Source organism: Pseudomonas sp. 2725, from assembly GCF_050434585.1.
GTDB classification, from domain to species: Bacteria; Pseudomonadota; Gammaproteobacteria; order Pseudomonadales; family Pseudomonadaceae; genus Aquipseudomonas; species Aquipseudomonas jessenii.
In genome coordinates this window covers 55,049-283,564 of record NZ_JBNDIV010000006.1, presented here as the reverse complement: position 1 = coordinate 283,564, position 228,516 = coordinate 55,049, and the positions used below count along the sequence as shown (strand labels likewise).

Genomic DNA, 228,516 nt, shown 5'->3' with positions numbered 1-228,516 from the left:
AAGTCATCCCGCAAAGCTACCGCCAATTGCTCGGTGACAATGCCATCAGCCAGACCGTGCTCGACTACGTCAATGTCGCCGTGCGTCGCGATGTCGGCGCTCAGAGCGGTTTCGACCTGTATGACGCGCCGATCAGCTTCGACCTGCAAAAGCTCCATGCCGCGTTTCTCAACGACCAGATCAACATCACCAAGATCCTTGGTGCGCTGTGTGAAGTGGTCGCGCATTACCCCTGTGATGTCTTGCTGCTGACCGGCCGCCCTTCGCGCCTGCCCGGCATCCAGGCGTTCATTCGCAAGCTGTTGCCGCTGCCACCGGGGCGTATTCTGGCGCTGCAAAACTACCGCACCGGCGGCTGGTATCCGTTTCACAAGAACGGCCGGATCGACGACCCGAAAAGCACCGCCTCGGTCGGCGCCATGCTCTGCCTGTTGTGCGCCAACCACAGCGTGCCGAACTTCTACTTCCGGGCATCGGCGCTCAAGCCGTATTCAACGGTCAAGCACATCGGCGTCATCGATCTGAACAACGTGATCAAGGATGCCGACGTGCTGTACCGCGACATCCAGTCCGAAGACTACAAAATCAAGCTACCGGAAATTGGCGTTGGCGACGCCGCCGACACACCGCAGCTGGAAATGCGCGGCGACCTGCGCCTCGGTTTTCGCCAGTTGGCCGCTGACCGCTGGGCCGCTTCGCCGTTGTATACCTTGCGGTTCACCAAGGCGGGTCGGGAGAAGTTTTCCCGGGCAACCGGTGAAAACGGCAGCGCCCCGCTGCTCAAGGTGCGGTTCGAGGTCAAACCGGCGGACAAATACACGCGCAAGCAGGATCTGGTCAGCGACCGCCTCTCGGTTCGCGACATCGAATCCAACAGTAACAACGTCAACTTCAACCCGCGCAGCGACCTCGAGCTGGAACTCAACACCATGCTCGACGCCGGCCTGAGCGAGACCAAGTACTGGCTCGACAGTGGAAGTGTGAAACGCAAATGAAAGACCTGACCCCCGATCAAACTCAGCTCTCTGCCAGTTGGGCCGCTGTTTATGAAGGCGCCGGTCAGGCGCTGGACTGGATTGACCAGACGCGCGGCAATGCGCCGCGCCTGGACAGCGAAGCCGACAACCTGAACATCCGCCTGCACCGCGCCCGCAACCTGGCTCAAAGCCTCGGTCGCGTGGCCTGCACGCCGATGACCATTGGCTTTTTCGGCTTGTCCCAGGCCGGCAAGTCCTACCTGATTTCGGCACTCGCCGCCGGTCAGAACGGTAAGCTGGAAACCGAGTTCGGCGATCATCGCCTGGACTTCATCAAGCACATCAACCCGGTGGGTGGTGGCAAGGAAGCCACCGGCCTGGTAACGCGCTTCAGCCGTCGGGCGACGGAAAGTCAGGACAAGGACTTCCCGGTAGAACTTACGTTGTTCAAGGAAATCGAGCTGGCGAAGATTCTCGCCAACGCCTGGTTCAAGGATTTCGACCTTGAGCGGATTTCCTACGAGATCGACGAGGAGCGCATCCAGCGCGTGCTCAAACCGTTCGAAGGTCGCGAAACCGGGCCGCTGCAAACGGGCGTCAACGCCGACGATCTAGTGTCGCTGTGGGATTACCTGCGCGACAATTTTCGCAACTCGGTGAAGAAGCTTGAGCACCTGTTCTGGCCCAAAGCGTTGCAGCTGGCGCCACGCCTGAATTTCCAGGAACGGGCCGAGCTGTTTTCGATCCTCTGGGGTGAGCAAAGCGAGTTGACACGCGTGTACCAGAAACTGGCCGGCGCGCTGCACAAGCTGGGGCTGCCCGAGACCGTGTTCGCACCGTTGAAGGCCTTGGTGAGTTTCGACAACGACACCTACAGCCAGCGCGACAGCATCATGAACGTCGACATCCTCGAACGCTTCGGCAGCCCGCTGGACTTACCGATCGATGTTCGACCGCTGGTTGGCGATCGCCTGCAAAACAGTCAGGCGATTGCGGTCGCGCAACTGGCGGCACTGACCGCCGAAATGACCTTCCGCCTGATCGAAGCGCCGGTGGATGACATCGTCAATCAGGTCGACCTGCTGGATTTCCCCGGTTATCGCGGGCGCCAGAAACTGCACGAGATCGCCGATTCCAACGACCCGCAATCCAGTACCAAGGACAACTCCGTTTCCCAGCTGATCCTGCGCGGCAAGGTCGCCTACCTGTTCGAACGCTACACCGACAACCAGGAAATGAACGCACTGGTGGTCTGCACCAGTTCGACCAAGCAGAGCGACGTCAACGACGTGGGTCCGGTGCTGACCCGCTGGATCGAAAAAACCCAGGGCGCCGACTCGGCTGCTCGCAGCAAGCGCGATACCGGCCTGATCTGGGCGCTGACCATGCTCGACCTGCGCATTACCAACTCCCTGAGTCTGACACCCGATCAGTACGACGAGAGCTGGAACGGCATGGTCAAGCTGACCATGCTGGAGCGTTTCGGTAGCCTGAGCTGGATGAACGACTGGGCCGGTACACCGTTCCAGAACACCTACCTGGTGCGCAAGCCGCGTATGGATGCGGCGTTCATCGGGCAAGACGCAACCGGTGCGGAAACCGGCCTCAATGCCATTTATCAGGAACGTGTCAGCGCGCTGGGCACCAGCTTCGCCAGCAACGCTCTGGTGTGCAAACACATCAAGAATCCGGTCAACGCCTGGACAGAAATGCTGCGCAACGATGACGGTGGCATCAGCCACTTCAGCGGCAGTTTCAAAGGCGTGGCCAATATCGAATTTAAATTGCAGCGTATCCGCGAGCAATTGAGCGAATGCCTCGAAGGCCTGACCACTCACGGTCTGAGCACCTGGTACCACGCTGACGACGACGGCGCCGCAGCCGCCAAGAAAGCCAAAGCGCAAATGATTCTGACGAGCTTGGGCCGTCGCCCGGCGGTACTTGGCGAATTGATCGATCAACTCGACATACCGAGCGAAGAGGTGCGCGACCTGTACCTCAGCGGCGTGTACGAAACCGATGACGAGCCGGCCGTGAACGACGAGCCGGTCACCCCGACACCGAGCCAGAGCCTCTACGGCAATGACACCGGTTTCAATTTCGATTTCAGTGACGACCCGGGCCACGACGCGCCAGTCAGCAGCAAAACCGGCACCCCGGCGCCCGAACCGCAAAGCAACGAGCACCGTTTCGCCAAAGCAGCGTTCAAGGCCTGGATCGCACACTTGCGTGAACTGACCACCCGGCAAAGCCTGCTCAACCTGCTGGGGCTGGAAAAGGCCTTGCTGGAAGCGGTGGTCGATGAACTGATCACCGCCGGCTATCGCCAGGATTTGCCGGGGCAACTGAGCCGCGCCGTTCTCAAGCGCGCACAAAGTGGCGCGCGGCGCGATCAACTGGTTGAGCGCCAGGTGCTGGAAGTGCAGCGCGTGCTGCGCGATTTCGTGTCCTGGTTCGGCTACCTCCAGAAACCGGTGAGCGAGCGTCCGAACAGCCGCGCCGGTGCCAAGGAGCCCTTGTTTTCGTTCTACACCGACATTGGCCCTGGACAAGTGCCTGTACTGCCGGCGCAACCGGCGAATCAGGCGCAACGGTATCTAGGCGACTGGCTTTCGGGCCTGGCCTACATCACGCAGGACAATGCTGGCCATGGTGCTGGACGTGAAATCACCCCTGAACAGAACGAACGGCTGGGCCAAGTGCTCACAGCCTTCGCAGCGAGATAAGCAATGCCAATTCGTGTCGACCTGCTCGCGTTAGAGCCCAATGTGCCTGGCCAGGCTCGCCTCACTGTGAAGAAATGGCAGGGTGACGAGGAACAGTTGGAGTTTTCCATTCAGCGCAACCAGGACGGTTTTTACCTTCAGGACCACAAGGCCTGGAGCAACAATCCATTCTGGTTCAAGGTCTCGCGTTTCAACCTCGCGGCCAACGGCGAAGCTTTGGAAACCCAGGTCGGACCGGACGTGGTTGACCCACTGCTGGAAGGCGGCGCCAACTCGCAATTCCAGATCGAACTGCGTGAACAGAGCCAAGGCCACGCCGACAAAGGCGTGGTTCGGCCAGGCGTCGGCTTGCTGCCGTCCACGGCCGGCGGCCAGACACGCTCGACTTACGGCGGTGCCGAACTGACGGCGCCGAGCGCACCGGCACCGGAGATCCCGGAGATCCCGGATTTGCCTGAACTGACCCTGTCCACCGCCGAGCCAGAAGTGGAGTTGGAATCGGTACTCACCGAGCGCGCCTATACGCCGCCTCCCGCACCGGTGAAGAAAAGCAACAAAGGTCTGATCGGCCTGTTGATTGTGGTGTTGTTGCTGGCGGCGGGCGCCGGATTCTGGTTCTACAAACGCACCCCAGCGCCTGCGGTTGCAGCCACTGCCAGCGCACCTGCCGGCGCCAATGCTCAAGCCTGCACCCTCGACAGTATGAACAGCCTGCCCGAGTTGACCTTCGTCCAGACCTGCATCAAGGCGGCACCCGACAGTGCCAGGTTGTTGGAGATCATCGACCAGGCCAAGGCCAGTAAACACTGCGGCGTCGCCCAGCGCCTGTACGCCAACCGTGCCCAGGCTGGTGACGTGCTGATCGCCAACGCCTATGCCCGTGAATACGACCCTAAATACCTGAAGGCCAGCGAGTGCTTCCCGGCTGCGGACAACGCCACCGCCGCCTACTGGTATGAAACCATCCTCACCCAGGACCCGAACAATGCCGAAGCCAAGCAGCGTTTCGAGGAGTTGCAGAAGTGATGCGTTCACCCATGAGTCGATTCCTGCTGAGCGGTGCCGCCTTGCTCGCGCTGTGCATCAGCCCACTGTCCCAGGCCGATGACAAACCGCTGATCCAGGCCGGTAAAAAGACCCTGTTCCAACGCGTGCTGACCACACCGGGCTGCAAAATCAGCTCGACGGCGGGCGGTGCCGAAGGTGAAGCACAACCGGTCTTCAGCCGCTTCTATGTGTACGAACGTGCGCAAGCGAACAATGCCGAATGGCTGAAAGTCGGTCCCGACAGTTATGGCAAAACCATTGGCTGGCTGCCTGCCAGCTGCACCACCGACTGGAAGATGCAGCTGACGCTGGCCTTCACTAACCCGGCCAACCGCGACCGGCTGCTGTTCTTCAAGGACCGCGCCACCGTCGAAGGCATCCTCGATGCACCGGACCCGGTCAGCAAAGTCGCGCCGCTGCGGGCCACGCTGAAAAAGGGCCTGCAAGCACCGGGCGTACTGGCTGAAGAACCTGAATACTTCGTCGACCTGCAAAAGCAGTTCTACCTGCTGCCAGTGCTCAGTGGCGAAGAAGTCATGACCGAAAGCGGTTTCCGCACGCGCCTGCTCAATGTGGCCTCCGTCAGCAAGCCGGATGACAAGAACGCCAAGGGCGGGGCTGTAAACAGCCCTGCCGGCAGCAAGGAAGCCGAAGAGAAAAAGGCCAACCAGCTGAAGGAATTCAGCGCGGCCGTGGTATTTGTCATCGACTCGACGATCTCGATGGACCCCTATATCGACCGCACCCGCGAGGCGATCCGCAAGGTTTACCAGAAGATCGAAGCGCAGAACCTCGGCAAGCAGGTCAAGTTCGGCCTGGTGGCTTTCCGCTCCAACACCCAGGCAGTACCGGGGCTGGAATACACCACCAAGATGTACGCCGACCCTACCAAGGTGAAAGACAGCGCCGACTTTTTCGCCAGGATCAAAGACCTCAAACAGGCTAACGTGTCGAGCAGCAGCTTCGATGAAGACTCGTTTGCCGGGGTCATAGAGAGCATCGACAAGGTCGACTGGAGCCAGTTCGGCGCACGCTACGTGGTGCTGATCACCGATGCGGGCGCCATCGAAGGCGACGACAAGCTGTCGAAGACCGGCTTGAGCGCTGCACAGGTACGTATCGAAGCCGCCAACCCGGGTGTGGCGATTTACACGCTGCACCTGAAAACCCCGGCCGGTGCCAAGGACCATGCCAAGGCCGAGGCGCAATACCGGAATCTGTCGACCTACCCGGGTACCAACACTTCGCTGTACTACCCGGTAAACGCAGGCGATGTGCAAGAATTCGGGCGCAAGGTCGACACACTGGCCGCAGCGATCACTACACAAGTCAAAGCCGCCTATATGGGCGAAGACGCCATCGGCAGCGCGGCGAACGCCAAGCAGGACCCGGCCGAGAAAAAAATGCTCGAAGACGCGGCGCTGATCGGCCACGCCATGCAACTCGCCTATCTCGGCGAGAGGACCAACAGCAAGGCCCCGCCAGTGTTCAAGGCATGGATCACCGACCGCGACCTGATCAAGCAGAACATTCCGACCACCGACGTGCGGGTGCTGCTGACCAAGTCACAGCTCAGCGACTTGAGCGACGTGATGAAGCAGATTCTCGATGCCGCCAACGAGGGCCTGATTTCGCCAACGGACATGTTCAATCGCCTGCGCTCGGTGGCGGCGACCATGGGCGCCGATCCCAATCAGCTCAAACAGAACAGCAACGCCAAACTGGCGGACATGGGCGTGCTCGGTGAATACCTTGAAGACCTGCCTTATCAGAGTGAAGTGCTGAACCTGGATGAAGAGACCTGGAAGAGCTGGGATGGTCTGGCACAAGAAAAATTCATCCGCACGCTGAACACCAAACTGCGGCATTACCAGCGTTACAACGCCGATGTCGACCGTTGGGTAGCCTTAGCCAAAGACAGCGATGCGCGGGACAACGTCTACCCCGTCCCGCTGGAAATGATGCCCTGACGAGACGCCGATGCTCGAAATCAAGAACATGCTGGTGCGCCGTGGAGAAGGCGCACAGGCTCATCACGTGCGACTGCCGCACCTGCGGATCGGCGCCGGAGAAATCCTCGCCGTCACGGGTGAGAGCGGCAGCGGCAAAAGCACGTTGCTCGAAGCCATCGGTCTGTTGCTCGCACCGGTAGAACTCGAGCGCTTCCGGCTGGGCCCGACGCACGCTCAGGATATCGCCCAACTGCTGGCCACTGACGATCAGCCTGCGCTTGCAGCGGTGCGTTCACGGCACTTGGGATTCATTTTGCAGAGCGGCGGCTTGCTGCCGTTCCTGAGCGTGAGAGACAACATCAGCCTGCCGCGCCGTTTGCTCGGGATGCAGGCGAAGAGCGATCACATCGACCACGCCGTTGACGTATTGCGCCTGCAAGGCTTGTTGGACAAACAACCCCAGGCCTTGTCGATTGGCGAGCGCCAGCGCGTCGCCTGCGTTCGGGCAATTGCCCATGAACCGCTGCTGCTGTTGGCCGACGAGCCGACCGCCGCGCTCGACCCTCATAGTGCCCGGCGTTTGTTCGAGTTGCTCCTGAGCCTGGTGTCGAGCATGGGCCTGAGTGCGCTCGTTGTATCCCATGACTGGGCCCTGCTGAAGGATTTCGGGTTGCCGCGACTCGGTGCTATCAACCATCTGGGAGAGACTCTGTTTGAACCGATGGACTGATCGCTTGCGCCTGCTGGGCTCACTGGCACTGCAAGACCTCTGGCACGACCGCAAGGTCTCGCTGTGTATCGCCGCTTCCCTGGTGGCGGTGATCGCGCCGTTGTTGTTGCTGTTCGGGCTCAAACACGGGGTGGTCAGCCAGCTGCAGGACGAACTGCTGCGCGACCCGCGCAACCTTGAAGTGAAGATGCTCAGCAACGGTAACTACGACGCAGCCTGGATCGAGCGTTTGCGCCTGCGCCCCGAGACCGGCTTTGCCCTCGGCCAGACCCGCTCGCTCAATACCCAGGCGGACCTGCTGATCGGCATGCAACGCTTTGTCGAAGGCGCGGAAATCATCGCCACCGAGCCCGGCGACCCACAGCTGAATCTGGCGTCCCTCAACCCCGTCGGCAATCAGGTGATCCTCAGCGCCAGCGCAGCGCAACGCTTGCAGGCCAAGGCCGGCGACAGCGTGCAGCTACGGGCCTTGCGCCGCCTGGAAGGTGTCAATGAACGCGGCGAGATGACGCTGACGGTACTGGCCGTGCTCGACGGTGCCCGCTTCGGTCGCGCTGCCGGGTTTGTCGCCCCGCCGCTGCTGCTGGATCTGGAGCGCTTTCGCGACGGTTATCAGGTCAGTGAGTTCGGCGTTACCACCGGCAAGCCTCAGGGGAATCTACAACCGCTGTATGCCCGCGCCCGCGTGTATGCGCGCGACATCGACCAGGTCGCGCCGCTGGAACACTGGCTCAACGAACAACACATCGAAACGTCGAGCCGACTGGCCGACATCGACAACGTCAAAGCCATCAACCATGTGCTGGGGTTGATCTTCGGTGTGATCGCCATGGCGGCACTGATCGGCTGCGTGGCGTCCATGGTTGGCGCGTTCCTGGCCAACATCGATCGTAAACGCAAAAGCCTGGCGGTCCTGCGTCTGCTGGGCTTCAAGCGCAGGTCCGTCGGCGGTTTCGTGGTCCTGCAAGCGCTGGTGCTGAGTTTGGCCGGCTACGTGGGCGGGCTGGGGTTTTATACCGTGGGCAGTCATTTGTTCGACTCCCTGCTCGGCAGCAGCCAGGCCACCGGTACCTTCGTTTGCCACATCACGGTCTGGCACGGCGTTGCCGCACTGCTCCTGACCTTTCTGGTCGCTGCCCTGGTGGCCATGATCGGCGCGCTGAGAGCCATCAACATCCAACCTGCGGAGAGTCTGCGTGAGCTATAAACGTTTTGGCTTGCTGTTACCCCTGAGTCTCGGCTACTTGCTCGACGCCTCGGCGGCGGGCTGGGAAGAGAAGTATTACAACCCGATGCCCGTGGCTGGCGACGTCGTGCTGCCGATGCCCTGCGAAGGTTCGATGGTGTTTCGCAAAGTGTTCATTCCGGTCGCAGGTCCCTTGGATGACTACCCGATCAACATCGGTCAGGACGGCGCGGAATACGGCTATGTCGAGCAGACCCGCCCGACCTTTATCGCCGGCAGTTTTACCGGGGCCAGGAACGACAAGTCCCGCTACTACCTGATGGCCAAGTACGAGATGAGTCAGTTGCAATACGCCGCGCTGACCGAAGCGACCTGCCCCACCGCTGCCACCAAAATGCGCTTGCCGCAAACGGCGGTGAGCTGGGTGCAAGCCATCGACGCCGCCGACAAGTACAACCTGTGGCTGCGCAAAAACGCCGCCGGCAAGCTGCCCAAGGAAGACGGTGCCCAGGGTTTCCTGCGCCTGCCGACCGAGGTCGAGTGGGAGTTCGCCGCGCGCGGCGGGCTGGAAGTCGGTGCCGCTGAATTCCGCGACACGCACTACCCGATGCCAGAAGGCATCAACGCCTACGAGTGGTTCGCCGGGGCGCAATCGTCCAACGGCAAAGTGCAATTGACCGGTCTGCAAAAGCCCAACCCGCTGGGCCTGCATGACATGCTCGGTAACGTCGACGAAATGATGTTCGAGCCGTTTCGCCTGAACAAACTCGACCGCCAGCACGGTCAGGCCGGCGGCTATGTCGTCCGTGGCGGCAACTACCTGACCGCCCAGGCCGACCTGCGTACGGCATTGCGTAAGGAAGAGCCGTATTACAACGCCGAAGGCCAGGTGAAAAACAAGACCTCCGGCCTGCGACTGGTGCTGGTCTCCCCGACCCTAACCTCTCGCGAACGGGTCGCCAGCATCGAAAGCAGCTGGAAGAAACTCGGCACCCGCAGCAAGGAAACCGAATCCGCCGACAAAGGCACCGTACAATCGCTGAACAGCCTCGCCTCGGGTGTCGAAGACAAAGCGCTCAAGGAAAAGCTCCAGGCCCTGGAGAACCAGTTGCGCGCCAGCAACCAGCAGCAGGAAGAAACCCGCGACCAGGCGATCCGCGCCAGCCTCAACCTGGGTGCGTTCCTGTGCACCAAGATGCTCGACGACGGCCAGTACGTCGACTTCCTGCAAAAGAACTACAAGCTCAACTGCGAAAGCGCAGACAAAGATGCCAGTTGCGACATGCGTAAAGGCAAGCTCAACGAGCAAAAGGATCGCCTGCACAAACTCAGCCGCTACTACGCCAGCAGCCTGGTGGAATCGGCTACCTTGTACGGCCAGCCACTGCTTGAATCGCAAGTCCCGGTGATGGAAGAAATCATCACCCGCAACAAACAGCTGCAAGACCTCAAACCTTACTTGCGCACCCACTGGGCCAATCAGAAGGCGTTCCTGCAAAAGCAGAAAATCGACACTGAAGCCTGGCTGACCAGCTGCAAAACCGTCACTCAATAACAACGCGTCAACACCGTTACGTAGGAGTTTCACCATGTCGCGCAGCCTTTGGACTCGCTTCAAGCTACAGATCGCTTTCGTAGTCGCCGGCAGCCTGCTAATGAGCGGTTGCGCCAACACCGGCAGCTCCATGTTGGGCGAAGGCGAAGGCGACGGTGCCGACCCGCGCCTGACCCAGGGCAATGACGCAGAGTTCTTCAGCAAGTCCGGTTACCAGGCCTGCGCCGTCGGCGCCGGTGTCGGCATCCTCGCTTGCGCGCTGTCCAACAGCAGCAATAAAACCGTGTGCGTCATCGCCGCCGGTATTACCGCGTGTGGCGTGGCCATGGGCGCGAACTATTACCTGGATCAACGTCGCGCCCAATACGCCGACACCACCACCCGCTTGGCGAAGATGAACAGCGACGTCGAACAAGACACACAGAACGTGATCGCCCGGACTGCGACCGCTCAGCAAGTGATCAATGATGACAATGCGCAAATTGCCCAGATCAAAAAGGACATCGCCAACAAGAAAGTCGACAAGAGCAGGGCTCAGGCGCAAATCGCCGGGATCGACTCGGACATCGCACGCCTGCGCAAAGACCTTGCCAACATGCGTACCAAGGTCACCGAGTACAGAAAAGTGGCAGACGCCGAGCGTTCGCAAGGCACCAGCGCCGAGATCCGACAGGTGGACATGAACATTCAGAGAATGAACCAGAAAGTCGTCAGCCTGCAGAAGGAAGTCGACGCTCTGTACAGCCAACGCTCCGCAATCACCCTGGGTTAAGCACATGACGCTACGACAACTAATGGTCATCACTGCCGTCCTGGCCCTGAGCGGTTGCGCGACCCCGCCCGGCGAATGCGATGCAACCAATCGCGACAGCAGCCTGCTAACCAAGATGAACTGTGACTACTCCGGTGGTTACAGCGATCAGGTCAAGCAGAAGGAACTGGCCCTGAGCGAGTCCCGACAGCAAAACGCAATGTTCCGTCAGGTGTACGAGAACATTCAGGCCCAGCAGCTCAGCACCAAGACCGATCTGGCCAGCCAGCAGAAATCCCAGGCGGCGCTGAATCAGTCGCTGGCACAACTGCTGACCTCGCTCAAGGCTCGGCGTGGCAATGAGGCCCAGGTGCAGAAGCAGATTGCCGACCTCGAGAAGCAGCTCAAGGCTTCGCAATCGGCGCCAACGGCCAAATCAACACCCGCAACACTCGCGGCCAAGCAGCAAGAGCTGAAAACGTTGCAGAAGAAGGTCAATCAGCTGCAATTCAGCCTCGGCTACGAAGAGTAACTTTTCACCCCGCAAGCGTCCCGATGGATGCCTGCACTTTTTCAGGAATCGTCGTCATGCAGCGGGTCATCAGGGATGCGCAAGCCACATCGGAGGGGATGAGTGCGCTGCAAGCCAAAGTCGCCCTCATCCAGAAACACTTTCCGCCGACCGTCGCCAGTCTGTTTGCTATCCCGCGGATGGGCAGCGGCGACGTGCTGGAATGGTGGACCGAACTGGGTGGCCAACCCACGCCTTATGCCGATCTCAACGAGGACGCGCAACGACGTTTGCTGGAAACCTATGAAGTGCGTCAGACGTCCCTCGGACAGCTGGCGGATGAACTGCAAAAACGCGGTCAAACGACGGAAGCGAATGACCTGCGCAGCCTGCTCGGTACGCCTGAGCTGGACAAACTCTACAGCCTCAACGGTGAGCCTTTGGTGGTGCGGTGGAACCAGCGTCCGCCCAAACCGATCGTGCCGCCAGTGGTGCCCGTCCTACCGCCGTCGCGTCGTGGCTGGTGGATCGCGGCAGCCTTGCTCGCGCTGCTGTTGCTGCTTCTGGCGCTCTGGCTCTGGTGGTTCCTGCACCGTGAGCCGGTTGTTGCAGTTCCGCCTGTAGCGCCGGTGGCACCAGTAGTGACGCCTGTTGAGAAACCGGTTGAACCTGTCCCCGAACCTGTCGTGGAACCGGAACCGAAACCTGTTCCGGCACCAGAACCCACGCCAGAGCCGGTAGCGGAACCCAAGCCGGTCCCGCCACCAAAGCCGGCACCGGCACCGGAACCCAAGCCGACCCCGCCACCCAAACCGGTTCCACCACCAAAACCGGTAGTGGCTGCCCCGCCACCCGCCCCGACGCTGGACAACTTCGCATGCCGCAAAACAGCGCCGAAGTCAGAGGTCCCGCAGTTCGTGGTGGTGCTCGACACCTCGGGTTCGATGGATTTGAACATCAAGTCAGTGAAATCCGACGAGGACTGGTTCTTCGGTCCTGACATCAACAAGCTCCTGGACCCGAACCGCACCATGCGGCTTACCGCCAAACCCAGCCGCATGGACGTCGCCAAGGACTCGCTGGCCGGCATGATCAACGGGCTGGACCCGAAGATCGACACACGCCTGATCACCTTCGCCGGCTGCGAAAGAACACCGGACCAGGGTTTGTTCAAGTTCGGCGACCGCCCGCGGCTGATCAACGGGATTCGAGGCCTGGTTCCCGACGACGGCACACCGCTGGCCGACAGCCTGGCCCACGCGGCGAGTACCGTCGACGGGCGCAATAACGATGCGGTGATCGTGATGTTCGTCGACGGTGAAGACGGTTGCGGGCAGGACGTTTGCGCGGTATCCCGTCGAATCGCCAGGGAACAACCGCGCCTGCGGGTCAACGTGGTGAAAATCGGTGCTGGCGGCCCGTCACGCTGTATCGCTGAAAACACCGGAGGTCGGGTTTACAACAGCACCAATGCGGCTGAGTTGGGTAACCTGTTGAAACAGGCGAGCAAGGAAGTATCCAGCAATGCCAAGTGCGATTAGCTTGGGGACTGATCCGACTTGCCTGCGATGATTCAACTCAGGTGCTTGACCGCCGGTAACTCCATGGCCCGAACCTCACCCAAAAGAAAATCGCTGAGGCGGCGCAAACGCTCGCCTCCGGGGCGGGTTTTCGGCCAGACCAGGAAATAATTCTCACCGCTGGCGACGGCTGTCGGCCACGGCAAACTCAGACGTCCCTGCGCGACATCCTCCGCGACCATCAGCAAATCGCCCATGGACACGCCGTAGCCACGGGCGGCTGCAATCATGCCCAGTTCCAGCGTGTCGAACACCTGACCGCCCTTGAGCGAAACCTGATCGGTCAGGCCCATGCGCTCCAGCCAGTTGCGCCAGTCACGGCGGTCCGGTGTCGGGTGCAGCAGCTCGGTACTGGCCAGGCGCGCGACGTCCCATGGTTGATCCTTCAGAAGATTCGGCGCGCCCACCGGAATCAGCTCTTCGGGGAACAGGAGAGTCGCCTCCCAGTCCGGTGGAAAATGCCCATTGCTGAGGATGACGGCACAGTCGAACGGTTCGTCATTGAAATCCACTGAGTCAACGTCCATCCAGGCACTGGTCAATTGCACTTCGTTGCCCGGCTGCAGATGACGGAAGCGGCTGAGGCGCGCCAGCAACCAACGCATGGTCAGGGTCGACGGAGCTTTCATGCGCAGGATGTCGTCTTCGGCGCGCAAGGTATTGCAGGCCCGCTCCAGGGCGGTGAAGCCTTCGCGAATGCCCGGCAACAGCAAACGGGCCGACTCGGTCAGTTGCAGGTTGCGCCCACTGCGATGAAACAAGCGGCAGGCAAAATGCTCTTCGAGCGTACGAATATGCCGGCTGACCGCACTTTGGGTAATCGACAGCTCTTCGGCCGCGCGGGTAAACGAACTGTGCCGCGCCGCCGCTTCGAATGCGCGCAGGGCATACAAGGGAGGAAGACGACGGGACATTGGGAAAGCTCCTACTGCGGGGTTCGCCTACCCTAGCAGAAACTCTCCAGCATGAGTTTGAATCATGCTATCCATCCTTTTTATCCCTTTGTGAAAACCGTGCAGAGCGCCGAGAATCGGTGCTTTCCTGTTCCCTTTGATAATCGAGCGTGATGACCATGCAGCATCCAGCACGTACTGAACTCTGGGCCATCCTGCGGCTGGCGGGGCCGTTGATTGCCTCGCAGTTGGCGCACATGCTGATGGTCCTCACCGACACCCTGATGATGGCGCGCCTGAGTCCCGAGGCCCTGGCCGGTGGCGGGCTCGGTGCGGCGACCTATTCGTTCGTGTCGATTTTCTGCATCGGCGTGATTGCGGCGGTCGGCACCCTGGTGGCGATCCGTCAGGGTGCCGGCGATATTGTCGGGGCCACTCGACTGACCCAGGCCGGGTTGTGGCTGGCGTGGCTGATGGCGCTGGTCGCCGGTTTGCTGTTGTGGAACCTCAAACCGGTGCTGCTGCTGTTCGGCCAGACTGAAAGCAACGTCAACGCAGCCGGGCAGTTTTTGATCTTCCTGCCGTTCGCCCTGCCCGGCTACCTGAGCTTCATGGCCCTGCGCGGGTTCACCAGCGCCATTGGCCGTGCAACGCCAGTGATGGTCATCAGTGTTGGCGGTACGGTCGCCAACTTCCTGCTCAACTATGCGCTGATTACCGGCATGTTCGGCCTGCCGAAACTGGGGCTGACGGGCATCGGGCTGGTCACGGCGATTGTCGCCAACCTGATGGCACTTGCGCTGGCGTGGCACATTCGTCGGCATCCGGCTTATGAGGCCTATCCGCTGCGCCAGGGCCTGTCGCGGCTGAACCGCCAGTACCTGAAGGAGCTGTGGCGTCTGGGCCTGCCGATTGGCGGCACCTACGCGGTGGAAGTCGGGCTGTTTGCCTTCGCCGCGCTGTGCATGGGCACCATGGGCAGCACACAGCTGGGGGCTCATCAGATTGCCCTGCAAATCGTTTCGGTGGCGTTCATGGTCCCGGCGGGGATTTCTTATGCGATCACCATGCGCATCGGCCAGCATTACGGCGCCGGGCAATTGCTGGATGCGCGGCTGGCCGGGCGGGTCGGCATTGCCTTCGGGGCGGCGGCGATGCTGTGTTTCGCCATGGTCTTCTGGCTATTGCCAAACCAGTTGGTCGGCCTGTTCCTCGACCACAACGACCCGGCGTTTCGCGATGTCATCAACCTTGCCGTGAGCCTGTTGGCGGTGGCGGCATGGTTCGAACTGTTCGACGGCACGCAAACCATTGCCATGGGCTGTATCCGCGGACTCAAGGATGCCAAGACCACTTTCCTGGTCGGCCTGGGTTGCTATTGGCTGATTGGCGCACCGGCGGCGTGGTGGATGGCGTTCCACCTGGACTGGGGGCCAACGGGCGTCTGGTGGGGCCTGGCGCTGGGGCTGGCGTGTGCGGCGGTGAGCCTGACGCTGGGATTTGAGTGGAAGATGAAGCGGATGATCAAGCGCGACACGACGTCAGTGCAGCGTTTCGAGGTTGCTCAGCCTGACTGAGCCCCCTGTAGGAGCGAGCTCGCTCGCGATGGTCGTCAACGATAACGCTGGTTGGCAGGTGCCCCGCGGCGTTCTCAGGTTTATCGCGAGCAAGCTCGCTCCTACAGGGCTCTGTGGCAACCTCAGCCCACGATTTCCAGCATCGGCTGCTGATTGCTGCCAAACGTCAGATACTCCACCAGTTCGGCCAGCGGCAAAGGCCTGCTGATCAAATACCCCTGCACCTGATCGCATTCAAACCCACGCAGCAGATCCAGTTGCTCCGGCGTTTCCACGCCTTCTGCGACCACCTCGAGGTTGAGGTTGTGCGCCAGGTTGATCATCGCGTGGACCAGTTTGCGGTTTTCCTCACGCTGCTCCATGCCGCCGACAAAGCTCTTGTCGATCTTCAGCAAGGTGATCGGCAGGCTGTTGAGGTGCACGAACGACGAGAACCCGGTGCCGAAGTCGTCGAGGGAGAAGCGCACACCGAGGCGCCCGAGGGCGTCCATGGTCTGCTTGACCAGATCACTGCGACGCATCACGGCGGTTTCGGTCAGTTCGAACTCCAGCCACTGCGCCTCGACACCGCGCTCGGCAATCAGGCGACTGAGGGTCGAAAGCAACTGGCTGTCCTGGAACTGCCGGAATGACAGGTTGATCGCCATGTGCAACGGTGGCAATCCCAGCTCGAGCAGCGCCTGCATGTCGCGCAAGGCCCGGGAAATTACCCAGTAGCCCAGCGGCACGATCAGACCACTTTGCTCGGCCAGCGGCACGAATTCACTCGGTGGAAGCAAGCCGCGCTCGGCATGCCGCCAGCGCACCAAAGCTTCGAGGCCGACGATCTGCCCGTCTTCGAGGTTCAGCCGTGGCTGGTAATGCAGCTCCAGCTCATCGCGGCGCAGTGCCCGACGCAGCTCGGTTTCGAGGTCGGCGATGCTGCGGGCATTGCGATTGATGCGCTCGTTGAAAATGTGAAAGGTGCAGCCCTGGGTGCTTTTGGCCTGCTGCATGGCGATGTGCGCATGCCACATCAGCGGATCCGCACCGGCCTGGGCCCGGGCGTAGGCAATGCCCAGGCTGGAACCGATCAACAGGCTTTCGCCATCGACCCAATAAGGCTCGGCCAGTACTTCGCTGATGCGCTCGGCCATCCACTCGGCACGCTGGGGAGCACGACGGGTGTCGATCAGCAGAGCGAATTCATCACTGCCCAGGCGCGCCAGTTGATCGCCGGCCTCAAGCTGACTCTTGAGCCGCGCCACCACTTGCAGGATCAGGCGATCACCGGCCTGATGGCCGAGGGCGTCGTTGGCATAACGAAAGTTGTCGAGGTCGAGATGACCGAGGGCCAGGCCGCGACCGTCGTTTTCCGCCAGGCGCGCCGTCAGCAGAGTCTGGAAGCCCTGGCGGTTAGCGATGCCGGTCAGCGGATCTTGCTCGGCCAGACGTTGAAGGGTGTTTTCCAGAACGCCACGTTCGCGCACATGGCGTAGGCAACGGCGCAACATGCCGGGATCGAGATGATCGCGCACCAACCAGTCACTCACACCGTCGGGCGGGATCAGCGGCTCATGGTCGAGCAACAACACCGTCGGCAGGCTGCAACGGCCCGGCGCCGGCTGAAGTTGCGGGATGGTCAATAACACCGCGCTGCGGTTGTCATCGAACAGGCTGCTGACCGACTCCCAACTCGGCGCGCTGATGAGCACGACCGAGCTCCCCATAGGAGCCAGACACTCGCGCAACAACGCTGCCCACGCTGGCTCTTCGGCCAGTAGCAGCAAACGCAAGGGTTCGACAGGCGTAGACAAGCTAGCTCCCTAGACTCTGCAAAGATGTAGGCGACGGGCATTATGCCGTTCCGATGACCAATGACAATGACATCGGTGAGCAAAACGAGACCTTTGTATCCGGAATTACGAACATTAGCCGCAAATTCGTTGCGCATCCTGCGTGAAAGTAACAAAACCGGCAATTACAGATAGCGTGGTACGTCACAAGTCGGACAGAGCAGCACAATTCGCTGAGCCTGTTAAAATGCCGGCCCATTTCGTGACTGACTCCTGAATTTACCTATGTCCCGACTCAATCCCCGGCAGCAAGAAGCCGTGAGCTACGTCGGCGGCCCTCTTTTGGTGCTCGCCGGTGCTGGCTCCGGCAAGACCAGCGTGATCACGCGCAAAATCGCGCACCTGATCCAGAACTGCGGCATCCGCGCCCAGTACATCGTCGCCATGACCTTTACCAACAAGGCCGCCCGCGAGATGAAGGAACGGGTCGGCACCCTGCTGCGCGCCGGCGAAGGTCGTGGCCTGACGGTCTGCACCTTCCACAACCTGGGCCTGAACATCATCCGCAAGGAACACGTGCGGCTGGGCTACAAACCGGGCTTCTCGATCTTCGACGAGACCGACGTCAAGGCCCTGATGACCGACATCATGCAGAAGGAATACTCGGGCGACGACGGCGTCGACGAGATCAAGAACATGATCGGCGCCTGGAAAAACGACCTGATCCTGCCGGCCCAGGCCCTGGAAAACGCGCGCAACCCCAAGGAGCAGACCGCTGCCATCGTCTACACCCACTACCAGCGCACGCTCAAGGCGTTCAACGCGGTGGATTTCGACGACCTGATCCTGCTCCCGGTGAAGCTGTTCGAAGAACATGCCGACATCCTGGAAAAGTGGCAGAACAAGGTGCGCTACCTGCTGGTGGACGAATACCAGGACACCAACGCCAGCCAATATTTGCTGGTGAAAATGCTCATCGGCAAACGCAACCAGTTCACCGTGGTGGGCGACGACGACCAGTCGATCTACGCCTGGCGCGGCGCACGTCCGGAAAACCTGATGCTGCTCAAGGACGACTACCCGTCCTTGAAAGTGGTGATGCTGGAGCAGAACTATCGCTCCACCAGCCGCATCCTGCGCTGCGCCAACGTACTGATCTCGAACAACCCCCACGAATTCGAAAAACAGTTGTGGAGTGAAATGGGCCACGGCGACGAGATCCGCGTGATCCGGTGCCGCAACGAGGACGCCGAAGCCGAGCGCGTGGCCATGGAAATCCTCAGCCTGCACTTGCGCACCGACCGCCCGTACAGCGATTTCGCGATCCTGTATCGCGGCAACTACCAGGCCAAGCTGATCGAGCTGAAGTTGCAGCACCACCAGGTGCCGTATCGCCTGTCCGGCGGCAACAGCTTTTTCGGACGTCAGGAAGTGAAAGACCTGATGGCCTACTTCCGCCTGATCGTGAACCCGGACGACGACAACGCCTTCCTGCGGGTGATCAACGTGCCGCGCCGCGAGATCGGCTCGACCACGCTGGAGAAGCTGGGCAACTACGCCACCGAACGCAAGATCTCGATGTACGCCGCCACCGACGAAATCGGCCTGGGCGAGCATCTCGACAGCCGCTTCACCGATCGCCTGTCGCGCTTCAAGCGCTTCATGGACAGGGTGCGCGAGCAGTGCGCCGGCGAAGACCCGATCTCGGCCCTGCGCAGCATGGTCATGGACATCGACTACGAGAACTGGCTGCGCACCAACAGCTCCAGCGACAAGGCCGCCGATTACCGCATGGGTAACGTCTGGTTCCTGATCGAGGCGCTGAAGAACACCCTGGAAAAAGACGAAGAAGGCGAGATGACCGTCGAGGACGCCATCGGCAAACTCGTCCTGCGCGACATGCTCGAGCGCCAGCAGGAAGAGGAAGACGGCGCCGAAGGCGTGCAGATGATGACTTTGCATGCGTCCAAGGGCCTGGAATTCCCCTACGTGTTCATCATGGGCATGGAGGAGGAAATCCTCCCGCACCGCTCAAGCATCGAAGCCGACACCATCGAAGAAGAACGTCGCCTGGCCTACGTGGGCATTACCCGTGCGCGCCAGACCCTGGCCTTCACCTTCGCCGCCAAGCGCAAGCAGTACGGCGAGATCATCGATTGCGCGCCGAGCCGCTTCCTCGATGAGTTGCCGCCGGACGACCTGGCCTGGGAAGGCAACGACGACACACCGACCGAAGTCAAAGCCGTGCGAGGCAACAACGCATTGGCGGATATACGCGCGATGTTAAAGCGCTAGAATTGACCACTTTTTTAAAACCTTAGGGCGCACAAGGCGCCAACAGAGGACAGCTTCATGGAAGCCCTGCACAAGAAAATTCGCGAAGAAGGCATCGTGCTTTCCGACCAGGTCCTGAAAGTCGACGCCTTTCTGAACCACCAGATCGACCCGGCCCTGATGAAGCTGATCGGCGACGAATTCGCCACGCTGTTCAAGGATTCGGGCATCACCAAGATCGTCACCATCGAAGCCTCGGGCATCGCTCCGGCGATCATGACCGGTCTGAACCTGGGCGTGCCGGTGATCTTCGCCCGCAAACACCAGTCCCTGACCCTGACCGAAAACCTGCTGTCGGCGACCGTGTACTCGTTCACCAAGCAGACCGAAAGCACCGTGGCCATCTCTCCGCGCCACCTGACCAGCAGCGACCGCGTGCTGATCATCGATGACTTCCTGGCCAACGGTAAGGCGTCCCAGGCACTGATTTCGATCATCAAGCAGGCCGGCGCCACCGTGGCAGGCCTGGGTATCGTGATCGAGAAATCGTTCCAGGGTGGCCGTGCAGAGCTGGATTCGCAGGGTTATCGCGTAGAGTCCCTGGCGCGTGTGAAGTCGCTGGCCGGTGGCGTCGTAACCTTCATCGAATAAAGGCCACACTGCACATCCCCCTGTGGGAGCGAGCTTGCTCGCGATTGCATAGTGTCAGTCGACATCTTCGTTGACTGATACACCGCTATCGCGAGCAAGCTCGCTCCCACAGTTGTTTTTGGGGGGGGGGGCAGTTACTGCGCAGTCGCCTTGAGGCCAGTGAGCAGCAAGCGCTGATACAAGTCTTCCTTCAGCCCTTCCGGACTGGCCAACTGCATGCGCTCCAGATGTTCTGGAAACAACGCAGGCTCCGGCGCATCCAATGCTGCCTTGCCCAACTCCAGCACCTCGCTCAGCTTGAATTTGCTCTTGAGCCAGTTCAGCGCCCGCAACACATCCCGCTCGACCTCGGTGAAATCACAACCCAGCGGATACTCTGGAAACAACTGCGGATGCCGCGCCTGAATCTCCTGCAAACGCTGCGGGCTGTTATCGGTAAAGCGCGGATCGAGACGGAAGTCCTTGGGCAGTTTGCCGACTTTCTGTGCCTGCGCGATCAGCCCCGACTGGAAACGTGAGTCGCTGATATTTAACAGTGCTTCAATCACCGCCGCATCGGTCTTGCCCCGCAGGTCGGCGATGCCGTACTCGGTGACCACGATGTCCCGCAGATGCCGCGGAATCGTGCAGTGACCATACTCCCAGACGATGTTCGAGCTGACGTCACCTCCAGACTCACGCCAGCTGCGCAGCAGCAACACCGAACGCGCGCCTTGCAACGCATGCCCCTGCACCACGAAGTTGTATTGCCCGCCTACGCCGCTGAGCACACGTCCGTCTTCGAGCTGATCCGCTACCGCGGCACCGAGCAAGGTCACGGTGAACGCGGTGTTGATGAACCTCGCATCCAGGCGCTGCAAGCGCTTGAGTTCTTCCTGGCCGTAGAGCTCGTTGATGTAGCTGATGCGGGTCATGTTGAATTCAAGCCGCTTGCTCTGCGGCAACTCACGCAAGCGTTCATAGAAGCTGCGCGGCCCGAGGAAGAATCCGCCGTGCACCGAGATGCCATCGGTTTGCGCAGTTTCGTCGAGGGTGCCGGCATTCGCCTGCTGTTGGGTCGCCGCGTCCGGATAAACCTTACGCCGCACGATCCCGGCATCGGCCAGCACCAACAAGCCGTTGACGAACATTTCACTGCAGCCATACAGGCCTTTGGCGAAGGGCTCGATGCCGCCTTCGCGCTCAATCAGTTGCGCCCAGTGGCTGAGGTTTACGTCTGCCAGCAAAGCCCTGTATCCGTCGTTGTCGGCTTGCCGCGCCAGCAGCGCCGCCGTCAGCGCATCACCCATGGAACCGATGCCGATCTGCAAGGTGCCGCCGTCACGCACCAGAGTGCTGGCGTGCAGGCCGATGAAATGGTCCTGAAAGCCCACCGGCATGTTTGGCGTGGAAAACAGCGTGGTGTTGTCCTTCTCATCGATCAGCAGGTCAAAGGTGTCGATGCCCAGTTCCGCATCGCCGGGCATGTAAGGCAGATCGTTGTGTACTTGGCCGACCATCAGGATGGTTTCTCCGGCGGCGCGGCGCTTGGCGATCATCGGCAATAGGTCGAGGGTGATGTCCGGGTTGCAGCTCAGACTCAAGCGGTCGGGATGCTCGGCATGGCTGGCCACCAGTTGCGCCACCAGATTCAACCCGGCGGTGTTGATGTCCCGGGCCGCATGGCTGTAGTTGCTGCTGACGTAATCCTGTTGCGCCGTAGCACTGTTGAGCAGGCTGCCAGGCTGCATGAAGAACTGCTGGATGTGGATGTTGCCCGGTAAACCGTCGCGACGCAGGTCGGCGAGAAATTCCAGCTCCGGATAATCGCCGAACACCCGTTCGACAAAGGGTTCGAGAAATCGCTTTTGCAAACCATCGCCCAAGGGTGGGCGCCCCAGACACAACGCGGTGTAGATCGTCAGTCGTCGCTCGGGCGACTGTGCGATTCGTCGATACAGCGCGTTGACGAAGTGATTGGGTTTGCCCAACCCCAGAGGCAGGCCCATGTGGATATGCGTCGGCAACCGTGCCAAGACGTCATCGACCGCTTGCTCGATTGAACACAGCTGCACCATCAGGTCCTCCCTTACATTCCATGACGTGGGGTTAGACCGAGCTTGCCGGGGATTCGCTGCAATGAACAGCCCGTTAATGCCAATCGGCTGCCACAAAAACCTTGTAGGAGCGAGCTCGCTCGCGAAGAACCTGAGAGCACCGCGGGGTGCCAGGTTTCCAGCGTTATCGTTGACGACCATCGCGAGCGAGCTCGCGCCTACAAGGGTCAGCGCGGAATTGCAGGCACAAAAAAACCGTCCTGGGACGGTTTTTTGCAAACGATGCGGCGCCTTATTTCAGGCCGGACATCTTCTGGATAGCGCTTTTGAGCTCGGCGTCTGCACAATCGGCGCAGGTGCCTTTTGGCGGCATCGCGTTGATGCCGGAGATCGCCTTGGCGAGCAAGCCGTCAACACCACCTTCTTTCTTGGCACGCTCGCCCCAAGCAGCGGCATCACCGATTTTCGGCGCGCCCAACAGGCCTGAACCGTGGCAAGCGTTGCAATGTTTTGCAATCACTTCATCCGGGGTTTTCGCACCACCACCGCCGCCAGCGGAAGCGGCCACTTCCATGCCCTTGCACTCTTTACCCTGAACACAAACCTGGCCGACTGGCTCAAGGCGTTTGGCAATATCGTCGTTGGTCGCAGCCTGAGCGCTGACACTGACAGCCCATAGGGCCAATACGGTTGCTGGTGCAGCCAGCATTTTCATAATTAGGTTCACGCGTTCACCCTCAATGGTGGCTAGTCACGCCTACGGCCACGGTTCGCAGGCGGGCGCAAGTATAGCGGTAAGCCCGCCGCACTGAAACAACCCCAAAGTCGGAGGGGTCTTAGGCCGCGACGGAAAAACAGCCCGGGCACCTCTGCGATGCTGGCAGGACGCCTCTTTTCTTAGAAATTCGCTGGTGTGGCTGCGCTGATTAGTCGCGCTGGCACATCGAACGGATTACGGAAACGGTGTGGCTTGGTACTTTCAAAGTAGTAGCTATCGCCGGCTTCGAGGACAAAAGTTTCGAGACCGACCACCAGTTCCAGTTTTCCTTCGACCAGGATGCCGGTTTCCTCGCCCTCATGGGTGAGCATCTCGTCACCGGTATCGGCGCCTGGCGGATAGATTTCATTGAGGAATGCGATGGCCCGGCTCGGGTGCGCCCGACCGACCAGCTTCATGGTCACGGCACCATCGGAAATATCGATCAGCTCGTTGGCCTTGTAGACGATCTGGGTCGGTTTTTCCTGCAGGATTTCTTCGGAAAAGAACTCGACCATGGACATGGGAATCCCGCCCAACACCTTGCGCAGCGAACTGATCGAAGGGCTCACGCTGTTCTTCTCGATCATCGAAATCGTGCTGTTGGTGACCCCCGCCCGTTTGGCGAGCTCACGCTGGGAAAGGCCTTTGAGCCTACGGATGGATTGCAGTCGTTCACCGACGTCCAAAGCTTGCGCCTCCAGGATTCAGATTGTTGGAATATTGAGCGTTATCATGGCGACAGCGTTCAGTATTTACAACACCTTGACCTGAATCCTGCTCAGCGAGGCGACTTCCGGTCTGGAGCCCTGCTCACTAAGCCCCGGAATAGAGCAGTGGCACTCGGCGCAGGTTGCAGAAGATCTGGTAAGGAATCGTGCCGGCAGCCATGGCCACATCACTGGCGAGGATGTTTTTGCCCCACAACTCGACGGTCGAACCGAGACCGGCCTGCGGCACATCGGTCAGGTCGATACAGAGCATGTCCATCGATACCCGGCCGATCAACTGGCTGCGCTGCCCGGCAACCAGCACTGGCGTGCCGGTCGGTGCCAGACGTGGGTAGCCGTCGGCGTAACCCATGGCCACCACGCCAATGCGCATCGGTTTGGGGGTGATGAATTTGGCGCCGTAACCGACGGGCTCGCCAGCCGGCAACTCGCGCACACTGATCACCTTCGATTCCAGGGTCATGACCGGTTGCAGCCGCGATGCCACTTCGTTGGCTTCTTCGAAGGGCGTGGCGCCATAGAGCATGATGCCTGGGCGCACCCAGTCACTCGGTATCTGCGGCCAACCGAGCACCGCCGGCGAGTTGCGCAGGCTGACCTCGGCGGACAAGCCCTTGCGTGCCGCTTCAAATACCGCCACCTGCTCCGCGCTGGCCTGTTCGTGCAGTTCATCGGCACGCGCAAAGTGGCTCATCAGCACCACTTTCGCGACCTTGCCGCTGGCCAGCAGCCGTCGATAGGCCGCTTGATAATCCGTCGGGTGCAGCCCCACGCGATGCATGCCCGAATCGAGCTTCAGCCACACGGTGATCGGCTTGCTCAACGCGGCTTTTTCGATGGCTTCGAGCTGCCACAGCGAATGCACCACGCACCAGAAATCATACTCGACGATCAGCGCCAGCTCGTCGGCTTCGAAAAAGCCTTCCAACAGCAGGACCGGCGCACGAATGCCCGCCGCCCGCAGCTCCAACGCCTCTTCGATGCAGGCCACGGCAAACCCGTCCGCCTCGGCTTCCAGCGCCTGGGCGCAACGCACCGCGCCATGGCCATAGGCATCGGCCTTGATCACCGCGAGGGCACGAGCCCCCGTGAGTTCACGGGCGATCCGGTAGTTGTGACGCAGGGCTTGAAGGTCGATCAGGGCACGGGCAGGACGCATGGCGGCAGACTTCTGGTCGGGTTATCGGGAAGAAAAACCGGTGCCGGCTGACAGCGTTAACCACCAACAGCACCGGGAGAGGGATCTTTTCTGACAGGCTTATGGCAGAGCGGCGACAACCGACAACTCGACCAGGATTTCCGGTTCGCACAATTTCGCTTCAACGGTGGCTCGGGCGGGAGCGACGCCTTTTGGCAGCCACTTGTCCCACACCGCGTTCATGCCTTCGAAATGCGCGTCGATGTCCTTCAGGTAAATCGTCACCGACAGCAGATTGTGCTTGTCGGTGCCGGCCAGATCGAGCAACCGCTCGATGTTGGCGAGAGTTTCACGGGTCTGCTGTTCAATCCCGGCGTTCATGTCGTCGCCCACCTGTCCGGCCAGGTAAACCGTGCCGTTATGGGTGACGATCTGACTCATGCGCTCATTGGTGAGCTGGCGCTGGACTGACATGCTTTGCAGACTCCTGGGTTTTGTTGCCGTAACGGGAAATATCGAGGCCTTCGGCGCTGATCTGCGGCTTTCTCTTGGCCATCAGGTCAGCCAGCAAGCGACCGGAGCCACAGGCCATGGTCCAGCCCAGCGTGCCGTGACCGGTGTTCAGGAATAGGTTCTTGAACGGTGTGGCGCCTACGATTGGCGTGCCATCTGGAGTGGTCGGGCGCAGGCCGGTCCAAAAGCTCGCTTCGGCCAGATTGCCGCCCTGAGGATAAAGGTCGTTGACGATCATCTCCAGGGTTTCGCGCCGGCGCGGATTCAGCGACAGGTCAAAACCGGCGATCTCCGCCATGCCGCCAACGCGGATGCGGTTGTCGAAACGGGTGATCGCGACCTTGTAGGTCTCGTCGAGAATGGTCGAAGTCGGGGCCATTGCCGGGTTGGTGATCGGCACGGTCAGGGAGTAGCCCTTGAGCGGGTACACCGGCGCCTTGATCCCCAGTGGTTTGAGCAGTTGCGGCGAGTAGCTGCCAAGCGCCAGGACGTAGCGGTCGGCGGTTTCCAGCTTGCCGTCGATCCATACGCCGTTGATGCGGTCACCGGCGAAGTCGAGGCGTTGAATGTCCTGGCCGAAACGGAATTGCACACCGAGGTTCGCGGCCATCTCGGCGAGCTTGGTGGTGAACATCTGGCAGTCGCCGGTTTGGTCGTTCGGCAGGCGCAGGGCACCGGCGAGGATATCGGTGACGCTGGCCAAGGCCGGCTCAACGCGGGCAATGCCTTCGCGGTCGAGCAACTCGAACGGCACGCCGGACTCTTTCAGCACGGCGATGTCTTTCGCGGCGCCGTCCAGTTGAGCCTGGGTGCGGAACAGTTGGGTCGTACCAAGGCTACGGCCTTCGTAGGCAATGCCGGTTTCGGCACGCAGTTCATCGAGGCAGTCACGGCTGTACTCGGACAGACGGACCATACGCTCCTTGTTCACCGCGTAACGGCTGGCGGTGCAGTTGCGCAGCATCTGTGCCATCCACAGGTACTGGTCGATGTCGGCCGTGGCCTTGATCGCCAGTGGCGCGTGGCGCTGCAACAGCCACTTGATGGCCTTGAGCGGCACGCCCGGCGCGGCCCACGGCGAGGCATAACCCGGCGAGACCTGCCCGGCATTGGCGAAACTGGTCTCCATGGCAGCGGCCGGCTGCCGGTCCACAACCACCACTTCAAACCCGGCACGAGCCAGATAATAAGCACTGGTGGTACCGATGACGCCGCTACCCAAGACCATGACGCGCATTTTCATATCCCTCATCGCGGCTAACCGCTGACGTTTGTTATTCAGAGCTTCAGATGTGCGCAGTGTAAAAAAGATTTGCCAGTGCATTTCACTATATAAGCGCCTATATTTGGCGACAATTCTCGGCAAAAACCCTTTTCGCGGAGGCGCATCCCCTATGCGTACCAACACTCAGACCAAACGTGAGCTGGACAAGATCGACCGCAACATCCTGCGGATCCTGCAAGCGGACGGGCGGATTTCCTTTACCGAGCTTGGAGAAAAGGTCGGGCTCTCGACCACGCCCTGTACCGAGCGGGTCCGGCGTCTGGAGCGCGAAGGGATCATCATGGGCTACAACGCCAGGCTCAATCCGCAGCACCTGAAGGGTAGTCTGTTGGTGTTCGTCGAGATCAGCCTGGATTACAAATCCGGCGATACTTTCGAAGAGTTCCGGCGTGCGGTGCTGAAATTGCCCCATGTGCTGGAGTGTCACCTGGTGTCAGGGGATTTCGACTACCTGGTGAAGGCGCGGATTTCCGAGATGGCCTCGTACCGCAAATTGCTGGGCGACATCCTGCTCAAGCTGCCCCACGTGCGCGAGTCCAAGAGTTACATCGTGATGGAAGAGGTGAAAGAGAGTCTGACTCTGCCGATTCCGGATTGAAGATTTTCCGGTGTATGTTCCGACCCCATCGCGAGCAAGCTCGCTCCCACAATGAACCGGTTTTGAACACAAAATTCAGGCAGACTCAAATACCTGTGGGAGCGAGCTTGCTCGCGATTGAGGCAACTCGGTCCACCTGAAGACCCGCTGTTTTAAACCAACACCTGCCGGGTACTGGCCATGTACTCGAACACCTGCTTCTCCACCCGCGGATGAATCAACTCCACTGGCCCCCGCCCATTGGGGCACGGCAGGGTCTTGGTGGTGCCGAACAACCGGCAGATCAGCGGCCGTTCGTCATACACCGTGCAACCATTGGGCCCCAGGTGCACACAGTTGAGTTCTTCCATGGCGGCATCCTGCTCGGCGCGGGTCTTGCGCGGCAGGCGTGACATTTCTTCCGGCGAGGTGGTCACCGGGCCGCAGCAGTCATGGCAGCCGGGAACGCACTCGAACGAGGGAATCTGCTGTCGCAATGTGCGGATTGTCTGACTGTTGCAGCTCATTGAAGCGGTGACCAATAGCGGAATAGAGCGCGATTCTGACGCAAAAGCCCCGATCCAGACAGCACCAGCCGACCAATGTTGCCCGGCCGGGAAGGTCCGGCTTATGCTCCGTCAAGTTTTCTAAACGCAAGCATCAGGAACACGCACATGAATGCCCGTGCTCAACAGCCTGCAATGAACCACACCGCGTCCTACTACGCCGCCAGCAGCCTGCCGCAGCCCGAACTTCCGGCGCTCAAAGGCGAAGTGCTGGCCGATGTCTGTGTGGTGGGCGGTGGGTTTTCGGGGTTGAACACGGCGCTTGAGCTGGCCGAACGCGGCCTCAGTGTAGTGTTGCTTGAAGCCCATCGAATCGGCTGGGGCGCCAGCGGTCGAAATGGCGGGCAACTGATCCGCGGCGTCGGCCACGGCCTCGATCAGTTCACCAACGTCATCGGTGTCGAAGGTGTTCGGCAAATGAAACTCATGGGCCTGGAAGCCGTGGAAATCGTCCGGCAACGGGTCGAGCACTTCCAGATCCCCTGCGACCTGACCTGGGGATATTGCGACCTCGCCAACAAGCCCCGTGACCTTGAAGGTTTCGCCGAGGATGCCGAAGAGCTGCGCAGCCTCGGTTATCGCTACGAGACCCGTTTGCTGCAAGCCAACGAGATGCACACCGTGGTCGGCTCCACGCGTTACGTCGGCGGCCTGATCGACATGGGCTCGGGGCACCTGCATCCACTGAACCTGGCCTTGGGCGAAGCATCCGCGGCACAACGATTGGGGGTCCAGTTGTTCGAGCACTCGGCCGTGACCCGCATCGACTATGGCCCAGAGGTCAAGGTCCATGCCGCCGAGGGCTCGGTGCGCGCCAAGACCCTGGTACTGGGTTGCAATGCCTACCTCAATGACCTCAACCCGGAACTCAGCGGCAAAGTCCTGCCTGCCGGCAGCTACATCATCGCCACCGAACCATTGAGCGAAGAACGGGCCCACGCCCTTCTGCCGCAGAACATGGCGGTCTGTGACCAGCGCGTGGCGCTGGACTACTACCGACTCTCGGCGGACCGGCGCCTGCTGTTTGGTGGTGCCTGCCATTACTCCGGCCGCGACCCCAAAGACATCGCTGCGTACATGCGTCCGAAAATGCTGGAGGTCTTCCCGCAACTGAGTGCGGTGAAGATCGATTACCAATGGGGCGGCATGATCGGTATCGGCGCCAACCGCCTGCCGCAGATCGGGCGACTCAAGGACCAGCCGAATGTGTATTACGCCCAGGCCTATTCCGGTCATGGCGTGAACGCCACGCACCTGGCCGGCAAGCTGTTGGCCGAAGCCATCAGCGGCCAGCACAGCGGCGGCTTCGATCTGTTTGCCAAGGTGCCGCACATCACATTCCCGGGTGGCAAGCATTTGCGTTCGCCGTTGCTGGCATTGGGAATGTTGTGGCATCGGTTTAAAGAGTTGGTCTGAAGGTTTAGCTGGGCCTGTACCGACGCCATCGCGCGTAAGCTCGCTCCCACAGTGTTTGGCGGTGTTCACAAAATTTGTGTTCACCACCGTTCCTTGTGGGAGCGAGCTTGCTCGCGATGAGGCCCTGAAGAACACCGCAAAACTCAGATCCGCCAGAAAGGCTTCAGCCCCTCCTCCCGCGCCTGCTCCCGCGTCAGCCCGATGTCCTTGAGCTGGTCAGCCGTCAGGGCCAGCAACGCCTTGCGCGTGTGCAGGCGACGCCAGAACCGGTCCCAGCGATTCAGGCCGGACGACGCATTGCCCATGCCCCCCTCCCGCGTGCCGTTGTTCTGCCCGGTCGCCAGCTCCTGACTGTGTAACGTCAGCCGCACATCGCTCAAACCGTTCATCTTGGATGCTCCTGTTTACTTGGGTAGCCAGAGGTTCCATGATGCGTGGGCGCGCAAGAGCATTACAGATTCAAAACAACTGTATTAACTCCATACAGTTTTGCCGATTCCGCCACTGAATCCCGATTTTTCGCCCGATCTGTACTGGTTAACCGAATCACCCTTATCGAGGCTGCACCATGACCCTTTACGTCAACCTCGCCGAATTGCTCGGCACACGTATCGAACAGGGCTTCTATCGCCCCGGTGACCGGCTGCCTTCGGTTCGGGCGCTGAGCGTCGAGCACGGCGTCAGCCTGAGCACAGTGCAGCAGGCCTATCGGGTGCTGGAGGACAGCGGGCTGGCCATGCCTCGGCCCAAGTCGGGGTACTTCGTCCCGGCCAGCCGCGAACTGCCGGATTTGCCGGCAGTCGGCCGCCCGGCCCAACGGCCGGTGGACATTTCCCAATGGGATCAAGTGCTGGAGTTGATTCGCGCCGTTCCGCGCAAAGACGTGGTGCAACTGGGTCGCGGCATGCCGGACATCACCAGTGCGACCATGAAACCGCTGCTGCGTGACCTGGCGCGAATCAGCCGTCGGCAGGACATGCCCGGCCTGTATTACGACAACATCCACGGCAACCTTGAACTGCGCGAACAGATCGCTCGCCTGATGCTCGATTCCGGCTGCCAGTTGAGTGCCAGCGAACTGGTGGTGACCACTGGATGCCATGAAGCGCTGTCCACCAGTATTCGCGCGATCTGCGAGCCCGGCGACATTGTCGCGGTGGACTCGCCGAGCTTTCACGGCGCGATGCAGACCCTCAAGGGCCTGGGCATGAAGGCCCTGGAAATCCCCACCGATCCACTGACCGGCATCAGCCTCGAAGCGCTGGAACTGGCCCTGGAACAGTGGCCGATCAAGGTCATACAGTTGACCCCCAACTGCAACAACCCGTTGGGCTACATCATGCCGGAGTCGCGCAAACGCGCGTTGTTGACGCTTGCGCAGCGCTATGACGTGGCGATCATCGAGGACGATGTGTATGGCGAACTGGCCTACACCTATCCGCGTCCGCGCACGATCAAATCCTTCGACGAGGACGGTCGTGTCCTGTTGTGCAGTTCGTTTTCCAAGACCCTGGCACCCGGCCTGCGCATCGGCTGGGTCGCGCCCGGCCGCTATCTGGAACGGGTACTGCACATGAAATACATCAGCACCGGATCCACCGCGCCACAACCGCAGATCGCCATCGCCGAATTCCTTAAAGGTGGCCACTTCGAACCGCATTTGCGGCGGATGCGTACGCAATACCAGCGCAATCGCGACATGATGATTGATTGGGTGACCCGCTACTTCCCGGCCGGCACCCGCGCCAGTCGCCCACAGGGCAGCTTCATGCTGTGGGTCGAACTACCGGAAGGTTTCGACACCCTGAAACTGAATCGCGCATTGCACGACCAGGGCGTACAGATTGCCGTGGGCAGTATTTTTTCCGCCTCGGGCAAGTACCGCAATTGCCTGCGCATGAACTACGCTGCCAAGCCAACACCGCAGATCGAAGACGCAGTACGCAAGGTCGGTACGACAGCGATCAGACTGCTGGCGGAAAACGATCAGCTCAGCGACTGACCTTTCTTCGGGAATCAGCGTCCATATGCCTATCTGCGCCGCCAAACGGAGTTGGCGGCGGCGTTTCAATGCCTGGCTGAGCAATTCGGTTGGCTGAGGAAGATGTTGTAAGACTCGACCGCCACAGTTCTGCGATGCTCATCAGGCTGGCTGAGCGGCGCCAAACGCCCCTTGCCGCGACACCACAATCAGCACGCCCAAGGCCCCCACTGCCATCAGCAACGGCAACGCATGGCCGTTGATCCACTGGCTGCCGGCACCCGCCAGCAGCGGCCCGACCAAGCAACCAATCCCCCACAGCTGTGCAATATGCGCGTTGGCCCGCACCAGTGCATCGTCGCGATAACGCTCGCCGATCAGGATCAGTGACAAGGTGAACAAGCCACCGGCACTGGCGCCAAACAAGACCCACAGCGGCCAGATCAGCAGCGTGTCGATCAGCATCGGAATCGCCAGGCTCGACACCAGCAAGACGACTGCGCAGCCGGTAAACAACGCCCGGCGCGACAAACGATCGGCCAACGCACCAATCGGCAATTGCAGCACCGCATCGCCGACGACCACCGTACTGACCATCGCCAGAGCGATCTCCGTGGTGAAGCCCTGGCGCAGGCAGTAGACCGGCAACAGCGTCAAAATCATCGCCTCGAACGCGGCGAACAGCGACACCGCCCAGGCAATCGCCGGCAGGCCACGACAAAACTCAAGCAAATCACGCAGGGTCACGCTGCTGGCTTCACTGCTCGGCGCGCCACCGCGGCCCAGCAACAGGAACGGAGCCCCCATCAGCAAACCGACGCCCACCCAAAAGCCATAGTCATGCTCGGTACCGAGGAAGCCCAACAACACCGGCCCCGCCAGCTGACTCAATGCGTAGCTGCTGCCATACAGCGCCACCAGCCGCCCGCGCCATTGCTCGACCACCAGTTGATTGATCCAGCTTTCACCGATGATGAATACAAGGGTCAGGATCACCCCGATCATTAGCCGCAGCACCAACCAGATCGGATAGCTCGGCAACAGCGCCAGCAAACCGATCGAAATCGCCCCGGCCCACAGGCACAGGCGCATCAGATTGGCCGTGCCGAATCGCGCCGCCAGATGGCTGGAGATTTTCGCCCCCAGCAGGACGCCGATGGCTGGCATCGCGGCCATCACGCCAATGGCAAACGAGCCGTAGCCCCAGCTTTCCAGACGAAACGACACCAGCGGCATGCTGACACCCAAGGCCAGGCCGACACTCAGGACAGATGCCAAAACGGCGAAATAAGTCGCCCAACGCATGTTCCACGCTCCTGTGGATATTTTTATGTACAACACAAAACATTGTGGGAGCGAGCTTGCTCGCGATGACGGAGCAACATTCAACATTGAAGTCGACTGTTACACCACTATCGCGAGCAAGCTCGCTCCCACAAGGGATCTGTGTCGTTCGGGAGGCCTGCTCTACAACAGACCTCCCTTAACGGCTTACAACTTGATCCAGGTCGCCTTCAGCTCGGTGTATTTGTCGAACGCGTGCAGGGATTTGTCGCGACCGTTGCCGGACTGCTTGAAGCCACCGAACGGAGCGGTCATGTCGCCGCCATCGTACTGGTTGACCCACACGCTACCGGCACGCAGTGCGCGGGCGGTGAGGTGGGCCTTGGAAATGTCGGCCGTCCAGACCGCAGCGGCCAGGCCGTACGGTGTGTCGTTGGCAATCGCGATGGCTTCTTCGGCGCTGTCGAATGCGATGACCGACAGTACCGGCCCGAAGATTTCTTCCTGGGCGATTTTCATCGCGTTGCTTACGCCATCGAAAATCGTCGGCTCAACGTAAGTGCCGCCAGTTTCCTGGAGCGTACGCTTGCCACCGGCCACCAGCTTGGCGCCGTCGGCATGACCGGACTCGATGTAGGACAGTACGGTGTTCATCTGCTGGGTATCGACCAGCGCGCCAACATTGGTCGCCGGATCCAGCGGATTGCCCGGCTTCCAGGCCTTCAGCGCCTCGATCACCAGCGGCAGGAATTTGTCCTTGATCGAACGCTCCACCAGCAGGCGCGAACCGGCGGTGCAGACTTCGCCCTGGTTGAAGGCGATGGCGCCAGCAGCGGCTTCGGCAGCATCCTGCAGATTCGGCGCATCGGCGAACACGATATTCGGGCTCTTGCCGCCGGCTTCGAGCCAGACGCGCTTCATGTTCGACTCGCCGGAGTAGATCAGCAATTGCTTGGCGATTTTGGTCGAGCCGGTGAATACCAGGGTGTCGACGTCGTTGTGCAGGGCCAAGGCCTTGCCGACGGTGTGACCGTAACCCGGCAGCACGTTCAGCACGCCTTTCGGGATGCCGGCTTCGACAGCCAGTTCAGCGATGCGAATGGCGGTCAGCGGGGATTTTTCGGACGGCTTGAGGATCACCGAGTTGCCGGTGGACAGCGCAGGACCGAGTTTCCAGCACGCCATCATCAGCGGGAAGTTCCACGGCACGATGGCGCCCACAACACCCACCGGCTCACGGGTCACAAGACCCAACTGATCGTGCGGAGTGGCTGCCACTTCGTCGTAGATCTTGTCGATGGCTTCGCCGCTCCAGCTCAAGGCTTGTGCCGCGCCGGGAACGTCGATGTACAGGGAATCGCTGATCGGCTTGCCCATGTCCAGGGTTTCAAGCAGGGCCAGCTCTTCGGCGTGCTGTTTGAGCAGGCCGGCAAAACGGATCATGGTGGACTTGCGTTTGGTCGGCGCCAGACGCGACCAGACACCGGAATTGAACGTGGCGCGAGCGTTTTCCACGGCGCGCTGGGCATCGGCGGCGTCACAACTGGCAATCTTGCCGAGCAGACGGCCATCGACCGGGCTGATGCACTCGAATGTCTCGCCGGAAACGGCGTCGGTGTATTCGCCATTGATATAGGCGCGGCCTTCGATTTTCAGGTCGCGGGCACGTTGTTCCCAGTCGGCACGGGTCAGGGTGGTCATGCGAGTGTCCTCCTCTTATTGATACGACACCCGCGTTCTTCGCGGGCGCTGTCAGGAATTCTGCCCGGCCAGCCTGCTTTTCGGCCCAAGGCATCCACCACCCTAAACCAGCGGCAGGTGAAGTTTCAATATATTTGACATAACACCGGCAAACGGCCTTGCGATGTTCATTTTAATAAACATAGACTTTGGCGATACCCGTGTCCGGTCTGACCGGACACCCACCACTCGCACCGCAATGACGGGGGAATACAACAATGAGCATCCAGAATATCGTCGACTTCAGCCAGGCCACCACCGCCGCCGAACGCTATCGCCCGGATCCGACCAAAGTACTGAAGGGTGATCCCGAGCAAGCGGTGTACAACCACTACAACAGCCCTTGCGGTCAATTGAACGCCGGCGTGTGGGAAGGGGCTGTCGGCCAGTGGACGGTGAACTTCACCGAACACGAATACTGCGAAATCGTGCAGGGGGTTTCCGTGATACGTGACCTCGACGGCAACGCCAAGACGCTGCGTGTGGGTGATCGCTTCGTGATCCCGGCAGGCTTTCGCGGCACCTGGGAAGTGCTGGAGCCATGCCGCAAGATCTATGTGGCGTTTGAACAGAAGGCTTGAAGCAAGATCATCGAAATACCCCAAAGCCCGTCCCCGGTGACGGGCTTTTTCACGGGCGGACCCCGGCAAACATCGCGACACAGTACAACAGGTGATAAATGACCGGAGCTGCTCCAGTATTTCTTCACGGCATCCAAGACGGATGACGGGAGCAATTTCGCTCACTCACCAATTGCAAGGAAGCGGTAAATGACCATTGATTTGAAACAACACCTGGATACAGCCATTCAGTACATCGGCCGACAATACTCCGAAGAGCTGCGTGGAGAGCTCGCCAACAAGACCGGGCTGGCGGTACGTCCGAGGGGCATCGGGTTCATCATGACCAAAGACTACAATCCCGCACGGATCAATCTGCTGGTTGAAAACGAAATCATCACCCATGTCACCATGGGCAATTGATTTGCGCCAAACCATGCATCGCTCTACTCAGCACTGAAGCGCAATGACTTGATCAGGCTGAAAAGCTGTCCGTTTTTTCAAGCACAACAAAAAAGGCCCGTATCTCGCGATACGGGCCTTTTTCGTAAGAGGGAAAAATCAATTACTTGATTTTGCCTTCTTTGTAGATCACGTGCTTGCGAACAACCGGATCATATTTCTTGATCTCGATTTTGTCCGGAGTAGTACGCTTGTTCTTGTCGGTAGTGTAAAAGTGACCAGTACCGGCGCTCGAAATCAAACGAATCAATTCACGCATGATTAGCTCCCTTAAACCTTGCCATCGCGGCGAAGTTCGGCCAGCACGACAGTGATGCCACGCTTGTCGATGATACGCATGCCTTTGGCAGATACGCGCAGACGCACAAAACGTTTCTCTTCTTCAACCCAGAAGCGGTGATGCTGCAGGTTCGGCAGGAAACGACGACGGGTTTTGTTGTTTGCGTGGGAAATGTTATTCCCAGTCACCGGACCCTTACCGGTAACTTGACAGACTCTAGACATGCCTCAGCCCTCTAAAACCACATGCCCAACCCGGCATGGGTTGGCCGCTTAATCTCTCAGTCATTTGGCGCCAGGCGCCGCGTTTCTTTAGAGGTCTTACCGGCTACACCTACAGTGAAGGAACCGGGCCCCTAGAAAAGAGCGCTGCTTTATACCAGAAAGACTAGAGAGCAACAACATTCAGTGTGCGTTGAATTCACAAAAACCCCGTTTTTCTGGCTCCGAGCGCCTTGGACAAAGGCTATCGTCGATGGCGACCGCTCGTCGCAGAAAATCGTTCAGCGAGCCATCCAGGGGGTTTGCTCAACCGCTGCACAGCAAAATCAGTCGCCTATAGTCCCCTTAAAATGAAAAAGGGGATAGTCATTTGCAAAAGAGCCCACTAGGGTAAGCCTTTTCCAGACTGCACTTGCAGATGGGCCTTCGACCTGTATAGGAAGCCGACCATGCGCCTTGCTGCCCTACCGCTGTTGCTCGCCCCGCTTCTGCTGAGCCCACAGGCATTTGCCGCCGCCCTGAGCGTCTGCACCGAGGCCAGCCCTGAAGGGTTCGACGTGGTGCAGTACAACTCGCTGACCACCACCAATGCCTCGGCCGATGTGTTGATGAATCGCCTGGTGGACTTTGACACGGCCAGTGGCAAAGTGGTCGCCAGCCTCGCCGACAGCTGGGAAGTCAGCCCCGATGGCCTGATCTACGTGTTCAAGTTGCACCCGCAGGTGAAATTCCATCGCACCGAGTACTTCACTCCAACGCGCGACTTGAACGCCGAAGACGTGATTTTCAGCTTCGACCGTATGCTCGACCCGGCCAATGCGTGGCACAAAGTCGCCCAGAGCGGCTTCCCGCATGCGCAATCGATGCAGTTGCCTGCATTGATCAAGAAAATCGACGCCCTCGATCCGCAGACCGTGCGCTTCACCCTCGACCACCCGGATTCGACCTTCCTGGCGACCCTGAGTATGGGTTTCGCCTCGATCTATTCGGCCGAATACGCCGACAAACTGATGAAGGCCGGCACACCCGAGAAGCTCAACAGCCAGCCGATCGGCACAGGGCCGTTCGTTTTCACTCGCTTCCAGAAGGACGCCTCGGTTCGCTACAAAGCCAACCCCGACTACTTCGGCGGCAAACCCTCTGTAGATCCGCTGATCTTTGCCATCACCCCGGACGCCAACGTGCGCCTGCAGAAATTGCGCCGCAACGAATGCCAGATCGCCCTGTCGCCCAAGCCTCTGGACGTACAGGAAGCGCTGAAAGAGCCGACGCTGAAAGTCGAAAAGACTGACGCGTTCATGACCGCATTCGTCGGCATCAACAGTCAGCATCCGCCACTGGACAAGCCTGAAGTCCGCCAGGCCATCAACCTTGCCTTCGACAAGGCCAACTATGTCAAAGCCGTGTTCGAAGACACTGCCGAGGCGGCCAACGGTCCGTATCCGCCCAACACCTGGAGCTACGCCAAAGGCCTGCCGGGTTACCCTCACGACATCGCCAAGGCCAAGGCCTTGATGGCCAAGGCCGGACTCAAGGACGGCTTCCAGACCACCATCTGGACCCGCCCTTCCGGCAGCCTGCTTAACCCCAATCCAAGCCTTGGTGCCCAACTGCTGCAGTCTGACCTCGCGGAAATCGGCATTCAGGCCGAAATCCGCGTGATCGAATGGGGCGAACTGATCCGCCGCGCCAAGGCCGGTGAGCACGACTTGCTGTTCATGGGCTGGGCCGGTGACAACGGTGACCCGGACAACTTCCTCACGCCGCAGTTTTCCTGCGCGGGGGTCAAGTCTGGCACCAACTTCGCCCGCTACTGCAATCAGGACCTGGACAAGCTGATCAGCGCCGGCAAGACCACCGGCGAGCAAGGTGTGCGTAGCAAACTCTACGAACAGGCCCAGGCACAGATCCAGCAGCAGGCGCTGTGGCTACCACTGGCTCACCCGACGGCCTTCGCGCTGACGCGCAAGGATGTCGAGGGGTATTCGGTCAGCCCGTTCGGCCGGCAGGATTACTCCAAGGTCAACCTCAAATAATCTGACACAACACAAAACCTGTGGGAGCGAGCTTGCTCGCGATAGCGGACTTTCAGGCAACATCAATGCTGAATGTGCCGACGCCATCGCGAGCAAGCTCGCTCCCACATGGAAAGCCTGCTTCTCACATCCTGCCTACATCCAGCCATACTCCGCCATCGACAACGGGTCGCCATCGCCGATGATGAAATGGTCGAGCACCCGCACGTCAATCAACTCCAGCGCCTTTTGCAGGCGCTTGGTCAGCACCCGGTCGGACTGACTTGGGTCGGTGTTGCCCGAGGGATGGTTGTGACAGAGGATCAATGCCGCTGCGTTGTTGGCCAGGGCGCGCTTGACCACCTCTCGCGGATGAACGCTGGTGTTGTCGATGGAGCCGCGGAACAGCGTCTCGAACGCCAGTACCTGATGCCTGGAATCGAGAAACAGGCAACCAAACACCTCGTGTGGCTCGTGGCGCAGCATCGATTTCAGATACTCGCGAACCGCGTGCGGACTCTCCAGTGCCGACTTATGGCGCGCACGCTCGGCCAGATGACGCCTGCTCATTTCTTGCGCAGCCTGCAACTGCGCAAATTTCGCCGGCCCAAGTCCCAACTGCTTGCTGAACGCTTCCTGATCGGCTTCAAGCAACAAACGCAGGCTGCCAAACTGATTCAACAGGTGTCGCGCCAGATCTACTGCACTTTTACCCACCACGCCGGTGCGTAAAAAGATCGCCAGCAATTCGGCATCCGAAAGGCTTCCCGCACCCCGCTCAAGCAACCTCTCCCGCGGCCGTTCCGCCGCCGGCCAATCGCGAATACTCATAGCACCTCCCTGTCTGTGGGCACCGCTGTTCCGTAGCGGTCGCTGTGATATCGTAGCCCATCTTTTTTGCGGGCGAATTCACCCTGGGGAGGGGGGTTCGCCACGTATGTCACCAACGAATTGAAAGGCAGGCCTATGCAGCGGCTGTATCGGAAACGCATTGTTCTGGGCGTCGGCGGCGGTATCGCTGCCTACAAGAGCGCCGACCTGGTTCGCCGCCTGATCGATCAGGGCGCCGAAGTGCGCGTGGTCATGACCCGTGGCGGCGCAGAGTTCATCACCCCGTTGACCATGCAGGCCCTGTCCGGGCACCCGGTCCACCTGGACCTGCTGGACCCGGCGGCCGAGGCGGCCATGGGCCACATCGAACTGGCCAAATGGGCCGATCTGGTGCTGATCGCCCCCGCCACGGCGGACCTGATCGCCCGCCTGGCCCAAGGCATCGCCGATGATCTGCTGACCACGCTAGTGCTGGCCACCGACGCAGTGGTCGCCGTCGCGCCGGCAATGAACCAGGCGATGTGGCGCGATCCGGCGACCCAAGCCAACCTGCAAACCCTCGAAAGCCGCGACATCAAGGCTTTCGGCCCGGCCTCCGGCAGCCAGGCCTGCGGCGACGTCGGCCTGGGACGCATGCTCGAAGCCCTTGAACTGGCCCAGTGCGCCGCCGACTGCTTCCAGCGTCAGGCACTGACCGGCAAACACGTGCTGATTACGGCCGGCCCGACCCAGGAAAACATCGACCCGGTGCGCTACATCACCAACCACAGCTCCGGAAAAATGGGCTTTGCCCTGGCCGAAGCCGCTGTGGAGGCCGGTGCCCGCGTGACCCTGATCACCGGCCCCGTGCACCTGCCGACTCCAGATCGCGTCAACCGCATCGACGTGGTCAGCGCCCGCGACATGCTGGCTGCCTGCGAAGCGGCGATCCCTTGCGACCTGTTCATCGCCTCGGCAGCGGTCGCGGATTACCGTCCGGAAGTCGTCGCCCCGCAGAAACTCAAGAAAGATCCTACGAACGGCGACGGCTTGTTGCTACAGATGGTGCGTAACCCGGACATCCTGGCCACCATCGCCACCCGCCCCGACCGCCCGTTCAGTGTCGGTTTTGCCGCCGAGACCGAACACCTGCTCGATTACGCTGCACGCAAGTTGAAAGACAAGAACCTCGATCTGATCGTCGCCAACGACGTCGCCAACCCGAGCATTGGCTTCAACAGCGAAGAAAACGCCTGCAGCGTCATCGACCGTGAGCTTCACGCCACACTTTTCGCCCAGACCAGCAAGAGCAAGATTGCTCGCCAGCTGATCACTTTTATCGCCGAACGTCTGAACCAGGTTTAATTTACATGCACGCTTTGCAAGCCAAGATTCTCGACCCCCGCATCGGTACCGAATTCCCGCTGCCACAATACGCCACACCGGGCTCCGCCGGCCTCGACCTGCGCGCCATGCTGGAACAGGACACCGTGATCAAGCCGGGTGAAACCGTGCTGATCCCCACCGGCCTTTCGGTCTATATCGGCGACCCGAACCTGGCGGCGCTGATTCTGCCGCGCTCGGGGATGGGCCATAAGCACGGCATCGTGCTGGGCAACCTGGTGGGGCTGATCGACTCCGACTACCAAGGCCCATTGATGGTTTCCTGCTGGAACCGTGGTCAGACCGAGTTCACCATGCCGGTTGGCGAGCGCCTGGCGCAGCTGGTGCTGGTACCAGTAGTGCAGGCTCACTTCGAGATGGTTGAAGAGTTTGTTGAAACCGAGCGCGGCACCGGCGGCTTCGGCCATACCGGCACCCGCTGATCCGATCTTGCTCTTCTTGTTGCGGGGGATCTGACTCCCTCGCCACAAAATTCAAATTGTCATCTGCAAGGTTTAGCTCCGAAAATCAAGGCATTGCCCGGTCAAACCCTTGTCGTCAGGGGCGTCATGGCCCTTTCACACCACGAACTCTCTGTGGAAAACGCCGTCATACCCTTCAGTTTGAACCTGCCACCGAATGAATCGGCGGCCTGTCCAGCCACTTTCGAGATGGAGCATTTCCACAGATGAACACCCCGGCCAAAATCGCACCCAAGTTCCCTGACAGCATCTTCCGCGCCTACGACATCCGCGGCACCGTCCCGGAATTCCTGAACGCCGAAACCGCTTACTGGATCGGCCGCGCCGTCGGCTCCCAAAGCCTGGCCCAGGGCGAGCCAAACGTTTCCGTCGGTCGCGATGGCCGTCTGTCCGGCCCGGAGCTGGTCGCGCAACTGATCAAAGGCATCGCCGACAGCGGCTGCCACGTCAGTGATGTCGGCCTGGTCCCGACTCCGGCGCTTTACTACGCCGCCAACGTACTGGCCGGCAAATCCGGCGTGATGCTCACCGGCAGCCACAACCCGTCGAACTACAACGGTTTCAAGATCGTCATCGCCGGTGACACCCTGGCCAACGAACAGATCCAGGCCCTGCACGACCGCCTCAAGACCAACAACCTGAGCAGCGGCCAGGGCAGCATCACCCAGGTCGAGATCCTCGACCGCTACACCACCGAAATCGTCCAAGACATCAAGCTGGCCCGTCGCCTGAAAGTGGTCGTCGATTGCGGTAACGGCGCGGCCGGTGTGATCGCTCCGCAACTGATCGAAGCGCTGAACTGCGAAGTCATCCCGCTGTTCTGCGAAGTGGACGGCAACTTCCCGAACCACCACCCGGACCCGGGCAAGCCTGAAAACCTCGTGGACCTGATCGCCAAGGTCAAGGAAACCAACGCTGACATCGGCCTGGCCTTCGACGGCGATGGCGACCGCGTCGGCGTGGTGACCAACACCGGCAGCATCGTCTACCCAGACCGGTTGCTGATGCTGTTCGCCCGCGACGTTGTGGCGCGCAACCCGGGCGCCGAAATCATCTTCGACGTCAAATGCACCCGCCGCCTGATTCCGCTGATCAAGGAATACGGTGGCCGGTCGTTAATGTGGAAGACCGGTCACTCGTTGATCAAAAAGAAAATGAAACAATCCGGCGCCCTGCTGGCTGGCGAAATGAGCGGGCACATCTTCTTCAAGGAGCGCTGGTTCGGTTTCGACGACGGCATTTACAGCGCCGCGCGGTTGCTGGAGATCCTCAGCAAGGAAAAATCCTCGGCCGAAGAGTTGTTCGCGACCTTCCCGAACGATATTTCTACGCCGGAAATCAATATCCATGTGACCGAAGAGAGCAAATTCAGCATCATTGATGCATTGCACGATGCGCAGTGGGGCGAAGGCGCCGACCTGACCACCATTGACGGCGTGCGAGTCGACTATGCCAAAGGCTGGGGCCTGGTACGCGCATCCAACACCACACCGGTGCTGGTGCTGCGTTTCGAGGCCGATGACGAGGCTGAATTGCAGCGCATCAAGGACGTTTTCCACGCCCAGTTGAAGCGTGTTGCACCTGATCTCCAACTACCGTTCTGATTCACCCGGAGCCCTGAATGACCCTCGAACGCGAAGCCGCCGCCAACACCGCCAAGGTCCTGTCCGAAGCGCTGCCTTACATCCGCCGTTATGTCGGCAAGACACTGGTGATCAAATACGGCGGCAACGCGATGGAAAGCGAGGAGCTGAAAACCGGCTTCGCCCGCGACATCGTGCTGATGAAGGCCGTGGGCATCAACCCGGTGGTGGTTCACGGTGGCGGCCCGCAAATCGGTGACCTGCTCAAGCGCCTGTCGATCGAGAGCCATTTCGTCGACGGCATGCGCGTCACCGACGCCGCGACCATGGACGTGGTTGAAATGGTCCTCGGCGGCCAGGTCAACAAGGACATCGTCAACCTGATCAACCGTCATGGCGGCAGCGCCATCGGCCTGACCGGTAAAGACGCCGAGCTGATTCGCGCGAAGAAGCTCACCGTTACCCGTCAGACGCCGGAAATGACCACCCCGGAAATCATCGACATCGGCCACGTGGGCGAAGTAGTCGGCATCAATACCGACCTGCTGAACCTGTTGGTCAAGGGCGATTTCATCCCGGTGATCGCGCCCATCGGCGTCGGCGCCAACGGCGAGTCGTACAACATCAACGCTGACCTGGTGGCCGGTAAAGTCGCCGAGGCATTGAAAGCCGAGAAGTTGATGCTGCTGACCAACATCGCCGGCCTGATGGACAAGTCGGGCACGGTCCTGACCGGCCTGACAACCCAGCAAGTCGACGACCTGATCGCCGACGGCACCATCTATGGCGGCATGCTGCCGAAGATCCGTTGCGCACTGGAAGCGGTCCAGGGCGGCGTGGGCAGCTCGCTGATCATCGACGGTCGCGTGCCGAACGCGATCCTGCTGGAAATTTTCACCGATACCGGCGTGGGCACCCTGATCAGCAATCGCAAGCGTCACTGATTCAAGAACGTCATAAAGATCGCAACCTTCAGCGGCACCTACGGAAGTATGAATTTTCCGTAGGTGCTGACGAAGTCTGCGATCTTTTTTATGCGTGCAGGAAATGCCTCACTTCAGATAACGAAACGTCCGACATCATTAAGGAATCAATCTGCATAGGATCTTCCCTGCATCCACAGGAGATCTACCCATGCAAAAAGACCATGTTCCATACGGCAGTGACATTTCAGCAGGCACCTACGCCTGCGTAGACTGCGGATTTGAGTATTCAGGCCCGTCGCAAACATCAATGCCACCCTGCCCTGATTTCAAAAAGACCCCTCACACGCGCAAAGCCTGGAAAGTATTGACCGGCCAGGGCGACGCCCCGAATGACCCGTATCCGGAAAAAACCGACAAATCCGTCGAGAACAAAAAGGCCGAGACAACCAGCCCTGCGAGCAAAAAATAGCCACGGAGGCACTGAGCCATGCAGATCTCGTTCACGATCGACGCCCAGGTTTTCGAGCAGGAGCAGAAGGAACCGGTCAAGAAAACCCTGAAGATTTCCGACACGGAAATTGCTCATGCCTTACAGCGTATAGCCAAGGCGAGCCTGACTGAATACTTGAAAATGCTGGTTGAGGGCGGCATGCCGAGCCGGGCCGATGAAGCAAAACAGGACCGTTTGCTGTATCTGATTCAAAGCTACTTCGGGCAGACCCTGCCAACCGAATCGCAGATATCGACGATTTTCCAGCTGACTCAGAGCCAAAGCAAAACCTTGCTGAAAAACACGGTTTCACGCTTCCGCAATCAATTGGACGAGATCCTGCAGCACAGCATGCGAGCCGTGATCGAGTCTGCGGAGCACGCGCAGACCGTGTATCTGGTGGTGATCAGCTCGGACGTCATCCGCGATGAACTGAACATGCTGATCACCCAGAACGAGCCGACTTTCAAACCCATCATCAAACGCAAAGGCAGTGCCGGGCAGTTCGAAATCAGCGAGGATTCCCACGCGCTGCTGTGCCGGACACTGGGCCTGAATGCCGTTCAGTGACATCGTCGCGGTCAGTGGTTTGCTGCTGACCCTGACCACCTTCATGTTCAACCTGGCATGGCCAAAATTGCATGAAGCGTTGGAACTGGATGAAAAACAACCAGGCCCACTGGCCAGAAAACGCAGCCGAGAGAAGGTTTCAGGCGTTCTGCTCGGTTGCGCCCTGCCCCTGACCTGCGCCTTCACAGCACTTTTTTACGTCAACCTGCCGGCCGCCGCTCGAATCATGCGTGGCAGCAGACTGGATCTGTGGGATTTCGATGTGGACCGCACGCTTTACGTTCTAGTCGTCGTGGCACTGCTGGTGTTCGCGCTATTCAATCTGGGATTGGCACTAAAACTGATAGGAAAATGGCGAAGACTGCACTGACAGCACAAACAAAAAGCCCCTTGTAGGAGCAGCCGGTCGACGCTCGATTGCTCGCGATGGGCGCCAGAGCAACGCGGGCTGCCAGGCACTCCGCATTATCGTTGACGTTTTTCGCGAGCAAGCTCGCTCCTACAGGGTCGGTGTGTCAGACGCCGAACTGGGCGCGGTAGGCTTCCACAGCTGGCAGATGCTGCTTGAGCTGCGGATCGTCCGCCAGGAATTCCAGCACCTGGTTCAGCGAAACGATGCTGATCACCGGGATGCCGAAGTCACGCTCGACTTCCTGGATCGCCGACAACTCGCCGTTGCCGCGTTCCTGACGGTTCAGAGCGATCAGCACGCCTGCCGCCTTGGCGCCGTCCTGGGAGGCGATGATCTGCATCACTTCTCGGATCGCGGTGCCAGCGGTGATCACGTCGTCGATGATCAGAACGTCGCCGGTCAGCGGTGCGCCAACCAGGCTGCCGCCTTCGCCGTGGGCCTTGGCTTCCTTGCGGTTGAAGCACCATGGCAGGTCACGGTTGTGATGCTCTGCCAGGGCCACGGCGGTGGTCGCCGCCAAAGGGATGCCCTTGTAGGCCGGACCAAACAGCACGTCGAACGAAATGCCGCTCTCGGCAATGGCGGCGGCGTAGAAACGACCCAGCTGCGCCAGGGCCGAACCCGAGTTGAACAGGCCGGCATTGAAGAAGTAAGGACTGGTGCGCCCGGACTTCAGGGTGAACTCACCGAAGCGCAAAACGCCGCGATCGATGGCAAAACGGATGAAATCGCGCTGATACGCTTGCATGAAAAAACCCCAAATACCACGGATTTAGCTAATTAGCTTGACGCCGTGTATCATACACGCACGCGATTTTTGGGGCCATTTATGCGGATCATCAGTGTGAACGTCAATGGTATTCAGGCTGCAGTCGAGCGTGGTTTGCTCAGTTGGCTGCAAGCACAGAATGCCGACGTCATCTGCCTGCAGGACACCCGTGCCTCCGCCTTTGAACTGGATGACCCAGCCTTCCAACTGGATGGCTACTTCCTTTATGCCTGCGATGCTGAAGTCCCTGCCCAAGGCGGCGTGGCTTTGTATTCGCGGCTGCAACCGAAGGCTGTCATCAGCGGTCTCGGTTTCGAGACGGCCGACCGCTACGGGCGCTACCTGCAAGCAGATTTCGACAAAGTCAGTATTGCCACCTTGCTGCTTCCTTCGGGGATGAACGGCGATGAGGACTTGAACCAGAAGTTCAAGCTCATGGACGACTTCGGCAAGTACCTGGACAAGCAGCGGCGCAAACGCCGCGAGTACATTTATTGTGGCTCGCTGTACGTGGCGCAGCAGAAGCTCGACATCAAGAACTGGCGCGACAGCCAGCAATCTCCGGGCTTCCTGGCACCTGAACGTGCCTGGATGGACGAGATTGTCGGCAACATGGGTTATGTCGACGCCCTGCGGGAAGTCAGCCGGGAAGGTGACCAGTACAGCTGGTGGCCGGACAACGAACAGGCGGAGATGCTCAACCTCGGTTGGCGCTTCGACTATCAGTTGCTGACCCCTGGCCTGCGCCGCTTCGTACGCAGCGCACGCCTGCCACGCCAGCCGCGGTTCTCGCAACACGCGCCGCTGATCGTGGACTACGACTGGACGCTGACGATCTAAGTGATTTTTCACTGAGCAGTATGACGGATGGTCGAAAAAATGCCCGTATCGCAAGATACGGGCATTTTTTTATGCACTCTATCCAGAGGTTCCCATCGACCAGAACTTCAAGCCGCGGCGAAAAACGGCAGAGCGAGATACAACTTGATCACAATGACATTAATGATGTCGATGAAGAAAGCGCCCACCATGGGCACCACCAGGAACGCTATCTGCGAAGGCCCGTAGCGCTGCGTCACCGCTTGCATGTTAGCGATGGCAGTTGGCGTGGCCCCCAGTCCAAAACCGCAGTGTCCTGCCGCCAGTACAGCCGCATCGTAGTTACTACCCATGACCCTGAACGTCACGAAAATCGCAAACAGCGCCATGACCAGCGTTTGCGCCGCCAGGATGATGAAGATCGGCAAAGCCAATGCGGCCAGATCCCAGAGCTTGAGTGACATGAGAGCAATTGCCAGAAACAGCGACAAGCTGACATTCCCAAGCACGGAGACTTCACGCTCAAACACTTGATACAAGCCAAGCGCTGAAAGCCCGTTTCGCAAAAGTACACCCACGAACAAGACACAAACGAACGTCGGCAACTCGAATGCGCTTCCGTGGAGCATCTCGCTCAGAAGAGTACCTGCCAGCAGGCTGACGGCGATCAGCGCGAGCGTCTCGATAAACGAAAAGGGTGTGATCGAGCGCTCTTTGTTTGGCTGTTCAAAGCCTTTTGGCACCCGTGGTTTTTCTTGATCAACGCAGCCGGGTACTTGTACGCGCTTGATGAGGTGGCGAGCAACTGGCCCACCGATCAATCCGCCCAGCACCAATCCAAACGTCGCAGAAGCCATCGCAAGCTCGGAGGCAGATGCCAGACCGTACTTCTCACTGAACGTAGCCCCCCATGCAGCACCCGTACCGTGACCGCCGGCCAACGTAACCGAGCCTGTCAGCAGGCCCATCAAGGGATCGAGCCCCAAGAGACTCGCAAGACCGATACCCATGGCATTCTGGACCAGTAAAAGCCCGGTGACCGCCAGTATGAAAACACCCACCACCCGCCCGCCCTTCTTCAGGCTGGCGAAATCTGCACTCAAGCCAATGGTGGCGAAAAACGCCAACATCAAGGGTGTCTGCAATGAAGTGTCGAACCGGACCTCAACATCAAAGCCGCGCAAAGCCAGGAGAACCAAGGCAACCACCAGGCCACCCGCTACAGGTTCGGGGATATTGTAGGCGCGTAAAAAACCGACACGCGTGACAAGTCCGCGCCCCAGCAAAAGTACTAAAGAGGCTGCTACTAATGTTCCATAAAAATCGAGCTGAAGCATTCTGGATATTCTTGCTTATATATTCAGGGGCGAACTTTTTACCTGGACACGCCTCTTGAACAGGTTGATGGATCTCAACACTGATTGGTATTAGATTCAGGAGCCGTCAATGGTCTGAATATATCGAAATATTTCTTGATAAATATTACTCGGGGCAACCTTATCAACCGCCAAGTCCAATTGCCAAGCATACAAGCGGCACTGAGCTTTGCAGTTTGTGTCTAAACGTGTAAAAAATATTATGCGCACGAATTAACTTAGTTTGAATAGCGAGCGACCAAGCACGCAATAATAGAGATTAATCTGATTGCAAAAAAACAAATGCCCCGACATGTCGGGGCATTTGTTTTGAATTACGCTGAAGTGTGCGTCAAACAACAGCAGTGTCTTGGCTTACTTGATCAACCGCCATGTGAACGGATACCGATAAGGCTGCCCTTCATTGGCCTTCACCCCGGCAATGATCGTTAGCACCAGCGCACCGATCGCGATCAGGCCAAACAGGAAGAACCCGATAATCACCAGCATCAGCAAGAAGCAGATAGCCGAAGCGATCGCCACGGTTATCTGAAAGTTCAGCGCTTCCTTGCCCTGGGCATCGATGAACGGGTCCATCTCGCGCTTGATCTGCCAGAGAATCAGCGGGCCGATGATCGTACCGAACGGAATCCAGATCCCCAGCAAGGCGGACAAGTGGCAAAACATGGCCCACTGACGCGCCTCTTGGCTCGGCGTGGGCAGCGGCAGTTGCTCGTCACTCATGGTGTCCTCCTTGTCTGGAGCAGCCCGGTCAGTCGGCCAGGGCGGCCTTTTGCAGTTCGAAGATCTCGTTCATGCCTTTCTTGGCCAGCTCGAGCATGGCGTTCAGCTCTTCAGGCTGGAACGGCGCGCCTTCGGCAGTGCCCTGGACTTCGATGAAGCCGCCAGCGCTGGTCATTACCACGTTCAGGTCAGTCTCGGCGGCCGAGTCTTCCAGGTAATCGAGGTCGAGCACCGGCTCCCCCTTGTACATGCCCACGGAAACCGCAGCGATCATCTGCTTGACCGGGTCGCCGCCTTTCAGGCCGCCACGCTTCTTGATCACTTTCAAGGCATCGATCAGCGCAACCATAGAACCGGTAATCGAAGCCGTGCGGGTGCCGCCATCGGCCTGAATCACATCGCAGTCGACGTACAGGGTGACGTCACCCAGCTTGGACATGTCCAGCGCAGCGCGCAGGGAGCGACCGATCAGACGCTGGATTTCCAGGGTGCGGCCGCCTTGCTTGCCACGGCTGGCTTCACGCTGGTTACGCTCGCCGGTAGCACGCGGCAGCATGCCGTACTCGGCAGTCAACCAACCCTGGCCCTGGCCTTTCAGGAAACGCGGTACGCCCGGTTCAACGCTGACGGTGCAGATGACCTTGGTATCACCGAACTCGACCAGCACAGAACCCTCGGCGTGCTTGGTGTAGTTGCGGGTGATGCGGATCGAGCGGAGCTGATCGGCAGCGCGACCACTTGGACGTATCATAGGGAGTACCTGTACTGGGGACGGAAAACTGCGAAGCATTATAGAGCCGACGGCCGCCACTGGGCACTTCTAAAAAATCCGCCGACGACCGAGGGCTCTGTACCGCGCGTCGGTGCAGGCCTGCCGCTCTTTGTCACACTGTGTGTTTGGGCGCATCCGCGCCACTGCGCTACAATCCTGCGCCTTTGCTGCCAGTCGGCTTTAATTCATTGATATCGGATTCCCGGAACCTCGGTTCTGTGCCGATCTGCCTTGCGAGGTACCTCCATGGTGCACAGCATGACCGCCTTCGCCCGCGTCGAGAAAGCCGGCGTCCAGGGCACCCTGAGCTGGGAACTGCGCTCGGTCAACAGCCGCTACCTGGAACCCCACCTGCGTCTGCCGGAGTCCTTTCGCGACCTCGAGGGCGCTGTTCGTGAAGCCCTGCGCCAGGGTGTATCGCGGGGCAAGCTTGAATGCACCCTGCGCTTCACCGAAGAAAACACCGGCAAAGCGCTGCAAATCGATCAGGAGCGCGCCGCGCAACTGGTCGCCGCCGCAGAGACCATCGCCAGCCTGATCAAGAACCCGGCAGCGCTGAACCCGCTGGAAGTCCTTGCCTGGCCCGGCGTACTGGTAGGCGACGCCACCGACCCGCAAGCCTTGAACGCCGAAGCGCTGGCACTGTTCAATCAGGGCCTCAAGGAACTGAAGGCCGGCCGCGAGCGCGAAGGCGCGGAGCTGGCGCGGCTGATCAGCGAGCGCCTGAGCGCCATCGAAGAAGACGTGGTGACCTTGCGCGAACTGGTCCCGCAAATGCTCGCCACCCAGCGCCAGAAAGTCCTCGACCGTTTCGCCGACATGAAGGCCGAGATGGATCCGCAGCGCCTGGAGCAGGAAATGGTCATGCTCGCGCAAAAAAGTGACGTCGCCGAAGAACTGGATCGCCTGAGCACTCACATCATCGAAGTTCGCCGGGTGCTCAAATCCGGCGGCGCCGCCGGTCGGCGCCTGGACTTCCTGATGCAGGAACTCAACCGCGAAGCCAATACACTGGGCTCCAAAGCCTTCGACCCGCGCAGCACCCAGGCTGCGGTCAACCTCAAGGTGTTGATCGAGCAGATGCGCGAACAAGTGCAGAATATTGAGTAAGGCTACCCCGACATGACACACAGCACCGGCACCCTGTACATCATTTCCGCTCCTTCGGGCGCGGGCAAGAGCAGTCTGGTCAAGGCTCTGACCGACGCAAATCCGGAGATCCGCGTCTCGGTCTCCCACACCACCCGCGCCATGCGCCCCGGTGAAGTGAATGGCGTGAACTATCACTTCGTCGACCGCAGCGAGTTCGTGAAGATGATCGAGCACGGGGACTTCCTCGAGCGCGCCGAAGTGTTCGGCAACCTCTACGGCACCTCGCAAAGCCACCTGCAGCAAACCCTGGACGAAGGCCACGACCTGATTCTGGAAATCGACTGGCAAGGTGCCGAGCAAGTGCGCAAGCTGATGCCTCAGGCCCGCTCGATCTTCATTCTGCCGCCGTCATTGCAGGCCCTGCACCAGCGCCTGACCAATCGCGGCCAGGACAGTGACGAAGTCATCGACGGCCGGATGCGTGAAGCCGTCAGCGAAATGAGCCACTACGTCGACTACGACTACCTGATCATCAACGACGATTTCGCCCACGCGCTGCACGACCTGAAGGCGATTTTCCGCGCCAATCAGCTGATTCAAAAGCGTCAGCAACAGCGTCACGGCAAATTGCTGGCTGAATTGCTCGGTTAATCAGCTCTTCCCAAAACCGCTGCAAGGGCTTTACATTGGTACTTGCAGCGCGTTGAAGGGCTTGGTCAAAAAATCAGCGCTTCCCTAAACGCTGGTGATTTTTTAAACTGTCGAGTCCGCTCGCCCATCCGGGCAGCGCGCATATTGCATTTGCTACGAGGAAGACCATGGCCCGCGTAACCGTTGAAGACTGCCTAGAACACGTGGATAACCGCTTTGAGCTGGTCATGCTCTCTACCAAGCGTGCCCGTCAACTGGCCACCGGCGGCAAAGAGCCGAAAGTAGCATGGGAAAACGACAAGCCTACCGTCGTTGCCCTGCGCGAAATCGCTGAAGGCCTGATCGACTACGCAGCTATCGCCGAAGCCGAAATCGTTGAAGATGAACCGCTTTTTGCTGCATTCGAGGACGAGTCCAACGAGGCCGTCTAAGCCTATGCCTGGTCGACGTAGCACGGCGCGGGATAAAAGCTTACGGCAGGAGACATCATGCCGAGCATAGACGCCCTCGCCGATCGCTTATCGACCTACCTCGGCAAGGACCAGGTCAACCTGGTCCGCCGGGCGTATTTCTACGCCGAACAAGCCCACGACGGCCAACGCCGCCGTAGCGGCGAGGCGTACGTCACGCACCCACTCGCGGTTGCGAATATTCTTGCCGACATGCACATGGACCATCAGAGCCTGATGGCCGCGATGCTGCATGACGTGATCGAAGACACCGGTATTGCCAAGGAAGCGCTGCAAGCGCAGTTCGGCGAAACCGTGGCCGAACTCGTCGACGGGGTCAGCAAACTGACCCAGATGAATTTCGAGACCAAGGCCGAGGCCCAAGCCGAAAACTTCCAGAAAATGGCCATGGCCATGGCCCGCGACATTCGCGTGATCCTGGTCAAGCTGGCCGACCGCCTGCACAACATGCGCACGCTGGAAGTGCTGTCCGGCGAAAAACGCCGGCGCATCGCCAAGGAAACCCTGGAAATCTATGCGCCCATCGCCAACCGGCTGGGCATGCACGCCATCCGCATAGAGTTCGAAGACCTCGGTTTCAAGGCCATGCACCCGATGCGTTCCGCGCGGATCTACCAGGCCGTCAAACGCGCCCGGGGCAACCGCAAGGAAATCGTCAACAAGATCGAAGAATCCTTAAGCCACTGCCTGGCCATCGATGGCATCCAGGGCGAGGTCAGCGGTCGCCAGAAACACCTCTACGGCATCTACAAGAAAATGCGCGGCAAGCGTCGGGCCTTCAACGAGATCATGGACGTCTACGCGTTCCGGATCATCGTCGACAAGGTCGATACCTGCTACCGCGTGCTGGGTGCTGTACATAACTTGTATAAACCGCTGCCGGGGCGCTTCAAGGATTACATCGCGATCCCCAAGGCCAACGGCTATCAGTCACTGCACACCACGCTGTTCGGCATGCACGGTGTTCCGATCGAGATCCAGATCCGAACCCGTGAAATGGAAGAGATGGCCAACAACGGCATCGCCGCCCATTGGCTGTACAAATCCAGCGGCGACGAGCAGCCAAAAGGCACCCATGCCCGCGCCCGCCAGTGGGTCAAGGGCGTGCTGGAAATGCAGCAACGCGCCGGCAACTCGCTGGAATTCATCGAAAGCGTGAAGATCGACCTGTTCCCGGACGAGGTCTACGTGTTCACGCCCAAAGGCCGGATCATGGAGCTGCCCAAGGGCTCCACGGCGGTCGACTTCGCTTATGCGGTGCACACCGACGTCGGCAACAGCTGCATCGCCTGCCGGATCAACCGTCGACTCGCGCCGCTGTCCGAACCGCTGCAAAGCGGCTCCACGGTCGAGATCGTCAGCGCTCCCGGCGCACGGCCGAACCCGGCCTGGCTCAACTTCGTGGTCACCGGCAAGGCGCGCACGCACATACGCCACGCACTGAAGCTGCAACGCCGCTCCGAATCCATCAGCCTCGGCGAGCGCCTGCTGAACAAGGTCCTCAACGGCTTCGACAGCTCGCTGGAGAAAATCCCGGCCGAGCGCGTCAAGGCCATGCTGGTCGAGTACCGCCTGGAACTGATCGAAGACCTGCTGGAAGATATCGGCCTGGGCAATCGCATGGCCTATGTAGTGGCCCGCCGGTTGCTGGGCGAAGGCGAACAGTTGCCAAGCCCTGAAGGCCCGCTGGCGATTCGCGGCACCGAAGGCCTGGTGCTCAGCTACGCCAAGTGTTGCACCCCGATCCCGGGCGACCCGATTGTCGGCCACCTGTCCGCCGGCAAGGGCATGGTCGTGCACCTGGACAACTGCCGCAATATCAGCGAAATCCGCCACAACCCGGAAAAATGCATCCAGCTCTCGTGGGCCAAGGATGTCACCGGCGAATTCAACGTCGAGCTGCGCGTCGAGCTGGAGCACCAGCGCGGCCTGATCGCCCTGCTGGCCAGCAGCGTCAACGCCGCCGACGGCAACATCGAGAAAATCAGCATGGATGAACGCGATGGTCGCATCAGCGTGGTCCAGTTGGTGGTCAGCGTGCACGACCGCGTGCACCTGGCCCGCGTGATCAAGAAACTGCGCGCCTTGACCGGGGTGATTCGCATCACCCGCATGCGCGCCTAAGCCCCTAATTACAAGGAGTCCTACATGACCAAGACTGTTATCACCAGCGACAAGGCCCCGGCCGCCATCGGTACTTACTCCCAGGCGATCAAGGCTGGCAACACCGTTTACATGTCGGGTCAGATTCCCCTGGACCCAAAAACCATGGAACTGGTTGAAGGCTTCGAAGCCCAGACCGTCCAGGTATTCGAGAACCTCAAGGCCGTGGCTGAAGCTGCCGGCGGTTCGTTCAAGGACATCGTCAAGCTGAACATCTTCCTCACCGACCTGAGCCACTTCGCCAAGGTCAACGAGATCATGGGCAAGTACTTCGACCAGCCTTACCCTGCACGCGCCGCCATCGGCGTAGCCGCCCTGCCAAAGGGTTCGCAGGTCGAAATGGATGCCATCCTGGTCATCGAGTAATGCGTACGGCGCAGCCTCGGGCTGCGCCGACTGCTCTGCTGTAAAGAAAGCTTGAAAGGATTCCACCATGCGCAACGCGCTTGTTCTCTCGCTGCTTGCCCTGTTCCTGGGCGGATGTGCCAGCAACCCTGCCGACCGCGACATCAGCGGCACCTGGATCAACCAGGTGGCGATCGATGCTGCCGCCAAAGGCGTCCCCCTGCGTGAAGCGCTCCAGGCCTATGGCCCGAACCTGGAATGGGACATCAACACCAAGGCCGGTCAGGCCCGCTACACCAACGGTTTTGAAAATGTCGATGGCAAGCTGCTGGGTGAAGAGTCCGGCGCCTGGAAAGTCGACTTTTATGGCAGCTCGGCCAGTGAACTGAAGCGTGACGGCAAGCAACTGAGCCAGTCCGCCAGCGACAATGAGCCTGAGCAAGTCTTCGACCGCGTACAGATCCAGGTACCGGATGGCGCACCGATGGGTGCCACCTTCGAACGCGCCCTGTATTCAGCCTACATGGGCGGCGGCTGGACAATCGTCAACGGCCCGGGCGAAGGCAACACAGTTCAATTCCAGGCCGACGGCCAGGTGACCGGCCTGCCGGGCAGCGACCGTTATGCGCTGTGCCTGGCCGGCGATTGCGCATCCATGAGCGGCGGCAATGACAACATGTGGCTGCAACTCAATGGCCAGGGCAACGCCTGGATCTTTGCGCGCAAGGGCAAAGAGCTGGAGATTTTCCAGACCGTGAACACGGCGCAGGCGGACGAGATGCCTCAATACACGCCGGGTGATCGCAAGTGGTTGCTGGAGAAGCAATAAGCGTCCCTTGAAAGCACCACGAAACACTGTGGGAGCGAGCTTGCTCGCGATGAGGCCATAACATCCAACATTATCGTTGACTGTTATGCCGCCATCGCGAGCAAGCTCGCTCCCACAGGTGTTTACGGTGCCTGGAAGTCAGCAGCGCCCTTCAATGATCGCCGCATACCCCTCGCGAAAACTCGGATACTTCGGCGTCCAGCCCAACGCTTTGGCCCGCGCATTGCTGCAGCGCTTGCTGCCAGTGCGACGCACGCTGTCGTCATCGGCCCATTCGGTCACACCCAGATATTCGCGCAACCAGCCCACCACATCGGCCAGCGCTGCCGGCGCGTCATCGACGCCGATGTAGACATCATCCAGCGCCACGCCTCGCCGATCCGCCTCAAGCAGGCACGCGATCAACCCTGCGGCATCGTCGGCATGAATCCGATTGGCATACAACGGTGGCTCGACCGCCACGCGATAACCCCGGCGCACCTGGGTCAGCAGCCATTCACGGCCGGGACCGTAAATGCCGGTCAGGCGCACGATACTGGCCGGAATGCCGCTCTTGAGGGCAAGTTGCTCGGCTTCGAGCATCACACGTCCGGAGTAGCCCGCTGCCACGGCCGGTGAAGCCTCGTCGACCCATTCGCCATTCTGCTGACCGTAGACACTGCTGCTGGAAACGAACAACAGGCGATTGGGCATCTGCCCGTAGTCGTCCAGCCACTCCAGCACATGCTCCAGACCCTGAACATACGCAGCGCGGTAACCGGCTTCGTCGTGATCGGTGGCCGCCGCGCAATACACCAGGTAATCCACGGCGCCGATTGGCCAAGTGTCCGGGCAGTCTTTGTTGAACAGGTCACCGGCCACGCCGATGACGCCCTTGGGCAGGCGTGAAACGTCGCGTCGCAGACCATGGACCTCCCATCCCGCCGCCAGCAATTGTGTGGCCAGGCGGCTGCCGACATCACCGCAGCCGGCGATCAAAACAGTAGGCGCAGACATCAGAAAACTCCCATCGGAAAGCCACAGACTAGCGCCGGCAACAGACAGGCGGCTAGTAATGCAGGAAAAAAAGAGACGCTATTACTTCTGTTAACAAGAATTACTTGCAATAATGCCTCCCCACTTTTGTTCTCGGCCTTCGAGGCCTGGAAGAACATCACCCGTTTTTTCTCTCAGGTCCGGCCAGCATGACACGCAATCAATTCTCCGCTTCGCCAACCAAACGACCTCGCGCCTGGAGCGCGGTGGCCGCCCTGTTCTTCAGCCTGATGCTCGCGCCAGTCGCCGCTTTCGCCGATGCCCAGGCACCAGCCACACCAGCCGCCACCGCCACCGCGCCCGCTCCGGCCGATCACGCCGCCCCGGCCGTTGCTCCGATCGCGACCGATCCTGCCCAGGCCGCACCGACAGAAGCGTTGGGTGAAGACGTCCCTGAAGTCCTCGAAGCCGACAACACCCTGGGCATGGCCCACGACCTGTCGCCGTGGGGCATGTACAAGAACGCCGACATCATCGTGAAAATCGTGATGATCGGCCTGGCCATCGCCTCGATCATCACCTGGACCATCTGGATCGCCAAGGGCCTTGAGCTGATGGGCGCCAAGCGTCGTCTGCGCGGTGAAATCGCCCAACTGAAAAAATCCGCCTCCCTCAAGGAAGCCAGCGCCACCGCGGCGAAGGAAGGCACACTGGCCAACCTGCTGGTACATGACGCCCTTGAAGAGATGCGCCTGTCGGTCAATAGCCGTGAGAAAGAAGGCATCAAGGAACGCGTCAGCTTCCGTCTTGAGCGCCTGGTCGCGGCCTGCGGTCGCAACATGAGCAGCGGCACCGGCGTGCTGGCCACCATCGGTTCCACCGCGCCGTTCGTCGGCCTGTTCGGTACCGTGTGGGGCATCATGAACAGCTTCATCGGCATCGCCAAGACCCAGACCACCAACCTCGCCGTCGTCGCCCCCGGTATCGCCGAAGCCCTGCTGGCTACCGCGCTGGGCCTGGTTGCAGCTATCCCTGCGGTCGTGATCTACAACGTCTTTGCCCGCTCCATCGCCGGTTACAAGGCTCAGGTGTCCGATGCGTCGGCACAGGTCCTGCTGTTGGTCAGCCGCGACCTCGACCACCAGCCTGAGCGCAGCTCGCAACCGCACATGGTGAAAGTGGGGTAATCGGCCATGGGCCTGCATTTGAAAGAAGGGGCAGACGACGATCTGTCCGAAAACCACGAAATCAACGTTACGCCGTTCATTGACGTGATGTTGGTGCTGTTGATCATTTTCATGGTGGCGGCCCCGCTGGCCACCGTGGACATCAAGGTCGACCTGCCCGCCTCAACCGCCAAGCCGGCTCCGCGGCCAGAGAAACCGGTGTTCCTCAGTGTCAAGGCTGACCAGCGCCTGTTCCTTGGTGAAGACGAAGTGAAGGCCGAAGCACTCGGCGCCACCCTCGACGCCAAGACCCAGGGCAAGAAAGACACGACAATCTTCTTCCAGGCCGACAAAGGCGTGGATTACGGCGATCTGATGAGCGTGATGGACAACCTGCGTTCCGCCGGTTACCTGAAGGTAGGTCTGGTCGGACTCGAGACGGCAGCCAAGAAATGATCACGACGCGCCATAAGCTGACGCGTTACAGCGGTAGCCTGGCCGTGGTGCTGGGCGTTCACGCGCTGGCCATCGCGCTGGCGTTGAACTGGTCCGCCCGTCCGCCCATCGAATTGCCCCCTCAGGCAATGATGGTCGAACTGGCACCGGTTCCTGCCCCGCCACCGCCTGCTCCGCCGAAGGTCGTCACCCCGCCGCAGCCACCGGCTCCGGTTGAAGAACTGCCGATACCCAAGCTCGCTGAAGCGCCGAAAGCTGAAATTGCCGTGCCCAAGCCGGTCAAACCCAAGCCGAAGCCGCAGCCACCCAAGCCGGTAGAGAAAAAACCCGAACCGCCGAAGGAAAAACCGGCCGAGGAAAAGCCTGCCGAAACGCAACAGACTCAGGCACCAACGGAGAAATCCGCCCAGCCTGCGCCGGGCCCATCGCCTGCTCAATTGGCAGCCAAGGCCAGTTGGCAAGGCACGCTGTTGGCACACCTGCAGAAGTACAAAAAGTATCCTGCAAGTGCCCAGGCGCGGGGCAAGGAAGGCATGAACCGTCTGCGTTTCGTCGTGGATGCCGAAGGCAATGTGTTGTCGTTTGAGCTGGTAGGCGCCTCGGGCACTGCCGATCTGGACCGGGCCACTCTGGAAATGATCCGCCGCGCCCAACCGCTGCCCAAGCCACCGGCCGACATGCTGACCAATGGCTCCATCGAAATCGTTGCACCGTTTGTTTATTCGCTGGAAAAACGCCGCCGTTAAAACAGTACTGCCCCTGTGGGAGCGAGCTTGCTCGCGATAGCGGTCTAACATTCAACGCAGATGTCGAATGCTGGGCCCTCATCGCGAGCAAGCTCGCTCCCACAGAGATTTCTGCCAGCAGGAAGCTCGCGCTCCAAGCCCAAAAGGCACCGAAAGGTGCCTTTTGCATATCTGCCAGCGGCAAACCGGTATAACCCGGTGTCACGCGACAGTCTCAGTCTGATAACGTGCGTCTATCGATTGCAGCCGGTATGCTTGGCCCGCAACTACATGGACGCTTGCTATGACCCTCACAGAATTACGCTACATCGTTACCCTCGCCCAAGAGCAGCACTTCGGCCACGCGGCCGAGCGTTGCCACGTCAGCCAGCCGACCCTGTCGGTGGGTGTGAAAAAGCTTGAAGACGAACTCGGTGTGCTGATTTTCGAGCGCAGCAAAAGCGCCGTGCGCCTGACGCCGGTCGGCGAAGGCATCGTGGCCCAAGCCCAAAAGGTATTGGAACAAGCCCAAGGCATCCGCGAACTGGCCCAGGCCGGCAAGAACCAGCTGACCGCCCCACTCAAAGTCGGCGCGATCTACACCGTCGGGCCGTACCTGTTTCCGCACCTGATTCCACAACTGCACCGGGTCGCCCCGCAGATGCCGTTGTACATCGAAGAAAACTTCACCCACGTGCTGCGCGACAAACTGCGCAACGGCGAGCTCGACGCGATCATCATCGCCCTGCCGTTCAATGAAGCCGACGTGCTGACCCTGCAGCTCTACGACGAGCCGTTCTACGTGCTGATGCCGGCGCAGCACCCGTGGACACAAAAGGAGTCCATCGACGCCAGCCTGCTCAATGACAAGAGCCTGTTGCTGCTCGGCGAAGGCCACTGCTTCCGCGATCAGGTATTGGAAGCCTGCCCGACCCTGACCAAAGGCAACGACGGCGCCAAGCACACCACGGTGGAATCCAGCTCCCTGGAAACCATTCGCCACATGGTCGCCTCGGGTCTCGGGATTTCGATCCTGCCGTTGTCGGCGGTCGACAGCCATCACTACGCCCCCGGCGTGATCGAGGTGCGTCCGTTGTCGGCACCCGTACCGTTCCGCACCGTGGCCATTGCCTGGCGCGCCAGCTTCCCGCGCCCGAAAGCGATTGAAATCCTCGCTGACTCCATTCGCCTGTGCTCGGTGGCCAAGCCAGCGGCGCAAGTCGCTGCGGGCTAAGCAACGGTCATGAGCGAGTTGTCGCAAGTGTCGGTGACGGCACTCAAGGGTGTCGGTGAAGCCATGGCCGAGAAACTGGCCAAGGTCGGCCTGGAAAACCTCCAGGACGTGTTGTTTCACCTGCCCCTGCGTTATCAGGACCGCACTCGCGTGGTGCCGATCGGCGCGCTGCGGCCCGGTCAGGATGCGGTCATCGAAGGCACTGTCAGCGGTGCCGATGTGGTCATGGGGCGTCGGCGCAGCCTGGTAGTCCGGTTGCAGGATGGCACCGGGGGCTTGAGCCTGCGCTTCTACCATTTCAGCAACGCGCAAAAGGAAGGCCTCAAACGCGGCACGCGGATTCGCTGCTACGGCGAAGCGCGGCCCGGTGCTTCGGGGCTGGAGATCTACCACCCGGAATACCGCGCCATCACCGGCGACGAACCGCCGCCGGTGGATGAAACCCTGACCCCGGTCTACCCGCTCACCGAGGGCCTGACCCAACAGCGCTTGCGCCAGTTGTGCATGCAGACCCTCACCCTGCTCGGCCCCAGCAGCCTGCCCGACTGGCTGCCGAGCGAACTGGCCCGCGACTACCAACTGGCACCGCTGGCCGATGCGATCCGCTACCTGCACAACCCGCCCGCCGATGCCGACGTCGATGAACTGGCTCTCGGTCACCACTGGGCGCAGCACCGTCTGGCTTTCGAAGAACTGCTGACCCATCAACTGTCGCAACAGCGCCTTCGTGAAAGCATGCGCGCCCTGCGCGCGCCCGCGATGCCCAAAGCGACCAAGCTGCCGGCCAAATACCTGGCCAACCTCGGCTTCAGCCCGACCGGTGCCCAGCAGCGGGTCGGCAACGAAATCGCCTATGACCTCAGCCAGCACGAACCGATGCTACGGCTGATCCAGGGCGATGTCGGCGCCGGCAAAACCGTGGTCGCCGCCCTTGCCGCACTGCAAGCGCTGGAGGCCGGTTATCAGGTCGCGCTGATGGCGCCCACCGAGATTCTCGCCGAGCAGCACTTCATCACCTTCAAGCGCTGGCTCGAACCGCTGGGCATCGAAGTTGCGTGGCTGGCCGGCAAGCTCAAGGGCAAGAACCGCGTCGCCGCACTGGAGCAAATCGCCAGCGGCACGCCGATGGTGGTCGGCACCCACGCGCTGTTCCAGGACGAAGTGCAATTCAAGAACCTGGCACTGGTGATCATCGACGAACAGCACCGTTTCGGCGTACAGCAGCGTCTGGCCCTGCGGCAGAAAGGCGTCGGCGGGCGCATGTGCCCGCATCAGCTGATCATGACCGCCACGCCGATTCCGCGCACGCTGGCCATGAGTGCCTACGCCGACCTCGACACCTCGATCCTCGACGAACTGCCCCCCGGCCGAACCCCGGTCAACACCGTGCTGATCACCGACACCCGGCGGGTCGAAGTCATCGAGCGAGTGCGCAGCGCTTGCGCCGAAGGGCGTCAGGCCTATTGGGTGTGCACACTGATCGAGGAGTCGGAAGAGCTGACCTGCCAGGCCGCCGAAACCACTTTTGAGGACCTCACCGCCGCCCTCGGCGAACTGAAGGTCGGGCTGATCCACGGCCGCATGAAGCCTGCGGAAAAAGCCGCGGTGATGGCCGAATTCAAGGCCGGCAACCTGCAATTGCTAGTCGCGACCACGGTGATCGAAGTCGGCGTGGACGTGCCCAACGCCAGCCTGATGATCATCGAGAACCCTGAACGCCTGGGCCTGGCGCAATTGCACCAGTTGCGCGGCCGCGTCGGCCGGGGCAGCGCCGTCAGCCATTGCGTGCTGCTCTACCATCCGCCGCTGTCGCAGATCGGCCGTCAGCGCCTGGGCATCATGCGTGAAACCAACGATGGTTTCGTCATCGCCGAAAAGGATCTGGAACTGCGCGGCCCCGGCGAAATGCTCGGCACCCGGCAGACAGGTTTACTTCAGTTCAAGGTCGCCGACCTGATGCGCGATTCCGATTTGCTGCCCGCCGTGCGGGATGCCGCCCAGGCATTGCTCGAGCGCTGGCCGACCCACGTCAGCCCGCTACTCGATCGATGGCTGCGTCATGGCCAACAATACGGCCAAGTGTGACAACCGTCACGGTTTCTGAGGCGTGGCCCCAAGCAAGCTGGTTATACTCCTGCAATTGTTTAAGTCCGGATACAGACCATGACCGACGTTGCCTTCGCACCCGACACCCCGCACGCTCCGTCGGTTATTCGGCTGATGCTGGGCAAGCTGGGCATTGCCTACGAAGAAGTGCTGGACCGTCACGGTCTCAATGCCGCGCGCAAAGTGCAGGCTGTTCTCCTGGATGACAGCATTGGCGTATTGATGGTGCTGTTCCCGCAGAGCCAATTGCTGGACCTCAATCGCCTGACCGAGCTCACCGGTCGCCGCCTCGCCGCCGTACCCACCGAACGCCTGACAAAAATGCTCGGCAAGCACAATCTCAGCTTGCTGCCGGGCTTGCCGGCGCTGACCAGTTCACCGTGCCTGTATGACGAAAGCCTGCTGCGCGAGCCGAAGTTGCTGATCAACTCCGGTGAGCCGGGCGTGCTGCTGGAAATCACCAGTGAAGACTTCAAGGCGACCATGCTGACCAAGGCCAGCGCCGCCAACTTCGGCGAAAACCTGACCAGCATCCGTCCCAACCTCGACCGCCCCGATGACGACCGCGAGGAAATCACCCAGGCCGTCCAGGCGTTCACCGCACGGCGTATCCAGCAGCGTCTGGAAGCGACCATCGAAATTCCGCCGCTGGCCGAAACCGCGCAAAAAATCATCAAGCTGCGCGTCGACCCCAACGCCACCATCGACGACATCACCGGCGTGGTCGAAACCGACCCGGCGCTGGCCGCACAAGTGGTGAGCTGGGCGGCATCGCCCTACTACGCGTCGCCGGGAAAGATCCGCTCCGTTGAAGACGCCATCGTGCGCGTGCTGGGCTTCGACCTGGTGATCAACCTGGCGCTGGGCCTGGCCCTGGGCAAAACCCTGAGCCTGCCCAAGGACCACCCGCAACACTCCACCCCGTACTGGCAGCAATCGATCTACACCGCCGCCGTCATCGAAGGCCTGACCCGCGCCATGCCGCGCGCCCAGCGTCCGGAAGCCGGCCTGACCTACCTCGCCGGCCTGCTGCACAACTTCGGCTACCTGCTGCTGGCCCATGTGTTCCCGCCGCACTTCTCGCTGATCTGCCGTCACCTGGAGGTCAACCCGCACCTGTGCCACAGCTACATCGAGCAACACCTGCTGGGCATCAGCCGCGAACAGATCGGCGCATGGCTGATGCGCCACTGGGACATGCCCGAAGAACTGTCCACAGCGCTGCGCTTCCAGCACGACCCAGCCTACGACGGCGCCTACGCCGAGTACCCGAACCTGGTCTGCCTGGCCGTGCGCCTGCTGCGCAGCCGTAACATCGGCTCCGGTCCCGACGAAGACATCCCCGACGCCCTGCTCGAACGCCTAGGCCTGAGCCGCGCCAAGGCCGAAGATGTGGTCAGCAAAGTCCTCGAGGCCGAAGTGCTGCTGCGCGAACTGGCTTCGCAATTCACTCAAGGCTGAAAAGCATCGCGAGCAAGCTCGCTCCCACAAGGATCACCAAAACCTTGTAGGAGCGAGCTTGCTCGCGAAAGTCGTCAACGATGACGCGTGCATCCTGGATAACCGCGGGGGCCTTGAGTTTCTCGCGAGCAAGCTCGCTCCTACACCTTCTTCGGCTTCAAATACTTCGTCAGCCCCTGGAACCAGATCACCAGCGCCGGGTTGCCCTTGATCTGAATCGACTTGTCCTGGATCCCCGTCATGAACGCCAGCTGCTTGTTCTTCGCCTGCATCGTGGCAAAGCCATACGCAGCGTCTTTAAAGGCAATCGCAAACGCAGGCTCGGCATGCACACCCGATTGACTGGTGATGCGCTGGTCCTTCACGCGGAAATGCCGCGCCACTTTCCCGTCCAGGGTCTGCAGCTGAAACACCAGGTCCTTGTCACCCAACTGCTGCTGAAACGCCGGATTGGTCCGGCTGGCCTTACCCATCAACAAACCCAGCATCCACAGCAGAAAACGAAATTTCATGCGCACAGCCTCAGAAGGAAAATGAACGGCTGGGGCAGTTTAACGGCTTCGAACGAGAACGCCACTATTGTGTATCGTTAGCGGGAGATGATGTTATTTTTGACGCTGATGACTACCAAGTCACGGAACAAATAGAGTGATGCCGTCACTCCCGGCAGGATGCTTCTACCGGCAGAAATTGGCCGATTGCTGCCTGCCACGCAGGGCAGCAAATGACCATAGCGGACATGCTGAACGGCCATTACGGTGTCGGCAATCCTAGTCGATGTGCTTCTTCGCGCACATTCATCCTTGCGCCCTTGAGCGCCGGCTGATGGCCGAGCAGGCGGGTGGCAGGTTCCAGACTATCATCCGCAGGCACGAGCAACGCCTGCAAGCTCTCTGGATCGATAACACCCCAGTTTGTTAAATCGAAACAACCGCTACCGCTGCATACCGCTTGGTAAACGATTCGTGGGGCGCTGCTCGCGTCTGTGTCACACGTGCCTCCAATGAAATCGACGTTGCTGTACCGTAGAAGTGTCGAACGCGGACCTCGCTCTACACGCAGTATGACGTCAGCGCCTTCAGTCGATCGTAATGGCAGGGTCGTGTCGACGCTCATAGTGACTGTGGCTTCACCACACTGGAAAACCTGTTCGGCCAAAACCGATTGAGAAGTCATTGTGAGCAGGAGGGAACAGGCGGCGATCCGTAGCATGCTGGTAGCTCAGAAATAGACAAAAAACTGGATGCTAGCAGACCTGTCTGCGAACCAGACGGAATCCACACACGCCCGGGGTTTCAGGTCCGCTCCGGGCCGTTTGCTGCCTGTTTATATCACTGCAGCAGTGTGAAGTTCATTGTCGAACAAGAATACGGAGCATGACGGTCGAACTCGATTTGATTCCCAGCGATGGGTGTTTAAGGAAAGTGCGACTTCGCCCTTAATCCCCTCAACCTTCTCAGACATTTCCTTCGAAATGCCGAGCCCTCCATGAACCGGGCACCCTCCACAGGATCATCTGGATGAGCCGGAAATGGCGGCGATTCTCGCCAAGCAACAAAGCGGGCTCGGCTGATTCGTCACCCACAAAAAATGGGCACCCAACCCTGGTTGGCGTGCCCATTTTTTATTCCACTCCCCCGCTACGCGGGAGGTGAAAACGGATTACGGATTAACGCTGTCTTTCAACGATTTCCCAGGCTTGAAAGCAACGGTGTTGCTGGCCTTGATTTTGACGGGTTCACCGGTTTGCGGGTTTTTGCCGGTGCGGGCACCGCGATGGCGTTGCAGGAAGGTGCCGAAGCCCACCAGCGTCACGCTGTCTTTGCGGTGCAGGGCACCGGTGATTTCTTCAAGAACGGCGTTGAGAACGCGGTTGGCTTGTTCTTTGGTGAGGTCTGCTTTTTCAGCAATGGCTGCAGCGAGGTCTGGTTTACGCATGTGAGTGAAGCCCCTTTGACGGTTTGTTGTTGTTATGTCCGTGCTGCTCTCTACGGAGCAGCGCCCAAAGCGCCGCAGATGCTCTACTCTGCGGCAGACGGGAGTGAGGATGGCACGCAGTGAGGCCCCGCGCCAGTATCGGCGCGGCCATTGTTAGGGCAAAAGGGGGGTGATTCCGACAGAACGACCGGTATTTATGCCAACAGGGCCGGAAGCTCTTTGTTCAGGGCCAGTTTTTCCATCACGGCGGCACCGGTGAGGGCGTAACCGAGCAGCTTGCCCGCGGCATCGCGGCATAAAACCTTGATGTCGGCGCCCTGCCCTTCGACTGTCCAGATGCCCTCTGCGCCCCGTGGCGGCGGGGACACCACCAACGGGCAAACCGGGGTCTTGACGGTGATCGGCATCGGGCCATAGGTGACGGCGGTCGGGTTGCCGGCCAGGGTTTGCGCCAGCGCTCGCGCACAGCTCATCAGGGGCATCACGTACAGCAGGTTCAGCCCGTCGACCTCGGCGCAGTCGCCCAGGGCGTAGATGTTGGCGTGGGAAGTCTTCAGGTGCCGGTCGACCATGATGCCGCGGTTGACCTGCAGACCGGCCGCAGCCGCCAGGTCGACGCGCGGGCGCAGGCCAATGGCCGAGACCACCACGTCGCACGGGATCACCTGGCCATCGGACAGGTGCGCTTCCAGGCCGTCAGCCACGCGTTGCAGGCGGTTGAGCACCGGCCCGAGGTGGAAGCGAGCGCCAAGGCTTTCGAGGCCTGCCTGCACCGCAGCGGCGGCGGCCGGGTGCAAAAGGGTCGGCATGACCTGTTCGCACGGCGCAACCAGCTGCACTTCGTAGCCACCCAAGGTCAGGTCGTTGGCGAACTCGCAGCCGATCAGGCCGGCGCCGAGCAGCAGCACGCGGCGCTTGCCGGCTGCCGCCGCACGGAAGCGTGCGTAGTCTTCCAGGTCGTTGATCGGGAACACGCAGTCTGCCGCGTCGCCTTCAATGGGGACACGCACGGTTTCGGCGCCCCAGGCCAGGATCAGGTCGCGGTAGATCACCGCTTCTTCACCGATCCACAAGCGCTTGTGGCCCGGGTCGATGCCGCTGATGCGCGTGTGGGTGCGTATTTCAGCCTTAAGCTGTTCGGCCATGGCGCCGGGTTCGGCCATGCTCAGGCCGTCGGCATCCTTGTTTTTGCCGAAGCCGGTGGAGAGCATCGGCTTGGAGTAGGAGCGCCCGTCATCGGCGGTAATCAGCAGCAGCGGGGTTTCGCTATCGAGTTTGCGAAACTCGCGGGCCACGTTGTAGCCAGCCAGGCCGGTGCCAATGATTACGACAGGTGCGTTCATTCCTTACTCCTCAATTATTCAGGCAGCGATTTCGATCATTTCAAAATCCATTTTGCCCACACCGCAGTCCGGGCACAGCCAATCTGCCGGGACGTCTTCCCAACGGGTGCCCGGCGCAATGCCGTCATCCGGCCAACCGTCGGCTTCGTTGTAGATCAGGCCGCAGACGATACATTGCCACTTTTTCATCAGGTACTTCCTCAGGGTTCAGGCGTTTTGCCGGCCGGACGGTCGATGGTTGTAGCACTGCCGTCCAACTCAGCGCGTTTTGTACTGATCGGAGCCATCGGATGCAAGCCTGTTCGGCGCAACGGCAGGCCATTTCAATCGATATCGGCGGCTGACATGTTAAGCTCGCCGCCTCATTTGCTGCCAATAATGACTCATTGTGCATCACACAGAATCCCCCTCTCCAGCTCCTCTCTGGCTCTCGCGCAGCGAACTGGCGCCCCTCCCCGATGCCTCCACCCTCGACTGGCTGTTCGACGAAGGCTCGCTGACCAGACGTCTGATTCATCTGTCGAATGACGCCTTCAGCGTCTCGCCGATGTTCGAAGGCTGGCAGCCCCTGCGTGCCGACGAATGCGCAGCACTGGACCTGGCCGATGGCAGTGAGGGCTGGGTCCGCGAGGTGTATTTGCGTGGTCATGGCCAGGCGTGGGTGTTTGCGCGCAGCGTGGCGTCACGCAGTGCATTGCAAGGCGACGGCTTGCACATGGACGAACTGGGCAGCCGCTCGCTGGGCGAATTGCTGTTTTGCGATCAGGCCTTCCAGCGCCGGGCCATCGAGGTTTGCCATTATCCGCAAGCGTGGCTGCCCGCCGAGGTGCAATCGCCTGGACTGTGGGGCCGCCGCTCGCGCTTCGACCGCGGTGCCTTGAGCGTTTTGGTGGCCGAAATTTTCCTGCCTTCCCTGTGGGACGCCGCCTGCGCCCAATCGGAGAACCGTTGATGTACCAAAGCCTGCTCAAGTCCTTGAACCGCTTGAACCCTCGGGCCTGGGATTTCATTCAGCTGACCCGCATGGACAAGCCGATCGGCATTTACCTGCTGCTCTGGCCAACGCTGTGGGCGCTGTGGATTGCCGGCAAGGGTTCGCCCTCCCTGGCCAATATTGTGATTTTCGTCCTTGGCGTGGTGCTGACTCGCGCTGGCGGCTGCGTGATCAACGACTGGGCGGACCGCAAGGTCGATGGTCATGTGAAGCGTACCGAGCAGCGGCCGCTGGTGAGCGGCAAGATCAGCTCCAAAGAGGCACTGGTATTCTTCGCGCTGCTGATGGGCGTGAGTTTCCTGCTGGTGCTGTGCACCAATGCCGCGACCATTTGGCTGTCGTTGGGCGGCCTGGCACTGGCGTTCAGTTACCCGTTCATGAAGCGCTACACCTATTACCCGCAAGTGGTGCTGGGCGCTGCATTTTCGTGGGGGATGCCGATGGCGTTCACCGCAGAAACCGGTGAACTGCCGGCTGTCGCTTGGCTGCTGTGGATCGCCAACCTGATGTGGACCGTGGGTTACGACACGTATTACGCGATGACCGACCGCGATGACGATCTGAAGATCGGCGTGAAATCCACGGCGATTCTGTTCGGCGACGCGGACCGGGCGATCATCCTGACCCTGCAAGGGCTGGCGCTGGGTTGCCTGTTGCTCGCGGGTTCGAAGTTCGACCTCGGTGGCTGGTTCCACCTTGGATTACTGGCGGCGGCGGGCTGCTTTGCCTGGGAGTTCTGGTACACCCGCGACAGGGACCGCATGCGTTGCTTCAAGGCGTTTTTACACAACCATTGGGCAGGGTTGGCAATTTTTGTGGGGATTGTTTTGGATTACGCGGTGCGTTGACGCCATATCGTGTGTAGGGGCGAGCCCGCTCGCGATGAATTTGAAAGCGACGCGGTTATCCAGACGGCCCGCATAATCGTTCACGCTCATCGCGAGCAAGCTCGCTCCTACATGAGAGGTCTTACATCTTCGGCCCTTGGAGGACGTGCCAGACCTTGTTCTTCATGTCGCCCGTCTTGTCTCCGGGTTTCTTGTCGTCGTCGTAGTAGTACAGCGGCTTGCCGTCGTAGGCCCATTGCATCGTGCCATCGTCACGCTGGACGACTGTCCATTTACCTTCAGCCTTGGCACCCGCTTCAGCCTTGAGCGGCGGCCAGTGTTTTGCACACTCACCGGTGCATACCGACGTGCCGCCAGTGTCCTTGTCGAACGTGTACAAGGTCATGCCCTTATGGTCGACCATCATGCCGTCTTTCATCATCGCCGGCTCAGCTGCGAAGGCCATGGTCGGCAAGGAAAACGCCGCAACCAGTAGCAGAGCCTTGAAGGATTGCGAGATTTGCTTCATGGAAACCTTCCTTTTGTGGTTGTCAGGATTCGGACTTAAAGCTTAGCCCAGGATCCAGCCAATCGCCGACCGACTAAAATACTGTCACACGACTGCAATAATTCCGTTATCTAATGCGGCGCAAGACAGTTAAATGACAAGAGGATTAAGGGCATGGTTGGCAGGAGCATTCTGATCGTCGACGACGAAGCGCCTATTCGCGAAATGATCGCCGTTGCGTTGGAAATGGCCGGCTATGACTGCCTGGAGGCTGAAAACTCCCAGCAGGCCCACGCCATTATCGTCGACCGCAAACCGGACCTGATCCTGCTCGACTGGATGCTGCCCGGCACGTCCGGCATCGAGCTGGCCCGTCGTCTCAAGCGTGATGAATTGACCGGGGACATCCCGATCATCATGCTCACCGCCAAAGGTGAAGAGGACAACAAGATCCAGGGCCTGGAAGTCGGCGCCGACGACTACATCACCAAGCCGTTTTCCCCCCGTGAGCTGGTAGCGCGCCTGAAGGCCGTGCTGCGCCGTGCCGGCCCGACCGATGGCGAGGCGCCAATCGAAGTCGGCGGCCTGCTGCTGGACCCGATCAGCCACCGCGTGACCATCGACGGCCGTCCTGCCGAGATGGGCCCGACCGAATACCGCCTGCTGCAATTTTTCATGACCCACCAGGAGCGCGCCTACACGCGTGGCCAGTTGCTGGATCAGGTCTGGGGCGGCAACGTCTACGTTGAAGAGCGTACCGTCGACGTGCACATTCGTCGCCTGCGCAAAGCCCTCGGCGATGCTTACGAAAATCTGGTACAAACCGTGCGCGGCACCGGTTACCGCTTTTCTACCAAAGCCTGACCCGGACCTTTACCGCCCGACAAGCTGACAAGGACGCGCGTCAAGTGAACCAAAACTGGCATGGCACCCTGATTCGCCACATGCTGCTGCTGGTCACCGCCTGCCTGGTGATCGGCCTGATTACCGGCTATTACGGCTGGAGCCTCGCCGCAGGCCTGGGTCTTTACCTGGCCTGGACCCTCAAGCAATTGCTGCGTCTGCACGAGTGGCTGCGCCTGCACAAACCCGATGAAGCACCACCCGACGGCTACGGCCTGTGGGGCGAGGTGTTCGACAGCATCTACCACCTGCAACGCCGCGACCAACGGGTACGCGGGCGCCTGCAAGCGGTGATCGACCGGGTTCAGGAGTCCACCGCCGCGCTCAAGGATGCGGTGATCATGCTCGACACCGACGGCAACCTGGAATGGTGGAACCGCGCCGCCGAAACTCTGCTGGGCCTCAAGACGCCACAGGACAGCGGCCAACCAGTGACCAACCTGGTGCGCCATCCGCGCTTCAAGGAATACTTCGAGCAAGACAGCTACGCTGAGCCGCTGGAAATCCCTTCGCCAACCAACGACCGCGTGCGCATTCAGCTGTACATCACCCGTTACGGCAACAACGAACACTTGATGCTGGTGCGCGATGTGACGCGCATCCATCAGCTTGAGCAAATGCGCAAAGACTTCATCGCCAACGTTTCCCATGAACTGCGCACACCGTTGACGGTGATCTGCGGCTACCTGGAAACCTTGCTCGATAACGTCGACGAGGTGAACCCGCGCTGGGGCCGTGCCTTGCAGCAGATGCAGCAACAAGGCGGACGCATGCAGACCCTGCTCAACGACCTGTTGTTGCTGGCCAAGCTGGAAGCCACCGATTATCCGTCGGACAACCAGCCGGTACCGATCGACGGCTTGCTGCAATCGATCAAGAGTGACGCGCAGCAGTTGTCCGGCCAGAAAAACCAGAACATCACCCTGGAAGCCGACCCGACGATTCTGCTCAAGGGCAGCGAAGCGGAGTTGCGCAGCGCATTTTCCAACCTGGTGTTCAACGCGGTGAAATACACCCCGGCCGAAGGCAATATCCGTATTCGCTGGTGGGGCGATGACCAGGGGGCGCACCTGAGCGTGCAGGATTCCGGGATCGGCATCGATAACAAACACCTGCCGCGCCTGACCGAACGCTTCTATCGCGTCGACTCCAGCCGCAACTCCAACACCGGGGGCACCGGCCTGGGGCTGGCGATCGTCAAACACGTCTTGTTACGACATCGGGCACGCATGGAAATCAGCAGCGTGCCGGGCCACGGCAGTACCTTTACCTGCCACTTTGCCCCGGCCCAGGTCACCAAATCACGGGTTATCAGCACCGCTGACTGATACCGGCCAGCACGCGCCACTAGGCAACTGGCCGGTCAGCCGCTACATTGGCTGACTTGTGCCTGCCTTTCAGGCGCGGTTTTTTACTTCCCACTCGAATATACGGAACCCGCAAAACTCCATCATGGACCCTTCCCCTGGCTTGACCCTCGCTACAATTTTCGCCGACTTCGGCATGATTCTTTTTGCTCTGATCCTGGTTTTGCTCAACGGATTTTTCGTTGCGGCGGAATTTGCCATGGTCAAATTGCGCTCGACCCGGGTCGAGGCCATCGCTGACAAAAACGGCTGGCGCGGGCACATCCTGCGCACCGTGCACAGTCAGCTCGATGCTTACCTGTCGGCTTGCCAATTGGGTATCACCCTCGCCTCCCTGGGCCTGGGTTGGGTCGGTGAACCCGCGTTTGCCCACATTCTTGAGCCGGTGTTGAGCGCAGTCGGCGTCGAGTCGGCCGAAGTGGTCAAAGGCATCTCGTTCTTCACCGCCTTCTTCATCATTTCGTACCTGCACATCGTGGTCGGCGAACTGGCCCCCAAATCCTGGGCCATCCGCAAACCCGAGTTGCTGTCGCTGTGGACCGCCGTGCCGCTGTACCTGTTCTATTGGGCCATGTACCCGGCCATCTACCTGCTCAACGCCAGCGCCAACACTATCCTGCGCATTGCGGGGCAAGGTGAACCCGGCCCGCATCACGAGCATCACTACAGCCGTGAAGAACTGAAACTGATCCTGCACTCCAGCCGCGGCCAGGACCCGAGCGACCAAGGCATGCGCGTGCTGGCCTCGGCAGTGGAAATGGGTGAACTGGAAGTGGTCGACTGGGCCAACTCCCGCGAAGACCTGGTGACCCTGGAGTTCAACGCGCCGCTCAAACAGATCCTGGCGATGTTCCGTCGCCACAAGTTCAGCCGCTACCCGGTGTACGACAGCGAGCGCCAGGAGTTCGTCGGCCTGCTGCACATCAAGGATCTGCTGCTGGAACTGGCGGCGCTGGACCACATTCCCGAGTCGTTCAACCTGGCCGAACTGACCCGCCCGCTGGAGCGCGTGTCGCGGCACATGCCGCTGTCGCAGTTGCTGGAACAGTTCCGCAAGGGCGGCTCGCACTTCGCCGTGGTCGAAGAGGCCGACGGCAACATCATCGGCTACCTGACCATGGAAGACGTGCTGGAAGTGCTGGTCGGCGACATCCAGGACGAACACCGCAAGGCCGAACGCGGGATCCTCGCGTATCAGCCGGGCAAGCTGCTGGTGCGGGGCGATACGCCACTTTTCAAGGTTGAAAGGTTGCTGGGCATCGACCTCGACCACGTCGAAGCCGAAACCCTTGCCGGGCTGGTCTATGAGAGCCTCAAGCGCGTTCCGGAAGAGGAAGAAGTGCTGGAAGTCGAAGGCCTGCGGATCATCATCAAGAAGATGAAAGGGCCGAAGATCGTTCTGGCCAAGGTGTTGATGCTGGATTGATCTGCGGCTGAAGGGCATTTTGTGGCGAGGGGGCTTGCCCCCTCGCCACAGTTGATCACCGAAAACTTCACTTCCCGCCCAACGCAAAGTTGGGCAGCGCACCCACCGGCTGGTTGAACTGGTACGGAATCGAGACCAGCCCCAGCCCGGTATTGCGCTGCACCACAAAGTGCAAGTGCGGCCCGGTACTGTTGCCGGTGTTGCCGGACAACGCCAACGCACTACCTACCGTTACTCGCTGACCTTCCCGAACGCAGACCGAACCTTTCTTGAGGTGCAGGTAAACACCCATGGTCCCGTCATCGTGCAGCACCCGCACGAAATTGCCGGAAGCGTCGGTGCCGCGCCCGCTCTGCCTGTTCTCGGTTTTCACCACCACCCCGCCTCGCGCGGCAATGATCGGCGTGCCCTCAGGCATTGCGATGTCTATGGCATATCGGCTCTTGGGCCCGAAGTGGCTGTAGGGGCCATTGGCGCCCTGACTGATCCGGAATGGTCCACCACGCCAGGGCAACGGGTACCGATAGCCCACCGTGGGCCCAGAGGGGTCGCCCAGGGAGTATTTGAACTTCGGGACGTATGCGAGGGGCCTCCCGCCTTTAGTCGCCGTGAGCCGCGCCAGACGAACGCTGCTGCGTAGCGGTATCACCCGCCGAATCGTCCCGCCCGGTACGCCGCTGGCGTTCTTCACCCCGGCAAAACTCAATTCGACTTCTACCGGCGCATACAGGTCATTGCGCACGTACACGCTGTGCACGCCGTTCTTCTTCATGATGATGAGGCGCACCTGACGCTCAAGGTGCTCGACCATGCCATCGCGAAATACGAACACATGGGCGCCCTTGCTGGGGCGGTCGCTGTAGGAAACCACGCCATAGGCGTCCTTGGACTTGTAGATGGTCATGGCCACGGCCGAGGTGGCGACCATGAACAAGCCACATAAAAACAGCAGGCGCGTGAACATGAGCAAGGATTCTGTCGAGTGAGATCTGGGATTGAGCCTAGCAGCTGCAATGGACCCGGGTAGTCGGCAGTTGTTTCAGAAAAGGTGTTCAGCAGATGTGCGGTAACAGTGATGGCCCCTTCGTCGGATCGCCGCCCGGAGCAAGCTCGCTCCCACAAGAGAACGCATTACAAATGTGGGAGCGAGCCTGCTCGCGAAAGCGGACTGTCAGGCGGCCCTATATCAAGCGCCAGGAATAAAGTGCTTCTGCGCCGTACCACGTGCAATCAGGCGGGAGATGTAATCGAGCTTCTGCGCATCCTGGTCGACAAAGCGGAAGGTCAGTTGCAGCCAGTCGCTGTCGGGCTTCGGTTCGTGGGCCACGACGGCGTGCAGGTAACCGTTGAGGCGGGCGATTTCGGCGTTGTCGCCCTGCTCAAGGTCCAGCACGGCGCTGTCGAGGATCTGCGGCAGGGTCTCGGTGCGTTTGACCACCAACAGGGCTTCCTTGAGGCTCAAGGCCTTGATCACACATTGCGCGATGCCGTTAGGCAAACGCAGTTGACCCTGGCCACGGCCACTGGTGGGTGCCGAGGAGGTCGCAGGCGTCTTGACCGGTGGACTGTTGAGCAAGCCTTTGGACGGTGCGGGTGCGACCGTTGGGGTCGCTACGGGTGCCTTGCCACCGGTCAAGGCGGCAAGGGAGTCGTTACCGAAGGCAGGGCTGGTTTTGGTTGCGGCTACGTTGATCAAGGCTTCGAGTTTGCCGACCTTGTGCAGCGCCTGCTTGACCTTGGTGATCAGTTGCTCGTTGGTGAACGGCTTGCTGACGTAACCGGAAACTCCGGCCTGGATCGCCTGGACAACGTTCTCCTTGTCGCCACGGCTGGTGACCATCACGAAGGGCATTGTTTTGAGGGTGTCTTGCTCGCGGCACCAGGTCAGCAGTTCCAGGCCGGACATTTCCGGCATTTCCCAGTCGCACAGGACCAGGTCGAAGGCTTCCTTGGCCAGCATGGCCTGGGCCTTTCTGCCGTTGATCGCGTCTTCAATCCGCATGCCCGGGAAATAGTTGCGCAGGCACTTCTTCACCAGGTCACGAATGAACGACGCGTCGTCCACGACCAACACATTGACCTTACTCATCCAAAACCCCTTTAAAAAATCCCGGCCAGCATACCGCCTTGCTGATGGCACATTGCCAAAAACCTTCAGTCACGCCGGACTTTTCGTTCGCGGGGTGCTGCTTTTCGAATTCGTGAAGCTCAAACAAAAACGCCCGGCCAAAAGGCCGGGCGCTTTACTTGGGCAACCTTACTTATCGTCAGTTTTGCCCGGAACATTAGCGCTTTCGCCGGTTGTTCCTTCGACTTCTTCCTTCATGCGCTTGAGACCCAGGTGCCGCACGTCGGTGCCGCGTACCAGGTAGATCACCAGCTCCGAGATATTGCGCGCGTGGTCGCCGATTCGCTCCAGCGAACGCAGCACCCAGATAATGCTCAGAACCCGCGAAATGGAACGCGGATCTTCCATCATGTAGGTAGCCAGCTCACGCAGGGCAGTCTTGTATTCGCGGTCGATGATCTTGTCGTACTGCGCCACCGACAAGGCCAGTTCGGCGTCGAAACGGGCAAAGGCGTCCAGTGCATCGCGGACCATGTTGCGCACCTGGTCGCCGATGTGACGCACTTCGACGTAACCGCGCGGCGCTTCGCCTTCTTCGCACAGCTGGATGGCACGACGGGCGATCTTGGTCGCTTCGTCACCGATGCGCTCCAGGTCGATCACCGACTTGGAAATGCTGATGATCAGGCGCAGGTCGGACGCTGCCGGCTGACGACGGGCCAGAATGCGCAGGCATTCTTCGTCGATGTTGCGTTCCATCTGGTTGATCTGGTCGTCGATCTCGCGCACCTGCTGGGCCAGGCCGGAGTCGGCCTCGATCAGCGCGGTCACCGCGTCGTTGACTTGCTTTTCCACCAGCCCGCCCATGGCCAGGAGGTGGCTGCGCACTTCCTCAAGCTCGGCGTTGAATTGCGCGGAAATGTGGTGGGTAAGGCCTTCTTTACTAATCATCTTTTTCGCTCCGCGAAAGTTGCAAGCTTCAAGCTGCAAGCTTCAAGCAGTTATGTACAAGTCCTGGAATCGCACCGCTTCTTTCTTGCCGCTTGCAGCTTGTAGCTCGCGGCCGCCTCAACTAGCCATACCGACCAGTGATGTAGTCTTCGGTCTGCTTCTTCGCCGGATTGGTGAACAGGGTATCGGTGTCGCCAAACTCGACCAGCTTGCCCATGTACATGAAGGCGGTGTAGTCGGACACCCGCGCCGCCTGTTGCATGTTGTGGGTCACGATCACGATGGTGAACTTGGATTTCAGTTCGTAGATCAGCTCTTCGACTTTCAGCGTGGAGATCGGGTCGAGTGCCGAGCACGGTTCGTCGAGCAACAGTACTTCCGGTTCCACGGCAATGGTGCGGGCGATCACCAGACGTTGCTGCTGACCACCGGACAGACCCAGTGCCGACTCGTGCAGACGGTCCTTGACCTCGTCCCACAGTGCCGCGCCTTTCAAAGCCCACTCGACGGCTTCGTCGAGGACGCGCTTCTTGTTGATGCCCTGGATACGCAGGCCGTAAACCACGTTTTCGTAGATGGTTTTCGGGAACGGGTTGGGCTTCTGGAACACCATGCCGACGCGACGACGCAGTTCGGCCACGTCTTCGCCCTTGCGATAGATGTTGTTGCCGTACAGGTTGATCTCGCCTTCAACGCGGCAGCCGTCAACCAGATCGTTCATGCGGTTGAAGGTACGCAGCAGCGTGGACTTGCCACAGCCGGACGGGCCGATGAAGGCGGTCACGCGCTGTTTCGGGATGTTCATGCTGACGTCGTACAGCGCTTGTTTTTCGCCGTAGAACAGGCTCAGGCCCGGCACTTCGATGGCTACGGTTTCCTGCTCGAGGTTCAGGCTCTGTTTGTCGCGACCCAGCGCCGACATGTTGATGCCGTGGGTATGTGCTTCGTGCTGCATGGGAGGCTCCCTGTGCTAACAAATTCGGTTCGATTGCCACTGGCCAAGGCCCGCGGTTACACAATTCTTTCTGTAGGAGCGAGCCTGCTCGCGATGGTCGTTCAGACACAGAAAATGTGTCGGATGTACCTTCTTCGCGAGCAGGCTCGCTCCTACAGGGTGTTATCAGCTATCCAGCGCCTTGTACTTCTCGCGCAGGTGGTTACGGATGTACACCGCCGACAGGTTCAATGTCGCGATCACCAGCACCAACAGCAACGCCGTGGCGTACACCAGCGGTCGCGCGGCTTCGACGTTCGGGCTCTGGAAGCCGACGTCATAGATGTGGAAGCCAAGGTGCATGATCTTCTGGTCCAGGTGCAGGTACGGGTAGTTACCGTCCACCGGCAGCGACGGCGCCAGCTTCACCACACCCACCAGCATCAGCGGTGCCACTTCACCTGCGGCGCGAGCCACGGCGAGGATCATGCCGGTCATCATCGCCGGGCTGGCCATCGGCAGCACGATCTTCCACAAGGTTTCAGCCTTGGTCGCGCCGAGGGCCAACGAGCCTTCACGCACGGTGCGAGGAATCCGCGCCAGGCCTTCTTCGGTGGCCACGATCACCACAGGCACCGCCAGCAGCGCCAAGGTCAGCGAGGCCCAGAGCAGACCCGGCGTACCGAAGGTCGGTGCCGGCAGTGCTTCCGGGAAGAACAGACGGTCGAGCGAGCCGCCCAGCACATAGACGAAGAAGCCCAGGCCGAACACGCCGTAAACGATCGCCGGAACACCCGCCAGGTTGTTCACCGCGATGCGGATGATTCGGGTCAGCGCGTTCTGCTTGGCGTATTCACGCAAGTAAACCGCTGCCAACACGCCGAACGGAGTCACGATCATCGCCATGATCAGGGTCATCATCACGGTGCCGAAAATCGCCGGGAAAATCCCGCCTTCTGTGTTTGCTTCACGCGGGTCGTCGGACAGGAACTCCCAGATCTTGCTGAAATAGAAACCGATCTTGGTGAAGGTGCTCATGGCGTTCGGCTGGTAGGCGTGAACCACTTTGCCCAGACCGATTTCGATTTCTTTGCCATTGGCGTCGCGGGCTGTCAAAGCGTCGCGGTTGAACTGTGCATGCAAGTCAGTCAGACGTGCTTCGATATCCTGATAGCGGGCGTTCAGCTCAGCGCGCTCGGATTCCATGTCCGCTTGTGCGGTTGCGTCGAGTTTACCTTCCAGCTCCAGCTTGCGGCCGTGCAGACGGATGCGCTCCAGACCTGCGTTGATCGCACCAATATCACTCTTTTCCAGTGACTTCAGTTGCGCAGCAAGCTTGTTGACGCGGTCGACACGGGCCTGCAACTCAGGCCATGCAGCTTCGCCTTCAGCGACGACTTTGCCATCCTGTTTGACGTTGACCAGGTAACCGTAGAAGTTACCCCACTCACGACGCTCGATGGCCATCAACTCCGGCGGCGTCGTTTGCTGGGTCAGCCACTCGCCGACGATCCAGGTGAAGTCGTTGCCGTTCAGATCACGGTTGCCGACCTTGATCAGCTCGCGGGTCATGAACTCCGGGCCTTCGTCAGGCACCGGCAGGCCGGCGCTCTTCAGTCGGGCACGTGGCACTTCTTCTTTCTGCACCACTTCGCCAATGACCAGGTGTTGGCCCTGGCCCGGCACGTCATAGCTGGCGTGGATCAGATCCGCCGGCCAGAAGTGACCCAGGCCACGCACGGCAATCACTGCCAGCAGGCCAATGGTCATGATGACCGCGATGGACACCGCGCCACCGCTGATCCAGACGCCGGGGGCGCCGCTCTTGAACCATCCTTTCAGGGAGTTCTGTTTCACAGACTTCTACCTTTCTTAAAGCGACGAGTATTTCTTGCGCAGACGCTGACGAATCAGTTCTGCGAGGGTGTTCATGACGAAGGTGAACAACAGCAGCACCAGCGCCGAGAGGAACAGCACGCGGTAGTGGCTGCCGCCGACTTCCGATTCGGGCATTTCCACTGCAACGTTGGCTGCCAGGGTGCGCAGGCCTTCGAACAGGTTCATTTCCATGACCGGGGTGTTACCGGTGGCCATCAACACGATCATGGTTTCACCGACCGCACGGCCCATGCCGATCATCAGCGCCGAGAAGATGCCCGGGCTCGCGGTGAGGATCACCACGCGGGTCATGGTCTGCCACGGCGTGGCACCGAGGGCCAGGGAACCGAGGGTCAGGCCGCGAGGCACGCTGAACACGGCGTCTTCGGCGATCGAGTAGATGTTCGGGATGACCGCGAAGCCCATGGCCAGGCCGACCACCAGGGCGTTGCGCTGGTCGTAGGTGATGCCCAGGTCGTGGGAAATCCACATGCGCATGTCGCCACCGAAGAACCAGTTTTCCATGAACGGGCTCATGTACAGCGAGAGCCAGCCCACAAACAGGATCACCGGAATCAGCAGCGCACTTTCCCAGCCATCCGGGACTTTCAGGCGGATCGACTCAGGCAGGCGGCTGAAGGTGAAACCGGCAACCAGGATACCGATCGGCAGCAGCATCAGCAGGCTGAAGATGCCCGGCAAATGCCCTTCCACATAAGGTGCGAGGAACAGACCGGCGAAGAAGCCGAGGATCACCGTCGGCATCGCTTCCATCAGCTCGATCACCGGCTTGACCTTGCGGCGCATGCCGGGAGCCATGAAGTACGCGGTGTAGATCGCAGCGGCAACGGCCAGTGGAGCGGCCAGCAGCATGGCGTAGAACGCGGCTTTCAGGGTACCGAAGGTCAGCGGTGACAGGCTCAGCTTGGGTTCGAAGTCGGTGTTGGCGGCGGTCGATTGCCAGACGTATTTAGGCTCGTCGTAGTTCTCGTACCAGACCTTGCTCCACAGCGCGCTCCACGAGACTTCCGGGTGCGGGTTGTCGAGCAGCAGCGGGTGCAACTTGCCACCGGCTTCCACGATCACGCGGTTGGCGCGCGGCGACAGACCGAAAACGCCTTGGCCTTCTGCGACCGGCTCCACCAGCAAGGTGCGGTGGGCAGTGCTGTGGAACACGCCAAGCTTGCCGGAAGCGTCGAGGGCAACGAAGCCCTTGCGGCGCTCTTCAGCGGTGATTTCAACGATAGGCGTGGTGCCCATCTGGAAGGTGCGGATCTGCTTCAGGCGTTGCTCGCCATCGGGGTCGCGCGCCATGAACCACTGGGCCAGGCCGCCTTTGGAGTCACCGATGATCAGCGAGATGCCGCCCACCAGTTGGGTGCTAGCGGTGACTTGAGCCTCACCGTCTTCAAGCAGTTTGTAGCGACCGTTGAGGCTCTTGTCGCGCAGGCTGAACACGTCGGCCTGGGCACGCCCGTTGACCACGTAAAGCCACTGCTGACGCGGGTCGACGAAAATATTCTTCACCGGCTCGGTCATTTGCGGCAGTTCGATGCGCTTCTGCTCGTTGGTGACTTCGCCGGTCATCATGTTCTCTTCGCTGGTCAGCGACAGAACATTGAGTTGCGAACCGGTGGAGCCGACCAGCATCAGGGTCGAATCATTGGCGTTGAGGCTGACGTGTTCCAGCGCACCGCCGGCTTCGTTGACCGCGATTGGCGTTTCGCCGTACGGGTACTCGACGGCCGGGGTGATGGTTTTCTTGCCTTCCGGGTAGCTGACTTTATAGGTGTGACGGAACACCAGGGCCTGACCGTTGGACAGACCTACGGCCACCAGCGGGTGACCTGGCTGGTCTTCACCGATGGAGGTCACGGTGGTGCCGGCCGGGATCGACAGATCGACGCGCTTCAATTCAGCGCCACTGTCGATATCGAAGAACAACGCCTGGCCCTTGTCGGAAACGCGCATGGCCACCTGATTCTGCTCTTCGAGCGAGATCATCAGTGGCTTGCCAGCGTCCTGCATCCAGGCCGGGGTAATGGACTCTTTCGCGGTCAGGTCGGCACCCTGGAACAGCGGCGCAACAACATAGGCGAGGAAGAAGAAGATCAGGGTGATGGCTGCCAGCACCGCCAGGCCGCCGATGAGGACGTACCAACGGGTGAAGCGATCTTTGAGCGCGCGAATGCGGCGCTTGCGTTGCAGCTCAGGCGTATTGAAGTCAATTCGCTTGGGGGGATTAGTAGTCATGTTGGAATTGGCCAGATCATTCATGCGCTCACCCTAGCGATCCTGTATGACAGAAAGATGACAATGCAGTGACGCACCAAATCCACCGCCAGCGGGACTGGCAGAGGATCGAAAATTTGAGGTGTGTAAAAGGCCGGCCTGCAAGCAGATCCGGCCTTTTACTTGAGTCCGGAAGGATTCACCCCGGACTCAATTTGTTACTTTTTTACGACTGCAGTGCCGCCTTCCGCCAGACCCAGGTCAGCCAGTGCTTTTGCAGCAACCTTGGCTGGCAGTGGGATGTAGCCGTCTTTCACCACAACTTCCTGGCCCTGTTTGGACAGAACCAGCTTCACGAACTCAGCTTCCAGCGGAGCCAAAGGCTTGTTCGGGGCTTTGTTGACGTACACGTACAGGAAGCGCGACAGCGGGTACTTGCCGTTCAGGGCGTTTTCTTCAGTGTCTTCAACAAACTCGGTGCTGCCTTTCTTGGCCAGGGCCACCGTCTTCACGCTGGCAGTCTTGTAACCGATACCCGAGTAACCGATGCCGTTCAGCGAGGAGCTGATCGACTGCACAACCGAAGCCGAGCCTGGCTGTTCGTTGACGTTTGCCTTGAAGTCACCTTTGCACAGGGCTTCTTCCTTGAAGTAGCCATAAGTGCCGGATACCGAGTTACGACCGAACAGCTGAACCGGCTTGTTGGCCAGGTCGCCGGTCACACCCAGGTCACCCCAGGTTTTGACGTCGGCTTTGCCGCCGCACAGACGGGTGGACGAGAAGACCGCATCGACCTGTTCCATGGTCATATGCTTGATCGGGTTGTCCTTGTGCACGAATACGGCCAAGGCATCCACGGCAACCGGAATAGCGGTTGGCTTGTAACCGTATTTGGTTTCGAAGGCCTGCAGCTCGTTGTCCTTCATTTTGCGGCTCATCGGACCCAGGTTAGCGGTGCCTTCGGTCAGCGCAGGTGGCGCGGTAGAAGAACCGGCGGCCTGAATCTGGATGTTTACGTTCGGATATTCTTTTTTGTAGTTCTCAGCCCAGAGGGTCATGAGGTTGGCCAGGGTATCGGAGCCGACGCTGGACAGGTTGCCCGACACACCAGTGGTCTTGGTGTAGCTCGGGATAGCAGGGTCAACAGCGGCAACCGCGTTGGCAGTCGCAACGCCAGCAGCGACAAAAGTCATTGCCGCCATCAAACGCTTCAGTTTCATGCCTTACTCCTAGCAGATAGGGTGTGTTAAGTCGGGGCCAAGTATCAGCAGGCCGTGTGAACACTCTATGGCTGAAATATGACAATTGGATGAAAGGCCAGCATTCCGCTCGGAAGGCTGGCCTTTCAGTTGTAACTGTAAATGTTGGAATTGGCTGGATTTAGCCGAGAGAGCAGCGCCCGCCGTTGCCACTACTAACGGATCAACGGCCTTTCTTCCATAGCCAGGCGCCGACCAGGATCCCCACCCCGCACAGCACTGCCACATAATAGGCAGGCCCCATCGCACTTTCCTTGAGCAACAGGCTGACGATCATCGGCGTCAGACCACCGAAAATCGCGTAGGCGACGTTGTAGGAGAACGACAGGCCGCTGAAACGCACCACCGGCGGGAACGCCTTGACCATCACATACGGCACCGCGCCGATGGTGCCGACCAGCAGACCGGTCAGGGCATACATCGGGAATAGCCAGTCGGGATGATCGGCCAGGCTGTGGTAGAAGGTCCAGGAACTGGCCAGCAATGCGGTACAGCCGATCACGAAGACTCGTCCCGCACCGAAGCGATCGGCCAGTGCGCCGGCAATGATGCAACCAAAACTCAGGAACACGATCGCCACGCTGTTCGCCTGCAGGGACGTGGTTGGCGAGAAGTGATAGACCGTCTGCAACACAGTCGGTGTCATCAGGATCAACACCACGATGGCGGCCGACAGCAGCCAGGTCAGCAGCATCGAAATGGCGATGGCTCCACGATGGTCACGCAACACCGCACGCAGCGGCACTTCTTCGGCCAGGGCCTTGCGCTGTTGCAGCTCGGCGAACACCGGGGTTTCGTGCAGCCAGCGGCGCAGGTACACCGAGAACAGACCGAACACGCCACCCAGCAGGAACGGAATTCGCCAGGCGTAATCCGCTACTTCCACCGGGGTGTAGATACTGTTGATCGCCGTGGCGACCAGCGAACCGAGCAGGATGCCCGCCGTCAGGCCGCTGGTCAGGGTCCCGCAGGCATAGCCGATATGCCGTTGCGGCACGTGTTCGGAAACGAAGACCCATGCACCCGGCACTTCACCGCCAATGGCCGCGCCCTGGATCACCCGCATCAGCAGCAACAGGATCGGCGCCCACATGCCGATCTGTGCATAAGTCGGCAGCAAACCCATGATCAAGGTCGGCACCGCCATCATGAAAATGCTCAGAGTGAACATTTTCTTGCGGCCCAGCAGGTCACCGAAGTGCGCCATCACGATGCCGCCCAGCGGCCGCGCCAGGTAGCCGGCGGCGAAGATGCCGAAGGTCTGCATCAGGCGTAGCCATTCAGGCATGTCCGCCGGGAAGAACAACTTGCCCACCACCGTAGCGAAAAACACGAAGATGATGAAATCGTAGAACTCCAGCGCGCCGCCCAGGGCAGACAGCGATAGAGTCTTGTAGTCGTTGCGGGTCAGCGGACGTGCGGGTTGGTCTGGCTGCGCGATGCTCGAGGGCGCTGTGGTCATGGCAAGGGCTTCTCTTATAGTCGGATCTGCTACCTCAACAACGCTGGCTGAGGTTTGGGCAGGTCCGGCACGATAGCAAATTGTTCGAAAAAGCACATAGAGGTGCGTTTTTGACAGTCAAAATGAGAACCGGACGGTCGTCGCGGAGTCTACCGACCGATATACTCAAAGCCTGCTCCGGTTTTTGAGGGGTTGCTGTGCGAAAGCGCCTGTCAGGTTCATAGGCGATTTCGCAGAGTTTCCCTTTAGGCGCCTGATGGAAAACGTGACGAACGTAGTATGTTCGGTGCTGAATCGTTTTTCCCGAAGACGGCTACCACCAGCAATACCAACGAAGAGTCACGGGTCAGAGGCCCCCCGGCATGATAGAACTCGAACAAGAAGATCCGATCCCGCAAGGCGACCTGGCCTTGCAAATCACCGCGCTCCCACGCGAAACCAACGGCTTTGGCGATATTTTCGGCGGCTGGCTGGTGGCGCAGATGGATTTGGCAGGCACCGCGATGGCCAGCAAGGTCGCCGGCGGACGCGTTGCCACCGTTGCAATCGACCGCATGGCGTTTCTGGTTCCGGTGGCGGTGGGCGCTCAGCTCTCCTTTTATACCCAGGCCCTGGAAATCGGCCGCAGCTCGATCAAGATGATGGTCGAGGTCTGGAGCGACGACCCACTGTCCAGCGAGTGGCGTAAAGTAACCGAAGCGGTGTTTGTGTTCGTTGCCATCGACGGCAGCGGTCGCACCCGTTCGGTTCCACCCCGGGCTCGCTGAAAGAACTTCTAAACCTGGTAGCCGTTTTGCGGTCGATAGTCGTCCACGTTACTGATCGAGAGCTGTCCCATGAGCACGCCCAATGTTGAAGCCGTAAAACTGGATGAACTGAACTGCTGGCGAATTCGCCACGGTCAGGCTGAATTACTGGTGGCCCAGCAAGGCGCGCACATCCTCAGCTATCAACTGGCCGGCCAGCCGCCGCTGATCTGGCTCAATGACGAGGCCGTATTCAAGACCGGCAAGAGCATACGTGCCGGCGTGCCGGTGTGCTGGCCGTGGTTCGGCGTCTTCGACCGTAACCCGCAAAGCGTGCAGGCGATGCGCGTCAGCAATGAAGCGCCATCGGCTCACGGCTTCGTGCGAGCGATGGATTGGGAGCTGGGCGGCATCGAAGCCGAAGGCGAAAGCCTGAAAGTCGAATTCCTCCTGCCCTACCCCGACGGCGGCTTTCCTGGTTGGCCGCACCAGGTGGACTTGACGCTGAGCATTCGCCTCGACGAGCAGTTGCACATCCACCTGACCAGCCATAACCGGGGCGCTGAAACCGTCAGCATCAGCCAGGCGCTGCACAGCTATTTTGCCGTCAGCGATGTGCGCGAGGTGCATGTCGAAGGTGTGGGCGGTCTCAAATACATCGAAACCCTGGATAACTGGAAAACCGTAACCCAGAGCGGTGATCTGCGTTTTACCGGCGAAACCGACCGCATCTATCTCGATGCCCCGCCACTGCTGAGCATCGTCGATCCGGCCTGGGAGCGACGCATCGAACTGACCAGCACGGGCTCACGCACCGCAGTGATCTGGAACCCATGGATCGACCGCGCCGCCGCGTTCAGCGACATAGCCGACGACGGTTGGCAGCGCATGCTGTGCATCGAGACGGCGAACGTGATGGACGATGTGGTGAACCTGAAACCAGGGGCCAGCCATACCCTGGGTGTGAGCGTCGGTAGCAAGCCGCTCTAAGCAACACCACAAAACCAATGTGGGAGCGAGCTTGCTCGCGATGGCGGCGTAACAGGCAACATGAATGTTGAATGTTATGGCCTCATCGCGAGCAATCTCGCTCCCACAGTTTTTTGTGCCATGCCATCTGACGGCGCGTTACAAATCCGACTCTTTCACCACCCGTACCGTCGCCGCATCCAGCGCATACGCCGCATCCGCCAAGTCATTGCTGACCTTCTCGACCTTCAGCGTGCCGGTGACCCACAGCGGCGTGTAGATATCGTTCAGTTTCAGGCCCTTTGGATAGCGCACCAGCACCAGTTGGTTGGGCGGCGGCGGCGGCACGTGGATGCACGCGCCCGGGTACGGCACCAGGAAGAACAACGTACTGCGGCCCTTGGCATCGGACTCCAGCGGCACGGGGTAACCGCCAATGCGGATGTTCTTGTCGTTCATCGACGCAACGGTCTTGGTCGAGTACATCACCGCCGGCAAGCCTTTGGCCTGCTTCATCCCACCCTTGTCGGTGAAAGTGCCATTGGCTTCAGGGGAGTTGTGGTCGATTTCAGGCATGGCCTCGAGGGCCTTCTGGTCCGACTTGGGCATCAATTCGAGCCAGTCGGTTTCCGGCAGTTCACCGGCATGGGCAAGGCCCGTTCCCAATAAAAGTAGAGTCAGCAGAAGACGGCGCATGAAGGTGCTCGGTATAGGAAGGATCAGGAAACGCCGAGCATTCTAGCCCTCCCGGCTTGTGCGGCCGAGAGGACTTTGTCGTCTGGATCAGTTCTTTTTGACCAGGCCGTAGATCACCAGCAACACAACGGCGCCCACCAGCGCACCGATGAAACCTGCGCCTTGGCCGGCCTGATAGATGCCCAGGGCTTGACCGCCGTAAGTGGCCGCCAGCGAACCGCCGATGCCGAGCAGGATCGTCATGATCCAGCCCATGCTGTCATCGCCCGGTTTCAGGAACCGTGCCAGCAGACCGACGATCAAGCCGATAAAGATGGTTCCGATAATTCCCATGGCATTCCCCTCTCAATGAAGTCGCTATTGGAAAGCCTAGTCAGACTTTCGTGACCTGCCATGAGAGAACGGTGCAACCTGAAGGTTCCACCGTTGCACATAAATACTATTCGGCTATCAGTGCTTCAACCTTGAGAATCTGGGCCGTCAGCGTCTCTCGGTCTGCACAACGAAGGTTGGCGTGACCGACCTTGCGACCGACCTTGAACGCCTTGCCATAGTGATGCAGATGGCAATCGGCGATGCTCAGGACCTTCTCGGTCTCAGGCACTTTGCCGATGAAGTTGAGCATCGCGCTTTCGCCGACCTTGGCCGTCGAACCCAACGGCAGACCGGCAACGGCCCGCAGGTGGTTTTCGAACTGGCTGCACTCGGCGCCTTCGGTGGTCCAGTGCCCGGAGTTGTGCACTCGCGGGGCGATTTCGTTGGCCTTGAGGCCACCGTCGACTTCAAAGAACTCGAACGCCATCACGCCCACGTAATCCAGTTGCTTGAGTACACGGCTGGAGTAGTCTTCGGCCAAGGCTTGCAGCGGGTGATCGGTGCTGGCCACGGACAACTTGAGGATGCCGCTGTCGTGGGTGTTGTGTACCAGCGGATAGAAGCGGGTTTCACCGTCGCGGGCACGCACGGCGATCAGCGAGACTTCACCGGTGAACGGCACGAAGCCTTCCAGCAGACAGGCCACGCTGCCCAGCTCGGCAAAGGTGCCAACCACATCTTCTGGCGTGCGCAGGACTTTCTGACCCTTGCCGTCGTAACCCAAAGTACGGGTCTTCAGCACTGCCGGCAGGCCGATGGAAGCCACGGCGGCGTCCAGGTCAGCCTGGGACTGAATGTCGGCGAACGCCGGGGTAGGAATCCCCAGGTCCTTGAACATGCTCTTCTCGAACCAACGATCGCGGGCGATGCGCAGCGCTTCGGCGCTCGGATAGACCGGGACGAATTGCGACAGGAAAGCCACGGTCTCGGCCGGAACGCTTTCGAACTCGAAGGTCACCAGATCGACTTCATCGGCCAGCTGGCGCAGGTGATCCTGATCGCCGTAATCGGCTCGCAGGTGTTCGCCCAACGCGGCTGCGCAAGCATCCGGAGCCGGGTCCAGGAAAGCGAAGTTCATGCCCAGCGGAGTGCCCGCCAGCGCCAACATGCGACCCAACTGGCCGCCACCGATTACACCGATCTTCATCGTCAACAACCTCAGGCGATGCGTGGGTCTGGATTGTCCAGGACGCTGTCTGTCTGCTCAGCACGGAAGGTTTTCAGCACCGCGTGGAACTGCGGGTACTTGGCGCCAAGGATACTCGCCGACAGCAGCGCCGCGTTGATCGCGCCCGCCTTGCCAATGGCCAGGGTGGCGACCGGAATGCCCGCCGGCATCTGCACAATGGAAAGCAGCGAATCAACGCCGGACAGCATTGCCGATTGTACTGGTACGCCCAGCACCGGCAGGTGGGTCTTGGCTGCACACATGCCTGGCAAGTGGGCTGCGCCACCGGCACCGGCGATGATCACCTCGATGCCACGCGCCTCGGCTTCTTCAGCGTACTGGAACAGCAGGTCCGGGGTGCGGTGGGCAGAAACCACTTTCACCTCGTAGGGGATGCCGAGCTTTTCCAGCATATCGGCGGTGTGGCTAAGGGTGGACCAATCGGACTTGGAGCCCATGATCACGCCAACCAGTGCACTCATCGTCGTGCCTCTTCTCTCTGGGCGCCCGCAGGCGCATCAAAAAACAACAAGCCACGCAGGATGCGTGGCTTGATTGTACGAATTATGGCCGGTCGTAACCGGCCGAAGGCCGCGCAGTATACCGCAATACGACAGATAAACAGCCCCTGTCGCGACCATCTGTCATCTGGGGCCAAACAGCGGTTTATTGATTTTAAGGTCAAGAATTTTAGTTAGTAATGAAGCCTCGAAGATCACTAACAACCTCAAACCAATAAACTTCAATCACTGCCCTGCGCAATACTATTTAAAACACTATCAAAAGCAAACCCATGCGCCGGATGATATATAACTGCACGACAGTTATTTTTAATAATCGCCCCAACCTATTTATAGATGCGTCAATTCCCCTCACATAGTTTGAAGGCGGATTCACAATGAGATATCGAAATGCAAAACCCACTGATGAAATTCATGACTTTTATAGCTGCATTACTTTTGAGCCTCAATATTCACGCTAACGACAGCCCGCCGTTGAAAGACGACCGTCTCGATCCAATTCGGATTTACTTCATCTTCCATGACGACATACCGAAGTCGAAAAGAGACAGCATACATGGTGATTACATTCATCCTTTCATTGAAGAGTTTCAAAGCATCACCGGCCGCAAGGCCCATGTGGTTTTTGATGAACACATAGCCCCATACAGTAACTTCAAATACAGAAGTTCCGACCGGGAGAAAGTAATAAAGGAATGGAGAGAACTTGCCTGGCAATACAGAAAGAAAAGAAATGATGATAAGGAATTTCGAATATCTCGCAACGACAGAGTGCTTTTGATCACTAACGATATGATTAACGGCCATCCCTTATTCGGAGGCGTTGGAGGTATCGCGGATGCACAACCGGGAAGAGCCGCCATTGCGTCTCTTGATTTCAAGCAAGGGGTCGGCCATGAACTGGGGCACACCTTCAACGCCGATCATGAAGATGGCGAAGTTTTGTATAACGGTTGGTGGTGCGAAACCTTCATGCTCCCAGCCCTGCAGCTCAGGTCGAATTGCATGGTATTTAGCGATGCAAATCGAAAGCGCATCAAGGACTATGTAGACAGCCTGTATTGAAACTTCAACGCATCCCCCAATTTCAACTCGAGCCATTTATGACTTGAAAAACCAATGGATTATATTATGTCAAAACGACCGATCAGGCTTAACGTCTTCCTGCACGAAGATCTGAAAGGCATTAACGAAGACTTGCTCCACCAAGATTATTTCGACTGGCTGGCAGATACGGTCTCCCGAATCTCAGGCCGCACAATGGACGTTATTTTAATACAACCTTCAGACGCCCCAACATTAAGCAGCTTCAACTATAAATCCGAAAATATGGAGCTCTTGATAAGTCAATTTCAAGACACTCTCCTTACCCATCTGGAAAATCAAGAGAGCGACACTAACGATGCCACTATCAACAAGTATTTGCTATTAACGCGCGACGACATCAATAAAAGTACGCTGGGTGTTGCTCGAAGACAAGGTGCGCTAGGAATTGCCTCGATCACATCGAAATTAACGGCATCCCATGAGGTTGGGCATATGCTCGATGCCGTTCATGAAGATAGCGATGAAAACGTTTCCACCTACTACGGAACCTACAAATCGATAATGTACAAAACCACAGGAAAGTCGGCGTTTGTCTTCAGCAAGAAAAACCAAGAGAACATTCGCAATTACCTCAATCAGTACCCTTGATCTGATTGACGCCGTTTTCGACAGATCAAGGCCAACTCGATTGGCCTTGATCACGCTTCGCCCTCAGGAAGCAGAACCCGCCGCTCCGCCTTCCAGTTTGCGCCACAACAACCGCACATTGGCCTTGCGCACAAGGGCGCAGCGGTAGAGACGAATTTCCAGCGGCACATGCCATTGCGGCCCTCCGCAGACCACCAGTTCACCGCGCGCCAGTTCGGCACGCACGCTCAGTTGTGGCACCCAGGCAATGCCCAGGCCTTCAAGAGCCATGCTTTTCAGGCTGTCGGCCATCGCAGTTTCGTAGATGGTGGTGAAGCGCAGCGCCCGTTGGCGCAGCAACATGTTCACCGAACGACCGAGGAACGCACCGGCGCTGTAGGCCAACAGCGGCACGCTGCCCTCGCCTTCCAGATCGAACAGCGGCTTGCCCTCGGCGTCTGCCGCGCAGACCGGCAGCATCTCGGTGTGGCCAAGGTGTAGTGAGGGGAAGATTTCGGGGTCCATTTGCATGGCCGCGTCCGGATCATAGAACGCCAGCATCAGATCGCAGCCGCCTTCGCGCAAGGCATGCACGGCGTCACCGACGTTGGTCGCCACCAGCCGCGTGGCGATGTTCAAACCTTCGTTGCGCAACTGCGCGATCCAGCGCGGAAAGAAACCGAGCGCCAGGGAGTGCGCGGCAGCGACCTGCATCACTTCGCCCTGCCCGCCCTCCAAGTGATGCAGATGGCGCAATACTTCGCCCAGCTGTTCGACCACGGTGCGCGCGGTGACCAGAAACAATTGCCCTGCCGCCGTCAGCTCCACCGGCGTGCGCGAACGGTTGACCAGGGTCAGCCCCAACGCGGCTTCAAGGCTGCGGATTCGCCGACTGAACGCCGGCTGCGTCACAAAACGCCGCTCGGCGGCCTGGGAGAAACTGCGGGTGGCGGCCAGGGCACTGAAGTCCTCCAGCCATTTGCTTTCCAGATTCATCACGTCCTCCCGGACACGCACCAATTTAGGTCACACGTTCGCCGTCAAGCCGGCGTCACACGGGCATTATGCCGAATATGCATAGCCTAGTGTTTAACAGCATTGGCCCAAAATTCTACACAAGCCTAGCATTCACAGCGTTCCGGCACAGACCGGGTCCATATTGAGATGATTTCTATCATGTCCTCCGCTGCATCATTCCGCACAGAAAATGACCTGCTTGGCGCCCTCGAAGTACCGGCTCAAGCGTATTACGGTATCCAGACCCTGCGAGCGGTGAATAACTTCCGCCTTTCGGGCGTTCCGATTTCGCACTACCCGAAACTGGTTGTCGGTCTGGCCATGGTTAAACAGGCCGCTGCTGACGCCAACCGTGAGTTGGGTCACCTGAGCGAAGCCAAGCACGCCGCCATCAGCGAAGCCTGTGCCCGATTGATCCGCGGTGATTTCCACGAAGAGTTCGTGGTCGACATGATTCAAGGTGGCGCCGGTACCTCCACCAACATGAACGCCAACGAAGTGATCGCCAACGTTGCTCTGGAAGCAATGGGTCACCAGAAAGGCGAGTACCAGTACCTGCACCCGAACGACGACGTCAACATGGCGCAGTCGACCAACGACGCTTACCCAACGGCGATCCGCCTGGGTCTGCTGCTCGGTCACGACACTCTGCTGGCCAGCCTCGACAGCCTGATTCAGGCGTTTGCGGCCAAGGGCAAAGAATTCGATCACGTCCTGAAAATGGGCCGTACTCAACTGCAAGACGCCGTGCCAATGACCCTCGGCCAGGAATTCCGTGCCTTCGCCACCACCATGGGCGAAGACCTGGCCCGTCTGAAGACGCTGGCCCCGGAACTGCTGACTGAAGTGAACCTGGGTGGCACCGCGATCGGTACCGGCATCAACGCCGACCCACGTTATCAAGCACTGGCGGTACAGCGCCTGGCACTGATCAGCGGTCAACCGCTGGTGCCAGCGGCCGACCTGATCGAAGCGACTTCCGACATGGGCGCCTTCGTGCTGTTCTCCGGCATGCTCAAGCGCACCGCGGTCAAGCTGTCGAAGATCTGTAACGACCTGCGCCTGCTGTCCAGCGGCCCACGCACCGGCATCAACGAAATCAACCTGCCGGCGCGTCAGCCAGGCAGCTCGATCATGCCCGGCAAGGTCAACCCGGTCATCCCGGAAGCTGTGAACCAGGTAGCGTTCCAGGTCATCGGTAACGACTTGGCACTGACCATGGCAGCCGAAGGCGGCCAACTGCAGTTGAACGTGATGGAGCCGCTGATCGCCTTCAAGATCTTCGACTCGATCCGCCTGCTGCAACGTGCCATGGACATGCTGCGCGAGCACTGCATCGTCGGCATCACCGCCAACGAAGCACGCTGCCGTGAACTGGTCGAGCACTCGATCGGCCTGGTCACCGCGCTGAACCCGTACATCGGCTACAAAAATGCCACCCGTATCGCCGGCCTCGCCCTCGAAAGCGGCCGTGGCGTGCTGGAACTGGTGCGCGAAGAAGGTCTGCTCGACGAAGCCATGCTCGCCGACATCCTGCGCCCGGAAAACATGATTGCGCCGCGTCTGGTGCCTCTGAAGGCATAACCCGACGCGTTACTTGTAGCACCGCTCACCAGGTCGAGGGACTAGACACCTCTCACCTTTTGAGGGCTTGGAGATCAATCTCCAGGCCCTTTTTTTTAACCATTTGCCAGTGAAAACCGTATGTCTGGGGACTGACCAATGTGGGAGCGGGCTTGCTCGCGAAGGCGGTGGCACATTCAACAATGACGTGTCTGATACACCGCTTTCGCGAGCAAGCCCGCTCCCACCAAGAGCAGTTCCCACATAGCCTGACAGCAAAAATGTCAGGTGTTTCAAAGGCTTCGTTTCACCGCACGCACCACAACCGTGCAGACGGACGGCACTGTCATCGGTATAGTGCCGCCCCTCTTCGCATGAGCGGTCGTCGGTAGCGAGGCCACAACCCATGCGAAACCCGAACTAATAACAAACCCGCGATATGAAACCGGGACGAACTTCGTACCGCCCATTGTGCCGTGCGCCAAGGGGTGTAACTCGATGTGTCTGTCCGGCCAGCATTGTTGCCTACACAAAAAACAGCGAGGAATAATCCATGCTCGAAGTCATTAACGACTTCCTCTCAGGGAAAGTACTGATCGTGCTCATTGTCGGGCTCGGTAGTTACTTCACGATCCGCTCGCGTTTCGTTCAATTGCGTCACTTCTTCCACATGTTCGCGGTGTTCCGCGACAGCCTCAAAAGCAGCGCCGGGCAACTGAGCTCGTTCCAGGCCCTGATGCTCAGCCTCGCCGGCCGCGTCGGTGCGGGCAACATCGCCGGTGTCGGCATTGCCGTGACCCTCGGTGGCCCAGGTGCGGTGTTCTGGATGTGGGTGACCGCGCTGGTCGGCATGTCCAGCAGCTTCTTCGAATGCTCCCTCGGCCAGCTCTACAAGCGCTGCGATTCCGAGGGCCAGTTCCGCGGTGGCCCGTCCTATTACATCCAGCACGGTTTGCAAAAACGCTGGTTGGGCATGCTGATGGCGTTCCTGTTGCTGGTGACGTTCGGCTTCGCCTTCAACGGCCTGCAAGCTCACGCTGTGACGCACTCGCTGAACAACGCGTTCGGCCTCGACACCACTTACACCGGCATCGGCCTGGCCGTACTGCTGGGCCTGGTGTTCATCGGCGGGATCAAGCGCATCGCCAAGGTCGCCGACCTGTTGGTGCCGGTGAAAACCCTGGCGTACATCGGCGTGACCATCTACGTGATCGTGCTGCAGTTCGACCAGGTGCCGGACATGCTGATGACCATCGTCAAGAGCGCCTTCGGTCTGGACCAGGCTTTCGGTGGCCTGATCGGCAGCGCCATTATCATGGGCGTGAAGCGTGGCGTGTTCGCCAACGAAGCAGGTCTGGGCAGTGCACCTAACGTGGCGGCGGTTGCAGCGGTCGAACACCCGGTGGCGCAAGGCGTGGTCCAGGCGTTCAGCGTGTTCCTCGATACCTTCGTGATCTGCACCTGCACCGCGTTGCTGATTCTGCTCTCCGGTTTCTACACCCCTGGCTTCGAAGGCGACGGCATTGCCCTGACCCAGAACTCACTGGCCGCCGTGGTCGGTGACTGGGGCCGGATGTTCATCTCCGTAGCCCTGGCGTTGTTCGTGTTCACCTCGATCCTCTACAACTACTACCTGGGTGAGAACAACCTGCGCTTTTTGATCGGTGAAAACCGCAAAGCGCTGATGGGCTATCGCGCGCTGGTACTGGTGCTGATTTTCTGGGGAGCCATCGAAAACCTCGGCACCGTGTTCGCTTTCGCCGACATCACCATGACCATGCTCGCGTTCGTCAACCTGATCGCGCTCTTCCTGCTGTTCAAGGTCGGCATGCGCATCCTGCGTGACTACGATGACCAACGCGCCGCCGGGATCAAGACTCCGGTGTTCGACTCCGCCAAGTTCCCGGATCTGGATCTGGATCGCCAGGCGTGGCCGGCCAACCCGCCTGCCGCTGTCGGCAAGACTGAAGTTGAGCCGCAAGGCGTACCCGCAGCGCAACGCTGACAGGTAAATGACGGGCGCATCGCGTGCGCCCGTCAGTTAAAGTTCGAAAAACTGTGGGAGCGAGCTTGCTCGCGATGGCGCACTGTCAGTCAACATAGCGATGTCTGACATACCGCTATCGCGAGCAAGCTCGCTCCCACAGGAACTCTTCCTTTCGGAGAATCTTCATGAATTCGTCGACCTACCCCGCCGCCCAGCACGTCATGGTGCTCTACACCGGTGGCACCATCGGCATGCAGGCGAGCGCCAACGGCCTGGCCCCGGCGTCCGGTTTCGAAGCGCGGATGCGCGACTATCTGCACAGCCAGCCTGAACTGGTGGTACCGCAATGGCGTTTCCGTGAAATGTCGCCGCTGATCGACAGTGCCAACATGACCCCGACGTACTGGCAGCAGTTGCGTGAAGCGGTGGTCGATGCGGTGGATGTTCAGGGCTGCGACAGCGTGCTGATCCTGCATGGCACCGACACCCTGGCCTACAGCGCGGCCGCGATGAGTTTCCAGTTGCTCGGCCTGCATGCCCGCGTGTGTTTCACCGGCTCGATGCTGCCGGCAGGTGTAACGGACAGCGACGCCTGGGAAAACCTCGGCGGCGCGCTGGTTGCGCTGGGCCAAGGCCTGGCGCCGGGCGTGCATCTGTACTTCCATGGCGAACTGCTGGACCCGACCCGTTGCGCCAAGGTGCGCAGTTTTGGCCGTCATCCCTTCAAGCGACTGGTGCGTCAGGGCGGCGGTGTGAAAGCGGCCTCGATTCCGGCACAACTGAACTACAACCAGCCGAAGCAATTGGCGAAGGTCGCGGTATTGCCGCTGTTTCCCGGCATTAGCGCCGAGGTGCTGGATGGTTTGCTCGACAGCGGTATTCAAGGTCTGGTGCTGGAGTGCTACGGCAGCGGCACCGGGCCGAGCGACAATCCAGAGTTCCTCGCCAGCCTCGGCCGTGCACGGGACAACGGCGTGGTGGTGGTTGCCGTTACCCAATGCCATGAAGGTGGCGTGAAGCTCGATGTGTATGAGGCAGGCAGCCGCCTGCGTGGGGTTGGCGTGCTGTCCGGTGGCGGCATGACCCGTGAGGCGGCGTTTGGCAAGTTGCATGGCTTGCTGGGAGCCGGACTCGAAGCGGCCGAGGTTCGCCGTCTCGTTGAACTCGACCTCTGCGGCGAATTGAGCTGACACACCACACCACGTGTAGGAGCGAGCTCGCTCGCGATGGTCGTTAACGATAACGCCGGGAGCCTGACACCCCGCGGCGCTCTCAGGCTTTTCGCGAGCGGGCTCGCTCCTACAGTTTCCAGCGCTCGGCATATAACTTGCTGTGTTCCAGCTATCCCAAGGCTGGAAGTCCTTATGCTCCACTCCCACCTCACCACCCTCAATGCCGTCTCCCTGGTACTCGATGCCTTCAAGGCACAAGGCTTGTCCAGCGAAGCACTGCTGGCCGGAAGCGGCATCAGTGCGGCAGATCTGAACCGTGCCGACACGCGCATCACCACCAATCAGGAAATGCAGGTCTGTGCCAACGCCGTCGCGCTCAAGCGTGACATCGGCCTGGAACTGGGCCGGCGGATGCACGTCTCCTGCTACGGCATGCTCGGTTACGCCCTGCTCACCAGTGCCACCTTCGGTGACGCTTTGCGTCTGGCGATGCGTTATCCGGCGCTGCTGGGAACACTTTTCGAACTGAGCCTTGAAGACGATGGAGAACGCATCTGGTTCGCCGCCGCCGATTACCGCGAGAGCCCGACCATGGCGGTGTTCAACGCCGAGTTCTGCCTGGTGTCGCTGAAAGTCACCTGCGACGACCTGCTCGGCCATCCTTTGCCCTTGCTCGGCGCACGCTTCGAACATGCCGCGCCCGACTACGAGACAAGCTACGCCGAACACTTCGATTGCCCTGTGCACTTCGGCGCGCGCAACAATGCCTTCGCCTTTGACAAGCGCTGGCTCGACCAGCCATTGCCGCTGGCCGATGTCATCACCCATCAAGCCATGGCCGAACGCTGCCGCAAACAGAACATCGAGTTCACCGGGCGACAGGCCTGGTTGGGACGGATCCGCCAATTGCTCAGCGCGCAACTGAATGCCGCGCCCGGGCTGGAGGGGCTGGCCGAGCAAATGAACTGTTCGGCGCGGACCTTGCGCCGGCATCTCAAGGACATGGGTTGCAGCTACCAGGAGCTGCTCGACGAACTGCGCTTCGAGCAGGCCAAGCAAATGCTTTGCGAGGATCAATTGCCGATCTATCAGATTGCCGAAGCGTTGGGCTTCAGCGAGACCGCGAGTTTTCGCCATGCCTTTGTGCGCTGGAGTGGTGTGGCGCCGAGTCAGTTCCGGCCCTGAGGGCTGTAGTGACCGATCTGCCGCCATCGCGAGCAAGCTCGCTCCCACAAGGGGTATGCGTCTTACAAAAAATCGCGGACGCTGAGGCTCACCTGTGGGAGCGAGCTTGCTCGCGAAGGCGGCCGCGAGAGCTCCGCATTATCAAGGGGCGAATTTCGGTCAAATGTTTTGGCCATATTGATCCCCTTTTGGCCTTTCCTGCCGTTCTCCGATTCGCCGTGCGCCGCAACACTGGGGGCAACCGAATCAGCCCTGCGGAGAACAACAAATGCTGACGATCTACTCTGACGATCACCACCTGCACCATGGCCGCTGCGAACTCATCGACGGCCAGCTCAAGCCGTGCTTCGAGATGCCATCGCGCGCCGATCATGTGCTGCAACGCGTGCAGAACCAGAACCTTGGCCCAGTCGAAGCGCCAAAGGATTTCGGTCTTGAGCCTATCGCCCGCATTCACAGCCGCGACTACCTCGACTTCTTCAAAGGTGCCTGGGCACGCTGGACCGAGTTCAACACCGACGGTGACCTGCTGCCCTACACCTGGCCTGCACGCACCTTGCGCCCGATCAAACCGACCAGCCTGCACGGCCAACTCGGCTATTACAGCTTCGACGGCGGCGCCCCGATCACCGCCGGCACCTGGCAAGCGGCGTACAGCGCAGCACAAGTCGCGCTCACCGCCCAAGCTGAAATCCAGCGCGGCGCCCGTTCTGCTTTCGCCCTGTGCCGTCCACCGGGACACCACGCCGCCAGCGATTTGATGGGTGGTTATTGCTACCTCAACAACGCCGCCATCGCGGCCCAGGCGTTCCTCGATCAGGGCCACAAAAAAGTCGCGATCCTCGACGTCGATTACCACCACGGCAACGGCACCCAGTCGATTTTCTACGAGCGAAGCGATGTGCTGTTCACCTCGATCCACGGTCACCCGGAAGCCGAGTTTCCGTTCTTCCTCGGCTATGAAGACGAGCTGGGCGAAGGTGCCGGCGAAGGCTTCAACTTCAACTATCCGCTGGCCGCTGGCTCGGGCTGGGACACCTGGAGTGCGGCGCTGGAGCAGGCCTGCAAAGAGATCGACAACTACGGTGCCGACATCATCGTCGTGTCCCTGGGCGTCGACACCTTCAAGGACGATCCGATCTCGCAATTCAAACTCGACAGCCCGGACTATCTGGCCATGGGCAAGCGCATCGCCGGCCTCGGCAAGCCAACGCTGTTCGTGATGGAAGGCGGTTATGCGGTGGAAGAAATCGGCATCAACGCCGTGAACGTACTCGAAGGCTTTGAAAGCGCTCAGTGAGGAAAACAACAATGAACAGACTCAAGCGCTTTATCGCTCCCGCGCTGTGCGCCACGCTGCTCGGTGGTGCCGTGCACGCTGAAGAACGCACGCTGCGCGTCTACAACTGGTTCGACTACATCACCCCCAAGGCCCTGGAAGACTTCAAGGCTCAGAACGCCCAGACCAAACTGGTCTACGACATCTTCGACACCAACGAAGCACTGGAAGCCAAGCTGCTGACCGGCAACTCCGGCTACGACGTGGTGGTGCCGTCCAACGTGTTCCTCGCCAAGCAAATCGAAGCCGGCGTATTCCAGCCCCTGGACCGCAGCAAGCTGCCGAACTGGAACCACCTCGATCCCAAGCTGATGAAGCTGATCGAAGCCAACGACCCGGGCAACAAATTTGCCGTGCCGTACATGTACGGGACCATCCTGATCGGCTTCAACCCGGACAAGGTCAAGGCAGCCCTGGGCGCCGACGCGCCGGTAGACAGCTGGGACCTGATCTTCAAGGAAGAGAACATCAGCAAGCTCAAGCAGTGCGGTGTCGCCCTGCTCGACTCGCCCTCGGAGATCCTGCCGCTGGCCCTGCAACACCTCGGCCTGGCCCCCAACAGCAAGAAGCCTGCGGACTATGACAAGGCTGAAGCACTGCTGATGAAGATCCGTCCGTACATCACCTACTTCCACTCGTCCAAGTACATGGCTGACATTGCCAACGGTGACATCTGTGTCGCAGTCGGCTATTCCGGCAGCTTCTCGCAAGCCGCCAATCGCGCCAAGGAAGCCAAGAATGGGGTGGTCGTCGACATGCGTTTGCCGAAGGAAGGCGCGCCGATCTGGTTCGACATGCTGGCGATTCCGAAGGGGGCGAAAAACCCCGAAGACGCCTACACCTTCATCAACTACCTGCTACAGCCGCAGGTGATTGCACCGGTCAGTGACTTTGTCGGTTACCCGAACCCGAACAAGGACGCCACGGAGCTGGTCGACCCGGCGATCCGCAACAACCCGAACCTGTACCCGACCGATGCGGCGATGGGTACGCTCTACACCCTGCAACCGCTGCCGCGCGATGCCGAGCGCGCGCGGACCCGGGCCTGGACCAAGATCAAGTCGGGCACCTGATAGCCGACGCGGGTTTATCCTGACCTGCGCTTGCGCAGGTCTTTTTTTTTGCCCGCGATATTTATTTACCGCCAACGCCGCTATACCCGTCGCTACTTTGCAATGGACCGCGCACCGAACCTTCCACGGTGCCTGCTACCCTCACAAAGGATGTGACCATGACAAGTACCTCCAGCCCTTCGTCTGAAACCAGCCTCCCCTCTGATCAAGATGCCCTTCTCACCCAATTGGTAACCGGCCCCTCGATCAGGGAAGTCGCCACACATGCGCTGCAACCAGCCCTGAAAGCGCTGTACCCGAATTTGCAAATCGATCCCCGCCTGGCCATGGTGGTGACGCCGACCTGGATCTTGCACAATGGCAGTGTCGAGCCTGGGTCAAGGCGCTTCGAGTCGCTGACAGACGCACTGGTGCGCCATGGCGTAGCGCGAACGCCCGTGGTCTACCTCGACGGCGAGCACTACCTAACGTTGCAACCCCAGGTGCAGACACCGGCGCAACTGCCCGTCAGCATCGATGCCATTGGGCGCCTGCTCAATGAGTTGGCGCCACTGCTGTTTGTCGCGTTTCAAGAGCAACAAGTCGATTATTGGAACCAGTTCACCCCCGCATCGGCTCCACGCTGGCAGGCACTGTCCAAATCCTTGCGCGACCTATGGAACATCGAAGCCAACCCGGACTGGGACAGCGACCAGCACGCCATGGCCGGCAAGCTTTTCGCCTACCCGGACAAAAACGCACGTCGTGCGCATGACCTTTATCAGTCACGCGCCTGCCTGATTGACCTGGACGGCCAAAGCGGCGCGGCTTCGACGCACATTAACATCGTCGACACGGCAGTACTGATCGGGACGCTGGGTAGCCGTACCCTTGTTCTCACTCACACCATCACCCGTGGCTTCCAGGCGTTTGACTCCTTGCAGGAACTGGGCGCGTCGTTGCTGGCGGACACCGATGGGCAAGTACCGGGAAATGTCCTGCATTGGCGCCTGACCGAACCGCCGGGCAATTATTTCGACCGCCTGGCGTGCAACCTGATAGCCCTGCAGGCCGATGCAATCGGTGCGCTGGCCAACGAACCCGCGGCGGCAAACCCGGACCTGGCGCCCCACGTCAGCCATACGACCAACGAGCTCGACCCGACGGACAAACAGTCATCCTCGCGATTCAATCAGGTCGAGCAATCGCTGCCAGACTGGATGGCCGATGCGTCATCCACCGATCTCACCGCTTACAGCCGTCATCTGATGGATCTGGTGACGGTGCGCAATCAGAACGCCGGGAAGTCCTTTCTGGACGGGCTCAAACCGATCCGCGAATTTGCGCTGGATCGACTGCGCGAAGCCATGCTCGCGCAACATGCCGATGCCGCACATCTGAACCTGGCGGACATCGAAATCGTGGTCGACAGCGTGGTGGTCTGGGGCAGCTTTGTGCCAACGGTGGACCCTGAGCGCACCACCCTGAGCCTGGTCGACCTGGCGCTGCAAAACCTGATTGCCCTGCCGCAAGGCAACAAATTCGTACGCAGTTCCAGCGCCGCCGCGCTGCCGCAGTGGATGACGGTGAGCTATCTGGAGGAGCTGATTACACGCGTCGACATCGGCCAGCACTACCCGGCGCTGATCAAAAGCAAGCTGCTCGCCGAACCCGTGGACAGCCTGCGGCGTCAGAACCTGTTCACCAGCCATTTGCGCGTCGAGTTACCGCTGCTGGCCTTACAGCTGAAGATTCGCAAGCAGCACGGCATCGACGAGACCGGTTACCGCTATGTCGCCGCCGTGGTGCAAGTGCTCGACGCCAATCGCTGGGTGGATGGCCAGGAGATCGTGATTCGCCCACTGGCATTCGCGCCCGGCTGGCGCATCGGTGGCGCCACCGATGAAGTGACCAACATGTTCGTGATCGGGCCCCGCCAGATGGACAAGGGGCCTTGCCTGCTTTACCGGCCAATGCTTGAACAACCGCTGAGCCAGTATCCAACGCCGGCCAACTTGGTCTACACCATCAAACACTCGCCGACGTTGCGCCAGTCCGTACTCGCCTGGCTGCCGGACGGTGCCCGCGCCAACTATGCCAACTATGTGTTCACCGGTGACCGACCTTCGGTCTGGAGCATTTCTCAACTGTTGGCCGACCCGCTGACCTCCCTGCAAATGAGCGGCCCGATTTCCCTCGGCTCTCGGGTTCTCAGCGGCAATTACCTGGCCGTCCTGTACAAGGCCAACGTCAATGCGCTGGTCGAACTGGCGCAACGGCAATCGCTGTCCAACGCGCAAAATCGCTGGGCGACTTTCAAGCGTACAGCCTGGACGCTGCTCAATGCCGCATTGCCCTTTCTCGGTCGAACCGTCGGGACGGCCGCCTGGATCTGGCAAGTGCTGGATGACTTGCAGCAAACCCTCGACGCGGCCGACCGTGGCGACCATCAGCAGCAGAAGTCAGCCATGACCGACCTGTTGCTGACCCTTGCCATGGTGCTTGCCCATCACGCCAGTACGCGTAATCCGCCTGCGCGCAGGGTCCAGGAAAAGCCCATTGCAAAAGCGATCGAGCAACAGGAAAAACCGGCCCGACAACCTGTGACCGTCGTGCAATTACCCGACATCGTCAGCGAGCCCCCTCCTGTGCAACATCGCCAGACAGTGGCAACCGATGCGGCCTTGGACCTGACAAAAACCCTGGATCAGTTCAAGGTCACTCCACCCGAACAGCTCACACCGCCCGATAGTGGCAACGGCGTCTATCGCCACCTCTACCGAAAAGAAAAGAGCTTTTATGCGCCGGTGGGCGAGCGCTGGTTCGAGGTGGCCGTCGAGGACACGGGCGAAGTGTCGATCATCGACTCTCGACAGCAGCCCGTGCGCAGCGGTCCGGCACTGATCAGCAACCAACGCGGTGACTGGTTCGTCGACACGCGCCTGCGCCTGCGCGGCGGCGGTCTGTCGAGCCGACGCAAGGCACTGAAGCAACAAAACCGTGCACGCATCGCCGAACTCAAGAAGCAACTGGCCGAGTTTGACAATGAACGCGAGCGGGCACGTACAGAGCTGACGGACGCCCACAACGCCATGAAAAAATCAGTCGGTGACGAAGCACTGTCGGCCGCGCAAACGCAGTTCCTCGAGAAGCTCGAGCACCGCACCCAGGAATACGCCGCCCCTATCGAGCAGTTGAAGTCGCTGAACCTGCTCGAAACGGTGCCCAACTACCGAACCGCCATGGTCGAGATGCTCGGCACTCAATTGTTCTTCAACCAGACGTGGCTCGATCAGCACAATGCAACGTTTACGCAGACCTTGAGGGAAACCCTGGCGCTGCTCGATGCCGAGGAAACGACAGGCGGGACCGGTAATTCTGCAACCTACCGGAAAATGGTCGACCTGACCGAGGGTGTGATCGGCAAAATAGAGTTTGCCCAATCGCGGCTCCATGACTTGAGTCGACTCGGTAGAAATGCTGCTGAAGTGGCCAGTACCTACCGGGCAAAACTGCCCGCTTTCAGTGTTAACGATCTCAAGGCGCTCCAGGTTTCGCTGGCTCGCGACGTCTGCTTGAAAGAAGGAAACAGTGCCGCGCTGATCGACGCCCGGGGCGCATTCGAGCGCTTGCTCGATACCACCAACCTGGTCATACAGACCTCGCAAGAACTGATGCTGCAAAACAGTGCCTGGGCGGCAGGCGAACGTATCGAAGGCCTCAACGGCATGCTCGAACAGTTTGCCGCTATCGACCAGGCCTTTGAAGACTTCAGCCTCACCCACAAGGACGCGGTTCTGGAGCAACCGTTCAAACACGTACGTACACGGATCAGTGAATTCCAGCAGGACACCGAAGCCAATCTGGCGCAACTGCTGCGCGAACAACGGCCGGTAGAACCCCGGCCCGGTCCGTCAAAGCCCGCATCGGCATCGCGTAAACGAGTGGTCAAGACACGCTTCAAGGGTACGGTTGTGGGCGAAGTGCGTCCCTCGGCATCGGGAGAGCCGGTTCTGCTGGATGTGAAATCGCCCTTGACCGGCAAAGTGATCGCCACCTTTCACGAAAAAACACCCGGCGTCTGGATTGAGCGCGTGCAACCCAGACGTCGCCGCCCAGCGGTACAACTACCGGACCTCGCCACACAAATCACTCAAGGTCAGGAGCTGCTCGATGGCGTGGAAAGCTTCATCCAGAAAACCGAAGCGAGTGCAAAAAAACCCGGCCGCATCCCGGTGGAAATCGAAGAGTTGTTCCAGCACAAAGCCGAACAGCTCGACAAAAGCGCGAAGACACTCGAGCAAACTCTGACCGCTTCGAATACGACCGTCGCTGCGACAACACTGGGCGCGGCCTTGAACACGGCACGTGTTCGACTGTACGCCGAGGGCTACCGGATTCGCGTCCAGATGATCAAGCAACAGCCGCCCACGGCCGCCCGCATCGAATGGCTATCAAGCAAAAATGAAATCGATGTCGTGCGCAGTGGTGAACGACGCCGACTCAAAGGCCCGCGCAAGGATTACCTGCAGGAGTACGAAATTCGCGAGCGAGGCACCGGGCAACCGTTGTGGTACGCCCATTTTCACTACGCCGCTTCTGATACGCCTGTCGAGGCGTTTACCGCCGCCCATTTGAAACTGCGTGATCAACGGATGATGGCCGGAGGGAGCGACCTTAATTCCGCTTCCAGCAGCCAGGTGATCGCCATCTATCGCAGCGCGATCAGCCCGCAACTGGCGCGCTCACTGTTCTTTTCGTAAGCCGCCACGTCAAAAAGGAAAATGACGATGACAGACCACCCAGAGAATACCCAAACCCCCGGCTTGCTAAAAAAGAGCCAAGTGAGTTACCAGACCAACAGGGGTCCCACTGTCGATAGCGTCGCCGCGCTGTTACTGCGCCAAGCGCTGAAGGTGCTGCAACCCGAGCGCGAGATCGGCCCCCGACCAAACCATGATCGGCACGCCTCAATGGCGGGTCCGCGACGGCACGCTCGTAGCCATGCCCACACAGTTCGAGTCGCTGACCCAGGCGCTGGTCCGAGCTCGGAGCTCAATGGTGCCGCCGTCCAGCTACGCGCTCAAGGCATTGGTATTCGCGCCAGCCTGCTCAAGGATCGACAGCCCCGACAGGCGTACTTGCAGTGGCTGCTGGACAACGACCAGGTCCGTATCGTCCGCAACGAACAGGGACGAATCAAGACCAAAAAGCGCAGGGATTATTTCCAGGAGTACCAGGTGCTAGACACCACCAACAAGGATCAGCCTCTGCGGCTTGCGCACTTTCACTACGATTCGCTTGATGCGTCGATGGAGCAGTTCACGACCGAACGCCGCCAGGTACTCACGACTCTGGCGCCAATCGACTACGTGCTGCGGCGTATCAGCGACCCGAATCTGTTCCTCAAACTCGAAACTCAACCCTGATGAACGACTGCGGGCGGACTGCTGGTCCGCCCGCTTCATCGACCGCGCCACGCCTCTCGCAATCGCTCCAGCGCCGCCTCGACCGACTTTTCGGGCACCGCCGCAAAGCCCAGTACCAACCCGGCGCGTTGATCGAAGGGCGTGGTGGATTCCGGCAGCCAATAGCTGCTCAAACCGTTGATCTCGACATCGACACTGCGCGCCAATTCGATCAGTTCCTGTTCGCGCGCCACGCTTTCGACTGACACGGTCATGTGCAGCCCGGCAGCGACTGTGGGCAACGGGCCAACGCCGGGGATATCCAGCGGCCAACCACTGAGCAGCGTATTGCGCCGACTCAGTGCCGCACGGCGCATGCGGCGGATATGCCGCTGGAAGTGTCCGGCCGCCATGAACTCGGCCATGACTGCCTGCGTGCTGACCTCGGAGTGGCGCACATCCACGGCACGACGCTGGGAAAACGCGTCCACCAGCCCCATTGGCAACACCAGATAACCCAGGCGCAACGCCGGAAACGCGACCTTGCCGAACGTGCCGACATACAACACTCGCCCGTGACGATCGAGTGCCGCCAAAGGCGCCAATGGCGCACCGCTGTAGCGGTACTCGCCGTCGTAATCATCCTCGACGATCCAGCCTTGGGTGCGCTCGGCCCAGGCCAGCAACTCCAGACGGCGAGCGAGGCTCATCACCACGCCAGTCGGGTATTGATGTGACGGCGTGACATAGGTCAGGCGGCAATCACTGAGCCCCGCCAGCTCACCGCAGTCGATGCCCTCGCTATCCACCGCTACCCCGTGCAAGCGCGCCCCGGCCACGGCGAAGGCATGACCCGCCGCGCGGTAGCCCGGATTTTCGATCGCCACCCCATCGCCCGGCTCCACCAGCAGCTGTGCACAAAGGCTGATTCCCTGTTGCGCGCCACTGGTGATCACAATTTGTTCAGCCGTGCACTGCATGCCCCGCGAGCTGCGTAGATACGCCGCGATCATCCCCCGCAAGCGCGCATCACCTGCAGGGTCGCCGTAGCACAGTTGCTGGAAATCCGGTTTACGCCAGAAAGCCGCATTCAGCTTGGCCCAGACCTCGAACGGAAACAGATCGAACGCCGGAACACCAACCCGAAAAGCCTTGGGCGGACCACTGGGCGGCATGGGTAAATGGTTCTTTTCGACGCGAGTCAATGCACCACTGTGGATAACTTTGCTGGATGAATCCACAGGTAAATCGAGCCGATTTGTGGATAAGGTTGTGGGTAACCCTGTTGAAAACCCTGTGGATACTTTTGTGGATAGTTTTTTTGCCGGCACGGTTGCCTGGGGCAGTTGCGCGACATAAGTCCCATCGCCTACCCGCCCTTCGATAAACCCTTCGGCGTACAACTGATCGTAGGCGCGCACCACGCTGTTACGGGAAATCGCCAGCGCGGCTGCCAGATCACGACTGGCAGGCAGACGCGTACCGCTGGCCAGTCGCCCGTCCAACACACGCGTGCGCAATGCCTGGTAGAGCTGACGACTCAGCCCCTGGCGACGATCAAGTTCGATACCTGCCGGGTTGAAGGTCAGGGACAGTGGTTCGCTAGTCATCACAATGGACCTATGAAATTGGTCATTAATGGCTCTTACAACAGACCAATAGCCTGCCTAGGATGCAGACATTCGCCAAGGAAAATATCTCCATGTACACGCCACGTGCTTTTGCCATCGACGAGTTGTCCCAACTGCATGAACTGATCCTCGCCACCCGTCTCGCCATATTGGTGACCCACGGTGAAAGCGGCCTGCAAGCCAGCCATGTACCAGTGCTGCTGCATTGCGAGCAAGGCTCGAACGGCACGTTGTACGGGCATCTGGCCAAAGCCAATCCACAGTGGAAAGACCTGCGCGACGGCGCCGAAGCCCTGCTGATTTTTGCCGGTGCCGACGCCTACGTCAGCCCTGGCTTCTACCCGAGCAAGGCCGAACACGGCAAAGTCGTACCAACCTGGAATTACGTCGCCGTACACGCCTATGGCCGAGCCGAAACCTTCAGTGATGGCGGGCGGCTGCTCGACATCGTCAGCACCCTCACCGATCGTCATGAAGCTGGCCGCGCCCAACCGTGGTCAGTGGCCGATGCCCCCGCCGATTACATCGACGGCATGCTCAAGGCCATCGTCGGTTTCGCCATTCCCATCGACCGTCTGGAAGGCAAGCGCAAGCTCAGCCAGAACCGCAGCCCCGCCGACATCGCCGGCGTGCGCAAAGGCCTGGCCGCCAGCCCCGACGTCAACGACCAAACCCTCGCCCAATTGATGCGCTAAGGAAATCACCATGAGTCAGATCGACGTTCGCCAAGTCACCGCCGGTGATCACGCGGCATGGTTGCCGCTGTGGCAAGCCTACCTGCGCTTCTACAACACCGAACTTGCGGATACCGTCACTCAAAGCACCTGGCAGCGCATGCTTGACCCGAGCGAACCGACCCACGCCGCCCTCGCCTGGGCCGATGACAAAGCGGTGGGGATGGTGCACTTCATCTACCATCGTTCGAACTGGGCCATCGAAAACTCCTGCTACCTGCAAGACTTGTTGGTGGTCCCGCAAACCCGTGGTACCGGCGTCGGCCGCCAGTTGATCGAGTTCGTCTACACCACAGCCAAGGCCGACGGTTGCAACAAGGTCCACTGGCTGACCCACGAAACCAATGCCACCGCGATCCAGCTCTACGAGCGCATCGCCGAACGCCCCGGTTTCATCCAGTTTCGCAAAGCCATCTAGGTTCAAGGAGAACAGCATGTCGATTTCACTCGCCGACTGGAAAGGCGTTCCGCCCCCCACGACTCAACTGATCGAAGGGCGTTACATCCGCCTGGAAAGACTCGACCCGGCGCGCCACGGCGACGACCTGTTCAAGGCCCTGCAAGGCCCGGGCGCTGACCCGAAGTTGTGGGACTACCTGCCTTACGGCCCCTTCCCGGAGCGCAGCGTCTTCAACGACTGGCTGAACAACCACGCGACCAGCAGCGATCCGTATTTCTTCAGCGTGATCGACCGCGTCAGCGGCGAGGTCCAGGGCATTCTCAGCCTGATGTCCATCGTCCCGGCCCAGGGCCGCATCGAAATCGGCCACGTCACCTTCGGCGCCCCGATGCAGCGGTCGCCGAAAAGCACCGAGGCGGTTTATCTGCTGGCCAGGGAATCCTTCGCCCTCGGCTACCGTCGCCTGGAATGGAAGTGCAACAACGGCAACGCCCGCTCCAAATACGCGGCTGAGCGACTGGGTTTCAGTTTTGAGGGGGTGTTCCGCCAGCACATGGTGGTCAAGGGGCAGAACCGGGATACGGCGTGGTATTCGATCCTGGATTCGGAGTGGCCGGCGATTGGTGCGGGGTTTGAAAAGTGGCTGAGCGATGAGAACCAGACCGGTTCGGGGCAGGTGAAGTCGTTGGTGGAGTGTCGCGGGTAATCGTCAGCGCCTGGAATTACGCCATCGCGAGCGAGCTCTTGATCAATTAACACCCGCTTCACTGATGGGACACAGTACCTGTGGGAGCGAGCTTGCTCGCGATGGCGGCATCACATTCAGCAATTGTTGAGACTGATGCTCCGCTATCGCGAGCAAGCTCGCTCCCACAGGGTTTTCAGGCACGGATTTTCAGGCATAAAAAAAGGGGAGCACATGCCCCCCCGAGGTATAAAGCGTTGTATCGAGGCTGTTAACTCAGCCTTCGATCTCGATCAGGATCTCGCCCGGGTTCACCCGGTCGCCCTTGGCCACGTGAATGGCGGTGACTTTACCGGCGATGGCTGCCTGGACTTCTGTTTCCATCTTCATCGCTTCGGTGATCAACACGGCCTGGCCTGCCTTGACGGTGTCGCCCTCCTTGACCAGCACGTCGACGATGTTGCCCGGCATGGTGGTGCTGACGTGACCCGGTGCAGTGGCTTGCTTGCGCTTGCTGCTGCCGCCGCCGACAAATTCGTTGAGCGGCTCGAACACCACTTCTTCCGGCATGCCGTCGATGGACAGGTAGAAGTGACGCTTGCCTTCGGCCTTGACGCCAACACCGGTGATGTCGACGCGGTAGGTTTCACCGTGCACGTCGATGACGAACTCGGTCGGCACACCTTCGCCACCGGCAGAGGCCACGCCACCCGCTTCAGGAATCGGCAGCAGAACCTCTGGCGTGAGGGTGCCAGCGGCGCGCTCCTCGAGGAACTTGCGACCGATGTCCGGGAACATGGCGTAGGTCAGTACGTCTTCTTCAGACTTGGCCAGTGCGCCGATGTCGGCACGCAGCTTGGCCATTTCCGGCTTGAGCAGGTCGGCCGGGCGAACGTCGATCACTTCTTCGCTGCCGATGGCCTGGCGACGCAGTTGTTCGTTCACAGTGCCCGGCGCCTTGCCGTAGCCGCCTTGCAGGTACAGCTTCACTTCGTTGGTGATGGTCTTGTAGCGCTCGCCGGCCAGCACGTTGAAGAACGCCTGGGTCCCGACGATCTGCGAAGTCGGGGTCACCAGCGGCGGGAAGCCGAGGTCTTCACGAACGCGCGGGATTTCGGCCAGCACTTCGCTCATGCGGTTGAGTGCGCCCTGCTCTTTCAACTGGTTGGCCAGGTTGGAAATCATCCCGCCCGGTACCTGGTTGACTTGCACACGGGTGTCGACGGCGGTGAACTCGCTTTCGAACTGGTGGTACTTCTTGCGCACCGCGTAGAAGTACAGACCGATCTCTTGCAGCAGTTCCAGGTTCAGGCCGGTGTCGAACTCGCTGCCTTTAAGGGCGGCGACCATCGACTCGGTACCCGGGTGGCTGGTGCCCCAGGCGAAACTGGAGATCGCGGTGTCGATGTGATCGGCGCCGTTTTCGATGGCCTTCATTTGGCACATCGCGGCCAGGCCAGCAGTGTCGTGGGAGTGAATGAACACTGGCAACGATTGCTCGGCTTTCAGAGCCTTGACCAGTTCGCCGGTGGCGTACGGGGTCAGCAGGCCGGCCATGTCCTTGATCGCCACCGAGTCGCAACCCATGGCTTCCATTTGCTTGGCCTGGTTCACGAACGCCTCGATGGTGTGCACCGGGCTGGTGGTGTAGGCGATGGTGCCCTGGGCGTGTTTGCCGGCGGCTTTCACCGCTTCGATGGCCACGCGCAGGTTACGCACGTCGTTCATGGCGTCGAAGATGCGGAACACGTCGATACCGTTGACCGCTGCCTTGGCCACGAAGGCTTTGACCACGTCGTCGCTGTAGTGGCGGTAGCCCAGCAGGTTCTGGCCGCGCAACAACATTTGCAGGCGGGTGTTAGGCAGCGCGGCGCGCAGCTGGCGCAGACGCTCCCACGGATCTTCTTTCAGGAAACGTACGCAGGCGTCGAACGTCGCGCCGCCCCAGCACTCCAGCGACCAGTAGCCGACTTTGTCGAGCTTGTCGCAGATCGGCAGCATGTCTTCGGTGCGCATGCGGGTGGCGAGCAGCGATTGGTGGGCGTCGCGCAGGATAGTGTCGGTAACGTGGATTTGTTTGCTCATTGTTCTATTCCTCACAGGCCTGCGTGGGCGGCGATGGCGGCGGCGATGGCCAGGGCCAGCTCTTCGGGTTTGCGCTTGATCGAGTAGTTGGTCAGTTCAGGGTGGCTTTCAACGAAGCTGGTGTTGAACTGACCGCTACGGAATTCCGGGTTACGCAGGATTTCCTGGTAGTACGCGGCGGTGGTCTTGACCCCTTGCAGACGCATGTCATCCAAGGCGCGCAAGCCACGGTCCATCGCCTCTTCCCAGGTCAGCGCCCACACCACCAGTTTCAGGCACATGGAGTCGTAGAACGGTGGAATGGTGTAGCCGGTGTAGATCGCCGTGTCGGTTCGCACGCCGGGGCCGCCGGGAGCGTAGTAACGAGTGATCTTGCCGAAGCTCGGCAGGAAGTTGTTCTTCGGGTCTTCGGCGTTGATCCGGAATTGCAGGGCGAAGCCGCGGTGCTGGATGTCTTCCTGTTTCACCGAAAGCGGCAGACCGGAGGCAATGCGAATCTGCTCGCGGACAATGTCGATGCCGGTGATTTCTTCGGTGATGGTGTGTTCCACCTGCACCCGGGTATTCATCTCCATGAAGTACACTTCGCCCTCGGCGAGCAGGAACTCCACGGTGCCGGCGTTCTCGTATCCCACGGCCTTGGCTGCGCGCACCGACAGGTCGCCGATATAGGCGCGCTGTTCCGGGGTCAGCTGTGGGCTTGGGGCGATTTCGATCAGCTTCTGGTTGCGGCGCTGGATCGAGCAGTCACGTTCGAACAGGTGCACCACGTTGCCGAAGCTGTCGCCAAGAATTTGCGCTTCAATGTGCTTCGGATTGACGATACATTTTTCCAGGAACACTTCCGCCGAACCAAATGCCTTGGTGGCTTCGGAAATGACCCGCGGGAAAGCCTGTTCGAGCTCTTCACGGCTGTTGCAGCGACGAATGCCGCGACCGCCACCACCGGAAGTGGCCTTGAGCATCACCGGGTAACCGATGCGATCGCCTTCGGTCAGGGCTTCTTCGATGCCCGACACGTTGCCTTCAGTGCCCGGGGTCACTGGTACACCGGCCTTGATCATGCTGCGACGGGCTTCGGTCTTGTCGCCCATGCGGCGAATCACTTCAGCCGACGGGCCAATGAACTTGATCCCGCGTTCGGCGCAGATCTCCGCCAGCTCGGCGTTTTCCGAAAGGAAGCCGTAGCCTGGGTGCAGTGCATCGCAACCGGTTTCCACAGCCAGGTTCACCAGCTTGCGCGGGTTCAGGTAACCGGCCAGTGGCTCGGCACCAATGCTGTGGGCCTCGTCCGCTCGCTTGACGTGCAAGGCATGACGGTCGGCATCGGAGTAGATCGCGACCGAGCGAATGCCCATTTCGGCGCAGGCACGTACGATTCGTACGGCAATCTCACCACGGTTGGCGATCAGGATCTTTGTTATCACTTGGAAATTCCCTTGAGCCGGTGGTACCCACGACCTGCTAGACCAGGTCGACGCGTGACCAAATGTTTCAATTTGGTCGCAGGTCCACACTAGCGCTCACAAGGGATTAACAAAAATGAATAATTATTGGGTCATGCATAAGTAAAGACTTATAGTTGATTCACCTGTTAGCGACGAGAGTGATCACATTATGCGTAAGTCATTGATGCGTATGACTTTACGGCAATTGCAGATCTTCAACGAGGTCTGTGATTTGCGGTCGTACAGTCGCGCGGCCGAGGAAATGTCGCTCACACAACCTGCCGTCAGCCTGCAGATTCGTCAACTTGAGGAGCTGATTGGCCAGCCTTTGTTCGATTACGTCGGCAAAAAACTCTACATGACCGAAGCGGCTGAAGCGTTACAGCGGGCCAGCCGGGATATTTTCGGACGCCTGGAAAACCTCGACATGCAGCTGTCGGACATGCAGGGTTCGTTGCAGGGGCAGCTGAAACTGGCGGTGGAATCCAGCGCCAAATATTTCGTGCCGCACTTGTTTGCCGCCTTCAAACGCCAGCACCCGGAGGTGAACCTGCAACTGACGGTGGTCAATCGCGGCCAGGTCATTCGGCGTTTGTCGGACAACCGCGACGACCTGGTGATCATGTCCATGGTGCCTCAGGACATGGGCCTGGAATTCCTGCCGTTCCTGAACAACCCGATCGTCGCCGTGGCGCCACCGGATCACCCGCTGTGTCATATGGGGCCGCTGCGCTTGCAGGATCTCGAACCCTACACACTGCTGCTGCGTGAACCAGGCTCCGGGACGCGGCTGGCGTGCGAAGAATACTTCAAAGAGAAACGCGTGCACTTCAACCAGACTCAGGAAGTCTCGTCTGCCGAAGCCCAGCGAGAATGTGTACTGGCAGGCCTGGGCGTTGCGCTGTTGACGCGCCACGCCCTGAACCTTGAGCTGGCAACCGGTGGGCTGATCGAATTGCCGGTCGAAGAACTGCCGCTATTCCGTAGCTGGTGCCTGGTGCAGGCCAAGGCAAAGCGCCTGTCACCGGTGGCTCATGCCTTCCTGGCGTTTATCCGCAGCGAACGGATTCAGATCAGCGCGCTGGTTGAGCGTTTCGACGGGAAGCTACGGGAGACGTCTGCCAGAAGTTAAGTTCCAGCTCTGGAAAATCGCCAATCTCGGCCAGAAGCTGACGGCGTTCGCAGCGATCTTCGATGGCGCGACGGAATTCCATGCGGCGCTGATCTTCTTGCTGACGACGGGTTTTGACAGCGCTGTTGCGTTCTTCGTAGGGCATGGCCATTTCGAGTCTCCCAAGGCGAGTACGGGAGTTTCAAGATAGGCGCGGGGGATGACGGTTTGGCGGCTTGGGGGTTACAAACTGATGAAAATTGCGGTGCATTCGAGGCCGCCATCGCGAGCGACCTCGCTCCCACAGGTTCTGCGGCGTGCATGATCAAATGTGGGAGCGAGCTTGCTCGCGATAAGGTCGGAACAACCTTCATGCAATCTCAGGCCTGGCTCAATCGTCCAGCGCTTTCACCGACTTGGGCGACAACCGCAAGCTGCGCAGGCTGCGCTTGACGCTCTTGAGGTGGTTGACCAGGCTCGGGCCACGCGCCATGGCCACGCCCATCGCCAGCACGTCGATCACCACCAGGTGGGCAATACGCGAAGTCAGCGGCGTATAGATTTCAGTGTCTTCATGCACATCGATCGCCAGATTGACCGTAGACAGTTCGGCCAACGGCGTCTGGCTCGGGCACAGGGTGATCAACGAGGCACCGCTTTCACGCACCAGGTTGGCAGTGATCAGCAGGTCCTTGGAACGCCCGGACTGGGAAATGCAGATCGCCACGTCGGTTGGCTTGAGCGTCACGGCCGACATCGCCTGCATGTGCGGGTCGGAATACGCCGCAGCGGTGAGCAGCAAGCGGAAGAACTTGTGCTGGGCGTCCGCCGCGACCGCACCCGAGGCACCAAAGCCATAGAACTCGACACGCTGGGCCTGGGACATCAGCGTCACCGCCCGCTGCAATTCCAGCGGATCGAGTTTCTCGCGAACCTCCATCAGCGTATGCAGGGTGGTGTCGAAGATTTTCAGGCTGTAGTCAGCGACCGAATCATCCTCATGGATCGCAAACTGGCCAAAACTTGCACCTGCCGCCAGGCTCTGGGCCAGCTTCAGCTTCAGGTCCTGAAAGCCGGAACAACCGATGGCACGGCAAAAACGCACGATGGTCGGTTCGCTGATGCCCACGCTGTGGGCCAGGTCGGCCATGGAACTGTGCATCACGGCCGCAGGATCAAGCAGCACGTGGTCGGCGACCTTGAGCTCCGACTTGCGTAACAGGTGGCGAGACTGGGCGATGTGTTGCAGCAGATTCAAAGGGCTGGACTCTTTGTTATTGGCAGGTGCCGGGGATGTAGCACGCTTGTAGTTATACTACATGAATCGGCTTTTTGCCTGCTCAATGCGTTACCGAATCCCTCGATTTCAGGTGCCCGCGCTTCATGTAGCACTCATGGCGCCTGTCCAGGTGTGCCGGGTGCACGTTTTAAAGGACAAAAGCTACTTACGTATCCTCGTCAGCTTGCGGCTTGCGCGTGCAGCAAACCTGCCAACGTCTCAGCCTCAACCGGGCGGCTGATCAAATAGCCCTGAACCTCATCGCAGCGCTCGGCTTTCAGGAACTCAAGCTGTTCTCCGCGCTCCACTCCTTCCGCCACGACCTTAAGCTTCAGGCCGTGGGCCATGGCAATGATTGCCCGGGTAATCGCCGCGTCTTCGCTGCCCTCACCCAAGCCACGGATAAATGCCTGATCAATCTTCACGTAATCCACCGGGATCCGCTTGAGATAGCTCAGGGATGAGTAACCAGTGCCAAAATCGTCAATGGCCAGTTTCACCCCGAGATCACGCAACTGCTGGAAGGTTGCGATGATGTGTTCGACGCTGTCCAGCAACTGGCTTTCAGTGAGTTCCAGCTCCAGCAGTTGCGGCGCCAGCCCGGTCTCTTCCAGCACCTGCCGCACCAGACTGACCAGCTTGCCTTGGCGCAATTGATGCACCGACAGATTGACCGACACCCGAATTGCTTCGAGTCCCTGCCGTTGCCACTCACAGGCTTGCCAGCAGGCCTGACGCAGCACGAACTCACCGATCGGGCCGATCAATCCGGTTTCTTCAGCCAGGCCAATGAAATCCCCCGGCGGCACGCGGCCCATGGTCGGATGATCCCAACGCACCAAGGCTTCGGCGGCATTCAACCTGCCAGTGGCCAGGCACAGTTTCGGTTGGTAAAACACCTTCAGTTGTTTGTCTTCGATGGCTTTGCGCAAGTGGTTTTCCAGCTGTAAACGCTCCAACGTGCTGGCTTGCAAGCTGTCGGTGTAAAACTGGAAATTATCGCCACCCAGGTGTTTGGCGTGCTGCATTGCCATGTTCGACTGACTGACCAGTGCCGATATTTCCCGCGCGCTGTCCGGCAACAAGCTGATGCCCATCGACGCGCTGAGCACCAGCTCATGCCCGTCAATGGTCACCGGCAAACGCAACTTGTTCGCCAGACGAGTCGCCACCCTCGCCAGGCTCGAAAGGTTGCCGTAGGAATTGAACAGCACGGCAAACTCATCACCGGAAAGGCGCGCGATGGTGTCTGCTTCAGGCAATGCATTCACCAGTCGCCGGGCCATTTTCTGCAATAACTGATCGGCGACTTCATGCCCCAGGCTGTCGTTGAGTTGCTTGAACCGATCGAGATTGATGTGCAGCAACGCCAGGCTGCGATAACCGCCCTGCCGCACTCGTTGATGAGCCTCGTTGAGTCGTTCGCGAAACATCGCGCGGTTGGCCAGACCGGTAAGTTCGTCGTAATGGGTCAGATAGCGCATACGCTGTTCGGACTCTCGACGAGCCGAGAGATCAGCGAAGAAGCCCACAATATGGCTCACATTTCCCCGGGCATCGCGCACGGCATTCAGTTGCAGCCATTGCGGATACATCTCGCCGTTCTTGCGGGTTTCCACCAATTCGCCCTGCCAGCTGCCTTGCTGCTCCAGCGCCTGATGTATCGCGGCGTAATGCCTACGCGCATCGCGACTGCATGGCAACTCAACGACATTGCGTCCGATCATGTCGTCAATGTCATAACCGGTCACCCGACTGAAGGCTTGATTGATCGCGATCAGAACGTAGTTCGGATCGAAAATCACGATCCCTTCGCTGGCCGCCTCGAACACGGTCGCCGCCAATTGCCGCTGCTCTTCCAGACTTTTGCTGGCGCTGATGTCGCGGCGAGTGCCGACCATGCGAATCACCCGGCCGTTGTCGGCACGCTCGACTGCCCGCCCGCGGTCCTCGATCCAGACCCAGTGGCCGTCGCCATGCCGCACGCGATACTCGATTTGATAGTCCTCGGTGCGGCCCTTCAAATGCTCGACCAGCGCCCTTTTCAGCGCAGGAAGATCCTCGGGGTGAAGGCGCGGCTTGAGGTGACGCAATATCGCCGTGACCTGTTCCGGCTCCAGGCCGAACAATTCCTGAATTTGTGTGTGATGGACTTCGTCGGTTTGCAGATTCCAGTCCCACAACCCCAACTCGCTGGCCTTCAATGCCAGCGCCAGGCGCGCCTCACTCTTGCTCAGTGCCTGGTTGGCGGCGTCCAGTTCCAGGCTGCGCTGAGCGACTCGGTTTTCCAGGTCGACCTGGATCTCTCGCAATTCGTCCTCGGCACGTCGGCGCTGTTCTATCTCCTTGGCCAGCTTCTGATTGAGCTGATCACTGCAGCTTTGCGCCTGCTGCAAATGCTCGATCAGTGCCTGGTTCTGAAAGCGTCGCATCAAGCCCCGATCGATCAATCGATTGACTTGCCAGGCAACCACGCTCAACGCACCGAGCAGGATCAGCCCGAACCAGCCCCAACCTTGCTGCTGTTCGTCAGCCCCCCAAAACATATAGGCGATGGCCGGCAACAGGCAGGGCAAGGTGAATGACAGGAAGGCCGGCAAGCTGACCGCATAAGCCACGCTGGCCGAGAGCGCTGCGGCACCGATGAGGCCGAAGACCCAGGCTTGCTGAATGAAGTTATCGGCCGGAACCAGGGCGATGCCGGCACCGGCCAGGGTCAGACCGGTGAGGCCGGAGCCCAGCAAAAACATCCGCCGCCAGATGGGATGGGCCTGACGGTTGGGAATGGCCGAATCAAAGGCTGCGACCTGAATCACCCGCAATGCCACCAATGACAACAACCACACCAGCCAGACACTGACCAGGAAATAGCGCTGCGGGCTCCAGAGCAAACCGGCACAGACCAGGCCATTGATCAGCATGAACAACGTGGGCAGCAGCGAGCCTTGATACAACAGGCGCGTGCGTTCGACCGCCATTTCCATGGCGTACTGTTTACGGATCACCCGGGGTTCCACAGTGGGGCCCGACAGGTCGAAGCTGAGGGTCATAGGCGATGTTCTTGTTCTTATAATGATGAGCATGTGCCCGAAACTGCTCGGAGCATACACAAGCAATTGCCCGGACCAAACTGCTGCTGATCAATAAATCGCCAAATTTTTCGGACGCCGATGCCACTGAAAATGCTGAAGGCACGCCCCGCCAATGCCTGCAGCCGATGACTGACCGGTCGTCCTTCGCATAACTTTCATCGGTTAAAGCGAAGCGGGGTTTGCCCGGTGTGTCGCGGCCCCCTAGAATGCCCCGATGCGCGATGATCTCTCCCTTCTGCTGAACTCCCTCAACGATGCCCAACGCCAGGCCGTAGCGGCCCCCGTGGGTCGTCAGTTGGTCCTGGCCGGTGCTGGTTCCGGTAAAACCCGAGTGCTGGTGCACCGTATCGCCTGGTTGATCCAGGTCGAAAACGCCTCGCCCCACTCCATCCTGTCGGTGACCTTCACCAACAAGGCCGCTGCCGAGATGCGCCAGCGCATCGAGCAGCTGATGGGCATCAACCCGGCCGGCATGTGGGTTGGCACCTTCCACGGCCTGGCGCACCGCCTTTTGCGGGCACACTGGCAGGAAGCGGGCTTAAGCCAGACCTTCCAGATTCTCGACAGCGATGACCAGCAGCGGTTGGTCAAGCGGGTGATCCGCGAGCTCGGCCTGGACGAACAGCGTTGGCCGGCCCGTCAGGCCCAATGGTTCATCAACGGCCAGAAAGACGAAGGCCTGCGCCCGCAACACATTCAAGCCAGCGGCGACCTGTTCCTGGCAACCATGCGCGGTATCTATGAGGCCTACGAGGCCGCCTGCCTGCGTGCCGGTGTCATCGACTTCTCCGAATTGCTGCTGCGCGCACTCGATCTGTGGCGCGATCACCCAGGCCTGCTCGCTCACTATCAAAAGCGCTTCCGGCACATTCTGGTGGACGAGTTCCAGGACACCAACGCCGTGCAATACGCCTGGTTGCGCCTGCTGGCCAAGGGTGGCGACAGCCTGATGGTGGTGGGCGACGACGACCAGTCGATCTACGGCTGGCGTGGCGCCAAAATCGAGAACATCTACCAGTATTCCGAAGACTTCCCGGACGCCGAAACCATTCGCCTGGAGCAGAACTATCGCTCCACCGCCGGCATCCTGAAGGCTGCCAACGCCTTGATCGCCAACAACACCGGGCGCTTGGGCAAAGAGCTGTGGACTGACGGCGGCGACGGCGAAGCGATCAACCTGTACGCCGCCTTCAACGAGCACGATGAAGCACGCTACGTTGTCGAAACTATCGAAAGCGCGCTGAAAACCGGCTTGTCTCGCAGCGATATCGCGATTCTGTACCGCTCCAACGCCCAGTCGCGAGTTCTGGAAGAAGCCTTGCTGCGCGAGCGCATTCCCTACCGCATCTATGGTGGTCAGCGCTTCTTCGAACGCGCCGAAATCAAGAACGCCATGGCCTACATGCGCTTGCTCGAAGGCCGCGGTAACGATGCTGCGCTGGAACGGGTCATCAACGTGCCGGCCCGTGGCATCGGTGAGAAAACCGTCGAAGCGATCCGCGACCATGCGCGCCACAGCGATGTGTCGATGTGGGAAGCGATGCGCCAACTGGTGGCCAACAAAGGCCTGACCGGTCGTGCGGCCGGCGCTCTGGGCGCGTTTATCGAGCTGATCGAGAACCTCGCCGCCAAGTGCATGGAAATGCCACTGCACCTGATGACCCAGACCGTCATCGAGCAGTCGGGGCTGATCGCCTATCACGAAGCGGAAAAAGGCGAGAAAGGCCAGGCCCGGGTAGAAAACCTTGAGGAACTGGTCAGCGCCGCGCGCAACTTCGAAAACAGCGAAGAAGACGAAGACCTGACGCCATTGGCAGCATTCCTTGGTCATGCGTCGCTGGAAGCCGGTGATACCCAGGCCGACGAGCACGAAGACAGCATTCAACTGATGACCCTGCACAGCGCCAAAGGCCTGGAGTTCCCTTACGTGTTCCTGGTGGGCATGGAAGAAGGCCTGTTCCCGCACAAGATGAGCCTGGAAGAACCCGGCCGCCTGGAGGAAGAGCGTCGTCTGGCCTACGTAGGCATCACCCGGGCCATGCAGAACCTGGTGATGACCTTCGCCGAAACCCGGCGCCTTTATGGCAGCGAGACCTACAACAAGGTGTCGCGCTTCGTACGCGAAGTTCCGAAAGGCCTGATTCAGGAGGTGCGGCTGTCCAACAGCGTCAGCCGTCCGTTCGGTGGCAACCAGTCGATGAGTGGCAGCAACCTGTTCAGCGGCAGCGAGATTCCGCAGACCGGCTTCAGCCTGGGCCAGACTGTGCGTCACTCGATCTTCGGTGACGGCGTGATCCTCAACTTCGAAGGCGCCGGGGCTCAGGCCCGGGTGCAGGTGAACTTCAGCGAAGGCAGCAAGTGGCTGATGCTGGGGTATGCCAAACTGGAAGCAATCTAGCCTTTCTGTGGGAGCGAGCTTGCTCGCGATAGCGGTAGATCAGTCGACATTATTTCTGGCTGTCAGTCCGTCATCGCGAGCAAGCTCGCTCCCACAGGGTTCTGTGCTGGCCTTGACTGATCCGGGAGACGCAAACACATGGGCTCAGGCTTTTTTTCCTCCTGGACATTCTGGGCCCTGTTATCCGCGGCATTCGCGGCAATGACCGCCATTTTCGCGAAAGTCGGCATCGAAAACGTCAACTCCGACTTTGCCACCCTGCTGCGTACGATGGTGGTATTGGTCAGCCTGGCCTTGATTTTGTACGCCACGGGCCAATATCAGTCTTTGGGATCGATCTCTGCGAAGAGCTACCTGTTCCTGCTGTTGTCGGGCCTTGCCACCGGTGCATCGTGGATCTGCTATTTCCGCGCACTCAAGGTCGGTCCGGCGTCACTGGTTGCTCCAGTGGACAAACTCAGCGTGGTGCTGGTGGCTGTCCTTGGCGTTGTCCTGCTGGGTGAAAAACTCGACTTGCGCCAATGGGGCGGAATAGGCCTGATCACGGCCGGGGTGGTCATGCTTGCCCTGCGACGCTAGGCAAGCGTCCTACAAGCCCTGTCCACTCATCTGACAGATCAAAGTCAAAAGGCCTTATTGCACGGACTGGAGCTGAACACGACCTGTCAGGCAAAAGCCCGAAACACTCTGCCGCTAGCCAGCAACACTTCACCTGTGCAACATGGCGCGCGTGCCTTCCACAAATGGGAATTCCCTTTATGAAACGTTTTCTTAGCATCGCCATGGCGTTGTGCATCGGCCTGACGATGAGTCTCGACGTCAATGCCGCCAAGCGCTTCGGTGGTGGCAAAAGCGCAGGCGCTGCGCCGACTCACCAGACCAGCCAGATGGCTCCTTCTTCTCCAGGCATGGGCGGCGCTGCGGCGACCGCTGGTGCTGCCGGTGCCGCTGGCGCTGCTGCCAAGGCCGGTGGCGCTTCGCGCTGGCTCGGCCCACTGGCCGGTATCGCGGCCGGTGGCCTGCTCGCATCCATGTTCATGGGTGACGGCTTCCAGGGCATGCAGATCTTCGACATCCTGATCATGGCCGTCATTGCGTTCCTGGTCTTCCGCTTTATCGCCGCCCGTCGTCGCAAGCAGCAGGAGCAGTACGCTCCGGCCGGCCACGCGCCGATGCAACGTGAGGCGTTCGAACAAAAGCCTGCCGGCGGTTCGATCTTCGGTGGCTCGGCAGCGCCTGTTGCCGCTCGCCCGGTGATCAACGCGCCAGCCTGGTTCAACGAAGGAAACTTCGTCGAAGCGGCACGCAATCACTTCCAGTCCCTGCAACAGCACTGGGACGCCAACGAAATGGACAAGATCGCCGAGTTCGTGACCCCGCAAATGCTGGAGTTCCTCAAGCGTGAACGTGCTGACCTGGGCGACGGCTTCCAGTCCACCTACATCGATAACCTCAATGTACAGCTGGACGGTGTGGACGATCGCGCCGACAAGACCATCGCCACCCTGACCTTCACTGGCCTGTCGAAAACCTCGCGTTTCGACCAGGGCGAAGTCTTCAGCGAAAGCTGGAACATGGAACGTGCACAGGGCGAAAACCAGCCTTGGCTGGTGGCAGGTATCCGCCAGAACGGCTGATTACCCTCCGCGTTTCACTTGTTGTAAACAAAACCCCGGCCCAGGCCGGGGTTTTCTATTTCGCGGTTGCATCTATAGCAAGCTACTGTATAAACCGCCCCATATAAACCGCGCCATACAAGCAAGAGGATCCCGGACGTGGAAGAAATCATCGAACAACTGCGTGAAGCCAACGAACCGGTACCGGTCCCCTTGGAGTTGCCCGACGAAGACCTGCTGGTCGAAATCGAAGAACAACTGTTCATCGACATTCCGTTCGTCTTCAGAGAATTTCTGCTGACCGTCAGCGATGTGGTCTACGGCAGCCTGGAACCGGTCACCGTGACCGACCCGCAATCCCACACCTACCTGCCCGACGTTGCCGCCAACGCCTGGGACGCCGGCGTCGATCGCAGCCTGATCCCGATCTGCCAGGACGGTGATGACTACTATTGTGTCGAAGAAGACGGCACCGTGGTGCTTTGGCAGGCCGAAGAAGAACTGATCGCCGAAGAGACCTGGGAGTCGGTTTGGCACTGGGCACGGGACGTCTGGCTGGAAAGCTGATCCAGTCAACGCCGCGGGGTGGTCAATGCCCGGACGACTCCTTGTGATTGTCGAGGGTTTCCAGCAACGCCACCTGCATCCGCGTATGCACACGAATGAACCAGCGCCACAACAGCGCCGCCACGGCGGCCGCGACCACGGCGATCAGTACCAGCAACTTGTTGGTCGGCAGAATACTGGCCGACAAGGCTGCCAGCAGAAAAAAGATCACCAGCAGCGACAGGATCGGGATCACTTCGGCGATCACCCGGCGCACTCGCTGCGTGTGGCGCCCGGCCATCTCCGGCTTCACGCCCATTTCCGCGAGCAACATCGACAGCGCCTTTAGCTTGCGGTACGCCGCAATCAAAAACGGCAGCGATAACAACAGCGCCCCGCCCCAGATCAACGCCTTTTGCCAGCTCGGATCGCTGATCCAGCCTTGCAGGTAAGCCGACATGCGTTCGGCGAAGTAAGCGCCCGAAAAGAAGATCGCGATCACCAGCGCCAGATTGACGCCCACCTGCAGCAAGATCCTGCGAATCATGGATGCCAGTAACGCACCCTCACCCTGCGGCTGGATGCTGCGCAGCCATTCGCCATACATCCCCAGCACCCGCCCCAAGCGTTCTGGCATCGCGCTGGCGAGCTTGATCGACAATGGATCGGCCGCACGGATCAGATAAGGCGTCAGCAGGGTCGTGATCACCGAAACCGCCACAGCCACGGGGTATAAAAAGTTACTGGTGACCTGCAATGTCATGCCCAGTGCCGCGATGATGAAAGAGAATTCGCCAATCTGTGAAAGACCCATCCCGACTCGCAGCGAGGTACGTCCGTCATTGCCGGCGATAAATGCACCAAGGCCGCAGGACAATATCTTGCCGAGCACCACGGCTACGGTGATTACCGCGATTGGCCAGGCGTACTGAAGCAGGATCGCCGGATCGAGCATCAGCCCGATGGCCACAAAGAAAATCGCACTGAAAAGATCGCGAACCGGTTCAATCAAGCGCTCGATTTTCAGCAGTTGCCGGGATTCCGCCATGATCGCGCCGATCAGGAATGCACCGAGGACCATGCTGTATTCAAGCTTGACCACCAGCAGGCAGAAACCAAAACACAGGCCCAGCACCGTGATCAGCAGCATTTCGTTGCTTTCGAATCTGGCGACGTAGGCCAGCAACCGCGGCACCATCAGGATGCCAATGACCAAGGCGACGATCATGAACAGCGACAGTTTGCCGACCGTGGAAAACACTTCGCCGGAGCTGACCGTACCGCTGACTGCGATGCTGGACAGCAGCGCGATGATGCCGATGCCCAGAATGTCTTCGACGATCAGCACTCCGAATATCAACTGGGCAAACCGCTCGTTCTTCAGCTTCAGATCATTGAGCGCCTTGACGATGATGGTGGTCGAGGAAATCGCCAGGATCGCGCCGAGGAATAGTGAATCCATGGTGTTCCAGTCGAACCAGCGACCGATCTCGTAGCCGATCCAGATCATCAGCACGATTTCCAGGAATGCCGCGATGAATGCCGTGGCACCGACCTTGAACAACTTGCGCAGGCTGAACTCCAGGCCCAGGCAGAACATCAGGAATATCACACCGAGCTCGGCCAGGGTCTTGATGGTTTCTTCGTCGTGGATCAGGCCGAATGGCGGGGTGTGCGGGCCAATGATGAAACCGGCGACGATGTATCCCAGTACCACCGGTTGCTTCAGGCGATGAAAGACCACGGTGACCACGCCTGCGATCAACATGATCACTGCCAGATCCTGAATGAAACTGATGGCATGCATGGCGTGAGACTCCCTGGGTGGTATTGCTCGATCCCCGGACGCAGGAAAAGTCTGATCGAGCAGAACAAAAATCGGAATTGCACGTAGGAAATGCCCTTGAGGCGGGGCTTTTTTGCAGGGTAACACCGCGACTTCTGGCAGAAAGGCGGTGCAATATATGGAAACAGATCGATCCGGCGTGACGGCGACCCGGCACCCGGCGTCCCGATAACTGTTGGTTTGAAAAAAACCGCCGAGGCACCCGCAGAGGTGCATCCCTCAAACCTGGCCTTGACCCGTGAGAATGCTATGGAACCCGGAAACGCCCAGCTGTCGATGACGGTATTGATGACCCCCGACATGGCCAATTTCTCTGGCAATGTTCACGGCGGCACCCTGCTCAAATACCTCGACGAAGTGGCCTACGCCTGCGCCAGCCGTTATGCCGGCCGCTATGTGGTGACCTTGTCGGTGGATCAGGTCATTTTCCGTGAGCCGATCCATGTCGGCGAACTGGTGACCTTCCTGGCCTCGGTCAACTACACCGGCAACACCTCCATGGAGGTGGGCATCAAAGTGGTGACCGAGAACATCCGCGAACGCTCGGTGCGCCATACCAACAGTTGCTTCTTCACCATGGTCGCGGTGGATGAGCAGCGTAAACCTGCATCGGTACCACCGCTGCAACCGCAGAACAGCGAAGACAAGCGCCGCTATATGCAGGCCCAGCAGCGTCGGCAGATTCGTCAGGAGCTGGAAAAGCGCTATCAGGAAATCAAGGGCGACGCCTGAGCTGGTCTGTCAGGCTGACGGTGTTCGTTAGATAGCCATTCGCGAGCAAGCCCGCTCCCACACTGGATCTATGCAATACCGAAGATCAAATGTGGGAGCCTGCTCGCGAATGGGGGCAACGCAGAATCAAAGGCTGATCGAGGTCGCCTCGAACCGCACCCGCGGATGGGCAATCCGGTCCTGAGCCCGAACCAGTTCCAACTCGTAGCTGGCACAAGCCTGGGTTTCCAGCAGCACTTCATGCACCGCCGATGCCGTGAACTCGAACGCGGCCACCAGGCTGTCGCCCAGCAGCACACGCGCCAGGAACAGGCCGGACGTCAAATCGCCCACGCCCACCGGCTGACGCGGGAACGCCAGCAACGGGCGCTGCAAATGCCAGCTGCCTTCGGCCGTCACCAGCAGCATCTCGAAGACCTCAGCAGACTTGCCTGGGTAGTCCAGATGCTTGACCAGCACCGCTTTCGGACCGCGCACCAACAATGCACGCGCCATTGCCAGGCAATCGAACAGCGACTGCGGCTTGCGTCCGGAGAAGCTGTCCAGCTCCAGCTGGTTCGGGCACATGAAGTCCGCCACGGCGGCGGCCTCCTCCAGCAGAAAATCACTGACCTCCGCCGGAACACTGCAGCCCTTCTCCGGATGCCCCATGACCGGGTCACACAGGTACAGCGCCTTGGGATTCATCGACTTGATCCGCTCCACCCCCGTCAGGATCGCCCGGCCCTGGGCCGCACTGCCGAGGTAACCTGAGAGCACCGCATCGCAGTTGCCCAGCTCGCCAATCGCCGCGATGCCTTCGACCAGGTCAGGTATCTGGTGCGGCGCCAACACTTCACCGGCCCACTGACCGTACTGGGTGTGATTGGAGAACTGCACGGTGTTGAGCGGCCAGACATTCACCCCGACCCGTTGCATCGGGAAAACCGCGGCACTGTTGCCGGCGTGACCGAATACCACGTGGGACTGGATAGCGAGCAAATGCGGTGTACGTTTCATGCGGTGGATTTCCGTAAAACGATTGAAATTCTAGCCGCGCAGTATGCGACTAAACGCAGCCTGTACGACAGACCAGCGACACAGTTAAGCTGACACTATCTTGTTGGAGCACCCTGTTGATGCTGACCCTTGGAAATATATTCGTGCTGATGCTGTTCGCCACTGCCGGCGCATGGCTATGGCACAACCACGGCTTGCGCGAGCGCGCGCTGGAGCGGGTCAAGCAGCATTGCGGCAAACTCGGGATCGAATTGCTCGACGGCAACGTGGCCTTGAAAAGAATCGCGTTCATCAGGGATGCCAGTGGTCGGCGACGCCTGGCCCGTGTGTATAACTTCGAGTTCACCGTGACGGGCGAAACCCGCCACAACGGTACCATCACCCAGTTCGGCGCTCACAGCGCACAGATTGAGCTGGCGCCCTACCCGGTCCCGTTCGACGAAACCGAACCGGTGGTCGAAGTGGCGAAACCTCGCGCGGAAGTGATCGAGCTGAGCCAGTGGCGTCAGGAACACACCAAGTGGCGACCTTGAGTCATTAACCCGATCCGGATCGACATGCTGCCAGCTCACGCTGCAGTCGTTCTGCGTTCTGCGTTTCACTGAAAATCAGCTCGATACGCGAATCCTGCCGCCATTCACTGGGCTGCCAGTCCAGCACCGAGTTATCCACAGCGTTCGCCGAGACCCACCCGTGGGCGCTGTGGATAACCAGCTTCGCCCGCTTCCAGCCAAGGCAGTCAAGCCACCGGCCAACCAGAGCGGCATCAAACACCTGGCTTGGGTGCCAACGCCATCCGATGCTCCAGCCTCCGTCCTGTTCCTGACTCAAGCAAATGGGCAACGCGGGATCACTCCAGACCGCCGGCAGCTGCGCCAATCCCTTGGGCAAGACGAAGTTATCCACACCTGCCAGCGCTTTGGCATGCAGCCCCGGCAACTCGCTCAAGGGTAAAGCCGCCTGTTGCGTCCAGCGCAGAGGGAGCGGCGGCAATTGCCCGGTGATTCGCTGGCGGCTTTCTTCTTCGAGCCCTTCAGACTTGTTCAACAGTAACAATCCCGCATGGCCCAGCGCTTGCTGTTGAACATCCGGCAGCGGTTTGCCCGCGGCGAGCGACTGGGCATCCAACACCAGCACACAAGGCTGGACAGCCAACACGCCTTGCCACGGCGCTTCGCTCAATTGCCTGAGCAGCTGCGCCGGATGCCCCAGCCCCGAGGGTTCGATGAACAGCCGATCCGGTTGTGCCTTGCGCAACAAGCGCCCAAGACCAATCTGAAACGGCGCACCGTTGACGCAACACAAGCAGCCCCCGGCCACCTCCCCCAGTGCGATACCATCGGCGTCCTGGGTCAGTAGCGCAGCGTCGAGACCGATCTGGCCAAACTCGTTGATCAACACCGCCCACCGCTCGCCAGCCGGGCGCTGGGCCAGCAGGTGCTTGATCAGGCTGGTCTTGCCGGCACCCAAGGGGCCGGCAATGACATGAGTGGGGATATTCTGCAGCATGGTTGATGATTTCTGAGGAGGTGATGGATGCGGTTGATTGGCTTAGCGTTGCTCCTGGCACTCGTTTCAGGCGAAGCGCTGGCCCAGGCTTGTGTGGTTCATAGCCAAGGCGAGCGGCTTGATGTCCAGGTTTGCCAGCAGAACCGCAACATCCCGCCAAAACTCTTCGCCGATGGTTTCTGCCAACCGAACCTGGCTGGGCAGAAAGTCGATGTGCAGTATGTCGATCAATGTCCCGGCGGCGCATTTGGTATCTGCAGCAACGCCCAAGTCGCCAATATGCCCTACCGACAGGATATTCACTATTACGACGTTGCCACCGACGCGGCGTATTTGCAGCCGTACTGCGAGGCCCAGAACCAGGGCACCTGGATCAGGCCCTGAAGCGCCAGCAGAGGATCAGGCAGCTTCTTCGTACCAAGGGCCGAATGGATCAGGCAGCAAATGCCAGCCCTCTACGCCCAGCGCCATTTCCTCATCGGTCAGCAGACATGCGTCCAGCTCGGCCGCAAGCTGCGTGAAGTCGATGTTCTGGCCGATGAAAACCAGTTCCTGACGACAGTCCCCGCTGTCAGCGGTCCAGTTTTTCATGATCCCGGCGGTACTTTCTTCGTCTTGCGGCCATTGGTTTTTCGGTACGAAACGCCACCAGCGTCCGGCGAAGCCATAGCGCATCAAACCACCGGCCTGAGACCAGCTGCCGGCATCCATGTGCTTGCTCGCCAGCCAGAAAAAGCCCTTGGAGCGCAGCAGTTTGCCGTTGTCCCAAGGGCCGTCGATGAAGTTGAAGAAACGCTGTGGATGGAACGGTCGGCGAGCCCGGTAAGCACTGGAAGCAATGCCGTATTCTTCGGTTTCCGGCACATGTTCGCCGCGCAGCTCCTGCAACCATCCCGGTGCCTGGGCAGCCTTTTCGAAGTCAAAACGACCGGTGTTGAGAATCTTGTTCAAGGGGATTTCGCCCATCGACATCGCAATGATTTCCGCCCTGGCGTTGAGCCGTTCAAGTATGACGATCAACTCCTCACGCTGGTGGCTGCTGATCAAGTCGATCTTGCTGAGCAAAATCACATCGGCGAACTCGACCTGCTCAATCAACAGATCGGTAATCGAACGTTCGTCTTCCTCCCCTAGTGTTTCTCCTCGGGAAGCCAGGCTTTCGGCAGCCTGGTAATCGAGCAGGAAGTTCATGCCATCGACCACCGTGACCATGGTGTCCAGACGTGCGATGTCATTGAGGCTTTGGCCGTTTTCATCGCGGAAGGTGAAGGTTTCCGCCACCGGCAGCGGTTCGGAAATACCGGTGGACTCGATCAGCAGATAGTCGAAGCGACCCTCCCTGGCGAGTTGGCTCACCTCCTCCAGCAAATCTTCACGTAACGTACAGCAAATACACCCGTTACTCATTTCCACCAACCGTTCTTCAGCCCGATTAAGGCTGACATCGCGCTGGACTTCGGTGCCATCAACGTTGATTTCGCTCATATCGTTGACGATGACTGCAACCCGCAAGCCATCGCGATTACGTAGTATGTAATTAAGAAGTGTACTTTTTCCGGCACCAAGAAAGCCGGAGAGAACGGTCACGGGGAGTCGATTGGACATCTGCATATTCCTCACAGGGATGCCCGGTCGCTGTGTCGGGCTTACATAATGTTATACTGTAACAACATCAACAAGCCATCCCCTCTTGCTCAGCAGGGCAAACGACAGGATGCTGAACGCCGCTACCCTCGTGAGAAAGCCCATGTGCAACGCCCTTAAACCCGTATTGATCATGCTGTCCCTGCTGGTGGCTGCCGACGCGATGGCACAGGTCCCGAGCCTGGCCAAGTGCACTCGCAGCGCCAACCTGCTGGCCTGCGTGGATGCGGATGGCAACGCCTACAGCGTCAATACCGCCGGAAGCACGATCTATTTGCGGGGTTTCGAAGTGGCCGGAAAACGCTATTGGGCACAGACCAACAGCCGCTACGGCCAGCTTACGTTTTTCACCGGTATCGCTTCCGACGGCGAGACCTGGGTTGGCTACAACCGGCGCGTCGGCTGGACCACGATCAACCGGTTTTCCAGCTCCGGCGGCAGCAGCGCCAGGTTCACCTGCAGCCGGATCGCTGGCTGTTAGGCCGGCTTGTTTTTCTGCTCTTGCTGCCTGGCAAATGACGTCTGTGCATGATGAAGACCTGTTCATGAAAAAGGCATCGTCGATTTGATTGCAATACTATAACATTGCAAATCAACTCCCACGATGGACCTGCTCATGAATGCGCTGACTCTGCCGGATATCGCCGCGCAGGCCTCACGCCAAGCCCTGCCACTGGAGTGGGTGGGCATGTGCGGCATTGCTCTTCCCGTTTTGTTTGAGGGCCAACGACTGAATGCAAAGGCCGATGCCGGCGTGAGCCTCGACGATGGCAACGCGCGTGGCATTCACATGTCACGGCTCTATCTGGCGCTTGAATTGTTGGAACAGGAAAGCCTTTCAGCGGCTTTATTGCGGCGGGTTTTGCAGCGTTTTCTTGAGAGCCATGAAGGGCTTTCCAGCAGCGCCCACTTGACCCTTCACGCCGATTTGTTGCTGAAAAGGCCCGCACTAATCAGTCCATTGGCTGGCTGGAAAAGCTATCCGGTCAGCATCGAAGCACGTTTGAAAAACGCAATGTTCCACGTGGAACTAAAAATCGAGGTGCCTTATTCCTCAACCTGCCCGTGTTCTGCTGCTCTTTCTCGACAGTTGATTCAGCAGCGGTTCGTCGATGATTTCGCCAACAAGCCACTGCAACACGCCGACGTTTTAGCGTGGCTCGGCTCCACGAATGGCATCGTCGCCACACCTCACAGCCAACGCAGCAGCGCAAAGTTGCGCGTACGGCTGGCTGATTTTTTAGACGAGTTGCCTCTGATCGCCGTCATCAATGACGCCGAAGCCGCACTCGGCACAGCCGTTCAAACAGCGGTAAAACGCGCCGACGAACAGGCCTTCGCCCTCGCCAATGGTCAGAACCTGATGTTCTGCGAGGACGCCGCACGCCGCTTGAATCTGGCCCTGAAGCGCTCCACGGGCATTAACGCCTTCCACATTCGTGTGATCCACGCCGAAAGCCTGCACGCCCACGACGCCGTAGCCGAAAGCCGTTTCAACTGGGAGGTCGCATGATCGGTTGCCACGCCTTGCGCTGGGGCGCACCGGGGCAGCCACTGACGCCAGCGCTGGACTTCGAACTGTCGAAGGGCAGCCTGACCGCCATCATCGGTGCGAACGGCTCCGGGAAAAGCAGCCTGCTGAAGGTCATCGCCGGCTTGCAAAAACCGTTGGCCGGAAAGGTTCGACTGGATGTTCCACTCAAGGGCGGTGTGTCGTTCCTGCCCCAGCAACAACACTTGGACAGGCAATTTCCGATCAGCCTTCAGGCATTGGTCGCCGCCGGTTTCTGGGGCAACAAACAATCACCGGTTATCCGTAGCCAACGACTGGCAACCGTCCTCGAAAACTGGTGCCTGAATGGCCTGGAAGATCGACCCTTGATGGCCCTTTCCGGCGGCGAATTGCAACGCGCCCTGCTCGCCCGATTGAGCCTGACAGACGCACCCGTGCTGTTGCTCGATGAACCCCACGCGGCCCTCGATGAACTCGGTCAGGCATTACTCTGGAAACACATACACGATTGGCACCTCGACGGCCGGACACTGGTGGTCGTGTGCCATGACCTCGCCGCTGTTCGCGAGCACATCCCACATACATTGCTGATCAAAAGCAACGGTTGTGTATTCGGTCCGAGCGCCGAACTGATCCGCCAACAACCTCAATCGCAGGTGGCCTGATGATCGCTGCCGCGCATCTCTGGCAACCATTCCACGAATTCGTATTCATGCGCCGAGCGCTTCTCGGTGGATTGGTCCTGGCATGCAGCACGGCGCCCCTGGGGGTATTTCTGATCCTCAGACGCATGAGCCTGATCGGTGATGCCGTCGCCCACGGCATCCTCCCCGGTGCGGCGTTAGGTTTCTGGTTTGCCGGGTTGAGCCTCCCGGCGTTGACCATCGGTGGCCTCGGCGCGGGCCTGAGCATGGCAGGCCTCGCAGCCTGGATTACGCGACGCACCGGCCTGCGAGAGGACGCCAGCCTCGCGGCGATCTACCCGATTTCCCTGGCCGGTGGCGTGCTGATTCTCGGCATCGCCGGCAAACGCCTGGACCTGTTGCACCTGCTGTTTGGTTCCGCGCTGGCAGTCGACGGCCCGACCTTGACCGGCATGCTTTGGGTCTCAGGCCTGAGCCTGATGGCCATGGCACTGATCTACAAACCACTGCTGCTCGACACCCTCGACCCGCTTTTTCTGCAAACCGTCAGCCGACTCGGCCCACTGGCCCACGGCGTATTCCTGACGCTGGTGGTGTTGAATCTGGTCATCGGCTTCCAGGCGATCGGCGCGTTGATGGTAGTCGGCCTGATGATGTTGCCTGCCGCCGCGGCACGTTTCTGGAGTCGCCGCCTGCCAATACTGATCGTCGTCGCCGCCGTGCTCGGCAGCCTCTCGGTATGGCTCGGTTTATTGATCTCGTTCTATTACTCGCTGCCCAGTGGCCCGGCAATCGTGCTGGTGGCCGGCGGTGGATATCTGTTGTCCGTGGTGTTTGGGCCGGTGCACGGCTTGCTGCGCCACCCGCCTTTGCTCACATCCCAATGAGGTGTTAACCGATGCGCGCTTTACTTATGCTGTTCAGCTTGATGGTGTCGATGTCGCTGTCCGCCGCCGAAAAACTTCAGGTGGTCACCAGCTTCAGCATCCTCGCCGACATGACCCGGCAGGTCGGCAAGGATCACATCCAGATCACCAACATGGTCGGCCCGGACGCGGATGCGCACACGTACGAGCCGACACCGGACGATGCCAAAGCGCTGCTCAAGGCCAGGCTCATCATCAAGAACGGCCTGGGTTTCGAGCCCTGGCTGGATCGCCTGGTGACAAGCACAGAGACTCGGGCGCCGGTCATCAGCGCAAGCCACGGTGTCATACCCCGTAGCCTGGATGAAGACGGTAAAACCGTTCCCGACCCGCACGCCTGGCATAACCTGGCGAATACCGAGCTGTACATCACCAACATCACCAAAGCGCTGATCGCCGCTGACCCGGCGAACACCGCCGACTATGAGCGCAACAGCCAGCTGTACCTGAAACAGGTCTACGCCCTGCTCGCCGAAGCCAAGGCCAAACTCGGCTCACTGCCACCGGGCAACCGCAAGGTCGTGACGTCCCATGATGCCTTCGGTTATCTCGGCCAAGCCTACGGCATCGAGTTCATGGCACCTCAAGGACTCTCAACCGAGCGCGAGCCTTCAGCCGCCGAAGTGGCCGCACTGATTACCCAGATTCGTCAGGCCAAGGTCAAGGCGGTGTTCATGGAAAACATCAAGGACGCCCGCCTGCTCAAGCAGATCGCGGATGAAAGCGGCGCTCAGATCGGCGGCACGCTGTACTCCGATGCCCTGGCGGCGAGCGGACCGGCCAGCACCTTCACCGGGTTGTTCGAGTACAACCTCAACACCCTGTACAACGCATTGAGCAAGCCATGATCCGCAAGAATCCTTCCGGCGATTTACCGCTGATTGCCGAGTCTGCCTACGTCGACAAAACGGCAATCATCTGCGGCAAAGTGGTGATCGGGGAGAACGTGTTCGTCGGCCCCTACGCGGTGATACGTGCTGACGAAGTCGATGACTCGGGCGACATGCAGCCGATCACCATCGGCGCCAACTCGAACATCCAGGACGGCGTGGTGATCCATTCCAAATCCGGTGCGGCGGTGACCATCGGCGAATTCAGTTCCATCGCCCACCGCTCGATCGTTCATGGGCCCTGCACCGTCGGCAATCGAGTGTTCATCGGCTTCAACAGCGTGCTGTTCAACTGCGTAGTCGGTGACGGTTGCGTGGTGCGGCACAACTCGGTGGTCGATGGTCGTGACCTGCCTGAAGCTTTCTACGTACCTTCCACCACGCGGATCGGCCCAAACACCGACCTCTCGCAATACCCGCCGGTGAGCGTCAGTGCTTCGGAATTTTCCGAAGATGTGGCGCGCACCAACGTCGACCTGGTACGCGGCTACAAAGCCCTGCAAAACGAGTTCTGAGCATGAGTAGCGTGCTGATTCGCAATGCCCGCGTTGCAGGAACCGGTCGCGGAACAGATTTTGCCGATCAGCACACTGGTGGCCAGAACCAGCCATCGTGTCAGGACAAATTGCCTGGCACGACAAACGTCTTAATGAAGCACCCCTACGGTTTATGCGATAACGCTCGTTAGAAGCACCAGAGTACGCCGACCATGATCCAGATCACCCTGCCCGATGGTTCATTGCGTGAGTACGACCAGCCGCTGTCCGTGCACGAGGTGGCCGCCAGCATCGGCCCCGAACTGGCCATCGCGGCCGTAGCGGGAAGGGTCAATGGTGTACTGGTGGACTGCGAATACCTGATCGAGGCGGATGCCCGGGTCAGCATTGTCACCCCCCGGGAGCCGGACGGCCTGGAGATCCTGCGTCGCTCCTGTGCATTGATGCTGGCCATGGCGGTCAAGCAACTCCACCCTCATGCGCAATTACGTGCGGGAAAGGAGCTGGGTGACGGTTTCTATTACGAGTTTGCAGTCGAGCAACCGCTGACCCCCGCAGACCTGCCTCTAATCGAAGCGCGCATGCAGTCATTGGCAGCAACCAATCACTCGATCCGTCGTCGGCCGGCGCACGAAGCCGTGTCGCTGTACCGTCTGGGGGACGCCGAGTACCAGAGCCATGGACCGCACGTCCCAACCACCAAAGTCTTGCAGGCGTTTGCCCTCGATCACATCAGCGGCACGTTGCAACAACGGATCTACGGCACCTGCTGGTCCAGCCATCAGGAGCTGCAACACTGGCGCGTTCCACCCCATGTGGTCGTCGTGAGCATGGATGAACGCCAGGCGACTTATGCACAAGCGGTGACCGAGTCCTTGCGCCAAAAAGGCGTGCATGCAAAGGCCGACCTGCGAAACGAAAAGGTCCGCTACAAGATTCGCCAGCACAGCCAGACCGTGCCGTTCCTGGTCGTGGTTGGCGAAATGGAACAGGCTGGGGGGTTCGTCAGTGTGCGCAGTCGCACGGGGGAGGATTTTGGCCGGATGGCTGTCGAGGCGGCGTGTGAGTGGTTAAGTCGGCCGGGGATTCAGGGCGGCTGAACGGACGCTTTCGCGAGCAGGCTCGCTCCCACAGGGGATTTGTGTGCGACACATAACCAAGGTGGGAGCGAGCCTGTTCGCGAAGCTTTTTAAGCTCTTGGCTTCACCGTGCCACAATCCTGCCCCAACCAGACGGCGCGGGATTCGAGGCTGCCCTTCTGCTGAATGCCGGTGGCGTTGAACGTCCCGTTAACCTTGGTGGTGAATTCGCGATCACTGAGGAACGTCGCCACGCCGGCTCCCTGGGCTTTCGGGCAGCTGAAACGGAATTTCCACTGATTGCCGGAGCGGTCGGTGATTTCCTGTTTGCAGCCCGACTGCGGATCGGTCAGCGGAATGTTGTCGGTCTTGACCTGTTCAGGGGTCAGGCACGCCCGGATCCCTTTACCGCCCATGGTGATGCCCTGCTTTTCCAGCTGCGCACGTTGCTCGGGGGTCATCTGGTTCTGGATCTGGCCGAGGATCAATTGCAGGTCCGGCATATTCTGCTCGTCGACCTTCATATTGCTCGTGGTCAGCTCCCACAATCCTGGTTGCAGCATTTGCGCGTGAGCCGCCACAGGAAGTGCCAAACCCAGTGCCATGGCCAAACCCAGCAGACGAACGTTCATCGAGTAACTCCTGATCAGTAGTGGCCGTTAGACGTCAGCCGCGGGCTTCGGTTCATGGTCGAATTAATTAGCGACATTCTGCACGGAACATGGTCTGTTAAGCACTGAATCTTCAGGAGCAAGGCAGCCCCCATGGATTACTTCGGACCACATATTTTCGGTTATACCATCGCCCTGTTGCACTCGCTGGGCATGATTGCGGCCATACACGCCGTGTTGACCGTCCGTACCGCCCAAGGCTCGATCGCCTGGGCCCTGTCGCTGTTTTTCATCCCTTACCTGACGCTGATCCCTTACCTGATGTTCGGCCGCAGCACCTTTGATGGCTACATCAAGGCCCGGCGGCAGGCCAACGACGAGATGCGCAAGGCTGTTTCCGAACTCAACTGGCGACCCTGGGTAGAAGAAGCCCTCACCGCCCGCGCTTCGTCTGCCTACGCCTCACTCAGAGCGATGCCCAAGCTCGGACACATGCCCTGCCTGGCCAATAACCAGATGCGGTTGCTGATCAACGGCCAGTCGACGTTCGAGGCCATTTTCGATGCCATCGGCCAGGCGAAAGAGGCCGTGCTGATCCAGTTTTTCATCGTCCACGACGACCGTCTCGGTCAACGCCTGCAGACTTTGCTGTTGAAGAAAGCCGCCGAAGGCGTAGCGATCTATCTGTTGTATGACCGAATCGGCAGCCATTCCCTACCCAACGGCTACGTGCAGGCCTTGCGTGATGGCGGGGTCGAGGTCAAGGCTTTTGGCCCTCGTAATGGCTGGTTCAATCGCTTTCAGGTGAACTTCCGTAACCATCGCAAAATTGTGGTGGTGGACGGCATTCTCGGCTTCGTTGGCGGGCACAACGTCGGTGATGAATACATGGGCGAGAAACCGCCCCTGGCCCCTTGGCGCGATACCCACGTGCAAGTGCGCGGGCCAGTGGTGGCGTGCATGCAGGAGTCTTTCGCTGAAGACTGGTTCTGGGTGGCTCATGCCCTGCCGCCACTGATCCTGCCCGAGGTTTATCCGGAAGACGGCGTGCTGTGCCAGTTGCTCGCCAGCGGGCCGGCAGACGCCTACGAAACCTGTTCTCTGTTCTTTGTCGAAGCGATCCATGCAGCGACGGAACGAATCTGGATCACCAGCCCGTACTTCATCCCCGATGAAGCCGTATTCGCAGCGTTGCGTCTGGCGGTCCTGCGGGGTGTGGATGTGCGGCTGCTGTTGCCGTCTCGACCCGACCATCGAATCGTCTACGCCGCCTCCAGCCTCTACGCCTTCGAAGCCGTGCGCGCCGGTGTTCGGGTGTTCCGTTACGAGCCCGGTTTCCTGCACCAGAAAGTGGTGTTGATCGACTACGAAATCAGCGCCATCGGCAGCGCCAACCTGGACAACCGTTCGTTCCGGCTGAATTTCGAAGTGATGTTGCTGACCGTCGACAGCGCCTTTGCCGCAGAGGTGGAACAGATGCTCAACGATGATTTCGCCAACGCCCACGAAATCGCCAAAGGAGAAGGCCGGGAGACTCACCGCCTGCAGCAGGTCGGCATGCGGGTCGCCCGGCTTATTTCGCCGGTTCTCTAGAGGTAGATATCGTCACGGGTCCATGGCAGTTCATGACTGCCATCGGCGTGGGCCTTCACCGCGAGAATCTGGTGCAGGTTGATCCAGCCCCGGGCAAACGCGTAAGCGCAACCGGCCAGGTACAGTCGCCAGATACGCAGGGCTTGTTCCGGTACGAGTCTGGAGGCCGCTTCGAGGTTGTCTTCCAGGCGTTCGCTCCAGTGATCGAGCGTACGTGCGTAGTGCAGACGCAAGCTCTCGACGTCGACGATTTCCAGCCCTGCCTCACTGATCTCGGCAGAGATCATCGACAGGTGCGGCAGCTCGCCGTTGGGGAACACATATTTTCCAATGAATTCACCGGCACCGCGTCCCACCGGACGGCCATCGGTGTATTTGGCGGTGATCCCGTGGTTCATCACCAGGCCACCGTCTTTCACCGCGCCGAACAGGGTCTTGCAGTACTCGGCAAGATTGGCGTGACCGACGTGTTCGAACATGCCGACGCTGACAACCTTGTCGAAACGGCCATCCTGCGGCAGATCGCGATAGTCGAGCAGTTGCAGTTCGACCAGGTCCTCCAGGCCCTCCGCTTTTACGCGCTCCCGGGCCAGGGCCAACTGCTCCTTGCTGAGGGTGATACCGAACACTTTCGCGCCAAATTCTCGCGCAGCAAAACGCGCCAATCCGCCCCAACCACAACCCACATCCAGCAGATACTCGCCGGGCTGCAGGCGCAGCTTGCGGCACAAATGACGGAACTTGGCTTGCTGGGCCTGTTCCAGGGATTCGCTGCCGGTCTCGAAATAGGCGCAGGAATATGCCATGTCGCTGTCGAGCCACAGCTGATAGAACGCGTTGGAAAGGTCGTAGTGGTAGGAAATCGCCTTGGCGTCCATCTCTTTGTCGTGGGCGTTACGAACCGGCTGATTGTCGTCGCCTTCATCCAGCAACGCCTGGCTCCATTCATCGCAGACGCGGATCACATCGCTGATGGAGCCTTCAAGCTCAAGTTTGCCTTCGACAAATGCAGCACCAAGGGCGTCCAGGCTTGGATGGGTAAACTGGGTGACCATTTGTGGGTCCTTGACCACAATCGTGACACTGGGCGTCGGCCCCAGATTGAATTCATGGCCATCCCAGAGTCTCAGGCGAAGCGGCAATTGCAGATTCTGTAAGGCCGGTGGAAGATGCGCGAGCATGGAGAAGCCCCCTTGTTTCAGACGTCTAAACAGAGGGTAGACCATCTTTGAAAAATAGCTGGCTATCGAATTAATAGCCGTTTTCAATGATTCGCGACGCCAGAACCGGCCGCCGCGAACGCACAAAATGATGTGCCCTCATCTTCAAAGACTACGAACCGGGCGCACAGTTCTAAAAAGTTGAAGCCCACCGTGATTGCCCGGTTTAGAGCATTCGCCTTCAGGCTTCATCCTTGAGCTTGAGCAGTGGCTCCTGGAACCGCAGCAAACGACCGGCATTGCCCAACACCAGCAAGGTGCTGAGGTTGTGCAGCAACGCCGCAATCATCGCCCCGGCAGCGCCAAGCCAGCCGAACGCGGCGAAGGCCACGATCGCCAGGGTCCAGCCTAGCCCGATGATCACATTCACCTGTAACGTTTGGCGGCACTGACGACTCAGGCGCACGCAAGTACCGAGGCGGCGCAGGTCACTGCCGATCAGCACGATATCCGCCGATGCCAGGGCGATGTCCGCACCGCCCGCGCCCATGGCGACACCCACCACGCCAGCCTTGAGGGCCAGGGAATCGTTGATCCCATCGCCGACCACCATCGGCCGGAAACCGCTGTCGATTTCCTTGAGCACACGCTTCAGTTTGTCTTCGGGCAGGGCCTGCGCTTCGACATCACTGATCCCGACATCCCGGGCGAGCGTTTGTGCGACGCTGTGCCGGTCACCGGTGAGCAACAACTGGCGACCCAACCCGAGGTCGCGCAACTCACCCAAGGCAAATTGCGCCTCGGGTTTGACGCTGTCGGCCAACAACAACCAGGCGAGAAATTCACCGTTGAGCGCCAGCCCGGCAATCGGACCGTCGTGATCGGGAACCTCCGTTGTACTGATGCCCAATTGCGCGAACAGCTCCGGCCGGCCGAGCGCCGCTTCGCCCTGCCCGGTCATCGCCACCACGCCCAGGCCCTGGCGCTCATGGATGTCAGTAAGCAGCAGGAAATGCTCCTGGGTCACCAACCCCGCGAGAGCACGACTGACCGGATGACTGCTGGCCGAGCCAAGGCTGGCGGCGAGCTTCAATACATGACTGCGATCCTCCAGCGGACTGTCGATGGATTGCAGCCGCAAGGTGCCGAAGGTCAGCGTCCCGGTCTTGTCGACCACCAGCGAAGTCAGGTCCGCCAACTCTTCAAGGAACGCAGAACTGCGAATCAGAATCCCGTGGCGTGCCGCTACCGCCACCCCGGCAATCGCCGTGGCCGGCGCCGACAACACCAGCGCACAAGGACAGGCCGCCACCAACACCGCGAGCATCGCTTGAGCGTTGTTGGTGATGAACCAGGTCACCGCCGCCAGCAGCAACACCAGCACCATATAGCTGCCCGCGCAACGCTCCAGCAGACGAGTGATCGGCGGTTTCGAGCGCTCGGCGTTTTGCATCAGGGCGATGACTTTGCCGAGGGTCGATTCCTGGCCGGTGCGGGTCACTTCGATCCGTAGCAGACCGTCGAGGTTGATCGCGCCGCCGAACACCGACATGCCGACGCCCGCCTCCATCGGTACCGATTCGCCGGTAATGGAGGCGGTGTCCAGGCTGGCCTGGCCGGATAACACCCGGCCATCCGCGGGCACCCTGTCCCCGGCGCGTACCTCGACCAAGTCGCCCGCCTTGAGCGTACCGTTGTCGACTTCGATGATGGAGCCGTCCGCCTGAACCTTGCGCGCGTGGCTGCGGGTCAGTTTGCCGAGGGCGTGAATCGCCTCCTGGGAACCGATCACGCTGCGCTCCTCCAGCACGTGCCCGAAGATCATGATGATCGGCAACAGAGCCGCCGTCAGCAGATCCCCGGTGGCCCAGGCACCCAGCATGGCCAGGGCGATCAATTGATCGGTGATGCCGTGCAGGCTTGGATAGCGCAGGCTGTACCAGGCTGAACGCATGACCGGAACGGCGACCAGCAACGAGGCAAAACCCAGTAGCAGTTGACTGACACCAGTCTGCTCCGGCGCCAGCCAACGCCAGATCAAGCCCAGCGCGAGCAGGCCCAACGCGAGCATGGCCAGGGTCAACTGGCGCGCGGCGCGGCGCTGTTCGGCCGATGACAACAGGCTCGGTACGGCGGCGGTTTGAGCGGTCATTGTGCAGCTCCCTGAATGATCAGGCGGGAATCGTCTTTAGGGTCGACCGTCGTGACGGAGCCGGCCTGGCCGAGGATCTTCGGCATCCGCTCGCGATAGATGCGCAGCAGCATTTGCGGGTCAGTCCCCTGCTGCTGTGCCTTGGCCAGGCTCAACACTGTGGCGGTATCTGCCGAGGCTTTGGCCAGTCGCTCGCTCGCCTGGGCATGGGCCACTTGCAGCGTACGGTCGGCTTGCTCGTTGGCGGTCTGCGTCAACTTCTCGGCTTCGGTTTGCGCATTGGCGACGGCCTTATCGGCTTGCTGGCTGGCCGTCAGTACCGCGTTGAAAGCGTTCACCGCAGGGCTGGGCAAACTCGATTGCACATCCACTCGCGCCACTTCGATCCCCAAGCCTTGCCCTGTTGCCGTGAGTTCGGCCAGCCGTTGATTGATGCCCTGCACCAGATCGCCTCGCAAGCGCTCGCGCCGTTCCGCCGCCTGGCTATCAGCGCCGATCAATTCCGGGCGAGCGACCAGGATAGTGTCCAGATCCCGTGCGGCCGTGAGCGCGACCGCACTGCGGGTCACCAGACGATCCAGTGCCGGCAACACGTGTTCGCCTTGAAGCACGAATGCATAGGGCTCGGTGACTTTGTAGAAAACCCGCACATCCAGTTGCACCACACCGGCATCACCCGTTAACAGATAGCCGGAGCCTGCGAGGGCATCGCTGATGGGCGTGGCAAAACTGGCCACGCGATCTGCCTGCATCGCGGCACCACTGCGCAACAAGCCCTCCACTCGGCGCTCGATCACCCGATCCGCCGCCGGCAACAAAATCACCTGCTCGAACGGTTGTGGCCAGGCCAATAACAGCCCGGCATTCTGAATGCGATCCAGCGCGCCGAAATGCAAAACCACTGCGCGATTCTGCGGATCAATCTGCCGCACATTGGAAAACGCCCACGCCAATGCCGCCAACACCGTCACCGCGTAAAGGGCGAGAAACGCCAAGCGCCCGGCCTGAATCCAGGGGCTGCTCAACTCATTTGTTCCACGTGGAACCAAACTCATGGCTGCGATCCGGATTTGTTGTCGAGGCTCGGCGGACCGTCAACCAAGACCCGGAACGGTGCGGCGTCGGTACGCAGAATCAGCTTGGTTCCTGGCGTCACCACCGTCCCCAAGGTGTCGAGCGAGCGCAGCAGGTTGTAGAGCTGCGGCGATTGCGCGTAGGCGCGGCCATAAATCTGCGCCGCTTCGACGCGCGATTGCGCTTCGATATCTGCTGCTTTCACCGTGGCATCGGCCTGCAAAATTCGCGCATCACGCTCGGCGGCGGAACGAATTTGCGCGGCTTCACGCTTGCCGATGGCCGTGCGCTCAGTAGCGATGGTTTCGCGCTCGGCACGCATCCGGTCGACTGTCGCGGTGAGCGTCACCGAAGGCAGCGTCAATCGCTCGATACCGACCTGCAACACGCGCACACCATAAGTGGTGAGCAGCTGCTGATCTATTTGCTTGCGCAGTTGTGTTTCGAAATCGGCGATGCGTACCTGGCTGGCATCTGTATTGACCAGGTTCGCCAGATCAAAACTGCTGGCGGTGGTTTCCAGCGCGGAGCCGACAAAGGTGCGAATCTGCCGCGCGGCTTCATCGGGCTGGTTCTGCACCGCCCGCATGAAACGTTGCACATTGTCCGGATCGCCCTGCACCTGCCACACCACATAGGCCTGAATGATGATGCGCAGACCGTCCCGTGTGCCGACATCCTGCAAACCGCTGGACGTGGTACGCAACCGCAGATCCACAGGGATCGCTGCTTCGAACGGTGCCGGCCAGCGCCAGCCCAGTCCCGGCTCCAGCAAGACCCGTGAGGGGTTGCCGAAGCGCGTGATCACCGTGGCCTCACCCGAGCGCACCTGCACCAGGCTCGCGGCGGCGACCGCAAACGCCACCAGCAATGCCGCCCACCCCATCCGACGCCATGGGAATGGACCGGCCTCCTGCGGATCGCCGTGATGATGATGGCCGTGGTGATGGTGCCCGCCATGGCCGTGATCGTGGCCGGCGTGGTCATCGTGATCGTGAGTATGGGACTGGCTCAATTGGCAGCTCCTGGCTGAGCGGTTTTACGCGACGGCGCAGGGTCAACCGGCAGCGTGAACGTACGGAGGTCGATAGTCGGCGCATTGCTGCTGCCGCCCAGACGATGATCGAGAACCAGCAATCTGGCATTGGCCAAACCCTGGGATAGCTGGCTGAAATACTGTTCCAGCACAAAGGCCTGACCGGCGCTGGCATAGGCTTTCTGTTCGGCGTTGAATTTCAGGTCCGCTGCCTGGGCGCCAGCATTGATTTCGCGGGCGCTGGCCGTCGCCTGATCGCGGGCGATGCTGGCTTGCAACTGCGCCTGATTGGTAGCTTCGGCAGCGGCGCCACGTTCACGGGCGATCAAGGCTTGCGCGCCAATCTGCGCCGCTTGCACGCCGTGATAGGCATTGGCTGCACCGGCCGGAGGGTGAATCGCCTCGACCACCGTGGCGAGAATTTCCACGCCGCTGTCGAGTTTTTGCAGGTCCGCCTGAACCGCGCGGCCGATCTCTTCAGCCAGCCCTACCCTGTCCTCGCCAAGCAATCCGTCGAGGGTGCGCGAGGCGAAGTCGTGAACCAGGATTCGGCTGGCGGTGCTGCGAATCAACATCGGTACATCGGCACTGTTATAGGTCGCAGCCAACGCCGCCTCATCGCTCAAACCAATGCGATAGACGAAGCGCACGTCCATGTTGACGATCTGAAAGCTCTGCTTGTCGGCTCGGCTGCTGGCGATCACCTGGGATTTGTCGTTCACGTGGCTGGCGTCCCACAGACGATTGGCAACTGCCGGGGCCGGGCCTTCAGCGGGGTCTGCCTGATCAGGGGCCGTGGTTTCGCCAACACTGGTGGCCAACTCGTGTACCACGCCATTCTCGACGCTCAACACCCGGCCCAATGGCCAAGGCAACCCCATATGCAAACCTGGGCCAAACACCTCCACTGGCTTACCGAATCGTTCGTAGATGCCACGCTCTTGCAGGGCAATTTCGTGAATGCCGGTCAGCGACCAGCCAACAAGTGCAACCACCGCCAACACCGGCAGGAAGGCCCGACGCATGTAACTGAAGGCCCAGATCTGCCGCAGATCGATGCCGAAGCGGTTATGCAATTCGTGCTGCAACGCCAGCAATGGCTGTGGCGGCCAGCGCAACATGTCAGCGATAAAACTGCGCGCCAGTAGCTCTGGCTCAAGACGTTCACGGCGCGGGCTGAACAATGACAACACCGCGCGCAGCAACAGTTCTGCCGCCACCAGCCCCGGCAGCAGTCCAATCAACACCGCCAGGCGTACGGGCCATACCGAGGTTTCATCGGCAAACAACAGACAAAAAGCACCGAGCGCCAGGCTGATGATCGCCACACGGATCAATTGCGCCAACGTGGCGGCTTCAGGCCATTGCGCGGTGTTTTCCTGCGCCAGATGACGCTCCATCACCAACAGGCCGAACGCCAACAGCAAGAAGCACGCTGCCCCGACATTGGCTGCCAGCCCCAGTGCTGCCGGGGGCAATGTGAGGTTCCAGGCCTGTTCGACGCCCAATACCGCCAACAATGCCCAGCTAACAAGCCACAGCGTTGGCGCGCCGATTTGCCCAAGCAGGTGCTGCGATTGCAGGCTGATCCGGTCCAGCAAACGCTCATACCACCCCGAAGGCGCGACAGATTCGTCGACAGCAATCACCTTCCCCACGGGGTTCATGGCGCGAGCACGCCACTGGGCCACCCACCAGGCCGATTGCAAACCGGCCATCAACACCACAGACGCCGCGCTCAGGTTCAGCAGCAACGCCGGCCACAGTGTTTGCGATGCAAACAGCCCGGCAAAAAACGCCAGCAGCACACCTACCGTCGCGAGCACGCCCGCACCGATGGCGAACTGGCGCAAACGCCGCCCTTGAATGAACGCCTGCTGAAAGCGCGGCAACCCGGCTAACGGCGTTTCATCAACATCGAGATCGACTTGCATACCACCCCAGAGTGTCTTCGCTTGCATGGCAATTCGTTACGATATAACGAAAATGGTGAAATTTTCGTACTCGAGCGCGCTATCTAAAGATGCCCAACCTGTCGCTTGGCTGAAGCCTTGACCGAAATGCGGCAGAACGCACATATTACGTTCGTAATTTTACTCAGGAACTACTTTTACCCATCCCTTCCCCATTCGATCCAGGAGTACATCCATGAGCACTTATGACGTCGTGATACTCGGCGGTGGCCCCGGCGGTTACAACGCGGCGATCCGCGCCGGACAACTGGGTCTGAAAGCTGCCTGCGTGGAAGGACGCGCCACACTTGGCGGCACCTGCCTGAACGTCGGTTGCATGCCATCCAAGGCGTTGCTGCATGCCTCCGAACTGTACGACGCGGCCACGGGCGCGGAATTCGCCAATCTGGGGATCGAAGTCAAACCCGTGCTCAACCTCAACCAGATGATGAAGCAAAAGGATGAAAGCGTTACCGGGCTGACCAAAGGCATCGAGTTTCTTTTCCGTAAGAACAAGGTCGACTGGATCAGAGGATGGGGCCACATCGACGGGCCGGGCAAAGTCACGGTGACCGATAGCGCCGGCGGCAAGACCGAACTAAGTGCCAGGGACATCATCATCGCCACCGGTTCCGAGCCCACTCCCCTGCCCGGCGTGGATATCGATAACAAACGCATCCTCGACTCCACCGGTGCCCTGGCGCTGACCGAGGTGCCCAAGCATCTGGTGGTGATCGGCGCTGGCGTGATCGGCCTGGAGCTGGGTTCGGTCTGGCGACGCCTTGGGGCACAGGTAACGGTGGTCGAGTTTCTCGACCGGATCTGCCCCGGTGTGGACATCGAAGCCGGCAAAACCCTGCAGCGCTCCCTGAGCAAACAAGGCTTGAGTTTCAAATTGAGTTCAAAAGTGACCAGCGCCACCTCCTCCGCCACCGGCGTGCAGCTCAGCATCGAGCCTGCCGCAGGCGGTGCCGCCGAGCTACTGGAAGCGGATTACGTATTGGTGGCCATCGGGCGCCGACCTTATACACAGGGCCTGGGCCTGGAGAACGTCGGCCTCGCCACGGACAAGCACGGCATGCTCGCCAACAAAGGACATCGCACCGAAGCCGCCGGGATCTGGGTGATTGGTGACGTGACCTCCGGCCCCATGCTCGCCCACAAGGCCGAGGACGAAGCCATGGCCTGCGTCGAGCAGATGGTCGGCAAGGCTGGCGAGGTCAATTACAACCTGATCCCCAGTGTGGTCTACACCAAACCGGAGCTGGCCAGCGTCGGCAAAACCGAAGAGCAGCTCAAGGCTGAAGGTCGGGCGTACAAGGTCGGCAAGTTTCCCTTTACCGCCAACAGCCGGGCGAAGATCAACCACGAGACCGAAGGCTTCGCCAAAGTGCTGGCCGATGAACGCACGGACGAAGTCCTCGGCGTGCATCTGGTTGGTCCGAGCGTCAGTGAAATGATTGGCGAGTATTGCGTGGCCATGGAGTTCAGCGCCTCGGCCGAGGACATCGCCCTGACCTGCCATCCACACCCGACTCGCTCCGAGGCCTTGCGCCAGGCGGCGATGAATGTGGAGGGGATGGCGACGCAGATGTAAGACCCAGAGGACTTGGGTGACAGATCGATCGCCTTCGCGAGCAGGCTCGCTCCCACATGGTTTGCGCTGTACCTGTGGGAGCGAGCTTGCTCGCGATGGCAGGCAACTCGGTCTACAGCGGCAAATGCTCCAACGGCAACGCCCCCGGCGCCTTCACCGTGTGAATCGCAAAGTTGCTGCGGATGTCGCTCACACCCGGCAACTTCAGCAAACGCCCGGTGAGAAACCGGTCATAGGCACGCAAGTCCGGCACCACTACCTGCAGCAGAAAATCCGACTCTCCCGACACCAGAAACGCCGAAATCACCTCCGGCAATGCCGTCACCGCCAGGCGGAAGGCTTCTGCTTGCTCATCGTTATGACGCTCGACCTTGACCCCGACAAACACCGTCAGCCCCAACCCCACTTCGTCGCGATCCAGATTGGCCTGGTAGCCGCGAATCACCCCCGCCTCTTCAAGCATCCGAACCCGGCGCAAGCAAGGCGATGCCGACAGGCCGATCTCGTCTGCCAGTTGCACATTGCTCAAGCGGCCATCCCGTTGCAGTGCGGCGAGAATCTTGCGGTCGTAGGCGTCGAGTTTCATGGTTTGGCAGATCCTGATGGTTCAATCTTGATTAAGTGGCAGATTATGCCAATACATGACCCGATAGAAGCTGACAACGCAAGCACCTGCCCCGCCCTTCAGCCCTAGACTGGCACGACCAAATCGACAACGAATGGGGTGCAACATGCAAGGTCTCTGGCTGTTTTTCATGGCACTAGCGGTGGTCTACCTGTTGCCGGGGCCCGACATGATCCTGCTGTTGCAGACCGGTGCCCGCCAAGGCAAAGGCGCTGCGCTGGCCACGGCCGTGGGCCTGGGCATTGCCCGGGGTTGCCATGTGGCATTGGCGGCGCTGGGGCTGGCGGCACTGTTCAAGGCAGCACCCTGGACCTTCGACGTGGTACGCCTGGCCGGTGCCGCGTACCTGCTGTGGATCGGCATTCAGTGCCTGCGAACCACGATGCTGCCGAGCCTCACCAGCGCCGACACAACCGGCGAAAAACCGCGCTGGGGCGCAGCCATCCGACGCGGACTGCTGACCAACCTGCTCAATCCCAAGGCACTGCTGTTCTGCTCGGTGCTGCTACCGCAATTCATCGACCCACAGTCTGGGCCGGTGCTCGGGCAATTTGCGACCTTGGGCGTGGTGCTGGTTAGTGTCGGGTTGCTGTTCGACAGCGCATACGCCCTGGTCGGCGCCGCACTCGGCCGTTGGCTGCAAAGCAGCCCCTCAGCCCAGCGCCTGCAACAATGGTTGTTCGGCAGCCTGTTGATCGGTTTCGCTGTGCGGCTGACCTTTGTGCAACAGGCTTGAACCTCACTGCGCCTTGCGGCGGCGGCGTTTGAACATCAACAGCGCCGCTGCCGCGAACACCACTACGCTACCAACCTGTAAAGGCATCTTGTACGGTCGCAAGGCCGAACGCGCAGCGTCGGTCACTTGGGTCACGTAGCGTTTGTCGGCGTTTTCGAAGTCGGGGTACGGGCACTGGTGGCCGAAATCGGCGGCCCATTCCACGTAAGGCCCTTCTTTGACATAACGCTGATATATCGCACTTTGCTCTTCGAGGCTGCTGTTCCACCCCGACGCCTCGCACAGCACCGCCGCAAACGCCTGACTGGTGTGAGGCAAGTTATCCGCCGCCTTGCTCGCCAGCGCGGTGGCCACGAAGCGATAGTGATAACGCTGATCAGGCTGGGCAGCGCTGGCCTGCTGGCGCTTCACTTCGTCCTCGGCCACCAAAGGACCGACCTTGAGTTCGGTGTTTTCGAGAATGTAGTTACCGCCGAACGTGGCGTAATCCGGCGCCATTTCATAGCCCAGAATGTCCATGCCCCACTCGCGTGCCGTCCAGGCCGCATTGAACAGAGCAGCGGCGCGACGGGTCGGCCACCAGGCTGAATCAGCCGCCAGACGTTGCTCGCTATACAGCTTTGCCTTGTGCCGCAAGCCGTCATTGTCGAAGTACGCCGGCGCCTGCTCGTAATGTCCCTCGCGCAACAGCCGACGGCCCAGCAGATTGCGCAGGCTCGCCGCCACCGGCAAGGGCACGTAGTTGTCGCGGTCCTGTTGGCTGAGCAGCGGCGGGGCCGGCACTTGAGTGTCTACGTAGTGCTTGAGTTCTTCGAGGGTCAACACGCGCTCGGCAACGGTGGCGGCGTCGAACCAGTAGATGCTCTGGCTGCGATACAGCTGATCGAAGGCTTGCAGGTAATCCCCGCGTTGCAGGGCCAGGATCGCACTTTCACCCTCGACCCGGCATTTGGGCTGGAGCGTTTCGTAATCGAAGTCCGGTGTGCGGCGCTCGCCCCAGGATTCATTCTGCGGGAAGGCCTGCGCCGCTTTGGCATAGGCTGCGGCGGCCGCGCTCTTATCGCCCTCGCGCACCGCCAGTTTCGCCCGCAACCACCAGGCCAACCCACCATCGCCAGCCTGTTCGAGGAAAGCCTTGGCGCTGGCGTAATCACCCTGTTGATAATTCATCGCCGCCAGGCGGTCGGCGTTTTCGAGACTGCCACGGGTACTGTTTTGCAGCAGCTTGATCATTTTCTGTTCGTTGGGCGGTTGATCACCGAACGACCACCCCAACCGACTGATCAGCGATGCTGTCACCAATTGCTGCACTGGCTGGCCCTTGAGCAATTCGGCCACTTGATCATCCGGCAGCGTCATCAGGTCCGCCATCAACAGCTTCAACGAGGTGTAGCCCACCGCGGAGCCGTGCAGATTCTGCGTGGCGTACAACTCGATGGCGCGGTTCCAGTCGCCAGCGGTGCGCACCACCCGGGCTTCTTCACCGAGGCTCGCGACACCCAGTTCCAGTGGATCACTGAAGCCGTCGATGCTCAGTTGCCGGGTTTGCTCGAAGGCGTCGCGGGATTGTTCGAGCAGATCCGGAGCCGCATTGGCTTCGGCGCTCATGACGAACAACGCTCGACCCAACGAGTAAGCCGCCCAGGTACTGCGCGAGGCCCGTTGCTCTGCGGGCAGGGCCAGCACTTTCTTGAAATACCCGGCGGCCAAGGCAGGATCACCCGCGGCAAATGCCACAGCGCCGGCCAGGTACAACCTGAGCTCAGGCGGCAGTTGCGCGCCCTCGCTTTCAACCTGGCGGGCATCGGTCAGGCTGCGCAAGTGTTTCACCAGCACCTGTTGCTCGGCGGAAAGTCCCGCCTGCTCGGCTTGATCGCGCAGCGCTACAGCGTCAGGTACATCCGTGTAGTCAACGCCAGCGGTGACGTTCTTCAACCCGTTGATGGCGTGGCCGAGGCGGCTGATTTCGAAGCTGAAGTTGCCTTCCGGCAGTTCCGCCAGCGACTGGCCGCGGTTATCCAGCAGGCGCATGGGGAAGTCCGGGCCGCAGGCCAGTGCCGAACCCAGCGGCAGGCTGAGGCTCAGGCAAAGCAAATGACGCGGCCAGTTACGGGTGAACATTCGAACCTCCTTGATCAATGTGTGCGCAGCGAGCCCAACCAACGGCACGCTGCCCGCCGGCCGGTATTCGGCCATCACGCAGGCGGGTGAAGGTAAGCAGATCCGGACGCTGTTGCAACGCGTAACCGGCCAAGGCATCGGCCCCCTCACAACCGCTGACCGCCAGTGTCAGGCGTTCGGGCCAGGCGCTGTCGAGATTGCCCTGGTTGCTGATGCCGATGTCATAGAGGCCATTGTCGGCCGAGAGTTTCAGTTTCAATTGACTGTCGAGGACATCACCACGCGCCACGGCGAGCAAAGTGGTCAAGCTCCAGGCCCGACGGTCGTTGGCCAATGGCAGGCGAAACCAGATCAGGCCCGCCAGATGTTTCGGTGGATCGGCACGCAACTCGGTGCCGAGGGTGTGCAATGACTGAGGGTCGGCAAGTAATTCCCGACGCAGTCCTTCACGCTCCACCGTCACTTCGCTTTCCACAACGGGCGCGCCACCCGCCGAGGGCAGCAACGCCACGCCATAGGCCGGCAGCGCCAGATAGAACGGTTTCGTCGTGATACGGCTCCAGGCCTTCGCCCATTGCCGAGCCTGATCCGCATCGAACAAGCCACGACGCGGATCGCTCACCGCGTGCACCTGCAACACACTGCTGTCGACTGTGGATAACAGCGCCGGCAGTTCGCGGCTGTCGAGCCAGGATGGCAACGCGGTGATGCTCAGTACCAGCGAAGTCGGCAATGCTCCGCGCAACTGCGCGAGAAATTGGCGGTAGGCCGGTAGTCGGGCATTACCGGCATCGTGGTCGATTTCCACCCCGGCGAGGTTCAGCCCCTGTCCCTGCCAGTCGCCGATCACCTGCCGGATTTGCGCTGTGATCTCATCCTGATCCAGCGCCTTGAGCTGCCCATCCAGGCGAATCACCGCAATCACCGGCCGGCCATCGCGCTTGAGCAGTGCCGGGTCAATCCGGGCCCGACTCCAGCCCGCGTTTGGAAAGGCCTGCAAGGCCAGCACCCGCAACGTCGAAAAGTCGGCGCGGCTATCCCTGAGGGCAGCGTCGTGGGCCGGCGTCCACTGCCGCTGCCAGACGTAAAGCTGTTGATCCAGCGGCGGTGCATCCTGTCTTTCGCAACCGGTGGTGAGCGCCAGCGCCATCAGCAAGACCATCGAGCGAGTGAAAAAAACCATTGAAACGCCTGTTCCTGAAATGCAGAAAGGGCCTCTGCGGCCCTTTTTCGTTCTGCTCACTACCCTACCCAGCCATCGACCGGCGGGCAATGTTCGCCTGAAATGATATTCAGATATCGAGTACCAGCGGTTGCGCGCCCTGCGCCGGAATCGCACAGCAAATCAGCACCTGTCCATCATCCGGCACCTCCGCTGGCGGCAGTGGGTAATGCACCTGACCGCTGATCAAGCGCGTTTTGCAGGTGCCGCAGGAGCCGCCGCGACAACTGAATTCCGGGCGCAGGCCACGGCTTTCCGCCAACTCCAGCAAACTGCCGCCGTCTGGCTGCCAGCGCGCCTCCTTGGCCGAACGCTGGAACACCACGGGCACGGACGTGGTGGCGGCTGGCGGTTGTTCGATGACCACCGCATCGGGGTCCGGTCGCCGGCGCAAGGTGGACGGGCCGAAGGTTTCGGCGTGAATCCGCGAATCGCGAATGTCCAACTCGCGCAAGCCGTCGTACAACGCCTGGGTAAAACTCCCGGGACCGCAGACCACAAAATCCGGCTGATCGTAGTCCTCGACTGTCAGCAGATCCTTGAGCAGCGCGACGTCGATCCGTCCACTGAGGTCGAAGTCCTCTCCTTGTATCGCCTCGGCTTCCGGTTGACTGAGCAAACGCACTACCCGCACCGCGTCACCGGCATCCTCGAGCAAGCGATCCAGTTCGCGGCGAAATGGCTGGTCAGCCAGCGTGCGCGAACTCTGGATGAACCATATCGGCCGGATACGGCGGGTGCGTAACCCTTGGTAAACCACTTCCCGCAGCATCGATAACAGCGGCGTGATGCCGACCCCGGCCGCCAACAACACCAAGGGTCGACGCTCATGGGGCGCCACGGTGAGATGCCCTTGCGGCGCCCGCGCCTCCAGCAGGTCGCCGACACGAATCTGCTCATGCAAATGCGTAGACACCCGTCCGTCACGCTTCACGCTGATGCGGAAAAAATCATCGGACGGTGCGCTCGATAAACTGTACGTGCGGATATGCACATCGCCATCAATGTTGAAGCGCAAAGGCAAATGCTGCCCGGCCTGGAACAGTGGCAACCCCGCTCCGTCGGCGGGCTCCAGGTAAAGCGAGCGAATGCTGTGGCTTTGCGCTTCAATCCGCGTCACCCGCAACGGCCGCCACTGATCGCCCAGGGCCTTGGCCTGCAAACGCGCCTTGGCCTGCTCCCAGGTACCGGTGAGCAAACTGGTGGGTGAAACGCCGTCGAAGCGCCAGCGCAACGACAGGGCAGCCGGACGACGTACCACTTGCTCGACATCGATCGTCCACAGGCGCTCGGCCCCCTGGAACGCCTCGACCTGAGGACCGTCCAGGATGATTTCGGTGCGCCCACTGAGTTGCAGCAAATCACCGGTATTGAAATCGATGAACAACAACCCGGCCCGGGGATTGAGCAGCAGGTTGCCCAAGGTGTTGAAATGCAGGTTGCCGGCGAAATCCGGAATGGTCAGGCGATTGCCTTCCACCTGTACGAAACCGGCCTGACCGCCGCGGTGAGAAACATCCACCGAACGTTCACCGTCGACGTCCACATAACTGGCAACGAAAAAGGTGTCCGCCTCGGCGATCATGGCTTTGCTCGCGTCATCCAGTTCGCCGAAATGCTGGGCGGCACGGGTCGCAGGATAGGTCAGCGGCACCGAGCGAAACTGGCGCAACTGAATGTACTGCGGGCAATTGCCGAAGGACTGGTCCACCGTCACCGCGAAACCATCCATGGTCATGGCACTGACATGCCCATTGATGCGGTTGCGGCGGCGGGTGTGCAACTCGATGCCCAGCAGTCCGATGGCCGAGCCTTCGCTCAACTGCGCGGGATCATCAAAGGCCGGCAGACTGCGAAATTGCAGCAAACCAGGTTCTGGCGAGTGTGCGAAACCGGGCTGGCCTTCAAGGACACTGGCCCAGGGATGACCGTCGGCATCCACCGCTGCGTACAGCATGAACGGCAATTGTTGATAGAAGGTGCGGTGCTGGTCCGGCATCTCGCTGCGAATCACCTTACGACCGAACGCCTCCATTCGTTCGGCAACGCCCACATGCGCCTGCAATTGTTTCTCGCCGGCATGCCAGGGTGAACGGTCCATACGGCTGCTCCCTTGCGCCTGTGGCGCAGAACGGGGCGGCCCGGCAACACCGGGCCACCAGCATCAGGCGGTTTTTTGCAGGCCGGCGACGGTGCGCGGCATGCCGACAAAACCCGGCAAGGCTTCGATGCGGGCCAGCCAGGCACGAATGTTGGTGTACTCGTCCAGCGACACATTGCCCTCAGGCGCATGGGCGATGTAGCTGTAGGCGGCGACGTCGGCAATCGTCGGATCAGTGCCGGCAAGATACGGCGTATCGGCCAATTCGTGATCGATTACCTTGAGTACGGTATGGGCATAGGCAATCACTTCTGCAGCGTTGTAAGGCGCGCCGAACACAGTAATCAATCTTGCCCGGGCAGGGCCGAAGGCAATCGGACCGGCAGCCACCGACAACCAGCGTTGGACCTTGGCGGCCCCTACCGGATCAGCCGGTAGCCAGCGACCGTTGCCGTACTTTTGCGCCAGGTAAACCAGAATCGCGTTGGAATCGGCCAACACCACGCCCTGATCATCAATCACCGGCACCTGACCGAAAGCATTGAGCGCGAGGAACGCCGGTTGCTTGTGTTCGCCTTTGGCGAGGTCAACGAAGATCAATTCGGTCGGCAGTTTCAGCAGGGACAGCATCAATTCGACACGATGAGCGTGGCCGGAACGTGGGAAGTTGTAGAGTTTGATCGCTTGCATGGTCGACACCTCGGGTGAGTGGTGCTGTTCAGGGGAGAGATGGGTCGTATCTTCTACCCTCGACCAAAACAACAGAATCACCAGCAAACGCAATCAATTATTTCACCGGATGAAATAACTCAACGCCTGAGCGCCGGATGCTCGCGCAGCGTGTTCACCGCGAAATCAACAAAACTGCGCACCCGGGCCGGTGCTTTACGTCCGCCCTGATAGACCACATGGATGGGCAACGGCGGCAGTTCGAAGTCCGCCAGAATGATTTCCAGCTCTCCGGCAGCCACCTTGTTCGCGACTTGATAAGACAGCACCCGCGTGAAGCCTAACCCCAAACTGGCCGCCGTGATGGCTGCCTGATTCGCCGTCACCACCAGTCGCGGTTCAGCCCGCACGCTCAAGGTTTCGCCGTCTTCGATGAATGGCCAACTCCGCAACTGGCCTATGGCCGATGTCGCAATGATTGGCGCCTGGGCCAGTTCCCGGGGATGTCGGGGCCGACCATGGCTGGCGAGAAACTGTGGCGAGGCGCAGATCACCCGCCGCACGTCCCCCACGCGGATCGCATGCTGGTTGCTGTCAGGGAGTTCGCCAATGCGGATGGCCACATCGACGCCCTCCTCGACCACGCTCACCACCCGGTCCACCAACAGCGCGTTGATGCAGACCTCGGGGAATTGCGTCAGATAATTCACCATCAACGGCGTGACAAACAGCTCGCCAAACAAGACCGGTGCGGTGATGGTCAGTTGCCCACGGGGATGGATATGGCTGCCCGCTGCCGAGTCCTCGGCTTCCTGCACCTCGGCGAGAATTCTCCGACAATCCTCCAGATATCGCTGACCAGCCTCGCTCAAATAAACGCTGCGCGTCGTACGCGTGAGCAGTTGTGTGCCTATTCGCTTCTCCAGCGCCGCGACCGCTCGGGTGACGCTGGCCGCCGACAGACCCAAACCCCGCGCCGCCGCCGAAAAACCCTGCTCCTTGGCGACAGCAGCGAAGACCTGCATTTCCTGGAAGCGGTCCATGGGACTGTCCTCATTTCAGATAGATAAACCGCAACCGAAGGCCGGAATGTTAAGCGCAAATGTTCAACAACATAGTTGGGCGCCAGACCATCAGGTAAATCAATGGGCTACTGCACTGTAGCGCCTGCACCGTAAAAACCAAGCGTGTCACAAACCTCAAAAAGCGGACCGGGGATTATTGATAATTAATGACGATTATTTTCTTGCGAGGGGTGCGACTGTTGGCAATTATTCTGATCAGCCCGCTGCAACGGCAAATGCCCGGTAGAGAAAAAGGAGCCATTGGCTCAGCTTCCAAACCGCTTCAGTCAAGGGCTCGCAGCGGACTCCATCAACTGCAGCAGGATTCCAGCCTGTATAAACAGGCGGAATATACGACTGCTCCTATACTACAAACCACCTGTTACCTATTGGGTTTTTGGTAGGTACCTCATTGAAGTTTTCTCTACTTAAAGTAAGGCGTTATCGGTTTTTAACGCTTTGACGGCTGCCCGTCGATCCTGCTTTATGGATTCACTTAGTAGGGAAGAGTTGAACTTCAACGGCCTGGCTAACCTGTGTGACACAGCAAGGAGTTCGACAATGTTGCGCACTAACATTTCCGCTAGAGCACTGTCCGGTGGTTTGCTCGATGTACTGATTCGCGCCGGGTTGATTACGGTGCTGGTACTGTTCTGCTTCCAGATCTTCCACCCCTTCCTCAACCTGATGCTCTGGGCAATGATTCTGGCCATCACCCTGTATCCACTGCATGCGCTCATCAAGCGCAAGCTGGTCAACAAGGACGGTCGTGCCGCCACCCTGATCGTGGTGGTCGCCCTGGCTTTGCTGATGGTACCGATCTACCTGCTGGGCACCTCGATCAGTGAATCGGTCCAGGGCACCCTGGCGGTTCTCAAGTCCGATACGTTGCAGATTCCGCTCCCCAGCGAAAAAATCGCTTCCCTGCCGCTCATAGGCGAGCCGCTCTATGGCTACTGGATGCAGGCCGCCACCGACATGAGCAGCGTGCTCATGAAGCTGATGCCTTATATCAAGTCCGTCGGCCTGACCTTGTTGGGCAAAATGGCCGATGTTGGCGTGGGCTTTCTGTTGTTCATCGGCGCCCTGATCATTGCCGGCGTGTTCATGGCCTATGGCGAAAACGGCGAAAGAAGCGCCCTGGCCATCACCTCGCGTCTTTCCGGACCAGAGCGTGGGCCACGCATTACCGTGCTCTGCACTGCAACCATCCGCGCAGTCGCCCAGGGCGTAGTGGGCATCGCGTTCATTCAGATGTTGCTGGTCGGCGTGGGCTTCGTGCTCATGGGTGTCCCCGGTGCCGGGCTACTGGCCATGGTGGCGCTGTTGATGGGGATCATGCAATTGCCGGTACTGCTGGTGACCCTTCCGGTGATCGCTTTTGTCTTCGCCACCGAAGGGACCAGCCTGGCCACCGTCGTGTTTGGCATCTACAGCCTGATTGCCGGGATGGCCGACAACGTCCTCAAACCGTTGATGCTGGGTCGTGGCGTCGATGTTCCGATGCCGGTGATTCTGATTGGCGCCCTGGGCGGCATGGTAAGCGGCGGCTTCATCGGTTTGTTCATCGGGCCGGTGGCGCTGGCGGTGGGCTACCAATTGTTCTGGCAATGGGTCCAGGACCAACCGTCTGCCGAGCTAATGAATGAGACACCCGAGATCGAGGCGTTGAACGATCAGCGTCCTGTCTGAGGAGTTTGCGCTTGATGCCACGCCCTGCTCGCATCAGCCGGCTTCTGCTCTGTGGCACCGTCGTCCTGGGGGGCTGTGTACAACTGGGCCCGGATTTCCAGTCGCCGGCCCAGCCCTGGGTCGACCACTGGAACAGCCCGGCCCTGGAGGTCGCCGGCCAACAACACGCGCAACCTGACAGCCGCCAATGGTGGCGCGTGTTCAACGACCCGGTGCTGGACCATTTGATGGCCGAAGCCGATGCCCACAACGCCGACCTGCACCTCGCTGGCCTGCGGGTCATGGAGTCCCGGGCGCAATTGGGTATCGCCCTGAGTGGACGCTACCCGCAATTGCAGCAGGCCAGCGCCGACAGCCTGTACCTGAACCGTCGACAATCGGGCGGCGCCAACCCTCAGGACACGCATTTCTGGCAATACAGCGCCGGTTTCGATATCGGCTGGGAGCTGGATTTCTGGGGGCGTTTCAGCCGTGCCATCGAGTCGGCGGACGCATCCTGGTTTGCCGCCCAGGCCAACTATGAAAATGCCTTGGTGCTGTTGCACGCGCAACTGGCGCAAAACTACTACGCCTTGCGAACCGCCGAGGCGCGCCTGGCCATCGCCCGCAGTAACGCCAAATTGCAAAAACGCAGCTACGAGATCACCGAGCGCCTGTTCAACAGCGGGGCCGAAGCCGAACTTGATCTGCAACAAGCCAAGACCCAGTACCTGGGCACCCTCAGTACCATCCCGGATTTCGAGAGCCAGGTGGCGAGCTTGCGCAATGCGTTGTCCACCCTGATCGGCCAGCCACCCGGCTCGATCCCTGACCTCAATCGCAACACCGGCTTAGTGCCGCTGCTCGATACTGCGATCTTGCAGGATGTGCCGGCCAACCTGCTGGTGCGGCGCCCCGATGTTCGTGCTGCCGAGTTGCAAGTGGCGGCGCAGTCGGCGTTGATCGGTGTGGCCGAGACTGACCTGTACCCCTCCATCAGCCTGCTGGGCAGCATCGTCTGGTCTGCCAGCTCACTCAGCGGTGCATCCAACACCCTGGACATGGTGGCCGGCCCCAGTTTGCGCTGGGACATCTTCGACCACGGCCGGATCACCAACAACGTCCGCGTGCAGGATGCGCGCTTGCAGCAACTGATCGTTATCTACCAGGACAGCGTGCGCCAGGCGGCACGCGAGGCGGACGACGCCGCGACCGGCTTGATCAAGGCACTGGAGCGCGACCGGATCCTCAGCGATGCATCGGTGGCCGCCGAACGTTCGGTGACCCTGGCCAATGCCCAATACCGCGAAGGCTATTCCGATTTCCAGCGCGTGCTGGATGCCCAGCGGGCTCTGTTTGCCCAACAGGATATCTACCTGGTCAACCGTGGCACCGCGGTCAACAGCCTGATCGCCCTATACAAGGCTCTGGGCGGAGGCTGGTACAGCGACCAGCCGATGATCGACCCGGCCACCCGCAAACAAATGCAAGAACGGACCGATTGGGGCGATCTGCTCGACGAACCGAAGGAAAGTGCCAATGACTGACAGCCAACAACCGGCCGCCGAGAAAGCCCCGACACCTGCCGCCGACCCTGCGAAAAAAGCGATCAACTGGGTGGTGCTGCTGATCATCCTGAGTCTGGTCTGGTACCTGATGGCCGACCGTTACACCCCCTACACGCAACAGGCACGGGTGCAGGCCTTCATTGTACCGGTGGCCGCCGAGGTATCCGGCCGGGTGACCAAGGTGCATGTACGCAACAACCAGGACGTAAAGGCTGGCGAATTGCTGTTTGAAGTCAACCCGGAGCAGTACCAGATTGCCGTCGATCGCGCTCGCGCCGACCTTGAGTCGACCCGTCGCCAGGTGGGCGCCAACACCGCCGGTGTCGACTCCAAGCAAGCATCACTGCGTGCATCCCAGGCCAACGAGCTCAAGGCACGCCAGGACATCCAGCGGCTTGAACGCCTGTACAGAGAAGACCCGGGCACCATCTCGCTGCGACGCCTAGAGATATCCCGCGCCACCCTGGAAGAATCCATCAGCCAGGTCGCCGCGGCCAAGGCCGAAGTGCAACGTGCGCGCGAACAACAGGGCGGTAACGAAGACGAAAACGCCCAGTTGCTCAGTGCCGCCAGCAACCTTGAAAAAGCCGAGCTGGACTTGAGCAATACGAAGGTCCACGCGCGCTCGGCCGGCCTGATCACCGATCTGCGCACCGATGTCGGCCAGTTTGCTTCCGCCGGTGCGCCGGTGATGACCCTGATCGCCATCCACGATGTGTGGATCAGCGCCGACATGACCGAAAACAATCTGGGAAGTGTCCAGCCCGGGACGCCAGTGTCCATCGTCCTCGACGCCCTGCCGGGGAGAATTTTCAAAGGCCATGTGCGCAGCGTCGGCTATGGCGTCGATATCGGCCAGACCACCCAGCCGGGCAGCCTGCCGAAAGTGGAGAACAGCCGCGACTGGCTACGCCCTGCCCAGCGCTTTCCGGTGATCATCGAGTTCGAGCCCGGTGAGTTGACCAGCCCGCAAGGCATCCGGTCCGGCGGGCAGGCCGAAGTCATGGCATTTCCGAGTGAAAGTAACCCACTGAATATCCTGGGTCGCCTGTTCCTGCGCCTGATGAGCTGGATGTCCTATGCGTATTGAGCGCCCGCCCCGGGTTCAGCGCGCCCTGCGCCTGAGCTTCGGCACGGCGCTGTGCCTGGCGGCGAGCTTTGGTCTGGCCCTGCCCATCCCGTTCCTCTCTCCGATGCTGGCGCTGATGATGCTGGCAGCGATGAACCGACCATTGCCGTTCAAGGCCAGCCTGGGCCTGATCCTGATCCTTATGCTGACCACCGGGACCGGCCTGTTGCTCATTCCCCTGCTGCGTTACTACCCGTTCAGCGGTGTGCTGCTGGTAGGGCTATGCCTGTTCCTGGCCTTCGGTTATGGCTTGCGCGGCGGCAACCCGCTGGTGGCGACGTTTCTGGTGGTGGGCCTGACCTTGATCAGTTCGGCCGGAACCGCTGAATTCGCCCTGGCGCTTGAGGTGATCGTGGCCCTGGTCAAGGGGCTGTTCCTTGCCGTCACCACGCTGACCATAAGCCATTGGCTGTTTCCCGACCCCGCCAGTGCCCCCGCGGCCAAACCCGGCCCGAGCCTTACTCCAACCGAAAGCAGTTGGCTGGCGCTACGTGCCACGCTGGTGGTACTGCCGACTTTCCTGCTGGCCATGATCGACCCGGCCAGCTACCTGCCGATCATCATGAAAGCCGTCAGCCTCGGCCAACAAAGCTGCGCGACCAGTGCCCGCACCGCCGGCCAGGAGTTGCTCGGCTCGACCCTGCTCGGTGGCCTGATGGCAATTCTTTTCTGGTGCGCACTCAGCCTGTTCGTCAACCTGTGGATGTTCTTTCTGTGGATGCTGCTGTTCGGTTTGCTGGTGGCCAGAAAACTCTACGGTGTGGCCATGACTCGACAACCACCGAGTTTCTGGCTCAACAGCCTGGCGACCCTGATCATTCTGCTCGGCCAATCGGTACAGGACAGTGCAGCGGGCAAGGACGTCTACACCGCCTTCGCCATCCGCATGGGCCTGTTCATACTGGTGACCTTGTACGCCTGTGTCATGGTCCATCTGCTGGACATGCGGCGGGAGCGTCGAATTACGACCGCCTAGAAACAGAAAAACCCCCTGAGAAGGGGGTTTTTCACCTGTGGATAACTTATTCCACAGTGACCGACTTCGCCAGGTTGCGCGGCTGGTCAACGTCGGTGCCCTTGAGTACGGCAACGTAGTACGACAGCAGTTGCAGCGGGATGGTGTAGAGAATCGGCGACAGGATGTCGTGGATGTGCGGCATGTGCACAACGTGAGTGCCTTCACCGTTGGTCATGCCGGCCTTCTCGTCAGCGAAGACGATCAACTGGCCACCGCGGGCGCGGACTTCCTGAAGGTTGGACTTCAACTTCTCCAGCAGTTCGTTGTTCGGCGCCACGGTCACCACTGGCATGTCGTTATCCACAAGCGCCAACGGGCCGTGTTTCAGCTCGCCGGCCGGATAGGCTTCAGCGTGGATGTAGGAGATTTCCTTGAGCTTGAGTGCCCCTTCCATCGCGACCGGGAACTGCGCGCCACGGCCGAGGAACAGCGTGTGGTGTTTCTCGGCGAACAGCTCGGAGATTTTTTCCACGGTGCTGTCCATGGCCAGCGCCTCGCCCAGACGGGTCGGCAAACGACGCAACTCTTCGACCAACGTCGCTTCGACACCTTTGGCCAAGGTGCCACGAACCTGACCCAGGGAAAGCGTCAGCAACAACAGGCCAACCAATTGCGTGGTGAAGGCTTTGGTCGAAGCCACACCGATTTCGCGTCCGGCCTGGGTCAACAGGGTCAGATCGGACTCACGCACCAAGGAGCTGATGCCGACGTTGCAGATCGCCAGGCTGGCCAGGAAGCCCAGTTCCTTGGCGTTGCGCAGCGCGGCCAGGGTGTCGGCGGTTTCGCCGGACTGAGAAATGGTCACGAACAAGGTGTCCGGCTGCACCACCACCTTGCGGTAGCGGAATTCGCTGGCGACTTCGACCTGGCAAGGAATGCCGGCCAACTCTTCGAGCCAGTAACGCGCGACCATGCCGGCGTGGTAACTGGTGCCACACGCGACGATCTGTACGTTACGCACTTTGGCGAACAGTTCGGCAGCCTGTGGGCCGAATGCCTGTACCAGTACCTGGTTCTGGCTCAGGCGACCTTCCAGGGTGCGCTGCACCACGGACGGTTGCTCGTGGATTTCCTTGAGCATGAAGTGGCGGAACTCGCCCTTTTCAGCGGCTTCGGCGCCGTCGCGATACTGCACGGCTTCGCGCTCGACGACCTTGCCGTCAACGTCCCAGATCTGCACGCTGTCGCGGCGGATTTCAGCGATATCGCCTTCTTCCAGATACATGAAACGGTCAGTAACCTGACGCAGGGCCAACTGGTCGGATGCCAGGAAGTTTTCCCCAAGGCCCAGGCCGATTACCAGCGGGCTGCCGCTGCGGGCTGCGACCAGACGATCCGGTTGCTGCGCGCTGATCACTGCCAGGCCGTAAGCACCGTGCAACTCTTTGACGGTCGCCTTGAGGGCGACGGTCAGATCGCGCAGATCCTTGAGTTTGTGGTTCAGCAGGTGGGAGATGACTTCAGTGTCGGTGTCCGAGGTGAACACATAGCCCAAGGCTTTGAGTTGTTCACGCAGGGCTTCGTGGTTTTCGATGATGCCGTTGTGCACCACCGCCAGGTCACCGGAGAAATGCGGGTGGGCATTGCGCTCGCACGGCGCACCGTGGGTGGCCCAGCGCGTGTGGGCAATGCCCAGGCGACCGACCAGCGGCTCGGTGGTCAACGCCTGCTCCAGCTCACTGACCTTGCCCGGACGACGCACGCGCTCGAGTTTTTCATCGTTGGTGTAGACCGCCACGCCAGCGCTGTCATACCCACGGTATTCGAGGCGTTTCAGGCCTTCGACGAGGATGGCGGTGATGTTACGTTCTGCGACTGCGCCGACAATTCCACACATGCTATTTCTCCTGACTGACAGCCGCGCAAATCAAAGTGATGCCGCGGGCCTGAATCTGATCGCGAGCCTCAAGGGGCAGGCGTTCATCGGTAATAATGGTATGGACACTGCTCCATGGCAGCTCCAGGTTTGGAATCTTGCGGCCGATCTTGTCGGCCTCCACCATCACGACTACTTCGCGGGCGACTTCAGCCATGACCCGGCTCAGCCCGAGCAGCTCGTTGAAGGTGGTTGTACCGCGAACCAGATCGATGCCATCAGCGCCGATAAACAGCTGGTCGAAGTCGTAGGAGCGCAGTACCTGCTCGGCAACCTGCCCCTGAAAGGACTCGGAATGCGGGTCCCAGGTGCCACCGGTCATCAACAGCACCGGTTCGTGCTCAAGTTCGCTCAGGGCATTGGCGACATGCAGCGAGTTGGTCATCACCACCAGACCGGGTTGCTGTCCGAGTTCCGGGATCATGGAAGCGGTGGTACTGCCACTGTCGATAATGATGCGCGCATGCTCGCGAATTCGCGCGACGGCGGCGCGGGCGATGGCTTGTTTGTATTTGGAAACCGGCTGACCAATGTCGGCCACCAGTTCCTGAGGCAGGGTGATCGCCCCGCCGTAACGACGCAGCAACAGGCCATTGCTTTCAAGTGCCGCCAGATCCTTGCGAATCGTAACTTCCGACGTTTCGAAGCGCTTGGCCAACTCATCCACACTGACTTCGCCCTGCTGATTGAGCAAGGCGAGGATGTTGTGACGACGCTGAGGTGTGTTGCGCTTTGACATGAGCTGGTAAGTTTCGTTTCGAAAGATAGCGGAAGCAATCAAAACCTATCAGCGAAACTTCGTCAAGCACCATGCGATAAAAAGAGCTGTGGATAACCCTGTGTAGGAGCGAGCTCGCTCGCGATGGACTTAAGGGCGCTGCTTTTATTCAGACTGACCTCGTCATCATTGACGTCCATCGCGAGCAAGCTCGCTCCTACAAGGGAGTTGTGGATAACTCAGCCCTTCTTGATCTTCTCCGGCCGCTTCCAGCCGTCGATGTTCTTCTGACGAGCACGCCCGATGGCCAACTGGGATTTATCCACAGTCGAAGTAATAGTCGAGCCAGCCGCCGTGGTCGCACCGGCCAGGATATCCACAGGCGCTACCAACGAGTTGTTGGAACCAATGAACACATCTTCGCCCAACACGGTTTTCCACTTGTTGGCGCCGTCGTAGTTGCAAGTGATGGTGCCGGCACCAATGTTGGTGCGCGCCCCGACTTCGGCATCGCCCAGGTAAGTCAGATGACCGGCCTTGGCACCTTCGCCCAGGTGAGCATTTTTCAACTCGACGAAGTTACCCACATGCGCCCGGGCTTCCAGCACGGTACCTGGACGCAGACGCGCAAACGGGCCGGCATCGCTGCCTTCACCCAGAATGGCACCTTCGATATGACTGTTGGCCTTGATGACCACGCCTTTGCGCAGGGTGCTGTCCTTGATCACGCAGTTCGGGCCAATCACCACGTCATCTTCAATGACCACCTTGCCTTCAAGGATCACGTTGATGTCGATCAGCACGTCGCGCCCGACCGTCACTACGCCACGAACATCGAAACGAGCCGGGTCGCGCAGCGTCACACCTTGAGCCATCAAACGACGACCGGCGCGCAATTGATAATGCCGCTCAAGTTCGGAAAGCTGCTTGCGGTCATTGGCGCCCTGCACTTCCATGGCGTCGTGCGGTTGCTCGGTGGCCACAACCAGACCATCGCTCACTGCCATGGCAATGATGTCGGTCAGGTAGTACTCGCCCTGGGCGTTGTTGTTGGAGAGACGGCTCATCCAGTCGCCGAGACGGGCAAAAGGCAGCGCCAGAATGCCGGTATTGCCTTCGGTGATCTGGCGTTGGGCTTCATCGGCATCTTTCTGCTCGACAATGGCGGCAACCTTGCCAGCGCCATCACGAACGATGCGGCCGTAACCGGTCGGATCGTCCAGTTCGACGGTCAGCAGGCCCAATTGCTCTGGACCCACCTGCTTGAGCAGGCGCTGCAGTGTTTCGACCTCAATCAACGGCACATCACCGTAGAGCACCAGCACGGTGTCGGACTGAATGAACGGAACGGCTTGAGCAACGGCGTGGCCGGTACCCAACTGTTTATCCTGCAGGACGAAGTTCAGGTCATCCGCCGCCAGGCGTTCGCGCACCGCATCGGCACCATGACCGATCACGACGTGAATGCGCTGTGGATCAAGTTGCCGGGCGCTGTGGATAACATGGCCGAGCATGGAGTTGCCGGCAATCGGGTGCAAAACTTTCGGCAAAGCAGAACGCATACGCGTGCCTTGGCCAGCAGCGAGAATAACGATTTCAAGAGACATGACTGGCTACCAATCCTGGGTGGTCAGCGGCTGCGACCGGGTTGTAAAAATCGGAAAAGAAAAAAGGGTAGCCGAGGCTACCCTTTTTAATCAATCACACAACAAGTGCAGCCTTAGTGGCCGAACTTCTTGCGGATCTGCTGGACGGTGCGCAGCTGAGCTGCAGCCTCGGCCAGACGTGCGGCAGCAGAACCGTAATCGAATTCCGCGCCACGTTCATGCAAGGCCTTCTCGGCTGCCTTAACGGCTTCCTGAGCGGAGGCTTCATCCAGGTCGGCAGCACGTTGCACGGTGTCGGCAAGAACCTTGACCATGTTCGGCTGAACCTCGAGGAAACCACCGGAGATGTAATACACCTCCTCTTCCCCGCCCTGCTTGACCAGGCGGATCGGACCTGGCTTCAGATTAGTGATCAGCGGCGCGTGACCCAGAGCGATACCAAGATCACCCAGTGCACCGTGCGCAATCACCATCTCGACCAGACCGGAAAAGATTTCTCCTTCCGCGCTGACGATATCGCAATGGACTGTCATAGCCATCTGATTGCCTCAACCTAAATTAGCGCCCGTTGCCGGGCGCCGGGATTACAGTTTCTTGGCTTTCTCGATCGCTTCTTCGATGCCGCCAACCATGTAGAACGCTTGTTCTGGCAGGTGGTCGTAGTCACCGTTGAGGATGCCTTTGAAGCCAGCAATGGTGTCTTTCAGGGAAACGTATTTACCCGATGCACCGGTGAAGACTTCAGCCACGAAGAACGGCTGCGACAAGAAGCGCTGGATCTTACGAGCACGGTTTACCAACTGCTTGTCGGCTTCCGACAGCTCGTCCATACCCAGGATCGCAATGATGTCCTTCAGTTCTTTGTAACGCTGCAGAACGTACTGAACGCCGCGAGCGGTGTCGTAGTGGTCCTGGCCGATTACGTTCGGGTCCAGCTGGCGCGAAGTCGAGTCGAGTGGATCGACCGCTGGGTAGATACCCAGGGAAGCGATGTCACGGGACAGAACGACGGTAGCGTCCAAGTGGGCGAAGGTGGTCGCTGGCGACGGGTCGGTCAAGTCATCCGCAGGTACGTATACCGCTTGGATCGAAGTGATCGAACCTTCCTTGGTCGAAGTGATACGTTCTTGCAGAACGCCCATCTCTTCAGCCAGGGTCGGCTGGTAACCTACTGCCGAAGGCATACGGCCCAGCAGTGCGGATACTTCAGTACCGGCCAGGGTGTAACGGTAGATGTTGTCGACGAACAGCAGTACGTCGTTACCTTCGTCACGGAACTTCTCGGCCATGGTCAGGCCGGTCAGTGCTACGCGCAGACGGTTACCCGGCGGCTCGTTCATCTGACCGTAAACCAGTGCCACTTTGTCCAGAACGTTGGAGTCCTTCATCTCGTGGTAGAAGTCGTTACCCTCACGAGTACGCTCACCCACACCGGCGAACACGGAATAACCGCTGTGCTCGATGGCGATGTTACGGATCAGTTCCATCATGTTTACGGTTTTGCCTACACCGGCACCACCGAACAGACCGACTTTACCGCCTTTGGCGAACGGGCAAACCAGGTCGATAACCTTGATGCCGGTTTCCAGCAGGTCGTTGCCGCCTGCTTGTTCAGCGAACGAAGGCGCTGGACGGTGAATGCCCCAACGCTCTTCAGTGGCGATAGGGCCAGCTTCGTCGATCGGGTTGCCCAGAACGTCCATGATCCGGCCCAGAGTCGCTTTACCGACCGGTACGGAGATGGCTGCGCCAGAGTCGGTAACTTCCAGACCGCGCTTCAGGCCTTCGGTGGAACCCATCGCAATGGTACGAACCACGCCGTCGCCCAGCTGCTGCTGAACTTCCAGAGTGGTCCCGGCCGCGCTTTGTACTGTCAGCGCGTTGTAGATGCTCGGTACGCTGTCGCGTGGAAATTCCACGTCGATAACGGCGCCGATGATTTGAACGATACGTCCGCTACTCATAGCTGGATCCTCTGAATATTTGAACCGTTAAACCGCGGCAGCGCCGCCGACGATTTCCGAGATCTCTTGGGTGATCGCAGCCTGACGCGCCTTGTTGTAGACCAGCTGCAAATCGCTGATCAAATCACCGGCGTTGTCGGTAGCGTTCTTCATCGCGATCATCCGCGCAGCTTGTTCAGCCGCGTTGTTCTCGACCACCGCCTGGTAGACCTGCGACTCCACGTAACGGACCATCAAGCCGTCGAGCAGCTCCTTGGCATCCGGTTCGTAGAGATAGTCCCAGTGGTGCTTGAGGTCTTGATCCGGGGTTGCCACCAGTGGAATCAACTGCTCCACGGTAGGCTGTTGCGTCATGGTGTTGATGAACTTGTTGGACACCACGGACAGGCGGTCAATACGGCCGTCCAGGTAGGCATCCAGCATCACCTTGACGCTGCCGATCAGATCATTGATCGACGGCTCTTCACCCAGGTGGCTGATAGCTGCAACGACGTTACCGCCGAAGTTGCGGAAAAAGGCCGCACCCTTGCTACCAACGACACACAGATCGATCTCGACGCCGTTTTCGCGGTTTACCGCCATGTCCTTGACCAGGGCCTTGAACAGGTTGGTGTTCAAGCCGCCGCACAGACCACGGTCACTGCTCACTACGACATAACCAACACGCTTGATTTCGCGGTCGATCATGAACGGGTGGCGGTATTCCGGGTTGGCGTTGGCCAGATGCCCAATTACCTGGCGGATACGCTCCGCATAAGGACGGCTAGCAGCCATGCGCATTTGTGCCTTGCGCATTTTGCTGACCGCCACTTTTTCCATGGCGCTGGTAATCTTTTGCGTGCTTTTGATGCTCGCAATCTTACTGCGAATCTCTTTTGCGCCTGCCATGTAACACCTATCAGGTTAGCAAGCGGGAGCCTTGCGGCTCCCGCTGCGGCTTACCAGGTTTGGGTGGCCTTGAACTTCTCGATACCGGCTTTCATGCCAGCGTCGATTTCGTCATTGAAGTCACCTTTCACGTTGATCTTCGCCATCAAATCGGCGTGATCGCGGTTGAAGAAAGCAATCAGCGCTTGCTCGAAGCTGCCGATCTTGGCGATTTCAACGTCAGTCAGGAACCCACGCTCAGCGGCATACAGCGACAGCGCCATGTCAGCGATCGACATTGGTGCGTATTGCTTCTGCTTCATCAGCTCGGTAACGCGCTGACCATGCTCAAGTTGCTTACGGGTCGCTTCGTCCAGGTCAGAAGCGAACTGGGCGAATGCCGCCAGTTCACGGTACTGAGCCAGAGCGGTACGGATACCACCGGACAGCTTCTTGATGATCTTGGTCTGAGCGGCACCACCCACACGGGATACCGAAACACCGGCGTTCACTGCAGGACGGATGCCCGAGTTGAACATGGCCGATTCCAGGAAGATCTGACCGTCGGTGATGGAAATCACGTTGGTCGGAACGAACGCGGAAACGTCGCCAGCCTGGGTTTCGATGATCGGCAGTGCGGTCAGGGAACCGGTTTTGCCGGTCACTGCGCCGTTGGTGAACTTCTCTACGTATTCTTCCGAAACGCGGGATGCGCGCTCCAGCAGACGGGAGTGGAGATAGAACACGTCGCCTGGGTAAGCTTCACGGCCTGGTGGACGGCGCAGCAGCAGGGAAATCTGGCGGTAAGCCACTGCTTGCTTGGACAGATCGTCATAAACGATCAGCGCGTCTTCACCGCGGTCGCGGAAGAATTCACCCATGGTGCAACCGGAGTACGGTGCCAGGAATTGCAGCGCAGGAGATTCCGAAGCACTGGCAGCCACGATGATCGTGTTGGCCAGGGCGCCGTTTTCTTCCAGCTTGCGAACCACGTTGGCGATGGTCGATTGTTTCTGACCGATTGCTACGTAGACGCAGAAAATGCCGCTGTTCTTCTGGTTGATGATCGCGTCGATCGCCAGAGCGGTTTTACCGATCTGACGGTCACCGATGATCAGCTCACGCTGGCCACGGCCGACAGGGATCATGGCATCGACAGCCTTGTAGCCAGTCTGTACAGGCTGGTCTACCGACTTACGCCAGATCACGCCTGGAGCAACTTTCTCGACCGCGTCGGTCTCGGTGTTGCCCAGTGGACCTTTGCCGTCAACAGGGTTACCCAGTGCGTCGACTACGCGACCCAGCAGTTCCTTACCAACCGGAACTTCCAGGATGCGGCCAGTGCACTTGGCGCTCATGCCTTCAGCCAGAGACTGGTATGCGCCCAATACAACGGCACCTACGGAGTCTTGCTCCAGGTTGAGGGCCATACCGAAGACGCCGCCCGGAAACTCGATCATCTCGCCGTACATTACGTCGGCCAGACCGTGAATCCGCACGATACCGTCAGATACGCTGACGACAGTGCCTTCGTTACGGGCTTGGGAGGTCACATCGAGCTTGTCGATGCGGCCCTTGATAATTTCACTTATTTCGGAAGGATTGAGTTGCTGCATTGCTCTGCTGCCCCTTCAAACTCAAGATTTCAATGCTTCGGCAAGTTTCGCGATTTTGCCGCGAATCGAGCCATCGATAACCAGGTCGCCGGCGCGGATGACGACACCACCAATAAGGGCAGCGTCCTCCGCAACTTGCAGGCGCACTTCCCGGTTGAGTCGTGCACTGAGAACCTTGGCGAGTTTGTCTTGCTGTTCTTGGTTCAATGCGAAAGCACTGGTGACTTCAACGTCTACCGATTTCTCTTGTTCGGCCTTGTACAGGTCGAACAGAGCGGCGATCTCCGGCAACAGCGGGAGACGGTCGTTTTCGGCAACGACGTGGATGAAGTTCTGTGCCTTGGCATCAAACTTGTCGCCGCACACGTCAATAAACGTGGCGGCCTTTTCTGCGCTCGTCAGTCGCGGGGCCTTGAGCACGCGCTGCATGGTGTCGTCTTCCGACACCGCTGCAGCCAGGCCGAGCATGGCTGACCAATTGGCCAGTTGCTGGTGGGCCTGAGCGTGCTCGAAGGCCGCCTTAGCGTAAGGTCGGGCCAACGTGGTCAGTTCTGCCATGATCGCCCTCGCTTAGATTTCAGCAGCCAGTTGGTTAACCAGCTCTGCGTGCGCGTTTTGATCGATTGTGGCACCCAGGATCTTCTCGGCGCCGCCGACTGCCAGCAAGCCCACTTGGGCACGCAGCGCGTCTTTGACACTGTTCAGTTCCTGTTCGATCTCGGCCTGAGCCTGAACCTTCACACGGTCAGCGTCGACACGGGCCTTTTCAACAGCCTCTTCGACAATCTGGTTACCGCGTTTCTTGGCTTGCTCGATGATTTCAGCTGCCTGAGCTTTCGCTTCGCGCAGTTGGTGACCCGCTTTTTCTTGGGCCAACTCCAGGTCGCGAGCTGCACGGCTGGCAGCGTCCAGACCATCAGCGATCTTCTTTTGACGTTCGTGCAGTGCCGCAATGACCGGAGGCCATACGAACTTCATGCAGAACAGTACAAAAATCAGGAACGCAACGGACTGGCCAATCAGGGTCGCATTAATGTTCACGCCAACACCTCGCAGTTACGTTGTCCATCACACCAAATTACCCGGAAGATCCGAGTAATTAGCCAGCGATTTGACCAACGAACGGGTTCGCAAAGGTGAAGAACAGAGCGATACCAACACCGATCATGGTTACGGCGTCGAGCAGACCGGCAACGATGAACATTTTAACTTGCAGCATTGGAACCATTTCTGGCTGACGCGCTGCGCCTTCCAGGAACTTGCCGCCCAGCAGGCCGAAACCAATTGCGGTACCCAGTGCGCCCAGGCCGATCAACAGTGCAACAGCGATAGCGGTTAGACCAACTACAGTTTCCATCTTTCCTCCCGACTTTTACGTCGTATGGTTTAGGTTTTTTAGATTAAAGCGGTAAAACAAATCGTTTCAGATGCCCCGTAAGGAGCACCTTCCCGTTTTACCGGGAAGGACATCAGACTAGTCGAGACTGGCCTTAATGGTTTTCTTCGTGCGCCATCGACAGGTAGACGATGGTCAACATCATGAAGATGAACGCCTGCAGGGTGATGATCAGGATGTGGAACACAGCCCACGCCCACTGCAGAACAACGCCCAGGCCACTAAGCCAGAGCAGACCGCTGCCGAACATCACAGCAATCAGAATGAAGACCAGCTCGCCGGCGTACATGTTGCCGAACAGACGCAGAGCCAGGGAGATCGGCTTGGCGATCAGGGTCACGAATTCCAGCAGGAAGTTCACCGGAATCAGCAGGGCCTGAACGAAGATGTTCTTGCTGCCGAACGGGTGCAGGGTCAGCTCGCCGATGAAGCCGCCGAGGCCCTTGACCTTGATGCTGTAGAAAATGATCAGAGCGAAAACCGAGAACGCCATGCCCAAGGTCGCGTTCGGGTCGGTGGTCGACACGGCGCGGAACGGGATGTGTGCATCGCCGGAGATCCACATGGCTACTTGAGGAATCCAGTCGACCGGTACCAGGTCGACGGCGTTCATCAGGAACACCCAGACGAAGATGGTCAGTGCCAGCGGTGCAATCACCGGGCTACGGCCATGGAAGCTGTCTTTCACGCTGCCATCGACGAATTCGACCAATACTTCAACGAAGTTCTGCAAAGCACCAGGCTGACCGGAAGTCGCTTTCTTGGCCGCCATGCGGAAAAGAAGAACGAAGATCAGACCCAATGCGACCGACCAGCCGAGAGTATCGACGTGGAAAGCCCAGAAGCCCATTTCTTTGGCTTCTGCTGCGGTGTGGGCAAAGCCCCAGCCGCCGGTAGGGTGCTGACCGAAGGTCAGGTTCTGCAAGTGGTGCTGGATATAGCCCGAAGCGGTTGTTTCTGCCATGGTTGCCTCAAACGCCCTAAGGTCTCGAAAGTCTTGTTCTCATCAGCAGGGGAGCGAACCAGCTGACCGACTGAGTCAGCACGAAGGCACCGAATACTGCAATCGGCGCCAGTGGCTTCACACCTGCAAACACCAGTGCAAACAGCACTGCCGTCAAAATCAGTTTGCCTGCCTCGCCGGCATAAAAAGACCGGACGATGGACTGGGCTGCTCGGGCGCCGGAAAACCGAAATGCCCTGTGAGCGAAATAAATATTGGGTAGCAAGGCTATCAGGCCTCCGCAGAGTCCCGAGTACCCGGCAACGACTCCATATCGGTACCAGAGCGCCAAAGCGGCGATCAGCAACACGACAAATTGAGCCATTAACACCGGAAAAACTGCCAGGCGATGGAAGGGCAGGCGGTTTGGCGTGCGGGTTTCCATCACTTTTACTCCCCAATGGTCGGCTGCCGAAATTCAATAACTTGGCATAATTTGTGCCGACAAAATGCGCGCAGAGTATAGGGGCGGTTCTGCCCCTATTCAACTGTCAGGTAGTGATTTCCGACTGCGCGCTACATGAGGAAATGTTTCAGCGGATATGTGCAAGTACGCCTTGAAGCTCATCCAGTGAGTTGTAGCCAATCACCAACTGCCCTTTACCCTTCTTACCGTGGCGGATCTGCACCGCAGAGCCTAGGCGCTCGGCCAGGCGCTGTTCGAGACGGGCGATATCCGGGTCCGGTTTTGCCGCTTCCACAGGCTCCGGTTTACCACTCAACCACTGGCGAACCAGTGCCTCGGTTTGGCGCACGGTCAGCCCGCGTGCGACAACATGTCGCGCCCCTTCAACCTGTTGAATTTCCGGCAAACCGAGCAAAGCACGGGCATGACCCATTTCCAGGTCGCCGTGGGACAACATGGTCTTGATGACTTCCGGCAAGGAAATCAGGCGCAACAGGTTGGCCACTGTCACTCGGGACTTGCCCACAGCCTCGGCCACCTGTTGCTGGGTCAGCTGGAACTCCTGCTGCAACCGCTGCAGGGCCACCGCTTCTTCAATCGGGTTCAGGTCTTCGCGCTGAATGTTCTCGATCAGCGCGATGGCGATCGCGGTTTCATCAGGTACATCGCGAACCATCGCCGGGATGGTTTCCTGCCCGGCCTGCTGGCTGGCGCGCCAGCGGCGTTCGCCGGCAATGATTTCAAAGCGGCCGCTGCCGATCGGGCGAACCACGATGGGCTGCATGACGCCCTGGGCCTTGATCGATTGCGCCAGCTCTTCGAGCGCCTGCGGATCCATGTCACGACGCGGCTGGTACTTGCCGCGCTGGAGCAGGTCCAGGGGGAGATGTTGCAGCTCACGCTGATCGGCTTGCGCCGCTTGTTCTTCCAGCGAGCTGACAGTCGGACCACTCAACAGAGCATCCAGTCCACGTCCGAGACCTCGTTTCTTGACGGCCATGGGGATTCCTTAAGTTGCCTGAGCAGCGGCGATGCGTGAGTTTTTGCGTTGACGACGAACCATTTCGCCCGCCAATGCCAGGTAGGCAACGGCGCCTCGCGAAGCTTTGTCGTACGCCAGCGCCGGCATGCCGTAGCTTGGCGCTTCGGCCAGACGGATATTGCGCGGAATGACGGTGTCGTAGAGCTGCTCGCCGAAGTGTTCCTTGAGCTGCGCCGAGACATCGTTCATCAGGCTCAGGCGTGGGTCGTACATCGTACGCAGCAGGCCTTCGACCTTGAGGTTCGGGTTGAGCAGTTCAGAGATACGCTTGATGTTATCCACAAGGTCGCTCAAGCCTTCGAGTGCGAAGTACTCGCACTGCATGGGGATAATGACCCCGTCAGCGGCAACCAATGCGTTCAAGGTCAGCATCGACAGCGACGGCGGGCAGTCGATCAGGATGTAATCGTAGTTTTCCCGGATCGGCGCCAGCGCGCTGCGCAGACGGCTTTCCTTCATCTGCATTTCCAGCAGCACCACTTCGGCCGCGGTGAGATCGCGGTTGGCCGGCAACAGCTGGTAACCACCGTGTTCGGAGAAGTGCATGGCCTGGGCCAGATCACATTCTCCGATCAGCAGGTCGTAGACCGAGTTTTCCAGGCCATGTTTATCCACACCGCTACCCATGGTGGCGTTGCCCTGTGGATCAAGATCGATCAACAGCACCCGGCGCTTGGTCGCGACCAGGGATGCTGCGAGGTTGATACAGGTGGTGGTTTTGCCCACGCCACCCTTTTGGTTCGCAATCGCGAATACCTTAGCCATTCTTGCTTGTGTTCCCAATCATGCCGTGCGGCGCAGTATCAGCAGATGGCGTTGGCCTTGGCAACCAGGTACGGCCAGGGCGTGTTCGCTATCGAGGTGGAAGTCTGCCGGCAATGCTACCAGCTCATCGGCCGGATGAACGCCCTTCATTGCCAGCCAGCGTGTTTCGCTATCGCCGAGGTGGCGCGTCCAGTTACTGAAGTTCTCCATGCTGCTGAACGCCCGGGAAATGATTCCGTTGAAGGGCTGTGCAGGCTGGAAGGCTTCGACGCGACTGTGGATAACTTGCAGGTTATCCAGTTTGAGTTCGAGTTTGACCTGGGTCAGGAAGCGGGTTTTCTTGCCGTTGCTGTCCAGGCAAGTCACTTGCGACTCTGGAAACAGGATGGCCAACGGAATGCCCGGCATACCACCGCCGCTGCCAACGTCCAGCCACCGGCCGTTTTCGACGAACGACATCACGCTCAAACTATCGAGCAAGTGGCGGGAGACCATCTCGTCCGGATCGCGTACCGCGGTCAGGTTGTAAGCCTTGTTCCATTTTATCAACAGGGACAGATAACCCAGCAGCTGCGCGTGCTGGGTTTCTGTCAGCGTGACACCGAGCTGGCGAGCACCTGTGGATAACTCTTCTGCGTGTTGCGGAGTGACCAACGAACTCAAGCGCTTTGCTCCAACTGACGGCCCGCGCCGCGTTTTTTCAAATGAATCATCAACAGCGAAATGGCTGCCGGCGTAACGCCCGGTATACGCGAGGCCTGGCCCAAGGTTTCTGGACGGGTCGCGCCGAGCTTGCTCTGGATCTCCTTGGAGAGACCGGAAATATTCGTGTAATCGATATCCACAGGCAGTTTGGTGTCTTCGCTGGCGCGCAAGCGGGCGATTTCATCCTGTTGACGATCGATGTAACCGGCGTATTTGGTCTTGATTTCGACCTGTTCGGCGACCTGTGGATCGTCTGCCCCGCCACCGGTCACTTCGATCAGACCAGCGTAGTCGATTTCCGGACGGCTCAAGAGATTGAGCAGGTTGTATTCGTGAGTCAGCGGTGTGCCGAATTTTTCGGCAATCGCATCGCCCTGTTCGGTGCCTGGGCGGACCCAGGTACTTTTCAGGCGCTGCTCTTCCAGTTCGATGCTTTCGCGTTTTTTGCAGAAAGCCGCCCAGCGCATGTCATCCACCAGACCCAGTTCGCGACCTTTTTCGGTCAAACGCAGGTCGGCGTTGTCCTCGCGCAGAATCAGGCGGTACTCGGCACGGGAAGTGAACATGCGGTACGGCTCTTGGGTACCGAGGGTGATCAGGTCGTCGACCAGCACGCCGATATAGGCCTCGTCGCGACGCGGGCACCAAGCCTCTTTGCCTTGCGCACGCAGTGCAGCGTTGGTCCCGGCGAGCAAACCCTGGGCACCGGCTTCTTCGTAACCGGTTGTGCCGTTGATTTGCCCGGCGAAGAACAAGCCGCCGATGACTTTGGTCTCCAGGCTGTATTTCAAATCGCGTGGATCGAAGTAGTCGTACTCGATCGCGTAGCCCGGACGCACGATGTGCGCGTTTTCCATGCCGCGGATCGATTGCACGATCTGCAATTGCACGTCGAACGGCAAGCTTGTGGATATCCCGTTCGGATACAGCTCATGGGTGGTCAAACCTTCCGGTTCGATAAACACCTGATGGCTTTCCTTGTCGGCGAAGCGATGGATCTTGTCTTCGATCGACGGGCAATAACGCGGGCCGATCCCTTCGATCTCACCGGCAGCGGAATACATCGGCGAACGGTCGAGGTTCGCGGCAATGATTTCGTGGGTGCGCGCATTCGTGTGGGTAATCCAGCAGCTGACTTGCTTCGGATGCTGCTCTTTTGACCCCATGAACGACATCACCGGGATAGGCGTATCACCCGGTTGCTCGGACATCACCGAGAAATCCACAGACCGACCGTCGATACGTGGCGGAGTACCGGTTTTCAAACGCCCCACGCGCAATGGCAGTTCACGCAGACGGTGAGCCAGCGCGATCGATGGCGGATCACCGGCGCGACCGCCGGAAAAATTCTGCAAACCGATGTGGATAAGTCCACCGAGGAACGTACCGGTGGTCAACACCACGGAATCAGCGAAGAAACGCAGACCCATTTGGGTGACAACACCACGGACTTGTTCCTGCTCGACGATCAGATCGTCAGCGGCCTGTTGAAATATCCACAGGTTCGGCTGGTTCTCCAGGATTTCGCGGACAGCTGCTTTGTACAGAACCCGGTCTGCCTGCGCGCGGGTTGCTCGCACGGCCGGGCCTTTGCGGCTGTTCAACACGCGAAACTGGATACCGCCTTTATCGGTAGCCATGGCCATCGCGCCGCCGAGGGCGTCGATTTCCTTGACCAGGTGGCTTTTGCCGATCCCGCCAATGGCCGGATTGCAACTCATGGCACCGAGGGTTTCCACGTTATGCGTCAGCAATAGGGTTTTAACTCCCATACGTGCTGAGGCCAGTGCTGCCTCGGTACCGGCATGACCGCCGCCGATGACGATCACTTCAAAACGGGAAGGGAAATCCACCACGCACCTCGTGCCTGCTTAAGTAGGTAATTCAGGAATAGTTTGAGCTCAGGTTTTTGGACCTGGTCGACAAGTATAGGGACTTCGCCCTTCCTAAAGAACCCTTTGCACAAAATTTAACCAGCTGTGGAAAAGTCGGAGTTATAGAAATTAAAAAGAAAGAAATTTATTAAATCTTTGTTTTTATGTTTATTTCTATGCACCTACCTTTCTGTGGATAGATTGCTATAGCCCTTTATTTTCAATGTGTACAGAGATTCAAAACCCTGTGTTCATGTGCCAATGAGGCCCTTGGATAACCGGTTTAAGCCTGTGGATGAAAGGGGTGGTTATCCACAGAGGTGGTTATGTCCAGTTTTCGAGCCCTGTTATCAACTGACCTTAGCCGCGGTTATTCACAGGGCTTAATCCACAGAAAAGTGCCGTTCGCTCGAAATTCGGGTGCAGGAATTCCGCTCAAGCAGACGAAGTCCGCTCGGCACTGGGAGTTTTTTTCAGAAAAGGAGAGAACAGACAGGCACGAATGGCCTGTCTGTGAATAACAGGAGGGCTATTTACCGATACAGAAGCTGGAAAAAATCCGCCCCAGCAGGTCATCGGAACTGAAAGCACCGGTGATTTCACCCAGCGACTGCTGAGTCTGGCGCAAATCCTCGGCTAACAACTCGCCAGCACCGGCCAGGGTCAATTGGGCACGGCCATGCTCGAGGGCAGCACTGGCATGACGTAGCGCCTCAAGGTGTCGCCGGCGAGCGCTGAAGCTGCTTTCGGACGTTTGTTCATAGCCCATGCAGGCCTTGAGGTGATCACGCAGCAGCTCCAGCCCGACACCACCCGACCTGGCGCTCAGGCTGATGGTGACATGGCCGTCCTGGCTGACCTCCAGCGCAATGGCTTCGCCCGTAAGATCGGCTTTGTTGCGGATCAGGGTGACTTTCGCGGGATCGGGACGGATTTCGAGAAACTCCGGCCAGAGTGCGAAAGGATCGAGGGCTTCCGGTGCAGTGGCATCAACCACCAACAGTACCCGATCGGCTTCGCCGATAGCTTTCAAGGCACGCTCGACGCCGATTTTTTCCACATGATCATCGGTATCGCGCAGACCGGCGGTATCCACGACGTGCAGCGGCATGCCATCGATGTGGATATGTTCGCGAAGCACGTCACGGGTGGTGCCGGCAATTTCGGTCACGATCGCCGCTTCACGCCCGGCCAGGGCATTGAGCAGGCTGGATTTACCGGCATTCGGACGACCGGCAATGACCACGGTCATACCGTCACGCAGCAAGGCGCCCTGCCCGGCTTCGCGCATGACGGTGGATAACTCGTCGCGCACCTTGTCGAGCATGCTCAGGACGTGGCCATCGGCGAGGAAGTCGATTTCCTCTTCCGGAAAATCGATGGCCGCTTCGACATAGATGCGCAAGCCGATCAATTGCTCGGTGAGGTTATGCACACGTGACGAGAAAGCACCTTGCAGGGAGCGCAATGCGTTTCGCGCAGCCTGGGCAGAACTGGCTTCAATCAGGTCGGCAATGGCTTCGGCCTGGGCGAGGTCCAGTTTGTCGTTGAGGAAGGCGCGCTCACTGAATTCCCCCGGCCGGGCGAGACGGCAACCCAGTTCCAGGCAGCGCTTGAGCAACATATCCAGAACAATCGGACCGCCATGGCCTTGCAGCTCCAGCACATCTTCGCCTGTGAACGAGTTCGGGCCGGGGAAATACAAGGCAATGCCCTGGTCCAGCACCTCGTCGTTTTCACTGAAAAACGGACCGTAGTGGGCAAATCGCGGCTTGAGCTCGCGACCGCTGAAGGCCTTGGCCGCAACGCTGGCCAACGGCCCGGAAATACGCACGATGCCTACACCGCCGCGACCTTGAGCGGTGGCGACGGCTGCGATGGTTTCGCGAGGAACGCTCATAAACCGGTATCCAGACAAAAGTGACAGATAGCAAAACGCCCCACTAGGGGGCGTTTTGAGTGGTTATCCACAGTGTAAATCAGGCGGCTGCTTTAGCGGCCGCTTCGATTTTACGCGTGATGTACCACTGTTGTGCGATGGACAGCACGTTGTTTACAACCCAGTACAGCACCAGACCGGCCGGGAACCACAGGAAGAAGAAGGTGAAGATGATTGGCATCAGCTTCATTACCTTGGCCTGCATCGGATCCGGAGGAGTCGGGTTCAACTGCTGCTGAATGAACATGGTTGCGCCCATGATGATCGGCAGAATGAAGAACGGATCCTTGATCGACAGGTCAGTAATCCACAGCATGAACGGCGCTTGGCGCATTTCAACGCTTTCCAGCAGAACCCAGTACAGCGAGAGGAAAACCGGCATCTGCACGAGGATTGGCAAGCAACCACCCAGCGGATTGATCTTCTCTTTCTTGTACAGTTCCATCATGGCTTGCGACATTTTCTGCCGGTCATCGCCATGTTGCTCTTTCAGCGCGGCCAGTTTCGGCGCCACTGCACGCATGCGCGCCATGGATTTGTAGCTGGCAGCCGACAGCGGGAAGAAGATCCCTTTGATCAGCATGGTCAGGAAGATGATCGACCAGCCCCAGTTACCCACAATGGCGTGGATGTGTTGCAGCAACCAGAAGATCGGTTGGGCGATGAACCACAGAATGCCGTAGTCGACCGTCAGTTCCAGACCTGGGGACAACTCTTTGAGCACGGCCTGGCTTTTCGGACCGGCGTACAGAACAGCGCTGGTCTCGGCCTTGGCACCCGGCGCAACACTCATCGATGGGCCGGTGTAGCCGATGATGTAGTTGCCTTTGCTGTCTTTACGGGTCTGGACGACGTTGTTTTCGCCCTTGGCCGGAATCCATGCGGTCACGAAGTAGTGCTGCAACCAGGCAACCCAACCGCCTGTGACGGTTTCTTTCAGCGGCGCCTTGTCCATGTCCTTCATGGACACTTTCTTGTACGGCTCGGAACTTGTCCACAGGGCGGCGCCCAGGTAAGTCGCGGTGCCGGTAGCCGTAGTCGATGAAGGATCGGCGCTGGCGTCGCGCTTCAACTGGGCGAACATCGCACCATTCCAGGGCTGGGCGCTCTGGTTGTCGACCAGGTAGGAAACGGTTACGTCATACAGGCCGCGTTTCAGGGTGAAACGCTTGATGTAGTTGACGCCGTCTTTGCTGAACTTCAGGTCTACGACCAATTGGTCCTGACCGTCAGCCAGCTGATAAATCTTCTTCTCCGAGGAATAAACCGGACGACCGGCCGGATTTGCATCCGGACCGTTGGTGCCGATCAGACCGCTTTGCGCCAGATAAGTACGTTCGCCGCCGTTATCGAACAGCTGGAACGGAATTTCCGGGTGATCCTGACGACGCGGATACAGCGGCAGGGTCAACTGGGCAACATCGCCACCTTGTGGGTCGACAGCCAGGTCCAGTACATCCGTTTTGATCTGGATGAGGTCCTTGCTCACAGCCACCGGCGTTTCGGCAGGTGCGCTGGTGTCGCTTGCAGCACGTGGAATGTCGTCACTGGCAGAAGCGTTGGAGCCAGATGCCGTATCCGGCAGGCCCGATGCAGTCGTATTGGTGGCAACATTCTGAGTCGGCAGGGCAGCCTGGCCATAGTCCTGGTTCCATTTAAGAACCATAACGTAGGACACGATTGCCAGGGCGACGATCAGGATCGTGCGTTTGATATCCATGATTACTCGGCCATCGAAGAAGAACGGGAGGTAGGGATAGGTGGAACCGGGTCATAACCACCGGGATTCCACGGATGACAGCGACCTAAACGACGAAAGGTCAGCCAGCCACCGCGAAGAAGGCCATGATTTTCGATGGCTTCTAACGCGTAGCAGGAACAACTGGGGTAGAAACGACAGTGACTGGCCATCATGGGACTAATGGCATAGCGATAAAACTGGATCGGAACGAGTGCCAGTTTACGCATCTGGACTGTCTACCCCTACAGTTTCGGTTTTGACTGCTGGTACTGGCGAACTGCGAGCCAGTCGTTTCCAGAGTTTGCCGAAATGCTGAATCAATTCGGGGTTTTCTACGTCGCCCAAACCTTTGCGCGCGACGATAACAATGTCCCAGCCGACCAGAGAATCCTGGTTCAGGCGAAACGATTCGCGCATCAGACGTTTGAGGCGATTGCGCTCGACGGAGAGCTTTACGCTCTTTTTCCCGATTACCAACCCGAGACGGGGGTGATCAAGATCGTTGTTGCGCGCAAGGAGCAGGAGATTTTTCCCCGGAACCTTGCCGGTAGGGGAGTCAAAGACTGCCTTGAATTGCCGGGGGGTAAGCAGACGCTTTTCCCGACTGAAGTCCTGACTCACCTCCAGTGCCGGATTATCAAACTGCCAGACGCGCACGACCTTTGGCGCGACGACGCGACAGGACGGCACGACCGTTCTTGGTAGCCATGCGAGCACGGAAACCGTGGGTACGAGCGCGTTTGATAGTGCTTGGTTGGAAAGTACGTTTCATTGTCGTGTTACCTGGTTCGTCCACAACGGGCCGGAATGGCCCCCGTTTTAAGAGACCGGGGATTCTAGAGAAAGCAAGCCTTCAGGTCAATTTCCAACCAACGTTTCCTTATAAATAGATCTCCAGAGGTTTTTCAGCACTTGCACCTTGCGTAGATATAAAAATAAGAAAGGAAAGTATTTAAAGCTTTTCTGTAAAGCTTATAAAAGCTAGGCTCGCCATCTTCTGTGGATAACTCGATTCAGCCCTTGTTTTACCTGCTGTACAGAGAATGACAACTACGGTGGAAAACAGTGTTCAGCCTGTGCTGCGCTGTCGGATAACCTGTGTGTGAAAGGTCGCTTTATCCACAGGCCGGTTATCCACCGAGTTTCGCCCCCACTTGTGCAATGACCTTAACCCCGGTTATCCACAAAGCTTATGCACAGACCACTGGTCGCCTTTTTTGCGTATGAAACGGTGATTCTTCTTGGTCGATGAACCACCTTCGTGTGGATAAGTCGGCGTCTGGTCGCTACAATGGCCGCTTGTTTTTGCCTCACCGGCTTTCAACTTAGGGGATATCCGTGTCAGTGGAACTTTGGCAGCAGTGCGTGGAACTTCTGCGCGATGAGCTGCCTGCCCAACAATTCAACACTTGGATCCGTCCACTACAGGTCGAAGCCGAAGGCGACGAGTTGCGTGTCTATGCGCCCAATCGTTTTGTTCTGGACTGGGTCAACGAAAAGTACCTGGGGCGTGTTCTCGAATTGCTCGATGAGCACGGCAATGGCATGGCGCCTGCGCTTTCCTTATTAATAGGCAGCAAACGCAGTTCGGCACCCCGTGCCGCGCCAAACGCTCCCCTGGCTGCTGCGGCTTCCCAGGCCCAGGCTGCTCAAGCACCCGTCAGTCCGCCGCCGGCACCTGCCGCCGTGTCGACCAAGCGTGCGACGCAAAAAGTGGCTGAAGTCTCCGAGGAAGAACCTTCCCGTGACAGCTTCGACCCGATGGCCGGAGCCAGTTCGCAACAGGCACCTGTGCGCGCCGAGCAACGTACCGTGCAGGTCGAAGGTGCGCTCAAGCACACCAGTTACCTGAACCGCACCTTTACCTTCGAGAATTTCGTTGAAGGTAAATCCAACCAGCTGGCGCGCGCCGCCGCCTGGCAGGTGGCAGACAACCCCAAGCACGGTTACAACCCACTCTTCCTTTATGGTGGTGTCGGCCTGGGTAAAACCCACTTGATGCACGCTGTGGGTAACCATCTATTAAAGAAGAACCCGAATGCCAAGGTGGTGTACCTGCATTCCGAGCGTTTCGTGGCGGACATGGTCAAGGCCCTGCAACTGAACGCGATCAACGAGTTCAAACGCTTCTACCGTTCGGTGGATGCGTTGCTGATCGATGACATTCAGTTCTTCGCCCGCAAGGAGCGTTCCCAGGAAGAGTTTTTCCACACCTTCAACGCCTTGCTCGAAGGTGGGCAGCAGGTCATTCTCACCAGTGACCGCTACCCGAAGGAAATCGAAGGCCTTGAAGAACGCCTCAAATCCCGTTTTGGCTGGGGCCTGACCGTAGCGGTCGAGCCGCCGGAGCTGGAAACCCGCGTGGCGATCCTGATGAAGAAGGCCGATCAGGCCAAAGTCGAGTTGCCTCACGACGCCGCGTTCTTCATTGCCCAACGCATTCGCTCCAACGTCCGTGAGCTGGAAGGCGCGCTCAAGCGCGTGATCGCCCACTCGCACTTCATGGGCCGCGATATCACCATCGAGCTGATTCGCGAATCCCTTAAGGACTTGTTGGCGTTGCAGGATAAACTGGTCTCTGTGGATAACATTCAGCGCACTGTCGCCGAGTACTACAAGATCAAGATCTCCGACTTGCTGTCCAAACGCCGTTCGCGTTCGGTCGCTCGTCCGCGTCAGGTCGCCATGGCGTTGTCCAAGGAACTGACCAACCACAGCCTGCCGGAAATCGGCGATGTGTTTGGCGGCCGCGACCATACGACGGTCTTGCACGCGTGCCGCAAGATCAACGAACTTAAGGAATCCGACGCGGACATCCGCGAGGACTACAAGAACCTGCTGCGTACACTGACCACTTGATGAACACCAGCGCAGCTAATTAAGGCAAGGGACTAGACCATGCATTTCACCATTCAACGCGAAGCCCTGTTGAAACCCCTGCAACTGGTCGCAGGCGTCGTCGAACGCCGACAGACCTTGCCGGTACTTTCCAACGTGCTGCTGGTTGTCGAAGGCCAGCAATTGTCGCTGACCGGTACCGACCTGGAAGTCGAGCTGGTCGGTCGTGTTCAACTCGAAGAGCCGGCGGATCCGGGCTCCATCACCGTGCCGGCGCGCAAGCTGATGGACATCTGCAAAAGCCTGCCGAACGATGCGCTGATCGACATCAAGGTCGACGAGCAGAAGCTTGTGGTCAAGGCTGGCCGTAGCCGCTTCACCCTGTCGACACTGCCGGCCAACGACTTCCCTACCGTTGAAGAAGGCCCGGGTTCGCTGACCTGCAGCCTGGAGCAAAGCAAGCTGCGTCGTCTGATCGAACGCACCAGCTTCGCCATGGCCCAGCAGGACGTGCGTTACTACCTCAACGGCATGCTGCTGGAAGTTTCCGCGGGTGTGATCCGCGCGGTAGCCACCGACGGCCACCGTCTGGCCATGTGCTCGATGCAGGCCGACATCGGCCAGCCGGATCGTCACCAGGTCATCGTGCCGCGCAAAGGTATCCTCGAACTGGCTCGCCTGCTCACCGAGCCGGACGGCAATGTCAGCATCGTGCTGGGTCAGCATCACATCCGCGCCACCACCGGTGAGTTCACCTTCACCTCGAAGCTGGTTGACGGAAAATTCCCGGACTACGAGCGAGTTCTGCCTAAGGGTGGCGACAAGCTGGTTCTTGGTGATCGTCAGGCTCTGCGCGAAGCGTTCAGCCGTACCGCCATTCTGTCCAACGAGAAGTACCGTGGTATCCGTCTGCAACTGGCCAGCGGTCAGCTGAAGATCCAGGCGAACAACCCGGAGCAGGAAGAAGCGGAAGAAGAAGTGGGCGTTGAATACAACGGCGGCTCTCTGGAAATCGGCTTCAACGTGAGCTACCTGCTCGACGTACTGGGCGTGATGACCACCGAGCAGGTTCGTCTGATCCTGTCCGACTCCAACAGCAGCGCGCTGGTGCAGGAATCGGATAACGACGACTCGGCCTACGTTGTCATGCCGATGCGTCTGTAATCATGTTCAGCAGAAGCTAGATGTCCTTAAGTCGCGTCTCGGTCACCGCGGTGCGCAATCTGCACCCGGTGACCTTCTCCCCCTCCCCCCGCATCAATATTCTTTACGGCGCCAACGGCAGCGGCAAAACCAGTGTTCTGGAAGCCATCCATCTGCTGGGGCTTGCCCGTTCGTTTCGCAGCACCCGTCTGTTGCCGGTCATTCAATACGAACAGCTTGCCTGTACGGTATTTGGCCAGGTTGAACTGGCGGAGGGCGGGCATAGCGCCTTGGGTATTTCCCGGGATCGCCAAGGGGAATTCCAGATCCGTATCGATGGGCAGAACGCTCGCAGCGCCGCGCAACTGGCCGAGATCTTGCCACTGCAACTGATCAATCCGGATAGCTTTCGATTGCTGGAAGGCGCGCCGAAGATTCGCCGACAGTTTCTCGACTGGGGTGTGTTCCACGTGGAACCGCGCTTCATGTCAACCTGGCAGCGCTTGCAGAAGGCCCTGCGCCAGAGAAACTCTTGGCTGCGGCATGGTACACTTGACGCCGTTTCGCAAGCGGTTTGGGACAGGGAACTGTGCCAGGCCAGCGCTGAAATCGATGAATACCGCCGCGCTTATATCAAAGCCTTGAAACCAGTCTTTGAACAAACCTTGAGCGAACTGGTTGAGCTTGAAGGCTTGACGCTCAGCTATTACCGCGGCTGGGACAAGGACCGTGAACTGAGTGCTGTGCTCGCCGGGTCTCTTCAGCGGGACCAGCAAATGGGACATACCCAGGCCGGACCACAACGCGCTGATTTGCGGCTCAGACTGGGCGCGCACAACGCCGCGGACATCTTGTCCCGAGGCCAGCAGAAGTTGGTGGTTTGCGCATTACGGATTGCCCAAGGGCACTTGGTCAGCCAGGCTCGACGCGGTCAGTGTATTTATCTGGTGGATGACTTGCCGTCCGAACTGGACGAGCACCACCGTCGCGCCCTTTGCCGCTTGTTGGAAGACTTACGCTGCCAGGTATTTATCACCTGTGTAGATCACGAATTATTGAGGGAAGGCTGGCAGACGGAAACGCCAGTCGCTCTGTTCCACGTGGAACAGGGCCGTATCACCCAGACCCACGACCATCGGGAGTGAAGGCATTGAGCGAAGAAAATACGTACGACTCAACGAGCATTAAAGTGCTGAAAGGCCTGGATGCCGTACGCAAACGTCCCGGTATGTATATTGGCGACACCGACGATGGCAGCGGTCTGCACCACATGGTGTTCGAGGTGGTCGACAACTCGATCGACGAAGCGCTCGCCGGCTACTGCGACGACATCAGCATCATCATCCACCCGGATGAGTCCATCACCGTTCGCGACAACGGCCGTGGCATCCCGGTAGACGTACACAAGGAAGAAGGCGTTTCGGCAGCCGAGGTCATCATGACCGTGCTGCACGCCGGCGGTAAATTCGACGACAACTCCTACAAGGTTTCCGGCGGTCTGCACGGTGTGGGTGTGTCGGTAGTTAACGCCCTGTCGGAAGAGCTGGTCCTGACCGTTCGCCGTAGCGGCAAGATCTGGGAACAGACTTACGTCCACGGTGTTCCGCAAGAGCCGATGAAAATCGTTGGCGACAGTGAAACCACCGGTACACAGATCCACTTCAAGGCTTCCAGCGAAACCTTCAAGAACATCCACTTCAGCTGGGACATCCTGGCCAAGCGGATTCGTGAACTGTCCTTCCTCAACTCCGGTGTCGGTATCGTCCTCAAGGACGAGCGCAGCGGCAAGGAAGAACTGTTCAAATACGAAGGCGGCCTGCGTGCGTTCGTTGAATACCTGAACACCAACAAGACCCCGGTCAATCAGGTGTTCCACTTCAACGTCCAGCGTGAAGACGGCATCGGTGTGGAAATTGCCCTGCAGTGGAACGACAGCTTCAACGAGAACCTGTTGTGCTTCACCAACAACATTCCACAGCGCGACGGCGGTACTCACCTGGTGGGTTTCCGTTCCGCATTGACGCGTAACCTGAACACCTACATCGAAGCAGAAGGCCTGGCGAAGAAGCACAAAGTCGCCACCACCGGTGACGATGCCCGTGAAGGCCTGACCGCGATCATTTCGGTGAAGGTGCCGGATCCGAAGTTCAGCTCCCAGACCAAAGACAAGTTGGTGTCTTCCGAAGTGAAGACCGCGGTCGAACAGGAAATGGGCAAGTACTTCTCCGACTTCCTGCTGGAAAACCCGAACGAAGCCAAGCTGGTCGTCGGCAAGATGATCGACGCGGCCCGTGCCCGTGAAGCGGCACGTAAAGCCCGTGAGATGACCCGCCGCAAAGGCGCGCTGGACATCGCCGGCCTGCCGGGCAAACTGGCCGACTGCCAGGAAAAAGACCCTGCCCTGTCTGAACTGTACCTCGTGGAAGGTGACTCCGCGGGCGGCTCTGCCAAGCAGGGACGTAACCGCAAGACCCAGGCGATTCTGCCCCTCAAGGGTAAAATCCTGAACGTCGAGAAGGCACGCTTCGACAAGATGATCTCTTCCCAGGAAGTGGGCACCTTGATCACTGCGCTGGGCTGCGGCATCGGTCGCGAAGAGTACAACATCGACAAGTTGCGCTATCACAACATCATCATCATGACCGATGCTGACGTCGACGGTTCGCACATCCGTACCCTGCTGCTGACCTTCTTCTTCCGTCAGCTGCCGGAGCTGATCGAGCGTGGCTACATCTACATCGCTCAGCCGCCGTTGTACAAAGTGAAGAAAGGCAAGCAAGAGCAATACATCAAAGACGACGACGCCATGGAAGAGTACATGACGCAGTCGGCCCTGGAAGATGCGAGCCTGCACTTGAACGAGGATGCACCGGGTATCTCCGGCGAAGCCCTCGAGCGTCTGGTGAATGACTTCCGTCTGGTGATGAAGACCCTCAAGCGTCTGTCGCGCCTGTACCCACAGGAACTGACCGAGCACTTCATCTACCTGCCGGCTGTCAGCATGGATCAGTTGTCCGATCATGCAGCGATGCAGGACTGGCTGGCCCAGTATGAAGTGCGTCTGCGTACTGTCGAGAAGTCGGGTCTGGTCTACAAGGCAAGCCTGCGTGAAGACCGTGAGCGTGGCGTGTGGCTGCCAGAGGTCGAACTGATCTCCCACGGCCTGTCGAACTACGTCACGTTCAACCGCGACTTCTTCGGCAGCAACGACTACAAGACCGTTGTTTCCCTGGGCGCTCAACTGAGCACCCTGCTCGACGATGGCGCGTACATCCAGCGTGGCGAACGCCGTAAGTCGGTCACCGAGTTCAAGGAAGCCCTGGACTGGCTGATGGCTGAAAGCACCAAGCGCCACACCATCCAGCGATACAAAGGTCTGGGCGAGATGAACCCGGATCAGCTGTGGGAAACCACCATGGACCCAAGCGTGCGTCGCATGCTGAAAGTGACCATCGAAGACGCCATTGGCGCGGACCAGATCTTCAACACCCTGATGGGTGATGCGGTCGAACCACGTCGTGACTTCATCGAAAGCAATGCCCTGGCGGTGTCCAACCTGGACTTCTGATCCCGGTCGACCCCAACGAAAAGGCCAATGCATTTGCATTGGCCTTTTTTTGCCCGCGTTTTACTCGCTCGCCGGTGCCACACTCTCCAACCGATACCCATAAATCGTCAGCAACTGCCAACCGCGATCCGCCGTCAGCCCAAGCTTGTTGCGCAGGCGATAGATGTGAGTATCGAGCGGCCGGGACGAGGACACTTCTTCATCGGGCCAGAATCGTTCGTACAGGTAATCCCGCGACCAGGCGCTGCCCATCGCGCAGCTGAAGATCGAACTGTTCAGCCAATACCGACGCTTTTCTTCCGCCCAAGGTATCGATGGCGTGGGGTTGGGATTATCGATGGTCAAAGCCGTTGTGGATGGGCATAAAAAAACCGGCTATATCCGCCGGTTTTTTTACGTCCAAAAAAAACTTATGCACGTTTTTATGGTTTTTATCATTCTAAGAAATATGTAAAAAAATCATAATGTTACGTACAAAAAATGACGCTTTTCAATGAAACGGTACACAGGTTATCCACAGAATCTCAGACAACCACCTGATCGTTTGAAACCGGCGCTTGCGGAGCCGGTGGCAGTGAGCCCATTTCCCGTTGCATCTGCTCGTTCCACGCCTGGACCCGGTCGTTCAATTCAGCAATGGCTCGTGGTCCGGTGCCTGCGGCATACATTGGCTCACCAATGATCACAGTGATGACGCCCTGCTTCTTCTCCCAACCGGTTTTCGGCCAGAACTTGCCTGCGTTGTGCGCAATCGGCAGCACCGGCAATTCGGCGTTGACCGCCAAGGCGCTGCCACCGCGCGAGAACTTTCCGACGGTGCCGAAAGGAACGCGCGTGCCTTCGGGGAAGATCAGCACCCAGACATTGTCCTTGAGCAACTCATCACCTTTTTGAGCCACATGCTTGAGTGCTGCTTTCGGGTTGTCGCGATCGATGGCGATCGGTCGCAGCATGGCCATGGCCCAACCGAAGAACGGCACATAGAGCAACTCACGTTTGAGCACCTGGCTCAGCGGTGAGAAGTAGGCGGAGAGAAAAAACGTCTCCCAGGTACTCTGATGGTTCGATTGAATCACGCACGGCCGTTCAGGTACGTTCTCGGCGCCCTTCACTTCGTAGCGAATACCAAGGAACACTTTGCTCAGCCACAGGGCACAACGGCACCAATACACGTTGATGAAGCGATAACGTGCCTTGAAGGGCAGAAACGGTGCGATAAAAAAACTCAGGCTGCACCACAGCAATGAGCTGGTGCCCAGCAGCAGGTAAAAGAGGAAGGTTCTGATGGCCTGCAATATCGACATGGTGACGTTTACCGTTGCGGGAATTGCCCGCCTGTATAAAGCGCACTCCTGATGGGTCCTTTATCAGGAATTTCAGAAGCACTCTAATTGTGGATAAGTTCTGCGGCAATCGCCGCCAGATCGTCAAAAATCAATGTGCCAACCGGAAGGGTCTTGCCCAAAGTCTTTTCGCCTTTCCCGGTCTTTACCAAAACTGGCTGTGAATCGACGGCTTTGGCGGCTTCCAGGTCACCAAGGCTGTCGCCGACGAACCAGAGATCGGTCAGCGACACGTTGTAATGAGCGGCGATGCTTTTCAACATCCCGGGTTTCGGCTTGCGGCAATCGCAGCCTTCGTCCGGCCCATGCGGGCAGTAGACGATCAGGCCGACTTCACCACCCTGCTCCGCCACCAACGCGCGCAAGCGCTCGTGCATGGCATTGAGGGTGGAAAGGTCGTAGTAGCCGCGAGCGATGCCCGACTGGTTGGTAGCGACCGCTACCGTCCAGCCGGCCTTGCTCAACTGCGCGATGGCTTCGATCGATCCGGGGAGTGGAATCCACTCCTCCACCGACTTGATGTAAGCGTCGGAGTCGTAATTGATCACTCCGTCCCGATCGAGAATCAGCAGTTTCAACAGCAGTCCCTCAACCCAGCAGCGAAATGTCGGCGACGCCGAGGAACAGCCCACGCAGACGTGCCAGCAACGCATAACGGTTGGCGCGGACCTTTGCGTCCTCCGCATTGACCATCACGGCTTCGAAGAACGCATCCACCGGTTCGCGCAGTGCAGCCAGGCGTGCCAGTGATTCGCTGTACTGACGCGAGGCGGCCATTGGCTGTACAGCCTGGTCAGCCTGCTGGATCGCCGAGTACAGGGAGAACTCGTTGGCGTTGTCGAAGTATTTGGCTTCCACGACTGTCGGAACGGAGCCTTCAACCTTGCTCAGCAAGTTCGACACGCGCTTGTTCACGGCGGCCAGGGCGGCAGCTTCCGGCAGTTTGCGGAAAGCCTGTACCGCTTGCACGCGCTGGTCGAAGTCCAGGGCCGAACCGGGCTTCAGGGCACGTACCGACAGGTAGGTCGCCACATCGACGCCTTCGTCTTCGTAACGGGCACGCAGGCGGTCGAAGATGAATTCCAGCACCGAATCGTTCAGGCCCGCAGCCTTGACCTTGGTACCGAACGCATTCACAGCGAAGGCCACGGCGTCGTTCAGGTCCAGATCCAGTTGCTTCTCGATCAGGATACGCAACACGCCCAGTGCAGCACGGCGCAGGGCGTACGGGTCTTTGCTGCCGGTCGGCAGCATGCCGATACCGAAGATTCCCACGAGGGTGTCGAGCTTGTCGGCAATGGCCACGGCCGCACCGGTCAGGGTGCTTGGCAGTTCAGCGCCGGCACCGCGCGGCATGTACTGCTCGTTCAGCGCCAGTGCGACATCTTCCGGCTCGCCATCGTTGAGGGCGTAGTAGTAACCGGCGACACCTTGCATCTCCGGGAACTCGCCGACCATCTCGGTCGCCAGATCACACTTGGACAGCAGGCCGGCACGCGCCGCCCATTGAGCGTTACCACCAATGTGTGGAGCGATGAACGCGGCCAGCCTGGATACGCGTTCGGCCTTGTCGTAGACGCTGCCGAGTTTTTCCTGGAACACCACGTTTTGCAGGCGCAGGTTGAAGTCTTCGAGCTTTTGCTTCTTGTCTTGCTTGAAGAAGAACTCGGCGTCGGTCAGGCGTGGGCGAACCACTTTCTCGTTACCGGCGATGATCTGCTGTGGGTCCTTGCTCTCGATGTTGGCCACGGTAATGAAACGTGGCAGCAACTTGCCGTCGGCGTCCAGCAGGCAGAAGTACTTCTGGTTGTCCTGCATGGTGGTGATCAGGGCTTCCTGCGGCACGTCGAGGAAGCGCTCCTCGAACGAGCACACCAGCGGCACCGGCCATTCGACCAGCGCGGTCACTTCATCGAGCAGCGCTGGAGGAACGATTGCCGTGCCTTCCTGACGGGTGGCCAGCTCTTCGGTGCGCTTGCTGATGATCTCGCGACGCTCGTTGGCGTCGGCCAAAACGTAGGCGGCACGCAGGTCGGCCAGGTAGCTGGACGGCGAACCGATGCGCACGTTTTCCGGGTGATGGAAGCGGTGGCCACGGGAGTCACGGCCGGCCTTCTGGGCGAGGATGGTGCAGTCGATGACCTGGTCACCGAGCAGCATCACCAGCCATTGGGTCGGACGAACGAATTCTTCCTTGCGCGCGCCCCAACGCATGCGTTTCGGGATCGGCAGGTCGTTCAGCGAATCTTCGACGATGGTCGGCAGCAGGCTCGCAGTCGCCTTGCCGGCGATGCTCTGGCTGTAGCGCAGTTTCGGGCCGCTCTGATCGATTTCGCTCAGCTCGACGCCGCACTTCTTGGCGAAGCCCAATGCTGCCTGGGTCGGGTTGCCTTCAGCATCGAACGCGGCCTGACGCGGCGGGCCGTCGAGGTTGATGCTGCGATCCGGCTGCTGGGTGGCCAGTGCGGTGATCAGCACGGCCAGGCGGCGCGGAGCGGCATAAACGGTTTTGCTCTCGTAGTTCAGGCCGGCAGCTTGCAGGCCCTTGTCGATACCGGCGAGGAACGCCTCGGCCAGGGTGTTCAGGGCTTTGGGTGGCAGTTCTTCAGTGCCCAGTTCAACCAGAAAATCCAGAGCACTCATTGTGCAGCCTCCAGCTTGGCCAGTACTTCATCACGCAGGTCCGGGGTCGCCATCGGGAAGCCCAGCTTGGCGCGAGCCAGCAGGTAGGCTTGCGCAACGGAACGCGCCAGGGTGCGTACACGCAGGATGTATTGCTGACGCGCGGTCACCGAGATCGCCCGGCGCGCATCCAGCAGGTTGAAGGTGTGGGAAGCCTTCAACACCATTTCGTAGCTCGGCAACGGCAGCGGCTGGTCGAGTTCGATCAGGCGCTTGGCTTCGCTTTCGTAGAAATCGAACAGTTCGAACAGCTTGTCGACATTGGCGTGTTCGAAGTTGTAAGTGGACTGCTCCACTTCGTTCTGGTGGAACACGTCGCCGTAGGTCACTTTGCCGAACGGACCGTCAGCCCACACCAGGTCGTAGACCGAGTCCACGCCTTGCAGGTACATGGCCAGACGTTCGAGACCGTAGGTGATCTCGCCGGTCACTGGGTAGCACTCGATGCCGCCCGCTTGCTGGAAGTAGGTGAACTGGGTCACTTCCATGCCGTTGAGCCAGACTTCCCAGCCCAGACCCCAGGCGCCGAGGGTCGGCGATTCCCAGTTGTCTTCGACGAAGCGAATGTCGTGGACCAGCGGGTCCAGGCCAACGTGCTTGAGAGAGCCCAGGTACAGTTCCTGGAAGTTGTCCGGGTTCGGCTTCAGGACCACCTGGAACTGGTAGTAGTGCTGCAGACGGTTCGGGTTTTCACCGTAACGGCCGTCAGTCGGACGGCGGCTTGGCTGCACGTAGGCGGCGTTCCAGGTTTCCGGGCCGATGGCGCGCAGGAATGTTGCGGTGTGGAAAGTGCCGGCGCCTACTTCCATATCGTAGGGCTGAAGTACCACACAACCTTGCTCGGCCCAGTATTGCTGGAGGGCGAGGATCAAGTCTTGGAAGGTACGCACGGCTGGCGTAGGCTGGCTCACGAAATTCACCTGTTTCTTGGGCTGCGATTTAAAGAGCGGGAGTATACCCGATTCATTGCTGCGCACGCCCCCTGGAGCCTTATGCCACGCTGCTTTTGGTGTTCCGAAGATCCGCTGTACATGGCTTATCACGATCAGGAGTGGGGCACGCCGCTACGGGATGCGCAGGGATTGTTCGAGTTACTTTTGCTCGAAGGGTTCCAGGCCGGGCTTTCCTGGATCACCGTGCTGCGCAAGCGCGAGCGTTATCGCGAAGTTTTGTTCGGCTTCGACGTGCAGCGCGTGGCGCAGATGAGCGATGCCGAAATCGACGAGCTGATGCTCGATCCCGGCATCATCCGCAACCGACTCAAGCTCAACGCGGCCCGGCGCAATGCCCAGGCCTGGCTGGCGCTGGAGGATCCGGTGGCGTTTCTGTGGTCATTCGTCGGCGGCACGCCTGTGATCAATCATTTCAAGGATCGCAGCGAAGTCCCGGCCGTGACGCCGACTGCCGTGGAAATGAGCAAAGGCTTGAAAAAGGCCGGCTTCACGTTCGTCGGGCCGACCATCTGCTACGCGCTGATGCAGGCCTCGGGCATGGTCATGGATCACACCCGCGATTGCGACCGCTACGCGCAGCTGGCGAACGGCGGTTAGAATGGCCGCCTCGCGCACAGCACAAGATCAGGAGTGACCTGTGGATAAGTTTAAAGGCGCCTTGCTGGTAGGCGCTCTGCGGCTGTTTGCCCTGCTTCCGTGGTGGGCCGTGCAGGCCGTGGGCTCGGCGATTGGCTGGGTTATGTGGAAAACCCCGAACCGTTCCCGCGACGTGGTACGGATCAATCTGTCCAAGTGCTTTCCGGACATGGACCCCGCCGAGCGTGAGCGCCTGGTGGGCCAGAGCCTGAAAGACATCGGCAAGTCCCTGACCGAGAGTGCCTGCGCCTGGATCTGGCCGGCCCAGCGCTCCATCGACCTGGTGCGCGAAGTCGAAGGCCTCGACGTATTGAAGGACGCCCTTGCCTCCGGCAAAGGCGTGGTCGGCATCACCAGCCACCTGGGCAACTGGGAAGTGCTCAATCACTTCTATTGCAGCCAGTGCAAACCGATCATTTTCTACCGTCCGCCGAAATTGAAGGCAGTGGATGAATTGCTGCAAAAGCAGCGGGTGCAGTTGGGTAACAAGGTCGCGGCTTCCACCAAGGAAGGCATCCTCAGTGTCATCAAGGAAGTGCGCAAAGGTGGTGCAGTGGGCATTCCCGCTGACCCGGAACCGTCCGAATCCGCCGGGATCTTCGTGCCGTTCTTCGCCACTCAGGCACTGACCAGCAAGTTCGTACCGAACATGCTGGCCGGCGGCAAAGCAGTCGGCGTATTCCTGCACGCCCTGCGCCTGCCGGACGGTTCGGGCTACAAAGTGATCCTTGAAGCCGCGCCAGAGGCCATGTACAGCACCGATACGGCAGAGTCCTGTGCGGCCATGAGCCAAGTGGTCGAGCGCTATGTGCGGGCGTACCCGAGCCAGTACATGTGGAGCATGAAGCGCTTCAAGAAGCGCCCACCGGGTGAAGAGCGTTGGTACTGACTTACTTGGCACACTCTGTGGATAACCTGTAGGAGCGAGCTTGCTCGCGATGGACGTTAACGATGAGGTGGGCTGCCAGGTTGAACGCGGCGCCCTGGCATCCATCGCGAGCAAGCTCGCTCCTGCACGTATCCACAACCGTTCATCAGGGCGCAAAAAGATGTCCGAACACCGCAAATCATTTCGCATCAAGATCAGTCACGAAAGCATTGGCGATTGCCTGGGCCAGACGCGCAACCTGTCGACCACCGGCGTCTACGTGAAGCATCCGAAACTGTCGGCGCTGCCCAGGGGGGCGGTGGTTTACGGACAGGTGCAGGATTTACCCACAGGCGCGCCTCGCGTGCGCATGGAAGTGGTGCAGGTGGACGCCGAGGGCATCGGTTTGCGTTATCTCTGAGTCAGTGCGCCTGACGCTCGAGCTTCTTCAGGAACACCGTCATTTCCTTCTCCGCCTGCTTGTCGCCATGGCCGCGAGCAGCTTCCAGGCCTTGCTCCCAAGCCTGCCGCGCGGCCGCAAAGTCCGCCAGCGCCAGATGGGCCTTGCCCAGTAGTTTCCACGCCGCCGAATACTTCGGATCGAACTCCACGCAGCGTTGGAAATGCTCCGCAGCCTTGGCGTTTTCCCCCAGATCCAGATAGCCCTTGCCCAGGCCGAAGCGCAGCAAAGCGTTATCCACACCCTTGGCGAGCATTTTTTCCAGGGATTCGATCATCGGTGGATTCCTTGCCTGAGGCATGTCATGGGTTGATTTACTGTAGGCGCGAGCTTGCTCGCGATGAACCTGACAGCGACGCGGGGTGTCTGGTTTCCAGCATTATCGTTGACGACCATCGCGAGCAGGGCCCGCTCCTACTAAAGGCAGGCCCCGTATCAGAAGAAGCTCAGCCCCACATGGAACAACTTCTCTACATCGCGAATATGCTTTTTATCCACAAGGAACAGAATCACATGGTCCCCCGCTTCGATCACGGTGTCGTCGTGGGCGATGATCACCTCTTCGTCGCGGATAATCGCACCGATGGTGGTGCCCGGCGGCAGGCCGATGTTCTCGATGGACTTGCCGATCACCTTGCTCGATTTGGCATCGCCATGGGCAATCGCCTCGATGGCTTCCGCCGCACCCCGGCGCAGTGAGTGCACGCTGACGATGTCGCCCCGGCGCACGTGGGCCAGCAATGTGCCGATGGTCGCCAGTTGCGGGCTGATGGCGATGTCGATGTCGCCGCCCTGGATCAGATCGACATAAGCCGGGTTGTTGATGATGGACATCACCTTCTTCGCGCCCAGGCGCTTGGCCAGCAGCGACGACATGATATTGGCTTCGTCGTCGTTGGTCAGGGCCAGGAAAAGGTCAGCGTCGGCGATGTTCTCTTCCATCAGCAGGTCGCGGTCCGAAGCGCTGCCCTGCAACACCACCGTGCTGTCCAGTGTGTCGGAGAGATGACGGCAGCGTACAGGGTTCATCTCGATGATTTTCACCTGATAACGGCTTTCGATGGCCTCGGCCAGACGCTCGCCAATCTGCCCGCCACCGGCGATGACGATGCGTTTATAGGTTTCGTCGAGACGGCGCATTTCGCTCATCACCGCACGAATGTTCGCCTTGGCGGCGATAAAAAATACTTCGTCGTCGGCTTCGATCACCGTGTCGCCCTGGGGCAGGATCGGCCGGTCACGACGGAAAATCGCCGCAACGCGGGTTTCCACGTTCGGCATGTGTTCACGCAACTGCCGCAGTTGCTGGCCCACCAGCGGCCCGCCGTAGTACGCCCGCACCGCCACCAATTGCGCCTTGCCTTCGGCGAAGTCGATCACCTGCAAGGCACCGGGGTGCTGGATCAGGCGCTTGATGTAGTTGGTGACCACTTGTTCCGGGCTGATCAGCACGTCCACCGGAATCGCTTCGTTCTGGAACAACTGCTCTTCGCGGGTCAGGTACGCGGCTTCGCGAACCCGGGCGATCTTGGTCGGGGTGTGGAACAGGGTATGGGCGACCTGACAGGCGACCATGTTGGTTTCGTCGCTGTTGGTCACCGCGACCAGCATGTCGGCGTCATCGGCTCCAGCCTGGCGCAACACGGTCGGGAATGAGCCACGACCTTGTACCGTGCGGATGTCCAGGCGGTCACCAAGGTCGCGCAGACGTTCGCCATCGGTGTCGACCACAGTAATATCGTTGGCTTCGCTGGCCAGGTGTTCCGCCAGCGAACCGCCGACTTGCCCTGCACCGAGGATGATGATTTTCATCCAGTCACTCCATTGAATCCATTTAACCGCGCGTGGCGGTGATCTTGATCAGCTTGGCGTAGTAGAAGCCATCGTGGCCACCTTCCTGGGCCAGCAACTGGCGACCATGGGGCTGCTTGATGCCAGCCGCCGTGGCGAGGTCCAGTTCACGAGCACCCGGCGTGCGGGCGAGGAAGGCTTCGATGACCTCGGTGTTCTCGGTCGGCAGCGTGGAACAGGTGGCGTACAGCAGGATGCCGCCGACCTCCAGGGTTTTCCACATGGCATCGAGCAACTCGCCCTGCAGCAGCGCCAGCGCGACGATGTCGTCGGGTTGGCGGGTCAGTTTGATATCCGGGTGACGACGAATCACACCGGTGGCCGAACATGGCGCGTCCAGCAGGATGCGCTGGAACGGCTTGCCGTCCCACCACACCTGAGTGTCGCGGCCGTCGGCGGCAATCAGTTCGGCGCTCAGTTTCAGGCGTTCGAGGTTTTCCCGCACCCGCACCAGCCGCTTGGCTTCCAGGTCTACCGCCACGACGCCGGCCAGTTTTGGCTCGGCTTCGAGGATGTGGCAGGTCTTGCCACCTGGTGCACAGCAAGCGTCGAGCACCCGTTGACCCGGCGCGAGGTCGAGCAGATCAGCAGCCAGTTGCGCGGCTTCGTCTTGCACGCTGATCCAGCCCTCGGCGAAACCCGGCAGGCTGCGCACATCGGCGGCGGCGTCGAGCACGATGCCGTCGCGGCTGTAGACACACGGCGTGGCAGCAATTCCCGCGTCAGTCAGCAAACCGAGGTAGGCATCACGGGTGTGATGGCGACGGTTGACCCGCAGGATCATAGGCGGATGCGCATTGTTCGCCGCGCAAATGGCTTCCCATTGATCTGGCCAGAACGCTTTCAAAGATTTCTGCAGCCAGCGTGGGTGAGCGGTGCGCACCACCGGATCACGTTCCAACTCGGCGAAAATCGTTTCGCTTTCGCGCTGAGCATTACGCAGCACAGCGTTGAGCAGCGCCTTGGCCCAGGGTTTTTTCAGCTTGTCGGCGCAACCGACGGTTTCACCAATGGCGGCATGGGCCGGGACACGGGTGTAGAGCAACTGATAGAGACCTACCAGCAACAGCGCCTCGACATCGGCGTCGGCAGCCTTGAACGGCTTCTGCAGCAGCTTGGCCGCCAACGCCGACAAACGTGGCTGCCAGCGCGCGGTGCCGAACGCCAGGTCCTGGGTAAAGCCGCGATCACGGTCCTCGACCTTGTCCAGCTGCGTAGGCAGCGAACTGTTGAGCGAGGCTTTTCCGTTCAGGACGGCAGCGAGTGCCTTGGCGGCGGCCAGACGCGGATTCATTGAGCGTCCGCCACTTGGCCGAGGACAGTGCCGGTGGCGAATTTCTCGCGACGGCTGTTGAACAGATCGCTGAAGTTCAGCGCTTTGCCGCCGGGCAATTGCAGACGGGTCAGGCACAAGGCCTGCTCGCCGCACGCGACGATAAGACCGTCCTTGCTGGCGCCGAGGATTTCACCCGGGGCGCCTTTGCCTTCGGCGAGGTTTGCGGCCAGTACTTTCAGGGCTTCGCCGTTCAAGGTGCTGTGGGTAATCGGCCACGGGTTGAAGGCACGGACCAGACGCTCCAGCTCAACCGCCGGGCGACTCCAGTCGATGCGTGCTTCGTCCTTGTTCAATTTGTGCGCATAGGTAGCGAGGTTGTCGTCCTGCACTTCGCCCTCCAGGGTTCCGGTGGCGAGGCCGGCAATCGCCTGGACTACAGCCGGCGGGCCCATTTCGGCCAGGCGATCGTGCAGGCTGCCGCCGGTATCTTCGGCGCTGATCGGCGTGGTGACCTTGAGCAGCATCGGCCCGGTGTCGAGGCCGGCTTCCATGCGCATCACGGTCACGCCACTTTCGGCGTCGCCCGCCTCCACGGCGCGCTGGATCGGCGCCGCACCCCGCCAGCGTGGCAGCAGCGAGGCGTGACTGTTGATGCAACCCAGGCGCGGAATATCCAGCACCACTTGCGGCAGGATCAGGCCGTAGGCGACCACCACCATCAAGTCCGGCTTCAGTGCGGCCAGTTCAGCCTGAGCATCTTCGTTGCGCAGAGTGGGCGGTTGCAGCACCGGGATATTGTTCTCCAGAGCAAGCTGCTTGACCGGGCTCGGCATCAGTTTTTGCCCGCGACCGGCCGGACGATCCGGTTGGGTGTAGACCGCAACGATCTCGTAAGGGCTGTCGAGCAGGGCCTTGAGGTGTTCGGCGGCGAATTCGGGGGTGCCGGCAAAGACGATGCGCAGTGGCTCAGTCATGGGTGACGTCTCTTGAAAAGAAAAAGGCTTGCCGCAGCAAGCCTTTGAAGATGGGCATCAGGCGTTCTGGCGATGAAGCTTTTCCAGTTTCTTCTTGATGCGGTCGCGTTTGAGCGTCGACAGGTAATCGACGAACAATTTGCCGTTGAGGTGGTCGCATTCATGTTGGATGCACACCGCGAGCAGGCCTTCGGCGATCAGTTCGTAGGGTTGGCCATCGCGGTCCAGCGCCTTGACCTTGACCCTTTGCGGGCGATCGACGTTTTCATAGAAGCCGGGTACCGAAAGGCAGCCTTCCTGGTATTGCTCCATCTCGTCGGTCAGGGGTTCGAACTCGGGGTTGATGAACACTCGCGGTTCGGTGCGGTCTTCGGAGAGGTCCATCACGACGATACGTTTGTGCACGTTGACCTGGGTAGCGGCGAGGCCGATGCCAGGCGCTTCATACATTGTTTCAAACATGTCGTCGACCAACTGACGCACTTCGTCGTCCACTACGGCCACTGGCTTGGCGATAGTGCGCAGACGCGGATCAGGGAATTCGAGGATGTTTAAAATGGCCATAAGCTTGATAAGTGCACGTGTGAAGTAAGGTCGGGTCGATGGCCTGGCGGTCCGAAGATGCAGGCTACCGTTGTAAAACGTAGCTCCCTTTTGTTGACAAGCAAGCCGGGAGCGAGCCACTGACGGCTCTGGCGTTTCACGCGAATGCACATAATAAAGGGATTCACCGCATGAGGAAATCACTACTCGCCCTGCTGCTCCTGGCTTCGGCAGGTTGGGCGTACGGGCAAGGGCAGCTTCGGGAAGAGATTCCCACCATAAAGCTGTCGCCTCAGGTTCGCAGCAGCCCGGTGACCGAGGCTATCCCCAGCATTGCTCTGAAGTCGATCAACAGCTTTCTGCTGAGCAACCGCATCGTCGACAAGGCCGAGGAATTCGACAAGGCGCCTTACATCGTCGCTGGTGATTCCGAACGGGTGCTCAGCGGCGCGGGTGACCGCATCTTTGCCCGCGGCCATTTCGATCCGGCGCAACCGGCGTACGGTATCTTCCGCCAAGGCAAGGTCTACACCGATCCGCAGAGCAAGGCAATTCTGGGGATCAACGCCGACGATATCGGCGGCGGCGATGTCGTGGCCATCGAAGGTGACGTTGCCACCCTGGAGTTGCTACGCACGACTCAGGAGGTCCGCCTCGGCGATCGCTTGTTCAGCGGTGAAGAGCGCGCGATCAACTCGACCTTCACGCCCAGCGCACCGAGCCACGAAATCAACGGTTTGATCATCGATGTACCGCGTGGGGTCACGCAGATTGGCGAGTTGGATGTGGTAACGCTGAACAAGGGTCAGCGCGACGGTCTGGCCGAAGGCAATCTGCTGGCGGTAATGAAAACCGGTGAAACCGTAAGGGACCGGATCACTGGCCAGCCATTGAAAATTCCCGATGAGCGCGCCGGTTTGCTGATGGTTTTCCGTACCTACGACAAACTCAGTTATGGGCTGGTGCTCAGCGCCTCGCGCTCACTGTCGGTGATGGACAAGGTACGAAATCCGTAAGAGTGCTTCACAAGTTACCAACAGAGTTATCCACAGCTTATTCCCGTTTGTACGGGTGCTCATAACGATCAAGGATGATCCATGTCGATGCCTACTGTTACACCGGTTTCCCCCGCGGAACTGGAAGCTCGATTACGTCTGCACCGTTTGCCGGAACTCGGTCCTGCGCGTTTCAAGAAACTGCTCGAAGCCTTCGGTTCGGCATCCAAAGCCATCAGCGCGCCAGCCAGTGCCTGGCGCGCGCTGGGTTTGCCACTGGTCTGTTCCGAGGCCAGGCGTAGCACTGAGATCCGTGACGGCGCCAGTCATGCATTGGCCTGGCTGGAGCGCCCGGCCCAGCATTTACTGATGTGGGACCAACCGGACTACCCGGCACTGCTGGCACAAATCAGCGATGCACCACCGCTGTTATTTGTCGCGGGCGATCCGGGCATTCTGGAAAAACCACAACTGGCGATGGTCGGCAGCCGTCGCGCTTCCCGGCCAGGAATGGACACCGCTGCCGCGTTTTCCCGCAGCCTGGCGGGTGCCGGTTTTGTCATTACCAGCGGCCTGGCCCTGGGCATTGACGCCGCCGCGCACCAGGCCGCGCTCGACGTCGGCGGGCAAACGGTCGGTGTGCTCGGCACGGGGCTCGAGAAGTTTTATCCACAGCGAAATAGACGCCTGGCGGACGCCATGATCGCTTCGGGCAGCGCAGTGCTTTCGGAGTTTCCGCTGGATGCAGGTCCCAGCGCCAGCAACTTCCCTCGGCGCAATCGCATCATCAGTGGTTTGTCCCTTGGAGTGCTGGTGGTCGAAGCCAGTGTCGCCAGCGGTTCACTGATCACCGCGAGGCTGGCGGCGGAACAGGGGCGCGAGGTGTTTGCGATGCCCGGGTCGATCCATCATCCCGGCGCCCGCGGCTGTCATCAGTTGATTCGGGACGGTGCGGTGCTGGTGGAAACCATCGAACATATCCTCGAAGCCTTGCGCGGTTGGCAACGACTGTCGTTATCCACAGAAACCTGCCCCCCTGCGACGACTCACCCACTGCTGAAACTGCTGCATGCCGCGCCTCACACCAGTGAAGCGATGGCCGACGCAAGCGGCTGGGCCTTGCCGAAAGTGCTGGCGGCGTTGACGGAGCTGGAAATGGATGGCCACGCCGTGTGCGAAAACGGGCGCTGGTTTGCACGGGTGAGCTAGGTTTTATAAACAAGATCGGTAAACTGCGCAGAGCCTTAGTCTGGAGTGTTTTTCATGGTCAACAGTTGGCGTGTGCAACAAGCCGCGCAAGCAATTCGCGCCGGGGCGGTGATTGCCTACCCAACCGAAGCAGTCTGGGGCCTGGGTTGCGACCCGTGGGACATCGATGCGGTGGAGCGTCTGCTGCTGATCAAGGGCCGCTCTGTGGAAAAGGGGCTGATTCTGGTCGCCGACAACATCCGTCAGTTCGATTTCCTCTTCGAAGACTTCCCCGAGTTGTGGATGGACCGCATGGCCAGTACCTGGCCGGGTCCGAACACCTGGCTGGTGCCGCACCAGAACCTGCTGCCGGAGTGGATTACCGGCGTGCATGAAACCGTGGCGCTGCGGGTCAGCGATCACCCGCTGGTGCGGGATTTGTGCGCGCTGGTCGGGCCGCTGGTGTCGACGTCGGCCAATCCGCAGGGGCGCCCGGCGGCACGTACGCGGATTCGCGTCGAACAGTATTTCCGTGGCCAGGTGGATCTGGTGCTGGGCGGAAACCTGGGCGGACGCAAGAACCCGAGCGTGATTCGCGATCTGGCGACCGGCAAGGTTGTGCGCCCCGATTGAGACCGAGTTGACCCCTTCGCGAGCAAGCCCGCTCCCACAGGGGTTCTGTGTCGAACACAAATCCCCTGTGGGAGCGAGCTTGCTCGCGATGGCGTCAGTCAGGGCAACAGGACAACCGAACCTGTCGTGCGCCGCGCCGACAACTCGGTCTGCGCCTTCGCCGCGTCAGCCAGTGGATAACGCTGGCTGATGTCCACGGTCAGCTTGCCGCCGATGATCATCTCGAACAATTCATCGGCCATGCGTTGCAGGTTTTCGGCGTTGTTCGCATAAGTGCCCAGGGTTGGCCGGGTCACGTACAGCGAGCCTTTCCCCGCCAGGATCCCCAGGTTCACGCCGTCGACCGCGCCGGACGCATTGCCGAAACTCACCACCAGCCCACGCGGCGCGACGCTGTCGAGTGAAGTCAGCCAGGTGTCCTTGCCAACTCCGTCGTACACCACCGGGACTTTTTTGCCGTCGGTCAATTCCAGTACACGTTGCGCGACATTTTCATGGCTGTAATCGATGGTCGCCCAGGCACCGTTGGCCTTGGCCAGCGCGGCTTTCTCCGCCGAGCTGACAGTACCGATCAGCTTCACGCCCAAGGCCCTGGCCCATTGGCAGGCCAGGGAACCGACACCGCCCGCCGCGGCATGGAACAGGATGGTTTCGCCACCCTTGAGTTCATAAGTCTGACGCAGCAGGTATTGCACGGTCAGGCCCTTGAGCATGACGCCGGCGGCCTGTTCGAAGCTGATGGCGTCCGGCAGTTTCACCAGATTGGCTTCGGGCAAGACGTGAACATCGCTGTAGGCGCCCAGCGGCCCGCTGCCATAGGCCACGCGATCGCCGATCTTGAAGCGGGTCACGTCGCTGCCCACTGCCTCGACCACGCCCGCACCCTCTGAACCGACACCCGACGGCAGGGACGGCGGTGGATACAAACCGCTGCGGTAGTAGGTATCGATGAAGTTCAGGCCGATGGCCTTGTTGGTCACGCGTACTTCCTTCGGACCTGGCTCGGCGGGTTGGTAATCCACATATTCGAGCACTTCGGGGCCGCCATGGGCGCGGAACTGGATACGCTTTGCCATCAGAACTCTCCATAGGTCGTTTTACCAAGCTCCCTATCGGACTCCTAAGCTTGATCTTCGTCAACTGCGGCGGGGTGACTTGCGATGGTATGCTACGCGCCCATTTGCGCAGGCTGAGCTCCAATGGAGCGCCGCGTTGTTTTGCCCGATTCAAGGTGATGACATGACGACCCGCACCGAGGCCGTAAAAGCCTACCTGCTCGACCTGCAAGACCGTATTTGCGCCGCCCTGGAAGCCGAAGACGGTGGCACGCAATTCGTCGAAGACGCCTGGACCAGGCCGGCGGGCGGTGGCGGTCGCACCCGTGTGATAGAAAACGGCGCGGTGATTGAAAAGGGTGGCGTCAACTTTTCCCATGTCTTCGGCAGTGGTCTTCCACCGTCTGCCAGCGCCCATCGACCGGAGCTGGCCGGCCGCGGCTTCGAAGCCCTCGGCGTGTCGCTGGTCATCCACCCGCACAATCCGCATGTGCCGACTTCCCACGCCAACGTGCGTTTTTTCATCGCCGAAAAGGAAGGTGAAGAGCCGGTCTGGTGGTTCGGTGGCGGCTTCGACCTGACCCCGTATTACGGCAACGAAGAAGACTGCATCCACTGGCACCGCGTCGCTGAGCAGGCCTGCGCGCCGTTCGGTCCGGACGTCTACCCGCGTTACAAGGCCTGGTGCGACAGCTACTTCCACATCAAGCATCGTCACGAGCCGCGTGGCATCGGCGGCCTGTTTTTCGACGACCTGAACGAGTGGGACTTCGACACCAGCTTCGCCTTCATGCGTGCTATCGGTGACGCGTACATCGACGCCTATCTGCCGATCGTGCAGCGCCGCAAGAACGATGCGTTCACCGCCAAGCAGCGTGAGTTCCAGGAGTTCCGCCGTGGCCGCTACGTTGAATTCAACCTGGTCTACGACCGTGGCACGTTGTTCGGCCTGCAATCGGGTGGGCGTACCGAGTCGATCTTGATGTCGCTGCCGCCGCAAGTGCGCTGGGGCTACGACTGGAAAGCCGAGCCTGGCAGTGAAGAAGCGCGTCTGACCGAGTATTTCCTGCAAGACCGCGATTGGTTGGCCGAAGCCTGAACGAGGAATCCTGATGGACCGTTATGTCGTATTCGGTAACCCGATTGGCCACAGCAAGTCGCCGCTGATCCATCGCCTGTTCGCCGAGCAGACCGCGCAGAAACTGGATTACAACACGCTGCTGGCGCCACTCGACGACTTTTCCACCTGTGCCCGGAGGTTTTTCCTCGAAGGACGCGGCGCCAACGTGACGGTGCCGTTCAAGGAAGAAGCCTATCGGCTGGCGAACAGCCTGACGGCGCGGGCGCAACGGGCCGGAGCGGTGAACACCCTGAGCAAACTGGCCGATGGCAGTCTGCTGGGCGACAACACCGACGGTGCTGGACTGGTGCGGGACCTGACGGTCAACGCCGGGTTCAGCCTCAAGGGCAAACGCATCCTGTTGCTCGGTGCTGGCGGTGCGGTGCGCGGTGCTTTGGAGCCGTTGCTGGCCGAGCAGCCAGCCTCGGTGATCATCGCCAATCGCACGGTGGACAAGGCCGAACTGCTGGCGGAACTGTTCTGCGATCTGGGGCCGATCTCGGCCAGCGGCTACGACTGGTTGCAGGAGTCGGTGGACTTGATCATCAACGCGACCTCGGCGAGCCTGACCGGTGATGTGCCGCCTATTGCCCCCAGCTTGATTGAGCCTGGCAAAACGGTGTGCTACGACATGATGTACGGCAAGGAACCGACCTCGTTCTGCCGCTGGGCCAGCGAACACGGGGCGGCGGTGTCGATGGATGGCTTGGGCATGCTGGCCGAGCAAGCGGCGGAAGCGTTTTTCCTGTGGCGCGGCGTGCGCCCGGATACGGCGCCGGTGCTGGCTGAACTCCGCCGGCAATTGGCCTTGTAACCTACTTGTAGGAGCGAGCTTGCTCGCGAAAAACCTGAGGGCGCTGTTGGGTATCTGGTTTTGCGCGTAATCGTTCACGACCTTCGCGAGCTAGCTCGCTCCTACAGAGAGCGGTGTTTCAGTCCTCAAACCGGATCGGGCATTTCTCCGCCCCTTCCAGCTTCCTCAACTCTTCCACCACCTGCGGTCGGGCCCGACGCAAGGTGAGGCTGCGATCTTGACGCAGTAGCCGCCTCGCTTCCTGGTGCAGCATTTCCACCCCAGAGTAATCGATGAAGTTGATCTGCTGCGCCTCGATCACCACACGCACGCCGTGCATGCGTTGCAGGCGCACTTGCAGGTAATGGCTGGCGCCGAAAAAAATCGAGCCCCCCACCCGCAGAATGTCTTCCTCGCCATCTCGCACATGCTGCACCCGTGGTTGCGATGTGCGTTTGAGGTAGAAAAAAAGCGAGGCCAACACGCCGGCGTAGATCGCCGTCTGCAACTCCAGCAGCAGCGTGGCGACGCAGGTCAGCGCCATGACTACAAATTCGGCGCGGCTGACCCGCAACAACGCGCGAATGCCGCGATGGTCCACCAGTCCCCAGGCGATCAACAGAATGCTGCCGGCCATGGCTGGAATCGGGATGTGCGCGATCAGGCTCGCGCCGAAGATCGCAAACAGCGCCACCCACAATGCCGAAAAAATCCCGGCCAGCGGCGAACAGGCCCCCGCTTCGTAGCTCAGGCCTGAGCGAGTGAAGGAGCCGGCCGACAGCGATCCGGAAAAAAACGCACCGACGATATTCGACAAGCCCTGGGCGCGGACTTCCTGATTCGCGTCGAGTAATTGCTGCGAACGTGCCGAGATCGAGCGGGCGATCGACAGGCTGGTTACTAGCCCGAGCATTCCGACCGCCACCGCGCTGGGCAGCAGGCGCAGGATCAGATCCAGGTCCAGGGGCAACGGGCTGAAGGGCGGCAGTTTGCCGGTGAAGGCGCTTACCAGTTGCACATGGCCGAACATTGATGGCCAGAGCCAAACCAGCAAGCCGCCGAGAATCAGGGTGATCAAGAGCGTCGGCCAGCGTGGCAGCAGCAGTTTGAGGATCACGCCGACCACCACGGTCGCCAGACCCAGCGCCAGCGAAGGTTTGTCCATTTCGCCGAGATGGCGCAACAACGTGATGAAACTATCCAGCGCAGTGGCCTGGCTGGGCAAGTCCAGCCCCAGCAGGTTAGGCAATTGACCGATGGCAATCACCACGGCAGCACCCAGGGTGAAACCGAGTACCACCGAGTGCGAGACGAAATTCACCAGCGCGCCGAACCGCAGCAAACCCAGCAGCCACTGAAAGATACCGGCAAGAAACGTCAGCAACAGGATCAACATGACGTAGTCCTGCGACGCTGGAACGGCCAGAGGACTGACGCTGGCATACAGGACAATGGAGATGGCGGCCGTAGGACCGCAGATCAAATGCCACGACGAACCCCAGAGGCAGGCGATCAGAACGGGAATGATTGCGGCGTACAGGCCGTATTCCGGTGGCAGGCCGGCGATCAGTGCGTAGGCAATGGATTGCGGCAACGCGAGGATCGCGCCGCTGAGGCCGACGATCAGGTCGCGCCCGACACTGGCGCGGGTTTGCCGGGGTAGCCAGGTGAGGAAGGGAAAGAGTGAATGGCGGCTTGGCAGGGCCATGGGGGCTCTCGGTGAATGACTGTAAATGCGTCAGGGTGGTGTGTCAGATGTAAGGGCGCAAGGGCATAAATCGATTCGCGAGCAGGCTCGCTCCCACAGGGACTGCGCGGACCTGTGGGAGCGAGCCTGCTCGCGAAGGCGTCCTTGAACCTTAAAGCTTGGCTTTGACCGCTGGCAAAGCATCCTTGCCATCCACTGTCTTCACCCCATCGAGCCATTTATCCAGCACTGCCGGGTTGGCCTTGATCCACGCCTTGGCCGCGTCGGCATTGCTGACCTTCTTGTTCACCACCTCGGCCATGATGCTGTTTTCCATATCCTGAGTGAAACTCAGGTTGGTCAGCAGTTTGCCGACGTTCGGGCAGGCCTGTGCATAACCTTTTCGGGTCAGGGTATGCACGCTGCCGGTGTCACCGAAGTATTTCTCGCCACCCTTCAGATAGTGCATCTTCAACTGCACGTTCATCGGGTGCGGGGTCCAGCCGAGGAAGGTCACGAATTTCTGTTTTTTCACCGCACGGGACACTTCCGCCAGCATCGCCTGCTCGCTGGACTCGACCAGTTTCCACTGGCCCATGTCGAAATCGTTTTTCTTGATGATCTCTTGCAGCGAGATGTTTGCCGGTGCACCGGAGCCGATGCCATAGATCTTGTGGTCGAACTTGTCGGCGTACTTGTTCAGGTCGGCAAAGTTATGCACACCCGCGTCCCACACGTAGTCCGGGACAGCGAGGGTGAATTCGGTGCCGTCGAGGTTCTTCGCCAGTTGCGTGACATCGCCGCTTGCGACGAATTTGTCGTAGAAGCCCTGCTGCGCCGGCATCCAGTTACCCAGGAACACATCGACCTGGCCATCCTTGAGCCCGCCAAAGGTGATCGGCACCGCGAGGGTGTCGACCTTGGCCTTGTAGCCCATGCCGTCCAGCAGAAACCCGGTGATGGCGTTGGTCGCGGCGATGTCGCTCCAGCCCGGGTCGGCCATTTTCACCGTCTCGCAACTCTGATCGGCAAACGCCGAGGCACTGCCCAGAGCCAGAAGCCCGACCGTCAGTACTGTGGATAACCTTTGCATGGACTTCCCCTTAACATTATTGGTTTTGGCAGGGTTGTGGATAACGTGCTTTACGTTCCAGATCGTCGAGGTCGATGTGGTTGCGCATGTACTGCTGACTGGCGTCCACCAGCGGCTGGTGATCCCAGCTCTTGAGCTTGCCGAGGGTCAGCGCCTCGGCCACGAAGCGTCGGCGCCGCTGGCTTGCGAGCACCTGCTGGTGAATCGCCGGGATGTTCCATTTGGCCCGCGCTTCGGCGAGAAAATCGTCGAACAACTGGCGATGTTGCGGCGAATGACTGAGTTCTTCCAGTTCGCGAGGGTCATTCTGTACGTCGAAGAGTAGGCAAGGGTCGTCTTCGCTATAGATGAATTTGTAGGCACCGCGACGGATCATCATCAACGGGCTGACGGTGCCTTCGGCCATGTATTCACCGAACACTTCATCGTGGCCGCCCTGCCCTTGCAGGTGCGGAATCAGCGAGCGGCCGTCCAGCGGCAAGCCCGGTTCCAGCGAGCCGCCGGCCAGTTCGACGAATGTCGGCAACAGGTCCGCTGTGGAAACACTGGCGCTGACCCGGCCGGCGCCGAACTGCCCCGGTGCGCTGACCAACAGCGGCACCCGTGCGGCCATCTCATACCAGTGCATTTTGTACCAGAGGCCGCGCTCGCCGAGCATGTCGCCGTGGTCACCGGAAAACACGATGATGGTGTCATCGATCAGCCCGGTATCTTCGAGGGTTTGCAGGAGCTTGCCGACATTGCTGTCGATATAGCTGCACGCGCCGAAATAGGCACGACGGGCATCGCGGATCTTATCCACAGGCAGTGGCTTGTCCCACAGGTCGTAGACCTTGAGCAAACGTTGCGAGTGCGGATCGAGGTCATGCGGGTCCGGGGTTGTAGGCAGCGGGATATCGGCATCGTCGTACAAATCCCAGAAAGCCTTGGGAATGGTGTACGGATCGTGCGGGTGAGTCATCGAAACGGTCAGGCAGAACGGCTGGTCGCCATCCTCGCGGATATGGTCGAACAGGTACTGCTGGGCCTTGAACACCACCTCTTCGTCGAAATCCAGTTGATTGGTGCGTACGCACGGGCCGGCTTGCAGCACCGATGACATGTTGTGATACCAGGTCGGGCGCACGTCCGGTTCATCCCAGTTTACCGCCCAGCCGTAGTCGGCCGGGTAAATGTCACTGGTCAGGCGTTCTTCGTAGCCGTGCAACTGGTCTGGCCCGCAGAAATGCATCTTGCCCGACAGGGCGGTGCGGTATCCGAGACGGCGCAGGTAATGGGCGTAGGTCGGTACGTCAGCGGGGAAATCGGCGGCGTTGTCGTAGGCGCCGATCTTGCTCGGCAACTGGCCGCTGACCAGTGTGAAACGCGATGGCGCGCACAATGGGCTGTTGCAATAGGCGGAGTCAAACACCACGCCTTGTGCGGCAAGGCGACTGAGATTGGGCAGTTTGATGGGCGATGGGCCGTAGAACGGCAACATTGGCGCGGCCATTTGATCGGCCATGATGAAAAGAATGTTCTTGCGCTTCATGTGATCGCGGCATTCCATAGTGGATGTTTATGCGAGAGTGCTGGCGTTGAGAATGAAACCCTCGCACCTTGTGGTAAAGCCCATACGCGGCAATGACTAGGATAAGCACAGCTTATGTATGACGCCCTTGGTGACCTGTCACTGGATCTGCTTCGCGCCTTCGAAGCGGCGGCCCGTCAGCGCAGCTTCACAGCGGCGGCTGTTGAACTGGGCACCACGCAACCGGCCATCAGCCAGCAGATCAAGCGCCTGGAAGAACAACTGGCAACACGGTTGTTCGACCGCATTTATCGCGGAATCGAACTGACAGAGGCAGGGCAGATCCTTTTTGAGCAGGTTCAGCTCGGTTTGCAGAATATCGACGCAGGATTGAGCGCAATCAGCGCACAGCAACAGCATGAAGTGCTGCAGGTGGCCACGGATTTTGCCTTCGCCGCCTATTGGTTGATGCCGCGTCTGCACCGCTTTCACGCGGCCAATCCGCAGGTGGATGTCAGCCTGGTCACCAGTGAACGCAGCCATAACATGCTACGTACCGATATCGATGTGGCGGTGCTGTTCGGCGATGGCCGCTTCAAGCAGGGTGAAAGCCATTGGCTGTTCAGCGAGGAAGTGTTTCCGGTGTGCAGCCCGCAGTTGTTGAGCGAGCGTCCACTGCCCTTGCCAGCCCAGGCATTGCTGGAGTTTCCTTTGTTGCACCTGCGTGGGGAACACAGCAGTAACTGGTTCGACTGGAGTGGTGTGTTCCGCGAGCTGGGTATTACCTCGCCCCCGGCGCCCGGGCAGTTGCGCTTCGATAATTACACCTTGCTGATTCAGGCGGCGATTGGCGGCCAGGGCGTGGCCATCGGCTGGCGCCACCTTGTGGATAACTTGCTGGCGCAAGGGTTGTTGTGTCGACCGATCGGCGAAACGGTGATGTCGAGGCTGGGTTACTACGTGGTTCTGCCCCAGCGCAAAAGACGCGGAGCATTGATCCAGCAGTTTGTGGATTGGTTGATGGCGGAACAGGCCTGCAGTGCGCAATCGCTCAACGGCCTGACGCTGCCGTTCATTGCGGTTTAACTGTCGGTTGCGATGAAGTTGACGTGCTCGCCGATGTGCAGGTTCAGGTGCAATTCATCGGCAATGCCCACGGCAGTGCGGGCCAGCCGTTTGAGCGGTTCAGCCAACCCCGGTTCGGGGGTGCCACCGATGTTGGCAAAGTGTTCGATGGTCAGCCCTGGTACCCCGCGCGGTTCGTTAACCAGCGTCCACTTCAAAGGACTGCTTTGCAGTGCCTCGCGGATTTCCTCAGCGGCGTGACGTTGCAAGCTATCCTCGGTTTCCGGGTCGTCCAGCACGTCGAAATCACCCACCAGAAACAATCGGGCGATGTTTGCTGCCTGCATGCCATCGATGAGCGCATCCACTGCCAGCACCTGCTCGACCGGGCCGGGCACGATGGCTTTTTCCACGTGTTCGCTATTGAACGGTAACCCTGGTGCGTCCAGTAAGCAGATAACCACTGAACTGCCGGCCACACTCTGCTTGACCCGTTGCGCGTCGAACAGGTCGCCAGTCTTGGTGCGCAGCCCCGGACGGGGTGCCAGCGCCGTCAGGTCATCGAGAATCGCGATCACTTCATGCTGGCGTCGCAGCATTTCAGCCATCAGCGCACTGCCCAGGCTACTCATGGCACCATAAAGCACCACTTTCACGACGGGGGTTTCGGCATTTTTCATGGCTGGGCTTCCTGTTTTCCAGCGTCTGTATAACGTTTGACCCGCAGGAAACGGCGAGGGTTCGAACATCTTTCAGAGGGATTCAGATGCAGCAGATAACGGGCTACCACGCCCACGTTTATTTCGATGCCAACACGATCTCGCAGGCGCGAGCCTTATGTGAACGGGCGGCGCAATTGTTTCCATTGAAAATGGGCCGCGTGCACGAGCGCCCGGTCGGTCCGCACCCGGACTGGAGCTGCCAGTTGGCGTTCGAACCGCAGGTGCTGGGCGACGTGCTGCCGTGGCTGGCGCTGAACCGCAAGGGGCTAGTGGTGTTCCTGCACCCGGACACCGGCGACGATTTGCTTGACCACACCGAGCACGCGATCTGGATGGGCGCGATTCGGCCGTTGGACCTGTCTGTTTTTTGATCAGAGTGTTTCTTCAGCCTCACCGGGCAAATGTTCGTCCAGATGCAGCCACGGCAAGCGGCTGTCGGTCCAGATGTGCCGTTCGGCTGGTGCTTGCTCAGGATGGTCGAGGGTGGCGATGGTCAGGTCGATGCTTTCCGGGCTTAGTTGCGTCGCTAGTGCCAGTTGCGCCCCACAGTGGCCGCAGAAATATCGCGCACAGGTGGATGAAGAGTCGTACCGCGACGGCGTCCCGGCCAGCCATTGAAAGGCGGATGCCGGCACGGTTATCCAGGTAGTCACGATGCCGCCGCTGACCCGTCGGCAAATCGAACAATGGCAGTGGGCGATATCGTGCAGCGGCCCGCTGAATTGATAGCGCAGTTGCCCGCAATGGCAGCCGCCGGTGTGAATTTTGTTCATGGCATTCCTCCTGATGCGTAATTACCGACGCCTTCGCGAGCAAGCCCGCTCCCACATTGGCTTTGTGTACGACACAGATCCAGTGTGGGAGCGGGCTTGCTCGCGAAGGCCGTAACTCGGTTCACCTTCATGCCCCAGTCCGACGACCGGTTGTACTTCCGGTCAACGCGTTCATCGCCGAAAGCTGGCTGAAAGCTTCCCCGATTAGGATCGCCCCCACTACCGGCAACAGACCGGTTGGCCAATGCCAGCGTTTATCGCTCGCACAGCCCATTTAACAACAACAATGGTGATTCTGATGTCCTCTTCCATCCGCCGCTTCGCTGCAACTCCGCCCGTACGTCTCGTGCTTCCCGTTCTGCGCTGATCCCGCCTGATCCGCCCATTCCCTAGCCGCGCTACGCCTGGAGTATTCCCATGCTGACTTTCCTTGGCTTCGCCATGGTCATCACGTTCATGTTCCTGATCATGACCAAGCGCCTGTCCGCGCTGATCGCCCTGATCATCATTCCAATCATCTTTGCCCTGTTCGGCGGTTTTTCGCCGAAGATCGGTCCGATGATGCTCGAAGGCATTACCAAGCTTGCGCCAACCGGCGTGATGCTGATGTTCGCTATCTTGTACTTTGCCCTGATGATCGACTCCGGCCTGTTCGACCCGGCCGTGCGCAAGATCCTCAAACTGGTCAAGGGCGACCCGCTGAAGGTTTCGGTCGGCACCGCCGTTCTGGCGCTCGTTGTCTCCCTCGATGGTGACGGCGCGACCACTTACATGATCTGCGTGGCCGCCATGCTGCCGCTCTACAGCCGTATCGGCATGAGCCCGCGAATCATGGCCGGCCTGATCATCCTCGCCGGTGGCGTGATGAACATGACCCCATGGGGTGGCCCGACCGCTCGCGCTGCCAGTGCGTTGCATGTGGATCCGTCCGACATCTTCGTACCGATGATTCCTGCGATGCTGGCTGGTGTGGTGGCGATCCTGGTCATTGCCTACTTCTACGGCAAGCGTGAACGTGCGCGTCTGGGTGAACTGCACCTGGTGGGCGATGAAATCGATCACAGTGAAATCAGCGTTTCGCAGTTCCCGGATGCCCGTCGTCCGAAGCTGATCTGGTTCAATGGCGCCCTGACCCTGGCCCTGATGTGCACCCTGATCGCCGGCCTGCTGCCGTTGCCGGTACTGTTCATGGTGGCGTTCAGTATCGCCATGATCGTCAACTACCCTTGCCTGCAACAGCAGAAGGATCGCGTCGCGGCTCACGCCGGTAGCGTACTGGCGGTGGTCGGGTTGATCTTTGCGGCCGGTATCTTCACCGGTATCCTGACCGGCACCGGGATGGTCGACGCCATGTCGAAGAGCCTGTTGGCGGTGATTCCGGACTTCCTCGGCCCGTACCTGGCAGTGATCACGGCGTTGGTAAGCATGCCGTTCACTTTTTTCATGTCGAACGATGCATTTTATTACGGCGTGTTACCGGTACTTGCCGAAGCCGCCAGCCATTACGGTATAACCGCAGTGGAAATGGCACGTGCCTCGATCGTCGGTCAGCCCGTCCACCTGTTGAGCCCGCTGGTTCCATCGACCTACCTGTTGGTGGCCCTGGCTGGCATCGACTTCGGTGACCACCAGCGCTTCACCCTGAAGTGGGCAGTGCTGGTTTGTATCTGCATACTGATTGCTGCACTGCTGTTGGGGACTTTCCCGGTGTTCAGCACTCTATAAGCCCAAGACTCACCACTTCGGGTCCAGGCTTCGCTGTTTGAAGCCCGGGCCCGTTTTGGTTTAACAATCGCTCAAAGGAATACACATGGAATGGCTGACCAACCCTGAAATCTGGGTTGCCTTCTTCACCCTGACCGCCCTGGAAATCGTCCTGGGTATCGATAACATCATCATGATTTCGATCCTGGTCAGCCGCATGCCCAAACACATGCAGGCGCGCACCCGGATTTTCGGTCTGGCGCTGGCCATGATCACGCGAATCCTGCTGCTGCTGTCGATCACCTGGGTCATGCGCCTGACGGCGGACCTGTTCGTAGTATTCGGCCAGGGTATTTCCGGACGCGACCTGATCCTGTTCTTCGGTGGTCTGTTCCTGCTGTGGAAAAGCTCGCAAGAGATGTACCACGCGCTGGAAGGTGAAGACGAAACCAACGAAGAGCCTTCGGGCAAGGGCGGCAACTTCCTCTACACCATCGTCCAGATTGCGATCATCGACATCGTATTCTCCCTGGACTCGGTGATCACTGCGGTCGGCATGGTGTCCCACGTACCGGTCATGGTCGCGGCAATCATCGTGGCCGTACTGGTGATGATGTGGGCATCTGGCACCATCAGTGAGTTCATCGACAAGCACCCATCGCTGAAGATGCTGGCGCTGTCGTTCCTGCTGATCGTCGGTACGGTGCTGATTGCCGAATCCCTGGACGTGCACGTGCCAAAAGGCTACGTCTACTTCGCCATGGCGTTCTCGCTGGCGGTGGAAGCGATCAACATCAGGATGCGCACTGCCATCGCGAAAAAGAAGAAACAGCAGGATCCGGTAAGGCTGCGCAAGGACATTCCGGGCCAGTAACCCGGTAGCGGTCAATACGCAAAACCTGTGGGAGCGAGCTTGCTTGCGATGGTGGTCTGTCAGTCAACGTCAAAGTTGAATCTGATGGCCTCATCGCGAGCAAGCTCGCTCCCACAGTGTTTTGTGTGGCTGGAAGATCGCTCTTTTCATGACAGTTTTGTTTCAATCGCGTCTTTGGCTATGCGATGCTGGCGCGCAGACCGTTAGCCAACTACAGCTTAAGTACAGAACGTAGAACGTCGCGCGGTACCGTCAACTTGCTCCTTTGGGGCGCTACACCACAGGGGGTCATTATGCTCACCCTGCTCAATTTGCTTTCTGCCGTGGCCCTGCTGATCTGGGGCACGCACATCGTCCGAACCGGCATCCTGCGGGTCTACGGCACCAACTTGCGCCATGTCATCAGCCATAACATGTCCAACCGCTGGCTGGCTTTCCTCTCCGGGATCGCCGTGACGGCGATGGTCCAGAGCAGCAACGCCACCGCCATGCTGGTCACCTCCTTTGTCGGCCAGGGCCTGATGGCGCTTACGCCAGCGTTGGTCACCATGCTCGGTGCCGATGTCGGTACGGCCCTGATGGCGCGGGTGCTGACGTTCGATCTGTCGTGGTTGTCGCCCCTGCTGATTTTTGCCGGGGTGATTTTCTTTCTGTCGCGCAAGCAGACCCGACTCGGGCAGATGGGCCGTGTCGCCATTGGCTTGGGGTTGATCATTCTGGCGCTGCAACTGATTGTTGAAGCCGCGCACCCGATTACCCATGCCAAAGGGGTGAAGGTGATTTTCGCCTCGCTCACCGGCGATATCCTGCTCGACGCCCTGGTCGGCGCGCTGTTCGCGATGCTTTCCTATTCCAGCCTGGCCGCTGTATTGCTCACCGCGACCCTGGCGGGCGCCAACGTGATCAGCCTGCCGGTGGCCATCGGGCTCGTGATCGGCGCCAATATCGGCAGCGGCGTACTCGCGTTCCTCAGCACCAGCATGCAGAACGCCGCGGGGCGCCAAGTGGCGCTGGGCAGCCTGCTGTACAAACTGATTGGTCTTTTATTGATCATTCCGGTGCTCGATCCGCTGGTGCACTGGCTCGATGGCCTGGATTTCAGCCCTCAGGAAATGGTCATTGGCTTTCACCTGCTCTACAACATCGCGCGTTGCCTGATCTTGCTGCCCAGTGTTGGGCCGATGGCCAGGTTTTGTGCCTGGGTGCTGCCGGAGCGCCCGCTAGCCAACGGTACGGCCAAGCCCCGACACCTTGACCCTACGGCGTTGGTCACCCCCGGTTTGGCGCTGGCCAACGCGGCCCGGGAAACCCTGCGCATGGGCGACCTGATCGACAACATGCTCGAAGCCATGCTCGACGTGTTGCGCGGAAAGCAAACCGCCGTCACCCAGGAAATGCGGCGCCTGACCGACGATGTCGAAGCGCTCTACAGCGCGATCAAGTTGTATTTGGCGCAAATGCCCCGGGAAGATCTCAGCGATCAGGACAGCCGGCGTTGGGCGGAAATCATCGAACTGGCGATCAACCTGAAACTGGCCAGCGACTTGATCGAACGCATGCTGCGCAAGGTCCAGCAGCAGAAAACCTCGCAGCGCCGGTCGTTTTCCGAAGTGGGGCTGGACGAATTGACCGGGCTGCAAACTCAGTTGATTTCCAACCTGCGGCTCGGGATGTCGGTGTTTCTCAGTGGCGACCCGGAAAGTGCCCGCCAGCTGGTGCGTGAAAAACGTCGTTTCCGCGCACAGGAACGGCGCCTGGCTCACGCTCATGTCAGCCGCTTGCAACGTAAAATCGTGCAAAGTATCGAAACCAGTTCGTTGCACCTGGAGCTGATCGCCGACATGAAGCGTCTTAATTCGCTGTTTTGCAGCAGTGCCTACGTGGTGCTGGAAACATCGGACACAGGTGCGCTGGTGGTCGACGATTTGAGCGACATCACTCATTCACCCTGAACGTCCACAGTTGCCTGAAGTCTGTTGAACTTACGCTAGCCGTACGGAAGCTCGTTATGCGTTGTCTGTTGTTCGCCTGCCTGTTGCTAGGTTCACTCCCGTCATTCGCCCTGGATCGCTTCCAGGTCGAGGGCTACACCCTGCGCAACGGTTTGCAGTTGCTGCTCAAGCCCGGCACTGACCACGGGCATGTGGCGATCCGGCTGGTGGTCGGCGTTGGCCTGGACGATTTCAAGTGCGAAGAAAAGGAGTTGCCGCATCTGCTGGAACACTTGTTGTTCAGCGGTATCGACGCCAGCGGCGAAGGCGGCCTGGAAGAAAGCATGCAGGCTCTGGGCGGCGAGTGGAACGCGTTCACCAGTAATGCCGATACGACTTTCGTCATCGAAGCCCCGGCGAAAAACCAGCGCAAGGTGCTCGACCTGTTGCTGGCGCTGCTGACCCAGACCCGCTTCGACGACAGCGCCATTAACGCGGCCAAGCAAGTGGTCGAGCGTGAAGACGGCGGCCACTACTCGCACCTGCAGCGCTGGCTCGATCGTCAGGACCTCGGCCACACGGCCAGCAACCAACTGGCCGTGGAGTTGGGCCTCAAATGCCCGGAGCGTGCGCAGGTCGATGACCTGACCCGTGAACAATTGGAGCAGGTGCGCAAGGACTGGTATGCGCCGAACAACATGACCCTGATCGTGGTCGGCGACCTCGACAAGTTGCTGCCAGCCTATCTGGAACGGGAGTATGGCGCGCTGGAAGCGATCACCCCTGGCGAGCATCCGCCGCTGCCGCAAATCCAGGCCAGCGCCACCCATGAGCGCACCTTGACCCACAGTCTGGTCGGCAACGGCGCCAAGTTGCACTGGCTGGTGCCGGAGCCGGTACTGGAGGATGGGCACGATGAAACCTTCGATTTGCTCAAGGACTATCTGGATTGGGCGCTCTATCGCCAGTTACGCCTGGCTCACGGTTTGTCCTACGGCCCGTGGGCGGAGCGCGAGGTGTTCGGCGGCGTAGGTTTCATGAGCCTCAACGCCGACCTTGAGCGCGACGCCGTGGCCGATGCCGAACAAGTACTCGAGGACCTGAAGGCCGGTCTGCTCAAGGACGGCCTCAATGCCGACACCTTCAACCGCCTCAAGCAGGCCGCGATTGCCCGCCAGGCCTGGGCCGTACAAGGCAACAGCGCGTTGGCCGACTACTACTGGAGCGCCATCGGTAACTACGAGGACGGTCACTTCACCAACCCGGCCCGGGAGCTGCAAGGGGTGAGCCTGGAAGAAGCGAACAAGGCCGTGCGTGAATTGCTCCTGCAACCGGGGTATTTGCGGATCGAGAAGCCTTTGTTCAGTTATGACCAGTTGATGTGGCTGGTGGTCGGTGGGGTGGGCTTGATCGTGTTGATGTTGGTGGGCTGGCGTTTGCACCGCAGGAAGTAACCATTCCATGTGACAACGGACTGAGAGGCCTTGCCGGTTCCCTGTGGGAGCGAGCTTGCTCGCGATAGCGGATTGTCAGCCGCCGAAAATGTTGGATGTGCCGGCCTCATCGCGAGCAGGCTCGCTCCTACAGGTTGCGTGGTGTAACTGATCGTGAACCCTCGCCACAGCGCCGCACCAGCGGTACCCTGTCGAGGTTTTTTCCTACGACGACTGTGAAACCACCGAATGCAAAACCTATCCCTTTTCGTACAGCGCATCCTTGATTTGATGAAGCGGTACCCTGGGGTCATTGCGCTCTTTGGTTTCATCTCCGGGGTGGGCAGTTTCATTCTGGTCGATCGCCAGCAAGGCCTGGCGAGCTGGATCACCACCATCATGCTGATCAGTTGGATCTGGCTGATGCTGGAAAACAGCCTGACCAAGCTGTTCACGCGCATCTTCAAGCGCGAAATACCGGAACCGTTGTTGCGTTACGCAACGCAGATGATCCATCAGGAAAGCCTGTTCTTTGTCCTGCCGTTCTTCTTCATCACCACGACGTGGAACAGCGGCCAGTTGTTTTTCACCGGGTTGCTGGGCGTCGCGGCGCTGATTTCGATCGTCGACCCGCTCTACTACAAGTGGCTGGCTCCACGGCGCTGGGCGTTTCTGGCCCTGCACACCCTGACCCTGTTCGCCGCGCTGCTCACCGCATTGCCGGTGATCATGCACCTGACCACCGCGCAAAGTTTCAAATGGGCACTGGGTATCTCGGTGCTGCTGTCGTTCCCGAGCCTGGCGTCGATCTTCCCTATTCGTACCCTGCGCAATGCGCTGGCGATCTTGAGTATCACCCTGGGCATCGGCGCCGTTGGTTGGGAGCTGCGCTCGTGGGTGCCGCCGGCGACGCTGTGGATGACCGACGTGGCCATCAGTACGCAAATGCAGGATCGCACACCTGGCGCCAGCCTCGACGAAGTCAGCGCCGAACAGATCCGTAATGGCGGGCTTTACGCGTACACCGCGATCAACGCCCCGCGTGGTCTGGACGAGCGGATTTATCACGTCTGGCAGTTCAACGGTAAAGAGGTCGACCGCATCCCCCTGGATATTCGTGGCGGGCGCAAGGAAGGTTACCGGGCCTGGACCCACAAGCAGAACTTCCCGGGCAACCCGGCCGGCAAATGGCAGGTTCGGGTCCTGACCGAAGATGGCCAGGTCATTGGCGTGCTGCGCTTCAAAGTCACGGACAGCACAGCGATCAAAGAAAAGTAGTCCGGTTCGTGCTATTACGTAGAGCTGCGTAATCACTGAACAAGCACGGAGCTTATGATCAGCAGCACGATGGCCGGCAACGCCCGATTGGACTCCTCGATTACCCCTGCGCGGTTGCGGGTGACGGGCGACTGGACGCTTACCCATTACGCTGACCTCAAGCTGTTGAGCGAAAAACTCCACGGCCAGTACGACGCCAACACCCCCATCGACCTCAATGGTCTCGGCGCCCTCGACACCGCCGGTGCCTCGCTGTTGGTCGAGCTGCTCGGCTCCGAGCGCCTCGGTCGCTCTGCCGAACATCCTGATTGCACACTCCCTGCCGCGGATCGGGCGTTGCTGCAAACCGTCTACTGCTCGTTGACCGATTTCTGCGTACCGATCAAGGAGCCGGAAGTCAGCGTTTCCATTCAGTTGCTGACCCGCATTGGCCGCGCGGTGGACACTGTCTGGCAGGACACCCTGCAACTGCTGGGTTTCGTCGGACTGATCATCGAAACCATCGTCCGCGGCCTGTTCCGTCCCAAGCGCTGGCGCGTCACGCCGATGATCGCCCATATCGAACAGACCGGTCTCGACGCCGCCCCCATCGTTGCGTTGCTGACTTTTCTGGTGGGCGCCGTGGTGGCGTTTCTCGGGTCGACGGTGCTGGCCACTTTCGGCGCCACCGTCTTCACCGTGGACCTGGTGGGGTTTGCCTTCTTGCGCGAATTCGGTGTGCTGCTGACCGCGATCCTGATGGCCGGGCGCACCGCCAGTGCGTTCACGGCGCAGATCGGTTCGATGAAGGCCAACGAGGAAATCGACGCTATCCGCACCCTGGGCCTCGACCCCGTGGAGTTGCTGGTGGTGCCGCGGGTCCTGGCGTTGCTGATCGCCCTGCCGATGCTGACCTTCCTGGCGATGCTGTCAGGGATTATCGGCGGTGCCGTGGTCTGCGCGGTGGCGCTGGATATCTCGCCAGCGATGTTCCTGTCGCTGCTGCAAACGGACATCGGCGTTCAGCACTTTCTGGTGGGGATCGTCAAAGCGCCGGTGTTCGCCTTCCTCATCGCCGCCATCGGTTGCCTCGAAGGCTTCAAGGTCAGTGGCAGCGCTGAGTCTGTGGGCGCGCACACCACGTCGAGTGTGGTGCAGTCGATTTTCGTGGTGATCGTGATGGATGCGATCGCCGCGATGTTTTTCATGGAGATGGGTTGGTGAGTCGTATCCCCAGAGCGCCCTCCGAGGCGGTGATTGAAGTCCGTGGGTTGTGCAACCGTTTTGGAAGCCAGAGCGTGCATGAGAACCTCGACCTGGACTTGTACAAGGGCGAGATCCTCGCCGTGGTCGGCGGCTCCGGCAGCGGCAAGTCGGTGCTGCTGCGCAGCATTGTCGGGTTGCGCCAGCCCAGCGAAGGCGTGGTGAAAGTTTTCGGGAAAAACCTGCCGACCTTGTCCGAGCACGAGCGTTCGCTGGTGGAGCGGCGATTCGGCGTGCTGTTCCAGAAAGGCGCGCTGTTCTCTTCACTGACGGTGACCGAGAACGTCGCCCTGCCGCTGATCGAACACGCCGGCTTGAGCCGCAACGACGCCGAGCACCTGGCGGCGGTGAAAATGGCCTTGGCCGGGTTACCGCTGTCGGCCGCAGAGAAGTACCCCTCGTCGCTGTCCGGCGGCATGATCAAGCGCGCCGCGCTGGCCCGGGCATTGGCACTGGACCCGGACATCCTGTTTCTCGACGAACCCACCGCCGGTCTCGACCCGATCGGCGCCGCCGCGTTCGACCAATTGATCCTGACCCTGCGCGATGCTTTGGGCCTGAGTGTCTTTCTGGTGACCCACGACCTCGACACGCTCTACACCATCACTGACCGGGTGGCGGTGCTGGCGCAGAAAAAAGTGCTGGTGGCGGACGCCATCGACAAGGTTTCGGAAACCAACGATGCGTGGATTCACGAATACTTCCATGGCCCTCGTGGCCGCGCGGCATTGACGGCCGCCCAACAGCTCAACGAGGTCTGACATGGAAACCCGAGCCCATCATGTATTGATCGGCCTGTTCACCGTGATTGTGGTGACGGCCGCGCTGCTGTTCGGCCTGTGGCTGGCCAAGTCCAGTGTCGACACCGAGTTCAAGGACTACGAAGTCGTGTTCAACGAGGCGGTCAGCGGTTTGTCCCAAGGTAGCTCGGTACAGTACAGCGGGATCAAGGTCGGCGACGTGATCTCGCTGCGCCTGGACCCGAAAGACCCGCGCCGGGTGCTGGCGCGAATTCGCTTGGCCGGCGATACCCCGGTCAAGGAGGACACCCAGGCCAAACTGGCCCTGACCGGCGTCACCGGGACTTCGATCATCCAACTCAGCGGCGGCACACCACAGAGTCCGACGCTCAAGGGCAAGGACGGCAACCTGCCGACCATCGTCGCCTCGCCCTCGCCCATCGCCCGGCTGCTCAATGACAGCGAAGACCTGATGGCCGGGGTGAGTACGCTGATGCATAACGCCAACCTGATGTTCTCCGCGGAAAACATCGAGCGCATCAGCAACACCCTGGAGCACCTGGAGCAAACCACCGGGGCCATTGCCGATCAGCGCGGCGATATCCGCCAGGCCATGCAGCAACTGGCCTCGGTGGGCAAGCAGGCCAACACCATGCTGGAGCAGACGACGACGTTGATGCGCAATGCCAACGGGCTGCTCAACGAGCATGGCAAGGAAGCGCTGGGCAGTGCCGAGCAGGCGATGAAGTCGCTGCAGGAGAGCAGCGCCACCCTCAACAAACTGATCGCCGCCAATCAGGATTCGCTCAACAGCGGCATGCAAGGCCTTAATGGCCTGGGGCCGGCGGTCCGTGAGATGCGCGAAACCCTGAGTTCGTTGCGCACCATTACCACACGCCTGGAAGCAAACCCCAGCGGTTACCTGCTGGGCAGTGACAAGACCAAGGAATTTACGCCATGAAGCTGATTCGGATTGCCCTCCTCGCTGGCTTCACATTGATCAGTTCGTGCTCGATCCTGCCCAAGCCCGAGCCCTTCGAGGTCTATCGATTGCCGTCGGCCCAGAGCGCATCGGCCAGCCATGGCACGCCGCAGCGCTGGTCGCTGCGCCTGAGCAAATTCCAGTCCAGCGAAGCGTTGAACAGTCCGAACATTGCCGTAATTCCCCAGGGCGATGTGATCAGCCACTACAAGGGTTCACGCTGGAGCGACCCGGCGCCGGTGCTGGTGCGCAATCGCCTGCTGGAAGGTTTCCAGCATGACGGGCGGGTGCCGCTGCTGAGCACTGATGACAGCATTTTCCAGACCGATCTTGAATTGGGCGGCAGCCTGCAGGCGTTCCAGACTGAATACCAGGGCACGAATGCCAGCACGGTCGTGCGTCTGGATGCATTGCTGGTGCGCAGTTACGACCAGCGCATCCTCGCCAGCCGCCGCTTTGAAGTGCGCCAGCCGTTGAGCAATGTGCAAGTCCCGGCGGTGGTGGCGGGGTTTGGTCAGGCGAACGATCAGTTGACCGCGCAGGTGGTGAACTGGGCGGTTGAGCAAGGACAGAGACTCGCGCCGTCGCCCAGACCTTGAGGAAGTACACCGTCCCCTGTGGGAGCGGGCTTGCTCGCGAAGAGGGAGTGTCAGTCGACAACAATGTTGCCTGATACACCGCCTTCGCGAGCAAGCCCGCTCCCACAGTTGATTTGTGTCGATCCTGTCAACGCTGTAAAAACGCCTGATGCAGCGCTTCCAGCGTTTCAAAGTGATACGCCGGTGCTTCGGCGCTCAACTCTTCATGGCTGCCGAACCCGTAACCTACCGCCGCCGCGTCCAGGCCATTGCTGCGCGCGCCGATCAGGTCGTGCTTGCGGTCGCCGATCATCAAAGTGTTGGCCGGGTCCAGGTTTTCTTCGGCCATCAGGTGAGCGATCAGCTCGACCTTGTTGGTCCGGGTGCCGTCCAGTTCGCTGCCGTAAATCACCTTGAAGTGTTTGGCAAAATCGAAATGCCGGGCGATTTCCCGGGCGAACACCCACGGTTTCGAGGTCGCGATGTACAGCTGTCGGCCTTGCCCGCTCAGGGTTTCCAGTAGTGGCGTGACACCATCGAACACCCGGTTTTCGTAGAGGCCGGTGACCTTGAAGCGCTCGCGGTAGAAATTCACCGCTTCCCAGGCCTTGGCTTCATCGAAGTCGTAGAACTGCATGAATGCCTGCAACAACGGCGGGCCGATGAAGTGTTCGAGTCTGGCCAGGTCCGGCTCATCGATACCCAGTTTGCTCAGGGCGAACTGGATCGAACGAGTAATGCCCTCGCGTGGGTCGGTCAGGGTGCCATCGAGGTCGAACAAAACGGTTTGGTAATGCATGTCGAATCCTGAATAAGGGGCCGGGTCAAAGCTGGTCGTAGCCTTCGGCCAGATGCAGGTCCTTGAGCTTCACGTAGTTCGCCGCGCTGTAGGTGAAAAACGCGCGTTCCTTGTCGGTCAGCGGGCGGATCTGCTTCACCGGGCTGCCCACATACAGGAAGCCGCTTTGCAGATGCTTGCCCGGCGGTACCAGGCTGCCGGCACCGATGATCACCTCATCGTCGACCACCGCACCGTCCATGACGATGCTGCCCATGCCGATCAACACCCGGCTGCCCACCGAACAGCCATGCAGCATGACCTTGTGGGCGATAGTCACGTCATCGCCGATCAGCAGCGGAAAGCCGTCCGGGTTGAACGGCCCGGCGTGGGTGATGTGCAACACGCAGCCATCCTGCACGCTGGTGCGCGCGCCGATGCGGATTCGATGCATGTCGCCACGGATCACTGTCAGCGGCCAGACCGAGCTGTCTTCGCCGATTTCAACGTCGCCGATCACCACTGCCGAGCCGTCGACAAAAGCGCCTTTACCCAGCAGCGGCGTGTGGTTCTGATACTTGCGAAGGTTCACGATAGGGTTTCTCTCTGTTGCTGATAGCTGCGGTGAACGTCGATTGTAATTAAGATGGCTGCATGTTTCTCCAGCCAAGGTATCAACCGTGAGCGTGAACAACCCTCTTTTGCAGTCCTATGACCTGCCGCCGTTCTCCGCCATCCGCGCCGAACACGTACAACCGGCCATTGAACAGATCCTGGCTGACAACCGTGCCGCTATCGTCGAGATCCTCAAGACCCAGGTCAAACAGCCAACGTGGGCTGGCCTGGTGCTGGCGATGGACGAACTCAACGACCGTCTGGGCGCCGCCTGGAGCCCGGTCAGCCACCTCAATGCCGTGTGCAACAGCGCCGAACTGCGTGAAGCCTACGAGTCGTGCCTGCCTGCCTTGAGCGCCTATTCCACTGAAATGGGTCAGAACCGCGAACTGTTCCAGGCTTTCGAAGCCCTGGCCAGCAGCCCGGAGGCCGCCGGCTTCGACGTGGCGCAGAAAACTATCCTGGAACACTCCCTGCGTGACTTCCGTCTGTCGGGTATCGACCTGCCGGAAGCCGAACAAAAGCGTTACGCCGAAGTGCAGAGCAAGCTGTCCGAATTGGGCAGCCGTTTTTCCAACCAGTTGCTCGATGCCACTCAGGCCTGGACCAAGCACATCACCGATGAAGCCGCCCTCGCCGGCCTGACCGATTCGGCCAAAGCGCAAATGGCAGCCGCAGCTCAGGCCAAGGATCTGGACGGCTGGCTGATCACCCTGGAATTCCCGAGCTATTACGCGGTGATGACCTACGCCCAGGACCGCGCGCTGCGTGAAGAAGTCTACGCCGCGTACTGCACCCGGGCGTCGGACCAGGGGCCGAACGCAGGCCAGAACGACAATGGCCCGGTCATGGAAGAAATCCTCGACCTGCGTCAGGAACTGGCAAAACTCTTGGGGTTCAGCAGTTTCTCCGAGTTGAGCCTGGCGACCAAAATGGCCGAGTCCAGCGATCAGGTGCTGAGTTTCCTGCGCGACCTGGCCAAGCGCAGCAAACCGTTCGCTGCCCAGGATCTGGAACAGCTCAAGGCTTATGCCGCCGAACAGGGCTGCCCGGATCTGCAAAGCTGGGACAGCGGTTTCTACGGCGAAAAACTCCGTGAACAGCGTTACAGCGTCGCCCAGGAAGCCCTGCGCGCCTACTTCCCGATCGACAAGGTACTCAGCGGTCTGTTCGCCATCGTCCAGCGCCTGTACGGCATCGAGATTGCCGAGCAGAAAGGCTTCGACACCTGGCACCCGGATGTCCGCCTGTTTGAAATCAAGGAAAACGGCCAGCACGTTGGCCGCTTCTTCTTCGACCTCTATGCTCGCGCCAACAAGCGTGGCGGCGCCTGGATGGATGGCGCCCGCGACCGTCGTCGCACCGCTGGTGGTGTATTGCAAAGCCCGGTGGCCAACCTGGTGTGCAACTTCACCCCGGCCGACAGCGGCAAGCCTGCGCTGCTGACCCACGACGAAGTCACCACCCTGTTCCACGAGTTCGGTCACGGTCTGCATCACCTGCTGACCCGCGTCGAGCATGCTGGCGTGTCCGGCATCAACGGCGTGGCTTGGGATGCGGTCGAGCTGCCGAGCCAGTTCATGGAAAACTGGTGCTGGGAGCCGGAAGGCCTGGCGCTGATTTCCGGTCATTATGAAACCGGCGAACCGCTGCCTCAGGACCTGCTTGGGAAGATGCTTGCGGCGAAAAACTTCCAGTCCGGCCTGATGATGGTGCGCCAACTGGAGTTCTCGCTGTTCGACTTCGAACTGCACGCCACCCACGGCGACGGCCGCAGCGTGCTGCAAGTGCTTGAAGGCGTGCGTGACGAGGTTTCGGTGATGCGTCCGCCGGCCTACAACCGCTTCCCCAACAGTTTTGCGCACATCTTCGCTGGCGGTTACGCCGCGGGTTACTACAGCTATAAGTGGGCTGAAGTGCTGTCGGCCGATGCGTTCTCGAAGTTCGAAGAAGAAGGCGTGCTCAACGCCGACACCGGTCGTGCGTTCCGCGAAGCAATCCTGGCCCGTGGCGGCTCCCAGGAGCCGATGGTGCTGTTCGTCGACTTCCGTGGTCGTGAGCCATCAATTGACGCACTCTTGCGCCATAGCGGCCTGAGTGAGGGCGCGGCAGCATGAGTGAGGGACCTGTGATTACGAAAAAACGCTTTATCGCCGGGGCGGTCTGCCCGGCATGCAGCGAGCCGGACAAATTGATGATGTGGAATGAAGACCAGGTCCCGCACCGAGAGTGCGTGGCCTGCGGTTACTCCGACACACTCAATGAGCAAGGGCTGTCGGTGCCCAAGGAGTTGGGTACGCGGGTGAACACCAGCGCCCCCAAACCTGCCGACACCAAGGTTCAGCCGGTTCAGTTCTTCCCGAATCCGAAGCTGAAGAAAAAGCCTGACGAACAAAACTGAGTGAAAAAAGCCCCCGTTGCGCAATGCAACGGGGGCTTTTTTTACTCGATATGAGCGGACTTGAACCAGCTCTTCATTGAACATGCAGCGAACGGGCTGGTACTGCAATCGCCATTGGCCAGGGCCGTGCGCAGTTTTTCCACGTCGGCCTGCATCATGTAGCGAATTCCGTCCTTGAAGTGGGTGCTGTCGCCAAAGCCGCCCTGGGTCATTTCGTTCAGGGCCTCCTCCTTGGTCCAGCCCTGGATGACAGCCCGGTACATGGCGGCCATCAGGCCGGTACGGTCGGAACCGTGTTTGCAGTGCATCAGCACCGGGCCTTTGGCTTCGGCGGACCGAATGGCGCGCAAGGCCTTGAGCACATCGGCGTCATCCACATGGTTGGTGCGATAAGGCAGTTGTACTTGCGTGATACCTGGCGCGGACAACCAACTGGAGTCTGCTTCGGGCAGGAAATTGATCACAGTGCCCACCTTGAGTTTCTCCAGCAGCGGCACCGCGCCCTTGTCCGGCAAGGCGCTGCGATAGAGCGTCGGCGACATCTGGAAGAGGTTGTATTGCTTCTCTATCTGTTGAGCCCAGTCTGCTGGACGCTGCATCACACTGTCGTCAGCAAGTGCCGGTGTCAGGTTAGCGAGCACAACCAGCGACAAGCATATTGCAGATAAAAAACGTGGAAAAAGCATGCTTGAGCGACCGTTCAGAAAGGGACGGGAAGATGGTGGCAAGGATCAGCCATGCACGGTCAAAGGCCTGTGAGCTGACTGTCAAAGAATCGTGAAGTCCGCGCTCAGGTTATAGTTTCAGTTTGATGAAGGATTTGAGCAGCTCGTTCAGTCCGACCCCATAGTTAAACACCTGTCCAGTTAAAGGGTTGCGCTTGCGACCTTCAAAAGACGAGCCGGCATTTGCAGATTTAGTTTCGTACACACCGAGGCTATACAGTTGATGATCATCTTCGTCAATTTCAAATTCCTCAACGTCTACTCGAAGCTCGGGTGATTCAGTGGAAAGACGATAAAGGTACGCTATGCCCTCTGGGGCAATTATTTGTTGATGATAAAAAGCGAGTGCAAGTTGTGTAAGGGCGGCAATGTCCTTTTCGTCGATGCTATTGTCTGGAGTGACATTGATATCGGACCAAGGATCAAAATCGAGCTTTGAAGTCTTGCCTTCGTCTTTTATATGGAGTGTCACTGAGGGAGCGCTTGCGAGAATATCAGCGAATTGCTCCATTGTTTTGTTCGGATACTCGCCTGCCCTTATTAGCTTGATAATTACCTGCACACCTTTCGTCGTTTCTTTTTGTTGTAGATAAGCACCAGTTTTTATGAGCATTGACATTTTTATCTTCCAGGCTGTCTGGAATGCATGCGGGAGCCCGCATGCATTCGGCAATAGCACTTTCCAGTGATCGGAAAGTCAGGGCTCAGGGATTGACGATACTGGCATAAGCCTTTGCCAGCGCCTGTAACTTGGCTTTGTCGTCGGCATCGATGGTCCCGTCTCCATCGACATCCTTGCCCACGGTCCGGATGCTGAAAGAGTTGCCAAGGTCGGTGGAAGTGGCGGTGTAGTAAGTTGAGTCGACCAGCTTTTCAACTTGCATTTCATTTTCCGCATCCCAACTCAACTCTTTGCGAGCCAGTTGCAAAGAAACCAAGGTGTTGGGTTCCGAAGGATTTGGTCGCATGAGTTGAAGGAAAATACCGCGCTGATTAAAGAAAGACATTAATAAATCCTTTTATTTGATTGCTGTTGAGGGTATTGCCTGTTGGGTTGAATATACGGTTGGGTATTGAATCTAACCACTGACTATATGTTTCCTGAGTTTTCTGATTATCAATGAACAAGTAAGCATCATGATGCCCCTTTGTCAGATGAAGGGCTGAGCGGTACTGGTCGACAGGCAGTGAGTCGGTTACTGTATGGATATACAGATCAAGGAGTCCGCTGATGGTTAGCTCTCTGCCTCCCCGCGGCCGCGGCACCGCAACCAACCCGCACAACCGCTTTGCCCCCAGCCATTCGGTGGTTGAGGACGACGGCTGGTATCAGGAAGTACCGCTCACCCAGGGCACCGAGGTGAGCATTGAAACGGCGAAAACCATCATTACCCGCAATACGTCGCCGGACTTGCCCTTCGATCGATCGATCAATCCCTATCGCGGTTGCGAGCATGGCTGCATCTACTGCTACGCGAGGCCAAGCCATGCCTATTGGGACATGTCGCCCGGGCTGGATTTCGAGACAAAGCTGATCGCCAAGGTCAACGCTGTGGATGTGTTGGAGCAACAACTGTCCAAACGCGGCTATCAATGTGCGCCGATCAACCTCGGCTCCAACACCGACCCCTATCAGCCGATCGAGCGTGAATACAGGATCACCCGGCATACCCTCGAAGTACTGCTGCGATATCGCCATCCCGTGACCATCGTCACCAAAGGCTCGCTGATCCTTCGCGATTTGGACCTGCTGACCGAACTTGCACAGCAAAACCTGGTGGCGGTGATGATCAGCCTGACCACCCTGGACGACGATCTCAAACGCATCCTTGAACCCCGCGCCGCAGCGCCCAAGGCCCGGTTGCGGGCGATCAGGGTCATGCGCGAGGCGGGCATTCCGGTGGGCGTCCTGTGTTCACCGATGATTCCGATGATCAACGACAGCGAACTCGAAAGCCTGCTCGCCGAGGCTCACGACGCCGGAGCACAAAGCGCCGCCTACATGATGCTGCGTCTGCCGCTGGAAGTGGCGCCGCTGTTCGAAGAATGGCTGGGCGCCCACTATCCGCAACGGGCGGCGCATGTGCTGAGCCTGATTCGCCAGAGCCGTGGCGGTGAACTCTACGACAGCCGCTTTGGTGCTCGAATGCGCGGCGAAGGTCCCTTCGCCGACCTGCTGGCACAGCGTTTTGCCAAAGCCATCAAGCGCCTGGGGCTCAATCGCCGGGAAGGCTTTGACCTGGACTGCAATGCCTTTTGTCCGCCCGGTCGCCAAATGTCATTGATTTGAGGACAATTGGCCTATGGTTGAGTACTGAAGATCGCGCTTGCGTCTTAGGCTGGTCACGTTTTTTGTGACCTGCAACACGCATTCTAGAGCGTTTTATTCAGTTTCAATTAAGATTCGGCCGCTACCTTGTTCATCGAGTGACTGATGGGTCGAGATGTTTGGCCTGGATGTTTTTTAACCAGCCACTGGCTTCACACCGGACCACACGGGATGACTCCCTGAGCCCGCCAATGAGGATGAATTGATGAGTGACAAGGATAAACAGCCGTTGGCTGCGTCGGCTTCAGCCCAACCCGAGGCCGAAACCGCCGATGCAGCGTTGCAGCATATCGTTGACGGCTTTTTGCATTTTCATCATGAGATCTTTCCTCAACAGGAAGAGCTCTTCAAGAAACTCGCCACGGCCCAGCGGCCACGAGCGATGTTCATCGCCTGCGCCGATTCGCGCATCGTTCCCGAGCTGATTACCCAGAGCTCCCCCGGCGACCTGTTCGTGACCCGTAACGTCGGCAACGTCGTGCCGCCTTACGGGCAAATGAACGGTGGTGTTTCCACGGCCATCGAGTACGCCGTACTGGCTCTTGGGGTGCATCACATCATCATTTGCGGGCATTCCGACTGCGGCGCCATGCGCGCGGTGCTCAACCCGGACAGTCTGGAAAAAATGCCCACGGTCAAAGCCTGGCTGCGTCATGCCGAAGTGGCCAAAACCATGGTGCAAGAGAACTGCAACTGCTCCAGCGAAAGCGAAAGCATGCACATCCTCACTGAAGAGAATGTGATCGCCCAGTTGCAGCATCTGCGCACCCATCCGTCGGTGGCTTCGCGCATGGCCAACGGTCAGCTATTTATTCACGGCTGGGTCTACAACATCGAAACCAGCGAAATCAAAGCGTACGACGCAGATCAAGGCTGTTTCCTGCCGCTCAATGGCAGCCTGCCAATTCCCGTGGCGACGCCCAAAGCGCGCTTCTAAATCCTCCTAAATCGTTGTGTGGTTCAGCCGAGGCTGCCGTTCAGGCAGCCTGGCTTTGCCATGCCTGAAGAAAAATTTCGGGAGACTCACCATGCGTGCTCGACTCAAAGCTGTTCTGCCACGGGAGCTGCTGGCTTCGGTGGTTGTGTTTCTGGTCGCCCTGCCTCTGTGCATGGGCATCGCGATTGCTTCGGGGCTGCCGCCGGCCAAAGGCCTGATCACCGGCATCATCGGTGGTCTGGTGGTCGGCTGGTTGGCCGGTTCGCCACTGCAAGTCAGCGGCCCGGCGGCGGGCCTGGCCGTTCTGGTGTTCGAGTTGGTCCGCCAGCACGGCATCGCCATGCTCGGGCCGATACTGTTGTTGGCGGGTTTGCTGCAACTGGTGGCTGGCCGATTGAAGCTGGGCTGCTGGTTTCGAGTGACGGCACCCGCGGTGGTGTACGGCATGCTGGCCGGGATTGGCGTGCTGATAATCCTGTCTCAGGTGCATGTGATGCTGGATGCCGTGCCCAAACCTTCGGGTCTGGATAACCTGGCGGCCTTCCCGGCGGCGCTGTCTCTGGCGTTGCCCACGTTTGGCTGGCAAGCCGGGTTGCTCGGTTTGTCGACAATCGCCGTCATGTGGCTGTGGGATAAATTCCGTCCGCAATCCCTGCGCTTCGTTCCTGGCGCGCTACTTGGCGTCGGTCTGGCCACGCTTGCCAGCCTGATGCTGGCGTTGCAGGTCAAACGGGTTGAGGTTCCGGCCAACCTGACGGAGGCCATCGACTGGCTCAAGCCA

At 59.7% G+C, this 228,516-nt stretch carries 208 protein-coding genes and 3 pseudogenes (2 of these 211 only partly in view); 109 read left to right on the top strand and 102 right to left on the bottom strand.

Annotated features, from left to right (window positions below):
- The 10 genes in view from ABIE16_RS19025 to ABIE16_RS18980 are tightly spaced (at most 56 nt apart) and all read left to right on the top strand, a layout consistent with a single transcriptional unit that may run on beyond the window.
- Positions 1-995 carry the 3' end of a virulence factor SrfB gene (locus tag ABIE16_RS19025; protein WP_102669372.1) on the top strand. Its footprint begins 2,071 nt before the window's first position, so the window shows 995 of its 3,066 coding nt (coding positions 2,072-3,066); its start codon lies beyond the left edge, outside the window; the stop codon is at positions 993-995.
- The gene (locus ABIE16_RS19020) at positions 992-3,703 is read left to right on the top strand and encodes a putative virulence factor (protein WP_057712770.1); all 2,712 of its coding nucleotides are present in this window, start codon (positions 992-994) and stop codon (positions 3,701-3,703) included. Before ABIE16_RS19025 ends, ABIE16_RS19020 begins: the two co-directional genes overlap by 4 nt.
- Before the next feature lie 3 nt (positions 3,704-3,706).
- Positions 3,707-4,729 carry a hypothetical protein gene (locus ABIE16_RS19015; protein WP_154909803.1) on the top strand — a complete coding sequence of 341 codons (1,023 nt, stop codon included), beginning with the start codon at positions 3,707-3,709 and terminating at the stop codon, positions 4,727-4,729.
- A gap of 11 nt (positions 4,730-4,740) precedes the next feature.
- On the top strand, positions 4,741-6,720 hold the full coding sequence (locus ABIE16_RS19010) for a vWA domain-containing protein (RefSeq protein WP_429521788.1): 1,980 nt from the start codon (positions 4,741-4,743) through the stop codon (positions 6,718-6,720).
- Between the two features lie 10 nt (positions 6,721-6,730).
- Positions 6,731-7,432, top strand: a complete 702-nt coding sequence (locus ABIE16_RS19005; RefSeq protein ID WP_090452130.1) for an ABC transporter ATP-binding protein — start codon at positions 6,731-6,733, stop codon at positions 7,430-7,432.
- The gene (locus tag ABIE16_RS19000) at positions 7,416-8,639 is read left to right on the top strand and encodes an ABC transporter permease (protein ID WP_090452132.1); all 1,224 of its coding nucleotides are present in this window, start codon (positions 7,416-7,418) and stop codon (positions 8,637-8,639) included. Before ABIE16_RS19005 ends, ABIE16_RS19000 begins: the two co-directional genes overlap by 17 nt.
- On the top strand, positions 8,629-10,173 hold the full coding sequence (locus ABIE16_RS18995) for an SUMF1/EgtB/PvdO family nonheme iron enzyme (RefSeq protein ID WP_429521729.1): 1,545 nt from the start codon (positions 8,629-8,631) through the stop codon (positions 10,171-10,173). Before ABIE16_RS19000 ends, ABIE16_RS18995 begins: the two co-directional genes overlap by 11 nt.
- A 34-nt stretch (positions 10,174-10,207) precedes the next feature.
- Positions 10,208-10,945 (top strand): hypothetical protein, encoded by a 738-nt coding sequence (locus ABIE16_RS18990; protein WP_057712765.1) that lies wholly within the window; start codon positions 10,208-10,210, stop codon positions 10,943-10,945.
- A 4-nt stretch (positions 10,946-10,949) separates the two neighbouring features.
- Positions 10,950-11,456, top strand: coding sequence for a hypothetical protein (locus ABIE16_RS18985; protein WP_429521728.1), 507 nt, complete (start codon positions 10,950-10,952; stop codon positions 11,454-11,456).
- Between the two features lie 56 nt (positions 11,457-11,512).
- On the top strand, positions 11,513-12,976 hold the full coding sequence (locus ABIE16_RS18980) for a vWA domain-containing protein (protein WP_429521727.1): 1,464 nt from the start codon (positions 11,513-11,515) through the stop codon (positions 12,974-12,976).
- Between the two features lie 32 nt (positions 12,977-13,008).
- Here ABIE16_RS18980 and ABIE16_RS18975 read toward each other — a convergent pair whose 3' ends face one another.
- Positions 13,009-13,929, bottom strand: coding sequence for a LysR substrate-binding domain-containing protein (locus tag ABIE16_RS18975; RefSeq protein ID WP_218494628.1), 921 nt, complete (start codon positions 13,927-13,929; stop codon positions 13,009-13,011).
- 158 nt (positions 13,930-14,087) lie between these two features.
- On the opposite strand from ABIE16_RS18975, the gene ABIE16_RS18970 reads away from it, so the two are divergent.
- Positions 14,088-15,485 (top strand): NorM family multidrug efflux MATE transporter, encoded by a 1,398-nt coding sequence (locus ABIE16_RS18970; protein ID WP_057716538.1) that lies wholly within the window; start codon positions 14,088-14,090, stop codon positions 15,483-15,485.
- Positions 15,486-15,607: 122 nt separating this feature from the next.
- On the opposite strand, the gene ABIE16_RS18965 is transcribed toward ABIE16_RS18970, so the two are convergent.
- Positions 15,608-17,281 (bottom strand): putative bifunctional diguanylate cyclase/phosphodiesterase, encoded by a 1,674-nt coding sequence (locus ABIE16_RS18965; RefSeq protein ID WP_429521726.1) that lies wholly within the window; start codon positions 17,279-17,281, stop codon positions 15,608-15,610.
- A 264-nt stretch (positions 17,282-17,545) separates the two neighbouring features.
- Between ABIE16_RS18965 and rep the strand changes: the two genes are divergently transcribed.
- Together rep and ABIE16_RS18955 are read left to right on the top strand one after the other, a co-directional pair.
- On the top strand, positions 17,546-19,555 hold the full coding sequence (gene rep, locus ABIE16_RS18960; protein WP_007989511.1) for a DNA helicase Rep: 2,010 nt from the start codon (positions 17,546-17,548) through the stop codon (positions 19,553-19,555).
- Positions 19,556-19,612: 57 nt separating this feature from the next.
- Positions 19,613-20,185: a xanthine phosphoribosyltransferase gene (locus ABIE16_RS18955; protein ID WP_057712760.1), complete on the top strand. Its 573-nt coding sequence runs from the start codon at positions 19,613-19,615 to the stop codon at positions 20,183-20,185.
- A gap of 134 nt (positions 20,186-20,319) precedes the next feature.
- Here ABIE16_RS18955 and ABIE16_RS18950 read toward each other — a convergent pair whose 3' ends face one another.
- From ABIE16_RS18950 to dadA, 6 genes are all read right to left on the bottom strand, one after another.
- Positions 20,320-22,242 (bottom strand): acetyl-CoA hydrolase/transferase C-terminal domain-containing protein, encoded by a 1,923-nt coding sequence (locus ABIE16_RS18950; RefSeq protein ID WP_429521725.1) that lies wholly within the window; start codon positions 22,240-22,242, stop codon positions 20,320-20,322.
- 271 nt (positions 22,243-22,513) lie between these two features.
- Positions 22,514-22,936: a c-type cytochrome gene (locus tag ABIE16_RS18945; protein ID WP_090452146.1), complete on the bottom strand. Its 423-nt coding sequence runs from the start codon at positions 22,934-22,936 to the stop codon at positions 22,514-22,516.
- Between the two features lie 182 nt (positions 22,937-23,118).
- On the bottom strand, positions 23,119-23,667 hold the full coding sequence (locus tag ABIE16_RS18940; protein ID WP_008023455.1) for a cupin domain-containing protein: 549 nt from the start codon (positions 23,665-23,667) through the stop codon (positions 23,119-23,121).
- A gap of 127 nt (positions 23,668-23,794) precedes the next feature.
- Positions 23,795-24,868, bottom strand: coding sequence for an alanine racemase (gene alr, locus ABIE16_RS18935; protein ID WP_429521724.1), 1,074 nt, complete (start codon positions 24,866-24,868; stop codon positions 23,795-23,797).
- Positions 24,869-24,967: 99 nt separating this feature from the next.
- The gene (locus ABIE16_RS18930; protein WP_057712756.1) at positions 24,968-25,321 is read right to left on the bottom strand and encodes a RidA family protein; all 354 of its coding nucleotides are present in this window, start codon (positions 25,319-25,321) and stop codon (positions 24,968-24,970) included.
- Positions 25,293-26,597 (bottom strand): D-amino acid dehydrogenase, encoded by a 1,305-nt coding sequence (dadA, locus tag ABIE16_RS18925; protein WP_057716537.1) that lies wholly within the window; start codon positions 26,595-26,597, stop codon positions 25,293-25,295. Before dadA ends, ABIE16_RS18930 begins: the two co-directional genes overlap by 29 nt.
- A gap of 157 nt (positions 26,598-26,754) precedes the next feature.
- Here dadA and ABIE16_RS18920 point away from each other — a divergent pair, with 157 nt between their 5' ends.
- Positions 26,755-27,243, top strand: coding sequence for an Lrp/AsnC ligand binding domain-containing protein (locus ABIE16_RS18920; protein WP_007975155.1), 489 nt, complete (start codon positions 26,755-26,757; stop codon positions 27,241-27,243).
- A 152-nt stretch (positions 27,244-27,395) separates the two neighbouring features.
- On the opposite strand, the gene ABIE16_RS18915 is transcribed toward ABIE16_RS18920, so the two are convergent.
- A complete protein-coding gene (locus ABIE16_RS18915) occupies positions 27,396-27,749 on the bottom strand; it encodes a YkgJ family cysteine cluster protein (RefSeq protein WP_007975156.1) in 354 nt (117 codons plus the stop codon).
- A 147-nt stretch (positions 27,750-27,896) separates the two neighbouring features.
- On the opposite strand from ABIE16_RS18915, the gene ABIE16_RS18910 reads away from it, so the two are divergent.
- Positions 27,897-29,204: an FAD-dependent oxidoreductase gene (locus ABIE16_RS18910; protein ID WP_429521723.1), complete on the top strand. Its 1,308-nt coding sequence runs from the start codon at positions 27,897-27,899 to the stop codon at positions 29,202-29,204.
- 143 nt (positions 29,205-29,347) lie between these two features.
- Here the strand turns inward: ABIE16_RS18910 and ABIE16_RS18905 are convergent, their stop codons facing one another.
- Entirely contained in the window at positions 29,348-29,593 is a 246-nt protein-coding gene (locus ABIE16_RS18905; protein ID WP_090452154.1) for a DUF1127 domain-containing protein, read from the bottom strand.
- Positions 29,594-29,772: 179 nt separating this feature from the next.
- Between ABIE16_RS18905 and ABIE16_RS18900 the strand changes: the two genes are divergently transcribed.
- A complete protein-coding gene (locus tag ABIE16_RS18900) occupies positions 29,773-31,206 on the top strand; it encodes a PLP-dependent aminotransferase family protein (protein ID WP_218494620.1) in 1,434 nt (477 codons plus the stop codon).
- Between the two features lie 141 nt (positions 31,207-31,347).
- Here the strand turns inward: ABIE16_RS18900 and ABIE16_RS18895 are convergent, their stop codons facing one another.
- Positions 31,348-32,490, bottom strand: a complete 1,143-nt coding sequence (locus ABIE16_RS18895) for an MFS transporter (RefSeq protein WP_429521722.1) — start codon at positions 32,488-32,490, stop codon at positions 31,348-31,350.
- A gap of 186 nt (positions 32,491-32,676) precedes the next feature.
- Positions 32,677-34,170 carry an aldehyde dehydrogenase gene (locus ABIE16_RS18890; RefSeq protein WP_429521721.1) on the bottom strand — a complete coding sequence of 498 codons (1,494 nt, stop codon included), beginning with the start codon at positions 34,168-34,170 and terminating at the stop codon, positions 32,677-32,679.
- A gap of 257 nt (positions 34,171-34,427) precedes the next feature.
- On the opposite strand from ABIE16_RS18890, the gene ABIE16_RS18885 reads away from it, so the two are divergent.
- Complete coding sequence (locus tag ABIE16_RS18885; protein WP_057712750.1) at positions 34,428-34,790, top strand: cupin domain-containing protein; 363 nt, start codon at positions 34,428-34,430, stop codon at positions 34,788-34,790.
- Positions 34,791-34,979: 189 nt separating this feature from the next.
- Positions 34,980-35,192: a hypothetical protein gene (locus tag ABIE16_RS18880; RefSeq protein WP_057712749.1), complete on the top strand. Its 213-nt coding sequence runs from the start codon at positions 34,980-34,982 to the stop codon at positions 35,190-35,192.
- A gap of 142 nt (positions 35,193-35,334) precedes the next feature.
- Here the strand turns inward: ABIE16_RS18880 and rpmG are convergent, their stop codons facing one another.
- Together rpmG and rpmB are read right to left on the bottom strand one after the other, a co-directional pair.
- The gene (gene rpmG, locus ABIE16_RS18875; RefSeq protein WP_003177274.1) at positions 35,335-35,490 is read right to left on the bottom strand and encodes a 50S ribosomal protein L33; all 156 of its coding nucleotides are present in this window, start codon (positions 35,488-35,490) and stop codon (positions 35,335-35,337) included.
- Between the two features lie 11 nt (positions 35,491-35,501).
- On the bottom strand, positions 35,502-35,735 hold the full coding sequence (rpmB, locus tag ABIE16_RS18870) for a 50S ribosomal protein L28 (protein WP_007975166.1): 234 nt from the start codon (positions 35,733-35,735) through the stop codon (positions 35,502-35,504).
- A gap of 446 nt (positions 35,736-36,181) precedes the next feature.
- On the opposite strand from rpmB, the gene ABIE16_RS18865 reads away from it, so the two are divergent.
- Positions 36,182-37,768: an ABC transporter substrate-binding protein gene (locus ABIE16_RS18865; protein ID WP_429521720.1), complete on the top strand. Its 1,587-nt coding sequence runs from the start codon at positions 36,182-36,184 to the stop codon at positions 37,766-37,768.
- A 135-nt stretch (positions 37,769-37,903) separates the two neighbouring features.
- Here ABIE16_RS18865 and radC read toward each other — a convergent pair whose 3' ends face one another.
- Positions 37,904-38,578, bottom strand: a complete 675-nt coding sequence (gene radC, locus ABIE16_RS18860) for a RadC family protein (RefSeq protein ID WP_057712747.1) — start codon at positions 38,576-38,578, stop codon at positions 37,904-37,906.
- Between the two features lie 135 nt (positions 38,579-38,713).
- Here radC and coaBC point away from each other — a divergent pair, with 135 nt between their 5' ends.
- From coaBC to ABIE16_RS18825, 7 genes and pseudogenes are all read left to right on the top strand, one after another.
- A complete protein-coding gene (coaBC, locus tag ABIE16_RS18855) occupies positions 38,714-39,922 on the top strand; it encodes a bifunctional phosphopantothenoylcysteine decarboxylase/phosphopantothenate--cysteine ligase CoaBC (protein ID WP_349735824.1) in 1,209 nt (402 codons plus the stop codon).
- A gap of 5 nt (positions 39,923-39,927) precedes the next feature.
- Positions 39,928-40,383 (top strand): dUTP diphosphatase, encoded by a 456-nt coding sequence (gene dut / locus ABIE16_RS18850; protein ID WP_007975171.1) that lies wholly within the window; start codon positions 39,928-39,930, stop codon positions 40,381-40,383.
- Positions 40,384-40,649: 266 nt separating this feature from the next.
- Positions 40,650-42,026, top strand: a pseudogene (locus ABIE16_RS18845) (phosphomannomutase/phosphoglucomutase); the annotation flags it as partial.
- 17 nt (positions 42,027-42,043) lie between these two features.
- Entirely contained in the window at positions 42,044-42,949 is a 906-nt protein-coding gene (argB, locus tag ABIE16_RS18840; RefSeq protein ID WP_053163877.1) for an acetylglutamate kinase, read from the top strand.
- A gap of 190 nt (positions 42,950-43,139) precedes the next feature.
- Positions 43,140-43,400, top strand: coding sequence for a hypothetical protein (locus tag ABIE16_RS18835; protein WP_057712744.1), 261 nt, complete (start codon positions 43,140-43,142; stop codon positions 43,398-43,400).
- 18 nt (positions 43,401-43,418) lie between these two features.
- Positions 43,419-43,991 carry a hypothetical protein gene (locus ABIE16_RS18830; protein ID WP_429521719.1) on the top strand — a complete coding sequence of 191 codons (573 nt, stop codon included), beginning with the start codon at positions 43,419-43,421 and terminating at the stop codon, positions 43,989-43,991.
- Complete coding sequence (locus ABIE16_RS18825; RefSeq protein WP_150812730.1) at positions 43,978-44,361, top strand: hypothetical protein; 384 nt, start codon at positions 43,978-43,980, stop codon at positions 44,359-44,361. The genes ABIE16_RS18830 and ABIE16_RS18825 overlap by 14 nt, the downstream gene beginning before the upstream one ends.
- A gap of 145 nt (positions 44,362-44,506) precedes the next feature.
- Here the strand turns inward: ABIE16_RS18825 and pyrE are convergent, their stop codons facing one another.
- Entirely contained in the window at positions 44,507-45,151 is a 645-nt protein-coding gene (gene pyrE / locus ABIE16_RS18820; protein WP_095057652.1) for an orotate phosphoribosyltransferase, read from the bottom strand.
- Positions 45,152-45,232: 81 nt separating this feature from the next.
- Here pyrE and ABIE16_RS18815 point away from each other — a divergent pair, with 81 nt between their 5' ends.
- Entirely contained in the window at positions 45,233-46,012 is a 780-nt protein-coding gene (locus ABIE16_RS18815) for an exodeoxyribonuclease III (RefSeq protein ID WP_003229491.1), read from the top strand.
- 107 nt (positions 46,013-46,119) lie between these two features.
- Here the strand turns inward: ABIE16_RS18815 and gltS are convergent, their stop codons facing one another.
- The 3 genes from gltS to rph form a co-directional block, all read right to left on the bottom strand.
- Positions 46,120-47,328, bottom strand: coding sequence for a sodium/glutamate symporter (gltS, locus tag ABIE16_RS18810; RefSeq protein ID WP_340312799.1), 1,209 nt, complete (start codon positions 47,326-47,328; stop codon positions 46,120-46,122).
- Positions 47,329-47,721: 393 nt separating this feature from the next.
- Positions 47,722-48,090 carry a DUF4870 domain-containing protein gene (locus tag ABIE16_RS18805; RefSeq protein WP_057712740.1) on the bottom strand — a complete coding sequence of 123 codons (369 nt, stop codon included), beginning with the start codon at positions 48,088-48,090 and terminating at the stop codon, positions 47,722-47,724.
- Between the two features lie 28 nt (positions 48,091-48,118).
- Complete coding sequence (gene rph, locus ABIE16_RS18800; RefSeq protein ID WP_007989575.1) at positions 48,119-48,841, bottom strand: ribonuclease PH; 723 nt, start codon at positions 48,839-48,841, stop codon at positions 48,119-48,121.
- A gap of 267 nt (positions 48,842-49,108) precedes the next feature.
- Between rph and ABIE16_RS18795 the strand changes: the two genes are divergently transcribed.
- From ABIE16_RS18795 to ABIE16_RS18770, 6 genes are all read left to right on the top strand, one after another.
- On the top strand, positions 49,109-49,972 hold the full coding sequence (locus tag ABIE16_RS18795) for a YicC/YloC family endoribonuclease (RefSeq protein WP_349735826.1): 864 nt from the start codon (positions 49,109-49,111) through the stop codon (positions 49,970-49,972).
- 12 nt (positions 49,973-49,984) lie between these two features.
- A complete protein-coding gene (gmk, locus tag ABIE16_RS18790) occupies positions 49,985-50,605 on the top strand; it encodes a guanylate kinase (RefSeq protein WP_046038947.1) in 621 nt (206 codons plus the stop codon).
- A gap of 167 nt (positions 50,606-50,772) precedes the next feature.
- Positions 50,773-51,036, top strand: a complete 264-nt coding sequence (gene rpoZ, locus ABIE16_RS18785) for a DNA-directed RNA polymerase subunit omega (RefSeq protein WP_007921129.1) — start codon at positions 50,773-50,775, stop codon at positions 51,034-51,036.
- Positions 51,037-51,093: 57 nt separating this feature from the next.
- A complete protein-coding gene (gene spoT, locus ABIE16_RS18780) occupies positions 51,094-53,199 on the top strand; it encodes a bifunctional GTP diphosphokinase/guanosine-3',5'-bis pyrophosphate 3'-pyrophosphohydrolase (RefSeq protein ID WP_008047084.1) in 2,106 nt (701 codons plus the stop codon).
- A 24-nt stretch (positions 53,200-53,223) separates the two neighbouring features.
- Positions 53,224-53,604, top strand: coding sequence for a RidA family protein (locus ABIE16_RS18775; protein WP_003229509.1), 381 nt, complete (start codon positions 53,224-53,226; stop codon positions 53,602-53,604).
- Positions 53,605-53,671: 67 nt separating this feature from the next.
- Positions 53,672-54,412 carry a hypothetical protein gene (locus ABIE16_RS18770; RefSeq protein ID WP_057712738.1) on the top strand — a complete coding sequence of 247 codons (741 nt, stop codon included), beginning with the start codon at positions 53,672-53,674 and terminating at the stop codon, positions 54,410-54,412.
- Positions 54,413-54,550: 138 nt separating this feature from the next.
- Here ABIE16_RS18770 and ABIE16_RS18765 read toward each other — a convergent pair whose 3' ends face one another.
- Positions 54,551-55,408, bottom strand: a complete 858-nt coding sequence (locus tag ABIE16_RS18765) for an SDR family oxidoreductase (protein WP_150812725.1) — start codon at positions 55,406-55,408, stop codon at positions 54,551-54,553.
- Positions 55,409-55,596: 188 nt separating this feature from the next.
- Between ABIE16_RS18765 and exbB the strand changes: the two genes are divergently transcribed.
- The 6 genes from exbB (at position 55,597) to ABIE16_RS18735 (ending at position 62,535) form a co-directional block, all read left to right on the top strand.
- Entirely contained in the window at positions 55,597-56,574 is a 978-nt protein-coding gene (exbB, locus tag ABIE16_RS18760) for a tonB-system energizer ExbB (RefSeq protein WP_429521718.1), read from the top strand.
- A gap of 6 nt (positions 56,575-56,580) precedes the next feature.
- Positions 56,581-57,009 (top strand): TonB system transport protein ExbD, encoded by a 429-nt coding sequence (gene exbD / locus ABIE16_RS18755; protein WP_007989589.1) that lies wholly within the window; start codon positions 56,581-56,583, stop codon positions 57,007-57,009.
- Complete coding sequence (locus ABIE16_RS18750; protein ID WP_015097375.1) at positions 57,006-57,755, top strand: energy transducer TonB family protein; 750 nt, start codon at positions 57,006-57,008, stop codon at positions 57,753-57,755. Before exbD ends, ABIE16_RS18750 begins: the two co-directional genes overlap by 4 nt.
- A 283-nt stretch (positions 57,756-58,038) precedes the next feature.
- Positions 58,039-58,968, top strand: a complete 930-nt coding sequence (locus tag ABIE16_RS18745; RefSeq protein WP_008047093.1) for a hydrogen peroxide-inducible genes activator — start codon at positions 58,039-58,041, stop codon at positions 58,966-58,968.
- Positions 58,969-58,977: 9 nt separating this feature from the next.
- Positions 58,978-61,053, top strand: a complete 2,076-nt coding sequence (gene recG / locus ABIE16_RS18740; protein ID WP_429521717.1) for an ATP-dependent DNA helicase RecG — start codon at positions 58,978-58,980, stop codon at positions 61,051-61,053.
- Between the two features lie 78 nt (positions 61,054-61,131).
- Positions 61,132-62,535, top strand: a complete 1,404-nt coding sequence (locus ABIE16_RS18735) for an aminoacyl-tRNA deacylase and HDOD domain-containing protein (RefSeq protein ID WP_218494612.1) — start codon at positions 61,132-61,134, stop codon at positions 62,533-62,535.
- Between the two features lie 140 nt (positions 62,536-62,675).
- Here the strand turns inward: ABIE16_RS18735 and ABIE16_RS18730 are convergent, their stop codons facing one another.
- The 4 genes from ABIE16_RS18730 to ABIE16_RS18715 all read right to left on the bottom strand — a co-directional run bounded on the left by ABIE16_RS18730 (position 62,676) and on the right by ABIE16_RS18715 (position 66,005).
- On the bottom strand, positions 62,676-63,047 hold the full coding sequence (locus ABIE16_RS18730) for a hypothetical protein (protein WP_057395891.1): 372 nt from the start codon (positions 63,045-63,047) through the stop codon (positions 62,676-62,678).
- 1,150 nt (positions 63,048-64,197) lie between these two features.
- Positions 64,198-64,473 (bottom strand): HU family DNA-binding protein, encoded by a 276-nt coding sequence (locus ABIE16_RS18725; RefSeq protein ID WP_003195589.1) that lies wholly within the window; start codon positions 64,471-64,473, stop codon positions 64,198-64,200.
- Between the two features lie 194 nt (positions 64,474-64,667).
- On the bottom strand, positions 64,668-65,816 hold the full coding sequence (locus ABIE16_RS18720) for an NAD(P)/FAD-dependent oxidoreductase (protein ID WP_008045504.1): 1,149 nt from the start codon (positions 65,814-65,816) through the stop codon (positions 64,668-64,670).
- Between the two features lie 18 nt (positions 65,817-65,834).
- Positions 65,835-66,005 (bottom strand): rubredoxin, encoded by a 171-nt coding sequence (locus ABIE16_RS18715; RefSeq protein WP_007995385.1) that lies wholly within the window; start codon positions 66,003-66,005, stop codon positions 65,835-65,837.
- Positions 66,006-66,204: 199 nt separating this feature from the next.
- Here ABIE16_RS18715 and ABIE16_RS18710 point away from each other — a divergent pair, with 199 nt between their 5' ends.
- A complete protein-coding gene (locus ABIE16_RS18710) occupies positions 66,205-66,768 on the top strand; it encodes a chorismate--pyruvate lyase family protein (protein ID WP_057712730.1) in 564 nt (187 codons plus the stop codon).
- Positions 66,768-67,658 (top strand): 4-hydroxybenzoate octaprenyltransferase, encoded by an 891-nt coding sequence (gene ubiA / locus ABIE16_RS18705; RefSeq protein ID WP_057712729.1) that lies wholly within the window; start codon positions 66,768-66,770, stop codon positions 67,656-67,658. Before ABIE16_RS18710 ends, ubiA begins: the two co-directional genes overlap by 1 nt.
- A 121-nt stretch (positions 67,659-67,779) precedes the next feature.
- On the opposite strand, the gene ABIE16_RS18700 is transcribed toward ubiA, so the two are convergent.
- Positions 67,780-68,166: a COG4315 family predicted lipoprotein gene (locus tag ABIE16_RS18700; protein WP_090452175.1), complete on the bottom strand. Its 387-nt coding sequence runs from the start codon at positions 68,164-68,166 to the stop codon at positions 67,780-67,782.
- 153 nt (positions 68,167-68,319) lie between these two features.
- On the opposite strand from ABIE16_RS18700, the gene phoB reads away from it, so the two are divergent.
- The 3 genes from phoB to ABIE16_RS18685 all read left to right on the top strand — a co-directional run bounded on the left by phoB (position 68,320) and on the right by ABIE16_RS18685 (position 71,841).
- Positions 68,320-69,009: a phosphate regulon transcriptional regulator PhoB gene (gene phoB, locus ABIE16_RS18695; RefSeq protein WP_003229608.1), complete on the top strand. Its 690-nt coding sequence runs from the start codon at positions 68,320-68,322 to the stop codon at positions 69,007-69,009.
- An 80-nt stretch (positions 69,010-69,089) separates the two neighbouring features.
- The gene (phoR, locus tag ABIE16_RS18690) at positions 69,090-70,376 is read left to right on the top strand and encodes a phosphate regulon sensor histidine kinase PhoR (protein WP_219733298.1); all 1,287 of its coding nucleotides are present in this window, start codon (positions 69,090-69,092) and stop codon (positions 70,374-70,376) included.
- 124 nt (positions 70,377-70,500) lie between these two features.
- Positions 70,501-71,841, top strand: a complete 1,341-nt coding sequence (locus ABIE16_RS18685) for a hemolysin family protein (RefSeq protein ID WP_007975205.1) — start codon at positions 70,501-70,503, stop codon at positions 71,839-71,841.
- Between the two features lie 67 nt (positions 71,842-71,908).
- Here ABIE16_RS18685 and ABIE16_RS18680 read toward each other — a convergent pair whose 3' ends face one another.
- The 8 genes from ABIE16_RS18680 to ABIE16_RS18645 form a co-directional block, all read right to left on the bottom strand.
- Positions 71,909-72,805 carry a peptidoglycan DD-metalloendopeptidase family protein gene (locus ABIE16_RS18680; RefSeq protein ID WP_090452177.1) on the bottom strand — a complete coding sequence of 299 codons (897 nt, stop codon included), beginning with the start codon at positions 72,803-72,805 and terminating at the stop codon, positions 71,909-71,911.
- Positions 72,806-73,027: 222 nt separating this feature from the next.
- Entirely contained in the window at positions 73,028-73,930 is a 903-nt protein-coding gene (locus tag ABIE16_RS18675; protein ID WP_429521716.1) for a response regulator, read from the bottom strand.
- 168 nt (positions 73,931-74,098) lie between these two features.
- Complete coding sequence (gene phoU, locus ABIE16_RS18670) at positions 74,099-74,860, bottom strand: phosphate signaling complex protein PhoU (protein WP_057712724.1); 762 nt, start codon at positions 74,858-74,860, stop codon at positions 74,099-74,101.
- Positions 74,861-74,981: 121 nt separating this feature from the next.
- On the bottom strand, positions 74,982-75,815 hold the full coding sequence (gene pstB, locus ABIE16_RS18665) for a phosphate ABC transporter ATP-binding protein PstB (RefSeq protein ID WP_007971742.1): 834 nt from the start codon (positions 75,813-75,815) through the stop codon (positions 74,982-74,984).
- Between the two features lie 165 nt (positions 75,816-75,980).
- Complete coding sequence (gene pstA, locus ABIE16_RS18660; protein WP_090452181.1) at positions 75,981-77,651, bottom strand: phosphate ABC transporter permease PstA; 1,671 nt, start codon at positions 77,649-77,651, stop codon at positions 75,981-75,983.
- Between the two features lie 15 nt (positions 77,652-77,666).
- Entirely contained in the window at positions 77,667-79,700 is a 2,034-nt protein-coding gene (locus ABIE16_RS18655; RefSeq protein WP_198530250.1) for an ABC transporter permease subunit, read from the bottom strand.
- 422 nt (positions 79,701-80,122) lie between these two features.
- On the bottom strand, positions 80,123-81,124 hold the full coding sequence (locus ABIE16_RS18650) for a phosphate ABC transporter substrate-binding protein PstS family protein (RefSeq protein WP_429521715.1): 1,002 nt from the start codon (positions 81,122-81,124) through the stop codon (positions 80,123-80,125).
- Positions 81,125-81,326: 202 nt separating this feature from the next.
- Positions 81,327-82,625: an MFS transporter gene (locus tag ABIE16_RS18645; protein WP_057712720.1), complete on the bottom strand. Its 1,299-nt coding sequence runs from the start codon at positions 82,623-82,625 to the stop codon at positions 81,327-81,329.
- A 362-nt stretch (positions 82,626-82,987) separates the two neighbouring features.
- Here ABIE16_RS18645 and ABIE16_RS18640 point away from each other — a divergent pair, with 362 nt between their 5' ends.
- Both ABIE16_RS18640 and ABIE16_RS18635 read left to right on the top strand, forming a co-directional pair.
- A complete protein-coding gene (locus ABIE16_RS18640; RefSeq protein WP_007942704.1) occupies positions 82,988-83,392 on the top strand; it encodes an acyl-CoA thioesterase in 405 nt (134 codons plus the stop codon).
- Positions 83,393-83,461: 69 nt separating this feature from the next.
- Positions 83,462-84,361 (top strand): D-hexose-6-phosphate mutarotase, encoded by a 900-nt coding sequence (locus tag ABIE16_RS18635; RefSeq protein ID WP_429521714.1) that lies wholly within the window; start codon positions 83,462-83,464, stop codon positions 84,359-84,361.
- A gap of 138 nt (positions 84,362-84,499) precedes the next feature.
- Here the strand turns inward: ABIE16_RS18635 and ABIE16_RS18630 are convergent, their stop codons facing one another.
- The 4 genes from ABIE16_RS18630 to purE form a co-directional block, all read right to left on the bottom strand.
- Positions 84,500-85,036, bottom strand: coding sequence for a DUF3299 domain-containing protein (locus ABIE16_RS18630; protein ID WP_090452186.1), 537 nt, complete (start codon positions 85,034-85,036; stop codon positions 84,500-84,502).
- Between the two features lie 87 nt (positions 85,037-85,123).
- On the bottom strand, positions 85,124-85,369 hold the full coding sequence (locus ABIE16_RS18625) for a GlsB/YeaQ/YmgE family stress response membrane protein (protein ID WP_007928514.1): 246 nt from the start codon (positions 85,367-85,369) through the stop codon (positions 85,124-85,126).
- A 106-nt stretch (positions 85,370-85,475) separates the two neighbouring features.
- Complete coding sequence (locus ABIE16_RS18620; RefSeq protein WP_057712717.1) at positions 85,476-86,558, bottom strand: 5-(carboxyamino)imidazole ribonucleotide synthase; 1,083 nt, start codon at positions 86,556-86,558, stop codon at positions 85,476-85,478.
- A gap of 11 nt (positions 86,559-86,569) precedes the next feature.
- The gene (gene purE, locus ABIE16_RS18615; protein WP_429521713.1) at positions 86,570-87,061 is read right to left on the bottom strand and encodes a 5-(carboxyamino)imidazole ribonucleotide mutase; all 492 of its coding nucleotides are present in this window, start codon (positions 87,059-87,061) and stop codon (positions 86,570-86,572) included.
- A 429-nt stretch (positions 87,062-87,490) separates the two neighbouring features.
- Between purE and ABIE16_RS18610 the strand changes: the two genes are divergently transcribed.
- A complete protein-coding gene (locus ABIE16_RS18610; protein WP_429521712.1) occupies positions 87,491-88,165 on the top strand; it encodes a hypothetical protein in 675 nt (224 codons plus the stop codon).
- A 66-nt stretch (positions 88,166-88,231) separates the two neighbouring features.
- Positions 88,232-88,795, top strand: a complete 564-nt coding sequence (locus ABIE16_RS18605) for a hypothetical protein (protein ID WP_429521711.1) — start codon at positions 88,232-88,234, stop codon at positions 88,793-88,795.
- Positions 88,796-88,858: 63 nt separating this feature from the next.
- On the opposite strand, the gene ABIE16_RS18600 is transcribed toward ABIE16_RS18605, so the two are convergent.
- Entirely contained in the window at positions 88,859-89,770 is a 912-nt protein-coding gene (locus ABIE16_RS18600) for a LysR substrate-binding domain-containing protein (RefSeq protein WP_090452193.1), read from the bottom strand.
- 180 nt (positions 89,771-89,950) lie between these two features.
- On the opposite strand from ABIE16_RS18600, the gene ABIE16_RS18595 reads away from it, so the two are divergent.
- The 8 genes from ABIE16_RS18595 to ABIE16_RS18560 all read left to right on the top strand — a co-directional run bounded on the left by ABIE16_RS18595 (position 89,951) and on the right by ABIE16_RS18560 (position 103,518).
- Positions 89,951-91,375: an aspartate ammonia-lyase gene (locus ABIE16_RS18595; protein ID WP_034152112.1), complete on the top strand. Its 1,425-nt coding sequence runs from the start codon at positions 89,951-89,953 to the stop codon at positions 91,373-91,375.
- A 532-nt stretch (positions 91,376-91,907) separates the two neighbouring features.
- The gene (locus tag ABIE16_RS18590; protein WP_090452195.1) at positions 91,908-93,359 is read left to right on the top strand and encodes an alanine/glycine:cation symporter family protein; all 1,452 of its coding nucleotides are present in this window, start codon (positions 91,908-91,910) and stop codon (positions 93,357-93,359) included.
- Between the two features lie 167 nt (positions 93,360-93,526).
- The gene (locus tag ABIE16_RS18585; protein ID WP_429521710.1) at positions 93,527-94,531 is read left to right on the top strand and encodes an asparaginase; all 1,005 of its coding nucleotides are present in this window, start codon (positions 93,527-93,529) and stop codon (positions 94,529-94,531) included.
- Between the two features lie 174 nt (positions 94,532-94,705).
- The gene (locus ABIE16_RS18580) at positions 94,706-95,698 is read left to right on the top strand and encodes an AraC family transcriptional regulator (RefSeq protein ID WP_090452197.1); all 993 of its coding nucleotides are present in this window, start codon (positions 94,706-94,708) and stop codon (positions 95,696-95,698) included.
- Between the two features lie 268 nt (positions 95,699-95,966).
- Positions 95,967-96,998: a histone deacetylase family protein gene (locus ABIE16_RS18575; protein ID WP_429521709.1), complete on the top strand. Its 1,032-nt coding sequence runs from the start codon at positions 95,967-95,969 to the stop codon at positions 96,996-96,998.
- An 11-nt stretch (positions 96,999-97,009) separates the two neighbouring features.
- On the top strand, positions 97,010-98,110 hold the full coding sequence (locus ABIE16_RS18570; protein WP_429521708.1) for a polyamine ABC transporter substrate-binding protein: 1,101 nt from the start codon (positions 97,010-97,012) through the stop codon (positions 98,108-98,110).
- A 158-nt stretch (positions 98,111-98,268) separates the two neighbouring features.
- The gene (locus ABIE16_RS18565; protein ID WP_429521707.1) at positions 98,269-102,852 is read left to right on the top strand and encodes a hypothetical protein; all 4,584 of its coding nucleotides are present in this window, start codon (positions 98,269-98,271) and stop codon (positions 102,850-102,852) included.
- Positions 102,853-102,879: 27 nt separating this feature from the next.
- On the top strand, positions 102,880-103,518 hold the full coding sequence (locus ABIE16_RS18560) for a hypothetical protein (RefSeq protein ID WP_429521706.1): 639 nt from the start codon (positions 102,880-102,882) through the stop codon (positions 103,516-103,518).
- Between the two features lie 35 nt (positions 103,519-103,553).
- Here the strand turns inward: ABIE16_RS18560 and ABIE16_RS18555 are convergent, their stop codons facing one another.
- Positions 103,554-105,107, bottom strand: coding sequence for a PLP-dependent aminotransferase family protein (locus tag ABIE16_RS18555; protein ID WP_090452207.1), 1,554 nt, complete (start codon positions 105,105-105,107; stop codon positions 103,554-103,556).
- A 92-nt stretch (positions 105,108-105,199) separates the two neighbouring features.
- Between ABIE16_RS18555 and ABIE16_RS18550 the strand changes: the two genes are divergently transcribed.
- The 3 genes from ABIE16_RS18550 to ABIE16_RS18540 are packed head-to-tail and all read left to right on the top strand — an operon-like array spanning position 105,200 to position 106,968.
- Positions 105,200-105,823, top strand: coding sequence for an FMN-binding negative transcriptional regulator (locus ABIE16_RS18550; protein ID WP_057712705.1), 624 nt, complete (start codon positions 105,200-105,202; stop codon positions 105,821-105,823).
- Positions 105,824-105,833: 10 nt separating this feature from the next.
- Entirely contained in the window at positions 105,834-106,280 is a 447-nt protein-coding gene (locus tag ABIE16_RS18545; RefSeq protein ID WP_429521705.1) for an N-acetyltransferase family protein, read from the top strand.
- A 16-nt stretch (positions 106,281-106,296) separates the two neighbouring features.
- Positions 106,297-106,968 carry a GNAT family N-acetyltransferase gene (locus ABIE16_RS18540; RefSeq protein WP_090452212.1) on the top strand — a complete coding sequence of 224 codons (672 nt, stop codon included), beginning with the start codon at positions 106,297-106,299 and terminating at the stop codon, positions 106,966-106,968.
- A gap of 255 nt (positions 106,969-107,223) precedes the next feature.
- On the opposite strand, the gene oadA is transcribed toward ABIE16_RS18540, so the two are convergent.
- Entirely contained in the window at positions 107,224-109,032 is a 1,809-nt protein-coding gene (oadA, locus tag ABIE16_RS18535) for a sodium-extruding oxaloacetate decarboxylase subunit alpha (protein WP_057712702.1), read from the bottom strand.
- A gap of 11 nt (positions 109,033-109,043) precedes the next feature.
- Entirely contained in the window at positions 109,044-110,459 is a 1,416-nt protein-coding gene (locus tag ABIE16_RS18530) for an acetyl-CoA carboxylase biotin carboxylase subunit (protein WP_007971702.1), read from the bottom strand.
- A gap of 190 nt (positions 110,460-110,649) precedes the next feature.
- Here ABIE16_RS18530 and ABIE16_RS18525 point away from each other — a divergent pair, with 190 nt between their 5' ends.
- Positions 110,650-111,612 (top strand): LysR family transcriptional regulator, encoded by a 963-nt coding sequence (locus ABIE16_RS18525; protein ID WP_218494602.1) that lies wholly within the window; start codon positions 110,650-110,652, stop codon positions 111,610-111,612.
- Here the strand turns inward: ABIE16_RS18525 and ABIE16_RS18520 are convergent.
- The 3 genes from ABIE16_RS18520 to ABIE16_RS18510 form a co-directional block, all read right to left on the bottom strand.
- The gene (locus tag ABIE16_RS18520; RefSeq protein WP_085723603.1) at positions 111,554-111,763 is read right to left on the bottom strand and encodes a PA3496 family putative envelope integrity protein; all 210 of its coding nucleotides are present in this window, start codon (positions 111,761-111,763) and stop codon (positions 111,554-111,556) included. The two genes, ABIE16_RS18525 and ABIE16_RS18520, sit on opposite strands and share 59 nt — an antisense overlap.
- Before the next feature lie 219 nt (positions 111,764-111,982).
- Positions 111,983-112,849, bottom strand: coding sequence for a transcriptional regulator HexR (gene hexR / locus ABIE16_RS18515; RefSeq protein ID WP_007954250.1), 867 nt, complete (start codon positions 112,847-112,849; stop codon positions 111,983-111,985).
- Positions 112,850-113,049: 200 nt separating this feature from the next.
- Positions 113,050-115,920 (bottom strand): EAL domain-containing protein, encoded by a 2,871-nt coding sequence (locus tag ABIE16_RS18510; RefSeq protein WP_057712701.1) that lies wholly within the window; start codon positions 115,918-115,920, stop codon positions 113,050-113,052.
- 256 nt (positions 115,921-116,176) lie between these two features.
- On the opposite strand from ABIE16_RS18510, the gene uvrD reads away from it, so the two are divergent.
- The 4 genes from uvrD (at position 116,177) to ABIE16_RS18490 (ending at position 120,543) form a co-directional block, all read left to right on the top strand.
- Positions 116,177-118,360, top strand: a complete 2,184-nt coding sequence (uvrD, locus tag ABIE16_RS18505; protein WP_057712700.1) for a DNA helicase II — start codon at positions 116,177-116,179, stop codon at positions 118,358-118,360.
- Positions 118,361-118,498: 138 nt separating this feature from the next.
- On the top strand, positions 118,499-118,939 hold the full coding sequence (locus ABIE16_RS18500) for an EamA family transporter (RefSeq protein ID WP_218494599.1): 441 nt from the start codon (positions 118,499-118,501) through the stop codon (positions 118,937-118,939).
- A 179-nt stretch (positions 118,940-119,118) separates the two neighbouring features.
- On the top strand, positions 119,119-119,997 hold the full coding sequence (locus ABIE16_RS18495) for a Tim44 domain-containing protein (RefSeq protein ID WP_057712698.1): 879 nt from the start codon (positions 119,119-119,121) through the stop codon (positions 119,995-119,997).
- A gap of 138 nt (positions 119,998-120,135) precedes the next feature.
- On the top strand, positions 120,136-120,543 hold the full coding sequence (locus ABIE16_RS18490) for an SMI1/KNR4 family protein (protein WP_003187120.1): 408 nt from the start codon (positions 120,136-120,138) through the stop codon (positions 120,541-120,543).
- A gap of 22 nt (positions 120,544-120,565) precedes the next feature.
- On the opposite strand, the gene ABIE16_RS18485 is transcribed toward ABIE16_RS18490, so the two are convergent.
- Positions 120,566-122,329 carry a cation:proton antiporter gene (locus tag ABIE16_RS18485; RefSeq protein WP_429521704.1) on the bottom strand — a complete coding sequence of 588 codons (1,764 nt, stop codon included), beginning with the start codon at positions 122,327-122,329 and terminating at the stop codon, positions 120,566-120,568.
- A gap of 288 nt (positions 122,330-122,617) precedes the next feature.
- Between ABIE16_RS18485 and ABIE16_RS18480 the strand changes: the two genes are divergently transcribed.
- The gene (locus ABIE16_RS18480) at positions 122,618-123,100 is read left to right on the top strand and encodes an acyl-CoA thioesterase (RefSeq protein ID WP_057712696.1); all 483 of its coding nucleotides are present in this window, start codon (positions 122,618-122,620) and stop codon (positions 123,098-123,100) included.
- 126 nt (positions 123,101-123,226) lie between these two features.
- Here the strand turns inward: ABIE16_RS18480 and pdxY are convergent, their stop codons facing one another.
- Entirely contained in the window at positions 123,227-124,099 is an 873-nt protein-coding gene (pdxY, locus tag ABIE16_RS18475; protein WP_057712695.1) for a pyridoxal kinase PdxY, read from the bottom strand.
- 119 nt (positions 124,100-124,218) lie between these two features.
- Between pdxY and ABIE16_RS18470 the strand changes: the two genes are divergently transcribed.
- Entirely contained in the window at positions 124,219-124,632 is a 414-nt protein-coding gene (locus ABIE16_RS18470; protein WP_057712694.1) for a DUF3301 domain-containing protein, read from the top strand.
- Between the two features lie 4 nt (positions 124,633-124,636).
- Here the strand turns inward: ABIE16_RS18470 and ABIE16_RS18465 are convergent, their stop codons facing one another.
- On the bottom strand, positions 124,637-125,608 hold the full coding sequence (locus tag ABIE16_RS18465; RefSeq protein ID WP_429521703.1) for a CobW family GTP-binding protein: 972 nt from the start codon (positions 125,606-125,608) through the stop codon (positions 124,637-124,639).
- A gap of 27 nt (positions 125,609-125,635) precedes the next feature.
- On the opposite strand from ABIE16_RS18465, the gene ABIE16_RS18460 reads away from it, so the two are divergent.
- Positions 125,636-125,992, top strand: coding sequence for an NADH:ubiquinone oxidoreductase (locus ABIE16_RS18460; protein WP_154909763.1), 357 nt, complete (start codon positions 125,636-125,638; stop codon positions 125,990-125,992).
- A 15-nt stretch (positions 125,993-126,007) separates the two neighbouring features.
- On the opposite strand, the gene zigA is transcribed toward ABIE16_RS18460, so the two are convergent.
- Positions 126,008-127,213: a zinc metallochaperone GTPase ZigA gene (gene zigA, locus ABIE16_RS18455; protein ID WP_429521702.1), complete on the bottom strand. Its 1,206-nt coding sequence runs from the start codon at positions 127,211-127,213 to the stop codon at positions 126,008-126,010.
- Between the two features lie 142 nt (positions 127,214-127,355).
- Between zigA and ABIE16_RS18450 the strand changes: the two genes are divergently transcribed.
- The 7 genes from ABIE16_RS18450 to ABIE16_RS18420 all read left to right on the top strand — a co-directional run bounded on the left by ABIE16_RS18450 (position 127,356) and on the right by ABIE16_RS18420 (position 132,822).
- On the top strand, positions 127,356-127,733 hold the full coding sequence (locus tag ABIE16_RS18450; RefSeq protein ID WP_218494594.1) for a glutamine synthetase: 378 nt from the start codon (positions 127,356-127,358) through the stop codon (positions 127,731-127,733).
- 135 nt (positions 127,734-127,868) lie between these two features.
- Positions 127,869-128,765, top strand: a complete 897-nt coding sequence (gene folE2 / locus ABIE16_RS18445; RefSeq protein WP_429521701.1) for a GTP cyclohydrolase FolE2 — start codon at positions 127,869-127,871, stop codon at positions 128,763-128,765.
- Positions 128,762-129,430, top strand: a complete 669-nt coding sequence (locus tag ABIE16_RS18440) for a metal ABC transporter ATP-binding protein (protein ID WP_057712688.1) — start codon at positions 128,762-128,764, stop codon at positions 129,428-129,430. The genes folE2 and ABIE16_RS18440 overlap by 4 nt, the downstream gene beginning before the upstream one ends.
- Positions 129,430-130,296: a metal ABC transporter permease gene (locus ABIE16_RS18435; RefSeq protein WP_429521700.1), complete on the top strand. Its 867-nt coding sequence runs from the start codon at positions 129,430-129,432 to the stop codon at positions 130,294-130,296. The genes ABIE16_RS18440 and ABIE16_RS18435 overlap by 1 nt, the downstream gene beginning before the upstream one ends.
- An 11-nt stretch (positions 130,297-130,307) precedes the next feature.
- Positions 130,308-131,183: a metal ABC transporter substrate-binding protein gene (locus tag ABIE16_RS18430; protein WP_429521699.1), complete on the top strand. Its 876-nt coding sequence runs from the start codon at positions 130,308-130,310 to the stop codon at positions 131,181-131,183.
- Positions 131,180-131,740 (top strand): carbonate dehydratase, encoded by a 561-nt coding sequence (locus tag ABIE16_RS18425; protein WP_057712685.1) that lies wholly within the window; start codon positions 131,180-131,182, stop codon positions 131,738-131,740. The genes ABIE16_RS18430 and ABIE16_RS18425 overlap by 4 nt, the downstream gene beginning before the upstream one ends.
- Before the next feature lie 194 nt (positions 131,741-131,934).
- Positions 131,935-132,822: a His/Gly/Thr/Pro-type tRNA ligase C-terminal domain-containing protein gene (locus ABIE16_RS18420; RefSeq protein WP_429521698.1), complete on the top strand. Its 888-nt coding sequence runs from the start codon at positions 131,935-131,937 to the stop codon at positions 132,820-132,822.
- A gap of 89 nt (positions 132,823-132,911) precedes the next feature.
- Here ABIE16_RS18420 and ABIE16_RS18415 read toward each other — a convergent pair whose 3' ends face one another.
- Positions 132,912-133,433 carry a DUF3617 domain-containing protein gene (locus ABIE16_RS18415; protein ID WP_057712683.1) on the bottom strand — a complete coding sequence of 174 codons (522 nt, stop codon included), beginning with the start codon at positions 133,431-133,433 and terminating at the stop codon, positions 132,912-132,914.
- 132 nt (positions 133,434-133,565) lie between these two features.
- Here ABIE16_RS18415 and cls point away from each other — a divergent pair, with 132 nt between their 5' ends.
- Positions 133,566-135,005, top strand: coding sequence for a cardiolipin synthase (cls, locus tag ABIE16_RS18410; RefSeq protein ID WP_093999533.1), 1,440 nt, complete (start codon positions 133,566-133,568; stop codon positions 135,003-135,005).
- Here the strand turns inward: cls and cfaB are convergent.
- The 5 genes from cfaB to hflK (ABIE16_RS18385) all read right to left on the bottom strand — a co-directional run bounded on the left by cfaB (position 135,002) and on the right by hflK (ABIE16_RS18385) (position 142,361).
- Positions 135,002-136,186 (bottom strand): C17 cyclopropane fatty acid synthase CfaB, encoded by a 1,185-nt coding sequence (cfaB, locus tag ABIE16_RS18405; RefSeq protein WP_057712681.1) that lies wholly within the window; start codon positions 136,184-136,186, stop codon positions 135,002-135,004. The genes cls and cfaB overlap by 4 nt on opposite strands.
- Positions 136,187-136,406: 220 nt before the next feature.
- Positions 136,407-138,317 carry a heavy metal translocating P-type ATPase gene (locus tag ABIE16_RS18400; protein WP_429521697.1) on the bottom strand — a complete coding sequence of 637 codons (1,911 nt, stop codon included), beginning with the start codon at positions 138,315-138,317 and terminating at the stop codon, positions 136,407-136,409.
- Positions 138,314-139,372 (bottom strand): protease modulator HflK, encoded by a 1,059-nt coding sequence (hflK, locus tag ABIE16_RS18395; protein ID WP_154860853.1) that lies wholly within the window; start codon positions 139,370-139,372, stop codon positions 138,314-138,316. Before hflK (ABIE16_RS18395) ends, ABIE16_RS18400 begins: the two co-directional genes overlap by 4 nt.
- Entirely contained in the window at positions 139,369-140,406 is a 1,038-nt protein-coding gene (gene hflC / locus ABIE16_RS18390) for a protease modulator HflC (protein WP_429521696.1), read from the bottom strand. The genes hflK (ABIE16_RS18395) and hflC overlap by 4 nt, the downstream gene beginning before the upstream one ends.
- Positions 140,403-142,361 carry a protease modulator HflK gene (gene hflK / locus ABIE16_RS18385; protein ID WP_429521787.1) on the bottom strand — a complete coding sequence of 653 codons (1,959 nt, stop codon included), beginning with the start codon at positions 142,359-142,361 and terminating at the stop codon, positions 140,403-140,405. The genes hflC and hflK (ABIE16_RS18385) overlap by 4 nt, the downstream gene beginning before the upstream one ends.
- 214 nt (positions 142,362-142,575) lie before the next feature.
- Between hflK (ABIE16_RS18385) and lpdA the strand changes: the two genes are divergently transcribed.
- On the top strand, positions 142,576-143,976 hold the full coding sequence (gene lpdA / locus ABIE16_RS18380; protein ID WP_429521695.1) for a dihydrolipoyl dehydrogenase: 1,401 nt from the start codon (positions 142,576-142,578) through the stop codon (positions 143,974-143,976).
- A gap of 112 nt (positions 143,977-144,088) precedes the next feature.
- Here the strand turns inward: lpdA and ABIE16_RS18375 are convergent, their stop codons facing one another.
- Positions 144,089-144,562, bottom strand: coding sequence for an Lrp/AsnC family transcriptional regulator (locus ABIE16_RS18375; protein WP_007969928.1), 474 nt, complete (start codon positions 144,560-144,562; stop codon positions 144,089-144,091).
- Positions 144,563-144,707: 145 nt separating this feature from the next.
- Between ABIE16_RS18375 and ABIE16_RS18370 the strand changes: the two genes are divergently transcribed.
- On the top strand, positions 144,708-145,337 hold the full coding sequence (locus ABIE16_RS18370; RefSeq protein ID WP_090452245.1) for a LysE family translocator: 630 nt from the start codon (positions 144,708-144,710) through the stop codon (positions 145,335-145,337).
- A gap of 3 nt (positions 145,338-145,340) precedes the next feature.
- Here ABIE16_RS18370 and ABIE16_RS18365 read toward each other — a convergent pair whose 3' ends face one another.
- From ABIE16_RS18365 to ABIE16_RS18345, 5 genes are all read right to left on the bottom strand, one after another.
- Positions 145,341-147,458 carry a hypothetical protein gene (locus tag ABIE16_RS18365; protein ID WP_218494585.1) on the bottom strand — a complete coding sequence of 706 codons (2,118 nt, stop codon included), beginning with the start codon at positions 147,456-147,458 and terminating at the stop codon, positions 145,341-145,343.
- A complete protein-coding gene (locus ABIE16_RS18360; protein ID WP_218494584.1) occupies positions 147,445-148,641 on the bottom strand; it encodes a DUF3142 domain-containing protein in 1,197 nt (398 codons plus the stop codon). Before ABIE16_RS18360 ends, ABIE16_RS18365 begins: the two co-directional genes overlap by 14 nt.
- Before the next feature lie 109 nt (positions 148,642-148,750).
- On the bottom strand, positions 148,751-150,781 hold the full coding sequence (locus ABIE16_RS18355; protein ID WP_218494583.1) for a pyridoxamine 5'-phosphate oxidase family protein: 2,031 nt from the start codon (positions 150,779-150,781) through the stop codon (positions 148,751-148,753).
- Positions 150,782-150,844: 63 nt separating this feature from the next.
- Positions 150,845-151,471, bottom strand: a complete 627-nt coding sequence (locus ABIE16_RS18350; protein WP_090452253.1) for a glutathione S-transferase family protein — start codon at positions 151,469-151,471, stop codon at positions 150,845-150,847.
- A 119-nt stretch (positions 151,472-151,590) separates the two neighbouring features.
- On the bottom strand, positions 151,591-152,493 hold the full coding sequence (locus tag ABIE16_RS18345) for a LysR family transcriptional regulator (RefSeq protein ID WP_218494582.1): 903 nt from the start codon (positions 152,491-152,493) through the stop codon (positions 151,591-151,593).
- Positions 152,494-153,075: 582 nt separating this feature from the next.
- Here ABIE16_RS18345 and ABIE16_RS18340 point away from each other — a divergent pair.
- Genes ABIE16_RS18340 through ABIE16_RS18325 form a run of 4 tightly spaced genes read left to right on the top strand, consistent with a single transcriptional unit; the run spans position 153,076 to position 157,858 of the window.
- Positions 153,076-154,206 (top strand): AI-2E family transporter, encoded by a 1,131-nt coding sequence (locus ABIE16_RS18340; RefSeq protein WP_057712669.1) that lies wholly within the window; start codon positions 153,076-153,078, stop codon positions 154,204-154,206.
- A 14-nt stretch (positions 154,207-154,220) separates the two neighbouring features.
- Positions 154,221-155,732 carry an efflux transporter outer membrane subunit gene (locus ABIE16_RS18335; RefSeq protein ID WP_057712668.1) on the top strand — a complete coding sequence of 504 codons (1,512 nt, stop codon included), beginning with the start codon at positions 154,221-154,223 and terminating at the stop codon, positions 155,730-155,732.
- Entirely contained in the window at positions 155,725-156,843 is a 1,119-nt protein-coding gene (locus tag ABIE16_RS18330; protein ID WP_429521694.1) for an HlyD family secretion protein, read from the top strand. Before ABIE16_RS18335 ends, ABIE16_RS18330 begins: the two co-directional genes overlap by 8 nt.
- Positions 156,833-157,858 carry a DUF2955 domain-containing protein gene (locus ABIE16_RS18325; RefSeq protein ID WP_057712666.1) on the top strand — a complete coding sequence of 342 codons (1,026 nt, stop codon included), beginning with the start codon at positions 156,833-156,835 and terminating at the stop codon, positions 157,856-157,858. The genes ABIE16_RS18330 and ABIE16_RS18325 overlap by 11 nt, the downstream gene beginning before the upstream one ends.
- 46 nt (positions 157,859-157,904) lie before the next feature.
- On the opposite strand, the gene glmS is transcribed toward ABIE16_RS18325, so the two are convergent.
- The 21 genes from glmS to rpmH all read right to left on the bottom strand — a co-directional run bounded on the left by glmS (position 157,905) and on the right by rpmH (position 178,191).
- Positions 157,905-159,737 carry a glutamine--fructose-6-phosphate transaminase (isomerizing) gene (glmS, locus tag ABIE16_RS18320; RefSeq protein WP_057712665.1) on the bottom strand — a complete coding sequence of 611 codons (1,833 nt, stop codon included), beginning with the start codon at positions 159,735-159,737 and terminating at the stop codon, positions 157,905-157,907.
- A 1-nt stretch (position 159,738) separates the two neighbouring features.
- On the bottom strand, positions 159,739-160,515 hold the full coding sequence (locus ABIE16_RS18315) for a DeoR family transcriptional regulator (protein ID WP_057712664.1): 777 nt from the start codon (positions 160,513-160,515) through the stop codon (positions 159,739-159,741).
- 218 nt (positions 160,516-160,733) lie between these two features.
- A complete protein-coding gene (glmU, locus tag ABIE16_RS18310) occupies positions 160,734-162,101 on the bottom strand; it encodes a bifunctional UDP-N-acetylglucosamine diphosphorylase/glucosamine-1-phosphate N-acetyltransferase GlmU (RefSeq protein ID WP_218494553.1) in 1,368 nt (455 codons plus the stop codon).
- 113 nt (positions 162,102-162,214) lie between these two features.
- Positions 162,215-162,640: a F0F1 ATP synthase subunit epsilon gene (locus tag ABIE16_RS18305; protein ID WP_007969909.1), complete on the bottom strand. Its 426-nt coding sequence runs from the start codon at positions 162,638-162,640 to the stop codon at positions 162,215-162,217.
- A 45-nt stretch (positions 162,641-162,685) separates the two neighbouring features.
- Positions 162,686-164,065 carry a F0F1 ATP synthase subunit beta gene (gene atpD, locus ABIE16_RS18300; RefSeq protein ID WP_008002330.1) on the bottom strand — a complete coding sequence of 460 codons (1,380 nt, stop codon included), beginning with the start codon at positions 164,063-164,065 and terminating at the stop codon, positions 162,686-162,688.
- 27 nt (positions 164,066-164,092) lie between these two features.
- Positions 164,093-164,953 (bottom strand): F0F1 ATP synthase subunit gamma, encoded by an 861-nt coding sequence (gene atpG / locus ABIE16_RS18295; protein ID WP_008045673.1) that lies wholly within the window; start codon positions 164,951-164,953, stop codon positions 164,093-164,095.
- Positions 164,954-165,003: 50 nt separating this feature from the next.
- Positions 165,004-166,548, bottom strand: coding sequence for a F0F1 ATP synthase subunit alpha (gene atpA / locus ABIE16_RS18290; protein ID WP_030132553.1), 1,545 nt, complete (start codon positions 166,546-166,548; stop codon positions 165,004-165,006).
- 21 nt (positions 166,549-166,569) lie between these two features.
- Positions 166,570-167,106: a F0F1 ATP synthase subunit delta gene (locus tag ABIE16_RS18285; protein WP_008045680.1), complete on the bottom strand. Its 537-nt coding sequence runs from the start codon at positions 167,104-167,106 to the stop codon at positions 166,570-166,572.
- A 12-nt stretch (positions 167,107-167,118) separates the two neighbouring features.
- Positions 167,119-167,589: a F0F1 ATP synthase subunit B gene (locus ABIE16_RS18280; RefSeq protein ID WP_008045681.1), complete on the bottom strand. Its 471-nt coding sequence runs from the start codon at positions 167,587-167,589 to the stop codon at positions 167,119-167,121.
- A gap of 58 nt (positions 167,590-167,647) precedes the next feature.
- Positions 167,648-167,905 carry a F0F1 ATP synthase subunit C gene (gene atpE, locus ABIE16_RS18275; protein WP_003097235.1) on the bottom strand — a complete coding sequence of 86 codons (258 nt, stop codon included), beginning with the start codon at positions 167,903-167,905 and terminating at the stop codon, positions 167,648-167,650.
- 133 nt (positions 167,906-168,038) lie between these two features.
- Positions 168,039-168,908, bottom strand: coding sequence for a F0F1 ATP synthase subunit A (atpB, locus tag ABIE16_RS18270; RefSeq protein WP_090452265.1), 870 nt, complete (start codon positions 168,906-168,908; stop codon positions 168,039-168,041).
- Between the two features lie 16 nt (positions 168,909-168,924).
- On the bottom strand, positions 168,925-169,332 hold the full coding sequence (locus tag ABIE16_RS18265) for a F0F1 ATP synthase subunit I (RefSeq protein ID WP_057712661.1): 408 nt from the start codon (positions 169,330-169,332) through the stop codon (positions 168,925-168,927).
- A gap of 148 nt (positions 169,333-169,480) precedes the next feature.
- Positions 169,481-170,353, bottom strand: a complete 873-nt coding sequence (locus ABIE16_RS18260; RefSeq protein WP_057712660.1) for a ParB/RepB/Spo0J family partition protein — start codon at positions 170,351-170,353, stop codon at positions 169,481-169,483.
- A 9-nt stretch (positions 170,354-170,362) separates the two neighbouring features.
- The gene (locus ABIE16_RS18255) at positions 170,363-171,160 is read right to left on the bottom strand and encodes a ParA family protein (RefSeq protein WP_046038783.1); all 798 of its coding nucleotides are present in this window, start codon (positions 171,158-171,160) and stop codon (positions 170,363-170,365) included.
- 18 nt (positions 171,161-171,178) lie between these two features.
- On the bottom strand, positions 171,179-171,823 hold the full coding sequence (rsmG, locus tag ABIE16_RS18250) for a 16S rRNA (guanine(527)-N(7))-methyltransferase RsmG (protein ID WP_057712659.1): 645 nt from the start codon (positions 171,821-171,823) through the stop codon (positions 171,179-171,181).
- A complete protein-coding gene (gene mnmG / locus ABIE16_RS18245; protein ID WP_218494552.1) occupies positions 171,820-173,718 on the bottom strand; it encodes a tRNA uridine-5-carboxymethylaminomethyl(34) synthesis enzyme MnmG in 1,899 nt (632 codons plus the stop codon). Before mnmG ends, rsmG begins: the two co-directional genes overlap by 4 nt.
- A gap of 550 nt (positions 173,719-174,268) precedes the next feature.
- On the bottom strand, positions 174,269-175,639 hold the full coding sequence (gene mnmE / locus ABIE16_RS18240) for a tRNA uridine-5-carboxymethylaminomethyl(34) synthesis GTPase MnmE (RefSeq protein WP_429521693.1): 1,371 nt from the start codon (positions 175,637-175,639) through the stop codon (positions 174,269-174,271).
- Positions 175,640-175,718: 79 nt separating this feature from the next.
- Positions 175,719-177,398, bottom strand: coding sequence for a membrane protein insertase YidC (gene yidC / locus ABIE16_RS18235; protein ID WP_057712656.1), 1,680 nt, complete (start codon positions 177,396-177,398; stop codon positions 175,719-175,721).
- 2 nt (positions 177,399-177,400) lie between these two features.
- Positions 177,401-177,646, bottom strand: a complete 246-nt coding sequence (gene yidD, locus ABIE16_RS18230; RefSeq protein ID WP_150733942.1) for a membrane protein insertion efficiency factor YidD — start codon at positions 177,644-177,646, stop codon at positions 177,401-177,403.
- Positions 177,639-178,040, bottom strand: a complete 402-nt coding sequence (rnpA, locus tag ABIE16_RS18225; RefSeq protein ID WP_056727027.1) for a ribonuclease P protein component — start codon at positions 178,038-178,040, stop codon at positions 177,639-177,641. Before rnpA ends, yidD begins: the two co-directional genes overlap by 8 nt.
- Before the next feature lie 16 nt (positions 178,041-178,056).
- Complete coding sequence (rpmH, locus tag ABIE16_RS18220; RefSeq protein ID WP_003213577.1) at positions 178,057-178,191, bottom strand: 50S ribosomal protein L34; 135 nt, start codon at positions 178,189-178,191, stop codon at positions 178,057-178,059.
- A 566-nt stretch (positions 178,192-178,757) separates the two neighbouring features.
- Here rpmH and dnaA point away from each other — a divergent pair.
- Genes dnaA through gyrB form a run of 4 tightly spaced genes read left to right on the top strand, consistent with a single transcriptional unit; the run spans position 178,758 to position 184,968 of the window.
- A complete protein-coding gene (gene dnaA / locus ABIE16_RS18215; protein WP_057712654.1) occupies positions 178,758-180,278 on the top strand; it encodes a chromosomal replication initiator protein DnaA in 1,521 nt (506 codons plus the stop codon).
- Positions 180,279-180,317: 39 nt separating this feature from the next.
- Positions 180,318-181,421, top strand: coding sequence for a DNA polymerase III subunit beta (gene dnaN, locus ABIE16_RS18210; protein ID WP_007969885.1), 1,104 nt, complete (start codon positions 180,318-180,320; stop codon positions 181,419-181,421).
- Positions 181,422-181,441: 20 nt separating this feature from the next.
- Positions 181,442-182,545, top strand: a complete 1,104-nt coding sequence (gene recF, locus ABIE16_RS18205; protein ID WP_007969883.1) for a DNA replication/repair protein RecF — start codon at positions 181,442-181,444, stop codon at positions 182,543-182,545.
- Positions 182,546-182,550: 5 nt separating this feature from the next.
- On the top strand, positions 182,551-184,968 hold the full coding sequence (gene gyrB, locus ABIE16_RS18200; protein ID WP_057716535.1) for a DNA topoisomerase (ATP-hydrolyzing) subunit B: 2,418 nt from the start codon (positions 182,551-182,553) through the stop codon (positions 184,966-184,968).
- 60 nt (positions 184,969-185,028) lie between these two features.
- Here gyrB and ABIE16_RS18195 read toward each other — a convergent pair.
- The 5 genes and pseudogenes from ABIE16_RS18195 to glyQ all read right to left on the bottom strand — a co-directional run.
- Positions 185,029-185,211: pseudogene (locus ABIE16_RS18195) on the bottom strand (winged helix-turn-helix domain-containing protein); the annotation flags it as partial.
- 281 nt (positions 185,212-185,492) lie between these two features.
- On the bottom strand, positions 185,493-186,272 hold the full coding sequence (locus ABIE16_RS18190; protein ID WP_429521692.1) for a lysophospholipid acyltransferase family protein: 780 nt from the start codon (positions 186,270-186,272) through the stop codon (positions 185,493-185,495).
- Between the two features lie 83 nt (positions 186,273-186,355).
- Positions 186,356-186,895 (bottom strand): D-glycero-beta-D-manno-heptose 1,7-bisphosphate 7-phosphatase, encoded by a 540-nt coding sequence (gmhB, locus tag ABIE16_RS18185; protein ID WP_218494801.1) that lies wholly within the window; start codon positions 186,893-186,895, stop codon positions 186,356-186,358.
- A gap of 4 nt (positions 186,896-186,899) precedes the next feature.
- A complete protein-coding gene (gene glyS / locus ABIE16_RS18180; RefSeq protein WP_429521691.1) occupies positions 186,900-188,954 on the bottom strand; it encodes a glycine--tRNA ligase subunit beta in 2,055 nt (684 codons plus the stop codon).
- Positions 188,951-189,904 carry a glycine--tRNA ligase subunit alpha gene (gene glyQ, locus ABIE16_RS18175; protein ID WP_003187265.1) on the bottom strand — a complete coding sequence of 318 codons (954 nt, stop codon included), beginning with the start codon at positions 189,902-189,904 and terminating at the stop codon, positions 188,951-188,953. The genes glyS and glyQ overlap by 4 nt, the downstream gene beginning before the upstream one ends.
- An 81-nt stretch (positions 189,905-189,985) precedes the next feature.
- Between glyQ and tag the strand changes: the two genes are divergently transcribed.
- From tag to ABIE16_RS18160, 3 genes are all read left to right on the top strand, one after another.
- Positions 189,986-190,543, top strand: coding sequence for a DNA-3-methyladenine glycosylase I (gene tag, locus ABIE16_RS18170; RefSeq protein ID WP_057712649.1), 558 nt, complete (start codon positions 189,986-189,988; stop codon positions 190,541-190,543).
- A gap of 40 nt (positions 190,544-190,583) precedes the next feature.
- Entirely contained in the window at positions 190,584-191,471 is an 888-nt protein-coding gene (locus ABIE16_RS18165; protein WP_057712648.1) for a lysophospholipid acyltransferase, read from the top strand.
- A gap of 160 nt (positions 191,472-191,631) precedes the next feature.
- Positions 191,632-191,871, top strand: a complete 240-nt coding sequence (locus ABIE16_RS18160; protein ID WP_057712647.1) for a PilZ domain-containing protein — start codon at positions 191,632-191,634, stop codon at positions 191,869-191,871.
- A gap of 1 nt (position 191,872) precedes the next feature.
- Here the strand turns inward: ABIE16_RS18160 and ABIE16_RS18155 are convergent, their stop codons facing one another.
- The 5 genes from ABIE16_RS18155 to def form a co-directional block, all read right to left on the bottom strand.
- Positions 191,873-192,187: a tetratricopeptide repeat protein gene (locus tag ABIE16_RS18155; RefSeq protein WP_057397334.1), complete on the bottom strand. Its 315-nt coding sequence runs from the start codon at positions 192,185-192,187 to the stop codon at positions 191,873-191,875.
- Between the two features lie 158 nt (positions 192,188-192,345).
- Entirely contained in the window at positions 192,346-193,722 is a 1,377-nt protein-coding gene (gene trkA, locus ABIE16_RS18150) for a Trk system potassium transporter TrkA (RefSeq protein WP_218494550.1), read from the bottom strand.
- 22 nt (positions 193,723-193,744) lie between these two features.
- Entirely contained in the window at positions 193,745-195,055 is a 1,311-nt protein-coding gene (gene rsmB, locus ABIE16_RS18145) for a 16S rRNA (cytosine(967)-C(5))-methyltransferase RsmB (protein WP_429521690.1), read from the bottom strand.
- Positions 195,052-196,011: a methionyl-tRNA formyltransferase gene (fmt, locus tag ABIE16_RS18140; RefSeq protein ID WP_429521689.1), complete on the bottom strand. Its 960-nt coding sequence runs from the start codon at positions 196,009-196,011 to the stop codon at positions 195,052-195,054. Before fmt ends, rsmB begins: the two co-directional genes overlap by 4 nt.
- 57 nt (positions 196,012-196,068) lie before the next feature.
- Positions 196,069-196,575: a peptide deformylase gene (def, locus tag ABIE16_RS18135; RefSeq protein ID WP_057712643.1), complete on the bottom strand. Its 507-nt coding sequence runs from the start codon at positions 196,573-196,575 to the stop codon at positions 196,069-196,071.
- A 242-nt stretch (positions 196,576-196,817) separates the two neighbouring features.
- Here def and ABIE16_RS18130 point away from each other — a divergent pair.
- The 3 genes and pseudogenes from ABIE16_RS18130 to ABIE16_RS18120 form a co-directional block, all read left to right on the top strand.
- Positions 196,818-197,570, top strand: a pseudogene (locus ABIE16_RS18130) (peptidoglycan-binding protein); the annotation flags it as partial.
- Between the two features lie 81 nt (positions 197,571-197,651).
- Positions 197,652-198,758, top strand: a complete 1,107-nt coding sequence (dprA, locus tag ABIE16_RS18125; protein ID WP_429521688.1) for a DNA-processing protein DprA — start codon at positions 197,652-197,654, stop codon at positions 198,756-198,758.
- Between the two features lie 54 nt (positions 198,759-198,812).
- On the top strand, positions 198,813-199,370 hold the full coding sequence (locus ABIE16_RS18120) for an L-threonylcarbamoyladenylate synthase (protein ID WP_150812662.1): 558 nt from the start codon (positions 198,813-198,815) through the stop codon (positions 199,368-199,370).
- Positions 199,371-199,468: 98 nt separating this feature from the next.
- Here ABIE16_RS18120 and ABIE16_RS18115 read toward each other — a convergent pair whose 3' ends face one another.
- Positions 199,469-200,446, bottom strand: coding sequence for an NADPH:quinone reductase (locus ABIE16_RS18115; protein WP_057712639.1), 978 nt, complete (start codon positions 200,444-200,446; stop codon positions 199,469-199,471).
- A 163-nt stretch (positions 200,447-200,609) separates the two neighbouring features.
- On the opposite strand from ABIE16_RS18115, the gene hemF reads away from it, so the two are divergent.
- Positions 200,610-201,524, top strand: coding sequence for an oxygen-dependent coproporphyrinogen oxidase (hemF, locus tag ABIE16_RS18110; protein WP_057716534.1), 915 nt, complete (start codon positions 200,610-200,612; stop codon positions 201,522-201,524).
- A 13-nt stretch (positions 201,525-201,537) separates the two neighbouring features.
- Positions 201,538-202,359, top strand: coding sequence for a shikimate dehydrogenase (aroE, locus tag ABIE16_RS18105; protein ID WP_090452288.1), 822 nt, complete (start codon positions 201,538-201,540; stop codon positions 202,357-202,359).
- A 118-nt stretch (positions 202,360-202,477) separates the two neighbouring features.
- Here aroE and ABIE16_RS18100 read toward each other — a convergent pair whose 3' ends face one another.
- The 3 genes from ABIE16_RS18100 to betC all read right to left on the bottom strand — a co-directional run bounded on the left by ABIE16_RS18100 (position 202,478) and on the right by betC (position 206,649).
- On the bottom strand, positions 202,478-204,046 hold the full coding sequence (locus ABIE16_RS18100; RefSeq protein ID WP_090452290.1) for a SulP family inorganic anion transporter: 1,569 nt from the start codon (positions 204,044-204,046) through the stop codon (positions 202,478-202,480).
- A 151-nt stretch (positions 204,047-204,197) separates the two neighbouring features.
- The gene (gene choX / locus ABIE16_RS18095; RefSeq protein ID WP_218494544.1) at positions 204,198-205,118 is read right to left on the bottom strand and encodes a choline ABC transporter substrate-binding protein; all 921 of its coding nucleotides are present in this window, start codon (positions 205,116-205,118) and stop codon (positions 204,198-204,200) included.
- Between the two features lie 16 nt (positions 205,119-205,134).
- On the bottom strand, positions 205,135-206,649 hold the full coding sequence (gene betC / locus ABIE16_RS18090) for a choline-sulfatase (protein WP_218494543.1): 1,515 nt from the start codon (positions 206,647-206,649) through the stop codon (positions 205,135-205,137).
- Between the two features lie 114 nt (positions 206,650-206,763).
- On the opposite strand from betC, the gene ABIE16_RS18085 reads away from it, so the two are divergent.
- Positions 206,764-207,714: a choline sulfate utilization transcriptional regulator gene (locus tag ABIE16_RS18085; protein WP_429521687.1), complete on the top strand. Its 951-nt coding sequence runs from the start codon at positions 206,764-206,766 to the stop codon at positions 207,712-207,714.
- Here the strand turns inward: ABIE16_RS18085 and ABIE16_RS18080 are convergent.
- On the bottom strand, positions 207,711-208,373 hold the full coding sequence (locus ABIE16_RS18080; RefSeq protein WP_429521686.1) for an NAD(P)-dependent oxidoreductase: 663 nt from the start codon (positions 208,371-208,373) through the stop codon (positions 207,711-207,713). The genes ABIE16_RS18085 and ABIE16_RS18080 overlap by 4 nt on opposite strands.
- An 86-nt stretch (positions 208,374-208,459) precedes the next feature.
- On the opposite strand from ABIE16_RS18080, the gene ABIE16_RS18075 reads away from it, so the two are divergent.
- Positions 208,460-208,786 (top strand): DOPA 4,5-dioxygenase family protein, encoded by a 327-nt coding sequence (locus ABIE16_RS18075; RefSeq protein ID WP_057712632.1) that lies wholly within the window; start codon positions 208,460-208,462, stop codon positions 208,784-208,786.
- Here ABIE16_RS18075 and ABIE16_RS18070 read toward each other — a convergent pair whose 3' ends face one another.
- On the bottom strand, positions 208,787-209,188 hold the full coding sequence (locus ABIE16_RS18070; protein WP_150812658.1) for a GFA family protein: 402 nt from the start codon (positions 209,186-209,188) through the stop codon (positions 208,787-208,789).
- 417 nt (positions 209,189-209,605) lie between these two features.
- Here ABIE16_RS18070 and ABIE16_RS18065 point away from each other — a divergent pair, with 417 nt between their 5' ends.
- From ABIE16_RS18065 to ABIE16_RS18025, 9 genes are all read left to right on the top strand, one after another.
- On the top strand, positions 209,606-210,913 hold the full coding sequence (locus tag ABIE16_RS18065; protein WP_008045759.1) for a CitMHS family transporter: 1,308 nt from the start codon (positions 209,606-209,608) through the stop codon (positions 210,911-210,913).
- A gap of 85 nt (positions 210,914-210,998) precedes the next feature.
- Complete coding sequence (locus ABIE16_RS18060) at positions 210,999-211,766, top strand: TerC family protein (protein ID WP_090452298.1); 768 nt, start codon at positions 210,999-211,001, stop codon at positions 211,764-211,766.
- Between the two features lie 293 nt (positions 211,767-212,059).
- On the top strand, positions 212,060-213,718 hold the full coding sequence (locus ABIE16_RS18055; RefSeq protein ID WP_090452300.1) for a Na/Pi cotransporter family protein: 1,659 nt from the start codon (positions 212,060-212,062) through the stop codon (positions 213,716-213,718).
- 56 nt (positions 213,719-213,774) lie between these two features.
- Positions 213,775-215,151 carry a M16 family metallopeptidase gene (locus tag ABIE16_RS18050; RefSeq protein WP_429521685.1) on the top strand — a complete coding sequence of 459 codons (1,377 nt, stop codon included), beginning with the start codon at positions 213,775-213,777 and terminating at the stop codon, positions 215,149-215,151.
- Between the two features lie 228 nt (positions 215,152-215,379).
- Entirely contained in the window at positions 215,380-216,408 is a 1,029-nt protein-coding gene (locus tag ABIE16_RS18045) for a DUF5924 family protein (RefSeq protein WP_057712627.1), read from the top strand.
- A gap of 54 nt (positions 216,409-216,462) precedes the next feature.
- Positions 216,463-217,611, top strand: coding sequence for an MlaE family lipid ABC transporter permease subunit (locus ABIE16_RS18040; RefSeq protein ID WP_429521684.1), 1,149 nt, complete (start codon positions 216,463-216,465; stop codon positions 217,609-217,611).
- Positions 217,608-218,411 (top strand): ABC transporter ATP-binding protein, encoded by an 804-nt coding sequence (locus tag ABIE16_RS18035; protein WP_057712625.1) that lies wholly within the window; start codon positions 217,608-217,610, stop codon positions 218,409-218,411. The genes ABIE16_RS18040 and ABIE16_RS18035 overlap by 4 nt, the downstream gene beginning before the upstream one ends.
- A 1-nt stretch (position 218,412) precedes the next feature.
- The gene (locus tag ABIE16_RS18030) at positions 218,413-219,351 is read left to right on the top strand and encodes an MlaD family protein (protein ID WP_429521683.1); all 939 of its coding nucleotides are present in this window, start codon (positions 218,413-218,415) and stop codon (positions 219,349-219,351) included.
- Positions 219,348-219,971, top strand: a complete 624-nt coding sequence (locus ABIE16_RS18025) for an ABC-type transport auxiliary lipoprotein family protein (protein ID WP_429521682.1) — start codon at positions 219,348-219,350, stop codon at positions 219,969-219,971. Before ABIE16_RS18030 ends, ABIE16_RS18025 begins: the two co-directional genes overlap by 4 nt.
- A gap of 127 nt (positions 219,972-220,098) precedes the next feature.
- Here ABIE16_RS18025 and ABIE16_RS18020 read toward each other — a convergent pair whose 3' ends face one another.
- Together ABIE16_RS18020 and ABIE16_RS18015 are read right to left on the bottom strand one after the other, a co-directional pair.
- Positions 220,099-220,749, bottom strand: coding sequence for an HAD family hydrolase (locus ABIE16_RS18020; protein ID WP_429521681.1), 651 nt, complete (start codon positions 220,747-220,749; stop codon positions 220,099-220,101).
- Between the two features lie 25 nt (positions 220,750-220,774).
- Positions 220,775-221,320 carry a gamma carbonic anhydrase family protein gene (locus tag ABIE16_RS18015; RefSeq protein WP_150812651.1) on the bottom strand — a complete coding sequence of 182 codons (546 nt, stop codon included), beginning with the start codon at positions 221,318-221,320 and terminating at the stop codon, positions 220,775-220,777.
- A gap of 88 nt (positions 221,321-221,408) precedes the next feature.
- Here ABIE16_RS18015 and prlC point away from each other — a divergent pair, with 88 nt between their 5' ends.
- Positions 221,409-223,460, top strand: a complete 2,052-nt coding sequence (prlC, locus tag ABIE16_RS18010; protein WP_102669514.1) for an oligopeptidase A — start codon at positions 221,409-221,411, stop codon at positions 223,458-223,460.
- A complete protein-coding gene (locus ABIE16_RS18005; RefSeq protein WP_057712619.1) occupies positions 223,457-223,744 on the top strand; it encodes a YheV family putative zinc ribbon protein in 288 nt (95 codons plus the stop codon). The genes prlC and ABIE16_RS18005 overlap by 4 nt, the downstream gene beginning before the upstream one ends.
- Before the next feature lie 41 nt (positions 223,745-223,785).
- Here the strand turns inward: ABIE16_RS18005 and ABIE16_RS18000 are convergent, their stop codons facing one another.
- The 3 genes from ABIE16_RS18000 to ABIE16_RS17990 all read right to left on the bottom strand — a co-directional run bounded on the left by ABIE16_RS18000 (position 223,786) and on the right by ABIE16_RS17990 (position 225,476).
- Positions 223,786-224,430 carry a tyrosine-protein phosphatase gene (locus tag ABIE16_RS18000; protein WP_198530227.1) on the bottom strand — a complete coding sequence of 215 codons (645 nt, stop codon included), beginning with the start codon at positions 224,428-224,430 and terminating at the stop codon, positions 223,786-223,788.
- 109 nt (positions 224,431-224,539) lie between these two features.
- The gene (locus ABIE16_RS17995) at positions 224,540-225,088 is read right to left on the bottom strand and encodes a hypothetical protein (protein WP_429521680.1); all 549 of its coding nucleotides are present in this window, start codon (positions 225,086-225,088) and stop codon (positions 224,540-224,542) included.
- A gap of 85 nt (positions 225,089-225,173) precedes the next feature.
- Positions 225,174-225,476 carry a hypothetical protein gene (locus ABIE16_RS17990; RefSeq protein WP_349735885.1) on the bottom strand — a complete coding sequence of 101 codons (303 nt, stop codon included), beginning with the start codon at positions 225,474-225,476 and terminating at the stop codon, positions 225,174-225,176.
- A 224-nt stretch (positions 225,477-225,700) separates the two neighbouring features.
- Here ABIE16_RS17990 and ABIE16_RS17985 point away from each other — a divergent pair, with 224 nt between their 5' ends.
- The 3 genes from ABIE16_RS17985 to ABIE16_RS17975 form a co-directional block, all read left to right on the top strand.
- A complete protein-coding gene (locus ABIE16_RS17985) occupies positions 225,701-226,759 on the top strand; it encodes a PA0069 family radical SAM protein (protein ID WP_429521679.1) in 1,059 nt (352 codons plus the stop codon).
- 244 nt (positions 226,760-227,003) lie between these two features.
- Positions 227,004-227,735, top strand: a complete 732-nt coding sequence (locus tag ABIE16_RS17980) for a carbonic anhydrase (protein WP_008045785.1) — start codon at positions 227,004-227,006, stop codon at positions 227,733-227,735.
- 91 nt (positions 227,736-227,826) lie between these two features.
- Positions 227,827-228,516, top strand: the beginning of a protein-coding gene (locus ABIE16_RS17975) for a SulP family inorganic anion transporter (RefSeq protein ID WP_429521678.1). Its footprint extends 834 nt past the window's final position; 690 of the gene's 1,524 nt are visible here — the first part of the coding sequence; it begins with the start codon at positions 227,827-227,829; its stop codon lies off the right edge, out of view.

Excerpts from the sequence above, each read along its gene's own strand:
- ABIE16_RS18520 (WP_085723603.1), bottom strand. The coding sequence starts at position 111,763 with ATGGCCATGCCCTACGAAGAACGCAACAGCGCTGTCAAAACCCGTCGT.
- ABIE16_RS18795 (WP_349735826.1), top strand. The coding sequence starts at position 49,109 with ATGGTGCACAGCATGACCGCCTTCGCCCGCGTCGAGAAAGCCGGCGTC.
- ABIE16_RS18430 (WP_429521699.1), top strand. The coding sequence starts at position 130,308 with ATGCGCGCTTTACTTATGCTGTTCAGCTTGATGGTGTCGATGTCGCTG.
- ABIE16_RS18825 (WP_150812730.1), top strand. The coding sequence starts at position 43,978 with ATGCCGTTCAGTGACATCGTCGCGGTCAGTGGTTTGCTGCTGACCCTG.
- ABIE16_RS18305 (WP_007969909.1), bottom strand. The coding sequence starts at position 162,640 with ATGGCTATGACAGTCCATTGCGATATCGTCAGCGCGGAAGGAGAAATC.
- ABIE16_RS18585 (WP_429521710.1), top strand. The coding sequence starts at position 93,527 with ATGAATTCGTCGACCTACCCCGCCGCCCAGCACGTCATGGTGCTCTAC.
- ABIE16_RS17980 (WP_008045785.1), top strand. The coding sequence starts at position 227,004 with ATGAGTGACAAGGATAAACAGCCGTTGGCTGCGTCGGCTTCAGCCCAA.
- ABIE16_RS18865 (WP_429521720.1), top strand. The coding sequence starts at position 36,182 with ATGCGCCTTGCTGCCCTACCGCTGTTGCTCGCCCCGCTTCTGCTGAGC.
- ABIE16_RS18080 (WP_429521686.1), bottom strand. The coding sequence starts at position 208,373 with ATGAAAAATGCCGAAACCCCCGTCGTGAAAGTGGTGCTTTATGGTGCC.
- ABIE16_RS18360 (WP_218494584.1), bottom strand. The coding sequence starts at position 148,641 with ATGGTTTTTTTCACTCGCTCGATGGTCTTGCTGATGGCGCTGGCGCTC.
- ABIE16_RS18420 (WP_429521698.1), top strand. The coding sequence starts at position 131,935 with ATGATCCAGATCACCCTGCCCGATGGTTCATTGCGTGAGTACGACCAG.
- glmS (WP_057712665.1), bottom strand. The coding sequence starts at position 159,737 with ATGTGTGGAATTGTCGGCGCAGTCGCAGAACGTAACATCACCGCCATC.
- ABIE16_RS18115 (WP_057712639.1), bottom strand. The coding sequence starts at position 200,446 with ATGGCAAAGCGTATCCAGTTCCGCGCCCATGGCGGCCCCGAAGTGCTC.
- ABIE16_RS18470 (WP_057712694.1), top strand. The coding sequence starts at position 124,219 with ATGCTGACCCTTGGAAATATATTCGTGCTGATGCTGTTCGCCACTGCC.
- recF (WP_007969883.1), top strand. The coding sequence starts at position 181,442 with ATGTCCTTAAGTCGCGTCTCGGTCACCGCGGTGCGCAATCTGCACCCG.
- oadA (WP_057712702.1), bottom strand. The coding sequence starts at position 109,032 with ATGAGCAAACAAATCCACGTTACCGACACTATCCTGCGCGACGCCCAC.
- ABIE16_RS18605 (WP_429521711.1), top strand. The coding sequence starts at position 88,232 with ATGTCAAAACGACCGATCAGGCTTAACGTCTTCCTGCACGAAGATCTG.
- ABIE16_RS18720 (WP_008045504.1), bottom strand. The coding sequence starts at position 65,816 with ATGAACGCACCTGTCGTAATCATTGGCACCGGCCTGGCTGGCTACAAC.
- ABIE16_RS18550 (WP_057712705.1), top strand. The coding sequence starts at position 105,200 with ATGTACACGCCACGTGCTTTTGCCATCGACGAGTTGTCCCAACTGCAT.
- ABIE16_RS18645 (WP_057712720.1), bottom strand. The coding sequence starts at position 82,625 with ATGACCACAGCGCCCTCGAGCATCGCGCAGCCAGACCAACCCGCACGT.
- atpB (WP_090452265.1), bottom strand. The coding sequence starts at position 168,908 with ATGGCAGAAACAACCGCTTCGGGCTATATCCAGCACCACTTGCAGAAC.
- uvrD (WP_057712700.1), top strand. The coding sequence starts at position 116,177 with ATGCGCGATGATCTCTCCCTTCTGCTGAACTCCCTCAACGATGCCCAA.
- ABIE16_RS18830 (WP_429521719.1), top strand. The coding sequence starts at position 43,419 with ATGCAGATCTCGTTCACGATCGACGCCCAGGTTTTCGAGCAGGAGCAG.
- rep (WP_007989511.1), top strand. The coding sequence starts at position 17,546 with ATGTCCCGACTCAATCCCCGGCAGCAAGAAGCCGTGAGCTACGTCGGC.
- ABIE16_RS18580 (WP_090452197.1), top strand. The coding sequence starts at position 94,706 with ATGCTCCACTCCCACCTCACCACCCTCAATGCCGTCTCCCTGGTACTC.
- ABIE16_RS18750 (WP_015097375.1), top strand. The coding sequence starts at position 57,006 with ATGATCACGACGCGCCATAAGCTGACGCGTTACAGCGGTAGCCTGGCC.
- ABIE16_RS18980 (WP_429521727.1), top strand. The coding sequence starts at position 11,513 with ATGCAGCGGGTCATCAGGGATGCGCAAGCCACATCGGAGGGGATGAGT.
- ABIE16_RS18915 (WP_007975156.1), bottom strand. The coding sequence starts at position 27,749 with ATGAGCTGCAACAGTCAGACAATCCGCACATTGCGACAGCAGATTCCC.
- ABIE16_RS18510 (WP_057712701.1), bottom strand. The coding sequence starts at position 115,920 with ATGACCCTCAGCTTCGACCTGTCGGGCCCCACTGTGGAACCCCGGGTG.
- ABIE16_RS18770 (WP_057712738.1), top strand. The coding sequence starts at position 53,672 with ATGCGCAACGCGCTTGTTCTCTCGCTGCTTGCCCTGTTCCTGGGCGGA.
- ABIE16_RS18745 (WP_008047093.1), top strand. The coding sequence starts at position 58,039 with ATGACCCTCACAGAATTACGCTACATCGTTACCCTCGCCCAAGAGCAG.
- ABIE16_RS19020 (WP_057712770.1), top strand. The coding sequence starts at position 992 with ATGAAAGACCTGACCCCCGATCAAACTCAGCTCTCTGCCAGTTGGGCC.
- ABIE16_RS18630 (WP_090452186.1), bottom strand. The coding sequence starts at position 85,036 with ATGCGCCGTCTTCTGCTGACTCTACTTTTATTGGGAACGGGCCTTGCC.
- ABIE16_RS17995 (WP_429521680.1), bottom strand. The coding sequence starts at position 225,088 with ATGTCAATGCTCATAAAAACTGGTGCTTATCTACAACAAAAAGAAACG.
- folE2 (WP_429521701.1), top strand. The coding sequence starts at position 127,869 with ATGAATGCGCTGACTCTGCCGGATATCGCCGCGCAGGCCTCACGCCAA.
- ABIE16_RS18735 (WP_218494612.1), top strand. The coding sequence starts at position 61,132 with ATGACCGACGTTGCCTTCGCACCCGACACCCCGCACGCTCCGTCGGTT.
- choX (WP_218494544.1), bottom strand. The coding sequence starts at position 205,118 with ATGCAAAGGTTATCCACAGTACTGACGGTCGGGCTTCTGGCTCTGGGC.
- ABIE16_RS18590 (WP_090452195.1), top strand. The coding sequence starts at position 91,908 with ATGCTCGAAGTCATTAACGACTTCCTCTCAGGGAAAGTACTGATCGTG.
- hflK (WP_429521787.1), bottom strand. The coding sequence starts at position 142,361 with ATGCAAGTCGATCTCGATGTTGATGAAACGCCGTTAGCCGGGTTGCCG.
- ABIE16_RS18335 (WP_057712668.1), top strand. The coding sequence starts at position 154,221 with ATGCCACGCCCTGCTCGCATCAGCCGGCTTCTGCTCTGTGGCACCGTC.
- tag (WP_057712649.1), top strand. The coding sequence starts at position 189,986 with ATGCCACGCTGCTTTTGGTGTTCCGAAGATCCGCTGTACATGGCTTAT.
- ABIE16_RS18100 (WP_090452290.1), bottom strand. The coding sequence starts at position 204,046 with ATGGCCCTGCCAAGCCGCCATTCACTCTTTCCCTTCCTCACCTGGCTA.
- yidC (WP_057712656.1), bottom strand. The coding sequence starts at position 177,398 with ATGGATATCAAACGCACGATCCTGATCGTCGCCCTGGCAATCGTGTCC.
- ABIE16_RS18640 (WP_007942704.1), top strand. The coding sequence starts at position 82,988 with ATGATAGAACTCGAACAAGAAGATCCGATCCCGCAAGGCGACCTGGCC.
- ABIE16_RS18990 (WP_057712765.1), top strand. The coding sequence starts at position 10,208 with ATGTCGCGCAGCCTTTGGACTCGCTTCAAGCTACAGATCGCTTTCGTA.
- ABIE16_RS18610 (WP_429521712.1), top strand. The coding sequence starts at position 87,491 with ATGCAAAACCCACTGATGAAATTCATGACTTTTATAGCTGCATTACTT.
- spoT (WP_008047084.1), top strand. The coding sequence starts at position 51,094 with ATGCCGAGCATAGACGCCCTCGCCGATCGCTTATCGACCTACCTCGGC.
- yidD (WP_150733942.1), bottom strand. The coding sequence starts at position 177,646 with ATGCGTAAACTGGCACTCGTTCCGATCCAGTTTTATCGCTATGCCATT.
- ABIE16_RS18565 (WP_429521707.1), top strand. The coding sequence starts at position 98,269 with ATGACAAGTACCTCCAGCCCTTCGTCTGAAACCAGCCTCCCCTCTGAT.
- mnmE (WP_429521693.1), bottom strand. The coding sequence starts at position 175,639 with ATGAGCGTTCCTCGCGAAACCATCGCAGCCGTCGCCACCGCTCAAGGT.
- pyrE (WP_095057652.1), bottom strand. The coding sequence starts at position 45,151 with ATGCAAGCGTATCAGCGCGATTTCATCCGTTTTGCCATCGATCGCGGC.
- recG (WP_429521717.1), top strand. The coding sequence starts at position 58,978 with ATGAGCGAGTTGTCGCAAGTGTCGGTGACGGCACTCAAGGGTGTCGGT.
- betC (WP_218494543.1), bottom strand. The coding sequence starts at position 206,649 with ATGAAGCGCAAGAACATTCTTTTCATCATGGCCGATCAAATGGCCGCG.
- ABIE16_RS18700 (WP_090452175.1), bottom strand. The coding sequence starts at position 68,166 with ATGAAGCAAATCTCGCAATCCTTCAAGGCTCTGCTACTGGTTGCGGCG.
- dnaN (WP_007969885.1), top strand. The coding sequence starts at position 180,318 with ATGCATTTCACCATTCAACGCGAAGCCCTGTTGAAACCCCTGCAACTG.
- ABIE16_RS18450 (WP_218494594.1), top strand. The coding sequence starts at position 127,356 with ATGTGCAACGCCCTTAAACCCGTATTGATCATGCTGTCCCTGCTGGTG.
- ABIE16_RS18650 (WP_429521715.1), bottom strand. The coding sequence starts at position 81,124 with ATGAAACTGAAGCGTTTGATGGCGGCAATGACTTTTGTCGCTGCTGGC.
- ABIE16_RS18880 (WP_057712749.1), top strand. The coding sequence starts at position 34,980 with ATGACCATTGATTTGAAACAACACCTGGATACAGCCATTCAGTACATC.
- ABIE16_RS18625 (WP_007928514.1), bottom strand. The coding sequence starts at position 85,369 with ATGGGAATTATCGGAACCATCTTTATCGGCTTGATCGTCGGTCTGCTG.
- ABIE16_RS18950 (WP_429521725.1), bottom strand. The coding sequence starts at position 22,242 with ATGGTGCAGCTGTGTTCAATCGAGCAAGCGGTCGATGACGTCTTGGCA.
- ABIE16_RS18375 (WP_007969928.1), bottom strand. The coding sequence starts at position 144,562 with ATGAAACTCGACGCCTACGACCGCAAGATTCTCGCCGCACTGCAACGG.
- ABIE16_RS18655 (WP_198530250.1), bottom strand. The coding sequence starts at position 79,700 with ATGCAGGACGCTGGCAAGCCACTGATGATCTCGCTCGAAGAGCAGAAT.
- rpmH (WP_003213577.1), bottom strand. The coding sequence starts at position 178,191 with ATGAAACGTACTTTCCAACCAAGCACTATCAAACGCGCTCGTACCCAC.
- ABIE16_RS18955 (WP_057712760.1), top strand. The coding sequence starts at position 19,613 with ATGGAAGCCCTGCACAAGAAAATTCGCGAAGAAGGCATCGTGCTTTCC.
- ABIE16_RS18325 (WP_057712666.1), top strand. The coding sequence starts at position 156,833 with ATGCGTATTGAGCGCCCGCCCCGGGTTCAGCGCGCCCTGCGCCTGAGC.
- coaBC (WP_349735824.1), top strand. The coding sequence starts at position 38,714 with ATGCAGCGGCTGTATCGGAAACGCATTGTTCTGGGCGTCGGCGGCGGT.
- ABIE16_RS18715 (WP_007995385.1), bottom strand. The coding sequence starts at position 66,005 with ATGAAAAAGTGGCAATGTATCGTCTGCGGCCTGATCTACAACGAAGCC.
- ABIE16_RS18500 (WP_218494599.1), top strand. The coding sequence starts at position 118,499 with ATGGGCTCAGGCTTTTTTTCCTCCTGGACATTCTGGGCCCTGTTATCC.
- ABIE16_RS18920 (WP_007975155.1), top strand. The coding sequence starts at position 26,755 with ATGCGTACCAACACTCAGACCAAACGTGAGCTGGACAAGATCGACCGC.
- ABIE16_RS18435 (WP_429521700.1), top strand. The coding sequence starts at position 129,430 with ATGATCGCTGCCGCGCATCTCTGGCAACCATTCCACGAATTCGTATTC.
- trkA (WP_218494550.1), bottom strand. The coding sequence starts at position 193,722 with ATGAAAATCATCATCCTCGGTGCAGGGCAAGTCGGCGGTTCGCTGGCG.
- atpG (WP_008045673.1), bottom strand. The coding sequence starts at position 164,953 with ATGGCAGGCGCAAAAGAGATTCGCAGTAAGATTGCGAGCATCAAAAGC.
- ABIE16_RS18365 (WP_218494585.1), bottom strand. The coding sequence starts at position 147,458 with ATGTTCACCCGTAACTGGCCGCGTCATTTGCTTTGCCTGAGCCTCAGC.
- dut (WP_007975171.1), top strand. The coding sequence starts at position 39,928 with ATGCACGCTTTGCAAGCCAAGATTCTCGACCCCCGCATCGGTACCGAA.
- ABIE16_RS18765 (WP_150812725.1), bottom strand. The coding sequence starts at position 55,408 with ATGTCTGCGCCTACTGTTTTGATCGCCGGCTGCGGTGATGTCGGCAGC.
- rpmG (WP_003177274.1), bottom strand. The coding sequence starts at position 35,490 with ATGCGTGAATTGATTCGTTTGATTTCGAGCGCCGGTACTGGTCACTTT.
- ABIE16_RS18340 (WP_057712669.1), top strand. The coding sequence starts at position 153,076 with ATGTTGCGCACTAACATTTCCGCTAGAGCACTGTCCGGTGGTTTGCTC.
- cls (WP_093999533.1), top strand. The coding sequence starts at position 133,566 with ATGGATTACTTCGGACCACATATTTTCGGTTATACCATCGCCCTGTTG.
- ABIE16_RS18885 (WP_057712750.1), top strand. The coding sequence starts at position 34,428 with ATGAGCATCCAGAATATCGTCGACTTCAGCCAGGCCACCACCGCCGCC.
- ABIE16_RS18560 (WP_429521706.1), top strand. The coding sequence starts at position 102,880 with ATGACAGACCACCCAGAGAATACCCAAACCCCCGGCTTGCTAAAAAAG.
- ABIE16_RS18065 (WP_008045759.1), top strand. The coding sequence starts at position 209,606 with ATGCTGACTTTCCTTGGCTTCGCCATGGTCATCACGTTCATGTTCCTG.
- pstB (WP_007971742.1), bottom strand. The coding sequence starts at position 75,815 with ATGCAGCACGAAGCACATACCCACGGCATCAACATGTCGGCGCTGGGT.
- ABIE16_RS18545 (WP_429521705.1), top strand. The coding sequence starts at position 105,834 with ATGAGTCAGATCGACGTTCGCCAAGTCACCGCCGGTGATCACGCGGCA.
- ABIE16_RS18120 (WP_150812662.1), top strand. The coding sequence starts at position 198,813 with ATGGTCAACAGTTGGCGTGTGCAACAAGCCGCGCAAGCAATTCGCGCC.
- ABIE16_RS18555 (WP_090452207.1), bottom strand. The coding sequence starts at position 105,107 with ATGACTAGCGAACCACTGTCCCTGACCTTCAACCCGGCAGGTATCGAA.
- ABIE16_RS18575 (WP_429521709.1), top strand. The coding sequence starts at position 95,967 with ATGCTGACGATCTACTCTGACGATCACCACCTGCACCATGGCCGCTGC.
- ABIE16_RS18970 (WP_057716538.1), top strand. The coding sequence starts at position 14,088 with ATGCAGCATCCAGCACGTACTGAACTCTGGGCCATCCTGCGGCTGGCG.
- ABIE16_RS18480 (WP_057712696.1), top strand. The coding sequence starts at position 122,618 with ATGGAACCCGGAAACGCCCAGCTGTCGATGACGGTATTGATGACCCCC.
- ABIE16_RS18815 (WP_003229491.1), top strand. The coding sequence starts at position 45,233 with ATGCGGATCATCAGTGTGAACGTCAATGGTATTCAGGCTGCAGTCGAG.
- ABIE16_RS17985 (WP_429521679.1), top strand. The coding sequence starts at position 225,701 with ATGGTTAGCTCTCTGCCTCCCCGCGGCCGCGGCACCGCAACCAACCCG.
- phoR (WP_219733298.1), top strand. The coding sequence starts at position 69,090 with ATGCTGCTGCTGGTCACCGCCTGCCTGGTGATCGGCCTGATTACCGGC.
- ABIE16_RS18440 (WP_057712688.1), top strand. The coding sequence starts at position 128,762 with ATGATCGGTTGCCACGCCTTGCGCTGGGGCGCACCGGGGCAGCCACTG.
- ABIE16_RS18400 (WP_429521697.1), bottom strand. The coding sequence starts at position 138,317 with ATGACCGCTCAAACCGCCGCCGTACCGAGCCTGTTGTCATCGGCCGAA.
- ABIE16_RS18805 (WP_057712740.1), bottom strand. The coding sequence starts at position 48,090 with ATGAGTGACGAGCAACTGCCGCTGCCCACGCCGAGCCAAGAGGCGCGT.
- exbD (WP_007989589.1), top strand. The coding sequence starts at position 56,581 with ATGGGCCTGCATTTGAAAGAAGGGGCAGACGACGATCTGTCCGAAAAC.
- ABIE16_RS18070 (WP_150812658.1), bottom strand. The coding sequence starts at position 209,188 with ATGAACAAAATTCACACCGGCGGCTGCCATTGCGGGCAACTGCGCTAT.
- alr (WP_429521724.1), bottom strand. The coding sequence starts at position 24,868 with ATGCGTCCTGCCCGTGCCCTGATCGACCTTCAAGCCCTGCGTCACAAC.
- ABIE16_RS18485 (WP_429521704.1), bottom strand. The coding sequence starts at position 122,329 with ATGCATGCCATCAGTTTCATTCAGGATCTGGCAGTGATCATGTTGATC.
- ABIE16_RS18350 (WP_090452253.1), bottom strand. The coding sequence starts at position 151,471 with ATGCAAGCGATCAAACTCTACAACTTCCCACGTTCCGGCCACGCTCAT.
- rph (WP_007989575.1), bottom strand. The coding sequence starts at position 48,841 with ATGATACGTCCAAGTGGTCGCGCTGCCGATCAGCTCCGCTCGATCCGC.
- ABIE16_RS18330 (WP_429521694.1), top strand. The coding sequence starts at position 155,725 with ATGACTGACAGCCAACAACCGGCCGCCGAGAAAGCCCCGACACCTGCC.
- purE (WP_429521713.1), bottom strand. The coding sequence starts at position 87,061 with ATGAGTGCACTGGTTGGCGTGATCATGGGCTCCAAGTCCGATTGGTCC.
- ABIE16_RS18600 (WP_090452193.1), bottom strand. The coding sequence starts at position 89,770 with ATGAATCTGGAAAGCAAATGGCTGGAGGACTTCAGTGCCCTGGCCGCC.
- ABIE16_RS18910 (WP_429521723.1), top strand. The coding sequence starts at position 27,897 with ATGAATGCCCGTGCTCAACAGCCTGCAATGAACCACACCGCGTCCTAC.
- rpmB (WP_007975166.1), bottom strand. The coding sequence starts at position 35,735 with ATGTCTAGAGTCTGTCAAGTTACCGGTAAGGGTCCGGTGACTGGGAAT.
- ABIE16_RS18160 (WP_057712647.1), top strand. The coding sequence starts at position 191,632 with ATGTCCGAACACCGCAAATCATTTCGCATCAAGATCAGTCACGAAAGC.
- ABIE16_RS18045 (WP_057712627.1), top strand. The coding sequence starts at position 215,380 with ATGCAAAACCTATCCCTTTTCGTACAGCGCATCCTTGATTTGATGAAG.
- gltS (WP_340312799.1), bottom strand. The coding sequence starts at position 47,328 with ATGCTTCAGCTCGATTTTTATGGAACATTAGTAGCAGCCTCTTTAGTA.
- phoU (WP_057712724.1), bottom strand. The coding sequence starts at position 74,860 with ATGATTAGTAAAGAAGGCCTTACCCACCACATTTCCGCGCAATTCAAC.
- atpA (WP_030132553.1), bottom strand. The coding sequence starts at position 166,548 with ATGCAGCAACTCAATCCTTCCGAAATAAGTGAAATTATCAAGGGCCGC.
- ABIE16_RS18060 (WP_090452298.1), top strand. The coding sequence starts at position 210,999 with ATGGAATGGCTGACCAACCCTGAAATCTGGGTTGCCTTCTTCACCCTG.
- ABIE16_RS18020 (WP_429521681.1), bottom strand. The coding sequence starts at position 220,749 with ATGCATTACCAAACCGTTTTGTTCGACCTCGATGGCACCCTGACCGAC.
- ABIE16_RS18040 (WP_429521684.1), top strand. The coding sequence starts at position 216,463 with ATGATCAGCAGCACGATGGCCGGCAACGCCCGATTGGACTCCTCGATT.
- phoB (WP_003229608.1), top strand. The coding sequence starts at position 68,320 with ATGGTTGGCAGGAGCATTCTGATCGTCGACGACGAAGCGCCTATTCGC.
- ABIE16_RS18985 (WP_429521728.1), top strand. The coding sequence starts at position 10,950 with ATGACGCTACGACAACTAATGGTCATCACTGCCGTCCTGGCCCTGAGC.
- dprA (WP_429521688.1), top strand. The coding sequence starts at position 197,652 with ATGTCGATGCCTACTGTTACACCGGTTTCCCCCGCGGAACTGGAAGCT.
- ABIE16_RS18345 (WP_218494582.1), bottom strand. The coding sequence starts at position 152,493 with ATGGACCGCTTCCAGGAAATGCAGGTCTTCGCTGCTGTCGCCAAGGAG.
- ABIE16_RS18675 (WP_429521716.1), bottom strand. The coding sequence starts at position 73,930 with ATGAGTAAGGTCAATGTGTTGGTCGTGGACGACGCGTCGTTCATTCGT.
- ABIE16_RS18190 (WP_429521692.1), bottom strand. The coding sequence starts at position 186,272 with ATGTCGATATTGCAGGCCATCAGAACCTTCCTCTTTTACCTGCTGCTG.
- ABIE16_RS18725 (WP_003195589.1), bottom strand. The coding sequence starts at position 64,473 with ATGCGTAAACCAGACCTCGCTGCAGCCATTGCTGAAAAAGCAGACCTC.
- ABIE16_RS17990 (WP_349735885.1), bottom strand. The coding sequence starts at position 225,476 with ATGTCTTTCTTTAATCAGCGCGGTATTTTCCTTCAACTCATGCGACCA.
- ABIE16_RS18895 (WP_429521722.1), bottom strand. The coding sequence starts at position 32,490 with ATGCGTTGGGCGACTTATTTCGCCGTTTTGGCATCTGTCCTGAGTGTC.
- lpdA (WP_429521695.1), top strand. The coding sequence starts at position 142,576 with ATGAGCACTTATGACGTCGTGATACTCGGCGGTGGCCCCGGCGGTTAC.
- ABIE16_RS18260 (WP_057712660.1), bottom strand. The coding sequence starts at position 170,353 with ATGGCCGTCAAGAAACGAGGTCTCGGACGTGGACTGGATGCTCTGTTG.
- rsmB (WP_429521690.1), bottom strand. The coding sequence starts at position 195,055 with ATGAATCCGCGTCTGGCCGCCGCCAAGGCACTCGCTGCCGTCCTGAAC.
- dadA (WP_057716537.1), bottom strand. The coding sequence starts at position 26,597 with ATGCGCGTCATGGTCTTGGGTAGCGGCGTCATCGGTACCACCAGTGCT.
- fmt (WP_429521689.1), bottom strand. The coding sequence starts at position 196,011 with ATGACTGAGCCACTGCGCATCGTCTTTGCCGGCACCCCCGAATTCGCC.
- ABIE16_RS18255 (WP_046038783.1), bottom strand. The coding sequence starts at position 171,160 with ATGGCTAAGGTATTCGCGATTGCGAACCAAAAGGGTGGCGTGGGCAAA.
- ABIE16_RS18075 (WP_057712632.1), top strand. The coding sequence starts at position 208,460 with ATGCAGCAGATAACGGGCTACCACGCCCACGTTTATTTCGATGCCAAC.
- ABIE16_RS18680 (WP_090452177.1), bottom strand. The coding sequence starts at position 72,805 with ATGTTCACGCGCCTGCTGTTTTTATGTGGCTTGTTCATGGTCGCCACC.
- glyS (WP_429521691.1), bottom strand. The coding sequence starts at position 188,954 with ATGAGTGCTCTGGATTTTCTGGTTGAACTGGGCACTGAAGAACTGCCA.
- gmk (WP_046038947.1), top strand. The coding sequence starts at position 49,985 with ATGACACACAGCACCGGCACCCTGTACATCATTTCCGCTCCTTCGGGC.
- ABIE16_RS18155 (WP_057397334.1), bottom strand. The coding sequence starts at position 192,187 with ATGATCGAATCCCTGGAAAAAATGCTCGCCAAGGGTGTGGATAACGCT.
- ABIE16_RS18265 (WP_057712661.1), bottom strand. The coding sequence starts at position 169,332 with ATGGAAACCCGCACGCCAAACCGCCTGCCCTTCCATCGCCTGGCAGTT.
- ABIE16_RS18945 (WP_090452146.1), bottom strand. The coding sequence starts at position 22,936 with ATGAAAATGCTGGCTGCACCAGCAACCGTATTGGCCCTATGGGCTGTC.
- ABIE16_RS18635 (WP_429521714.1), top strand. The coding sequence starts at position 83,462 with ATGAGCACGCCCAATGTTGAAGCCGTAAAACTGGATGAACTGAACTGC.
- def (WP_057712643.1), bottom strand. The coding sequence starts at position 196,575 with ATGGCCATTTTAAACATCCTCGAATTCCCTGATCCGCGTCTGCGCACT.
- exbB (WP_429521718.1), top strand. The coding sequence starts at position 55,597 with ATGACACGCAATCAATTCTCCGCTTCGCCAACCAAACGACCTCGCGCC.
- ABIE16_RS18525 (WP_218494602.1), top strand. The coding sequence starts at position 110,650 with ATGCGTAAGTCATTGATGCGTATGACTTTACGGCAATTGCAGATCTTC.
- ABIE16_RS18495 (WP_057712698.1), top strand. The coding sequence starts at position 119,119 with ATGAAACGTTTTCTTAGCATCGCCATGGCGTTGTGCATCGGCCTGACG.
- ABIE16_RS18595 (WP_034152112.1), top strand. The coding sequence starts at position 89,951 with ATGTCCTCCGCTGCATCATTCCGCACAGAAAATGACCTGCTTGGCGCC.
- ABIE16_RS18900 (WP_218494620.1), top strand. The coding sequence starts at position 29,773 with ATGACCCTTTACGTCAACCTCGCCGAATTGCTCGGCACACGTATCGAA.
- hemF (WP_057716534.1), top strand. The coding sequence starts at position 200,610 with ATGACGACCCGCACCGAGGCCGTAAAAGCCTACCTGCTCGACCTGCAA.
- argB (WP_053163877.1), top strand. The coding sequence starts at position 42,044 with ATGACCCTCGAACGCGAAGCCGCCGCCAACACCGCCAAGGTCCTGTCC.
- ABIE16_RS18730 (WP_057395891.1), bottom strand. The coding sequence starts at position 63,047 with ATGAAATTTCGTTTTCTGCTGTGGATGCTGGGTTTGTTGATGGGTAAG.
- ABIE16_RS18570 (WP_429521708.1), top strand. The coding sequence starts at position 97,010 with ATGAACAGACTCAAGCGCTTTATCGCTCCCGCGCTGTGCGCCACGCTG.
- ABIE16_RS18355 (WP_218494583.1), bottom strand. The coding sequence starts at position 150,781 with ATGGACCGTTCACCCTGGCATGCCGGCGAGAAACAATTGCAGGCGCAT.
- ABIE16_RS18775 (WP_003229509.1), top strand. The coding sequence starts at position 53,224 with ATGACCAAGACTGTTATCACCAGCGACAAGGCCCCGGCCGCCATCGGT.
- ABIE16_RS18905 (WP_090452154.1), bottom strand. The coding sequence starts at position 29,593 with ATGAACGGTTTGAGCGATGTGCGGCTGACGTTACACAGTCAGGAGCTG.
- radC (WP_057712747.1), bottom strand. The coding sequence starts at position 38,578 with ATGAGTATTCGCGATTGGCCGGCGGCGGAACGGCCGCGGGAGAGGTTG.
- ABIE16_RS18050 (WP_429521685.1), top strand. The coding sequence starts at position 213,775 with ATGCGTTGTCTGTTGTTCGCCTGCCTGTTGCTAGGTTCACTCCCGTCA.
- ABIE16_RS18975 (WP_218494628.1), bottom strand. The coding sequence starts at position 13,929 with ATGTCCCGTCGTCTTCCTCCCTTGTATGCCCTGCGCGCATTCGAAGCG.
- ABIE16_RS18000 (WP_198530227.1), bottom strand. The coding sequence starts at position 224,430 with ATGCTTTTTCCACGTTTTTTATCTGCAATATGCTTGTCGCTGGTTGTG.
- ABIE16_RS18460 (WP_154909763.1), top strand. The coding sequence starts at position 125,636 with ATGCGGTTGATTGGCTTAGCGTTGCTCCTGGCACTCGTTTCAGGCGAA.
- atpD (WP_008002330.1), bottom strand. The coding sequence starts at position 164,065 with ATGAGTAGCGGACGTATCGTTCAAATCATCGGCGCCGTTATCGACGTG.
- ABIE16_RS18285 (WP_008045680.1), bottom strand. The coding sequence starts at position 167,106 with ATGGCAGAACTGACCACGTTGGCCCGACCTTACGCTAAGGCGGCCTTC.
- ABIE16_RS18415 (WP_057712683.1), bottom strand. The coding sequence starts at position 133,433 with ATGAACGTTCGTCTGCTGGGTTTGGCCATGGCACTGGGTTTGGCACTT.
- pdxY (WP_057712695.1), bottom strand. The coding sequence starts at position 124,099 with ATGAAACGTACACCGCATTTGCTCGCTATCCAGTCCCACGTGGTATTC.
- glmU (WP_218494553.1), bottom strand. The coding sequence starts at position 162,101 with ATGTCTCTTGAAATCGTTATTCTCGCTGCTGGCCAAGGCACGCGTATG.
- ABIE16_RS19015 (WP_154909803.1), top strand. The coding sequence starts at position 3,707 with ATGCCAATTCGTGTCGACCTGCTCGCGTTAGAGCCCAATGTGCCTGGC.
- ABIE16_RS18540 (WP_090452212.1), top strand. The coding sequence starts at position 106,297 with ATGTCGATTTCACTCGCCGACTGGAAAGGCGTTCCGCCCCCCACGACT.
- ubiA (WP_057712729.1), top strand. The coding sequence starts at position 66,768 with ATGTACCAAAGCCTGCTCAAGTCCTTGAACCGCTTGAACCCTCGGGCC.
- ABIE16_RS18085 (WP_429521687.1), top strand. The coding sequence starts at position 206,764 with ATGTATGACGCCCTTGGTGACCTGTCACTGGATCTGCTTCGCGCCTTC.
- ABIE16_RS18620 (WP_057712717.1), bottom strand. The coding sequence starts at position 86,558 with ATGAAGATCGGTGTAATCGGTGGCGGCCAGTTGGGTCGCATGTTGGCG.
- aroE (WP_090452288.1), top strand. The coding sequence starts at position 201,538 with ATGGACCGTTATGTCGTATTCGGTAACCCGATTGGCCACAGCAAGTCG.
- ABIE16_RS18835 (WP_057712744.1), top strand. The coding sequence starts at position 43,140 with ATGCAAAAAGACCATGTTCCATACGGCAGTGACATTTCAGCAGGCACC.
- zigA (WP_429521702.1), bottom strand. The coding sequence starts at position 127,213 with ATGTCCAATCGACTCCCCGTGACCGTTCTCTCCGGCTTTCTTGGTGCC.
- ABIE16_RS18030 (WP_429521683.1), top strand. The coding sequence starts at position 218,413 with ATGGAAACCCGAGCCCATCATGTATTGATCGGCCTGTTCACCGTGATT.
- ABIE16_RS18930 (WP_057712756.1), bottom strand. The coding sequence starts at position 25,321 with ATGTCAGTCCAGCGCCAGCTCACCAATGAGCGCATGAGTCAGATCGTC.
- atpE (WP_003097235.1), bottom strand. The coding sequence starts at position 167,905 with ATGGAAACTGTAGTTGGTCTAACCGCTATCGCTGTTGCACTGTTGATC.
- rpoZ (WP_007921129.1), top strand. The coding sequence starts at position 50,773 with ATGGCCCGCGTAACCGTTGAAGACTGCCTAGAACACGTGGATAACCGC.
- ABIE16_RS18685 (WP_007975205.1), top strand. The coding sequence starts at position 70,501 with ATGGACCCTTCCCCTGGCTTGACCCTCGCTACAATTTTCGCCGACTTC.
- ABIE16_RS18425 (WP_057712685.1), top strand. The coding sequence starts at position 131,180 with ATGATCCGCAAGAATCCTTCCGGCGATTTACCGCTGATTGCCGAGTCT.
- ABIE16_RS19010 (WP_429521788.1), top strand. The coding sequence starts at position 4,741 with ATGAGTCGATTCCTGCTGAGCGGTGCCGCCTTGCTCGCGCTGTGCATC.
- ABIE16_RS18890 (WP_429521721.1), bottom strand. The coding sequence starts at position 34,170 with ATGACCACCCTGACCCGTGCCGACTGGGAACAACGTGCCCGCGACCTG.
- ABIE16_RS18025 (WP_429521682.1), top strand. The coding sequence starts at position 219,348 with ATGAAGCTGATTCGGATTGCCCTCCTCGCTGGCTTCACATTGATCAGT.
- ABIE16_RS18465 (WP_429521703.1), bottom strand. The coding sequence starts at position 125,608 with ATGCTGCAGAATATCCCCACTCATGTCATTGCCGGCCCCTTGGGTGCC.
- ABIE16_RS18005 (WP_057712619.1), top strand. The coding sequence starts at position 223,457 with ATGAGTGAGGGACCTGTGATTACGAAAAAACGCTTTATCGCCGGGGCG.
- ABIE16_RS18315 (WP_057712664.1), bottom strand. The coding sequence starts at position 160,515 with ATGTCAAAGCGCAACACACCTCAGCGTCGTCACAACATCCTCGCCTTG.
- cfaB (WP_057712681.1), bottom strand. The coding sequence starts at position 136,186 with ATGCTCGCGCATCTTCCACCGGCCTTACAGAATCTGCAATTGCCGCTT.
- hflK (WP_154860853.1), bottom strand. The coding sequence starts at position 139,372 with ATGAGTTTGGTTCCACGTGGAACAAATGAGTTGAGCAGCCCCTGGATT.
- ABIE16_RS19005 (WP_090452130.1), top strand. The coding sequence starts at position 6,731 with ATGCTCGAAATCAAGAACATGCTGGTGCGCCGTGGAGAAGGCGCACAG.
- ABIE16_RS18055 (WP_090452300.1), top strand. The coding sequence starts at position 212,060 with ATGCTCACCCTGCTCAATTTGCTTTCTGCCGTGGCCCTGCTGATCTGG.
- ABIE16_RS18370 (WP_090452245.1), top strand. The coding sequence starts at position 144,708 with ATGCAAGGTCTCTGGCTGTTTTTCATGGCACTAGCGGTGGTCTACCTG.